This window comes from Yoonia rosea, assembly GCF_900156505.1.
GTDB classification, from domain to species: domain Bacteria; phylum Pseudomonadota; class Alphaproteobacteria; order Rhodobacterales; family Rhodobacteraceae; genus Yoonia; species Yoonia rosea.
The window spans coordinates 109,593-315,476 of record NZ_FTPR01000003.1 but is presented as its reverse complement, the minus strand read 5'-3'; the positions used below and the strand labels follow the sequence as shown (position 1 = coordinate 315,476).

At 57.6% G+C, this 205,884-nt stretch carries 212 protein-coding genes, 1 tRNA gene and 3 pseudogenes; 106 read left to right on the top strand and 110 right to left on the bottom strand.

From position 1 onward, the window contains the following. The 3 genes from B0B09_RS16200 to B0B09_RS16190 form a co-directional block, all read right to left on the bottom strand. On the bottom strand, positions 1-95 hold a 95-nt coding region (locus B0B09_RS16200), incomplete at its 3' end, for a GTP-binding protein (RefSeq protein ID WP_018590913.1). Between the two features lie 173 nt (positions 96-268). After that, positions 269-703 carry a c-type cytochrome gene (locus B0B09_RS16195; protein ID WP_076660951.1) on the bottom strand — a complete coding sequence of 145 codons (435 nt, stop codon included), beginning with the start codon at positions 701-703 and terminating at the stop codon, positions 269-271. Between the two features lie 71 nt (positions 704-774). Continuing rightward, on the bottom strand, positions 775-3,117 hold the full coding sequence (locus tag B0B09_RS16190) for a DNA topoisomerase IV subunit A (RefSeq protein WP_076660950.1): 2,343 nt from the start codon (positions 3,115-3,117) through the stop codon (positions 775-777). Positions 3,118-3,233: 116 nt separating this feature from the next. On the opposite strand from B0B09_RS16190, the gene B0B09_RS16185 reads away from it, so the two are divergent. The 5 genes from B0B09_RS16185 (at position 3,234) to B0B09_RS16165 (ending at position 6,765) form a co-directional block, all read left to right on the top strand. After that, positions 3,234-4,061 (top strand): SDR family NAD(P)-dependent oxidoreductase, encoded by an 828-nt coding sequence (locus B0B09_RS16185; RefSeq protein ID WP_076660949.1) that lies wholly within the window; start codon positions 3,234-3,236, stop codon positions 4,059-4,061. 59 nt (positions 4,062-4,120) lie between these two features. Then, positions 4,121-4,327, top strand: a complete 207-nt coding sequence (locus B0B09_RS16180; protein WP_076660948.1) for a twin transmembrane helix small protein — start codon at positions 4,121-4,123, stop codon at positions 4,325-4,327. A 3-nt stretch (positions 4,328-4,330) separates the two neighbouring features. Then, positions 4,331-4,906, top strand: coding sequence for a cob(I)yrinic acid a,c-diamide adenosyltransferase (locus B0B09_RS16175; RefSeq protein ID WP_076660947.1), 576 nt, complete (start codon positions 4,331-4,333; stop codon positions 4,904-4,906). Positions 4,907-5,080: 174 nt separating this feature from the next. Then, the gene (locus tag B0B09_RS16170; RefSeq protein ID WP_076660946.1) at positions 5,081-5,839 is read left to right on the top strand and encodes an electron transfer flavoprotein subunit beta/FixA family protein; all 759 of its coding nucleotides are present in this window, start codon (positions 5,081-5,083) and stop codon (positions 5,837-5,839) included. Then, positions 5,839-6,765: an electron transfer flavoprotein subunit alpha/FixB family protein gene (locus B0B09_RS16165; RefSeq protein WP_055295939.1), complete on the top strand. Its 927-nt coding sequence runs from the start codon at positions 5,839-5,841 to the stop codon at positions 6,763-6,765. The genes B0B09_RS16170 and B0B09_RS16165 overlap by 1 nt, the downstream gene beginning before the upstream one ends. A 49-nt stretch (positions 6,766-6,814) precedes the next feature. Here the strand turns inward: B0B09_RS16165 and B0B09_RS16160 are convergent, their stop codons facing one another. Further along, positions 6,815-7,660, bottom strand: a complete 846-nt coding sequence (locus B0B09_RS16160; protein WP_076660945.1) for a DUF6473 family protein — start codon at positions 7,658-7,660, stop codon at positions 6,815-6,817. Positions 7,661-7,819: 159 nt separating this feature from the next. On the opposite strand from B0B09_RS16160, the gene B0B09_RS16155 reads away from it, so the two are divergent. Next, a complete protein-coding gene (locus B0B09_RS16155) occupies positions 7,820-8,695 on the top strand; it encodes a 3-hydroxybutyryl-CoA dehydrogenase (RefSeq protein ID WP_076660976.1) in 876 nt (291 codons plus the stop codon). On the opposite strand, the gene B0B09_RS16150 is transcribed toward B0B09_RS16155, so the two are convergent. The 7 genes from B0B09_RS16150 to B0B09_RS16120 are packed head-to-tail and all read right to left on the bottom strand — an operon-like array spanning position 8,692 to position 14,051. Beyond that, entirely contained in the window at positions 8,692-9,570 is an 879-nt protein-coding gene (locus B0B09_RS16150; RefSeq protein WP_076660944.1) for a lysophospholipid acyltransferase family protein, read from the bottom strand. The genes B0B09_RS16155 and B0B09_RS16150 overlap by 4 nt on opposite strands. 30 nt (positions 9,571-9,600) lie before the next feature. Next, positions 9,601-9,870 (bottom strand): HPr family phosphocarrier protein, encoded by a 270-nt coding sequence (locus tag B0B09_RS16145; protein WP_076660943.1) that lies wholly within the window; start codon positions 9,868-9,870, stop codon positions 9,601-9,603. Further along, positions 9,867-10,262: a PTS sugar transporter subunit IIA gene (locus B0B09_RS16140; RefSeq protein WP_076660942.1), complete on the bottom strand. Its 396-nt coding sequence runs from the start codon at positions 10,260-10,262 to the stop codon at positions 9,867-9,869. Before B0B09_RS16140 ends, B0B09_RS16145 begins: the two co-directional genes overlap by 4 nt. Next, complete coding sequence (rapZ, locus tag B0B09_RS16135; protein ID WP_076660941.1) at positions 10,259-11,176, bottom strand: RNase adapter RapZ; 918 nt, start codon at positions 11,174-11,176, stop codon at positions 10,259-10,261. The genes B0B09_RS16140 and rapZ overlap by 4 nt, the downstream gene beginning before the upstream one ends. Further along, positions 11,173-11,598 carry an HPr kinase/phosphorylase gene (locus B0B09_RS16130; protein WP_076660940.1) on the bottom strand — a complete coding sequence of 142 codons (426 nt, stop codon included), beginning with the start codon at positions 11,596-11,598 and terminating at the stop codon, positions 11,173-11,175. The genes rapZ and B0B09_RS16130 overlap by 4 nt, the downstream gene beginning before the upstream one ends. An 11-nt stretch (positions 11,599-11,609) precedes the next feature. After that, positions 11,610-13,346, bottom strand: a complete 1,737-nt coding sequence (locus B0B09_RS16125; protein ID WP_076660939.1) for a sensor histidine kinase — start codon at positions 13,344-13,346, stop codon at positions 11,610-11,612. 3 nt (positions 13,347-13,349) lie between these two features. Next, complete coding sequence (locus B0B09_RS16120; protein WP_055295931.1) at positions 13,350-14,051, bottom strand: response regulator transcription factor; 702 nt, start codon at positions 14,049-14,051, stop codon at positions 13,350-13,352. 312 nt (positions 14,052-14,363) lie between these two features. Between B0B09_RS16120 and B0B09_RS16115 the strand changes: the two genes are divergently transcribed. Continuing rightward, positions 14,364-15,962: a phosphoenolpyruvate carboxykinase gene (locus tag B0B09_RS16115; protein ID WP_076660938.1), complete on the top strand. Its 1,599-nt coding sequence runs from the start codon at positions 14,364-14,366 to the stop codon at positions 15,960-15,962. Between the two features lie 39 nt (positions 15,963-16,001). Here the strand turns inward: B0B09_RS16115 and B0B09_RS16110 are convergent, their stop codons facing one another. Further along, positions 16,002-16,772 (bottom strand): sulfite exporter TauE/SafE family protein, encoded by a 771-nt coding sequence (locus tag B0B09_RS16110; protein ID WP_076660937.1) that lies wholly within the window; start codon positions 16,770-16,772, stop codon positions 16,002-16,004. Positions 16,773-16,919: 147 nt separating this feature from the next. Between B0B09_RS16110 and B0B09_RS16105 the strand changes: the two genes are divergently transcribed. Together B0B09_RS16105 and B0B09_RS16100 are read left to right on the top strand one after the other, a co-directional pair. Next, positions 16,920-18,605 carry an acyl-CoA dehydrogenase family protein gene (locus tag B0B09_RS16105; protein ID WP_076660936.1) on the top strand — a complete coding sequence of 562 codons (1,686 nt, stop codon included), beginning with the start codon at positions 16,920-16,922 and terminating at the stop codon, positions 18,603-18,605. Between the two features lie 57 nt (positions 18,606-18,662). Beyond that, the gene (locus B0B09_RS16100; RefSeq protein WP_076660935.1) at positions 18,663-19,691 is read left to right on the top strand and encodes an SDR family oxidoreductase; all 1,029 of its coding nucleotides are present in this window, start codon (positions 18,663-18,665) and stop codon (positions 19,689-19,691) included. On the opposite strand, the gene recO is transcribed toward B0B09_RS16100, so the two are convergent. From recO to folK, 13 genes are all read right to left on the bottom strand, one after another. Continuing rightward, entirely contained in the window at positions 19,688-20,413 is a 726-nt protein-coding gene (gene recO / locus B0B09_RS16095) for a DNA repair protein RecO (RefSeq protein ID WP_076660934.1), read from the bottom strand. The two genes, B0B09_RS16100 and recO, sit on opposite strands and share 4 nt — an antisense overlap. A 265-nt stretch (positions 20,414-20,678) precedes the next feature. Then, positions 20,679-21,005, bottom strand: coding sequence for a DUF1491 family protein (locus tag B0B09_RS16090; protein ID WP_076660933.1), 327 nt, complete (start codon positions 21,003-21,005; stop codon positions 20,679-20,681). Further along, on the bottom strand, positions 21,002-21,919 hold the full coding sequence (gene era, locus B0B09_RS16085; protein ID WP_076660932.1) for a GTPase Era: 918 nt from the start codon (positions 21,917-21,919) through the stop codon (positions 21,002-21,004). The genes B0B09_RS16090 and era overlap by 4 nt, the downstream gene beginning before the upstream one ends. Further along, a complete protein-coding gene (rnc, locus tag B0B09_RS16080; protein ID WP_076660931.1) occupies positions 21,916-22,596 on the bottom strand; it encodes a ribonuclease III in 681 nt (226 codons plus the stop codon). The genes era and rnc overlap by 4 nt, the downstream gene beginning before the upstream one ends. After that, positions 22,593-23,429 carry a signal peptidase I gene (gene lepB, locus B0B09_RS16075; RefSeq protein ID WP_076660930.1) on the bottom strand — a complete coding sequence of 279 codons (837 nt, stop codon included), beginning with the start codon at positions 23,427-23,429 and terminating at the stop codon, positions 22,593-22,595. Before lepB ends, rnc begins: the two co-directional genes overlap by 4 nt. 53 nt (positions 23,430-23,482) lie before the next feature. After that, entirely contained in the window at positions 23,483-23,884 is a 402-nt protein-coding gene (gene acpS / locus B0B09_RS16070) for a holo-ACP synthase (protein ID WP_076660929.1), read from the bottom strand. Then, positions 23,881-24,195: a Dabb family protein gene (locus tag B0B09_RS16065; RefSeq protein WP_076660928.1), complete on the bottom strand. Its 315-nt coding sequence runs from the start codon at positions 24,193-24,195 to the stop codon at positions 23,881-23,883. Before B0B09_RS16065 ends, acpS begins: the two co-directional genes overlap by 4 nt. Beyond that, positions 24,192-24,659, bottom strand: a complete 468-nt coding sequence (locus B0B09_RS16060; RefSeq protein WP_076660927.1) for a deaminase — start codon at positions 24,657-24,659, stop codon at positions 24,192-24,194. The genes B0B09_RS16065 and B0B09_RS16060 overlap by 4 nt, the downstream gene beginning before the upstream one ends. Positions 24,660-24,670: 11 nt before the next feature. Then, entirely contained in the window at positions 24,671-25,414 is a 744-nt protein-coding gene (locus tag B0B09_RS16055) for a pyridoxine 5'-phosphate synthase (protein ID WP_076660926.1), read from the bottom strand. Between the two features lie 27 nt (positions 25,415-25,441). Continuing rightward, positions 25,442-26,080, bottom strand: coding sequence for a DUF2062 domain-containing protein (locus tag B0B09_RS16050; protein WP_311135462.1), 639 nt, complete (start codon positions 26,078-26,080; stop codon positions 25,442-25,444). Positions 26,081-26,089: 9 nt separating this feature from the next. Further along, on the bottom strand, positions 26,090-28,240 hold the full coding sequence (locus B0B09_RS16045; RefSeq protein WP_055295917.1) for a RelA/SpoT family protein: 2,151 nt from the start codon (positions 28,238-28,240) through the stop codon (positions 26,090-26,092). A 40-nt stretch (positions 28,241-28,280) separates the two neighbouring features. Continuing rightward, a complete protein-coding gene (gene rpoZ / locus B0B09_RS16040) occupies positions 28,281-28,634 on the bottom strand; it encodes a DNA-directed RNA polymerase subunit omega (protein WP_076660925.1) in 354 nt (117 codons plus the stop codon). A 100-nt stretch (positions 28,635-28,734) separates the two neighbouring features. After that, positions 28,735-29,325, bottom strand: coding sequence for a 2-amino-4-hydroxy-6-hydroxymethyldihydropteridine diphosphokinase (folK, locus tag B0B09_RS16035; protein ID WP_076660924.1), 591 nt, complete (start codon positions 29,323-29,325; stop codon positions 28,735-28,737). Between the two features lie 110 nt (positions 29,326-29,435). Here folK and B0B09_RS16030 point away from each other — a divergent pair, with 110 nt between their 5' ends. From B0B09_RS16030 to rnhA, 5 genes are all read left to right on the top strand, one after another. Further along, entirely contained in the window at positions 29,436-30,011 is a 576-nt protein-coding gene (locus B0B09_RS16030; protein ID WP_076660923.1) for a LabA-like NYN domain-containing protein, read from the top strand. 109 nt (positions 30,012-30,120) lie between these two features. After that, positions 30,121-31,071: a 4-hydroxy-3-methylbut-2-enyl diphosphate reductase gene (ispH, locus tag B0B09_RS16025; protein WP_076660975.1), complete on the top strand. Its 951-nt coding sequence runs from the start codon at positions 30,121-30,123 to the stop codon at positions 31,069-31,071. 5 nt (positions 31,072-31,076) lie between these two features. Next, positions 31,077-31,526 (top strand): DUF3429 domain-containing protein, encoded by a 450-nt coding sequence (locus B0B09_RS16020; protein ID WP_055295913.1) that lies wholly within the window; start codon positions 31,077-31,079, stop codon positions 31,524-31,526. Continuing rightward, positions 31,526-32,119: a class I SAM-dependent DNA methyltransferase gene (locus B0B09_RS16015; RefSeq protein ID WP_076660922.1), complete on the top strand. Its 594-nt coding sequence runs from the start codon at positions 31,526-31,528 to the stop codon at positions 32,117-32,119. Before B0B09_RS16020 ends, B0B09_RS16015 begins: the two co-directional genes overlap by 1 nt. Positions 32,120-32,121: 2 nt before the next feature. Then, positions 32,122-32,580 carry a ribonuclease HI gene (gene rnhA, locus B0B09_RS16010; RefSeq protein WP_076660921.1) on the top strand — a complete coding sequence of 153 codons (459 nt, stop codon included), beginning with the start codon at positions 32,122-32,124 and terminating at the stop codon, positions 32,578-32,580. A 255-nt stretch (positions 32,581-32,835) separates the two neighbouring features. On the opposite strand, the gene B0B09_RS16005 is transcribed toward rnhA, so the two are convergent. Both B0B09_RS16005 and B0B09_RS16000 read right to left on the bottom strand, forming a co-directional pair. Further along, entirely contained in the window at positions 32,836-33,807 is a 972-nt protein-coding gene (locus B0B09_RS16005) for an NAD(P)H-quinone oxidoreductase (RefSeq protein WP_076660920.1), read from the bottom strand. Positions 33,808-33,819: 12 nt separating this feature from the next. Next, positions 33,820-34,518 carry a COQ9 family protein gene (locus tag B0B09_RS16000; protein ID WP_076660919.1) on the bottom strand — a complete coding sequence of 233 codons (699 nt, stop codon included), beginning with the start codon at positions 34,516-34,518 and terminating at the stop codon, positions 33,820-33,822. Between the two features lie 107 nt (positions 34,519-34,625). Here B0B09_RS16000 and rpsU point away from each other — a divergent pair, with 107 nt between their 5' ends. Next, a complete protein-coding gene (gene rpsU / locus B0B09_RS15995) occupies positions 34,626-34,832 on the top strand; it encodes a 30S ribosomal protein S21 (RefSeq protein WP_007206547.1) in 207 nt (68 codons plus the stop codon). 58 nt (positions 34,833-34,890) lie between these two features. On the opposite strand, the gene cueR is transcribed toward rpsU, so the two are convergent. The 3 genes from cueR to B0B09_RS15980 form a co-directional block, all read right to left on the bottom strand. After that, positions 34,891-35,280, bottom strand: coding sequence for a Cu(I)-responsive transcriptional regulator (cueR, locus tag B0B09_RS15990; protein WP_076660918.1), 390 nt, complete (start codon positions 35,278-35,280; stop codon positions 34,891-34,893). Continuing rightward, positions 35,277-37,736 (bottom strand): heavy metal translocating P-type ATPase, encoded by a 2,460-nt coding sequence (locus tag B0B09_RS15985; protein WP_076660917.1) that lies wholly within the window; start codon positions 37,734-37,736, stop codon positions 35,277-35,279. The genes cueR and B0B09_RS15985 overlap by 4 nt, the downstream gene beginning before the upstream one ends. Positions 37,737-37,804: 68 nt before the next feature. Continuing rightward, a complete protein-coding gene (locus B0B09_RS15980) occupies positions 37,805-38,524 on the bottom strand; it encodes a DsbA family protein (protein WP_076660916.1) in 720 nt (239 codons plus the stop codon). A gap of 192 nt (positions 38,525-38,716) precedes the next feature. On the opposite strand from B0B09_RS15980, the gene B0B09_RS15975 reads away from it, so the two are divergent. Next, a complete protein-coding gene (locus B0B09_RS15975) occupies positions 38,717-40,375 on the top strand; it encodes an ABC transporter permease (RefSeq protein ID WP_076660915.1) in 1,659 nt (552 codons plus the stop codon). Positions 40,376-40,378: 3 nt separating this feature from the next. Here the strand turns inward: B0B09_RS15975 and B0B09_RS15970 are convergent, their stop codons facing one another. From B0B09_RS15970 to B0B09_RS15950, 5 genes are all read right to left on the bottom strand, one after another. Beyond that, complete coding sequence (locus B0B09_RS15970; RefSeq protein WP_076660914.1) at positions 40,379-40,648, bottom strand: hypothetical protein; 270 nt, start codon at positions 40,646-40,648, stop codon at positions 40,379-40,381. A 127-nt stretch (positions 40,649-40,775) separates the two neighbouring features. Then, complete coding sequence (locus B0B09_RS15965; protein WP_076660913.1) at positions 40,776-41,810, bottom strand: Fe(3+) ABC transporter substrate-binding protein; 1,035 nt, start codon at positions 41,808-41,810, stop codon at positions 40,776-40,778. Between the two features lie 122 nt (positions 41,811-41,932). After that, a complete protein-coding gene (locus B0B09_RS15960) occupies positions 41,933-42,718 on the bottom strand; it encodes a carnitinyl-CoA dehydratase (protein WP_076660912.1) in 786 nt (261 codons plus the stop codon). After that, a complete protein-coding gene (locus B0B09_RS15955) occupies positions 42,711-44,741 on the bottom strand; it encodes an acetate--CoA ligase family protein (RefSeq protein ID WP_076660911.1) in 2,031 nt (676 codons plus the stop codon). Before B0B09_RS15955 ends, B0B09_RS15960 begins: the two co-directional genes overlap by 8 nt. Further along, positions 44,741-45,901 (bottom strand): acyl-CoA dehydrogenase family protein, encoded by a 1,161-nt coding sequence (locus tag B0B09_RS15950; RefSeq protein ID WP_076660910.1) that lies wholly within the window; start codon positions 45,899-45,901, stop codon positions 44,741-44,743. Before B0B09_RS15950 ends, B0B09_RS15955 begins: the two co-directional genes overlap by 1 nt. A 159-nt stretch (positions 45,902-46,060) precedes the next feature. Here B0B09_RS15950 and B0B09_RS15945 point away from each other — a divergent pair, with 159 nt between their 5' ends. After that, positions 46,061-46,339, top strand: a complete 279-nt coding sequence (locus tag B0B09_RS15945) for a hypothetical protein (protein WP_076660909.1) — start codon at positions 46,061-46,063, stop codon at positions 46,337-46,339. Here the strand turns inward: B0B09_RS15945 and bhcR are convergent. Further along, positions 46,336-47,163 carry an HTH-type transcriptional regulator BhcR gene (gene bhcR, locus B0B09_RS15940; RefSeq protein ID WP_076660908.1) on the bottom strand — a complete coding sequence of 276 codons (828 nt, stop codon included), beginning with the start codon at positions 47,161-47,163 and terminating at the stop codon, positions 46,336-46,338. The genes B0B09_RS15945 and bhcR overlap by 4 nt on opposite strands. Before the next feature lie 163 nt (positions 47,164-47,326). Here bhcR and bhcA point away from each other — a divergent pair, with 163 nt between their 5' ends. The 4 genes from bhcA (at position 47,327) to bhcD (ending at position 51,715) form a co-directional block, all read left to right on the top strand. After that, a complete protein-coding gene (bhcA, locus tag B0B09_RS15935) occupies positions 47,327-48,517 on the top strand; it encodes an L-aspartate--glyoxylate aminotransferase BhcA (protein ID WP_076660974.1) in 1,191 nt (396 codons plus the stop codon). Further along, positions 48,517-49,488, top strand: a complete 972-nt coding sequence (bhcB, locus tag B0B09_RS15930) for a beta-hydroxyaspartate dehydratase BhcB (RefSeq protein ID WP_076660907.1) — start codon at positions 48,517-48,519, stop codon at positions 49,486-49,488. The genes bhcA and bhcB overlap by 1 nt, the downstream gene beginning before the upstream one ends. Positions 49,489-49,501: 13 nt before the next feature. Then, positions 49,502-50,665, top strand: coding sequence for a 3-hydroxy-D-aspartate aldolase BhcC (gene bhcC / locus B0B09_RS15925; RefSeq protein ID WP_076660906.1), 1,164 nt, complete (start codon positions 49,502-49,504; stop codon positions 50,663-50,665). 84 nt (positions 50,666-50,749) lie between these two features. Next, positions 50,750-51,715: an iminosuccinate reductase BhcD gene (gene bhcD, locus B0B09_RS15920; RefSeq protein WP_076660905.1), complete on the top strand. Its 966-nt coding sequence runs from the start codon at positions 50,750-50,752 to the stop codon at positions 51,713-51,715. A 19-nt stretch (positions 51,716-51,734) separates the two neighbouring features. Here bhcD and B0B09_RS15915 read toward each other — a convergent pair whose 3' ends face one another. From B0B09_RS15915 to B0B09_RS15905, 3 genes are read right to left on the bottom strand one after another with little or no spacing between them, the layout of a single operon-like run. Continuing rightward, complete coding sequence (locus tag B0B09_RS15915) at positions 51,735-52,667, bottom strand: ATP-binding protein (protein ID WP_076660904.1); 933 nt, start codon at positions 52,665-52,667, stop codon at positions 51,735-51,737. Beyond that, positions 52,652-53,332: a response regulator transcription factor gene (locus tag B0B09_RS15910; RefSeq protein WP_076660903.1), complete on the bottom strand. Its 681-nt coding sequence runs from the start codon at positions 53,330-53,332 to the stop codon at positions 52,652-52,654. Before B0B09_RS15910 ends, B0B09_RS15915 begins: the two co-directional genes overlap by 16 nt. Further along, positions 53,329-54,765, bottom strand: coding sequence for a DUF4153 domain-containing protein (locus B0B09_RS15905; RefSeq protein WP_076660902.1), 1,437 nt, complete (start codon positions 54,763-54,765; stop codon positions 53,329-53,331). Before B0B09_RS15905 ends, B0B09_RS15910 begins: the two co-directional genes overlap by 4 nt. A gap of 139 nt (positions 54,766-54,904) precedes the next feature. Here B0B09_RS15905 and B0B09_RS15900 point away from each other — a divergent pair, with 139 nt between their 5' ends. Beyond that, on the top strand, positions 54,905-55,468 hold the full coding sequence (locus B0B09_RS15900) for an ImmA/IrrE family metallo-endopeptidase (RefSeq protein ID WP_131825040.1): 564 nt from the start codon (positions 54,905-54,907) through the stop codon (positions 55,466-55,468). A gap of 13 nt (positions 55,469-55,481) precedes the next feature. On the opposite strand, the gene rpe is transcribed toward B0B09_RS15900, so the two are convergent. Beyond that, positions 55,482-56,168, bottom strand: a complete 687-nt coding sequence (gene rpe, locus B0B09_RS15895; RefSeq protein ID WP_055295892.1) for a ribulose-phosphate 3-epimerase — start codon at positions 56,166-56,168, stop codon at positions 55,482-55,484. Positions 56,169-56,379: 211 nt separating this feature from the next. On the opposite strand from rpe, the gene B0B09_RS15890 reads away from it, so the two are divergent. The 3 genes from B0B09_RS15890 (at position 56,380) to B0B09_RS15880 (ending at position 60,636) form a co-directional block, all read left to right on the top strand. After that, positions 56,380-57,213 carry a helix-turn-helix transcriptional regulator gene (locus B0B09_RS15890; RefSeq protein ID WP_076660900.1) on the top strand — a complete coding sequence of 278 codons (834 nt, stop codon included), beginning with the start codon at positions 56,380-56,382 and terminating at the stop codon, positions 57,211-57,213. Positions 57,214-57,390: 177 nt separating this feature from the next. Then, the gene (gene deoC / locus B0B09_RS15885) at positions 57,391-58,314 is read left to right on the top strand and encodes a deoxyribose-phosphate aldolase (RefSeq protein ID WP_242654480.1); all 924 of its coding nucleotides are present in this window, start codon (positions 57,391-57,393) and stop codon (positions 58,312-58,314) included. A gap of 3 nt (positions 58,315-58,317) precedes the next feature. Next, a complete protein-coding gene (locus B0B09_RS15880) occupies positions 58,318-60,636 on the top strand; it encodes an aldehyde dehydrogenase family protein (protein ID WP_076660899.1) in 2,319 nt (772 codons plus the stop codon). A 77-nt stretch (positions 60,637-60,713) separates the two neighbouring features. Here the strand turns inward: B0B09_RS15880 and B0B09_RS15875 are convergent, their stop codons facing one another. The 12 genes from B0B09_RS15875 to def (B0B09_RS15820) all read right to left on the bottom strand — a co-directional run bounded on the left by B0B09_RS15875 (position 60,714) and on the right by def (B0B09_RS15820) (position 71,163). Then, on the bottom strand, positions 60,714-61,412 hold the full coding sequence (locus B0B09_RS15875) for a DUF1523 family protein (RefSeq protein ID WP_076660898.1): 699 nt from the start codon (positions 61,410-61,412) through the stop codon (positions 60,714-60,716). A gap of 10 nt (positions 61,413-61,422) precedes the next feature. Next, entirely contained in the window at positions 61,423-61,695 is a 273-nt protein-coding gene (locus B0B09_RS15870; protein ID WP_055295888.1) for a hypothetical protein, read from the bottom strand. After that, complete coding sequence (locus B0B09_RS15865) at positions 61,695-63,047, bottom strand: DUF6638 family protein (protein WP_076660897.1); 1,353 nt, start codon at positions 63,045-63,047, stop codon at positions 61,695-61,697. Before B0B09_RS15865 ends, B0B09_RS15870 begins: the two co-directional genes overlap by 1 nt. Before the next feature lies 1 nt (position 63,048). After that, positions 63,049-63,393: a hypothetical protein gene (locus B0B09_RS15860; RefSeq protein WP_076660896.1), complete on the bottom strand. Its 345-nt coding sequence runs from the start codon at positions 63,391-63,393 to the stop codon at positions 63,049-63,051. A 24-nt stretch (positions 63,394-63,417) separates the two neighbouring features. After that, entirely contained in the window at positions 63,418-65,361 is a 1,944-nt protein-coding gene (locus B0B09_RS15855; RefSeq protein ID WP_076660895.1) for an AAA family ATPase, read from the bottom strand. Positions 65,362-65,424: 63 nt separating this feature from the next. Continuing rightward, positions 65,425-66,516 (bottom strand): hypothetical protein, encoded by a 1,092-nt coding sequence (locus B0B09_RS15850; protein WP_242654475.1) that lies wholly within the window; start codon positions 66,514-66,516, stop codon positions 65,425-65,427. 56 nt (positions 66,517-66,572) lie between these two features. Then, the gene (locus tag B0B09_RS15845) at positions 66,573-67,649 is read right to left on the bottom strand and encodes a coiled-coil domain-containing protein (RefSeq protein ID WP_076660894.1); all 1,077 of its coding nucleotides are present in this window, start codon (positions 67,647-67,649) and stop codon (positions 66,573-66,575) included. 130 nt (positions 67,650-67,779) lie between these two features. Next, positions 67,780-68,574 (bottom strand): L,D-transpeptidase, encoded by a 795-nt coding sequence (locus B0B09_RS15840; protein ID WP_076660893.1) that lies wholly within the window; start codon positions 68,572-68,574, stop codon positions 67,780-67,782. Positions 68,575-68,726: 152 nt separating this feature from the next. Beyond that, a complete protein-coding gene (gene fmt / locus B0B09_RS15835; RefSeq protein ID WP_076660892.1) occupies positions 68,727-69,626 on the bottom strand; it encodes a methionyl-tRNA formyltransferase in 900 nt (299 codons plus the stop codon). A gap of 53 nt (positions 69,627-69,679) precedes the next feature. Continuing rightward, positions 69,680-70,180, bottom strand: coding sequence for a peptide deformylase (gene def, locus B0B09_RS15830; RefSeq protein ID WP_076660891.1), 501 nt, complete (start codon positions 70,178-70,180; stop codon positions 69,680-69,682). Next, entirely contained in the window at positions 70,177-70,632 is a 456-nt protein-coding gene (gene def, locus B0B09_RS15825) for a peptide deformylase (protein ID WP_242654474.1), read from the bottom strand. The genes def (B0B09_RS15830) and def (B0B09_RS15825) overlap by 4 nt, the downstream gene beginning before the upstream one ends. A gap of 9 nt (positions 70,633-70,641) precedes the next feature. Then, entirely contained in the window at positions 70,642-71,163 is a 522-nt protein-coding gene (gene def / locus B0B09_RS15820; RefSeq protein ID WP_076660889.1) for a peptide deformylase, read from the bottom strand. A 108-nt stretch (positions 71,164-71,271) separates the two neighbouring features. On the opposite strand from def (B0B09_RS15820), the gene B0B09_RS15815 reads away from it, so the two are divergent. Continuing rightward, positions 71,272-72,444, top strand: a complete 1,173-nt coding sequence (locus tag B0B09_RS15815) for a MalY/PatB family protein (RefSeq protein ID WP_076660888.1) — start codon at positions 71,272-71,274, stop codon at positions 72,442-72,444. A gap of 2 nt (positions 72,445-72,446) precedes the next feature. On the opposite strand, the gene B0B09_RS15810 is transcribed toward B0B09_RS15815, so the two are convergent. The 8 genes from B0B09_RS15810 to B0B09_RS15775 all read right to left on the bottom strand — a co-directional run bounded on the left by B0B09_RS15810 (position 72,447) and on the right by B0B09_RS15775 (position 79,605). Next, positions 72,447-72,794 carry a hypothetical protein gene (locus tag B0B09_RS15810; RefSeq protein ID WP_055295877.1) on the bottom strand — a complete coding sequence of 116 codons (348 nt, stop codon included), beginning with the start codon at positions 72,792-72,794 and terminating at the stop codon, positions 72,447-72,449. A gap of 89 nt (positions 72,795-72,883) precedes the next feature. Continuing rightward, entirely contained in the window at positions 72,884-73,651 is a 768-nt protein-coding gene (gene cobM, locus B0B09_RS15805; RefSeq protein WP_076660971.1) for a precorrin-4 C(11)-methyltransferase, read from the bottom strand. A gap of 93 nt (positions 73,652-73,744) precedes the next feature. After that, entirely contained in the window at positions 73,745-75,547 is a 1,803-nt protein-coding gene (gene cobJ / locus B0B09_RS15800; protein WP_207552168.1) for a precorrin-3B C(17)-methyltransferase, read from the bottom strand. Beyond that, positions 75,544-76,245: a precorrin-2 C(20)-methyltransferase gene (gene cobI, locus B0B09_RS15795; RefSeq protein ID WP_055295875.1), complete on the bottom strand. Its 702-nt coding sequence runs from the start codon at positions 76,243-76,245 to the stop codon at positions 75,544-75,546. Before cobI ends, cobJ begins: the two co-directional genes overlap by 4 nt. Beyond that, a complete protein-coding gene (gene cbiE, locus B0B09_RS15790) occupies positions 76,242-77,444 on the bottom strand; it encodes a precorrin-6y C5,15-methyltransferase (decarboxylating) subunit CbiE (protein ID WP_076660970.1) in 1,203 nt (400 codons plus the stop codon). Before cbiE ends, cobI begins: the two co-directional genes overlap by 4 nt. 62 nt (positions 77,445-77,506) lie before the next feature. Further along, the gene (locus tag B0B09_RS15785) at positions 77,507-78,142 is read right to left on the bottom strand and encodes a precorrin-8X methylmutase (RefSeq protein ID WP_076660886.1); all 636 of its coding nucleotides are present in this window, start codon (positions 78,140-78,142) and stop codon (positions 77,507-77,509) included. A 27-nt stretch (positions 78,143-78,169) separates the two neighbouring features. After that, a complete protein-coding gene (locus tag B0B09_RS15780; protein WP_076660885.1) occupies positions 78,170-79,399 on the bottom strand; it encodes a sirohydrochlorin chelatase in 1,230 nt (409 codons plus the stop codon). After that, entirely contained in the window at positions 79,396-79,605 is a 210-nt protein-coding gene (locus tag B0B09_RS15775; RefSeq protein WP_076660969.1) for a DUF6732 family protein, read from the bottom strand. The genes B0B09_RS15780 and B0B09_RS15775 overlap by 4 nt, the downstream gene beginning before the upstream one ends. 304 nt (positions 79,606-79,909) lie before the next feature. On the opposite strand from B0B09_RS15775, the gene B0B09_RS15770 reads away from it, so the two are divergent. Then, positions 79,910-80,887 (top strand): glutathione S-transferase family protein, encoded by a 978-nt coding sequence (locus tag B0B09_RS15770; protein ID WP_076660884.1) that lies wholly within the window; start codon positions 79,910-79,912, stop codon positions 80,885-80,887. Here the strand turns inward: B0B09_RS15770 and B0B09_RS15765 are convergent. Next, entirely contained in the window at positions 80,847-81,239 is a 393-nt protein-coding gene (locus B0B09_RS15765) for a response regulator (RefSeq protein WP_076660883.1), read from the bottom strand. The two genes, B0B09_RS15770 and B0B09_RS15765, sit on opposite strands and share 41 nt — an antisense overlap. A 199-nt stretch (positions 81,240-81,438) precedes the next feature. Between B0B09_RS15765 and B0B09_RS15760 the strand changes: the two genes are divergently transcribed. The 4 genes from B0B09_RS15760 to B0B09_RS15745 all read left to right on the top strand — a co-directional run bounded on the left by B0B09_RS15760 (position 81,439) and on the right by B0B09_RS15745 (position 84,899). Further along, entirely contained in the window at positions 81,439-81,810 is a 372-nt protein-coding gene (locus B0B09_RS15760; RefSeq protein ID WP_076660882.1) for a DUF1636 family protein, read from the top strand. Further along, a complete protein-coding gene (locus B0B09_RS15755; protein WP_076660881.1) occupies positions 81,807-82,742 on the top strand; it encodes a threonine-phosphate decarboxylase in 936 nt (311 codons plus the stop codon). The genes B0B09_RS15760 and B0B09_RS15755 overlap by 4 nt, the downstream gene beginning before the upstream one ends. Continuing rightward, positions 82,739-83,641 (top strand): adenosylcobinamide-phosphate synthase CbiB, encoded by a 903-nt coding sequence (gene cbiB, locus B0B09_RS15750; RefSeq protein ID WP_076660880.1) that lies wholly within the window; start codon positions 82,739-82,741, stop codon positions 83,639-83,641. The genes B0B09_RS15755 and cbiB overlap by 4 nt, the downstream gene beginning before the upstream one ends. 91 nt (positions 83,642-83,732) lie before the next feature. Next, positions 83,733-84,899, top strand: a complete 1,167-nt coding sequence (locus B0B09_RS15745; protein WP_076660968.1) for a lytic murein transglycosylase — start codon at positions 83,733-83,735, stop codon at positions 84,897-84,899. A 51-nt stretch (positions 84,900-84,950) separates the two neighbouring features. Here B0B09_RS15745 and smc read toward each other — a convergent pair whose 3' ends face one another. After that, positions 84,951-88,406 carry a chromosome segregation protein SMC gene (smc, locus tag B0B09_RS15740; protein WP_076660967.1) on the bottom strand — a complete coding sequence of 1,152 codons (3,456 nt, stop codon included), beginning with the start codon at positions 88,404-88,406 and terminating at the stop codon, positions 84,951-84,953. A gap of 284 nt (positions 88,407-88,690) precedes the next feature. Between smc and cobW the strand changes: the two genes are divergently transcribed. After that, positions 88,691-89,755 carry a cobalamin biosynthesis protein CobW gene (gene cobW / locus B0B09_RS15735; protein ID WP_076660966.1) on the top strand — a complete coding sequence of 355 codons (1,065 nt, stop codon included), beginning with the start codon at positions 88,691-88,693 and terminating at the stop codon, positions 89,753-89,755. After that, positions 89,752-90,201 (top strand): GNAT family N-acetyltransferase, encoded by a 450-nt coding sequence (locus B0B09_RS15730; RefSeq protein ID WP_076660879.1) that lies wholly within the window; start codon positions 89,752-89,754, stop codon positions 90,199-90,201. The genes cobW and B0B09_RS15730 overlap by 4 nt, the downstream gene beginning before the upstream one ends. A gap of 2 nt (positions 90,202-90,203) precedes the next feature. Here the strand turns inward: B0B09_RS15730 and B0B09_RS18040 are convergent, their stop codons facing one another. Continuing rightward, positions 90,204-90,368, bottom strand: a complete 165-nt coding sequence (locus tag B0B09_RS18040) for a hypothetical protein (protein ID WP_055295866.1) — start codon at positions 90,366-90,368, stop codon at positions 90,204-90,206. Between the two features lie 47 nt (positions 90,369-90,415). Here B0B09_RS18040 and cobN point away from each other — a divergent pair, with 47 nt between their 5' ends. Both cobN and B0B09_RS15720 read left to right on the top strand, forming a co-directional pair. Beyond that, complete coding sequence (gene cobN / locus B0B09_RS15725; protein ID WP_076660878.1) at positions 90,416-94,117, top strand: cobaltochelatase subunit CobN; 3,702 nt, start codon at positions 90,416-90,418, stop codon at positions 94,115-94,117. Between the two features lie 112 nt (positions 94,118-94,229). After that, positions 94,230-94,769, top strand: coding sequence for a hypothetical protein (locus B0B09_RS15720; protein ID WP_076660877.1), 540 nt, complete (start codon positions 94,230-94,232; stop codon positions 94,767-94,769). Here the strand turns inward: B0B09_RS15720 and B0B09_RS15715 are convergent. Then, positions 94,766-95,062 carry a hypothetical protein gene (locus B0B09_RS15715; RefSeq protein ID WP_076660876.1) on the bottom strand — a complete coding sequence of 99 codons (297 nt, stop codon included), beginning with the start codon at positions 95,060-95,062 and terminating at the stop codon, positions 94,766-94,768. The genes B0B09_RS15720 and B0B09_RS15715 overlap by 4 nt on opposite strands. 80 nt (positions 95,063-95,142) lie before the next feature. On the opposite strand from B0B09_RS15715, the gene cobO reads away from it, so the two are divergent. Genes cobO through bluB form a run of 5 tightly spaced genes read left to right on the top strand, consistent with a single transcriptional unit; the run spans position 95,143 to position 97,841 of the window. Next, the gene (gene cobO, locus B0B09_RS15710) at positions 95,143-95,766 is read left to right on the top strand and encodes a cob(I)yrinic acid a,c-diamide adenosyltransferase (protein WP_076660875.1); all 624 of its coding nucleotides are present in this window, start codon (positions 95,143-95,145) and stop codon (positions 95,764-95,766) included. Between the two features lie 29 nt (positions 95,767-95,795). Further along, positions 95,796-96,461 (top strand): YrbL family protein, encoded by a 666-nt coding sequence (locus B0B09_RS15705; RefSeq protein ID WP_076660874.1) that lies wholly within the window; start codon positions 95,796-95,798, stop codon positions 96,459-96,461. Positions 96,462-96,513: 52 nt separating this feature from the next. Beyond that, complete coding sequence (locus B0B09_RS15700; RefSeq protein ID WP_076660873.1) at positions 96,514-96,858, top strand: Lin0512 family protein; 345 nt, start codon at positions 96,514-96,516, stop codon at positions 96,856-96,858. Further along, positions 96,858-97,217 carry a Lin0512 family protein gene (locus B0B09_RS15695; RefSeq protein ID WP_076660872.1) on the top strand — a complete coding sequence of 120 codons (360 nt, stop codon included), beginning with the start codon at positions 96,858-96,860 and terminating at the stop codon, positions 97,215-97,217. Before B0B09_RS15700 ends, B0B09_RS15695 begins: the two co-directional genes overlap by 1 nt. Further along, positions 97,218-97,841 carry a 5,6-dimethylbenzimidazole synthase gene (bluB, locus tag B0B09_RS15690; protein WP_076660871.1) on the top strand — a complete coding sequence of 208 codons (624 nt, stop codon included), beginning with the start codon at positions 97,218-97,220 and terminating at the stop codon, positions 97,839-97,841. It begins immediately after the preceding gene. Here the strand turns inward: bluB and B0B09_RS15685 are convergent. Further along, positions 97,838-99,490, bottom strand: a complete 1,653-nt coding sequence (locus tag B0B09_RS15685; RefSeq protein WP_076660965.1) for a thiamine pyrophosphate-binding protein — start codon at positions 99,488-99,490, stop codon at positions 97,838-97,840. The two genes, bluB and B0B09_RS15685, sit on opposite strands and share 4 nt — an antisense overlap. Positions 99,491-99,608: 118 nt before the next feature. On the opposite strand from B0B09_RS15685, the gene B0B09_RS15680 reads away from it, so the two are divergent. The 3 genes from B0B09_RS15680 (at position 99,609) to B0B09_RS15670 (ending at position 101,403) form a co-directional block, all read left to right on the top strand. Further along, positions 99,609-100,139 carry an NADPH-dependent FMN reductase gene (locus tag B0B09_RS15680; protein WP_076660870.1) on the top strand — a complete coding sequence of 177 codons (531 nt, stop codon included), beginning with the start codon at positions 99,609-99,611 and terminating at the stop codon, positions 100,137-100,139. 101 nt (positions 100,140-100,240) lie between these two features. Beyond that, the gene (locus tag B0B09_RS15675; RefSeq protein ID WP_076660869.1) at positions 100,241-100,633 is read left to right on the top strand and encodes a hypothetical protein; all 393 of its coding nucleotides are present in this window, start codon (positions 100,241-100,243) and stop codon (positions 100,631-100,633) included. Between the two features lie 86 nt (positions 100,634-100,719). Beyond that, complete coding sequence (locus tag B0B09_RS15670; protein WP_131825039.1) at positions 100,720-101,403, top strand: phytanoyl-CoA dioxygenase family protein; 684 nt, start codon at positions 100,720-100,722, stop codon at positions 101,401-101,403. Positions 101,404-101,494: 91 nt separating this feature from the next. On the opposite strand, the pseudogene B0B09_RS15665 reads toward B0B09_RS15670, so the two are convergent. Then, positions 101,495-101,863, bottom strand: a pseudogene (locus B0B09_RS15665) (gamma-glutamyltransferase); the annotation flags it as partial. Positions 101,864-101,890: 27 nt separating this feature from the next. Here B0B09_RS15665 and B0B09_RS15660 point away from each other — a divergent pair. The 4 genes from B0B09_RS15660 (at position 101,891) to B0B09_RS15645 (ending at position 105,896) form a co-directional block, all read left to right on the top strand. Further along, positions 101,891-102,193: a carbon-nitrogen hydrolase family protein gene (locus B0B09_RS15660; RefSeq protein WP_165689346.1), complete on the top strand. Its 303-nt coding sequence runs from the start codon at positions 101,891-101,893 to the stop codon at positions 102,191-102,193. Positions 102,194-102,690: 497 nt separating this feature from the next. Beyond that, the gene (locus B0B09_RS15655; RefSeq protein WP_076660866.1) at positions 102,691-103,638 is read left to right on the top strand and encodes a D-ribose ABC transporter substrate-binding protein; all 948 of its coding nucleotides are present in this window, start codon (positions 102,691-102,693) and stop codon (positions 103,636-103,638) included. A gap of 69 nt (positions 103,639-103,707) precedes the next feature. Then, the gene (locus tag B0B09_RS15650) at positions 103,708-104,355 is read left to right on the top strand and encodes a DUF2291 family protein (protein WP_076660865.1); all 648 of its coding nucleotides are present in this window, start codon (positions 103,708-103,710) and stop codon (positions 104,353-104,355) included. A gap of 2 nt (positions 104,356-104,357) precedes the next feature. Then, on the top strand, positions 104,358-105,896 hold the full coding sequence (locus B0B09_RS15645; RefSeq protein WP_076660864.1) for a sugar ABC transporter ATP-binding protein: 1,539 nt from the start codon (positions 104,358-104,360) through the stop codon (positions 105,894-105,896). A gap of 8 nt (positions 105,897-105,904) precedes the next feature. Here the strand turns inward: B0B09_RS15645 and B0B09_RS18145 are convergent, their stop codons facing one another. After that, positions 105,905-106,108, bottom strand: a complete 204-nt coding sequence (locus B0B09_RS18145) for a hypothetical protein (protein ID WP_242654473.1) — start codon at positions 106,106-106,108, stop codon at positions 105,905-105,907. On the opposite strand from B0B09_RS18145, the gene B0B09_RS15640 reads away from it, so the two are divergent. The 3 genes from B0B09_RS15640 to B0B09_RS15630 are packed head-to-tail and all read left to right on the top strand — an operon-like array spanning position 106,095 to position 109,739. Beyond that, a complete protein-coding gene (locus tag B0B09_RS15640) occupies positions 106,095-106,961 on the top strand; it encodes an ABC transporter permease (protein ID WP_242654472.1) in 867 nt (288 codons plus the stop codon). The genes B0B09_RS18145 and B0B09_RS15640 overlap by 14 nt on opposite strands. Before the next feature lie 10 nt (positions 106,962-106,971). Continuing rightward, positions 106,972-107,988, top strand: coding sequence for a Gfo/Idh/MocA family protein (locus B0B09_RS15635; RefSeq protein ID WP_076660862.1), 1,017 nt, complete (start codon positions 106,972-106,974; stop codon positions 107,986-107,988). Continuing rightward, positions 107,985-109,739, top strand: a complete 1,755-nt coding sequence (locus tag B0B09_RS15630; protein ID WP_076660861.1) for a D-apionate lactonase family protein — start codon at positions 107,985-107,987, stop codon at positions 109,737-109,739. Before B0B09_RS15635 ends, B0B09_RS15630 begins: the two co-directional genes overlap by 4 nt. Here the strand turns inward: B0B09_RS15630 and B0B09_RS15625 are convergent. Both B0B09_RS15625 and B0B09_RS15620 read right to left on the bottom strand, forming a co-directional pair. Further along, positions 109,717-110,403, bottom strand: a complete 687-nt coding sequence (locus tag B0B09_RS15625; protein ID WP_242654479.1) for an FCD domain-containing protein — start codon at positions 110,401-110,403, stop codon at positions 109,717-109,719. The two genes, B0B09_RS15630 and B0B09_RS15625, sit on opposite strands and share 23 nt — an antisense overlap. Before the next feature lie 125 nt (positions 110,404-110,528). Continuing rightward, positions 110,529-111,356 carry a phosphogluconate dehydrogenase C-terminal domain-containing protein gene (locus B0B09_RS15620; protein WP_076660859.1) on the bottom strand — a complete coding sequence of 276 codons (828 nt, stop codon included), beginning with the start codon at positions 111,354-111,356 and terminating at the stop codon, positions 110,529-110,531. A gap of 129 nt (positions 111,357-111,485) precedes the next feature. On the opposite strand from B0B09_RS15620, the gene B0B09_RS15615 reads away from it, so the two are divergent. The 6 genes from B0B09_RS15615 to B0B09_RS15590 all read left to right on the top strand — a co-directional run bounded on the left by B0B09_RS15615 (position 111,486) and on the right by B0B09_RS15590 (position 116,758). Beyond that, positions 111,486-112,826, top strand: a complete 1,341-nt coding sequence (locus tag B0B09_RS15615; RefSeq protein WP_076660858.1) for a four-carbon acid sugar kinase family protein — start codon at positions 111,486-111,488, stop codon at positions 112,824-112,826. Further along, on the top strand, positions 112,823-114,097 hold the full coding sequence (locus tag B0B09_RS15610) for a ribulose-bisphosphate carboxylase large subunit family protein (RefSeq protein WP_076660857.1): 1,275 nt from the start codon (positions 112,823-112,825) through the stop codon (positions 114,095-114,097). The genes B0B09_RS15615 and B0B09_RS15610 overlap by 4 nt, the downstream gene beginning before the upstream one ends. A 454-nt stretch (positions 114,098-114,551) precedes the next feature. Next, the gene (locus tag B0B09_RS15605; protein ID WP_242654477.1) at positions 114,552-115,079 is read left to right on the top strand and encodes a tyrosine-type recombinase/integrase; all 528 of its coding nucleotides are present in this window, start codon (positions 114,552-114,554) and stop codon (positions 115,077-115,079) included. A gap of 188 nt (positions 115,080-115,267) precedes the next feature. Beyond that, positions 115,268-115,849, top strand: coding sequence for a TetR/AcrR family transcriptional regulator (locus tag B0B09_RS15600; RefSeq protein ID WP_076660856.1), 582 nt, complete (start codon positions 115,268-115,270; stop codon positions 115,847-115,849). A 6-nt stretch (positions 115,850-115,855) separates the two neighbouring features. Beyond that, a complete protein-coding gene (locus tag B0B09_RS15595; RefSeq protein ID WP_076660855.1) occupies positions 115,856-116,143 on the top strand; it encodes a YciI family protein in 288 nt (95 codons plus the stop codon). Positions 116,144-116,146: 3 nt separating this feature from the next. After that, on the top strand, positions 116,147-116,758 hold the full coding sequence (locus B0B09_RS15590) for a DNA-3-methyladenine glycosylase I (RefSeq protein ID WP_076660854.1): 612 nt from the start codon (positions 116,147-116,149) through the stop codon (positions 116,756-116,758). A 117-nt stretch (positions 116,759-116,875) separates the two neighbouring features. On the opposite strand, the gene B0B09_RS15585 is transcribed toward B0B09_RS15590, so the two are convergent. Continuing rightward, complete coding sequence (locus tag B0B09_RS15585) at positions 116,876-118,450, bottom strand: gamma-glutamyltransferase family protein (protein WP_076660853.1); 1,575 nt, start codon at positions 118,448-118,450, stop codon at positions 116,876-116,878. A 125-nt stretch (positions 118,451-118,575) separates the two neighbouring features. Between B0B09_RS15585 and B0B09_RS15580 the strand changes: the two genes are divergently transcribed. The 6 genes from B0B09_RS15580 to B0B09_RS15555 all read left to right on the top strand — a co-directional run bounded on the left by B0B09_RS15580 (position 118,576) and on the right by B0B09_RS15555 (position 126,777). Further along, positions 118,576-119,730 carry an acetyl-CoA C-acyltransferase gene (locus B0B09_RS15580; protein ID WP_076660852.1) on the top strand — a complete coding sequence of 385 codons (1,155 nt, stop codon included), beginning with the start codon at positions 118,576-118,578 and terminating at the stop codon, positions 119,728-119,730. Positions 119,731-119,751: 21 nt separating this feature from the next. After that, positions 119,752-120,204 (top strand): free L-methionine (R)-S-oxide reductase MsrC, encoded by a 453-nt coding sequence (gene msrC, locus B0B09_RS15575; RefSeq protein WP_076660851.1) that lies wholly within the window; start codon positions 119,752-119,754, stop codon positions 120,202-120,204. 74 nt (positions 120,205-120,278) lie between these two features. Continuing rightward, positions 120,279-120,869 carry a helix-turn-helix domain-containing protein gene (locus B0B09_RS15570; RefSeq protein WP_242654470.1) on the top strand — a complete coding sequence of 197 codons (591 nt, stop codon included), beginning with the start codon at positions 120,279-120,281 and terminating at the stop codon, positions 120,867-120,869. A gap of 59 nt (positions 120,870-120,928) precedes the next feature. After that, on the top strand, positions 120,929-123,382 hold the full coding sequence (locus B0B09_RS15565) for a GcvT family protein (RefSeq protein WP_076660850.1): 2,454 nt from the start codon (positions 120,929-120,931) through the stop codon (positions 123,380-123,382). Positions 123,383-123,420: 38 nt separating this feature from the next. After that, on the top strand, positions 123,421-124,299 hold the full coding sequence (locus B0B09_RS15560; protein WP_076660849.1) for a homocysteine S-methyltransferase family protein: 879 nt from the start codon (positions 123,421-123,423) through the stop codon (positions 124,297-124,299). 33 nt (positions 124,300-124,332) lie between these two features. After that, complete coding sequence (locus tag B0B09_RS15555; RefSeq protein WP_076660848.1) at positions 124,333-126,777, top strand: GcvT family protein; 2,445 nt, start codon at positions 124,333-124,335, stop codon at positions 126,775-126,777. A 31-nt stretch (positions 126,778-126,808) separates the two neighbouring features. On the opposite strand, the gene B0B09_RS15550 is transcribed toward B0B09_RS15555, so the two are convergent. The 9 genes from B0B09_RS15550 to B0B09_RS15510 all read right to left on the bottom strand — a co-directional run bounded on the left by B0B09_RS15550 (position 126,809) and on the right by B0B09_RS15510 (position 135,737). Continuing rightward, on the bottom strand, positions 126,809-127,732 hold the full coding sequence (locus B0B09_RS15550; protein ID WP_076660847.1) for an MBL fold metallo-hydrolase: 924 nt from the start codon (positions 127,730-127,732) through the stop codon (positions 126,809-126,811). A 102-nt stretch (positions 127,733-127,834) separates the two neighbouring features. Beyond that, positions 127,835-129,175, bottom strand: a complete 1,341-nt coding sequence (locus tag B0B09_RS15545) for a S41 family peptidase (protein ID WP_076660846.1) — start codon at positions 129,173-129,175, stop codon at positions 127,835-127,837. Positions 129,176-129,188: 13 nt separating this feature from the next. After that, positions 129,189-130,250 carry a murein hydrolase activator EnvC family protein gene (locus tag B0B09_RS15540; protein WP_076660845.1) on the bottom strand — a complete coding sequence of 354 codons (1,062 nt, stop codon included), beginning with the start codon at positions 130,248-130,250 and terminating at the stop codon, positions 129,189-129,191. Continuing rightward, positions 130,247-131,761: a 2,3-bisphosphoglycerate-independent phosphoglycerate mutase gene (gene gpmI / locus B0B09_RS15535; protein ID WP_076660844.1), complete on the bottom strand. Its 1,515-nt coding sequence runs from the start codon at positions 131,759-131,761 to the stop codon at positions 130,247-130,249. The genes B0B09_RS15540 and gpmI overlap by 4 nt, the downstream gene beginning before the upstream one ends. A gap of 102 nt (positions 131,762-131,863) precedes the next feature. Next, positions 131,864-132,334 (bottom strand): 23S rRNA (pseudouridine(1915)-N(3))-methyltransferase RlmH, encoded by a 471-nt coding sequence (gene rlmH / locus B0B09_RS15530; RefSeq protein ID WP_076660843.1) that lies wholly within the window; start codon positions 132,332-132,334, stop codon positions 131,864-131,866. Then, the gene (gene rsfS / locus B0B09_RS15525) at positions 132,334-132,690 is read right to left on the bottom strand and encodes a ribosome silencing factor (protein ID WP_055295842.1); all 357 of its coding nucleotides are present in this window, start codon (positions 132,688-132,690) and stop codon (positions 132,334-132,336) included. The genes rlmH and rsfS overlap by 1 nt, the downstream gene beginning before the upstream one ends. A gap of 190 nt (positions 132,691-132,880) precedes the next feature. After that, positions 132,881-133,906 (bottom strand): zinc-binding dehydrogenase, encoded by a 1,026-nt coding sequence (locus B0B09_RS15520; RefSeq protein WP_076660842.1) that lies wholly within the window; start codon positions 133,904-133,906, stop codon positions 132,881-132,883. Positions 133,907-133,915: 9 nt separating this feature from the next. Further along, on the bottom strand, positions 133,916-134,704 hold the full coding sequence (gene xth / locus B0B09_RS15515; RefSeq protein ID WP_076660841.1) for an exodeoxyribonuclease III: 789 nt from the start codon (positions 134,702-134,704) through the stop codon (positions 133,916-133,918). A 43-nt stretch (positions 134,705-134,747) separates the two neighbouring features. Then, the gene (locus B0B09_RS15510) at positions 134,748-135,737 is read right to left on the bottom strand and encodes an asparaginase (protein WP_076660840.1); all 990 of its coding nucleotides are present in this window, start codon (positions 135,735-135,737) and stop codon (positions 134,748-134,750) included. Positions 135,738-135,935: 198 nt separating this feature from the next. On the opposite strand from B0B09_RS15510, the gene B0B09_RS15505 reads away from it, so the two are divergent. From B0B09_RS15505 to B0B09_RS15495, 3 genes are all read left to right on the top strand, one after another. Then, positions 135,936-136,466, top strand: coding sequence for an invasion associated locus B family protein (locus B0B09_RS15505; RefSeq protein ID WP_055295837.1), 531 nt, complete (start codon positions 135,936-135,938; stop codon positions 136,464-136,466). Positions 136,467-136,559: 93 nt separating this feature from the next. Beyond that, entirely contained in the window at positions 136,560-137,735 is a 1,176-nt protein-coding gene (rlmN, locus tag B0B09_RS15500; RefSeq protein WP_076660964.1) for a dual-specificity RNA methyltransferase RlmN, read from the top strand. A gap of 34 nt (positions 137,736-137,769) precedes the next feature. Continuing rightward, entirely contained in the window at positions 137,770-138,186 is a 417-nt protein-coding gene (locus B0B09_RS15495; RefSeq protein WP_076660839.1) for a hypothetical protein, read from the top strand. On the opposite strand, the gene B0B09_RS15490 is transcribed toward B0B09_RS15495, so the two are convergent. Then, a complete protein-coding gene (locus B0B09_RS15490) occupies positions 138,183-139,031 on the bottom strand; it encodes an LOG family protein (RefSeq protein ID WP_055295835.1) in 849 nt (282 codons plus the stop codon). The genes B0B09_RS15495 and B0B09_RS15490 overlap by 4 nt on opposite strands. A gap of 128 nt (positions 139,032-139,159) precedes the next feature. On the opposite strand from B0B09_RS15490, the gene dapD reads away from it, so the two are divergent. Genes dapD through B0B09_RS15475 form a run of 3 tightly spaced genes read left to right on the top strand, consistent with a single transcriptional unit; the run spans position 139,160 to position 140,595 of the window. After that, positions 139,160-139,987 carry a 2,3,4,5-tetrahydropyridine-2,6-dicarboxylate N-succinyltransferase gene (gene dapD, locus B0B09_RS15485; RefSeq protein ID WP_076660838.1) on the top strand — a complete coding sequence of 276 codons (828 nt, stop codon included), beginning with the start codon at positions 139,160-139,162 and terminating at the stop codon, positions 139,985-139,987. Further along, positions 139,988-140,269, top strand: coding sequence for a hypothetical protein (locus B0B09_RS15480; RefSeq protein WP_076660837.1), 282 nt, complete (start codon positions 139,988-139,990; stop codon positions 140,267-140,269). After that, the gene (locus B0B09_RS15475; RefSeq protein WP_055295832.1) at positions 140,266-140,595 is read left to right on the top strand and encodes a DUF8846 family protein; all 330 of its coding nucleotides are present in this window, start codon (positions 140,266-140,268) and stop codon (positions 140,593-140,595) included. Before B0B09_RS15480 ends, B0B09_RS15475 begins: the two co-directional genes overlap by 4 nt. Here B0B09_RS15475 and B0B09_RS15470 read toward each other — a convergent pair. Then, the gene (locus B0B09_RS15470) at positions 140,592-140,993 is read right to left on the bottom strand and encodes a hypothetical protein (protein ID WP_076660836.1); all 402 of its coding nucleotides are present in this window, start codon (positions 140,991-140,993) and stop codon (positions 140,592-140,594) included. The two genes, B0B09_RS15475 and B0B09_RS15470, sit on opposite strands and share 4 nt — an antisense overlap. Positions 140,994-141,118: 125 nt before the next feature. On the opposite strand from B0B09_RS15470, the gene B0B09_RS15465 reads away from it, so the two are divergent. From B0B09_RS15465 to rnr, 3 genes are all read left to right on the top strand, one after another. Further along, positions 141,119-141,829 carry a heme-dependent oxidative N-demethylase family protein gene (locus tag B0B09_RS15465; RefSeq protein WP_076660835.1) on the top strand — a complete coding sequence of 237 codons (711 nt, stop codon included), beginning with the start codon at positions 141,119-141,121 and terminating at the stop codon, positions 141,827-141,829. Positions 141,830-141,986: 157 nt separating this feature from the next. Next, on the top strand, positions 141,987-143,129 hold the full coding sequence (dapE, locus tag B0B09_RS15460) for a succinyl-diaminopimelate desuccinylase (protein ID WP_076660834.1): 1,143 nt from the start codon (positions 141,987-141,989) through the stop codon (positions 143,127-143,129). 102 nt (positions 143,130-143,231) lie between these two features. Continuing rightward, positions 143,232-145,487, top strand: coding sequence for a ribonuclease R (gene rnr, locus B0B09_RS15455; protein WP_076660963.1), 2,256 nt, complete (start codon positions 143,232-143,234; stop codon positions 145,485-145,487). On the opposite strand, the gene B0B09_RS15450 is transcribed toward rnr, so the two are convergent. Beyond that, a complete protein-coding gene (locus B0B09_RS15450; protein ID WP_076660833.1) occupies positions 145,468-145,890 on the bottom strand; it encodes a DUF1801 domain-containing protein in 423 nt (140 codons plus the stop codon). The genes rnr and B0B09_RS15450 overlap by 20 nt on opposite strands. Before the next feature lie 122 nt (positions 145,891-146,012). Here B0B09_RS15450 and B0B09_RS15445 point away from each other — a divergent pair, with 122 nt between their 5' ends. Then, positions 146,013-147,200: a lytic murein transglycosylase gene (locus tag B0B09_RS15445; RefSeq protein ID WP_076660832.1), complete on the top strand. Its 1,188-nt coding sequence runs from the start codon at positions 146,013-146,015 to the stop codon at positions 147,198-147,200. Here B0B09_RS15445 and B0B09_RS15440 read toward each other — a convergent pair. From B0B09_RS15440 to ribA, 5 genes are all read right to left on the bottom strand, one after another. Next, positions 147,180-147,665, bottom strand: coding sequence for a hypothetical protein (locus B0B09_RS15440; protein WP_076660831.1), 486 nt, complete (start codon positions 147,663-147,665; stop codon positions 147,180-147,182). The two genes, B0B09_RS15445 and B0B09_RS15440, sit on opposite strands and share 21 nt — an antisense overlap. A 74-nt stretch (positions 147,666-147,739) precedes the next feature. Further along, complete coding sequence (locus tag B0B09_RS15435) at positions 147,740-148,222, bottom strand: RNA pyrophosphohydrolase (protein ID WP_076660962.1); 483 nt, start codon at positions 148,220-148,222, stop codon at positions 147,740-147,742. Between the two features lie 69 nt (positions 148,223-148,291). Beyond that, positions 148,292-148,786, bottom strand: a complete 495-nt coding sequence (locus tag B0B09_RS15430) for a L,D-transpeptidase family protein (RefSeq protein ID WP_076660830.1) — start codon at positions 148,784-148,786, stop codon at positions 148,292-148,294. Positions 148,787-148,814: 28 nt separating this feature from the next. Further along, on the bottom strand, positions 148,815-149,438 hold the full coding sequence (locus B0B09_RS15425) for a YrbL family protein (protein WP_076660829.1): 624 nt from the start codon (positions 149,436-149,438) through the stop codon (positions 148,815-148,817). A gap of 78 nt (positions 149,439-149,516) precedes the next feature. Then, positions 149,517-150,593, bottom strand: coding sequence for a GTP cyclohydrolase II (gene ribA, locus B0B09_RS15420; protein WP_076660828.1), 1,077 nt, complete (start codon positions 150,591-150,593; stop codon positions 149,517-149,519). 157 nt (positions 150,594-150,750) lie between these two features. Here ribA and B0B09_RS15415 point away from each other — a divergent pair, with 157 nt between their 5' ends. Both B0B09_RS15415 and B0B09_RS15410 read left to right on the top strand, forming a co-directional pair. Beyond that, on the top strand, positions 150,751-151,437 hold the full coding sequence (locus B0B09_RS15415) for a response regulator transcription factor (RefSeq protein ID WP_055295822.1): 687 nt from the start codon (positions 150,751-150,753) through the stop codon (positions 151,435-151,437). A gap of 188 nt (positions 151,438-151,625) precedes the next feature. Continuing rightward, positions 151,626-152,000: a rhodanese-like domain-containing protein gene (locus B0B09_RS15410; RefSeq protein ID WP_076660827.1), complete on the top strand. Its 375-nt coding sequence runs from the start codon at positions 151,626-151,628 to the stop codon at positions 151,998-152,000. On the opposite strand, the gene B0B09_RS15405 is transcribed toward B0B09_RS15410, so the two are convergent. From B0B09_RS15405 to B0B09_RS15390, 4 genes are all read right to left on the bottom strand, one after another. Beyond that, positions 151,997-153,118, bottom strand: coding sequence for a trans-sulfuration enzyme family protein (locus B0B09_RS15405; RefSeq protein WP_076660826.1), 1,122 nt, complete (start codon positions 153,116-153,118; stop codon positions 151,997-151,999). The two genes, B0B09_RS15410 and B0B09_RS15405, sit on opposite strands and share 4 nt — an antisense overlap. Positions 153,119-153,185: 67 nt before the next feature. Further along, entirely contained in the window at positions 153,186-153,464 is a 279-nt protein-coding gene (locus B0B09_RS15400; RefSeq protein ID WP_076660825.1) for a YMGG-like glycine zipper-containing protein, read from the bottom strand. Between the two features lie 123 nt (positions 153,465-153,587). Next, positions 153,588-154,463 carry a phosphoserine phosphatase SerB gene (serB, locus tag B0B09_RS15395; RefSeq protein ID WP_055295819.1) on the bottom strand — a complete coding sequence of 292 codons (876 nt, stop codon included), beginning with the start codon at positions 154,461-154,463 and terminating at the stop codon, positions 153,588-153,590. Between the two features lie 58 nt (positions 154,464-154,521). Next, complete coding sequence (locus tag B0B09_RS15390; protein WP_055295818.1) at positions 154,522-154,761, bottom strand: TFIIB-type zinc ribbon-containing protein; 240 nt, start codon at positions 154,759-154,761, stop codon at positions 154,522-154,524. A 231-nt stretch (positions 154,762-154,992) separates the two neighbouring features. Between B0B09_RS15390 and B0B09_RS15385 the strand changes: the two genes are divergently transcribed. The 4 genes from B0B09_RS15385 (at position 154,993) to mnmH (ending at position 159,776) form a co-directional block, all read left to right on the top strand. Then, entirely contained in the window at positions 154,993-156,135 is a 1,143-nt protein-coding gene (locus B0B09_RS15385) for a phosphoserine transaminase (protein ID WP_076660824.1), read from the top strand. A 99-nt stretch (positions 156,136-156,234) separates the two neighbouring features. Further along, the gene (gene serA / locus B0B09_RS15380) at positions 156,235-157,827 is read left to right on the top strand and encodes a phosphoglycerate dehydrogenase (protein WP_076660823.1); all 1,593 of its coding nucleotides are present in this window, start codon (positions 156,235-156,237) and stop codon (positions 157,825-157,827) included. 11 nt (positions 157,828-157,838) lie between these two features. Then, complete coding sequence (locus tag B0B09_RS15375) at positions 157,839-158,627, top strand: metallophosphoesterase family protein (RefSeq protein WP_076660822.1); 789 nt, start codon at positions 157,839-157,841, stop codon at positions 158,625-158,627. Positions 158,628-158,705: 78 nt separating this feature from the next. Next, positions 158,706-159,776, top strand: coding sequence for a tRNA 2-selenouridine(34) synthase MnmH (gene mnmH / locus B0B09_RS15370; protein ID WP_076660821.1), 1,071 nt, complete (start codon positions 158,706-158,708; stop codon positions 159,774-159,776). On the opposite strand, the gene B0B09_RS15365 is transcribed toward mnmH, so the two are convergent. The 6 genes from B0B09_RS15365 to B0B09_RS15340 all read right to left on the bottom strand — a co-directional run bounded on the left by B0B09_RS15365 (position 159,745) and on the right by B0B09_RS15340 (position 166,906). Further along, a complete protein-coding gene (locus tag B0B09_RS15365) occupies positions 159,745-161,841 on the bottom strand; it encodes a slr1591 family oxidoreductase (protein WP_076660820.1) in 2,097 nt (698 codons plus the stop codon). The two genes, mnmH and B0B09_RS15365, sit on opposite strands and share 32 nt — an antisense overlap. Positions 161,842-161,864: 23 nt before the next feature. Beyond that, the gene (locus B0B09_RS15360; protein ID WP_076660819.1) at positions 161,865-162,422 is read right to left on the bottom strand and encodes a pyridoxamine 5'-phosphate oxidase family protein; all 558 of its coding nucleotides are present in this window, start codon (positions 162,420-162,422) and stop codon (positions 161,865-161,867) included. Then, positions 162,415-163,443 carry a lipocalin-like domain-containing protein gene (locus tag B0B09_RS15355; RefSeq protein ID WP_076660818.1) on the bottom strand — a complete coding sequence of 343 codons (1,029 nt, stop codon included), beginning with the start codon at positions 163,441-163,443 and terminating at the stop codon, positions 162,415-162,417. Before B0B09_RS15355 ends, B0B09_RS15360 begins: the two co-directional genes overlap by 8 nt. Continuing rightward, the gene (locus tag B0B09_RS15350; protein ID WP_076660817.1) at positions 163,433-165,817 is read right to left on the bottom strand and encodes an FtsX-like permease family protein; all 2,385 of its coding nucleotides are present in this window, start codon (positions 165,815-165,817) and stop codon (positions 163,433-163,435) included. The genes B0B09_RS15355 and B0B09_RS15350 overlap by 11 nt, the downstream gene beginning before the upstream one ends. Continuing rightward, positions 165,814-166,470, bottom strand: coding sequence for an ABC transporter ATP-binding protein (locus B0B09_RS15345; protein ID WP_076660816.1), 657 nt, complete (start codon positions 166,468-166,470; stop codon positions 165,814-165,816). Before B0B09_RS15345 ends, B0B09_RS15350 begins: the two co-directional genes overlap by 4 nt. A 64-nt stretch (positions 166,471-166,534) precedes the next feature. Continuing rightward, positions 166,535-166,906, bottom strand: a complete 372-nt coding sequence (locus tag B0B09_RS15340; protein WP_076660815.1) for a VOC family protein — start codon at positions 166,904-166,906, stop codon at positions 166,535-166,537. 150 nt (positions 166,907-167,056) lie between these two features. On the opposite strand from B0B09_RS15340, the gene B0B09_RS15335 reads away from it, so the two are divergent. Beyond that, entirely contained in the window at positions 167,057-168,232 is a 1,176-nt protein-coding gene (locus B0B09_RS15335) for an acetyl-CoA C-acyltransferase family protein (RefSeq protein ID WP_076660814.1), read from the top strand. A 7-nt stretch (positions 168,233-168,239) separates the two neighbouring features. Here B0B09_RS15335 and B0B09_RS15330 read toward each other — a convergent pair whose 3' ends face one another. Next, positions 168,240-169,052 carry an aspartate dehydrogenase gene (locus B0B09_RS15330; RefSeq protein WP_242654469.1) on the bottom strand — a complete coding sequence of 271 codons (813 nt, stop codon included), beginning with the start codon at positions 169,050-169,052 and terminating at the stop codon, positions 168,240-168,242. Then, positions 169,022-169,792, bottom strand: a complete 771-nt coding sequence (yaaA, locus tag B0B09_RS15325; protein WP_076660812.1) for a peroxide stress protein YaaA — start codon at positions 169,790-169,792, stop codon at positions 169,022-169,024. Before yaaA ends, B0B09_RS15330 begins: the two co-directional genes overlap by 31 nt. A gap of 115 nt (positions 169,793-169,907) precedes the next feature. Between yaaA and B0B09_RS15320 the strand changes: the two genes are divergently transcribed. After that, positions 169,908-170,747, top strand: a complete 840-nt coding sequence (locus tag B0B09_RS15320) for a fumarylacetoacetate hydrolase family protein (protein ID WP_076660811.1) — start codon at positions 169,908-169,910, stop codon at positions 170,745-170,747. Here the strand turns inward: B0B09_RS15320 and hspQ are convergent. Then, positions 170,744-171,070 carry a heat shock protein HspQ gene (hspQ, locus tag B0B09_RS15315; protein WP_076660810.1) on the bottom strand — a complete coding sequence of 109 codons (327 nt, stop codon included), beginning with the start codon at positions 171,068-171,070 and terminating at the stop codon, positions 170,744-170,746. The two genes, B0B09_RS15320 and hspQ, sit on opposite strands and share 4 nt — an antisense overlap. Before the next feature lie 80 nt (positions 171,071-171,150). Between hspQ and B0B09_RS15310 the strand changes: the two genes are divergently transcribed. Together B0B09_RS15310 and B0B09_RS15305 are read left to right on the top strand one after the other, a co-directional pair. Continuing rightward, entirely contained in the window at positions 171,151-172,032 is an 882-nt protein-coding gene (locus B0B09_RS15310; protein ID WP_055295796.1) for an AEC family transporter, read from the top strand. Between the two features lie 76 nt (positions 172,033-172,108). After that, positions 172,109-172,699: a transglycosylase SLT domain-containing protein gene (locus B0B09_RS15305; RefSeq protein WP_055295794.1), complete on the top strand. Its 591-nt coding sequence runs from the start codon at positions 172,109-172,111 to the stop codon at positions 172,697-172,699. 56 nt (positions 172,700-172,755) lie between these two features. On the opposite strand, the gene B0B09_RS15300 is transcribed toward B0B09_RS15305, so the two are convergent. From B0B09_RS15300 to ttcA, 3 genes are all read right to left on the bottom strand, one after another. Further along, on the bottom strand, positions 172,756-173,361 hold the full coding sequence (locus B0B09_RS15300; RefSeq protein WP_055295792.1) for a LolA family protein: 606 nt from the start codon (positions 173,359-173,361) through the stop codon (positions 172,756-172,758). Positions 173,362-173,502: 141 nt separating this feature from the next. Beyond that, positions 173,503-175,089, bottom strand: coding sequence for a PstS family phosphate ABC transporter substrate-binding protein (locus B0B09_RS15295; RefSeq protein ID WP_076660809.1), 1,587 nt, complete (start codon positions 175,087-175,089; stop codon positions 173,503-173,505). Positions 175,090-175,368: 279 nt separating this feature from the next. Further along, positions 175,369-176,229 (bottom strand): tRNA 2-thiocytidine(32) synthetase TtcA, encoded by an 861-nt coding sequence (gene ttcA / locus B0B09_RS15290; protein ID WP_076660960.1) that lies wholly within the window; start codon positions 176,227-176,229, stop codon positions 175,369-175,371. A 90-nt stretch (positions 176,230-176,319) separates the two neighbouring features. Between ttcA and B0B09_RS15285 the strand changes: the two genes are divergently transcribed. Beyond that, positions 176,320-176,856 (top strand): DUF3833 family protein, encoded by a 537-nt coding sequence (locus B0B09_RS15285; protein WP_076660961.1) that lies wholly within the window; start codon positions 176,320-176,322, stop codon positions 176,854-176,856. Between the two features lie 100 nt (positions 176,857-176,956). Here the strand turns inward: B0B09_RS15285 and B0B09_RS15280 are convergent, their stop codons facing one another. Beyond that, positions 176,957-177,292, bottom strand: a complete 336-nt coding sequence (locus B0B09_RS15280) for a winged helix-turn-helix transcriptional regulator (RefSeq protein WP_278247295.1) — start codon at positions 177,290-177,292, stop codon at positions 176,957-176,959. A 109-nt stretch (positions 177,293-177,401) separates the two neighbouring features. Here B0B09_RS15280 and B0B09_RS15275 point away from each other — a divergent pair, with 109 nt between their 5' ends. After that, positions 177,402-177,872, top strand: a complete 471-nt coding sequence (locus B0B09_RS15275) for an SRPBCC family protein (protein WP_131825037.1) — start codon at positions 177,402-177,404, stop codon at positions 177,870-177,872. A 91-nt stretch (positions 177,873-177,963) separates the two neighbouring features. On the opposite strand, the gene yidD is transcribed toward B0B09_RS15275, so the two are convergent. The 3 genes from yidD to rpmH are packed head-to-tail and all read right to left on the bottom strand — an operon-like array spanning position 177,964 to position 178,717. Beyond that, positions 177,964-178,185 carry a membrane protein insertion efficiency factor YidD gene (yidD, locus tag B0B09_RS15270; protein WP_076660806.1) on the bottom strand — a complete coding sequence of 74 codons (222 nt, stop codon included), beginning with the start codon at positions 178,183-178,185 and terminating at the stop codon, positions 177,964-177,966. Continuing rightward, positions 178,182-178,559, bottom strand: a complete 378-nt coding sequence (gene rnpA, locus B0B09_RS15265; protein WP_375342227.1) for a ribonuclease P protein component — start codon at positions 178,557-178,559, stop codon at positions 178,182-178,184. Before rnpA ends, yidD begins: the two co-directional genes overlap by 4 nt. 23 nt (positions 178,560-178,582) lie before the next feature. After that, positions 178,583-178,717, bottom strand: a complete 135-nt coding sequence (gene rpmH / locus B0B09_RS15260; RefSeq protein WP_008231458.1) for a 50S ribosomal protein L34 — start codon at positions 178,715-178,717, stop codon at positions 178,583-178,585. 288 nt (positions 178,718-179,005) lie between these two features. Here rpmH and B0B09_RS15255 point away from each other — a divergent pair, with 288 nt between their 5' ends. The 5 genes and pseudogenes from B0B09_RS15255 (at position 179,006) to B0B09_RS15235 (ending at position 183,667) form a co-directional block, all read left to right on the top strand. Beyond that, positions 179,006-179,737, top strand: coding sequence for a TVP38/TMEM64 family protein (locus tag B0B09_RS15255; RefSeq protein ID WP_076660804.1), 732 nt, complete (start codon positions 179,006-179,008; stop codon positions 179,735-179,737). A gap of 3 nt (positions 179,738-179,740) precedes the next feature. After that, the gene (locus tag B0B09_RS15250) at positions 179,741-181,159 is read left to right on the top strand and encodes a dihydrolipoyl dehydrogenase family protein (protein WP_055295783.1); all 1,419 of its coding nucleotides are present in this window, start codon (positions 179,741-179,743) and stop codon (positions 181,157-181,159) included. Positions 181,160-181,178: 19 nt separating this feature from the next. Beyond that, the gene (locus B0B09_RS15245; protein WP_055295782.1) at positions 181,179-182,579 is read left to right on the top strand and encodes a sensor histidine kinase; all 1,401 of its coding nucleotides are present in this window, start codon (positions 181,179-181,181) and stop codon (positions 182,577-182,579) included. Positions 182,580-182,639: 60 nt separating this feature from the next. Then, a tRNA-Arg gene (locus tag B0B09_RS15240) sits at positions 182,640-182,716 on the top strand. A 243-nt stretch (positions 182,717-182,959) separates the two neighbouring features. Further along, a pseudogene (locus B0B09_RS15235) lies at positions 182,960-183,667 on the top strand (IS6 family transposase). 206 nt (positions 183,668-183,873) lie between these two features. On the opposite strand, the gene B0B09_RS15230 reads toward B0B09_RS15235, so the two are convergent. Next, complete coding sequence (locus tag B0B09_RS15230) at positions 183,874-184,746, bottom strand: MurR/RpiR family transcriptional regulator (protein WP_076660803.1); 873 nt, start codon at positions 184,744-184,746, stop codon at positions 183,874-183,876. 115 nt (positions 184,747-184,861) lie between these two features. Here B0B09_RS15230 and B0B09_RS15225 point away from each other — a divergent pair, with 115 nt between their 5' ends. From B0B09_RS15225 to B0B09_RS15170, 12 genes and pseudogenes are all read left to right on the top strand, one after another. Continuing rightward, complete coding sequence (locus B0B09_RS15225) at positions 184,862-185,620, top strand: N-formylglutamate amidohydrolase (protein ID WP_076660802.1); 759 nt, start codon at positions 184,862-184,864, stop codon at positions 185,618-185,620. Then, a complete protein-coding gene (locus B0B09_RS15220) occupies positions 185,608-186,177 on the top strand; it encodes a TRAP transporter small permease subunit (RefSeq protein ID WP_076660801.1) in 570 nt (189 codons plus the stop codon). The genes B0B09_RS15225 and B0B09_RS15220 overlap by 13 nt, the downstream gene beginning before the upstream one ends. Continuing rightward, a complete protein-coding gene (locus tag B0B09_RS15215; protein WP_076660800.1) occupies positions 186,177-187,502 on the top strand; it encodes a TRAP transporter large permease in 1,326 nt (441 codons plus the stop codon). Before B0B09_RS15220 ends, B0B09_RS15215 begins: the two co-directional genes overlap by 1 nt. Positions 187,503-187,549: 47 nt before the next feature. Beyond that, the gene (locus tag B0B09_RS15210) at positions 187,550-188,587 is read left to right on the top strand and encodes a TRAP transporter substrate-binding protein (protein ID WP_076660799.1); all 1,038 of its coding nucleotides are present in this window, start codon (positions 187,550-187,552) and stop codon (positions 188,585-188,587) included. Between the two features lie 72 nt (positions 188,588-188,659). Beyond that, on the top strand, positions 188,660-190,024 hold the full coding sequence (locus B0B09_RS15205) for a glutamine synthetase family protein (RefSeq protein ID WP_076660798.1): 1,365 nt from the start codon (positions 188,660-188,662) through the stop codon (positions 190,022-190,024). A 2-nt stretch (positions 190,025-190,026) separates the two neighbouring features. Then, entirely contained in the window at positions 190,027-191,394 is a 1,368-nt protein-coding gene (locus B0B09_RS15200) for an aldehyde dehydrogenase family protein (protein WP_076660797.1), read from the top strand. Between the two features lie 3 nt (positions 191,395-191,397). After that, positions 191,398-192,543 (top strand): iron-containing alcohol dehydrogenase, encoded by a 1,146-nt coding sequence (locus B0B09_RS15195; RefSeq protein WP_076660796.1) that lies wholly within the window; start codon positions 191,398-191,400, stop codon positions 192,541-192,543. 126 nt (positions 192,544-192,669) lie between these two features. Beyond that, positions 192,670-193,731 (top strand): extracellular solute-binding protein, encoded by a 1,062-nt coding sequence (locus B0B09_RS15190; RefSeq protein ID WP_076660795.1) that lies wholly within the window; start codon positions 192,670-192,672, stop codon positions 193,729-193,731. Between the two features lie 64 nt (positions 193,732-193,795). Next, positions 193,796-194,890 (top strand): ABC transporter ATP-binding protein, encoded by a 1,095-nt coding sequence (locus tag B0B09_RS15185; RefSeq protein ID WP_076660959.1) that lies wholly within the window; start codon positions 193,796-193,798, stop codon positions 194,888-194,890. Positions 194,891-194,893: 3 nt separating this feature from the next. After that, positions 194,894-195,760, top strand: coding sequence for an ABC transporter permease (locus B0B09_RS15180; RefSeq protein WP_076660794.1), 867 nt, complete (start codon positions 194,894-194,896; stop codon positions 195,758-195,760). Beyond that, positions 195,757-196,611, top strand: coding sequence for an ABC transporter permease (locus tag B0B09_RS15175; protein WP_076660793.1), 855 nt, complete (start codon positions 195,757-195,759; stop codon positions 196,609-196,611). Before B0B09_RS15180 ends, B0B09_RS15175 begins: the two co-directional genes overlap by 4 nt. Positions 196,612-196,717: 106 nt before the next feature. Continuing rightward, positions 196,718-197,425: pseudogene (locus B0B09_RS15170) on the top strand (IS6 family transposase). A 141-nt stretch (positions 197,426-197,566) separates the two neighbouring features. On the opposite strand, the gene B0B09_RS15165 reads toward B0B09_RS15170, so the two are convergent. Together B0B09_RS15165 and B0B09_RS15160 are read right to left on the bottom strand one after the other, a co-directional pair. Beyond that, positions 197,567-198,307 carry a nucleotidyltransferase family protein gene (locus tag B0B09_RS15165; protein WP_076660792.1) on the bottom strand — a complete coding sequence of 247 codons (741 nt, stop codon included), beginning with the start codon at positions 198,305-198,307 and terminating at the stop codon, positions 197,567-197,569. 10 nt (positions 198,308-198,317) lie between these two features. Then, on the bottom strand, positions 198,318-200,003 hold the full coding sequence (locus B0B09_RS15160) for a glycosyltransferase (RefSeq protein ID WP_076660791.1): 1,686 nt from the start codon (positions 200,001-200,003) through the stop codon (positions 198,318-198,320). 66 nt (positions 200,004-200,069) lie between these two features. Here B0B09_RS15160 and B0B09_RS15155 point away from each other — a divergent pair, with 66 nt between their 5' ends. The 5 genes from B0B09_RS15155 to B0B09_RS15135 all read left to right on the top strand — a co-directional run bounded on the left by B0B09_RS15155 (position 200,070) and on the right by B0B09_RS15135 (position 205,538). Then, positions 200,070-201,068, top strand: coding sequence for an NAD-dependent epimerase/dehydratase family protein (locus B0B09_RS15155; RefSeq protein ID WP_084190877.1), 999 nt, complete (start codon positions 200,070-200,072; stop codon positions 201,066-201,068). Beyond that, positions 201,065-202,258, top strand: coding sequence for a class I SAM-dependent methyltransferase (locus B0B09_RS15150; RefSeq protein WP_076660789.1), 1,194 nt, complete (start codon positions 201,065-201,067; stop codon positions 202,256-202,258). The genes B0B09_RS15155 and B0B09_RS15150 overlap by 4 nt, the downstream gene beginning before the upstream one ends. A gap of 98 nt (positions 202,259-202,356) precedes the next feature. Continuing rightward, positions 202,357-203,394 (top strand): class I SAM-dependent methyltransferase, encoded by a 1,038-nt coding sequence (locus tag B0B09_RS15145; protein WP_165689344.1) that lies wholly within the window; start codon positions 202,357-202,359, stop codon positions 203,392-203,394. Continuing rightward, a complete protein-coding gene (locus B0B09_RS15140; protein ID WP_076660787.1) occupies positions 203,391-204,332 on the top strand; it encodes a glycosyltransferase family 2 protein in 942 nt (313 codons plus the stop codon). Before B0B09_RS15145 ends, B0B09_RS15140 begins: the two co-directional genes overlap by 4 nt. 81 nt (positions 204,333-204,413) lie before the next feature. Next, positions 204,414-205,538: a glycosyltransferase family 4 protein gene (locus tag B0B09_RS15135; protein WP_076660786.1), complete on the top strand. Its 1,125-nt coding sequence runs from the start codon at positions 204,414-204,416 to the stop codon at positions 205,536-205,538. Positions 205,539-205,884: the final 346 nt, after the last annotated feature.

Here is a 205,884-nt window from a genome sequence, read left to right as displayed (position 1 = left end):
ATCGCAGCGGTCAGGGTGGTCTTGCCGTGGTCAACGTGGCCGATTGTGCCAATGTTTACGTGCGGCTTATTACGTTCAAACTTTGCCTTTGCCATTTTGCAGGGCCCTTAATTCTGAGGGGCCACAAGCGGCCCGGTCCAACATCGCGGGCGATGTATTTGGAAATGGATGGGAAATCAAGTGGCGCATTTGCGATAACGGAAACGAAATGCACATCCTTTAATGTGGTTGATCCGCATTTGCACGATGGCGCTGGGTTCAGACTGGCCTAATTGATCCCGTTCTCAACCTGTAGGGCGCGGATATAGGAAACAATCGTCGCCACGTCAGCGCGCGTTAGCCCCTCAATAGCCGCCATATTCCCGAACGGCCAATGGTGCGCCTGCACGCCAAGTGCGACAGCCCGCTGAAATGCCTCATCACCGTGATGCGACGGTTCATAAATCTTGTGAACCAAGGGCGGGCCCACGCCATCACGCCCCGCCGCATTGACGCCGTGACACACGACACAATTGGCTTCGAACGCAATCTGGCCCATTGCCTGCTGCTCGGTGAAGCGCGCTGGAATTATGACATCAACCAACGGGCCAGCCTCGGCTTCAGGTTTTGTATCAGCGACGTTGGGCGCATCAGCCGCACCTGTCATCACGTAAACCCCAGCGCCTACCAGCGCTGCAAATACACCGATTGCAACTTTGTTCATTCTCAGCACCATTCATCCGCTATTCCATTTGGGAACAGGCTAGGTGCTTCCCGCACTGGAAGGTCAAACGATTAAATGAACCGGTTGTTTTTGGGGAAACCGTGTGGCGGGCGCTTGCCGACACCGGCCCGCGCGCCTTTCCACTCTGTCATGTCCGGCTCGGTTCGCGTTTTACCGCCGCCCATCTGCCAGGACAGCCCGTCTTCCCAAGCGAATGTCGTGATGTCCGACAACCCGCCATCCAACTCAAGCATACCCTGCCGCCCGGCCGCCTTTTTGTATTTCTGGATGCGCACGCCTTTGCCACGGCCCATTTCAGGCAATTCACCCACTTCAAAGACCAAAAGCTTCGCGTTCTCGGACACCACCGCCACATGGTCGCCCGCCACGCGGCGGCAGACCTTCGCGACAGTATCCTTGACGTTCAGCACCTGCTTGCCGGTCCGCGTCTGCGCCAGAACCTCTTCTTCGGGCACGATAAAACCGTTGCCCTCAGCCGAGGCGACCAGCAGCTTTTCGCCCGGTTTGTGGATCAGGAAATCGATGATCTCGACGTCATTGGGCAGATCAATCATCAAACGCAACGGCTCGCCCATACCGCGCCCGCCAGGCAGATTGGCGGCGCCGACTGTATAAAAACGGCCGTTTGCGCCAAAGACCAGCAATTTATCGGTGGTTTCCGCGTGGAAAATAAAGCGCGGGCCATCGCCGTCCTTGAATTTCAACTCGCGGGTCAGATCAATATGGCCGGTCATTGCGCGGACCCAGCCCATTTGCGAACAAACAACCGTAATCGGCTCGCGCTCGATCATTGCCTCAAGCGGCACATCCACAACCTCGGTGGCTTCGGCAAACTGCGTGCGCCGCGCCCCGCCTGCGCTATCGCGGCCAAAGACCTTTCGGGTTTCGCGCAATTGCTCGGCAATGCGACTCCATTGCAGGTCGTCGCTTTCAAGCAAATCCTCGATCCCTGCGCGCTCTTCCATCAATGCGTCACGCTCGGCGATCAGTTCCAACTCTTCCAGACGTCGCAAACTGCGCAGGCGCATGTTCAGGATCGCTTCGGCCTGCACTTCTGTGAGCGAGATTTCAGGATCTGCCCCCGGCACGATCGGCGAGCGATAATCAACTTCGGAGGTGGCGCGGATATGGTCGCGGCCCCAGTCCTCGACCATCAACGCCTTTTTGGGATCGTCGTCATAGCGGATGATATCAATCACGCGATCAAGATTAAGGAAGGCGATGATAAAGCCTTCAAGCACCTCGAGCCGATGGTCGATCTTTTCCAAGCGGTATTTGCTCCGCCGGATCAGGACATCGCGGCGATGGTCAAGGAAGGCGCGCAGCACTTCCTTGAGGGAACACACTTTGGGCGTCAGCCCGTCGATCAACACATTCATATTCAGGCTGAACCGCGTTTCCAGATCCGAATTGCGGAACAGCATGCCCATCATGACCTCGGGGTCGACGGTCTTTGCGCGCGGTTCCAGCACCACGCGGATATCCTCGGCGCTTTCGTCGCGCACATCGGCCAGCAGTGGCACTTTCTTAAGCTGGATCACCTCGGCCAGCTTTTCGATCAGTTTCGATTTCTGCACCTGATAGGGGATTTCAGTGACCACAATCTGCCACTGCCCACGGCCCAGATCCTCGACTTCCCATTTGGCGCGCAAACGGAAAGACCCACGTCCTGTGCGATAGGCCTCGGCAATATTGGCGGGGGGTTCGACAATCACACCACCTGTGGGGAAATCAGGGCCGGGGATGTAATTTAGCAAAGTGTCGTCGCGGGCATCGGGGGTTTTGATCAGATGCAGGCAAGCGTCGATCAGTTCATGCAGGTTATGCGGCGGGATATTCGTTGCCATCCCTACGGCAATGCCACTTGACCCGTTGGCAAGAAGGTTGGGGAATGTGGCTGGCAAGACTGCCGGCTCGGTCAGCCGCCCGTCATAGTTGTCGCGAAAGTCCACACTGTCTTCGGACAAACCTTCCAGCAACGCCTCGGCGGCGGCGGTCATACGCGCTTCGGTGTAACGCGAAGCGGCAGGGTTATCGCCATCGATATTGCCAAAGTTCCCCTGACCATCCACCAGCGGATAGCGCACATTAAAATCCTGCGCCAAACGCGCCATGGCATCATAAATCGCGGCATCACCGTGCGGGTGAAAATCGCCCATCGTATCGCCGCTGATCTTTGCAGATTTCAAAAATCCGCCCGTGGGCGACAGGCGCAACCGTGACATAGCGTAAAGGATGCGCCGGTGTACCGGCTTCAGCCCGTCACGCGCATCAGGCAGCGCACGGTGCATAATTGTCGAGAGCGCATAGGTCAGATACCTGTCACCAATCGCACGGCGCAGACTTTCAGTGACGTCATTGGGCCCAAGGCCGGTCTCTGTTTCATCATTCATAGTGTCTGGTTTAGCGGGCCAAGATTCTGGCGTAAAGCGCCGAAATTTGCGCGCCCTTTCGCCAGTCACAAAGACCGAGGCTTGCCAGAACGTTTCGCACAGGTCAAAGAACCGAAATGACAGAAAAATCCATTCTCATCACCGGATCATCCTCGGGCATCGGCTATGATGCGGCATATGGCCTGCGGGCGGCCGGTTGGCGCGTTTTTGCCAGTTGCCGCAAGCAAGAAGACTGCGACCGGATGCGCAGCGAAGGCTTTGAAAGCCCCCGCATTGATTATACCGACGCCGACAGCATCGTGACCGGCCTTGCCGAAACGCTGGAAGCAACGGGGGGTACGTTGGACGCGCTTTACAACAACGGCGCCTATGCCTGCCCCGGTGCGGTCGAGGATTTGCCCGTCGGCGCGCTACGCGCGATTTTTGAAACCAACGTCTTTGGCTGGCATGAACTCACACGGCTGGTCATCCCTGTCATGCGGGCGCAAGGGCATGGGCGCATTATCAATTGCTCATCCGTTTTGGGCTTTGTGGGGCTGCGCTGGCGCGGGGCCTATGTCGCAACCAAACATGCGCTCGAGGGCCTGACAGATGTCTTGCGCATCGAAATGAGCGACACGCCGATCAAGGTGATCCTGATCGAACCCGGCCCGATCACTGCCAAGATCCGCGAAAATGCGATCCCGCACTTCGAGAAATGGATTGACTGGGAAGGATCGGCGCGGGCCGGCCAATATGCACAGTTGCGATCACGGCTCTATGACGACAACGGACCGGACCGTTTCGAGTTGCCCCCCTCGGCGGTGACCAGAAAAATCCTGCACGCCCTGACATCTGCACGCCCGAAACCGCGCTACTATGTCACGACCCCCACCTATCTGATGGGTTTTTTGCGGCGCGTGTTGCCAACGCGGCTTCTTGATGCGGTCATTTTGCGCGGCTGAGGGTTTTCTTTCCGGCGCGCCCTGCTACATGCGAGAGGAATTAAGGAAGGATCGAACCAATGGCCAATGACCCGCTTTTTTGGGCAATGTCTGTGTCAGTGCTGGTTGTGCTCGTCATTTTGATGTGGGGTATCGGCAGCTTTGGCAAGGGCGGTGAGTATAACCGCAAACACGCAAACAAGATCATGCGCTGGCGCATTGGTGCACAATTCCTTGCGGTCGTGATGATCCTGATTTTTGTCTATTTGCGCGGTGGAGGAAACTAACCGATGGTCGTTCTCAACAAGATCTACACAAAAACCGGAGACTCCGGCGAAACGGCCCTTGGTAACGGCAGCCGCGTTGCCAAACACTCGATGCGGGTGACATCCTACGGCACGGTCGATGAAACGAATGCAACCGTCGGTCTGGCGCGCCTGCATGCCACCGGCGAGATGGATGCCCAGCTTGCCATGATCCAGAATGATCTTTTTGATCTCGGTGCGGACCTTTGCCGCCCTGATATGGAGAAAGACGGCGAAGCAGAATACCCGGTGCTGCGCATGACCGATGCGCAAGTTGCGCGTCTGGAAAGCCAGATTGATACAATGACCAAAGAGGTCGAGCCCCTGCGCAGTTTCATTTTGCCTGGTGGGTCCGCACTCGCGGCACATCTGCATCTTTGCCGTACCGTGTCGCGCCGTGCCGAACGGTTGACCGTCGAATTAGCCACGTACGAGTCGGTCAATCCCGCGGCGGTCAAATACCTGAACCGTTTGTCTGACTGGTTTTTCCAAGCCTCTCGCATAGCCAATAACAACGGCAATGATGATGTGCTTTGGGTCCCTGGCGCGAACCGCGGTTAATCTGCCGATAAAGCACACAGCAAACCCCGCCATCGGGGTTTGACCTTACGTTCACGTCAAGAACGTGGCGTCGGTGACTTCTTCCGCGTCGATTTTGCACTGTTTTCACACGCCAGCGCAGGCTAACAACGGTGCGAGACGTAAACTAATCAGATTCTTGGGAGAGAAACGCAAATGAAGGTCCTCGTACCCGTCAAGCGCGTGATTGACTACAACGTGAAGGTTCGTGTGAAAGCGGACGGCTCCGGTGTTGATCTCGCGAACGTCAAAATGTCGATGAACCCGTTCGATGAAATCGCTGTGGAAGAGGCGATCCGTCTGCGCGAAGCGGGCAAAGTTGAAGAAATCGTCGCCGTCTCGATTGGCGTCAAGCAGAGCCAGGAAACACTGCGCACCGCGCTTGCAATGGGTGCCGACCGTGCCATCCTTGTTGTTGCTGCTGACGATGTGCACACCGACATTGAACCGCTCGCTGTTGCGAAAATCCTTGCCGCGATCGTCAAGGAAGAAGAGCCGGGTCTGGTGCTGTGCGGTAAGCAAGCAATCGACAATGACATGAATGCCACTGGCCAGATGTTGTCGGCCCTGCTGGGCTGGTCACAGGCGACCTTCGCCTCTGAAGTTGATGTTGATGGCGACAGTGCGACCGTGACCCGCGAAGTGGATGGCGGCCTGCAGACGATCAAGGTGAAAATGCCAGCAATTGTGACTGTGGACCTGCGCCTGAACGAGCCGCGCTATGCGTCGCTTCCCAACATCATGAAGGCCAAGAAAAAGCCTTTGGATGAAAAAACACCTGCCGATTACGGCGTTGACGTCGCGCCGCGCCTCAGCATCGTGAGCACCACAGAGCCAGAGGCCCGCAAGGCCGGTATCATTGTGGGGTCGGTTGATGAACTTGTCGAGAAACTCAAAGAAGCGGGGGCTGTATAATGGCTGTACTTCTGATTGGTGAAGTCACTGACGGCGCATTGGCCGTTGATGCGACAGCAAAGGCCGTCTCTGCGGTCAAGTCTTTGGGCGATGTGACCGTGCTTTGCGCGGGTGCTTCCGCGCAAGCGGCTGCTGACGAGGCTGCAAAGATTGAAGGCGTCTCCAAAGTGCTCTGCGCGGAAGATCCGGCCCTTGGTCACCGCCTCGCCGAGCCTACCGCCGCTTTGATTGTGTCACTTGCAGGCGATTACACGCATATCGCCGCCCCCGGCACCACGGACGCGAAAAACGTCATGCCACGGGTGGCTGCACTCTTGGACGCGATGATCATCTCTGAAGTAACTGCCGTGGTTGACGCGGACACATTCGAGCGTCCGATCTATGCGGGCAACGCGATCCAGACAGTCAAATCTTCTGACGCCACCAAAGTCATGACTATTCGTACTGCCGGCTTTGATGCCGCGGCGATGGGTGGTTCTGCCTCGGTCGAAAGCATCGGTGCCGCCGGCGACCCAGGCCTGTCTGAATGGGTCGAAGACAAAGTCGCAGCTTCTGATCGCCCCGAACTCACATCTGCGGGTGTCGTTGTGTCCGGTGGTCGTGGTGTCGGGTCGGAAGAGGACTTTGCGCTGATCGAAAAGCTGGCAGATAAGCTGAACGCTGCTGTCGGCGCGTCCCGCGCTGCGGTGGATAGTGGTTATGCCCCAAATGACTGGCAGGTCGGGCAGACCGGCAAGGTCGTAGCGCCCGAACTCTATGTGGCCGTTGGCATCTCGGGTGCAATCCAGCACCTTGCGGGCATGAAAGACAGCAAGATCATCGTGGCGATCAACAAGGATGAGGAAGCACCAATTTTTCAGGTGGCTGACTTTGGCTTGGTGGCAGACCTCTTTGATGCTGTGCCGGAACTGACTGGCAAGCTCTAAAAGCTAACACATTTGAAAAGAAAGGGCCCCAGCCACGCTGGGGCCTTTTTTATAGGGCGTAGAGCTGGTTTCTGATGGATTGAATCAGGGCTGCGCTCGCCTCAACATGGCAATCTACCCCCAGCATTTCAGAAGCGGCTTTGGCCTGGCTTGTTGGAAAGAACATGCCGCGTGATCCGCGCGACAAGGCACGCTGTGTCGGGTTTACGACGACAACGTCTTTGACCAGCGGTCGCAGCTCATCAATCATCGACGCCGTGATAAACAGGGGATCGACCTGCAACTGACCCGGACGGTCGGCCCAATGCTTATCCGTCATGGCATCCTCGGAAAACCACAGAAGGATGCTCCGTCGCCCGATCTGACCCAGCATATTGCGCATCCGCGCCAGCCATGCCGCGCGCAACTCAATCACGACGGTTTCAAAACGTTCCAGAGATGTGGCGTGCAGCGTATTCAACATATGCCTTGTGAAGGAAAACTCTGAAAAATCGATCTCTTGATAGATCGCCTGCAAGACGGTTGAGGCGCGCAGGAACCGGTCGTTCCGCCGCGGATGGACCGAATAGAACCGGTTTGACAGGTAATTTGCCCCCATCACCTGCACCACGGTCAAATCGGCCTCAGCGCAGATATCCATGATCGTCGGATCATTTACAAAGGCATCAATCCCGCCGTTGACACACCCAAAGTTCACGCAGGTCTGGCGCATGGCCTTTTCAACAAGGGTTGGAAACGGCTTTTCAATGAACTTGCCATAGGTTTCGGTCCCGCCGATAAACGCAAGATACGGCAGATCAAGCCGTTTGCGGGGCCCACGAAACAGCATTCGTGAATTCCCGTACCGGCAGGGCGAATAAGAAAGCTCGCCTGTTTCAATCGTCTCGTGTCGCATGGCTGGCACCCCGTATAGTCATCACCCGAGCGACAGATTCGCCCAATTCATTTGCGAATTTGCTAATGACGGCATTTGATAAGAATTTTACCTAAACGCCTGACTTGAAGGTGCCCCCCCCAGAGGCCTATGGTGCGGTCAACCGTTAAAGGAATGATCATGACAATTGAAAAGGTAGGCATCGTTGGCGCAGGTCAGATGGGCAACGGCATTGCCCATGTCTTTGCCCTTGCGGAATATGAAGTGCTGATGACAGATATCAGCCAGGACGCGTTGAACGCCGCCGTTGCGCTGATCGAGCGTAATCTGGATCGCCAGGTCAGCAAAGAACTGATCACCCAAGCGCAAAAGACCGACGCGATGAAGCGGATTACAACGACGCCGACCCTGACCGATCTGGGCAAGACCGACCTGATCATCGAAGCCGCGACTGAGCGCGAGACGATCAAGACCGCGATTTTCGAAGATCTTGTGCCGCACCTGAAGCCGGACACGATCCTGACGTCCAACACCTCGTCAATCTCGATTACGCGACTGGCATCACGGACAGACCGTCCCGAAAAGTTCATGGGGTTTCATTTTATGAACCCTGTTCCGATCATGCAGCTGGTTGAACTGATCCGCGGCATCGCCACTGACGAACCTACGTTCAAGGCCTGCCACGCAGTGGTAGAGCGATTGGGAAAAACATCCGCGACGGCGGAAGATTTTCCAGCCTTCATCGTCAACCGCATCCTGATGCCGATGATCAACGAGGCAATCTATACGCTTTATGAAGGCGTGGGGTCGGTGCAATCCATTGATACTTCGCTCAAGCTGGGTGCGAACCACCCGATGGGGCCGCTGGAACTGGCTGACTTCATCGGACTGGATACCTGTCTGGCGATTATGAACGTGCTGCATGATGGTTTGGCCGATACCAAGTATCGCCCCTGCCCTTTGCTCACCAAATATGTCGAAGCAGGCTGGCTGGGTCGGAAATCGGAACGCGGATTCTATGACTACCGCAGCGGCACGCCTGTCCCCACGCGCTAGTCTTTCAGGCGCAGTGTTTCTTGGCGCATCCAGTCCATGCAGGCGCGTTGGTCACTCAAGCGTGCCCTGACTTCGTCCGCATCAAACGGATGGCCGACCACAGGCTTTTGCGGTTTGCCGCAAGCCCTGACAATTTCATAGATCAACAGGCTCTGGCGCAGGGTCGGCGATATGCGGTTGGCCATTTGATACCAGCGCGAATTCGCCCCCGGAAAGAAGAGCGGTACAACCCGCGCGCCTGACATCCGGATCATCTTGGCTGTAAAAAGGTTCCATTCCCGCTCAATCATGGGACCAAACAGCGTGTCAGACGATGCGACGACCCCGGAAGGAAAGACGGCAACGACGCCACCGGCATTCAAATGCGCCATGGCTTGCTTGCGCATCTCAACCATCTTGGCCTGTGCGCCCTCTTCATGCGGAAACGGGACAGGGATGAGAAACTTACCGGCACCTTCATCAATATCGGTCAGGAAAGCGCGTGTCAGGATACGGTAGTCGCTGCGCACACGCCCGATTAATTCGGCAAAGATCATGCCATCAACCAGCCCGTGCGGATGGTTTGCGACAACAACGACTGGCCCGGTCTTGGGAATGCGCGCCAACTGCTCGTCCGGCGTTGTCACATCAATCCCCATGACATCCAACGCATTACGCCAGAACGCCTGATCTTCGAACCTGCCGCGCTTTTCGAATGCGCGGACCATCCGGATAATCTTGATTTTCCCCGTAAGCCATTCAATCGTCTTGATCACCGTGCGCCGCACGGGGTGATCAAACGTTTCCGAATAGGTCAGCGCCCGCCGGTTATAGACGTGCGGGACAGGCTTTGAGGCGGAGGTCTGTGCGGGGGCCTTGGGGGTCGTGTCGGTCAATGCACTTGTCCTATCCGATCCTGACATTCATCAGTCGCCCTCACCGAATTTATCGGCAACAAGGTTTTCTATTGCCGCAGCAAGCTCTTTTTCCTGCGGCCCGCGGGTTTCCACGTCAATAAAGGTTCCGATGGAGGCTGCCAACATCAAAAGCCCCATGATGCTGTCGCCGCTGGTGCGTTCACCATCCTTGCTGACTATGGCCTCGGCATCAAAGCTTTCGACAACCTCGACCAGTTTGGCGGACGCGCGCGCGTGCAGACCTTTGATATTCTCGATCTTCAAACGCATCTGGGTCATTGGGGAAGCCCCCCGTTGTGACTATTGATGTATTTGTGCGCCGCAGCAATGGCCGCTTCGACAGCATCCGGCACGCTGGCCTTGCGGGATTTGGCAAGTTTGATGAGCATCGGCAGGTTTGCTCCATAAAGGATACGGCGGTTTTCCGGGCTACAGGCCTTGAGCGAAAGGTTGGTCGGCGAACCACCAAACATATCCGTGACGATGACTACACCGTCACCGGTATCGACATCATCTGCAGCCTGGCAGATTTCGGTCTGTTTCGCCGCGCGGTCATCTTCGGGGCCAATCGCAATACTGACCATGCCGGGCTGCGGTCCAACGACATGCTCGACCGCGGCGTGATACTCCTGCGCCAACCCCCCATGCGCCACGATGACGATACCAATCAAACCACGTCTTCCCTTTTCCTTTGCGCATCGCGCCGCTCTAATTCGCGATGTCGTTTAGACACATGCCACCCGTCTTGTGCAAGGGCCTCTGCAAGCCGTTCTGTCATTGCAACCGAGCGGTGTTTGCCCCCTGTACAGCCAAAGGCGATTGAGAGGTGCGCTTTGCCCTCGTCCTTATGCGCAGGAAGAAGCAAATCCACGAGGCCCTTCACCTGTGCGAAAAATGGCGGAAAGCGCGGATCAGCCGCGACATAGGCCGCCACGGCAGAATCACGGCCGTCGAGGACGCGCAGGTTTTCCTCCCAATGGGGATTTTGCAGAAAACGGCAATCAATCACGATGTCCATGCCGCGCGGCAGACCGCGTTTGTAAGAAAAAGAATGCAATGTGACGCCGAGTTTGGCACCGCCCTCGCCCGTTCTGAACCATCGCTCAACTTCCGCCTTGGCCTCGTGCGGCGACATGCCTGTCGTATCAATCAGCACATCGGCGCGCGCACGGATAGGGATCAAGAGTTCGCGCTCGGCCTGAATGCCGGCAAGTGGCGGACCACCCGGGGCCAAAGGATGCCGCCGCCGCGTCTCGGAATAGCGGCGCACAAGTTCTTCCTCGTTGGCATCCATATAGAGAACCTGCGCCGGAAACTGCCCCTTGCCTGTCAGCCGGTCAATCGTGTCAATCAACGCACTGATGCTGAAATCACGGTTACGCACGTCAATGCCCAAAGCCAGCGGACGCACCGGCGGCGGACCCTCGAGCAGGCGCGGCAAGAGCGACAACGGCAGGTTGTCGATGACCTCATATCCCAAGTCCTCAAGCGCCCTGATAGCCGTTGAGCGCCCAGCTCCGGACGGGCCGGTGACCAAGACCACGCTAGGGGCCTGATCCTGCGGGGCTTCACCCGTCTTGGTCATCGATCACTCCAACCGGATTTGAGAATTTGTAAAATTGCTGCGGCAAAGTGTGGCGCGTCCACACGGTAGATCAAGGGGAGATTATGTCCCAGTACTTCAAAAGATCGCGCCTCGGGCAGGCGCGTCTGCTCAGATTGATCAAGGTTTACGACCAAAACAGCCCTCGCACGGCGCTGCACCTGTGCATTCAGGATACCGATTCCGCGTGCTTCGATCAGCCCTTTGATGGTGTCCGGTGCTTGCGCGACCACATTGTCGTTGTCCAACGTAAGGCGCACACCATCATCCGCAACCAATTTGCAGCCGAGTGCAATAAGTTGCAGCCCCAAGGCAGATTTACCCGAGCCAGACTTTCCCGTGATGATGACGGCGCGATTGTCCCATGCCACAGAGGTCGCGTGCAGAGTATGGGATGCGGCCATGATGGATGCCCCTAGATTGGCAGGCCAACAACAAAACGGGCACCCAGTGGCTCTGACGTAGGGTCGGCATCGGTTGGTCGGATATTCTCGGCCCAAATTGCGCCGCCATGGGCTTCGACGATCTGCTTGGAGATCGCCAGACCAAGGCCGGAGTTGTTGCCGAACTGTCCTTCGGGGCGCTCGGAATAGAAGCGTTGGAAAATCTTGGTCAGCGCATCATCAGGAATACCGGGGCCTGTGTCTTCGACCACGACCAGCACCCGGTTCTGACGGGTGCGCGCCCAGATGCGGATCGCATCGCCTTTGTCACAGAAGGAAATCGCATTTGTGATCAGATTGACAAAGACCTGCGCCATGCGCCCTTCGAGGCCCTGGACCATAAGCGTACCTTCGGGCAGGTCAGTCACGAAATCGACGCCGCGAAGCTGGGCGTCCTTGCCAAGGAATTCACCGATATTCCCCAACATCTTGATCAGGTCAAAGGACTCTTCCTCTTCCTTCACAAGTTCACTGTCGAGGCGTGACGCGTTCGAGATGTCACTGACAAGCCTGTCCAAACGCTTCACATCGTGTTCGATTACTTCCAGCAGACGCTCGCGCTGGTCGTCGCGTTTGGCCACGCGCATCGTCCCCACGGCTGAGCGCAGCGAGGCCAAAGGGTTCTTGATTTCATGCGCCACATCTGCGGCGAATTGTTCGTTCCCTTCGATCCGTTCATACAGCGCCGACACCATGCTGCGCAGGGCGGCGGACAAACGGCCAATTTCATCGGGGCGCCCGCTCAGATCAGGGATACGGACACGGCCAGGGGACATCTTGCGCGCATTCTTTTCCTGACTGGCCTCTGCGGCAGTGGCCAATTGTGCCAGCGGATTGGCGATCGTCGAGGCAAGTACCAGACTGAGACCGACACTCACCAGAATACCCACAAAGAACAGGCGCAGGAATTGCTCGCGCTCACGGCGGACAAGGCTGTCAACCTCACCAGCGGCAGTCGTGACGGCAATGACCCCAACGGCCACATCATTACGCATGATGGGCGTTGTGACGATAAAGGTTGTCGCCCCGTTGATTTCCGTTGCTTCCAATTGAGTGCCGTTCAGGATCGCGTCGCGCACATTCTCTTGAGACAGCCGCACAAGCGCGTCCTGCTCACTGGTGTCTCCCTGCCCGAACGAGCCAAGGCTGATCAGCCCGTCCCAAACCGAAACAAGAAAATCGAGGATGAACGTGCCGCCAGTCTGCGCTTCAAGCTCGGCAATCTGTTCTTGGTTAAGGCTGCCGCTGGCGCGGGCCACCAGAGTGGTATCTGGTGCAAAAACAGAAACCTCGACGCCGCCTCGCAGGTTCAACCCCTCCAAAGTGGCTGTCGGATTGATCCCGTCTGCCGTGACAAGGTTTACCGGCGCAATTCTGGGCAGCTGCCCTTCAAAAACATCGGCAATCAGCTGCGCCTCGTTGACCAATCCGTTGGCACGCTGAAATGCAAGGCTGTCACGCGAGGGGCTGAGATAGAGCACGCCGGAAATCAGCATGATCAAAGCGATCAGGTTAAAGGTGATAATCTTGCGTGCAATTGGCGACCGCCGCAGCGCGAACAAACGCCCGCCCGGAATCTCGTCAACTTCGATCTCTTCGGTGACAAAGTCCGGATCAACCCAATCATCACCGAGCACAAGATCAGGCGTACGCGCCGCTGCGCGCACGGACTTGAGGTCGCGTACGTCAATTTTGGGCGAAGCCGTCATGGCTTACTCTTCGTTGTAGCGGTACCCGATCCCGTAAAGGGTCTCGATCGCAGAGAACTCGTCATCTGTGTTACGCATCTTTTTCCGCAGCCGCTTGATGTGGCTGTCGATCGTCCGATCGTCCACGTAAACTTGGTCGTCATAGGCCACATCCATCAGCTGATCGCGGCTTTTTACAAAGCCGGGCCGCTGGGCCAGCGCCTGCAACAACAAAAATTCCGTCACCGTTAGGGATACGTCTCTCCCTTTCCATTTCACTGCGTGACGGAGCGGATCCATCACCAACTCACCTCGGACCATCACTTTGGTGTCTTCGGTTTCCTCAATCTCTTCGCCCGCAATCGCATCTTGCCTGCGCAAGAGCGCACGGATTCGTTCAACAAGTAAACGCTGCGAAAATGGCTTTTTTACGTAGTCGTCAGCCCCCATGCGCAAACCAAGCACTTCGTCGATCTCATCGTCCTTGGAAGTCAGGAAAATAACGGGCATGGAGGTCTTTTGCCGCAATCTTTGCAACAAATCCATTCCGTCCATCCGTGGCATTTTGATGTCCAAGACAGCCATGTCAGGCATCCGTTTGTTGAAAGCCTCGAGCGCGGAGAGACCGTCATTATAGGTCTCAACCTCGAAACCCTCCGCCTCTAGCGTCATGGCAACGGACGTGAGGATGTTCCTGTCATCGTCTACAAGTGCAATTCTCGACATGGTGGAAATCCTTCTTTCGATATGCTCGGCGCTCTTCGAGGCGCTGCCTGAGACTTTTCAACGTTTTACCTAAGCGAATCAATACTTAACTCATCCTACGCCACGAAAACGCCATATTTGCGGTACTTTTGCCGAAAAACGCAAAATTCCCCAGTATGATTTTGGTCGCACCCCGCCCACCACCAAAAATGGTTGCGCTAACATCAGATTGGTTGCGCTAACGATGCGAAACGAGGGTAGCTGCCCTTGAAAACTTGGTGCTATGGATGAACATCGCTAGCCGCTTTGGCTTTTTCATAAAGGAGCGAACCCATGGACCAAGGTACGGTCAACCCATCGATGAAACTTGAAGATCAAGGCATCACAGGGCTGGGTTATGTTTATTACAACCGCTCTGAAACCGAACTGCACGAAGCGGCCGTTGCCGCCGGTGAGGGTGTGACGGGCAAAGGCGGAACATTCCTTGTCACCACCGGGAAGCACACAGGCCGTTCGCCCAAAGACAAATTCGTCGTCAAAACCGAAGGCGTTGTTGATACGATCTGGTGGGAAAACAATCCGCCCATGGACCCAGCTAAATTTGACGCGCTTTATGCTGATATGCTGGCACATATGAAGGGTGGCACCTACAACGTGCAGGATCTTTTTGGGGGCGCTGACCCCGCACATCGGCTTGATGTGCGTGTGGTAACCGAACTGGCATGGCATGGCCTGTTCATCCGTCACCTGCTGCGTCGCCCGGACGCCGCAGAGCTTGAAAGCTTCGTGCCGGACTTCACTATCATCAACTGCCCGACCTTCAAGGCAGATCCCGAAAAACACGGGTGCCGGTCCGAGACTGTGATCGCACTGAACTTTGAGGCAAAGCTGATCCTGATTGGCGGCACCGAATATGCTGGCGAAAACAAGAAATCGGTTTTCACACTGCTCAACTACCTGCTGCCCGAAAAAGGCATTATGCCGATGCACTGCTCGGCCAACCACGCGCCAGGCAATCCGGTCGACACAGCCGTATTCTTCGGCTTGTCAGGGACAGGTAAAACAACGCTTTCCGCAGATCCAACCCGGGTTCTGATCGGTGACGATGAACATGGCTGGTCCGAGCGCGGCACGTTCAACTTCGAAGGTGGCTGCTACGCCAAGACAATCGGCCTCGACCCCGAAGCAGAGCCGGAAATCTACGCCACCTGCTCTATGCCGCATACTGTGATCGAAAACATGGTTTTCGATCCCGAGACGCTGGAACTCGACTTTGACGACGACAGCCTGACCGCAAACATGCGCTGCGCCTACCCTTTGAATTACATCTCCAACGCGTCTGAAACCGCACTGGGCGGCCACCCCAAGAATATCATCATGTTGACCTGCGATGCTTTCGGTGTGCTGCCTCCCATCGCACGACTGACGCCAGCGCAGGCGATGTATCACTTCCTGTCCGGTTTCACGTCCAAGGTTGCCGGCACAGAGCGCGGCGTCACCGAACCAGAGCCCACATTCAGCACCTGCTTTGGCGCCCCCTTCATGCCGCGCCGCCCAGAGGTCTACGGCAACCTGTTGCGCTCGAAAATCGCAAGCCATGGTGCAACCTGCTGGCTGGTGAACACCGGCTGGACAGGCGGTGCATACGGAACGGGATCGCGGATGCCGATCAAGGCGACACGCGCGCTGTTGTCAGCGGCGCTCGATGGGACATTGATTGAAAGCACCTTCCGCAAGGACGCCTATTTCGGCTTTGAAGTCCCGGTATCTGTGGAAGGTGTCGACGATAAGCTGCTGAACCCGCGTGACACATGGGCAGACAAAGAAGCCTATGACACACAGGCGGCCAAACTGGTCACGATGTTCAGCGACAACTTTGAAAAATACGTCCCTTTCATTGATGACGACGTCAAGGCCGCTGCGATCGGGTAAAACAGCGTAAGGTGGATCTCGATCCACCTTACCCCTTCCCTACCCCATAAGGCCGCGCCGGATCAGATTAACGCCTGCGATGACCAGAACCCAAAGCGTGACACGCCGGAATCGTTCTTGGTCAAATCGGTCACCCAGACGAAACCCGAGCCACATTCCAACCAGCGCAGGCACGACAAGGGCTGCGGAGAACCCCCATGTCTGGGCATTCAAGATGCCCGACTGCAAATGCCCGAGCAAAAGCATCACCGACCCGAGCCCGTAAATTACCCCCTGCACAGACATCTGGCTGGTACGCGGTGTGTTTAATGCAAGCAGATACAGAACTGTGGGCGGGCCCCACGTTCCTGCCAATCCCCCCAGCGTTCCTGCCAATGCGCCTGCAACCCATTCAAAAGGCCGCCGCCATCGCGGTGTGATCTGAGGGCGCCACCCGATCAGTTGAATAATACACAGACCCACAACCGGCACACCCAACACGATAAACATGACATTGCCAGGGATGCTCCGTACGAACTGCGCGGCCACAAGGATCATCACACAAACCACCAGCACATAGCGCCAGTGTTCTTTGAGCGCCGCCTGCGCATTGCCAAACCCCGAACGCGCGACTTGCAAAGCATTGCTGATCACAATCGGAAAAACGATACCTGCAATCACCAGCTCGGGCGGGATCAGAATGCCCATGCCGGAAATCATGATCAGCGGCATCGCGAACCCAACGGCACCTTTGACAAATCCACCCAGCAGCGTAACTGCAAATGCAAAGAGAAAAATCGTAGGGGTGAGAAGAGGCGAAAATTCTGGCATGTCGTCTCTTACGACATTGGGTGCCGCATGCCAGCAGGATTTTCACTGCGACACTTTTGTTCGTTTTGTGATATCTTTGTGAATATTTATTGCGCTGCAACTGCATTATGATTATCTCTGCACCTGCAAATTGAACGGAGTCGCAAAATGCCGCATGATGGTCAGGATATGACGTTGAACCAAAGCCCCCTTCTGGGCGATCTTTTGGCGCTCACCGCTGCCACCATTCCTGCGGTCGAAGACGTGCTTGGACGCGCCAAGGAAGCTGTGCGCGCGATTGTCACCGATGGCGGGCGAATTTCGGGTGCGCTGATCGAAGAGAACCAGACTGCGGCACATGGTCTGGCATGGCTGGCGACATACGCACAGTCTTTGCAGCAAATGCAGAAGTGGGCCGAACGTCTGCAAGCCGAGGGCAAATTTGGCGAAGTTGAACAGTTGCTGCACCAGATCGCCTTTGGTGAATACCTTTGGCAAATCTACGGCGGCATCCCGATGAGCCAAGGCGAAATCCTGCGATTGCAAGATATCGGGCTAAACCAGGATGACATGCGCGCCCTGATGGAACCCGCCGTCATGACGTTGACGCAGTCCGGCAACACGCAGGCTGCGCGCATGCGACTTGTTGCGCTGATGGAAGAGCAATCCGCAAACATCACTGTTGGCGCCTCAGGTCTTGATGACGAGCTTGAGATGATCCGCGAGCAGTTCCGGCGTTTCAGCATCGACCGCATCGAACCCCACGCCCATGACTGGCACCTCAAGGACGAATTGATCCCGCTCGAAATCATCGACGAAATGGCCGAAATGGGCGTCTTTGGCCTTACCATTCCGGAAGAATACGGCGGTTTCGGCCTGTCCAAAGCATCTATGTGTGTGGTGTCAGAAGAATTGTCGCGCGGTTATATCGGGGTCGGTTCACTCGGAACACGGTCCGAGATCGCAGCAGAGCTGATTCTTTGCGGCGGCACCGAAGAGCAAAAGCAAAAATGGCTTCCCGGCCTTGCCTCTGCAGAAATTCTTCCGACAGCCGTTTTCACAGAGCCCAACACAGGCTCCGACCTCGGCAACCTGCGCACCCGCGCCGTCAAGAAGGGCGACGATTGGGAAGTGACCGGCAACAAGACGTGGATCACCCACGCCTCGCGCACACATGTGATGACCTTGCTGGCGCGCACCGACCCCGACACGAGTGATTATCGTGGCCTATCCATGTTCCTTGCGGAAAAAACGCCCGGTACGGACGAACACCCCTTCCCGACCCCCGGCATGACCGGCGGTGAGATCGAGGTGCTGGGCTATCGCGGCATGAAGGAATACGAATTGGCCTTTGACGGCTTTGCAGTGAAGGGTGAAAACCTGCTTGGCGGCGAAACCGGCAAAGGGTTCAAGCAACTGATGCAGACCTTCGAGAGCGCGCGCATCCAGACCGCTGCCCGTGCCGTCGGCGTGGCCCAATCCGCACTGGATGTAGGGATGCAATACGCCCAGGACCGCAAGCAATTCGGCAAATCCCTGATCAATTTCCCCCGTGTCGCGGGCAAACTCGCCATGATGGCGGTGGAGATCATGGTCGCGCGGCAACTGACCTATTTCAGCGCGCATGAGAAAGACAACGACCGCCGCTGCGACCTCGAAGCAGGCATGGCGAAACTCTTGAGTGCGCGCATTGCGTGGGCCTGCGCTGACAATGCGCTGCAAATCCACGGCGGCAACGGTTTCGCGCTGGAATACAAGGTCAGCCGCATTCTTTGCGACGCGCGCATCCTGAATATCTTTGAAGGGGCAGCCGAAATCCAAGCCCAAGTGATCGCACGTCGCTTGCTCGACTAGGTTGATTTCGGCACAGGGACGCCTAACTGATTCAGGTCTGATAAAGGAACCTGTCTCGTGCCAAGAACCGTCCTGCTGACCGGTGCATCCGGTTATATCGCCAAACATATCGCGCTGCAGCTCCTCGAAGCGGGCTATCATGTGCGCGGCACTGTCCGCAGCCTTGAACGTTGCGCGGAAGTGACTGACGCTGTGCGCCCGCACCTGAGCGATCCTGCCACGCTTGATGACCGGCTGTCCTTCGTCGCCTTGGACCTGACAGCGGATGACGGCTGGGAACGCGCAATGGACGGGGTTGACGTGCTGATGCATACCGCCTCACCCTTCCCAATGACCCAACCCAAGAACGAAGACGACCTGATCCGGCCTGCCGTCGATGGTGCTCTGCGTGCACTGCGTGCGGCCCATAACGCCGGTATTTCGCGTGTGATCCTGACTTCCTCCACCGCTGCAATTAGCGGCTCTGCCTTGCCCCCGGGGGATACATCCTTTGATGAAACCAACTGGACTGACCCCACCGATCCGGACACATCTGCCTATACGCGATCAAAAACACTGGCCGAGCAAGCGGCATGGGATTTTGTGCGCGACACTGCGCCCGACCTACATTTGACAACCATCAACCCCGGCTTTGTGATTGGCGCACCACTCGACCATAAATTCGGCACATCCGTTTCAGTGATCGAACGGATATTGCGCGCCAAAGACCCGATGTTGCCGAATTTCGGTTTCGCCACCGTCGACGTCCGTGATGTGGCCGAAATGCATGTGGTCGCAATCGACAAGCCGCAAACATACGGCCAACGGATCATGACGGTCGATCGCTTCATGAAATTCGTGGATTTGGCAAAAGCGATCAAGACAGCCTACCCTGACCGCAAGATCGTCACCCGTGTCGCACCTGATTTCGTCGTGCGGTTTCTGGCGATGTTCGATCCAGCGATCAAATCAATCACCCCGGTTCTGGGGCGTGTGGATAAGCTGGATAACGCACGCGCAATTGCCACCTTGGGGCGCGGGATGCGGCAAGCGCATAAGTCTGCCGTTGAGACAGCGGCCTATCTGATCGACAACAAACCGGCCTAGGCCCGCATGATCGCATCAACTAGCCGCGCGCGCGCGCCCGGCATAGGGTGATCACCCAAGCTTTTGATCAAGCGATGTTCGATGAAATAGCCTGTGGTCCCCAGCGCTCTGGCGATCTCGCTGTTAGACGCATCTCCCTTGCCTGCCAGTACAGGCGGCAAGGGCAGCATGCGGTCGGCCCATTCACCTGCTGCCTCGCGACTGACAGCACGGCCCGATTTCGGAGACACATAGACGAGGTCTTCGTTCACGCCGCGCACGGCACAGGCCGAAAGGTCGAGCCCGAATCCCATTTCCTCCAAAAGCGCCTGTTCCCAACGCAGATAGGCCAGTGGCCAAACCTCGGACTGCCCTAAAAGGTCAAGTAGCCCGATCGTACGGTCATAGAGCGGGCCATGCGCCTCGCGTTCCGGCAGAACCATGCTCAAGAGGCTACACACCGCATTCAGCCCCGCCAGGGCGAGCCTGTCACCCATCGCTGCCGCTGCACGGCTTCGGATGGGCTCAACCGTAAAGCTCCCAAGATGGCTATCCAGCCGCGCCCTCCAGGCCACTGCAACTTGCGCACCCGGTTGCAGGATTGGTGCCAGCTTGCGACTGCTCCCACCCCTCACGACACCTGCATGACGGCCATGTGCCGCGCTGAACACCTCGATGATCACAGCAGTCTCACCAAAGGGGCGCGACGACAGAAGTGCGGCTTCATCTCGCCATTCGATCATAGGGAAAACGTCCGTTTCATTTGCGCATAACAGACCGGGTGTCGCGCAGTTGCAAGCACTGCGTTGCCTGTACGGGCAGAACGCCTCCGGCGGGGGAGTATTTAGGGCAAGATGATAACGACCATCTTGCCCCAGAGACGAACCAAAGCTCATCACCTTGCGTGGCCATCGGCTCTCCAGCCTGTGCCATAAGAGCAGTAAGGGGTGACTTGGTTAATTATGCCTTATCATCTTGCCAAAAATACTCCCGCCGGAGGCATAAAAGTCAGTCTAACCCCGGTTCATCCAGCAGGTGACGTCCCTGGCGGTCTTCAACCTCGATCACCCACAGATCAGGATCAAAGCCACGCTGCTTGACGATCGAGGCATCAACTTCGGCCTCGTCGCCCGCGACCAGAACCATCCATTTGCGTTCGCCGGTCATCAGATCAAAGCTGCGCTGATAACAGCACGCCTTACCATCCAGCGTATTCAGCTTGACCAACACGGCACCTGCGGTGCTGTCCCCGCGCTGAACCACAAAGGCGGGTATCTCAGTCAGGCGCAACCGCGTCAGATACGCCGAAACCCAGATATCCGCAGTCAGCTTCAAGCGTTGCCGTCTTTGAAATCAAGCCCCATCTCGGAATACCGCTCGGCATCTTCCAACCAGTTGGGGCGAACCTTGACCTTCACGAACAAATGCACACGGCGACCAAGGAACTCTTCAAGCTCTATCCGCGCAGCCTGACTGATTGCCTTGACGGTCTCGCCGCCTTTGCCCAGCACAATGCCTTTATGCCCGTCGCGCGCGACATAAATCAGCTGGTCGATACGGGCCGATCCATCCGGGCGTTCTTCCCAGTTTTCGGTTTCAACCGTCAGCTCGTATGGCAGCTCCTGATGCAAACGCAAAGTGAGCTTTTCACGGGTCATCTCGGCGGCGATCATGCGCATTGGCAGATCGGCAATCTGGTCTTCGGGGTAAAGATACGGGCCCTCGGGCACCTGTGTAACCAGCCAGTCGCGCAGCGCGTTACATCCATGGCCCCGCTCGGCCGAGATCATAAAAGTCTCAGCGAAAGGAAACGCCTCATTCATCTCTTTGGTCAGCGCAAGCAACACTTCGGATTTCACTTTGTCGATTTTGTTGATCGCGAGGGCGACTGGCGATTTACCTGACCGCTCAGACAAGGTTTCCAGAATTGCCTTCACACCAGAGGTGACGCCGCGATGCGCCTCGATCATCAAGACCACAACATCGGCATCGGCAGCACCGCCCCAAGCGGCCGCCACCATCGCCCGATCAAGGCGGCGGCGCGGTTTGAACAAGCCGGGTGTATCAATGAAGATCAACTGTGCGTTCTCCGCCATCGCCACACCGCGAATACGCGCACGGGTCGTTTGCACCTTATGGGTCACGATGGACACTTTCGCGCCGACCATGCGGTTCAAAAGCGTCGACTTTCCGGCATTGGGTTCGCCGATCAGGGCGACAAATCCGGCTTTGGTTGGGGCGTCCGTCATTGATCGACTTTCTTTAAAAGAGCGCTTGCCGCCGCTTGTTCAGCATGGCGTTTTGATCCGGCTGTGGCCTGCTCGGACGGGCCAGACGCCAAGCGCACCTCAATGGTAAACACAGGCTGGTGGTCAGGTCCAGTGCGCGCCACTTCGATGTACTGCGGTGGAACCTCGCCGCGGGCCTGCGCCCATTCCTGCAGGGCGGTTTTTGCATCACGCGCATCGTCTGCAACGTTGTTGATCCGCGCGCCCCACAGCTTCAGAATAGCGGCACGTGCGGCATCAAATCCGCCGTCCTGATAAATTGCTGCGATGACGGCTTCCATCGCATCGGCAAGCAGCGCCTCTTTCCGGCGACCGCCCGATTTCATTTCAGAGCGCCCCAGTTTCAGCACCGCCCCCAGATCAATCTGGCGCGCCACATCGGCGCAGGCTTCGCGGCGTACCAACGCATTATAGCGCGGCGCGAGCAGGCCTTCGGGCGCAGAAGGGTCAGCCGCAAGCAGTGCCTCGGCCATCACAAGCCCCAAGACACGGTCGCCCAAGAACTCGAGCCGCTGGTTGTCATCCCGATGCGGGCTGACGATGGAAGAATGGGTCACCGCACGGATCAGTAACTCGGGCGTCTGAAAACTGTACCCTAGCCTTTTCGAAAAGGCAGAAAGTTCGGCTGAGAGCTTCAATCGAGAGCCTTGAAGAAACGGTCAGAACGCCATGTCCAGAATGCGAACATCGAACGTCCCGCGGAAGAGAACATGACGCGATCAGCGCGCCCCACGATATCCTTACGCGCGACAAACCCTACACCGTTTGCCGCCGGAGACACGCGGCTATCGGTTGAATTGTCGCGGTTGTCGCCCATGAAAAAGAATTGCCCCTCTGGCACCGTAAAGACGCCAGTGTTGTCCGTCGGACGCCGTCCAATGTCCAAAATCGCGTGGCTGACGCCATTTGGCAGCGTCTCGATTGCGCGGTTCTTTTCACATACAGCGCCGGAACCGACCGGACCGTTCGCACACTGCGGGCGCAAACCCAGCGGGCCCTGAGGTGCCATAATTTCGGTAAATACACCTGCTGGTTCAACCTGAACCGGAACATCATTGATCTGCAGCACACCGTTGATCATCTGGATACGGTCGCCCGGCAGACCGATCAGGCGCTTGATGAAATCACGGCCGTCGACAGGGTGACGAAAGACCACGATGTCTCCCCGCTCGGGGTCCGCGCCGAATATACGATCTTCACGGTCCTCGATAAACCCGCAGAAATCATCCGCACCAATATCAATGCCCAGCCCCTGAATGCGGATCGAAGGACAGGATGCATAGGAATAGCCATAAGCCATCTTGTTGACGAAAAGGAAGTCACCAATCAGCAGCGTGTCCTTCATTGATCCCGAGGGAATCCAGAACGGCTGAAAAAAGAGGGTGCGAAAAATGCCGGCAATGACCAGTGCCCAAAATACGGTTTTCACTGTATCAATTAGCCAGGCGATAAATCCTGTTTTTTCGGCCATTTTTTGATCCTTGCAATAGGTTTGTGGCTACATGAGCCTGTGGGACTGCCCTGTCAAGCGATGGGGCGCGCCTCGATCACGACAAAGGCCTGAGCCCAAGGGTGATCATCGGTCAGTGTCACGTGAATGATGGCCTCATGGCCTTCCGGGGTCATCTGGTCGAGACGCTCTTTGGCCCAGCCAGTGACATCCATGACCGGCTGGCCCGTCCGCAGATTGGACACCGCCATGTCCTTCCAGGAAATGCCCATGCGCAATCCCGTGCCCAAAGCCTTCGAACACGCTTCTTTCGCCGCCCAGCGCTTAGCGTAGGTGCCAGCGACATCCTTGCGGCGCTCGGCTTTGTGTTGTTCGACCTCAGTGAACACGCGGTCGCGGAAACGGTCGCCAAAGCGATCCAGCGTTCGAGCGATCCTTTCAATGTTGGCCAAATCCGTACCGATCCCGAGGATCATTGCACCTCCTCCATGTCCACGACGCACAGGCCTGAAAGACCCCCGTTGCAAATTGCAATCAGACGTCTGCCAAGTGCCTGATGTTTCTGGTCAGCCAAATAGCGCTGCAAACCGGCTTCATCCGCGAAGCTGCAGGTGAAAACATAGCTGCAATCCGGCGACAGTTTCTCAAAGTCACGGTTCGGGCCATGTGCGAAGCGCTCAAAACCCTCCAGATCAAACCGGAGCGCATCAAGCCCTTGCATGATCGCGGCGCGTTCCTCGTGATCATGGCTGGCGTGTAGATCAAGCATAACAATATGATGGATCATCCGTCAGCCTTCGCCGCATAGATATGCGCAACGCGGTCTTCCTGCACACCGCCCAGATAGTCGAAACCCCCGTCACAAGCCGCATGAAAATCCGAAATCTCAAGCCCCGGAAACCGGAAATAGGTATCGGCAATATTGGCCTTCTGCGCTGCGAAAATCACACGTTCGATACCGGCCCAGCGCATTGTAGCAAGACACATTTCGCAGGGCTGGCAGGATGCAAGAAGCGTTGCCCCCGACAAATCCCGATCACCGGCGGCTTTGGCGGCCTGGGCAATCGCCACAACCTCGGCATGCCGGCTGGGGTCGTCACTGTCGCCCACTTCGTTGCGGGCTGTTGCGATAACTTGGCCGTCCAGAACGACGGCGGCAGTAAAAACGATGTCGCGGCCCGCCGCATGCAGTGCGCAGGCATGATCCGTCACAGCCCGCATCGCGTCCTGTTCCACTTCAGTGATGGTCATCCGCCTGGCTGTCACGCCCGCGCCTCATCCATGATCCGGCGCATCTCGGCGATGGCAGGGCCAAGGCCGCGAAAGATTGCTTCACCGATAATGAAATGCCCGATGTTCAGTTCCATCACCTGCGGCAAGGCAGCGATTGGGCTGACGCAGTCATACGTCAGACCGTGGCCTGCGTGGACCTCAAGCCCCAGATCATGGGCGAAAGCGGCCATATCCGTCAGCTTGCGCAGCTCATCATCGCGCACATCAAAGCGACCTTCGGCGTGGGCATCACAATAAGCACCGGTATGCAGTTCGATCACTTCGGCACCAATCCGGTGTGCCGCTTCGATCTGGCGCTTGTCGGCGGCGATAAAGATCGACACACGGCATCCGGCGTCGCGTATCGGGGCGATATAATGGGCCAGCGCGTTTTCCTCACGGGCGACCTCCAGCCCGCCTTCGGTTGTGCGCTCTTCACGCTTCTCAGGCACAATGCAGACAGCATGGGGTTTATGGCGCAAGGCAATCGCCTGCATTTCTGCTGTGGCGGCCATTTCGAAATTCAGCGGCCCGTTAAGAGCGGCCATCAAGCCTTCGATATCGGAGTCCGTGATGTGGCGACGGTCCTCGCGCAAATGTGCGGTGATCCCGTCTGCCCCAGCCGCTTCCGCCATGATCGCTGCGCGCACAGGATCGGGGGCGGCACCGCCACGCGCGTTGCGAACGGTGGCGACGTGGTCAATATTCACTCCAAGGCGCAAAGTATTTGTCATCGTTTTTCGTCCTTCCGTTGGGTCAGGCTATTGGCCGGATCCCTGTTCAGGTGATGTCTTTTTCTTCAACTGGTCAAGCTTCGCCAGCAGCGCTTTCTTACGGCGGGTCTGATAGGCACCAATCACCGGAACAGCGAGGTAATAGGCGATCGTCGCGGTGATCAGCCCCGGCAAAATCCCACCCACCAGATAGGGAAAGAAAACATCGTCATAAAAGACCTGCAGACCGCGCCAGTTGATCGGGTCAGGCGTAAAGACCGCGATGACGTTGTTCCAAAGATCATAGCTCGCATCGGCAAATTTCTGACCAAGATGGTCATTGCGGCCGGGTGGCAGCCCCAAAAGCCATGAGCCCAGACTGATCGACAAGAACCCAATGGGCGGAAAAGTCAGCGGGTTGCCAAAAAACGTCGCCATCAGGGCCGCAAAGATATTGCCGCGCATTGCCCGTGCGATAATCGCGGCAAAGACAAAGTGCAGACCGAAGAGCGGCGTAAAGCACACAAACACACCGGCCCAGATACCACGGCTGATTTTCTGCGGGGTATCCGGCAAGCGGCGGACACGATGTTTGACGTACTCAAAGGCACGGGTCCAACCACCACGAGGATAGAAGAAATCCAGCACGATCTGCCAGATCGCCCGTCTATCCCTACGTTTGAACACCAATACTCGTCATCCTTCCCTGCGCGGTGTACCCGCTCCCAAGAGTGCTAGTCCTGGGTCCTTGTGTCGCCTGATTGACGACACATTGCTTTCCGCTTCAAGCGCTGTTTGAACGCGGTGCAAATGCTCTGCGTCGCGCAGATCAACATCAATCAATAACCTAAAATAGTCTGGCTTGCGGTCAATGAACTTGAGGTCAGAGATATTGGCGTTCTGTTCGCCAATCAATGTGCAAATACGTCCCAGCACGCCCGAGTCGTTCGCGATCGTTGCATCGAATGTCACGGTGTTGACCGCGCCATGTGTGCCCTCTTGCCAATGCAGGTCGATCCAGCGCTCTGGCTGATCCTCGTAGTCCACCAAAGCCGCGCAATCAATCGCGTGCACGACCACCCCGTGACCACGAAACGTGATGCCCACAATACGCTCGCCCGGCACCGGCTGACAGCAGGCGCCACGCTGCTGGATCTGATCCGGTGCAAGTCCGACAACGGCCCGCCCTTGATCGATCTCTTCGCCCTGCGCATTCTCAAGCTCGGGATAGATCGCGGTGACCACCTTGCGTCCGGTGATTTCGGCACTGCCCAAGCGGGCCAGCAATTCGTCAACGCCATCAATGGCCAGCGCCTTGGCTGCCGTCTTGAGCGCCTTTTCGGTGCTTTTCTTGCCCACATTTTCAAAGGCCACGCGCGCGAGTTCGCGCCCCAGCCGCACAAAGCGTTCGCGGTCTTCTTCACGAAGCGAGCGGCGAATAGCAGTCTTGGCGCGGCCCGTAACCGCGATATCAATCCAAGTGGCCTGCGGCGTTTGCCCTTCGGCCGTGATGACTTCAACCGACTGTCCGTTCTTCAGACGCGTCCAAAGCGGCACGCGCAACCCGTCCACCTTGGCGCCCACGCAGGCCGAGCCGATCCGCGTGTGGATCGCATAGGCAAAGTCAATCGGCGTCGCCCCGCGCGGCAGCTTGATCACATCGCCCTTGGGCGTAAAGCAGAACACCTGGTCCTGATACATCTCGAGCTTGACGGCTTCGAGGAATTCGTCGTGGTCCTGATCTTCGTCCAGACGTTCCGTCAGCGACGAAATCCAGCGCACAGGATCAACGGCAAAGCGGTTTTCAACCCGCTCACCGTTCTTATAGGACCAATGCGCAGCAACGCCTGTTTCGGCAACTTCATGCATCTCGCGGGTACGGATCTGCACCTCGACCTGCTTGCCGTCACGCCCTGACACGGTGGTATGGATCGAACGATAGCCGTTGGATTTCGGCTGACTGATATAGTCCTTGAACCGCCCCGGCACAGCACGCCAGCGCTGATGGATGACGCCCAGAACGCGGTAACAATCCGCCTCGGTCGCCACGATCACGCGGAAACCGTAGATATCGGACAGGCGGCTGAACCCCTGTTCTTTCTCCTGCATCTTGCGCCAGATCGAATAAGGCTTTTTCGCGCGGCCCGCCACGTCGGCCACGATGTTGGCCTTTTCCATTTCGACGCGCATGTCGGCAGTGATCTTCTGAATCACATCGCCGGTTTCGCGTTGCAGCGTGATAAAGCGGCGGATGATCGAATTGCGGCCTTCCGGGTTGAGAACGCGGAAAGACAGATCCTCGAGCTCTTCGCGCATCCATTGCATACCCATGCGGCCCGCGAGCGGCGCAAAGATATCCATCGTCTCACGCGCTTTTTGCGCCTGCTTTTCAGGGCGCATGGATTTGATCGTGCGCATGTTGTGCAACCGGTCGGCCAGTTTGACCAATGTCACCCGCAGATCGCGCGACGTCGCCATAAAGAGCTTACGGAAATTCTCGGCTTGTTTGGTCTGGGTCGAGGTGAGTTGCAGATTGGTCAGCTTGGTGACACCGTCTACAAGCTCTGCAATCTCGCGGCCGAACCGTTTCTCGACATCGGCGAACGAGGCTTTGGTGTCCTCGATCGTATCGTGAAGCAATGCGGTAACGATGGTGGCATCATCCATCTGCTGTTCGGCCAGAATACCGGCGACCGCAACAGGATGCGTGAAATAGGGCTCACCCGAATGCCGGAATTGGCCCTCGTGCATCTCTTCACCGAAGGCAAAGGCATCGCGCAGCAGCGCGTGATTCGAATTTGGGTTGTAAGTGCGGACCAGCGCGATCAGATCATCAGCAGTCGTCATCTGGTCGCGCGCCTATCTATGTCAGGCCGGCGAGGCGACCCTAACGCTGTCCTTGCGCATCCATCAACGCGCGCAGCAATTTCTCTTCCGACATATCGTCATCAGCGGGTTTATCGGTTTCAGCGCCCATCAAAAGAGACATGCTGTCTTCTTCTGGCTCGTCGACTTCAATCTGGGACTGGTTGGCTTCGATCATACGCTCGCGCAGGTCGTCGGCTTGCTGGGTTTCATCCGCAATTTCACGCAAAGAAACGACAGGATTCTTGTCGTTGTCGCGGTTCACCGTAATCGGTGCGCCAGCGGAAATTTCACGCGCACGATGTGCCGCAAGCATCACAAGCTCAAAACGGTTTGGAACTTTATCGACGCAATCTTCTACGGTGACGCGGGCCATGGGACGTACTCCAGTCGGGCAATAAGGACTTTGGAAGCCGCCTACTTAGAACCTTCCACCCAGATTGACAAGGCCCTGCGCGGCCTTTGCACGTTGTTTTCTATGGTGCGTCCGGGGCAGCCAGGGGAGTGACCTCGGCTCGGGCGGCCAAAGGCAGGTCCGCACAGATTTCCGCAACCGAACGCCTCAGCAAAGGATGCCGCCACTCCGGTGCCACATCGCACAACGGAACCAGCACGAAAGCACGGTCCTGCATGCGCGGATGCGGCAGGACAAGCTGCTCAGGCGTTTCGATAAGCTGATCCTGTAACGGTAAATCGCGCCAATAGGCATAGGTGTCATGATCGGGCATGACCATGTCCCCGACCGCAATCAAATCAAGATCAAGCGTGCGTTGCCCCCACCGCTTGGTCCGTTCGCGCCCCGCTGCCGCCTCGATCCGGTGCAGGTGTTCCAGCAAATCCGCGGGCGCAAGTGTCGTAAAGATGGCCATTGCAGCATTCACAAAATCCGGTCCAGCCCCCTCTGGAAAGGCCGGTGTCGCATAGAGAGCACTGGATTGCGTCGGCTTTTCTGAAAGACCGGCCACCATATGAATCGCTTTTCGCACAGTCGCCAAGGCACCACCCCAAGCAGATTCCTCGTTGCTACCAAGGCAAATAAGCGCAATTCGGCATTCTGGGTTGGTCATTTGCGGTTGTTTCACCTGCTCAATATATTAACTATGTGAAATACTTGCGCTAACCTAGCAACACTCACGGAAATACAATAGCGCAAGGTTCGCATTTGGAAGGACAACTTATGTTTTATCGGGACGAGCGTTTAGCGCTCTTCATCGATGGTTCAAACTTGTATGCCGCAGCGAAATCGCTCGGTTTTGACATCGACTACAAACTCTTGCGGCAGGAATTCATGCGCCGCGGGAAAATGCTTCGGGCATTTTACTACACCGCCTTGTTGGAAAACGATGAATATTCACCGATCCGCCCACTCGTGGATTGGCTGAATTACAACGGCTTCACCATGGTGACAAAACCGGCCAAGGAATACACGGATAGTATGGGCCGCAGGAAAGTGAAGGGGAACATGGATATCGAACTCACCGTCGATGCCATGGAACTTGCCCCCCATGTCGATCACGTCGTGTTGTTTTCGGGCGATGGCGATTTTCGTCCGCTGGTCGAGGCGCTGCAACGCAAAGGCGTGCGTGTCTCGGTGGTCTCTACGATCCGGAGCCAGCCGCCGATGATCGCGGATGAACTGCGCCGTCAGGCCGACAACTTTATCGAACTCGACGAATTGCGCGATGTCGTTGGCCGTCCGACACGTGAACCACGCAGCGATGCGCCGGACGGAGACGGCACTGACGAAGACTGATGCGTTCGCATTGAGGCGCGTCCACCCCGCGCCTCAATGCGTCGCAGCATCTGATACTGGACCTGCCCGCGTCAAACCCTTACCTCTGGTGATGAAACCGGAGATCAAGATGACCAAACCACCCCTTACACTCTATCTTGCCGCCCCGCGCGGGTTCTGTGCTGGCGTTGATCGCGCCATCAAGATTGTCGAGATGGCGTTGGAAAAATGGGGCGCGCCCGTCTATGTGCGCCACGAGATTGTGCATAACAAATTCGTGGTTGATGCGCTGCGCGACAAGGGCGCGGTCTTTGTTGAAGAGTTGGACGAATGTCCTGATGACCGCCCCGTGATCTTTTCAGCCCACGGCGTACCCAAAGCAGTCCCTGCCGCCGCCGCCCAGCGCGAGATGGTCTATGTGGACGCGACCTGCCCGCTTGTCAGCAAAGTGCATATCGAGGCCCAGCGCCATGCGGACAACGGCCTGCAAATGATCATGATCGGCCATAAGGGCCATCCTGAAACAGTCGGCACAATGGGCCAACTGCCCGAGGGCGAAGTACTTTTGGTCGAGACCGTTGCAGACGTCGCCACCGTTGAGGTGCGCGATCCTTCACGTCTGGCCTTTGTCACACAAACCACCCTTTCTGTGGATGACACCGCAGATATCGTCGCGGCCCTTCACGCCCGTTTCCCCGGCATCGTCGGACCGCACAAGGAAGATATCTGCTACGCCACCACCAACCGGCAGGAAGCGGTCAAAGCGATGGCGCCAAAATGCGATGCGATGCTGGTCGTCGGCGCGCCGAATTCCTCAAATTCCAAACGATTGGTCGAAGTGGGTACGCGGGCGGGATGCAACTATGCGCAACTGGTGCAGCGGGCCACCGATATTGACTGGCGGGCGCTTGAAGGGATCACGTCAATGGGGATCACGGCGGGGGCATCGGCCCCCGAGGTGCTCATCACCGAAGTCATCGACGCCTTCAAAGACCGCTATGACACCACCGTCGAAATGGTCGTGACTGCCGAAGAGAACGTCGAATTCAAAGTGCCGCGCGTGCTGCGCGAACCCGCTTAGATACCATGAACACGATCCCGCGCTCCGCACTTCTTCTTGGCCTCGCAGGGCTGCTTCCGTTTCTTTGGGGCGCAGCGACAGTGTTGCTGCCTGATCTTGCATTCTGGGGACAGATGACGCTCGGCGGCCGTTTTATCGGCCCCTATGTCCAGCTTTTCTACGGCGCGATTATCCTTTCGTTTATGTCAGGCGTCCTTTGGGGCTTTGCGACGAAAGCCACAGGGCAGATGGCCACCGCCAGCTATATCCTCTCAGTGATCCCCGCGCTTTGGGCGTTCTTTATGACAGGCGGCGGGCCGACAACGGCGGCGGTTAACCTCATTGTCGGTTTTCTGGGCCTGCTTTTGCTGGACTGGCATTTCTGGCGCTTGGGTCTGGCACCTGCATGGTGGATGCATCTCCGCGGATTGCTGACAGCGATCGTGATTATCTCGTTCCTGCCACTCGTTTTCTGATGGCGGACGCACGCACCATTGCGACCTATGATGCCAAGGCAGCAGATTATGCGCAGATGGTCACCAGCGACACACCGGACGCGTCGCTGCAAGCGTTCATCGATCTGATCCCGCAATGGGGGCATGTGCTTGATCTGGGCTGCGGTCCGGGAACTGCATCGGCGCATATGCGCGCGGCAGGGCTTTTGCCGGATCCGGTGGACGCATCCCAAGGCATGATCGAGATTGCCCGGAACACATTCGGGCTTCCGGCGCGGCTGGGTGAATTCGACGAGATCGACGGCGATGAAATCTATGACGGTATCTGGGCTAATTTCAGCCTGCTACACGCAGCACCGGATGATCTGCCGCGCCATTTCAAGACGCTCTTCAAGGCAACCAAAGCGGGCGGCGTTATTCATGTGGGTATGAAAACCGGCACAGGTATCGCGCGCGACAGAATGAACAGACTCTACACGTACGTCACGGTGGATGCGCTTATGGCGCTCCTGACATCAGCAGGCTATCAGGTGAACTATATCAAAGAGGGGACGGAAGCGGGCCTTGCTGGCACCCTTGATCCCTTCGTCATTATGCGCGGACAAAAGACCTGATCATGCCGAAACTCTATGCTTACACAGATGGTGCCTGCTCGGGCAATCCGGGCCCCGGTGGATGGGGTGCGCTGCTGATCGCGCGCGACGGTAATACCGTTGTGAAACAGCGCGAGCTTTCGGGCGGTGAGGCGGAAACGACCAACAACCGGATGGAATTACTGGCTGCGATAACGGCGCTTGAAACGCTTGAACGCGATACGGCGCTGACCATCATCACCGATAGCGTTTACGTCAAAGACGGGATCACCAAATGGATTCACGGCTGGAAGGCGCGCGGATGGAAAACCGCCGCCAAGAAGCCCGTCAAGAACGAAGATCTTTGGCGGCGGCTGGATGAAGCGACCAAGCGCCATGACGTCACATGGGAGTGGGTCAAGGGCCACGCAGGCCACCCCGAAAACGAAAAGGCCGATGAGTTGGCCCGCACCGGCATGGCACCGTTTAAGCCTTCAAAGTAACAACCGAACAGGGACGAATATGCCAAAGATCATTCCATCAATTGTCGTCCTAACCGCGCTAGCAGCTTGCTCCACATCAATTTCTGAAAGATTGGAAAGGTCTCGCCTCGAAATCGTCGATCCAACCCCCGATGGGGATTCTACCGATGCGTATTTCCGTGATATCTTGACAGGCGAGACGTGCAAGCGCAGGCCAATCGAGGGGATTGGCTGCTAAGAGCGCTCAGAGCACGTTGGCTTATTGAAATTCCGTCACTACCCGACTTTCAGGACGATCTTGCCGATATGCGCGCTACTCTCCATGCGTGCATGGGCGGCAGCGGCGTCTTCCAGCTGAAATTCCTGATCCATCACTGGGGCCACCTTGCCCGCCGCAAGCAGCGGCCAGACATGCGCGCGCAATTGATCCGCGATGCGCGCCTTTGCGAGATCAGACTGCGGCCGCAGGGTTGATCCGGTCAACGTCAGGCGGCGCGTCATCAGCTGCACAAGGTTCAGTTCGGCCTTTGGCCCTTGCAGAAATGCAATCTGCACCAGTGTGCCGTCATCAGCCAAAGCCTTCAGGTTGCGCTGAATATAAGGGCCGCCGACCATATCAAGGATCAGGTCAGCACCGCCGAGCGCTTGTACTTTTTCAACAAAATCATCTTCGCGGTAGTTAAAGGCAGCCTCTGCGCCCAAGGCCACGCAAGCCGCGCATTTATCGTCCGATCCCGCCGTGGCGAACACACGCGCACCGAATGCCTTGCCCAGCTGGATAGCCGTCGTACCGATCCCGGAACTGCCACCGTGGACCAAGAAGCGCTGTCCCGCCTGTAAACCACCACGCATGAAAACATTGGACCAGACAGTAAAGAAGGTTTCGGGCAGGCAAGCCGCTTGTTTCAGGGTCAGCCCTTCAGGAACTGGCAGGCAGTGGGCTGCGGGTGTCGCCACATATTCGGCATAGCCACCGCCCGGCAAAAGCGCACAAACCTGATCACCGACCCGCAAGCCGGTCACCCCTGCCCCGCATGAGATAACCTCCCCCGCTGCTTCCAGACCGGGCAAATCACTGGCACCTTTGGGCGGATTATAAAGCCCTGCGCGTTGCAACGCGTCCGGCCGGTTCACACCTGCGTAGGCCACTTTGATCACCACCTGATCATGGGCAGGTTCCGGCACGGGGCGCTCGATGAGTGTCAGAACCTCGGGCCCGCCCGGCTTGGAAATCTCGATAGCCTTCATGAATTCTTGTCCTTACTGCGGATCATGCCAGACACCTGGTAAATCAGGGTCGGTTTGGGTTGCGGGTGCTTTGATGCCGCTCATCATGCGTTCCAGCGTGCTGGCAAAAGGTTTGAACAAGGGGTTGGCCTTGGCCTGTGCCTTGAATTTTTCGAACTGCATCACGTTGTCGATGCGGCGGTCGATGAAATCGTCAGTTGCCTGCATGTTGAGACTGTCATCACCCAGCCAAAAGAGAATCACCGCGCTATAAACCGCAGAAAGCGTCATCCGTTTGGTGTACCAATTGGCATCGCGCGATGTGTCACCCAGCGTCGTCCAGATCGCATCGGCCGTGCCCCAAACCAGTTTCGCCCCGTCCGCCGCCATATGTGGCAGTGCAAAAAGGGTCGTGCCACGGCGCACAGCTTCCTTATCGTCGATCACCTGCAGGCGCAGGCGGATCGCATGGGCCACCTTGTCGCGAAAGCGCATATCGCACAGATCGGCGGTCCTGAGCGCCGCAATCATGGCGGCATCACCCCTTTTGTGATAGGCAATCGCCAGACCAACGGCACCGCGTGGGCAAATTGCTTTGACCACTGCGGGATCAACCCCGGCGTCACGTGTGGCGGCGGCAAACGTTTCGGGTGACCAACCGTCAAAGGCCACGTGGGGCAGTGCCGCATCCAGAAGTTGCTCCAAGATCGGGTCAACGTCGGGCTTTGTCATGATGATCTCCTGCTGTTTGTGCACACTAGACAAACTAGCCCACCTTTGCTATCTGCCCACTTCCTGCAATTTTTGCAAATTTAACTTAGAGAGGTGGTGAAAACCACATGCAGGTTAGTGTTCGTGATAACAACGTCGATCAGGCGTTGCGTGCTCTGAAGAAGAAACTTCAGCGTGAGGGCGTCTTTCGTGAAATGAAGCTCAAGCAGCATTTCGAGAAGCCTTCGATCCGCAAAGCGCGTGAGAAAGCAGAAGCGATCCGCCGTCAGCGTAAGCTGGCGCGCAAGAAGCTCCAGCGCGAAGGTATGCTCTAAGCATCCTTTCGACGTTACGACAAAGAGCCCCCGGCTGAGCAATCAGGCGGGGGTTTTCTTATGCGGGATCACCCAGACGGTTCAGGATCGGACAGTCCGGGCGATCATCGCCGGCACAATCCCGCACCAGCGTTTTCAACGTATCGCGCATGTCCTCAAGATCGGCGATCTTTGTTTCGATCCGCGCAAGGTGTTCCTGCGCGATCTGGCGCACATCGGAACTGGCCCGCGAATTATCTTCCCAAAGCGCAAGAAGATCGCGGCAATCCTCGATCGAAAACCCCAATGCACGGGCGCGCGCAAGAAAGGTCAGCTTGTGGATATCGGTCTGCACAAACGCGCGGTACCCGTTCGCGTCACGTCGCGGTTTGACCAGCCCGATATCTTCATAATAGCGGATTGTTTTGGCAGGCAGCCCTGCCTTTGCTGCGGCGTCCCCGATATTCATGACACAGCCCCCTTTGCCACCGGTGCGACCCGACGCAGGCGCAAGGCATTCGACAGCACAAACACGCTCGAGAGCGCCATCGCGCCTGCCGCCAGCATCGGCGACAAAAGCGGCCCGCCAAAGATATAAAGGCCCCCTGCCGCGACAGGGATCAGCGCAGAGTTATAGGCAAAGGCCCAGAACAGGTTCTCGCGGATATTGCGCATGGTGTGGCGGCTGATCTCGAACGCGTTGGACACACCGTTGATATCGCCGGACATGAGCACCACATCAGCGCTTTCAATTGCAACATCAGTACCCGTGCCAATGGCGATCCCAACGTCCGCTGCGGCCAGCGCGGGCGCGTCATTGATCCCGTCACCTACGAACGCAATCTTGGCACCGTCTTTGGCCAGATCCCGCAGGGCGGCGACCTTGCCATCCGGCAACACCTCGGCGATGACCGTGTCAATCCCGAGCTCTGCGGCAATGGCATTGGCTGTTTTTGTGTTATCGCCGGTGATCAACGCGACCTTCAGCCCCATCTCCTGAAGCTTTTTGATCGCCGCTGGTGTCTCTGGCTTGATCGGATCCGAAATCCCGATCAGCCCCACCAGCGCGCCATCAATGGCTGCATAAAACGGCGTTTGGCCCTGTGCTGCGATCTGCGCGAATTGGTCTGCGAAGGCCTCAATCGCAATGCCTGCGCGTTCCATCATGCGGTCTGCCCCTACCATGACGGTCTGGCCATCAACCATTGCCGTGACACCAAAACCCGCTTCGGCGCGGAAGTCTGATGCGGCGGCGATCCGATATCCTTTCTCCTGCGCCATCCGAACGATGGCTTCGGCGATTGGGTGCTCTGACAACGCCTCGACACTTGCAACGCCCCCCATGACTTCAGCTTCATCAAAGCCCGCATTCAGGAACACCGACGTCACCTCTGGCCGCCCCCGTGTCAGCGTTCCGGTTTTGTCAAAGGCCACGATTTGCGCGGAACGCAGGGCCTGCAACGCATCGCCTTTGCGAAACAACACACCCAGTTCTGCCGCGCGGCCCGTGCCCACCATGATCGAGGTTGGCGTGGCCAATCCCATCGCACATGGACACGCGACGATCAGGACCGAGACACCCGCGACCAAAGCAAAGCTGAGTGCAGGATCAGGGCCAAAGATCAGCCAGCCAATTACTGTCAAAACGGCCAGCACCAACACAACCGGCACGAACCATAGCGTCACGCGGTTCACAAGGTCCTGAATAGGCAGCTTGGCCCCCTGTGCATCTTCCACCATGCGGATGACGTGCGCCAACATCGTATCCGCACCCACCTGTGTCACACGGAAGGTAAACACACCTGTCCCGTTCACCGTACCGCCCGTGACGCGATCATTGCTTCCCTTCTCAACGGGTATCGGCTCACCGGTGATCATGCTTTCATCGACAAAGGAACTGCCCTCGATCACGACACCATCAACCGCAATCCGCTCGCCGGGACGGACGCGCAGAATATCTCCGACGACAATATCGGCGATCGGGACTTCAACCGCTGCGCCGTCTTGCATCTGGAAAGCGGTTTTGGGCTGCAGGCCAACAAGCCTGCGGATCGCCGCACCCGTCTTGCCCTTTGCGCGTGCTTCAAGGAAACGACCGAGCAAAATGAGCGTGATAATGACCGCTGCTGCCTCGAAATAGACCGCACGCGTCCCTGCGGGAAGGACGGCCGGAAAGAACGTCGCGACTGTGGAAAACGCCCATGCCGCACCCGTGCCGATGGCAACCAAAGCGTTCATATCCGGCGCACCTTTGAAAAGCGCGGGCAGGCCTTGGGTGAAAAAGAACCGCCCCGGCCAGATGAGAACGAGCGTGACAAGCACAAACTGCAACACCCAACTGGTTTGCATCCCGATCGTGCGGTTGATGAACTCATGGACGCCCGGGATAAAGTGGCCACCCATTTCCACCACGAAAACTGGCGCGGTAAGAACAGCCGCGATCATCAAGTGACGACGCAACGCCGCCATCTCGGCGGCTTTGTGATCGACCTTGGGCGCGGAAAGGTCATGCACATGCGCGGGGTAGCCTGCATCGGTTGATGCCTTTGCCACCGCCTGCGGTGTCGTGGCACCTGCGAGGAATTTCACCAGCGCCGTCTCGGACGCCAGGTTCACCGATACATCTGTCACCGCTGGGGCGGCAGAAAGCGCCTTTTCCACCCGTGCGGCACATGACCCGCAGGTCATGCCGCTGATGTCCAGCGTCACCTGCTCGGCGATAGCGGGATAGCCTGCAGCCGCAAGTGCCTCCGTAACTCTGGCTGGGGTCGCAGGACTGTCGAACCCGACCACAGCGCTTTCCGAAGCGAGGTTCACCACAACCTCGTTCACGCCCTCAACGGCGCGCAACGCGTTTTCGGCCCGCGCAACGCAGGATCCGCAGGACAATTTCGAAATTTGGAGTGTCAGAGAGCTTTGTGTCATAGCGTGCTACCTTTGGTACACGCTCTACATAGGGCTTCCACTCACTGGAAGGTCAAGGGGCAATCAGGTTATTCTGCGGACCGTGCCTGTGCGATGTATTGCTGTAGTTCCGCCAGCGGGATCGCGCCGGGCACCAAAGCATCGCCAATCACGAACGCCGGTGTGCCCGTAAACCCAAGGTTTTGCGCCAACTGCTCAGAGGCGGCAATGTGGCTATTGACGTCATCGCTTTGCATATCTTCGCGCAGTTGGTCGACATCCAGACCAATGGACCGCGCCAAGGCAAGGATAGACGCCTCTTCAGCGCGCCCGCGCATTTCCATCAAACCCCAGTGCATTTCTTCGTATTTGCCCTGATTGCGCGCGGCCAGCGCCGCCCGTGAGGCAAGAACAGAGCCTTCACCCAAGATGGGCCATTCACGGTAAACCACACGCAGATCGTCATCCGCTGCAAGGAGCGCCTTCACATCACCGGCAGCACGTTTGCAGTAAGGACAGTTGTAATCAAAGAACTCGACAATCACGGTGCCTGCGTCGGGATTGCCGACAAAGGGCGCGTTTGGATCGTTTTCAAGAAACGCACGCTGGCGGAGCAAAGTTTCGGCCTGAGCGGCGGCCTGTGCGGCGTTGCGCTGTTCTTCGATAAGCGCGATCGCCTCCATGATGATTTGCGGGTTTTCGCGGATCGCCTCAAGCGCCAGCGCTTTGATGTCTTCATCAGAAACGGTCTGCGCGACCGCCCCGAAAGGCAGCAGGGTCATCAGGGAGGCGGCCAGCAGTTTGCGCATGTCAGGTCCATTCCATCGGAAAAATCGCGTTATCCAGATCATACAATCATCTTGCACCACAGTTGGCCACCTACATCTATGTGATTTCTGCGACCGAACGACACAGCATGCCACCACCGGTCACACGATTGCGCAGCGATGGCGCGCCCCTATCGCTTGCCCCTCTGCCCTGCTTTCGTTTAGGTGCAGGCTATGGAACAACCGCACGCAAACAAGCCGTCACGCAGGCCCGCCCTGACGCCTTTTTTCAAGGGCATTGCCGTCCTTGTGACACTTGTGTGTGTCGTACCCTATGTCGGTGTTCTGGCGGCAGCACTGACCGGATCTTCCGATACACTCACCAATTTGGCGCAGACGGTGCTTGCGCGCTACACGGTGACCACATTGGTCCTTGTCGCGCTGGTCATGGCCGGGGCTGCATTCATCGGCGCAGGTGCCGCTTGGCTTGTCACCATGACCGATTTCCCCGGGCGACGCTGGATGGAGATCGCGCTGGCGCTGCCGCTGGCCTTTCCCGCCTATGTGCTGGCCTACGGTTATACGCATGTGCTCGACCATCCCGGGATCGTGCAAACCTTGCTGCGCGATCTGACAGGGTGGGGACCACGGGATTATTGGTTTCCCGAAATCCGCTCGCTGGGTGGGGCGGCGATGATGCTGACGCTGGTGCTATATCCTTACGTCTATCTCTTGGCGCGGGCCGCATTTGCGGCACAAGGATCAAGCACATTTCTGGCGGCACGGGTTCTGGGCAGGTCACCCTTCTCGGCGTTCATGCATGTATCGCTGCCCATGGCACGACCGGCGATTGCCTCGGGCGTGATGCTTGTCGCGATGGAGACAATCGCGGATTTTGGCACGGTGGCCTACTTTGGTGTGCAAACCTTCGCTGTGGGCATTTACACGAGTTGGTTTTCTCTGGCGGATCGCGCCGCGGCAGCGCAACTGGCCTTGGGGCTGCTCAGCTTTGCACTGCTCCTTGTGATGCTGGAACGGACGAGCCGCGGTAACGCAAAATACACCAGCGGCAGGCGTAATGCACCTTTGCAGCGGCTGCCACTGAGCAAGGGGCAAAAGCTCGGCGCGTTTCTTTTCTGCCTGACGCCAGTTTTACTTGGCGTTGTCCTGCCTGTCATCGCGCTGAGCGTTATGGCCGTCGGATCGCAGCAGGATCTGCTCAGCCCGCGCTATCTGGGCTTTATCCGCAATTCGCTGACCCTTGCCGGCATTGCTGCGGTTTTGACGGTGCTTGCCGCCCTGATCCTCGGCACCCTGCACCGTGTCAGCACAAGCCGCCTGACCGGCACGTCTCTTTATCTGGCACGGATCGGCTATGCTGTGCCGGGCGGGGTTATCGCCGTTGGGCTCTTGGTGCCGTTTGCGGCCTTTGACAACGCGCTTGATAGCTGGATGCGCGCCACCTTTGACATCTCGACAGGGCTTTTGTTTACAGGCTCGATCTGGCTGTTGATATCGGCCTATCTGATCCGGTTCCTTGCCGCAGCGATTGGCGCCTATGAGGGCGGGATCGCCTCGGTCGCACCCAATATGGACGCAGCCGCGCGGACCTTGGGCCAAGACATTCCCGGTCTGGTCAGACGGGTCCATATGCCCCTTTTGCGCACCAGCCTTTTGACCGCAGGCTTGATTGTCTTCGTGGATGTGATGAAAGAATTACCCGCAACCCTGATCATGCGGCCATTCAACTACGACACACTTGCGGTGCAGGCGTATCGGCTGGCGTCAGATGAACGGCTTGAGGGTGCCGCTGTGCCCAGCCTTGTCATTGCGGCAATCGGGTTGATTCCTGTGATCCTGCTATGTCGCAAGATCGGCACGGGTCGCGCTTGAACCCTATTGTTCTGCACGCCGCTTCCACTGCTGATAGGCCAAGAACACATGTACTGCGGTCAACAGGCCGAATATGCCAGTCGTCGCAGGATTACCTTCCTGCGCGTAGATGACGGTCACAAAACCCAGCAAACTCGCCGAAAACACAAACCACCATGGGCTTTGTGTCTTGGCACGGGCGCGCCGCAAATCACCGTTCCGACGGTTCTGTGCCTCTTTGCGATTGGCCTGTTGAACGTAAACATGGGCGGGATCATTGTTGTCGATTGGCATCTGCGCGGCTCCTTTTGCCCGCAGAAAAGCAAGCCTGCATATTGCAAGTCAAGTGACGGAGCGCATTACACCAAACACAAAAAAGGCGCCTCTTGCGAGGCGCCCTTTAAGCCGTGAGTGATACGATTTATTCCCAACCGACCTGATTAAAGATCTGCTGTGCCGCAGGCAGGTTTTCCGCAACTGCGCTCAGATCAACCGCGTCAGGACGGAAAAGACCCATCGCTGCAACGGAAGGTGACAGCCCAACACCTGGTACCGCAGGATACTCGTCGTTGCCTGCGCTGAAGTACTGCTGCGCACGATCAGAGGCCAGATACTCGAGGAACTTGATCGCGTTGTCGCGGTTCGGCGCGTTCACAGCGACACCTGCACCTGACAGGTTCATATGCGCGCCTTCAGCGTTTTGCGCAGGGAAGACCCAGCCGATATTTGCAATGGCGTCCGCGTCCAGACCATCAACGTCGGTGCGCAGGGCGCGGGCAAAGTAGTAGGTGTTTGAGATAGCAATGTCGCATTCACCTGACACCAGACCACGCAGTTGGTCGGTATCGCCACCCTGCGGATCGCGGGCAAAGTTGTTGACGAAACCTTGTGCCCACTCCGTCGCGGCCTCTTCACCGTGGTTTTCGATCACCGCCGACAGCAGTGTCTGGGAATAGACGTTGGTCGAAGACCGGTGACAGACCATCCCCTCGTACGCGGGATCGGCAAGCGATACGTAGTCCTGCGGCGGGTTCGCGACGCGGTTTTTATCATAGAAGATGATGCGCGCACGTTGGCTGAAGCCGAACCACTGGTTATCTGCATCCTGCAAATATCCGGGAATGCGCGTCTCGAGGACATCGCTCTCAATCGATTGCAAGAGCCCGGCTTGTTTGGCCCGCGCAAGTCGCGATGTATCAACCGTCACAAGAATATCGGCAGGCGAGTTCGCGCCTTCTGCCTGCATCCGCGCGATCAATTCGTCGGCGTTTGCCTCAATCCGGTTCACGGTGATCCCTGTCAGATCGGTGAAATCTGAATAGAGCCGCTCGTCCGTGTCGTAGTGACGTGAAGAATAGAGGTTCACTTCACCTGCGTCGCTTTGGGCGAAGACGGAGGTCGCCGAGATTGTCAGGGCGGCCGTCAGGAAGAGTGAATTTCTCAATGGTGTGCGCATAATCGTCATCCTTGCGGGAGTTTGAGTTGATGCGCGGAAACTGACAAAAATGATCAGGATATGCAATATATCCTGATCATTTTTGTCAGAGAAAATTTAAGATATTGATTTATATGAATATTCTATCGCCCTTTCCAAACCGGATCACGCTTTTCGGCGAATGCGCGCGCGCCTTCCCGCTGATCCTCCGAGGTGTAGAGGGTCTCCACCGCAGCAAACTGGCTCTTGGTGATCCGATTCATTGCATCCTGAAACTTCATATCTTCCGCCTCACGCACCACTTCCTTGAGCGCAGCATAAACAAGCGGCGGACCCGACGCGATAAGCGCGGCCATCTTGCGCGCCTCACTCATCAACTGATCCGCAGGAACCACGCGGTTGATCAGCCCCCAGCGGGCGGCCTCCTCGGCGTCGATCCAGCGCCCTGTCAAAAGCATTTCCATCGCGATGTGATAGGGTATCCGTTTAGGCAACTTGCAGGACGCTGCATCAGCGACAGTGCCGGAGCGGATTTCAGGCAAGGCGAAAGTCGCATGTTCAGCCGCCAAGAGAATATCGCCTGACAACGCCAGTTCCAGCCCGCCACCGCAGCAAATCCCATTGATCGCCATGATGACCGGTTTATTCATACGCGGCAATTCCTGCAGCCCGCCAAAGCCGCCCTTGCCATAGTCGCCATCGACAGCATCACCCTCAGCGGCCGCCTTCAGATCCCAACCGGGGCAAAAGAACTTCTCGCCCGCGCCAGTGACAATCACCACGCGCAGGTCAGGGTCATCGCGGAAATCGGCAAAGACCTCGCCCATGATCCGGCTGGTCGCCAGATCAATCGCGTTCGCTTTGGGGCGGTCCAGCGTCACCTCGAGGATATGCCCGTCGCGGGTGGTCTTGATGGGGCCGTCAGTCATGGCGTTCTCCTGTTGTGATCAACGCGTCCGCCGCGACGGCCCCTTTTGGGCCACACATTAGCGGGTTGATTTCTATCTCTATTGGCGTCTGTGCCATGACATAGGACTGTACCGCCAGCACCGCGTCAATGATCGCTTGGATATCGACAGCAGACGCGCCGCGATAGCCGTTCAGGACAGGTGCGATCCGCAATTCACCAAGCGCCTGTTTAATGCCACCGGCATCAACGGGCAGGATCAGGCTCGTACTGTCCTCCAGAATTTCCGCCCAGGTCCCGCCCGCCGCAAGTGTCAGCACATAGCCATGCGCCGGATCAAGCACGACACCAACAAGAAGCTCGACGATCACATCGGTGATCATCTGTTCGACCAGAAATGTTTCCGTCGGCATTGTCTTGGCGGCACGCAGCAAAGCCGCCTGATCAGCGATTCCGACGACTACGGCACCCGCTTCGGTCTTATGGGCGACACCGGCACCTTTCAGAACGACAGGAAAACCAACCGTCCGCCCCGCATCCGCAAGATCGTTGATATCAGAAATATATGCAGACCGCGGGACCGGTAGGCCATACCCCTGCAAAACCTGCTTGGCTTCTGCTTCACTCAGGGGCTTTGCAGGCCGCACCACAGGCGGGACAAACAGTCCTTCCCCTTTCGGTTTCCCGACACGCGCCGCGACCGCGATCGCCTCAACCGCCTCAGCCATGCCGCAAAGCGGCAGGATGCCCCGCGCCACAAGATCAATGGCAACATCCTCGGGCAGATTTTCGACCAGCGAACTCAGCACCGCAATAGGGCGGCCTGTCTGCGCCTGCGCGCGTTCTACGGCATTCAGCACCAAGCCCCACGCAGGGGCTGTGCAGCGGTCAGGGCGCGGGAAATCAAGGATCACGACGCCCAGCGCCATGTCCGGCGACATCATGGCGGAAAATGTGGCAGCCATCGCGTCTTCGTTGCCCCAGATAAAGGTGTGGTAGTCCAATGGATTGGCCAGCGCCACGATAGGCCCAAGCGTATTTCGCAAATCGGACTGTTGCGACGCCGAAAGCGGCGGAAACGAGATCGACCGCCCCTGCGCCATATCGGCCATCAGACTTGCCTCGCCACCGGAACACGACATCGAGGCGACCGTGGCTTCGCCCAAGGGCCCCACAACATGCAAAAGTTTGAGTGTCTCGAGAAAGGCCGACAGTGATGACACCCGCCCGATCCCCAGACGATCAAAAAGCGCATCAGCACCCGCGTCGCTGCCCGCAAGCGAGGCGGTGTGCGAAATCGCGGCCCTTTGCGCTTGTTCGGATTTGCCAGTTTTCAGCGCGACAATCGGCTTGCCCAAACGCCGTGCTGCCGCCGCCAGTTCCACAAAACCCGTGAGGTCATCTATGCCCTCCAGATAGAGCCCCAGCGCCGTGACTTTAGGGTTCGAAAGCAAGGTTTTACCAATCTCCGACAGGCCGGTTTGCGCTTGGTTTCCGACGGTCGCGACATAGGCAAGCGGCAAGCCACGGGTCTGCATCGTCAGATTGATCGCCACATTCGAGGATTGCGCGATCAGGGCCACCCCACTGTCCACGCGGAGGCCACCATGCTGATCGGGCCAAAGGGTGACCCCATCGAGATAATTCAGGAACCCATAGCAGTTGGGGCCGATCACGGGCATATTTCCTGCCGCCACCAGAAGCGCCTGTTGAAGGTCATGCCCGTCCGCGACCTCATGTGCCGCCTCGCTAAAACCCGAGGCAAAGCAGATGGCGCCACCCGCACCAATTGCTGCCAGTGATTGAACCGCCGCGACCGTCGCGTGCCTGTTGACCCCAATAAAGACGGCATCGGGCGGCGCGGGCAGGTCCGCAATTGCGCGATAAGGCACATGGCCTGCCACGTCATCTTTGGTGGGATGCACCACCCAGATATCGCCCGCAAAACCGATTTTCTGGCATTGGCGGATCACTTCAGCACCCCACGCGCCGCCACCAATCACAGCGATAGAGCGGGGGTTAAAAAGCCGCGTCAGCCGGTCCATCAGGCCCCCAGAGGGCGCAGCAGTTCGCGGCTGATAATGTGGCGCTGGATCTCCGATGTGCCGTCCCAGATCCGCTCGACCCGGGCGTCACGCCAGAACCGTTCAATCGGGAAATCGCTCATCAATCCCATGCCGCCGTAAATTTGCAGGGTCGCGTCGGTAACACGGGCCAGCATTTCGGTGGCATAGACCTTGGCCGAGGCGATTTCGCGGTTTGCCGGCAGCCCTTGATCCAGACGCCACGCGGCAGAGAGCGTTAGCATATCTGCGGCGTCGATTTCGGTGATCATATCGGCGATCTGGAAACTGACGCCCTGGAACTTGCCGATGGGCTGGCCGAATTGTTTGCGCTCTGCGGCGTAATTCAGGGCATAATCAAAACACCGCCGCGCCCGCCCAACCGACATGGTGGCCACGGTAATCCGTGTGGCGTAGAGCCACTCATTCATCACCGCAAAACCGCCATCAACTTCACCCAGAACCTGCGCATCGGGCAGGCGGCAATTATCAAAATCCAGAATACAGTTCTTATATCCACGGTGGCTGACCGATTGGTAACCATCCCGCACCTCAAAACCCGGCGTCCCGCGATCAACCAGAAATGTGGTGATGCGCTTCTTCGGCCCGCGCGGCGTGTCATCGACGCCTGTTGCCACGAATACAATAAAGAAATCCGCGTGATCCGCACCCGAGATGAAATGCTTGGACCCGTTGAGCACCCAATCGCCGCCATCGCGTACCGCAGAACATTTCATCCCCCGCACGTCCGATCCTGCATCAGGTTCCGTCATTGCCAGCGCATCCATCCGTTCGCCGCGCACCGCCGGCCGCAGATACCGCTCAACCTGATCTCCCTGACAGGCCATCAGGATATTCTGCGGGCGCCCGAAGAAGTGGTTCAGCGCCATCGACCCGCGCCCCAATTCCCGCTCGACCAGCGCAAACTCAACGTGGCTCAAGCCTGCGCCACCAACCTCTTGCGGAAAGTTGCAGGCATAAAACCCCAGTTCAATCGTCTTGCGTTTGATCTCATCAGCGATTTCTTTTGGAACTTCCCCACTCCGTTCGACCGCATCTTCATGGGGATAGATTTCGCGTTCCACAAAAGACCGTACGGTATCCACGATCATTTGTTGTTCATCGGTCAGGCCAAAATGCATGGTTGGCTCCGTTTTGGTGCTTCACCGCAAACCGTAAGAAGCCGCCTTGGAAAAGTCATGCAGAATTGCAGGCGCTGACAAGAAAACGCACAGAGCGGCAGTGTTTGCTGTTTTGATCCACGCGGACTAGTCTGGCCGTATTCAGCCAACGGGGACCTTATGCTCACCACCTGCACTGAAACAGTCAGTATCCTTTATGCCATCGCCTTTGGCGCAGGTGATGCCTGCATCGACGTCAGCGCAGGGTCGATCCTGACCGCTTTTGGCGCGTTTATGGTGCTTGTGGTCATTGCCCAGTTTCTTGCACGCAAGCTCTGGGCAAAGCTGACACAGTCACAACCCCATGCTGCACCTGAACCTACGATGCCAGATCATGACCACCCGTTCAGCGACGATCCGAATTATCGCGACAGCGCCATCCGGTCCAGCAAACGCTAGCTTGCCGGCCGGTTGTTTCCGCCAATCGCGCGGGTCAGGCGCGCTGCGGCTTCCATGACATCTTCGGCCAAGGCCGCGATCCTGTCATCGGTGATCCGTGACGTCGGACCCGAGACTGAAATTCCCGCCACCGCCTCGCCAAAGACATTATAGACAGGGGCTGCGATACACCGCATGCCGATGTTGCGTTCTTCGCCGTCAAAAGCATAGCCGCGCGCCTTGGTGGTGTGCAGATCGGCAATCATCGCTTCGGGATCGGTCAGCGTATGCGGTGTAAACTGTTCAAGCTTGCCGGCGGCCAGCACTGCACGTTGGCGTTTGTCGTCCATGCGTGACAGCAAGGCTTTGCCAATGCCCGATGAATGCATCGCTGATGCGGTACCGGGCGGAAAGAAAGCGCGGATTGTTGCGTGCGTCTCAACCTGCCCCAAAAAGAGCACCTGACCATCCCGTTCGATCCCAAGGTTCGCAGTCTCGCCCGTCGCCTCCATCAGATCACGCATGATGGGCCGTGCGCGTTCGACCAGCGACGTGCGGCGTAAGAACATTGATCCGGTCAGGAATGCAGCGGGGCCAATGCTCCAGACCTGGCTTTGCGGATCAAAGTCGGCAAAGCCGCGACCCTGAAATGTGGTCAGAACACGGTAAACGGTTGCGGGGGATTGCCCAAGGGCGCCAGCGATTTCGGACAGGGTGCTGCCCTGCATTTCACCCAGCTGGACCAGAACCTCTAACGCGCGATCAAGCGATTTAATCGTATTCTGCGCCCCCTTGTCGTCCCATGCCTTCGGGCGACCACGGCCACGCTTTACCTCTTCTTCCATGATTTTTCTCGTATCTGAAATTACATTTCACATTATGAAAAATACAAAGCACTGACAACAAACATTTTTCTCATGTAGTCACTTTCTGAAAAATAATTTCAAAAAAATATGCAGACAGGGTCTGTTCTGGCAAAACACGCTCAACCCAATGGAGGATTGGACGATGAGCTTTCAGAACCCCGTATTTATTCCCGGCCCGACGAATATGCCCGAGGCTATTCGCAAGGCCTGCGACATGCCGACGATTGACCACCGGTCACCGCTTTTCGGGCAAATCCTGCACCCGGCGCGTGCGGGCGTACAAAAGATCCTCAAGTCCGACACGGCTGAAGTCTTTATCTTTCCGTCTACCGGTACCGGCGGCTGGGAGACAGCACTCACAAATACCCTGTCTCCCGGCGATACGGTTCTGGCGGCGCGCAACGGGATGTTCAGCCACCGCTGGATTGACATGTGCCAGCGTCATGGGCTGGATATGCAGATCGTTGAGACCCCATGGGGCCAAGGTATTCCTGCGGACCGTTACGCAGAAATCCTGAAAGCGGATACCGCGCATAAGATCAAAGTAGTGCTGGCGACACACAACGAGACCGCAACCGGCGTGAAATCAGACATCGCTGCCGTCCGCAAAGCGCTGGATGCCGCAGGTCACCCAGCGATGCTTTTTGTGGATGGCGTCAGCTCGATCGGGTCTATGGATTTCCGCTTTGATGAATGGGGCGTTGATGTTGCCGTGACGGGTTCGCAGAAAGGCTTTATGCTGCCTGCGGGTCTGGCAATTGTTGGCTTCAGCCAAAAGGCGTTGGCGGCCAGCAAGACAGCCAAGCTACCGCGCACCTTCTTTGACATCGCCGATATGACCAAGGGCTATGCGGCGAATGCTTACCCCTACACCCCTGCGGTTGGCCTGATGAACGGTTTGCTTCTTGCGACTGAAATGTTGCTCAAAGAAGGCCTCGAAAACGTCTTTACGCGTCACAACCGGATTGCATCTGGTGTACGTGCCGCCGTGGATGCCTGGGGGCTGGAGCTTTGCGCTGAAACCCCGGACCTCTATTCCGACACGGTGAGTGCTGTTAAAACACCTGACGGTTTCAACGCGACCGATATCGTCACCCTTGCCGCCGAAAAATATGGCGTCGCATTCGGTGTCGGGCTTGGTGAAGTGGCTGGCAAAGTCTTCCGCATCGGCCACCTTGGCAGCATGACAGATGTCATGGCGCTGTCCGGCATTGCCACGGCCGAGATGTGCATGGTCGACCTTGGTCTTGATATCCAACTCGGCTCTGGTGTGGCGGCGGCACAGGAATACTATCGCGGGTCCACAGGCCTGAAAATGCGGGATGCAGCGTAATGAAAGATCACACAGACATGTATATTCCGACCTATCAGGACATGCTCGATGCGCATGAGCGCATCAAGCCGCATATCAACCGGACCCCTATTCGCACCTCGGACTACCTCAATGAACTGACCGGCGCGCAACTGTTTTTCAAATGCGAGAACTTTCAGGAACCGGGGGCCTTCAAGGTACGCGGTGCGGCAAATGCCGTCTTTGGCCTGACGGATGAGCAGGCGAAGAACGGTGTCGCCACCCACTCTTCGGGTAACCATGCATCCTGCCTCAGCTATGCCGCGATGCGCCGGGGCATTCCCTGCAACGTGGTCATGCCGCGCACGGCCCCGCAGGCCAAGAAAGACACTGTGCGCCGCTATGGCGGGGTGATCACCGAATGTGATCCGTCGACCACATCGCGCGAAGAAACCTTTGCCCGTGTGCAGGCCGAAACAGGGGGCGATTTCGTCCACCCTTACAACGATCCACGCGTTATTGCAGGACAGGGCACGTGTTCCAAGGAATTCATGGAGCAGGTGGACGGACTCGAAATGATGGTCGCACCCATTGGTGGCGGCGGGATGATCTCGGGCACCTGCCTGACATTGTCCACACTCGCGCCTGAGGTGCAGATCATCGCATCAGAACCAGAACAGGCGGATGATGCCTATCGGAGCTTCAAGGCAGGCCATATCATCGCCGATGATGCGCCAAAAACCATCGCCGACGGCCTGCTTGTCCCGCTGAAAGAACGGACATGGCATTTCGTGTCCAACTACGTGACCGATATTTACACCGCGTCAGAGGAAGAGATCATCGACGCGATGAAGATCACGTGGAAACATCTGCGGATCGTGATGGAGGCCAGCTGCGCTGTCCCGCTCGCGACGATCCTGAAGAACAAAGACAAGTTCGCCGGCAAGCGTGTCGGTGTGATCATCACCGGCGGCAACGTCGACCTCGATAAACTGCCTTGGATGCAAGGTTAAAGGGAGAAGACCCATGAACGATATGAGCAACCTGAAGAACCTAGAGGTCGGCTACGACGTCCCCGCCCTGCCCGGCATGGACGAGGCCAATATCCAGACGCCTTGCCTTGTTCTTGATCTGGATGCGTTGGAGCGCAACATCAAAAAGATGGGTGATTTTGCAAAATCGCACGGTATGCGCCACCGCGTGCATGGCAAGATGCATAAATCCGTTGATGTGGCGCTGCTGCAGGAACGCCTCGGCGGGTCTGTCGGCGTATGCTGTCAGAAGGTGTCAGAGGCAGAAGTGTTCGCACGCGGCGGGATCAAGGACGTGCTGGTGTCCAACCAGGTGCGACAACCTGAAAAGATCGACCGCCTTGCACGTATGCCGAAACTAGGTGCGCGCACGATCTGCTGCGTGGATGACATCGACAACGTGGCGGACCTCTCTGCCGCAGCGATGAAGCACGGCACACAGATCGAATGCCTCGTTGAAATCGACGTAGGCGCGGGCCGCTGTGGCGTGCAATACGGCCAGCCTGTTGTTGATCTGGCCAAGGCGATCGACGCGGCACCGGGCCTGAAATACGCAGGCATTCAGGCCTATCAGGGCGCAATGCAGCACCTTGATTCCTACGAGGAGCGTCAGGGCAAAACCCAGATCGCGATTGATCAGGTGCGCGAAACGTTGGAAATGCTGAAGGCCGAAGGCATTGAGAGTGACATCGTCGGCGGCGGCGGCACAGGCTCTTACTACTTCGAGAGCGCCTCTGGTGTGTTCAACGAATTACAATGCGGATCTTACGCTTTCATGGACGCGGACTATGGCCGCATCCTCGACAAGGACGGCAAGCGCATTGACCAGGGCGAATGGGAAAACGCGCTGTTCATCCTGACCTCGGTGATGAGCCACGCGAAAGCCGACAAAGCTATCGTGGATGCGGGCCTGAAGGCGCAGTCGGTGGATAGTGGCTTGCCTACGATCTTTGGCCGCACGGACGTGCAATACGTCAAATGTTCAGACGAACATGGTGTGGTTGCCGATCCTGACGGCGTTTTGAAGGTGAACGACAAGCTCAAGCTGGTGCCGGGCCACTGTGATCCGACCTGCAACGTGCATGACTGGTACGTCGGTGTGCGCAACGGCAAAGTAGAAACGCTGTGGCCTGTGTCCGCACGCGGCAAAGCCTACTAAGCACTCTTCCCTCCCTAACGGTCGCTCATCGCGAAAACAGCTCGGACGAGCTGGATGAGCGGCCGGAAAAGAAAGACCAAGACCATGATTATCGTACCTGAAAAAGAAATCGCGGGGCTGCTGACCCGTGCCGATGCATTTGAGGCTGTCGAAAAAGTCTTTGCCTCGATGTCCAAAGGCAGCGCCTACAACTTTCCCGTGATCCGCGAAGCGATTGGCTATGAAGATGCGCTTTACGGCTTTAAAGGCGGTTTCGATAAAGCAGGCATGGCGCTTGGCCTAAAGGCGGGCGGCTATTGGCCGAACAACCTTGAAAAGCACGGCGAGATCAATCACCAGTCCACCGTCTTTCTGTTTGATCCTGATACCGGCAAGGTAAAGGCGATGGTCGGCGGGAACCTTCTGACTGCGCTCCGCACCGCGGCAGCCTCTTCTGTCTCGATCAAGCATCTGGCCCGCAAGGATGCAAAAGTGATGGGCATGGTCGGTGCGGGGCATCAGGCCACGTTCCAACTGCGCGCGGCACTCGAACAGCGCGATTTTGAGAAAGTCATCGGCTGGAACTACCACCCCGAGATGCTGCCCAATATCGAAAGGGTCGCCAATGAAGCCGGTCTGCCGTTTGAGGCAGTGCCGCTCGAGGGTCTGGCCGAAGCCGATGTGGTGATTTCAATCACTTCGACATTTGCGCCCACAATCATGGCCGATCACATCGCACCCGGCACGCATATCGCCTGCATGGGCACCGACACCAAAGGCAAACAAGAGGTCGAGGCAAGCCTTCTGGCCCGCGCCACCGTCTTTACCGACGAGGTCGCGCAATCCATCAGCATCGGTGAGGCGCAACATGCCATCGCCAGCGGTCTGATCGAACAAAGCGATGTGCATGAACTTGGCGCTGTGATCAACGGCACCCACCCAGGCCGTACGAGCGCAGATGAAATCACGCTGTTCGATGGCACCGGCGTGGGCCTTCAGGATTTGGCCGTTGCATCCTCAATCGTTGACTTGGCGGTTGAAAAAGGCGTTGCAACAATCGTCGATTTCTAAGGCGCGTTTGGCGCCTTTTCTACCGGTCAAAGCTGATCTGAAACACCGCACCCGGCGCATCAAGCAGCCGGATGCTGGCCCCCTGCGCCTCAAGCATCTGTCGCACAATCGGCAGGCCCATGCCCGTGCCGCCTGCGTCCCGCCTTGTGGTAAAGAACGGATCAAAAATACGGTCGCGGTTACCTGGACTGATCCCCGCGCCATCGTCCTGCACTAAAAGATGCGTACCTTGATGGTCAAAGCTGATCGTCTTGGCCCCGTGCGCCAAAGCATTCCCGACCAGATGCGTGGCGACCACATCCATGACGTCCCTTGGCAGGGGCACCAACCCGTCGGTCAACACGACTGCCGGTAAAATGTCTTTGACCACATCGCTCAAAAGACATTCCCCCGGCGCAATCACATCTTGCGCCTGCGCCAGCGCGCGCTGACCATCAAGCAGCGCCTCCATACGCGCGGTATTGTCGCGAATACCACGCAGCAGTTGCGCGCGATCAGCATGGTCCAGATCAGGGTCTTCCAGCAGTTCGGCAGCGCCCTGAATAACCGTCAGCGGGGATTTGAGTTCGTGGGTCACGTGATCCGCATAACTACGCAAAACAGCCTCGCGGCCACGCAACGCCGCGGTCATTTCAAGCACAGCCTCGCCCAGTTGCGAAAACTCCGGCGTGCCGAAATGCGTGGGGGCATCACTGGCACCCTCATTGCGGGCATAGGCCGTCAGGGCGCGCACCGGCTGCAAAACCAACCGCCACAGCAGCACCCCAAGGATCGCCGTCGCAACAAAGGCCATCAAGCCGATCATCCATGAGGTCTCACCCCAGCCAAGAATACCACCCGCAACACGGAAATAGCCGATCCCGATCAGCGGCAGACAGAACACCGCCGCCAACGTCCCCCCCAGCACAAAGGCCAACGGAGGCCGCCATTTGCGGATCACGCGCCGCGGCATGCACCCATCCTGATGCCAACGCCATGCACGGTCTCGATTGCATCAGGGCAACCGGCCTGCCCCAATTTGCTGCGCAGATTACGCAAATGGCTGTCCATCGTCCGATCGCTGACATGCACGTTGGTGCCGTAGATCGCATCGACCAGTTGTGGCCGCGACATCACATGATCAGGACGTGCAATCAAACGTTCCAACAGGTCCATTTCCCGCGCAGTCAGCAGAACCGTATCATCGCCCACATGGCACAAATGCCGCGCGGGATCGACACTCAGGATACCGCGCCGCAAAACGGTTTGCGCGACAACCTCGCCCTGCGTGCGCTTGAGGATCGCGCGTACCCGCGCGACCAGTTCACGGGGCGAAAACGGCTTAGCAACATAATCATCCGCCCCCAGTTCAAGCCCGACAACGCGGTCGATCTCATCTGCATGTGCGGTCAGAAACAGGATCGGCACCTCAGACGTCCTGCGCAACGTGCGGCACACTTCCAGCCCGTCCATCTCAGGCATTCCGATATCAAGTATAATCAGATCGGGGCGCAGGCTCTCGGCCTTTTCAAGCGCTGCCCGACCATCTGGCGCCTCAGCCACGCCAAAGCCCGCTTGGGTCAGGGCAATCCGCACGACATCGCGGATTTGGGTATCATCATCGGCCACAAGGATCATTGCTCTCTCTCCATCACGGCCAAACTACGGTGCAGACGCGCGTTGCGGTAGCCCCATTCGCGCCAATCCTTGCGCTGGGAGAGCTGAACGCGATAGGGATCGCAAATCTCATAACCTACAGCAACTTGGTGGGCGCGGATGGCAGGGGTCGCACCTTCACCTAACCCGCAAAGGTAGTAGTCATTGTCGCGGTCATCAGCCAGGTTGTGGCGCGCGATGTACCCGTCAATATTCACCAGATTGCAAAGGTAAATGGCCAGCAAACCCAAACCAAAAGCCCTTTGCAAGAACCACCCAACCGATTTCCGGCCGACCAGCTGCATCATGATCAAAACCAACCCCAAGGCCACAACGACCATCCAGACGAATGCGGCAAAGCGCAGGCGCGTCAGCCCGTAGACATCCACATAAAGGTCAAGGCGCAGGATGGATGAGATCACCAAGATAACGTTCTGCGCGATCCAAAGATAAAGCAGCCGCCTCACGCCCGAGCCCGTGCCAAGGTATGGCTGTGCCAGCAGCGCAAACACACCGGCGAGCAAGGCTGTTGCGAGTAATGGGTAGGCCCCGCGATGCGCATATTCGGCGTAGGTCATCCCATCTGGCAGCGCCACACCACCCCAAAGGTAGCCAAGGTCGAGCGTCGTCTGCATCAGAAAGATCACGTTGAAGACAACCAGCGCACGGCTGACTGAACGTTCGTTTAGGAAACCTGACCGGAAACCGCGCAGACGGCTGGGTTTAACCTGGGTTAGGGCGGGCATCATCACCGTTAGGCGCAGCAATGGCCAAACCGCGATTGCCATGATGGTCCAGAAAATCACACGTTCTAATCGTGGCAAAAAGTTGGGCTCCAGATGGGCAAATCGCTGCACCCACTGGTCCAGCAGTGGATTAGCCGCAAAGAACAAAATCAGGAAGACGCCGCCAATGGCGACAGGCAAGGCCCAATCGAAGAACAGGCCACGAAAGCTGCCTGTGGATGGGACAGAGACACGCAAGGCGAATGTATCGCGGACCGTTTGCACGATTCCATAGCCCGGAAGCCGCGCAATCGCACGCCAAAGCGGGGCACCGGCCCCCTGCTGCGCGGTAATCATGACGCCGAATGTATAGAGCCCCAGCAAAGCCACCATGAAGGTGCCGAATTGCGCCACTTCGACCAACGGAAGCACCGCGAATAGCAGCACCAGGCTGGCCTTCAAGGCGCGCGCAAAATCCAGCCTGTTTGCCACACTCAACGCAATCGCGCCGCCCATCGCAAAGAACCAAAGCGCCAGGCCCAATCCGGGCCGATACCCCCAAAGCAGCACATCCGTCAGGAACAAGGCCGCAATCAATACGGGGGCCGCCCGCAATCCCTTGGGTGGATCAGCATCATCCAACCACCATGCATCTTTCGCAATCCGATGCGGTACACCGCGCACAACCATATCTGTCCCTTTCTGCTCTTGTTGGGGACATGGCTAAGGGTGCGCCGTGCAAGGGAACGGGGGTAAACGTGCAGGTTTTGTGCAGGGGGACGTCAAGCGCCGAATGTTGTGCATATCGTAACCTTTTGCGGCTAGCACCGTGATCAAGTTTGTTGAAAAGGTTGCTCGCATGCCTGCCAGACATCCGTCTTATCCCTATGTTGAACCAGTTTCAGCCTGCCCGACACCTCTGGAAATTGAAGTGCTTGCTGACGGCTGCGCGCACGAATGGGGCTGTCGACGTGGTATATCGCTGGATGAAATTTGTACGAATGCTGGCGTCGATATCGAATATTCGCACTATCCCAATGAAATCATGTTGGAAATCCCGCTGGAAGCACAGCCCGTTATCTGGTTGCCACGCCCAAGTCGTAAACGTGATGACCGCGTGATTGTCGCAACGGCACTTGGTCACTGGGCATTGCATCTCGAAAAAACGCGGCAAGCGAACCTGGGTTGCGGTATCCAAGCGCTCTATAAGCCAACCTCAAATCAAGCGCGCGAAGAGGCAAGGGCGTTCGGAGCAGCCTTCCTTATGCCCAAAGACACCTTCTTCACTTTCTGGTCTGAGGGCCGGTCTCAGGCCGTTTCCGATCACTTTGATGTACCAACCGAATTTGTGTACTTGCGCGCTGCCAGTCTTGAGCTGCGCGATACCGGCTAGGGTCAGGGCAATCTCACGCCGTCATTGCTGCCGCACGTATCGCACGGATATTCTCACCATAGGGCGCGGGATTACTTACAGACCCACCACGGAACACGGCAGAGCCCGCGACAAGCACGTCGGCACCGGCCGCTGCAACCAAAGGTGCCGTTGTCGGATCAACGCCGCCATCAATCTCGATATGGATCGGGCGGTCACCGATCATGGCACGCAGGTCGCGCACTTTTTCGACCTGAGAATGAATAAACTTCTGCCCGCCAAAACCGGGGTTCACCGTCATCACGCAAACCAGATCAACCATGTCGAGCAGCATCTCGACCGAAGACGCGGGCGTGCCCGGGTTCAGCGCCACGCCGGCCTTTGCCCCTGCGCCACGGATAGCCTGCAAGGTACGGTGAATATGCGGGCCAGCCTCGACATGGGCGGTGATCACATCGGCGCCGGCATTGGCAAATGCTTCGATGTAGGGATCAACCGGCGCAATCATCAAATGCACGTCCATGACACCTTTGATGTGTGGACGGATCGCCGCACAGGTTGCAGGGCCGAAAGTGATGTTGGGCACAAAATGCCCGTCCATGACATCCACATGCACCCAATCGGCACCCTGCGCTTCAATTGCCTCACACTCCGCGCCAAAATTGGCGAAATCAGCCGAGAGAATGGACGGGGCGATCTTGATTGTGCGGTCAAAGCTCATGGGGCACCTTGTTTGGTTGGGTTGGCCACGCCATAGCGTGGCAATGACGGTTTGTCACGCCAATCACGTGCGATTCGCTCTGGCTTTTGCAGGCATGGAAGGGCCACGACACAGCGACTGTGGGAAACTCCCGGAATCCCTTGATTATTTCGCCTAAAACCACGCGTCTTTTCATGCGGCACCGCAGCAATGACTGTGCTAATTTGATTTCATGACCCAAACACTCCTTCATGCTGACGTCCTCGCCACCGGCACGCAAATCCGCCTGACACGGGCGACGTTGGCGCCGACACGCCCCAGAACACTGCATAATCACGACTTTTATGAACTGTTCTGGGTGCAAAACGGCATGGTCCGCCATCATCTCGCCGGTGGCGCCGAAACGCTTGGCGAAGGTGACCTTGTCTTTATTCGACCGGGACAGCCCCACGCACTGCAAGGGCGCGGCGAACATGCGCTTGTGGTGTCGCTCAGCATCCATCCCGATACCATCAAGGCGCTGGTTGCGCGGCACCCCAGCGTCGATGGACATTTGTTCTGGGCCCCCCAAGGCCCTGTGCAAACGCACCGTGATATCCGGCAACTGGCGGCACTCAACCATGCCGCCGTGCAGTTGGAAAATAGCCCTTGCGACACGCTCGCGGCCGAAGCGTTCTTGCTGCCGCTCTGTGCCGATCTGACCGCAAACATCTTTGACACGCAGATCCCCGACTGGCTGGCAACCGCATGCAACGCCGCCAAATCGCCAGAGGTCTTTCGCGACGGATCCGCGGGATTGGTCGCGATTACAGGCAAAGCACACCCGCATGTCAGCCGCATGATGCGCAAATATCTGGGGCAGACACCGTCCGACTACATCAATCGTATCCGCATGGAACATGCCGCCCGCGCCCTGACCACCGACAGCGAAGCGATCAGCGACATCGCTGCGGATTGCGGCATCCCCAACATGTCGCATTTTCACAAACTGTTCCGCGCAGCCTACGGGCTGACCCCTTTGCAGTATCGGCAAAAATACCAAAAACAGGTCGTACAACCGGCCTAGGCCGCCGCGACGTCAGGTCAGACAACATAATATTTGACCAAGCGGTCAAACCTTGCCAAGACAGTGCCAAAGTGCCACCTTCACGAGGCACCGCAGGAGGCCACCTTGCAAACCACCCACTCCCCCACGCTTGCGACATCGCAACTGCCGCAAGTCCATGAACCCCGCAACGACGGCATGCCGCTTGATCTCGATTGGGTCATGGCGGTGCAGGCCAATACTTCGGCTATCGAACGGCGCGCGGCAACGCTGCCAGGGCGGCGCAGCGTCAAAAAGGATTATCAGGCGGCGTGGCTGTGCAAAGCGATCAGCCTGATGGACCTGACCACACTGTCCGGCGATGACAGCGAAGGCCGCGTGCGTCGCCTGTGCGCCAAAGCCCGCCAGCCTGTTGCGCAACCCATCCTTGAGGCCTTGGGCATGGAAGGTCTGACCACAGGTGCGGTTTGCGTCTACCACGATATGGTCGCAACGGCAGTCGATGCGTTGCAAGGCACGAATATTCCAGTCGCGGCGGTCTCGACCGGCTTTCCGGCCGGCCTATCGCCCTTCCATTTGCGCATTGCCGAGATCGGCGAAAGCGTTGCCGCGGGCGCGCAGGAAATCGACATCGTGATCAGCCGCCGCCATGTGCTGACAGGCAACTGGCAAGCGCTTTATGATGAAATGAAGGAAATGCGCGCTGCCTGTGGCGACGCGCATGTCAAAGCGATCTTGGCCACAGGCGAACTTGGCACCCTGCGCAACGTCGCCCGTGCCAGCCTTGTATGCATGATGGCGGGCGCCGATTTCATCAAGACATCGACCGGCAAAGAGCCGGTGAATGCCACTCTCCCTGTTACACTTACCATGATCCGCGCGATCCGCGATTATCAGGATCGTACCGGCATCAAAGTCGGCTATAAACCTGCCGGCGGGATCAGTAAGGCCAAGGATGCCCTTGTCTATCTGAGCATGATCAAGGACGAACTGGGTGACCGCTGGCTGCAACCCGACCTTTTCCGCTTTGGCGCCTCAAGCCTTCTGGGCGACATCGAACGGCAACTCGAACATCACGTCACCGGCGCCTATTCCGCCCAGTGGCGGCACGCGATTGGATAGGCCATGACCATCAAGGAAATCTTCGACACTATGGATTACGGCCCCGCCCCAGAAAGCAGCGCAGAGGCGCTGAAATGGCTGGCCGATCGTGGCGGCATCGCAGGCCATTATATCAACGGCAAATGGGGGCCGTTGCGCGATGATTTCGCATCCTACAATCCGGCAACAGGTGAAAAGCTGGCAGGTGTGACCAAAGGCACCGCCGCGGAAATCGAGACCGCCGTCGCTGCGGCCCGGAAAGCGCAGCCAGCGTGGGCCAAGTCCGGCCACAAACGCGCCCGTGTCCTTTATGCCATCGCGCGGCTTATGCAAAAACATGCCCGCCTGCTGGCGGTCATGGAAACGCTCGACAATGGCAAACCCATCCGCGAAAGCCGCGACATCGACGTGCCGCTGGCCATCCGGCATTTCTATCATCATGCGGGTTTTGCCCAATTGATGAAATCCGAACTTCCCAACCAAGAGGCCTTGGGCGTTTGTGGCCAGATCATTCCGTGGAACTTTCCGTTGCTCATGCTGGCATGGAAAATCGCGCCCGCATTGGCGATGGGCAACACGGTCGTGTTGAAACCCGCCGAATACACCCCCCTCACTGCGATGGTTTTCGCCGACATTTGCACGCAAGCAGGTGTGCCGCCGGGTGTCGTGAACATCGTCACCGGTGACGGCGAAACCGGGGCGGCGCTGGTCGCCGCCGAGGTCGATAAAATCGCTTTCACCGGATCAACCGAAGTCGGCCGCAAAATTCGCGAGGCGACCGCCGGATCAGGCAAGGCGCTCAGCCTCGAACTGGGTGGCAAATCCCCTTACATCGTATTTGAGGATGCCGACATTGACTCAGCTGTTGAGGGCCTCGTCGATGCGATCTGGTTCAATCAGGGCCAAGTGTGCTGCGCAGGTTCGCGGCTTCTGGTGCAAGAGGGCATTGCGGAGCGCTTCTACACAAAACTCAAGGCCCGCATGGACGGGCTGCGCATAGGCGATCCACTGGACAAGTGCATCGACGTGGGCGCAATCGTGGACCCTGGGCAACTCGACCAGATCACAAAAATGGTCAGCGCCAATACAGAAGGTGAAACCTATCAGGTCAAAGCACCCGAAGGCTGCTTTTATCCGCCAACGCTGATCACCGGCCTGTCGCCAGCTTCAACGCTGATGCAGGAAGAAATCTTTGGCCCTGTTTTGGCCGCGACAACCTTCCGCACCCCGTCCGAAGCAGTCGAGATCGCCAATAACACGCGCTACGGTCTGGCCGCGTCAGTCTGGTCTGAAAACATCAACCTTGCCCTTGATATCGCGCCCAAACTGGCCGCAGGGATCGTCTGGGTCAACGGCACTAATATGATGGACGCCGCTGCCGGTTTCGGTGGTGTGCGCGAAAGCGGCTTCGGGCGCGAAGGCGGATGGGAGGGGCTGGCCGGTTATACCAAACCTTCAGGCACGGCCAAAGCACTGAAGCAGATCGCAGCCTTCACAACCGAAGACGGCCACCCCGCCGATCCGCTTGATCGCACGGCCAAGCTTTATATCGGCGGCAAACAGGCGCGGCCCGATGGCGGCTATTCTACCCCCGTTTATAGCCCCCGTGGTAAATTGCTCGGCCATGCATCGCTGGCCAATCGCAAGGATATCCGCAACGCGGTTGAGGCCTGCAACGCCGCCAAAGGCTGGTCCAAGACTTCAGGGCACCTGCGCGCGCAGATCCTCTATTATGTCGCCGAAAACCTCTCGGCCCGTGCAGAGGAGTTCGCCACGCGGATCAACCAGATGACAGGCGGGCGTGGCGGCGCGGAAGAAGTCGAAGGTGCGATCCGCACGCTCTTTACCTATGCCGCGTGGGCCGACAAGTATGACGGCCAGGTGCATGGGGTCCCGATCCGCGGCGTCGCTCTGGCGATGAAAGAACCGGTTGGCAACATCGGGGTCCTCTGCGACGACGCAGCACCGCTTGGCGGGTTAATCAGCGCGATGGCGCCTGCGATCGCGATGGGCAACCGCGTGATCATGGCGGCAAGCGAACCTTACCCACTGGCCGCGACAGACTTCTATCAGGTGCTGGAAACCTCTGATGTCCCTGCAGGCGTGGTCAATATTCTCACCGGAAGCCACGCCGAACTTGCCCCGACACTGGCCAAACATCTGGACATTGACGCGGTCTGGTCATTCTCAAGCAGCGACCTGAGCGCTGTGATCGAGCAGGCCAGCGCAGGCAACCTCAAACGCACATGGGTGAACTACGGCAAGGCGCTAACGCCATCGGCCCGCGACTATCTTGCCGCCAGCACCGAGGTGAAGAACATCTGGATCCCTTACGGGGAATAGAGACTTCGGCCATTATTGGCCCGAAAATATCCTGGGGGAGACGCGGTACGCGGCGGGGGCAAAGCCCCCTACAACGTCTACTTCACAGGGCGATTTTTGTTCTTGTCGCGCCAGCTATCCAGCCATTTGGTGAAACGTCCGCGACGCTGAGCAACCTCGGCCTGCACCTCATCGAACTGGTGTTCCGCTGCATCCAGCAACGGATCAACCGAACGTTCTCGGAACTGTCGCCACATGGCGCGGATGAACAAGAGGGCGGCCATCAATGCGATAAAGAAGAAGATGTTGAACCACGGAATGATCGTGACATTCGGATTGCCGATGGGCCGGATCGCCACGGCATTGGGAAAGGCCGAAAAATACTCGTTGCGCCAGCCATAGTGGGTCATCACGGCCCATTGCGGGTTTTGCGCCGTCGAGCTGAGATCATCTGCCTCGGTTTGCAGGTTCGCCGTGTCGAATTTGAAATAGAACGGCCAGCCCCAGCCGGTATCCTCGTTGCGATACACCATCACCTCGGTGGTCTCGCGCTGAACGAACCCCAGCAGCCATGTGCGCATTTTCACAGTCTGGATAAACTGCACATCACGGTTGATCAGTGTTGCCGACTGGTCATCCGGCCTTGCCCAGAAAATGCGGGTCCAGTCGTTCAGATCCTGTCGTTCCTGATACGTGTTCACGATACGCACAACATCATGCTGCGGCAGCGCGTAATGCAACAAGCCAGCGATCAGCAAAAAGACGATAACCCGGAAAGTGATCTTTATCTTGCGCATAACACGTCCTTCAGTTGGCGTTTATCATATAAACGATCGCCCCGATTGCGAGCGTTGGAACCACATAGACAAGCCCAATCAGCTTGGGCCGGATAGACGCATCATAGGCTTTTAGCCCCGCGGTAACAAAAGCATCGCGGGCCTCACGATCTCCATCAGGATTCTCGGCATCGAATTCATCCTCAAGTCGCTCTTTACGAACCGAGCGTGAGTAGAGCGAGACTGAGAAATAGATCACCGTCAGCCCAATGAAACCGAAAACGACCAGTTTAATGAATCCCATTACCCTCTCCCTCGCGTGATCGCGCCCCACGGACCGACCCGCGCCATCAAATCAGACCGCGAAACATGCGGCAACTCAGGCGCCGGATCGACATGGCCGTACAGTGCTGCGCGCGCGCCCGCCTTATCGACTTGGTATTCATGGTCAAGAAAATCAACGACATAGGCCTGCTTTTCCTCGGGCCAGCGGGCATAGGCGTCATAGAACGCCTCTTTATGGCAAATAAACAACTGACGGATATCCAGCGGCGTGAGCTCGGCCAAGAGCCTGTTCACCAGATCTGCATCGACGTGCGACTTGGCACGCAGCGTGTAGAAATAGGCTGGATGGTCAGAAGTGATCGTCGGCCACGGCCCGTCTTCTTCGGCCCAGCGCAAAAGTGCCGCAAGCCCCTGCCATTCCGGCGGCAGTTGCGCGGCATAGTGCCGGCCCAAACGGCGCAGGTCTTGGCGCGTGGCCCCTGTCAGGTCTTCTTTCATTTGAGCCGCTACAGAGGCCACGATGAAATCCATTTTCTGATGCAGGATCGCGGCCGCATCAATGCCGCGTGCTTTGATGATTGGCTCGACCAGATCGTTAAGCGACAGAAACTTGGCAATGGCAGAGCGATCCCGAAGATCGAAGGTGTAGGGGATCGGCAGATCGCCCACCGCGTCTTTTGGGCCGGCCACGATCGCCGCAGGATGCTCTACATCGCGAAAGATATAAATCCCGCCAAAATGCGCCGTCCAGAAATTCTCTTGCCCGAACGACATCTTGCGCAGCGACACAGGGTTGCGCAACACGTCGCCGGTTTTCTTTGCCATGCCGATCATGTCGGCGATAAGCACGTCATCATACCAGCCATCAGGTGCGGTCTTGAAACGGTCAATCATCGCGCCAAGCTTGGCAGCGGCCGCGACGGTGCCGCTGGTGGTGTCGGCCTCAATTGTGATTTTGCGGATATCAAAAAGCTTGGCAGGCGTATCCGCCATATAGACCGAATTCACCAATTCCCCTGCCACCGCGTCACGTGCCGTCAGCGCAAATAGCTCGGCGCGGTTTTCTTCGATGAACTGCCGCAAGATACCGCGTGAGGTCGAGAGTTTCGCATTCAAGAGCGGTGCTGTCGCCTGTTCAGTCGTCAGCAAAATGAACTGGCGATTGACACCTTTGTGGTTGAGGTAAAGGTCATCGCCAAACTCATCACCAATCTCTGGCGAGTATCCGGAAATATCAATATGAAACACGTTTTGTTCTGTTTCGCGGCCTGTCAGATGCTTCAGCGCACGATTGTAGCGTTCGACTAGTACGGGTGAGTCGACGCGGATCAGGTTGCCGAACATCAGGCCCTTTTCGATCAGAAGCTCCATGCTACCACGTCTCCTTGACCCATTTGCGCGGCAGGCCCGCGACCGACAAAATCATGATCGGCGCCCAAATGATCGCAGCCATCAGGCCCAGCCGGCCAAAGAACCCAACGCTCGCCCAAAGCCCTGCATCTGCAAGCTGTGCCAATGGCACCCCCTGCCAAAGATAGAGCAGCGCAAAGACTGCCGCAGACAGCGCAAAAAGCACCAATGTTGAAAGCAAGGCATTCATCATCAGGGGCACGACACCTTCGGGCAACACGAACGCGAGCAAACGCGGCACTGCGAATGCGGCCCCCGCAATCACCACAACCGGCAGGAAGAGCCCCTCTGACAGAAGTTCAGCCATATTTCCCCACCGCAGTCCCCGGTCTCATGATCCCTTCCCTTCCAGGTACCGCTTCTTGGCAATCTCCTGCCGCCCGAAGTCACGTACCATCGCATCAATCGCAACCTCATCCGATTTATCAGCATAGCGGAATTCACTATCGGCATAGCGGTTGATCTCCTGAATCACCATCTCGACGGTGATCGGCTGGCGCAATTCCGAAATCATGGATTTCTTCGTGTCATAGTCTTTGAACAGGAACAGATCCGGCTCTTCCATCCATTCATCAGGCAATTCGAAATCCATGGCGCGGACCTTTACAGCATCCGTAATGTTTTTGATCGCGCGCCCTGTGAATCGTTCATCCGCCTCTTGTATGCCCTTCAGATAGGTCCCCAATTTGGCAATCGTATCCAGATCGCCAACCTGCGCATGGACCTGTTCAAAGACCCGTTGCAGCCCTTCTTCATGCGGGCGGGCATGGCTTTCAAAACTGGCCGCAACGGCCTTTTTGATCTCTTGCGCGCTGAACACCTCATGCGCGCCAACGGGGATATCGTGGTTCTTGCCCATCAGCAGATAAAGAATATCGATATAGTCTTCGCGCGTTTGCGGCCCATCGACCAGAAACCGCGCACCGGCACGCTGACGCAATGCGTCATCCACGTTTTCGGGATAGTTCGAGAACATCCCGAAGGTGCAGTTGCCCCGCACGACTGTATTGGCACCCGCAAAGCTCTCCATCAAAACGGCCGTAATTTCCAGCTGCCCCGCCGAGGATTGCCGATCGCCGCGTTTTCCCGCCAGTTGGTCGATATCATCAATCGTCCCGAAACCAATCACGCCGGGATCAAGGACATTATTGATAAACGCTTTGGCATTCTGGCCCGATTTCCCCTGATAACTGTCGATATTATCGGTGCTCAGGTTCTGATAGCGAAACGGATAGCCTGCGTTCTGGCAATACTCATGCATCAACCCCGCCATCATCTGGATCAGCGTCGTTTTACCCGTACCGGGCTTCCCGTCACCCATGAAGGTAAAGATGAACCCGCCGAGTTCAGCGAAGGGGTTCAGCCTGCGATCAAAATCATAGGCCATCAGCATCTTGGACAGCTTCATCGCCTGATATTTGGCAATGTGATTACCCACGACCTCATTCGGCTTCTTAAAGGTCATCGTCAGGGTGGACCCCTTGGCTTTGCGCGCGGGGGTAAAGCCCTGCACCACAAAATCATCCGCCTCGACCCGCCATGACGCCGCATTGAAAGACGCCAGGCGCCCCGCAGTGGAGGCCCGCAGCGCGACCTTCTCCATCAGCTGCTCGGCATAGGCCAGCATGGTGGCAATCAGCGTCGCCTCATCCTTGGCAAACTGGCCCAGCTTCTGATCCAGCTCCCAAATCGCCCCATGCAATGCCAATGGCGCGTTATCCGTTAGAATTTCATCTACCGAACCCACATCGACACTTTGCTCGCTCGCTTGCGCGGCCAAGAGAAACGAGGTCGCGTTGGCAAAGGTGTAAAGCGCAATCAGCGATTCCGCTGTCAGGTACTCGGTAAATTCAACAGACCTTTCCTGCGGCATGCGCCCCTCAAGGTTAATGCGCTTCAATTCGGTCAGTGCAGTCTGATCCGAAAAGGCATCCGCAACAGTGAATGCAATCGAAAGCGCACGGCGTAGTGCATGGGCCACCGCCGCCTGCGCGGGCGAGGTCAGCGGGTCATCGTCATCGCTTTCGGCAATCCGGTCCAACAGACGCACCCCGCCCGAAGGCGCAGATGTGCGCGACAGCAATCCCGGTGTTGTTGACCGGAACCGACGCCGGGTTGCGGCAACGTCGGGTGACTTTTCAGGTGCCTCAAGCGACAGGCGCGCCTTGGCCAATCGCGGTGCATGATCGAGATGCATCAGCATTTCCGCAGCGGGGATATAATGCTTGCGGATATCGTCTTCGCGCAGCTCCATTTGATCACTTGATTGGCTCATCTTTTCCTCTTTGTTTTATTCGGCACGTCCTGCGCCGCGTCGTAAGGTGGGTCTTGACCCACCCTATCTGTAACTCAACACCCGTCCCGTATCGCTGACAACGAACTTGCGCACGTCGCGAAACCCTGCAGGGTTGCGCTCTGCCAAAGCCTGATAGGGCCGTTCCGGCATGATCAAAGACCGCTCCATCCGGCTCGCCCCCGTTTCCGCGCCACCACCTTCAAAAGGATCAAGGGCAAAAATCTGCCTCTCGACAGAGCCGAACCACCCCGATTTCACATTCTCGACACGGTCCGACAGCAGTTCTTCTTCGGTCCAGACCAAGGCCCAATCTTCGCCAGCGGGCGCGTTGGCGTCGCGCAAGACGTCGCGCAAAGGGCCCGATTGGCGCGTAAACGCATTGCTGTACATCGGCCCAATGTGGAACCGGCGCAAACGCGTCGGATGCAGGTCATCGAAATCTTCATCAAACCCTTTGGCAATCGTCAGCAGCTTAAGATGCGCCAAGGACTGCGCCATCAGATGCGCCTGTGCTTCAGGCCAGCGATGCTGATCCTTTGGCAAGCCCACGCGCCCTGTATCTTCCAACTCCATCAGGTAGATCGTGGGCAGGTTCACCTGACTGTCGTAAACCGCCCAGTGCACAAGAAACCGCCGCCGGTCACCCTGATTTCCCAGCCAGAGACACTGCGGATCATTGCGCGCCCAAAACTGATCGCCACGCGATAGCTCTTCATAATATAGCCTTTGCGACAAAGCATATTGCAGCTTTGTGGGGATTTGCTGCTCACTCAGAATGACCCGCACCATCTGGTCTTTCAGATCACCAACACTCGGCTGTGTGTTCAGATGACGGTCTGCCTGCTGGGCGTCATTCGCCATCTCCAGCAGCTCTTGATAGACTGGAAAACCACTTTCATGCCGGTCAAAGGTCAGCTTGCCCGAATGCGCAAACCGCCCGGCGAAATGATACTTGTGCGCCAGCGCTGTGAAGGTCCAATTCAGGCCGACCAGATAGCGGGCCATCACCTCGATCTCTTTGCGATCAAAGCGCCCTTCGGCCTCCATGGTCGCCGCAACTTTGGTCAGATGGCTGGTGATCTTGGCGAATTTATCGAAATACCGGCGCGTGACGCGGGTATCTTCCAACTTCATGTGGTCGGCTTGAAGGTCCGGGGCGGTCATATCAGAACGCGTGGGTGTCACCCACCCTACGCCCCATACTGGTTGCTATCGTGCTTCTTCACAATCTCCTGAAACCGGCGCACGAAACGCTCGTCCGCTTTCGCCTTGGCCTCCAGCACCTCGCGGGCAAAGACCATGTGGTCTTCATGCGCTTCCAGCATATCCGCCATCCGCGCATTCGTGGCCGACCCGATGGCAGCCATTGCTGACTGCGCCTCCTGGTCCGTCTTCACGCCGATTTCGTTGATCTTATGGGCCACATCCTGCTGCTGCGCTGTTTTCAACGACTTCGACAAGGCATCATAAAGCACAACACGCTGCTTGGTATCTGTCTGGAGCTTGTTGATCAGCACCATCTGCGTGGCCGCCTGGTTCTGCAGACTGTCGATCCAGGTTTTGCCCTTTTCAATATAACGCTCAAGCGTCTGGCTTTTGGCCAGTTGCACCTGCTCGTTCTGCACCATCTCGTTGTATTTCCCGTTCAGCGCAGCCAACTCTGTCTCAAGCTTGGTGCGCGCCGCAGCATCCTGTTCAACCGATATCTTGTTTTCCAGTTCGATAATCTTGGGATCGACCGCAAGGATTTCGGCCCGCAGCGCTTCGAGTTCGCCAACGGTGACCTCGCGCTCTTCCAGCGTCCCGCCAAGGTTCTTTTCGACGCTGACTTTCTGCTCGTTGAGCACCGCCAACTGGCCTTCCAGAAGCTTCATGATCACGTCGGACTTGCTGATCAAATCCTGCAATTTGTCATCAATCGAGGCCGTGCGCATCCGTTCCTGCCGCATGCTGTCCGCTTTGGCCTTGCTGAAAATGCCAATGAAGCTTTCCATGCCGGTCTTGGACCGCATCTCGTCGAAATCTTTAGAAAAAGCCGTCGTGACGTCATCAAGGCCCATGATCAGCTCAGCGATGTTAGCATTCATCAGCTCGGTATGGGCATGCACGTCTTCAAGACTGGCATTCTCAATATCGACCGAAATATCGGTGCCTTCCGCCATCTTGTTGCGCGCAATCTCGATCCGGCTGGTCAGTTCGGAAATTTTGCTTTGCGCCTCGGCAACCTGTGCCTGAGATTCCTGGATTTGCGTCTCAAAATTGGCCATAAAACGTCCCTCATTTATTCTTTTATAACAGGGACATAAGCATTCCGGCCCCTGCGTTCAATAGAGTGCCGCGCGCAAGCGCGGCACGTTCAGCACGAGTTTGGACTTCAATGACCATAAAGAAAAGGGGTTATGCGTCGTCCAGAACTGGTGGACGATCATTCGCAACAGCCTCTTCCCCCAGCAGTTCTTCCGCAGAAATAATCTTTGGCGGCAGTTCAATACCACGATCGAAATTCTCTGGGTCAACACGCTGCGATTCCTCCGGAGAGCGGATCAGCACCTTCATCGGGGCCTCGATCTGGTCATAAAGATGGATCACATCCTGATTGAACATGCGGATACAACCCGCAGACCCGGAATTTCCGATAGATTCCAGATCGTTCGTGCCATGAATACGGTAGTGGGTATCGCGGCCACCACGGAATAGATAAAGCGCCCGCGCGCCGAGCGGGCTGCGCAGACCACCCGGAATGCCGGCAGCAAAATCACCGTATACCTCCGGTTCGGTGCGCAACATGTTTTGGGTGGGGGTCCAACTCGGCCACTTACGCATGAATTGCATCGTCGCCGAGCCGCGAATTGATCGCCCCGCGCGACCGACACCGACAGGATAGCGCGTCGCTGTACCATCCTCACGGACATGGTAAAGGAACTTTGCATAGGGATCGACATCCAGCGTGTTTGGTCCCGCCTCACCATTATACAAGCCGGTCATGCGGCGGTTCACGCCCTGAAGGTATTCAGACGGAATACCGGGCAAAATATATCCTGAATCCTCGATCGGGCCGTAGCCCTCAACAAATGACACCGGTGCCACCGGTTCGATTTCCATCTCAGGAACGCGCGGCGCACAGGCTGCTGCCGTGCTCGCCATTGCCATCGCCGCAAACGAGCGGCGGGTAATTTTCGTCACTAATGTCATTGTTTTACCCAGAAATTTCCGAATCCCCTGATAGCACTCTCCGGCATGATGACAAAACCGACCTCAGGCGATAAATCGCACATCTTTGTAAAAACGTGAAATTTGACACGCTCGCGGTGCGGTTCTTACACCATTCTTGAGAAAATGGCGCACTAGCTGACACGATCCCCAAGCGCCAAGCCCTTCAATATTTCATCTGCAGGCATCGCTTTCTTGCCCGCTCTCTGGGCCGCGGTCACTTCGATCGCACCGCTCCCGCAGGCAATCCGAAAGCCGCCTAGCACCTGCCCGGGCGCACCCCCACCGTCAGCAAGCCGCGCACCGAGCAATTTGATACGTTCACCTTCCACTTCGCACCACGCGCCCGGAAAGGGGGACAACCCACGGATCAGCCGGTCAATTTGCACCGCGGGCTGCGCCCAGTCCACCCGTGCCTCTGCCTTGTCGATCTTCGCAGCATAGGTCACGCCCGCTTCAGGCTGGGCCTGCGGGGTCAACTGATCCAGTTGCGCGAGCGCCTGAACAATCAGCGCCGCACCCATTTGCGACAGCCTGTCATGCAACGCACCTGTTGTCTCCTCGACACCGATCGCGGTTTCATCGCGCAGCAAAACCGGGCCAGTATCAAGACCGGCCTCCATCTGCATAATGCAAACGCCCGTCTTGACATCACCCGCCATGATCGCACGATGAACGGGCGCAGCCCCCCGCCAGCGCGGCAAAAGCGAGGCGTGGATATTCAGACAACCTGCCTTGGGGGCGTCCAAAATCACCTGCGGCAAGATCAAACCATAGGCCACGACCACAGCAATATCCGCATCCAGTGCAGCAAACTCGGCCTGCTCGGCTGCACCCTTCAATGACACAGGATAGCGCACCTCCAAACCCAGAGCCTCCGCGCGCAACTGAACCGGCGAGGGACGGTCCTTCTTGCCCCGCCCCGCTGGCCGAGGTGGCTGGCAGTAGACAGCCGCAATCTCGTGACCTGCATCAACAAGTGCATCCAGAACCGGCACCGAGAAATCGGGTGTTCCCATAAAAATTACACGCATGCCCACCGTCTTTCCATGTCCAATCAAACTTCCGCGCGGCGCGCATCCCGACATCAGCGTCGCTGCAATTTCGCTGCTTTCTTTAGCAACATATCCCGCTTTACGCGGGTCAGGTGGTCAAAGAACATCCTACCCGCCAAGTGATCAATCTGGTGTTGTACGGAGGTTGCCCAAAGACCGACAAAGTCCTGTTCGTCCCACCCGCCATCCTTAGTCATGAAACGCACCGTCACGGCGCGCGGGCGCGTCACCTTGGCCCAAACACCAGGCAGGTTAGGCGATCCTTCTTCATGCACGCGCGGTTCAATACTGCTGTACAAGATCGATGGGTTGGCCATGCGAATGGCTTTCCCCCGCCCCTCAGAGGCATCGACGACAGCCAAAGCCATATCAATGCCCAACTGGGGCGCCGCCAATCCCACACCCGGCATGTTATCCATGGCAACAATCATTTCATCCCAGATCGCACGCACCTCATCAGTGATGTCCGCCACAGGTGTGGCGGGGGTACGCAGGGCCGGATGCGGCCACATGACAAAAGGGCGATGTGTCATTGCAGCACACCCGTTTCTGTAACCAATAGGCCGTTCAGATGGTCAAGCTCATGACAAATGCAAATCGCCTGCACAGCCTCAAACCGTCCGTGATGCGCCACGCCATCCAGATCTTGCCAACGTAATTCCACCCAAAGCGGACGACTGACATCAAAACTTTTACCGGGGATCGAAAGGCAGGCCTCGGTCCCGACGGCCTTATCTTCGGACTGATTGGCGATTTCCGGATTAATGAAAATCATTGGCGCAGGGTCTGCATCTTTCCAATCTGTATCGACGACAAAGACCCGTGTGCTGACACCCACCTGCGGCGCGGCCAATCCGCGACCGGGAGCGGCATACATTGTCTCGAACATATCGCGGACCAATCCGGCCAGCTCTTCGTCGAACTGTTGCACGGGCGCTGCCGTTTCCAACAAAACAGGATCACCCTCAAATCGCAGCTCAAGCACCGCCACGCGTCAGCCCCGCGCCATTTCGCGTTTCAGTTTCTGCATCTTGCGCGTGATCATTTGCCGTTTCAGCGGGCGCAGATAATCAATGAATAATTTGCCATCCAAATGGTCGATCTCATGCTGCACGCAGGTCGCCCAGAGCCCATCAAAACGCTCACGCCTTGTCTTACCATCAAGGTCCATCCACGAGACCTCGACCTCGGCAGGGCGTTCAACTTCGGCATATTGCTCGGGGATCGAAAGACAGCCTTCTTCATAGACGTTCCGTTCTTCCGACGTCCAAACCACCTCTGGATTGATCAACACCATAGGCTCTGGCGTTGCATCATCTTCTTTGGCGCAATCCATCACCAACATCCGGTCCATGACCGCAATCTGCGGCGCCGCCAGCCCGATGCCAGGTGCATCATACATGGTTTCCAGCATGTCATCGGCGAGACGACGCATGTCGTCGTTCACCGAAGCAACCGGTTGAGCCACCTTTTTGAGGCGCGGATCAGGATGGATCAGAATTTTTCTCAGTGTCATGGCGGTGATCTAATGCGTCGCGCCGCCCATCGCAAGCATGGCAGGACTTTCGGCTTGCACCCCGTTTCGCAACACCGCAATTTGCCCTTGAAACTTCAGGAGCAGCCTATGTCATTCAACACGCCCGTCGACCGTCGTGGAACCAACAGCAGCAAGTGGGACCTGATGGAAAAGCTCTATGGCGTTTCGCCAAAGGACGGGCTGGCCATGTGGACGGCAGATTCGGACTATCCCACCGCCCCCTGCGTGATAGAGGCGGTGAAGGCAGCCGCTGAACATGGCGTCTTTGGCTATGCATTCGCAAATGACGCCTATTTCAGTGCGATTCAATGGTGGATGCAAACCCGCCACGGCTGGTCCATCGACAAAGACTGGATTCTGACGACCCAAGGCCTCGGCAACGCAATCGCGCTCTGCCTCGATGTCTGGACAGAACCAGGTGACGCCGCCGTCATTTTCAGCCCTGTTTATCATGAGTTCGCACATAAGGTGAACAAGGCCGGCAGGGTCGTTACCGAATGCCCGCTTGTCCGTCAGGGCGATACCTATGTGCTTGATCTCGACGATGCCCAAGCGCGGCTGACTGGGCGCGAAAAAATGCTGATCTGGTGTTCACCACAAAACCCCTCAGGGCGCGTTTGGACCGCAGGTGAACTGCGCGCGGTCTCTGCCTTTGCACGCAAAAACGGGCTGCTTCTGGTTAGTGACGAGATCCATCATGATCTTGTCTACGCAGGACAGAGGTTTGTGCCAACGGCGGTTGCCGCACCAGAAGATACAGACAACACAGTCTATCTGACTGCAGCATCGAAAACGTTCAACATTGCAGGTCAGCGGACAGGCAATATGATCATTCCCGATCCAACATTGCGTAGTGCCATGCAAAAGCGCCTTGCGATGCTCGACTACAACCCGTCCGCACTTGGCGTGGCGATGATCACCGCCGCATATTCTGAGGAAGGTGCAGCATGGGCGAATGCGCAGATCGACCATTTGCAAAAAAACCGCGAGATTTTCGACGCAGGTATCAACGCAATTCCGGGGGTCTGGTCGATGCCGCTGCAATCCACCTATCTGGGGTGGGTCAATTTTGAAGACACCGGCATGAGCCATGAAGAAGTTTCAGCGCGTATCAGGGACACGGCAAAAATAGCCGTTTCCCAAGGGCCTACTTTCGGCACCGGCGGTGAAAGCTTCATGCGCTTCAACCTTGCCACGCAAACGGCCAATGTCGAAGAGGCCGTGCGTCGGATGCAGGCCGCTTTCGCAGACCTGCAATAGCTTTAACGCCCGATCAAACCGGCCGGAACAAAATCCGGGCGCACAAAATCGGCGGCAGGGCCCGAGGCAACGGGTGTGGCCCATTTGAACTCGAACACCCGCTCGTTCTCTTCATCGACAGAAGACACGACCAGACAGGTGTAAAGGTGCTTTGGTCCGTCATAGATATCGACATGACCGCGCAACCGCTCGGACCCTTCAAGATCTAACGCAAAGCCACCATCCCAGAACCTACGGATCCGATAGCTGTCATCGCCATCCTGCACGGACAAACGATCCTTGCGCTTCAATGCAGCTTTGCGCGCCTCTTCCAGACCCTGACGAACCGCGTCAGGCAAAAACGTAAACATAACAAGTCCCTCCAGACATGTCAGAAGATGATCCCAGAAAGTTAAAATTCAAATGACAAAATCCGCCGCAGTGCAGAAAGGCCTTAATTTCAGGCCTTCACGCGCGGCCGCAACACATGTGGCTTGGCCGCATCATAGAGCGCAGAGTCCGGAAACCCGTGCGAATCGGACAAGGCGGGCCCCACAAGAATCAGCGCGGTCCGTGTGATCTTGGCTGCGCGCACCTTTTCGCGCACATCTGTCAGCGTGCCGCGAATAATCATCTGATCAGGCCAACCCACACGGTAAATGACCGCCACCGGACAATCCGCACCATAAAATGGCACCAACTGCCTTTCGATTTCGCGCAAGGCGCGAATGCCAAGATGGATCGCGAGCGTCGCACCCGAACGGGCAAAATTCTCAAGCGTTTCTCCTGCGGGCATGCCTGTCGATTTCATCGACATACGCGTCAGGACGATGGACTGGGCCACTTCCGGCACGGTTAACTCGGTACCCAAAGCCGCAGCCGCAGCCGCATAGGCCGGCACGCCGGGGATAATCTGATAATCAATCCCATCTCCCTTTAGCCGACGGATCTGCTCGGCAATCGCGCCGTACAATGACGGGTCCCCCGAATGCACGCGCGCGACATTCTGACCCTTGGCATGCGCTTCCAGGATCACGCCGTGGGTGTCATCCAACGTCATGGGCGCGGTATCCATCACTAAGGCATCAGCAGGCGCACAGGCAACAACCTCAGCAGGCACCAAAGACCCTGCATAAAGACACACAGGGCATTTGCCGATGATCCGTGCCGCCTTCAGTGTCAGCAACTCGGGATCACCCGGACCCGCGCCAATAAAATATACGGTCATTGCAAGACCCTCATCTTTCCATGTCCAATCAAACTTCCGCGCGGCGCGCCACGGGATGGCGGGTGGGGCGCATTTGGCGCCAGCCAAAAAGCGTCATCCCGCCAGATCCCCGTCAATCTTGCGCGCATAGCCGCGCGGCGTATACATCCGTGGCCCTTCGCCAAGAGCCGCCAGCTTTGAATGCGACGAGCCCACCAAAACAACCGTCAACATATCCACCTCATCCACCTGCAACTCATCCAGACGACGATAGCGAATATGTTCCTCTGGCCGCCCCAAGGACGATGCCAACATCACCGGCGTCTCTGGTGGACGATGCTGCAACAAGATATCACGCGCTTCTGCCAACAGCGTGCGCCTGCGCATCGAGACCGGATTATAGAACGCGATCACGAAATCGCCTATCGCTGCAGCATTCAACCGCTTCACAATATCCTCACGCGGCGTCAGCAAATCCGACAATGAAATCGCACAAAAATCATGGCCCAAAGGTGCACCGGCGCGCGCTGCCGCACCTTGCAGCGCACTCACACCGGGCGAACAGACGACCTCGACCCGCCGCGCCGCATCCGACACGCCCATCTGGTCAGGGCCACGATCCAACAGTTCGAACACAAGTGCGGCCATCGCATAAATACCCGCATCGCCAGAGCAGACCAGCGCCACGTTCTTGCCCTGCCCCGCCTGTTCCAGCGCATAGCGGCAGCGGTCCTCTTCCCCACCCAACGGAAAATCTGACCGCGCCTTGCCCACGGCCAAGGCCCCCAACAAATCAATATAGAGCCCGTAGCCCACAAGCTCTTCGGCCTCGGACACCAGTCGCGATACCTCGGGCGTGCGCCATGCTGCCTGACCGGGTCCGATGCCGACGACGGACAAGCGACCCCGCGCACGGCCCGCCAGTTCCACCACAGGCTCCGGCGTCACAACAAGCGCACAGGTCGCATTGGCCGTCTTGCGCTTGGTCACCAAAAATTCGCCCTCCGCGCCGGCTTGCGCCAGTGCGGCGGCTTCGGCCACGCCGTGCGTGCCGACTTCGGCAAATACAACGTCGGACGGGTTCGCCAAACGCGGCGTTTCCGCCTCCAGCGCTTCGGCCTCAAACAACCGCATCGGCACGCCAAGATCACCCGCTAAAGCGATAATCGCAGGCTCATCGCCTTTCAGCGTGATCGTATTGACCGAATGCACCGCCTCGGGCGCAATCCCCGCCTCTTGCAGCACATCCTTGACCAATGCCGCCAGTTCCGCAGGCGGGCAATTGCGGGCACACCCCACGCCCAAAGCCACACGCTGAGGGGCAAACTGCAAATGGTCAGCCCCCAGATCAGTCTGCCGCGGCATCGTGCAAGACAGGCGCAGACCTTCACCTTGTGGCAGACCGGCCAGCCAAGGCGCATCACCGTTCACCTGCGCGCCGCCACCCGCCAGCAAGCCGGCCATCGCCGCTTTGGCATCGATGCGGTTGACCAATCGCCAACCTGCGGGCGGTTCATCCAAGGCAATCCCGAGGGCCACATCCCCCGCCGTTGTCACGGCAGAGACGGCGTTCAGCGCCTGCGCAATTGTCGCCGACAGTTTGTTGGCCCCACGATGCCCGCCCAAAAGCGGCACAACAACCGCGCCATCATCGGACACGGAAATCACCGGCGGTTCAGTGGTCTTATCCGCCAAGAGCGGGGCGACCGCACGGATCAGGATCCCCGAGGCACAGACCCCCACAATCGGCACACCCGCCGCGAACAAATCACGCGCGTGATCCAGCGCATTGGCAAAAAACGCATCCGCTTGATCAACGCGGCCCTCGCGCCCATGGACTTGGGCACCAAGCACGGCGGCGACCTTGTGGGCTGTCGGCTCACCAGAGCGCGAAAGCGCCAATACGACGGATTTCATAGCCACGGATCGGCCCCTTTTGTCAGCAAAATCATTGAAAAATATGGTGCCTTCTCAGGGGCATCCGCCAGCGGCAAGACCACCTCTTCCGGCAGCGTTGCACGCTCGACATAAACCGCACCTTCGGTCAGGCCGAGGGCATCAATCACACCTTTGATCTTGGCCAGATGCCGCCCGACCTTCATGATCACAACGCTTTCCGCACCTTCGATCCGCGCGCGCAATTCGTCCTCTGGCAAAGGGCCAGGCAAAACCGTCAACCGCTCGTTGCGGGCGGCCAGTGGCATCCGCGCACGGGCGGCACAGGCCGTGACAGAGGTCACGCCTGGCACGATCTCAACGCGGTAAGTGCCGGAGAGTCGCGCAAAAAGATACATGAAGGAGCCATAAAAGAAGGGATCGCCCTCACACAAGCAAACAACGTCATGGCCTGCATCGAGAGCCGCCGCAATTTCCGCCGCCCCTTTGTCATAGGCCGCCTGCGCTGGGGCCCGCTCGACCGACATCGGAACATCCATGATAATTTCCTGCGCGTCTGCAGGGATCAAATCCGCTGCTATCGCACGGGCAAAACTCGCAGCGCCTGCAAGCGTGGGATAGGCCACTACACCTGCACCCTCAATCAGCCGTGCAGCGCGCAGTGTCATCAAATCAGGCGCACCCGGCCCGAGCCCCACACCATACAAAACCCCTGTCATCGCTTTACAAGGCTCCACTGGGTGACCGGCATCGACGGACGCCAGCCCGTCAGACGGCCCACAGGCTCTGCGCGGTGAACCTGCAGTTTCACAAGATCGCCGCCGTGTTCTTTGTGCAGCGCAATCAACTCGGCCTCGCTTTCCAGTGTCACTGCGTTGGCCACCAACCGGCCCAAGGGACGCAAGGCCGCCCATGCCGCGTCAAAGGTCTCGCGGCTCAGACCGCCACCGATGAAAATAGCGTCCGGTGCGTCCAGCCCAGTCAGCGCCGCAGGCACCGACCCTTCCACCAAGGCCAGTTTCGGCACGCCCAGCGCCAGCGCATTCGCCGCAGCCATCGCACGACGATCCGCGCGCGGTTCAATCCCGACGGCACGGGCATAGCGTGCCGCGCGCATCCATTCGATTGCCACCGATCCACAGCCTGTGCCGATGTCCCACAAGAGCGCCCCGCGCATCGGCATCAGCTTGGCGACAGTCGCGGCGCGCACCTCTTGCTTGGTCATTGTCCCGTCAGACAGGAACAGATCATCCGCCAGCCCCGGCACACGCGGCAGAAGCGCCGCATCAGGTGCGGCGACGCATTCAACAGCAAGCGTATTGAAAGCAGGCACCGTATGATCCCAGCTTTCGGCCAGCCCATCAAAGCGTGCTTCATCCTTGCCACCCATCGCGGCAAGTACCGTCATGCGGGATTTGCCAAAGCCGCGCTCGGTGAGGAAACGGGCGATCTGGCCGGGGGTTTCGGCCCCTGTCGTCAGCACCAGCAATTGCGCATCAGGCTGGATAAAGGCGATCATCTGCTCGACCGGACGACCATGCACCGTGAGCGTTTCAACATCCGGCAGGGACCAGCCCATGCGCGCCGCCGCCAACTGAAAGGCAGAAAGCTGCGGGTGGTAGACGATCTCGGCCGGATTTATCGCACGTCCGATCCGCGCGCCCACCGAAAACCAGAGCGGATCACCGGTCGCAAGGATCACAACACGCCTGCCGCGCAGGTTTTCAATGGTCGAGATCAGCGCGTCAAAGGGATGCGGCCATGCCAGACGCTCGGCCGTAACCGTTTCCGTCAGTGTATGGTGCCGGTCACCACCAATGATCACCTCGGCGGCCTCGACCACGGCGCGGGTTGCAGGGACAAGCCCCTCCATCCCGTCTTCGCCAATCCCCACGATATGCAGCCAGGGATCAGTCATCGCTTGGCGCCCCCTGTCGGCGGCTTCGCGCGGAGGGCCCACAGGGGCTGACAAGCGCATTGTTATACATCTTCCGGTAGCCCCGCTGCCAAAGCATTCACTGCTGCCGAAGCCATCGCGGAACCACCGCGCCGCCCGCGCAGGGCGACATAGTCACAACCGCGCGGGTTTGCGGCCAGCTCTGCTTTGCTTTCAGCGGCACCGACGAAACCCACAGGAAAACCAAGGATGACCGCAGGTTTCGGCCAGCCCGCATCAAGCAGCTCAAGCAAATGGAAAAGCGCCGTCGGCGCGTTACCGATAGCGACCACTGCACCCGCGATGCGGTCGCGCCACAGCTCCACCGCGGCAGCAGAGCGTGTATTCCCGATATGCTGCGCCAAACCCGGCACCGCGGGATCGTTCAGCGTGACGATCACCTCGTTATTTGCGGGCAGGTAGCGGCGGATGATCCCCGCACCCACCATTTCGCAATCGCAGAGCACCGGCGCACCAGCGGCAAGCGCTGCGCGCCCGGCATCCGCAGCACCTTGCGAAAAAGCCAGCCGATCCGCGACCTCGATCATGCCACAGGCATGGATCAGCCGCGTGATCAGTGGCTGCATCGCAGGCGCGAACCGGTCAAGCCGCGCCTCATCGCGGACCGTTGCAAAGCTTTGCGCGTAGATCGCGGAAGGGTCTTTTTCGTAGGGGCGCAAATTGCTGTCTTTCGCTTGCCGTGAACCTTAGGTTTTGGCTTTGGATTTGCGCGCGCTTTCGGGACCATGCGGATGCTTCGCATGAGGATAAGGCGCATGGTGGTGATCATGATCGTGATCATGGTGGTGGTGGTGACCATGGTCGTGGTCGTGATGATGATGGTGGTGGTGATCATGGTGATGATCCGCAGCCACAAGCCGGCACATGCCGGTGCAGAAGGTGTCACACAGGCTGCAATCGGCCACATTCGAACCGGGTGCGCTGGCGCCTTGGCCTTCGACATGATGGTGGTGACTTTCCTGCACAGCCCCGACCTCGCCCTCAAAGCCCAGAACAGCCGTGCGGTATTTGCACATCACACAGGTGGAGGGCGGCACGGCACCAAAGGCAGGGTGCGCGCGGTCCTCGGCGCTGATCTTGTGGCTCTTGCCCTCTTCGAGCGCCAGCACCTGACTGCGGTAGCCGCAGATGCCGCAGTTCGGTGGCGGCGTCGCACTGACCTGTTCCATAATACGTTCAGCAAAGGTCTCCAGCACTTTCGGGTGATCGCCCAAATAACCCGCTTTGACAAATTGGATGCCGGGGTGTTCCGCGGCAACCTGATCGGTAAAGCCGTAAATCCGGTCGATCAAAATGCCCGAGAACAAGAAATACGGAAACACAATGACGCGCTGATATGGCAGGCGCGCTACATGTTGCAGGCAGGGTTCTACCAGTGGGAAAGTCACGCCGGAATAGCCCACTTCGCACCAGCCAAAGCCGATCCCCTCTTGCAGCATCCGCGCGATCTTGGCCACGTTTCCGTTGGCATCGGGATCGGATGCCCCGCGCCCGATCACCACAAGACAGGTTTCGGTCAGGGGCAGCGCGCCATGGTCCGCGTTGGCTTGATCAACGGCGTCCTGAATACGTCCAGCGGCGGCCGCGATCATCTTGGGATCAACGCCCAATTCACGCCCGTATTGCACCGCAATTCCGTGTTTGGCCGCATAGGTATTCAGAACCGTCGGGATGTCATTCTTGGCGTGCATCGCGGCAAATAGCATGCCGGGCACAGCCAAGATGCGCGCGCACCCGGCCTCGCGCAGCTTGTCCAGACCATCACGGATCACAGGGTTGGCAAATTCCAGATAGCCATACTCGGTCATCCAGTCATCCGGCAGATATGCGGGCAGTTTGTCTGCAAGGGTCGCGAACTCGTCCACGGCGGATTGACTGCGCGATCCGTGGCCGCAGATCATGACGCCGGTTTTCATGCGTTTTCCTCTTCCAGCTCTTCGTCCTCTGGCTCTGCGTCTTCTTTCTTCTTTTTCAACTCGCCCCAAAGGGCCACCAGACCGGCAAGCGCAATCGCCGCACCTGCAACCCAATGACCATGACCCGCAACTTCGGCCCAGTGACCTGGATGCGCAAAGGCCGATGTTCCGGCAAAGAGAAAGAAAAGTATCAGCAGTCCCCGCATGGGCATCCTCCGTTTTTGTCATCACAAGAGGCCCCGACAGGCGGGTCTTGACGATGTGATGTCCAGTCCCCGTTTTGGGTCGACTGCTTCATCTCCAACCTCTCTGGCCGCAGCGCGGCGTCGTCGGGGATGGTATAAACAGAGCGGGACGTATGAGCAAACGCTTAAGCGACGCAATCACGTCTTGCGGCGGCAGACTGAAACGGCGCTCTGTGCACTGGTGCACCAAGCATGCGCCTTCGCAGGCATTTGTTTTATGCTGCGAGCACGTTAGGTCCTGACGCAACAATGGAAGGATGACAAAATGGGCCAGCTTGTAGACGGCGTTTGGCATGACGTCTGGTACGACACCAAGAAATCTGGCGGTGCTTTCGAGCGCAAGGAAGCACAGTTTCGCAACTGGATCACGGCAGACGGATCAGCGGGCCCTTCCGGCGAGGGCGGCTTTGAAGCAAAAAGCGGGCGCTATCATCTTTATGTTTCATACGCCTGCCCCTGGGCGCACCGCACGCTGGTGTTTCGCCAGTTGAAAGACCTGACCGACCATATCAGCATTTCCGCTGTTCACCCTGACATGCTTTCTGATGGCTGGACCTTTGAAACCGATGAGGACGGCGCAACAGGTGATACGCTATATGGTCTGCCTTTTGCGCGCGATATCTATCTGAAGGCGCTGCCCGATATGAACGGCCGCGTCACTGTGCCGATTCTGTGGGACAAAGAACGCGAAACGATTGTTTCAAACGAAAGCTCCGAGATTATCCGGATGCTGAATTCCGCCTTTGACCACATCACGGGCAATACCGATGATTACTGGCCGAAAGAACTGCGCGAGGCCATCGCTCCGGTCAATGACCGGATTTACGACACCCTGAACAACGGCGTTTACAAATCAGGTTTTGCCACCACGCAAGAGGCCTATGACAAGGCTGTCTATCCGCTTTTTGACACGCTCGACTGGCTCGAGGACCGCCTCAGCGAGAACCGCTACCTGATGGGTGACCGCCTGACAGAAGCCGACTGGCGCCTCTGGACCACGCTGGTGCGATTTGATCCGGTCTATCACCTGCATTTCAAATGCAATCGCAAGCGAATCGCGGATTATCCGAACCTGTCAGGATACATGCGCGAGCTATATCAGATGCCGGGCGTCGCCGAGACCGTGAATATGGCGCATATCGTGCGGCACTATCACTATAGTCACGACACCATTAACCCGCACCGTATTCTCCCGATCAATCCTACACTGGATTACGACGCGCCGCATGATCGAGGGCAGTAGTACCATAGTGGTGGACGATCGCCGCGAGGTCCTGCGGCGGCGTTGCGGTCTTTACAAAGGCCCGCGCGTTGGCTGCGTAGTTGAAGATAGAACCATCTGAGAAAAAGGTGGTATCCGTGACAAAGACGATATTTGCGCGCGGTTGCCGAAAACGGACCAGATCGGCGACCGCCAATGCGCCCACCTCCACAGGCATCAGATCAAGGACGATCACGTCAAAGCACTCCACCGCGATCAGGTTCAATGCGCGTTCCGCACTTTGAACAAGGGTAACTTCGACCTCAAGCCGCTCAAGATGCCGCTGCCAAACGCCTCCGAGATTTTCATTTCGTTGGACAATTAGAGCGCGCATAATTACTCCCCGTTCGAGACAGTTTTAGGAATTAAGTTGATGGTTTTTTAACCCTGGTAGGACAGCACTGTGCCCAAAGTGTTAACGAAGTGTTAACGTGAACACGGCACCTATCCTAAAAGGCAGGCTTACGCGCATTCGCTTGAAAGCGAGGCGAAAATCCGCTTGAAGAACCGCAAAAATATTGGGCAGAAAAAGTATGACAACCTGGATCACGATCTGCGACACCTGCAAACAAGAGGGCTGGGACGCGGGCGACATGGCCCAAACCGACGGGGAAGTGCTGGCCGAATTGATCGAGACCGCGGCGAGCGGTATAGAAACGGTCAAAACGCGGCGTGTTTCATGCTTGATGGGCTGCAAGAACGCTTGCAATGTCGCAATTCAGGGTGAAGGCAAGTTGAACTATACCTTAGGCACATTTACTCCATCGCGCGAGGCGGCAGAAGGCATTGTCGCCTACGCCGCAGCCCACGCGGAATCGGAAACGGGGCAAGTGCCCTACCGGACGTGGCCGCAGGCGGTGAAGGGCCATTTCGTCACCCGTCACCCGCCATTGCCAAAAGAATGATAGAGAAGCGCGATCATGGCGGCGGCATTGATGCCGCGATTGTGGCCCACGGCGGCGACCGTGCCGGCTGGCTGGATCTTTCAACGGGGATCAATCCGGTGCCATATCCTATGCCCGCCCTCCCCCATGACGCATGGACAGCACTACCGGACGAGGCTGCCTTTGCGCGGCTCTACGCACTCGCGCGGCGCTTCTGGAACGTCCCTGACGATGCCGCAATCCTCGGTGCGGCTGGCGCCTCAGCCATTATTGCAGCGCTGCCCCGTGTCATTCCGACAGGCGAGGTCTGCATCCCCGGCCCCACGTATAATGAACATGGCGCAGCCTTTGCCGCAGCAGGGTGGCACTTGGGTCAAGACCCAAGCCACGCTTTGGTCGCGGTACACCCCAACAATCCCGACGGACACATATGGCAGGTCAGCGATCTGGATGCCGCCTATACGATCATTGACGAAAGTTTCTGCGATATCATACCCGATCAGTCGCTGATCCATCTGGCAGCACGCCCCGGCACGGTTGTACTCAAGAGCTTCGGCAAGTTCTGGGGGCTTGCAGGGCTACGCCTTGGCTTCGCCATTGGCGATCCCGTCATCATTGCCAAACTGCGCGACCTGCTGGGACCATGGCAGGTATCCGGCCCCGCCCTCGCCATCGGGGCCGAAGCGCTCTCCGATCCGGCATGGGCGGATGAAACCCGCATCCGACTGGCAGATGACACAACACGGATAGACAGGCTGATGACACAAACGGGGGCGGCGTTGGTCGGCGGCACCTCGCTCTTCCGGCTCTACCAAGTGGATGATGCAACAGCCCTTCAAACCAGACTTGCCAGAGGCCACGTCTGGTCGCGAACATTCCCTTATGCCCCTGACTGGTTGCGCCTGGGATTGCCCGCACCAGACCGCTGGGCACAACTGGAAGCCGCACTTTGACCCTTATCCTTGGCATGATCCTCGATGCGCTTTTGGGAGAGCCGCGCTGGCTCTGGTCACGCATACCGCACCCCGCCGTCTTGATGGGGCGCGTGATCGGGTGGTGCGATGCGCGCTTCAACGCAGGCGAACACAAAAAACAGTCAGGTTTCCTCACAATGCTCGCCCTCTGCGCCATGGCCGCGATGCTGGGATGGATCATCGAGAGTGTGCCGGGATCCCTCCTCGATGTGATCATCGTCGCGATATTGCTGGCGCAACGCTCGCTTGTTGATCACGTGCAAGCCGTCGCAGACGCCCTGCGCCTGTCCCTTGGCGACGCCCGCCGTAGCGTTGCGATGATCGTCGGACGCGACACGAAGGATATGGATGCCCCCAGCGTCGCCCGCTCGGCGATTGAAAGTGCCGCGGAAAACCTCTCTGACGGGGTGATCGCGCCCATTTTCTGGTTTGCGGTCGCGGGCCTGCCCGGCCTGCTGATCTATAAAATCACCAATACGGCCGACAGCATGATCGGCTACCGCACCCCCCGACACGAGGATTTCGGCTGGGCTGCTGCCAGGCTTGATGACCTCCTTAACCTGATCCCAGCAAGGCTGACCGCAGTGATGATCTGGGCTGTCACATCGCGGCCCAACTTAGGCGCAATCCTGCGCGAAGCCCCGTTGCACCGCTCGCCCAATGCAGGCTGGCCCGAAGCGGCAATGGCGCATGGTCTTGATATCGCGCTCAGCGGTCCGCGCAGCTATGACGGCATCATGCAACCATACCCCTTTGTGAATGCAGAAGGGGAACGTACGCTGGGACCGGATGATATTGATCGCGCGGTTCAGACCCTCTGGCGGACATGGGCACTGACCCTTGCGTTGGCGTTTATAGCTGCACTCGCACTATCCTGATCAGCAATTTTCTCGCCTGCACAAGGGGCTAGCCTTGCGCTGCACAACCGCACTGCTACGCTGCTGGCATATTCTTGAAACGGAGATTTCAATGCGCAGCGCCATTTTCGCCCTATCCATTCTCGCAAGCACCGCCAGCGCGCAAACCTGCGGCGGGCCGGTGGGTCCTTTTATCGAAGGTGTCAAAGCTGAAGCACGGGCAACAGGCATCCCGGCCCAAACCGTCGATGCGTTCTTCCAGGGCGCGCAAATTGATCAAGCCGTCATCAACGCCGACCGCGCCCAAGGCGTATTCCAACGTGATTTCATCAGCTTCTCACGGGCGCTCATCAGCCAGAACCGGATCGACAACGGGCGCATCTATGGACAGCGGCTGGATCGTACCTTTGACACAATCGAGGCCCGTTTCGGGATCCCGCGCGGCGTGCTCTTGGCGTTCTGGGCTTTTGAGACGGACTACGGACAGGTGCAGGGGTCGTTCAACACCCGCAACGCGCTGCTGACACTAGCGCATGATTGCCGCAGACCAGAGCTTTTCCGCCCCCAACTGATCGCTGCAATTGAGCTTTACCGCCGCGGTGGCATGAACCCCGCATCAACCACAGGGGCATGGGCAGGCGAAATCGGGCAACTCCAGAAATTGCCGCGCGAAATCATCCGCCAAGGCATGGACGGCGACGGAGACGGGATTGTCGATCTCAAAGGGTCATCGGCAGATGCGCTGATGACGGGCGCAAATGTGCTGTCATCCTTGGGCTGGCGGCCAAATGAACCTTGGCTGCAAGAGATTGTTGTCCCCGAAAACCTCGACTGGGCGCAAACCGGCCTGAACCACAAATCCAGTGTCCGCGAGTGGGCCGCGCGCGGCGTGCGGGCCCGCGAAGGCGCACTTGGACCTGCCAACCTTCAGGCCTCGGTGCTGCTTCCCATGGGACGCAACGGCCCTGCCTTTCTCGCCTACACGAATTTCGAGGTCTATTTCGACTGGAACAAAAGCTTCGTCTACGTCACCACCGCCGCTTATTTCGCAACACGGCTTGGCGGTGCGGCCGTTTATGACGCGGGCAACCCGACACCGGCGCTCAGCGGTCAGCAAATGCAGCAACTCCAACAAAAGCTCACCCAGCGCGGCCATGACGTGGGCGGCATTGACGGCATCTTGGGTGCGATGACACGGGCCGCCGTGCAAGCCGAACAAATTCGCCTCGGCCTGCCCGCAGATGCTTGGCCCACAATCGACCTCTTGAACCGGCTATAAAGCCACTTTTGTTATTACTGGCCCCTAAATATCCCCGCCGGAGGCTCCGGCTCAGGCCACCATCGCCGCCGCTTTTTTCAGGTCGACCGATACCAGCTGCGACACACCCTGTTCGCCCATGGTCACCCCGAAAAGCCGGTCCATCCGGCTCATCGTCACCGCATGGTGGGTGATAATCAGGAAACGGGTCTCGGTGCGGCGTGTCATCTCGTCCAAGAGGTCACAGAAGCGCGTTACGTTGGCGTCATCAAGCGGCGCGTCCACCTCGTCCAGCACACAGATCGGCGCAGGGTTGGCAAGGAACACCGCAAAAATCAGCGCAAGCGCTGTCAGCGTCTGCTCACCCCCGGACAGCAGAGAGAGTGTACTCAGCTTCTTGCCCGGCGGCTGACACATGATCTCAAGTCCGGCCTCAAGCGGGTCATCGGATTCGACCAAAACCAGTTTCGCCTCGCCACCGCCAAACAAATGGGTAAACAATAAACCGAAGTTCTCGTTCACCTGCTCGAAGGCTGTCAGCAACCGCTCACGACCTTCACGGTTCAGGCTCGCAATCCCTGAACGCAACGCCGCAATGGCGGCCTCCAGATCAGCCTTTTCGCTGACCAGACCGTCATGCTCGACCTGCACCTCTTTGGCATCTTCTTCGGCGCGCAGGTTCACCGCACCCAAGGCATCCCGCTGCCGTTTCAGCGCATTGACCTGCCCTTCAACAACTTCGGACGCAGGCATCTGCTCCACATCCGTCTCCAGCGTCTCAAGCAGTTGCTGGGGTGTCACCTCCTGCGCTTCCATGATCCGCTCGGCGGCATAGGCCACGGTTTCGCGGGCCGCATCAGACCGCGCCTCGGATCGCGCGCGCGCCTCGCGGGCCTCGGAAGCCAAACGCTCGGCATCACGCTCATGATGGCCCGCATCACGCAAGGCGCTATCGGCCTCGGCCAGCTTGTCTGCCGCAGCCTTGCGCCGTGTCTCCGCCTCATCAATCGCATCGGCCAGCTCGGCACGCTTGGCGGCAATTTCCTCGGGCGCGGCGCTGGCCTCAACCAATGACGCCTCAGATTCCTCTTTCCGCTGCGCCAGTTCTGCCGTGCGTTTGTTCGCGGTTTCCAGACGATGTTTCCAGCCGCTAATTTCCTTTGTGATCTCCTGACTGCGCTTCAGACGCATTTCACCTTCGCGGCGCACCTCGTCATGGGAAGAGCGGCGCGACATCATCGTGATCCGCGCGGCCTCGACCGTCATCTTGATGTCTTCAACCGACGCACGTGCCGCATCCAGATCGCCCAGATCCTGCGCCGCTTTCTCGGCCTCGGCCAACGCGCGCCGCGCCGTCAGCGCCTCTTCCTCATTGCGTTTCACCGCCAACCCGAGGCTTTCCAGCTTGCCCTGAGACAGGTTGCGCTCGGCCTCGGCACGACTGGCCGCACGGTTGGCATCAGCAACAGCTTGGTCCGCATTGCGACGGGCTTGCCGTGCGGCATGGTCCGCTTCGGTCTGTTGCTTCAACAAAGCGGTCAGGCTCTCATGCGCCTGTGCCGCCCCATGGGCCGTCGCAGACACCTCTTCCAGATCCCGCTTCAACTCGGTCAACCGGTTCAGCTGTTGCAACCGCAATGCCGCCGCCGAAGGTGCATCTTCGGCACCCGCGCGGAACCCGTCCCACCGCCACAAATCGCCTTCAACCGACACAAGCCGCTGGCCAGGTTTCAGGTCCGCCTGCAAACGCGGCCCGTCAGCGGCATCCACCAAACCGACCTGCGACATCCGCCGCGCCAAGACCTCGGGAACCGTAACAAAATTTGTGAGCGCCTTCACACCTTCCGGCAGCGTCTGCGCAGAAGCATAACCGGGCAACAAAGCCCAGCCGGATTTCGCATCTGCGGCCACCTCGGGCGCACGCAGATCATCGGCCAAAGCAGCGCCCAGCGCTTTTTCATAACCGCCCTGCACGCGCAGCAGATCCAGCACCTGCCCGCCTTCGGCGGTGTCACGCTCGACCAGTTTCGCCAAGGCGGCAACTTCGGCACGCAGCGCATTTGCCTCGCCCTCGGCCTCGGAGCGTAACGCGCGCGCATCACTTTCGCGCGCCTGCGTTGCGGCCCGCGCACTTTCGGCATCGTTCAACGCAACATCAGCCGCTTCGGCCGCAGCGACGGCGGCTTTCTCTGCTTCACCAGCCGCAGCAAAATCGGCCTCGGCCTTCGCCAATGCCGCCTCTGCCTCTTTCATCGCCGCCTTTGCGCGCGCCGCCTCGTCTTCGTGCTTACGCAAGGTTGTGCGGTTATCATCCAACAGGCGCTGTGCCGACTGGTGCCGTGCCGCAAGCCGCGCCACATCTTCGGTCAGTTGCGACAGATCAGCCTCGCGTTGTTGCAAAACACCCGCTGCTTCACGCGCTGCATCTTGCGCATCTTTCAGGCGGTCCTCGTGCCCTTCGCCGGCCTTTTCAATTTCGCGCGCTTCCCATTCCAGCCGCGCGATCGTTTCGCCCGCATCCTTGTTCAGCCCGCTTTCGCGCTCCATATCGCGGGTCAACTGATCAATGCGGCCGCGCAACGTCTCGATCATGTCCAATGCGCGTTGTTCCTGATCCTTCAGGGTATCACGCTGGACCTGCAAGCGCTGCAAGACCGCCGCGGCAATCGCCTCTTCCTCGCGCAAAGGCGGCAGCGCCTCTTCGGCACGGCCACGGGTCTTGGCGGCTTCGCGCGCAGCTTTTTCGGCTTGTGCCGCGGCAGTCGTCCGTTCACGCAACTGGTCGGCAGCGGCCAATAGCGCCTCATCCGCCTCTTTCCAGCGACGGAACAGCAACATGCCCTCGGCACGGCGCAGTTTGTCACCAATCTCGCGATACCGCGCCGCCTGCTTGGCCTGCCGCGCCAACTGGCCCAACTGAGCCGCCAGCTGGTCGATGACATCATCCACACGGGTCAGGTTTGATTCCGCACCCTTCAGCTTTAACTCTGCCTCATGGCGACGCTGATACAGGCCCGAAATCCCCGCCGCCTCTTCCAGAATACGGCGGCGCGACTTGGGTTTGGCGTTGATCAATTCCGAAATCTGCCCCTGCCGCACCAAGGCCGGCGAATGGGCCCCGGTTGAGGCGTCGGCGAACAGCATCTGCACGTCGCGCGCCCGCACGTCCTTGGCGCCAACCTTATAGGCCGATCCCGCGTCACGGGTGATCCGGCGGATGATCTCAAGGTTGTCATTATCGTTAAACGCAGCCGGTGCCAGACGTTCACCATTATCAATGACCAAGGACACTTCCGCGAAATTGCGCGCAGGCCGCGTGGCGGCCCCTGCAAAGATCACGTCCTCCATCCCGCCACCGCGCATCGCAGTTGGGCGGTTTTCGCCCATGACCCAGCGCAGCGCCTCAAGCAAATTCGACTTGCCACAACCGTTGGGGCCCACAACACCGGTCAAACCATCCGCGATGATCAGATCGGTGGGGTCCACAAAGCTTTTAAAGCCATTCAGTCTGAGTTTGCTAAAGCGCAATGATTCTTGCCCGTATGATTCCGCAACCTGCGAAAGCATCGCCTTGCGAGACTGCACGAGTCAACGCCCCCAACCCCGCATGTGCCATGTTCCGCCGTGTTATCCACAACATATTGAGCCATTTTGCCGTTCGTTTGGAAATCTGGCGGTCTGACGGGCGCGGGAATCAGCGAATCGCGCGCGCCGAAGAGCGAAAATCCCGTCGCACGCAGGTCCCCCTTGCAACTTGGACCATGCGGCGCAAGAAAGGGGCCCGTCGCACGCGTTATGGAATGGACCCCGATATGCCCGCCAAAATCCCCGCTACTGTTGTCACAGGTTTCCTCGGAGCCGGCAAAACGACTCTGATCCGCCACATGCTGCAAAACGCACAGGGCAAGCGGATTGCGCTTATCATCAATGAATTCGGCGATCTTGGCGTCGATGGCGATATCCTCAAGGGCTGCGGTGATGAGGTCTGTTCCGAGGATGATATCGTTGAGTTGTCCAACGGCTGCATCTGCTGCACCGTGGCCGATGATTTCATTCCCACCATGGAAGCGTTGCTTGCGCGGGAAAACAAACCCGATCACATCGTGATCGAAACCTCGGGCCTTGCCCTGCCGCAACCGCTTGTCCGCGCGTTCAACTGGCCCGGCATTTCGACGAAAGTTACCGTGGATGGCGTTGTGACCGTTGTGGATGGCCGTGCCGTCCACGACGGCCAGTTTGCCCATAACGTCGCCGCCGTGGATGCCCAGCGTGCGCTGGACGAAAACCTTGATCACGAAACACCCCTGTCCGAACTCTTTGAAGATCAGGTCGCCTGTGCCGATATGATTGTCGTGAACAAAGTCGACCTGCTGGATCCAGCCGAGGCTGATGCGCTGACCGCCAAACTGAAATCAGAGGCCCGCGAGGGTGTGCAGGTCATCAAAGCCTCCATGGGCGCTTTGCCTGTTGATGTGCTCTTGGGCCAAGGGATTGGCGCAGAGGGTGATCTGGCCGCGCGCCATGAAATCCATCACCATCACCACCATGATGATGACGAAGATGACCACCATGATCACGCGCATGAGCACGGCCACGATGAATTCGAAAGCTTCATCGTCACCCGCGGCGAAATCGCCGATGCAGGTGCCTTTGCGGCCCAAGTTGCCGATGTGATCCGCGCCAACAACATTCTGCGCCTGAAGGGCTTTGTCGCTGTCGCAGGCAAACCCATGCGCCTGACCTTGCAGGCCGTCGGCCCCCGCGTGGATACCTATTTCGACCAGCCCTTTGGCACAGCCCCCCGCGAAACACGGCTGGTCGTCATTGGCGAGACGGGATTGGATCACGCAGCCATCACCACCGCACTGCAAGCATGATCATCGTCGCGCGGACAGACCCCCATCATCCGCAGGCCACAGCTTTGCTAAAACAAAGCCATGCCTTGATGCAAAGCCTGTTTCCGCCCGAGGATAACTTTTACCTCGATATCGATGATCTGGTGGCCCCACACATCCACTTCTACGCCGCACGGATCGGAGAGGATATTCTGGGCACCGGCGCGCTTATGATCAAATCCGACTACGGCGAGGTGAAATCCATGTTTGTGGCCGAGGCCGCACGCGGCAAAGGGATTGCCGCCGCCCTGCTCCGCCAGATCGAGGATACCGCCCGCGACGAAGGCCTGACCATGCTGAAGCTTGAAACAGGCAACGTGTTGCACGCGGCACATCGGCTTTACGCGCGGCATGGCTTTCGCCAATGCGGTGTGTTTGGCGATTACATCGACGCGAAAAGCTCTATCTTTATGGAGAAAGCGCTGTGACCTCAGCCCTTCTTCTTTTCGGCTGCCGCCTTTTTCATGCGCGCCAAAAGTGCTGCCTTATCTTCGCGCGCACCAAAGGGCTTTTTGCCCGATCCATGTGCGTTGTGTTCTTCGTGCTTGGGGGCTTTTTTGCCCATTTTCGGCGCTCCTGCGGCTTTGTAATCCATGATCTCTCTTTCACGTTTGCGCGCGCCTTAGCACGGGGGCAAAACGAATGCACCTGCTAGCAGCGACACCCGGCGCAATCAGTGACGGCAGCGAACCTGTCGATCTGGGGCAAACCCCCGCCGATGTGGTGATCATTTCCGCAGCCGACACCGAACTGGCCGCACTGGCCGAAGCCCGCGCCGAGATGACCGCGCCGCCCACTCTGCGGCTGGCCAATATGATGCACCTGACACACCCGATGTCGGTGGATCTGCATCTGGATGATTGCGCCACAAAATCCCGGCTGGTGATCGCGCGAATTCTGGGCGGTGCAGGCTATTGGAAATACGGGCTGACGCAATATGTCGCCCGCCTTCGCGAGGCAGGCATCCCCTTTGCGGCACTGCCCGGTGACGATAAACCCGATCCCGAATTGCGCGAACTCTCCACCATCAGCGCCGAAGACTATGACACGCTCTGGTCATACCTCGTCGAAGGCGGCCCCGAAAACACCACCAACCTTCTCGCCTATGCCAAAGCAATGCTGGAAGGCGGCGAAAAACCCAATCTGCCACGCCCGCTTCTACGCGCAGGCGTCTATTGGCCAGGCGCTGGGATCGCTGATCTGGCTGCGGCAGAATCCGGCTGGACCGAGGGCGCGCCCATCGTGCCAATCATCTTCTACCGCGCATTGGTGCAGGGTGGCGGTCTTAACCCGATCAACCGCCTGACCCGCAGCCTCGCGCGTGCAGGGCTGAACCCGCTCCCGGTTTTCGTAGCCAGCCTCAAAGATCCGGTTAGCACCGCCACGCTAAACCAGATCTTCGACGCAGCCCCGCCAGATGTGATCCTCAACTGTACCGCCTTTGCCGTGGGCAGCCCGCATGATGGTGACGACAGCCCCGAAAACCCGCTCCTCAGCAATAACGCCCCCATCTTTCAGGTCGTCCTCTCCGGCGCTGCCGAAGCGACTTGGAGCGAAGGTCTCCATGGTCTCACCGCCCGCGACATCGCAATGAATGTCGCCTTGCCCGAGGTTGACGGCCGCATCCTGTCCCGTGCTGTCAGCTTCAAAGGCGAGGCGTTTTTTGATGAGGCCACCGAATGCCCAATCGCCACCTATCAAGCGCGCGGCGACCGGATTGATTTCGTCACGCAACTGGCCAAAAACTGGGCCCGCCTGCGCCGCACCCCCGCTCCGACAAAAAAAACGGCACTGGTCCTCGCAAACTATCCCAACAAAGACGGCCGGCTCGCCAATGGTGTTGGCCTCGACACGCCTGCGGCCACAGTTCACGTGCTGAACTTGATGAAAGACAAGGGACACACTGTCACGCCGCCCACCGACAGTGCAGCACTCATGGCGCAAATCATGGCGGGCCCCACAAACTGGCTGACAGATCGGGCTGACAAAGAGGGTGGCGAATTCCTGCCTTTGGACACCTACCGCACCTATTTTGACGCCCTGCCATGGGACATCAAAGAAGAGATCACTGCACGCTGGGGCAAACCCGAAGATGACCCCTTTATCATCTTGCCCGAAATACTCCCGCCGGAGGCTCCAACTGGCGCCGCAAAAACAGGTTTCGCCCTCAGCATCCACCGTTTCGGCAATGCTGTCGTCGGGCTGCAGCCCGCACGCGGCTATAACATTGACCCTTCCGACACCTACCATTCGCCCGATCTGGTCCCGCCGCACAACTACCTCGCCTTCTATTTCTGGCTGCGCCACCATTGGGGCGCGGATGCCATCGTGCATATGGGCAAACACGGCAATCTTGAATGGCTCCCGGGCAAAGCCGTGGCACTGTCTGAAACCTGCTGGCCCGAGGCGGTTTTTGGCCCGACACCCCACATCTATCCTTTCATCGTCAACGACCCCGGCGAAGGCACCCAAGCCAAACGGCGCACCTCCGCCGTCATCATCGACCATCTGACCCCGCCCCTGACACGCGCCGAAAGCTACGGACCCCTGCGCGATCTCGAAGCGCTCGTCGACGAATATTATGAGGCGGCGGGCGTCGACCCGCGACGGATCGACCACCTCCGCCGCGAAATCCTGTCACTTTCTGATGTGACCGGCCTTGCCAAAGACGCGGGTTTTACCGGTGATCAAGACGGCGATCTGGGCAAGCTCGACGCCTATCTCTGCGACCTCAAAGAAGCGCAAATCCGCGACGGGCTGCATATTTTCGGGCAATCCCCGACGGGCCAGCAGGAACGCGATCTTGCGATTGCCTTGGCACGCTTGCCGCGCGGTGATGGCAAAGGTAAAGACGCGTCACTATTGCGCGCACTTGCTGCCGATCTCGCACTCGGAATCGACCCGCTCGACTGCGATATGGCAGATGCACCGCCGCAAAAACCAGTCACGCTGGCGGATCGCACCACGTGGCGCACAAACGGCGATACAGTCGAAAAACTCGAGAACCTGTCCCAACGCCTCGTCTCCCGCGAAGAGCGCCCACCAGGGCCGATGAGCGCGGCGGTACTGAACGAAATCCACACCCATATCCTGCCGACAGTCCAGGCCTGCGGCGCCGCCGAAGGCACTGCCTTGCTGCGCGCACTCGACGGGCAATTCATCGCTCCGGGTCCTTCCGGTGCGCCAACACGGGGGCGCTTGGATGTGCTCCCCACCGGGCGCAACTTCTACTCTGTCGACAGCCGCGCCGTGCCGACCCCGACCGCTTGGGCCTTGGGATGGAAATCGGCGAACCTGCTGATTGAAAAACACCTGCAAGACCATGGCGACTGGCCCCGCAGCCTGCTGGTCACCGCATGGGGCACCGCGAATATGCGCACAGGTGGCGATGATATCGCTCAAGCGCTGGCGCTGATGGGGGTCAAACCCACATGGGACAGTGCCAACCGTCGCGTCACGGGGTTTGAAGTGCTGCCCCAATCCGTCTTGGGCCGGCCCCGCGTGGATGTGACATTGCGTATCTCCGGCTTCTTTCGCGACGCATTCCCGCAACTGATCGCGCTGGTCGATAGCGCCGCGCGTGCGGTGCAGGCCATGGACGAAACTAATGATCTGAACCCTGCTGCTGCGCGCGCACAAGCGGGCGAAGACCAGACCCGCGTCTTCGGATCAAAACCCGGCGCTTATGGTGCAGGGCTACAGGCGCTCATCGATGAACGCATCTGGGCGGATAAATCAGACTTTGCAGAGGCCTATCTGGAATGGGGCAGCTACGCTTACGGCAAGGGCGCTGAGGGCCGCAAGGACCGAAAAGCCTTCGAGGCGCGGCTGACACAAGTCGAAGCAGTTGTGCAGAACCAAGACAACCGCGAACACGACATTCTCGACAGTGATGATTATTACCAGTTCGAAGGCGGGGCCGCCGCCGCGATCAGCACGCTGCAAGGGCAGGACCGCCCGATCTACCACAACGACCACTCGCGCCCCGAACGGCCCGTGATCCGCACGCTGGAGGATGAAATCGGGCGGGTCGTGCGCAGCCGCGTGGTGAACCCCAAATGGATCGATGGTGTGAAACGGCACGGCTATAAAGGCGCGTTCGAAATCGCGGCAACCGTCGATTACCTTTTCGCCTTTGCCGCCACGACAGGTGCGGTGCGCAACCACCATTTCGATCTGGTCGAAGAGGCCTTCATCAAAGACGAAGCCACCCGCGATTTCATCGCCGATGCCAACGCACCCGCACTCAAGGAAATCGCGCAACGCCTTCAAGAGGCCATCGACCGCAACCTCTGGCAGCCCAAATCCAACTCTGCCCGTGCGCGGATTGCAGGGCTTTTGTAACAACGCAGATGCCACAATGTTAACTTGTTGTGGTCATGAGTTTTCCTTCGATTGAATTGATGACTATTCATTCAACTGCAACAACATCCACAACTCAGACCTAGGAAATTTTATGTTCGCTAAGAAAATGGGCGCAGCAGTCTTTATTGCTTTGACAACAATTGCATGCAGCCAGGCAGAAATCACCCAGCCACCCATCCCCGTGACACCGAAAGTCGCAGCAAACGCATCCGGCCTCGACGTCTATGCAGGCCCCCGCAGTCGCGGCGCACAGGTTCCGCAGTTCCGTGGCCAAGAAATTGTCCAGATTCGTACTTGGGGCGCCGTTGACGGGGGCGCGCGCTCAGAAATGATTGGTGTGAATTGCATTCTCGACTCCGGTGTTTACTCCGCTGCGTTCCAGACACCTGCGAATGTCTTGGTCCCTGACTACGGACCGAATTCCCCAGCTTTGTTTGTACGTTGCGAAAGCGGGAGCATTTCCGGTTCAACAACTGTGAACGTTGTGAACAAGACAGCCCAAGAACGTAACGCCAGCGCCGCTGGAACTGGCCTCCTTGGTGCGATTGTCATCGGCGCGGTCAACGAGGCCCGCCGGAACAACGATACCGACGATTTCGGCTACAACCCGATCACCGTCCAGCTGCGTTAATCCGCGCAAGCAATCGCAACACGCATCATCGCTGCATCCCCGCTCCACGTGCCATCAACGGGGGTGCAGCCGGTCACTTCGGTCACCGCCCGCCCTGCACGCGGGATGATCGACCGAAGCGTTGGCACGAATTCAGTGTTCGTGCGCAATAGCTCGACCTCGTTGTCCTTGCGCCGGACATCAAAAGTACTGCCCTCAACCGTGACGGTTTCCGCTTCAACACCCATGAAGCCGAGCGATGCGGTATCACATCCCGCAAGGCACAGTACAAAAGCAACGCTCAAATTCTTCATTTCATCGGCATCCTTCTCTCAATACAGTTGTGCCCAATCATGATTAATGAAACGTTTACAGTAACGAAAAGGGGCTTTTCATGACTGATGACACCACGCCGCAAGGCGACGAACGCCACGCGATGAAAATGGCCAAGAAAAAGGCCGCGCGCGATAAGATCATGGCCACCAAGACGGATAAAAAAGGTCTTGTCATCGTCCATACCGGCAAAGGCAAAGGCAAATCCTCGGCCGCCTTCGGCATGATCTTCCGCTGCATCGCACACGACATGAAATGCGCAGTGGTCCAGTTCATCAAGGGCGGCATGTCGACCGGCGAACGTGACCTGATCCTTGGCAAATTCAGCGATACCTGCGCCTTCCATACCATGGGCGAAGGCTTCACTTGGGAAACGCAGGACAAATCCCGCGACACCGAAATGGCGCAGGCGGCATGGGCCAAGGCCAAAGAACTGATCCTGGATGAAACCAACCACATGGTCCTGCTGGACGAGATCAATATCGCGATCCGATATGATTACGTCAGCGCCGCCGAGGTTGTCGCCTTCCTGCGCGACCACAAACCGGAAATGACCCATGTTGTCCTGACCGGTCGCAACGCCCACGAAGACCTGATTGAACTGGCTGATCTGGTAACCGAAATGGAACTGGTCAAACATCCGTTCCGCGCGGGGATCAAAGCGCAGATCGGCGTGGAATACTAAGGCGGGCATTCAGTGCCGGAGGCTGTCAGATGCATCATGTAATCAAACTGAGCGATAGCGACTACATCGCAAGTGGCGGTGAGCGTGATGTCTATCAGCATCCTTCCGATCCCACGAAACTTCTCAAAGTGCTGCGTGACATCACAAACCAACCTATGCGGTTTACGTTCCGCGACATCTCGACCTGGCTCTTGCCCGATGCCCGCCTGCGCCTGATCCGCAAAGAGTACGATGAATACCTGCGCATCCGTTTGCGCTACCCTGAACCACAAATACGCCTGCCGATTACCCATCTCTATGGCCTGGCACCGACAAACCGCGGTTTGGCCTGCGTCGCAGAGCGCGTCTCAGGCGCACAAGGCGAGGTGGGTGAGACTATGAAGACGTTGCTACAGCAAGGCCGGTTCGAAGAAGAAGAGCTTCGTCTTTTCAATACGCTTGTGGCCCAGTGCTTTGCACTCGGCATCCGCGCCGGTGATCTTAAACCTCATAACCTTGTCTTCGGCTATCGCGAGGCGGGATATGAATGTGTGTTGGTCGACGGGTTCGGTGACGTGCACGCTCTGCCCGTCCGGTCGATAGGGCGCTGGGCAAACGCATTGGGGCTTCATGACAGCTTCAAGATATTGGCCAAGCGGACCGGTTTGATATGGGATCGCAAAAACCGCAGTTTCCAACGCGCCGCAGGTGAATGATGGCACCGCTGCGACCCGCCCACCTCAACCACGATCATTGCCGGAGTACTTCATGCCCAAACATCGCGTCCTGACTGAATTCGGCATGGGCACCAGCCTGCGCCGCCAAGACTATACCCAAGCTGCGCGCCGTGGACTGCAGGACGCGCTGTGGCACAACTCGATCAACATGGCCGAGCTTTTTGGGTTTCCCAAAGAAGCGATGCTCATCGATGTAGAGATTGGCGTGCAAGAACCCGATCAAGTTGACACCGCAAGCCTGCTGGACATCTTCCCCTACGGCCAGCCCACGATCACCGTCCACCACGGTGGCCTTGATGTCCCCCGTCCAGACGGCAAGCCGACGGTCATTGCCAATGTCGCCATCAATGTCTCATTCGAAATGGAGCGGACCTAATGGAGCAGCGCATCATCATCGAAATGGGCATGGGCAACGACCTGCACGGGATGGACTATCAAAAGGCCGCTGCCCGTGCGATCGAAGATGCCATACGTCATTCCACCCTGCCCATTTTCGACAGCATCAAGCTGTCCCACAACGACATGCGGGTGCAGGTCACCGTTGCTGTGCAAGAGCCTGACAAAATCGACCCAGAGGCCCTGACATCCGGCCTGCCGCGTGGACGTGCACATGTCAGCGTTGTCAAAGGCGGGCTGAACATACCCAACCCCGAAACAGGGGACACCGCCGTTATCGCCACAGCGGCGGTCGAGGCCTTTTTACCGTCTCAAGCGGGCAAATGGGTACAAGCCTAGATGGAGCTGACGCAGGCCCATCGGGACGCCTTGCAGGATATCCTGCTGTGGCGGCGTGATGTCAGGCACTTTCTATCCGATCCGGTCCCGCAAGAGGTGCTGGAGCGCTTGCGCAAGGCGATGGATTTTGCGCCTTCGGTCGGAAATGCGCGGCCTTGGCGGGTACTCCACGTGAAATCACCCGATTTGCGCGCGGACGTGATCCGCAATTTCGAGACCGCGAATGCACAGGCCGCCGCAGCCTACAAGGACGATCAGCGGGCCGCCTATAACCGGCTCAAACTCGCAGGGCTCCGCGAAGCGCCGGTCCATCTTGCCATCTTTACCGAAACAGACCCTGATGCAGGGCACGGTCTGGGGCGCCAGACAATGCCGGAAATGCTCAGCTATTCGACCGTCGCCGCCATCCACACCCTTTGGCTTGCTGCCCGCGCAGAAAACCTTGGCGTCGGCTGGGTTTCAATCCTTGATCCGCAGGCTGTGGCGCATAGCCTGCATGCGCCCGACAACTGGGATCTGACGGCCTATCTTTGCCTCGGGAAAGCCGCCTCGGACGATGACACACCGCTGTTGCATCGCAACGCGTGGCAAACCAACGCAGAAACCATCTGGCAGGATATCTAGACCTTCTGCGCAGCCTTCCTGACAGCGCTCAGCGTAGAACCCGTTGTCAGCGCCTCCTCATCGACCTGACACTCAATGATAGCCACGGTACCTGCGGCTTGGGCGCGCGCAAAGGCTGCGGCAAAATCCTCGGACCGCGTGACCTTCTCACCGTGCCCGCCATAGGCGCGCGCGAGTGCGGCAAAATCAGGGTTGGCAAGTGCAGTTCCTGACACACGCCCCGGATAGGTCTTTTCCTGATGCATGCGGATCGTGCCATAGCGGCCGTTATTCATCACCACGACAATCGGCTTTGCGCCATGCTGAACAGCGGTCGACATCTCGTTGCAGGTCATCTGGAAACAGCCGTCCCCCGCAAGGCAAACGACAGTGCGATCCGGATGTGCCAAAGACGCAGAAATCGCCGCCGGAAACCCGTACCCCATCGACCCAGAGGTCGGGGCAAGCTGTGTGCCGTATTGCTTGTAAACGAAGTAACGATGCAGCCAAGCGGCATAGTTCCCTGCCCCGTTTGTAATGATCGCATCATCGGCTAGATGCTCGGACAACCATTTGATCACCGCCTCTTGCTTCAGCGCGCCGGGGCTTTCCTGCGGGGTCAGCCAGTGGTCATAGTCAGCCCGCGCAGCGCTGCTCCAGCTCGACCAATCGCCCGCATGTTCGGCATTTGCCAACTGGCGCAGCACCGCAGGCGCAGTGGCGTTGATTGCAATGTCAGGGGTGTAAACCCGCCCCAGTTCATCCGCGTCTGCATGAACATGCACGATCCGCTTGGCAGGCTTGGCAGGATCAACCAGCGTGTAGCCTTGCGTTTCAATATCGCCAAACCGCGTTCCAAGCAGGATCAGCGTATCCGCATCGCGCACACGCTGTGCAAGTTTCGGATTGATACCGACGTTCAGATCACCCGCATAGTTGGCGTGATGGTTATCCATATAATCCTGACGCCGGAAGCCTGCTGCGACCGGGATATTCTGGCGCTCGGCGAAGGCCTGCAAATCGGCTTGGGCCTGTGCAGACCAGTGCGGGCCACCAACGACGACCAGCGGGCGTTCGGCCTGTGCCAAAGCATGCAGGATCGTTTGGGCTGTACTATCAGGCAGCGGATTCGCGATCACGGCGGGAATATGTAGATCCGGCACATCGGCGCTGGCGCTGAGCATGTTCTCCGGCAGGGCCAACACCACAGGACCGGGGCGGCCCGACAGAGCTACGCGAAACGCGCGGCCGATATATTCCGGCAGGCGGTCGGTGTCGTTCACCTGTGCGACCCATTTCGCCAGACCACCAAAAAGAGCCTTATAATCAACCTCTTGAAATGTCTCACGATCCGTCTGTCTATTGTCGATCTGGCCTACAAACATCACCATCGGCGTGCTGTCCTGCATCGCGATATGGATGCCAGCAGAGGCATTGGTCGCCCCCGGCCCGCGGGTGACAAAACAAACCCCGGGCTTGCCGGTCATTTTGCCGTAGGCCTCGGCCATCATGGCAGCACCACCTTCCTGACGGCAGACGATGTTGGGAATACCGCTGTCATAAAGGCCGTCGAGGGCCGCGAGAAAGCTTTCGCCCGGCACCGAAAAGACGCGCGCCACCCCGAGTTTAACCAGTTGATCGCTCAGTATTTTTCCGCCGTGCCGGACCATCATTCGCTCCCTATTCTGCACGCTCACAATGTGCCAGTCTTTGCGGCCTTGCAAGCCTTGTGCTGGCAACGGCGGCAGGCTGCCCTATATCTGTTCAAACATGCAAAAAGGAACGATCATGACCAAACTTCTTGGTATCTCCGGCTCACTGCGCAAAGCATCGACCAACACCCTTCTGATCCGCAACGCAGCCGAGATTTTCGGCGCCGATGAATTCACGTTGGCCGACATTGATTTCCCGCTTTACAACGGCGATCTGGAAGAGGCGGAAGGGGTACCTGCGAAAGTACAAACCCTGTCCGACCAGATAGCAGCGGCGGATGCTGTCATCATCTCAACACCCGAATATAACAAGGCAATTTCGGGATCCCTGAAGAACGCGCTTGACTGGGTCAGCCGCACGAAAGGCGCACCTTGGGACGGCAAGCCGGTGGCGATTATGTCTGCGGCGGCGGGCCGTGCAGGGGGCGAACGAGCACAGTTTTCCCTGCGTCTGGCCATGATGGCGTTCCGGCCTGATATCCTGCAGGGACCGGAGGTACTGGTCGCGAATTCCAGCAAGGAATTCGATGAGAACGGCAAGTTGACCGGCGAGGTCTACATCAAGCTGCTGACCGAATTGATGGATGCGCTCAAGGCCCGTATCTAGCGGAAGGATGACGTACATACCCCGCGCGTATACTGATGCATCTGGCAAAAGCCGCAGGCGGGCCTTAAACTCTGTCAAAGAGTGAAAAACTGGAGACTTGGATGGCACGTGGCGCAGGTGGATCTGATGGCGGAACCGGCAGCTTTCTGATCGGGCTGATCATGATGGTCGGCGGCGGCTATCTGCTGCTGAACGGGATCGTGGTGCGACCGAACTTTGGCTTCGGCGCGCGGGTCTTTGGGATCGGCGGCGTGTCGATCACATCTGGCATGGTGCTGATCCCGTTTATGTTCGGCGTCGGGATGATTTTTTATAACGCCAAGAACTGGCTCGGCTGGGGGATTGCCGGCGCATCACTGGTCGCCCTGATTTTTGGTGTGATCGCCAATATGACACTGCAACTGGAGCGCATGAGCGCGTTTGATCTGATCGTGATACTGGTGCTGCTGGTTGGCGGGATCGGGTTGTTTTTGCGGTCGTTAAAGGCGGGGTGAACGGGCTTTTAGCGCAAAGTCGCCATGTTTCTGCGACGTAGCCGAAGGCCGCTTACATACCGGATCATATTAGGAAATATTTGTTCATGACGCGATCACTCGCTAGTGAGTTTGAAAGTAGCGGAAGAGTTTGGCTCAGAAATGCGATTTCGGAAGAGGATCTAACGCTCTTTGACAACGCGATCACAGCATCCACCAAAGCAGGGCAAAGGCTTGATCTCTCAAAGTGGTTGAATGCCGCTCTTTCAGAGGAAAGTTCGGTGCTGCGTGCTGTGCGACGTCTCTCTCCCGATGCTATGCCTGTACGGATTGTGGCTTTCAACAAATCCGAAAGCGCCAACTGGGGCGTCCCGTGGCATCAAGACAGAGTCATTGCAGTTGCCGAGAAAGCAGAGATTGCCGGATACAACAATTGGACCAATAAATCAGGCACTTGGCATTGCGAACCGCCGCAGTCCATCTTGGATGAGATGCTATTTGTTCGCATTCATCTGGACGTTAATGATCAACTCAATGGCGCGATGGAGATCGCTCTCGGAAGCCATTCAAGTGGATTTGTTCCATCTGCCAATGCAGAAAACGTGGCAAACACGTTCCCTCTTGAGACATGCGTGGCCGAACGTGGGGATGTGTTGATACTTAAAATGCTAACGCTGCATTCCTCCAAGCCAGCTAAAGTACAATCTGGACGCAGAGTGTTTCGAATTGATTTTTCTCCGTCCCGACTGCCGCCGCCCTTATCATGGAGCGTTCAATCATCCGAAAGCTGACGTTTACGCTGGCGGATCATACTTCCGCTTTGTCCACAAAGCGGCCACTCAATTAACATCTAAGAACGCTTTCCTGCTAGTGTTCAGCCACTCAATACCCGATCACGCAGCCGTCTTTGCGCGGGTCGCTGCCGCCCTCAAGCACACCATCTTCATGCAGCAGAATCGCCTGTGAGCCCCCGATGGCTGTGTCGGGGCGCACCACGTTGTGGCCTATTGCGGCAAGTTCGGCTTTGACCGCATCGCTGTAACCGTCTTCGACCCGCAATTCCGCGCCTTCCGCAAAACTGCGCGGCGCGTCCATGGCAGCCTGTGGTGAGAGGCCGAAATCAGTGACGTTGGTGACGAAGCGCGCGTGCCCGGTGGATTGGTACTGCCCACCCATGACGCCGAAGGGCATGTGGACCTTGCCGTCTTTCTTCAGCATGGCGGGGATGATCGTGTGCATTGAGCGTTTGCCGAAGATACACCCGACCTTGATGTCATATTGTCCTATGGTGCGGAAATGGTATCTAACGGCGGGTCAACAATTGTGGCCCCCGACGGTACGTTGATGATTGACCCTGTGCTGAACGAGGAAGCGTTGATTATTGCGGAGATCGACGCAGGAATCGTCCGAGGAGAGCGCCAGAATCTGGATCAGGCAGGTCATTACCCGCGTCCCGATGTGTTGCGCCTTAAGGTGATTAGGAAACGCCAAGCGCAGGCTAAATTTCAAGACTACTACTCGAACGAAGTGACCGAAGCTGCCGTTCAGACACATTGCAGCATCGGCGACACCGGGCTCTAAACGGTTATTCGCCGCTGCTTGTTCCCAGGCTTTCTCTAAATCGGCGCACGGCAAGCATCGTGAGGCGGTCGTTTTAGGTCCTTAGATACGATTGAGATCTTTCACTTGAAGTTCGAGAGCCCTCGCGCATCGTTTGCTACCGCAAGCACTGTCTTTGTCTGTATCTGTATCGATGGCCATGGGCTCAAATAGTTTGATCCGTTAAAAAGAATGATGATTGGCTTCTAGCTGATGTTGACGTTCACGAACAAAGCCCTCGAACCGAACGACGCGATCTTCAATTAATTGTAGAGCACTATGCCGACCGATGGACGAGACGAGTCCAGCCAACATCGCGCGACGGATCGTAATGCAAGGAGCGAGCAAGATTACTTCAGGGGCGATTGGTCCACGTTTTGACATACTCATCATACCTGTTGACAATATGACTTGCAGTCGAAATGGTAGCATTCAATCAGTCTTGCGCATAGCTGGCTGAGACAAAGGGAGGACTACCAATGAAAACCAACCGTCGTATTTTTATGTCGGGGCTCGCGGGTGTCGTAACGCTCGCCAGTGCACAGATGGGCTTTGCACAGGGCAAAGGCCTTATCGCGATAATAACGCCAAGCCATGACAACCCGTTCTTCAAGGCCGAGGCCGTTGGCGCGGAAGAACGCGCGATTGAGCTGGGCTACGAAACGATTGTTCTTGTTCACGACGATGACCCAAACAAACAATCTGAGCTGTTTGATACAGCGATCGCACGTGGCGCAGTTGCAATTATTCTGGACAACGCTGGTGCAGACGCGACCGTCGCTGCCGTTCAGCGTGCCAAGGACGCGGGCATTCCTTCGTTCCTGATCGACCGCGAAATCAAAGAAACAGGCATTGCCGTCAGCCAGATCGTTTCTAACAACTACCAAGGTGCTCAGTTGGGCGCCGAAGAGTTCGTCCGGATCATGGAAGAAGAAGGTAACTACGTTGAACTGGTTGGTCGTGAAGCCGATACCAACGCCGGCATCCGGTCTTCTGGCTATCACGACATCATCGACCAATATCCTGATCTGGTCATGGTTGCGCAGCAGTCTGCGAACTGGTCCCAAACGGAAGCCTTTGAAAAGATGGAATCGATCCTGCAGGCAAACCCTGACATCAAGGGCGTTATCTGCGGCAATGACACGATGGCAATGGGTGCTTGGGCTGCTTTGGAAGCCGCAGGACGTGCCGATGTGATTGTTGTGGGCTTTGACGGTTCCAACGATGTTCGCGACAGCATTCTTGCTGGTGGCATCAAGGCGACGGTTCTGCAGCCTGCCTATCGTCAGGCGCAGATCGCGGTTGAGCAGGCGGATATGTACATCGAGACTGGTTCCACTGGGCTCGAAGAAAAGCAGCTGATGGATTGCGTTCTGATCAACGCGGACAATGCAGCTGATCTCGAAACATTCTCCCTTAGCGGGTAAATCGCTACACTTCAAAATACACGAACCCGGCTTCACCGCCGGGTTCATTCCTGATGAACTGGGGGACCCATGCGTCACACTATTCTGTTTTCCGCCATCGCACTGAGCGCATTAACGGCAACTGCGGCCTGCAAAGTCGTAAAGAACGTTGACCCTAATGATGCAAGCGAAGCCGAAGCCGCGTTGACGGATGAAGAACGCATGGCAATCTATGCCCGCGAAATCTGGGACACCGATGTGATGCCGACAGTCACAGCGCATCTGGTCCCGCTCGATGAATTACGAAGCGCACTCGCGCAAGACGTTGACGCCGCTGGCGACGCGCATGGTTTGCGCCCCGAAGGCGAAGCGAACCCGTGGAACTTTGCGATCTCTGGCACTGGCACGATTATCGAAGCCAAAACCGAAAGCCGTGCGGCCAAGCTCCATCTTGATACCGACGGCGACCGCGAAATCGATGTGACCTTGCAGCTTGGTCCAATCGTTCGCGGCACCACGCTGCGCGATGCGATGCCATTCCTGCTTTTCAGTGATTTCCGCGACCAGATCGAATTTGCTAAGCTTGGCAATGGTCTGAACGCGATGGCCCATGAACGACTGACGATCCCAGAGGGTGATCTTGTCGGCCAAACCGTAGCGTTTGAAGGCATGTTCACCTTCAGAGACCTGAACAGCACGCTTGAGGTGGTCCCCACCGCGATGACCGTCGGGGAGTGACGATGAAACACCCTATCGGTCTTTCCATTCGAAACGGCACCAAGGTCTATCCTGGCACGGTTGCGCTAAGCGCTGCGGATTTTGACCTGCACATGGGTGCAGTCAACGTCCTTGTAGGAGAAAACGGCGCGGGCAAATCAACAATGATGAAGGTCATCTCGGGCGTGGAACAGCTGACCAGCGGAGAAATTCTGATCGACGATAAACCAGTCATGTTCAAAACCACAGAAGAAGCGAGCCGCCATGGTATCGGGATCGTTTTTCAAGAACTAAACCTGTTCCCTAATCTGACGGTTGCCGAGAACATCTTCATCGCCCGTGAAAAAACCCGTGGCCGCGTGGACATCGACAAGGCCGCGCAACGGGAACAGACCCGCGCCTTGATGGAACGTCTTGAGCAGGACATCGACCCTGACGATCTGGTCGGCGATTTGCGGGTCGGTCAGCAACAGATCGTTGAAATCGCAAAATCTTTGGCCCACGACGCCCGTATCCTTATCCTTGATGAGCCAACCTCGGCACTGTCCGCTGCTGAGGTGGAAATCCTGTTTCGCGTCATCGCAGATTTGAAGGCCAACGGCGTTGGCATCGTTTATATTTCGCACCGGCTAGAGGAGTTGATCCGCATCGGGGACTACATCACCGTTCTGCGTGACGGCGTCATTACAGGGGCGCGATCCATGAAAGGCGTCGATGTCGATTGGATCGTGCGCAATATGATCGGTGAAAGCGGCAAGGATTTTGCCAAAGAAATTGATCACCCGTTTGGCGATGAAGTGTTTCGCGCCGAACATGTCTCGCTGGGCAGCCCAGCAGGTGGGCTGTTGGTCGATGATGTTTCACTCTCCCTGAAACAGGGCGAGATTCTTGGGGTGTATGGGCTTATGGGGGCGGGACGTTCCGAGTTCCTCGAATGCGTCATTGGCCGTCACCCGCACGCGCGGGGCGAGATGTACGTAAACGGTGTTCCCCTCAAGGAAAAGACTGTCGCAGGCCGTATTGGCCGCGGTCTCGCGCTTATTCCAGAAGATCGCAAAAACGACGGGCTGGTTGAAATTCTTTCAATCCGCGAGAATATGACGCTGTCCAGCCTCAAGAAATTCACCCGTGGTCTTTACATGAGCCTGACCCGCGAACGTCAAACAGTCGCGGAATTTGTTAAACGCATGACTGTCAAAATCGCCTCGGCAGAACACGCGGTCTCGTCACTGTCAGGAGGGAACCAGCAAAAGGTCGTCATCTCAAAGGCGTTGATGACCGACCCCAAGGTCTTGCTGATGGATGAACCCTCGCGCGGGATCGACATTGGCGCCAAGGCCGAAGTCTTTCGCGTCATGCGCAAGCTTGCCGCCGATGGTCTGGGGATCATTTTCGTGACCTCGGACCTCGACGAAGTCATGTCCCTGTCCGACCGCATCTTGGTGATGTCCAACGGACGGGTCACCGGTGAATTCAACCGAAAAGAAGCAACGAACGGCGCATTGGTCGAGGCATCGGCCATTGGCCATGCCACCGCGAGCCGCAACAAGGAGCACGTCTGAATGGCCGATCAATCACTTTCTACCCCATCGTCGCCATCAAGCCCCGATGTCCTGTTGATCTTGCTAAAGGCGCGAACATTCATCGCCCTGATCTTGGTGTTTGCCTTCTTTGCTTTCAACGCGCCAAACTTTTTGTCGACCGCAAATATGGTGATCATGTCCAAACACGTGGCGCTGAATGCATTTTTGGCGATCGGAATGACCTTCGTCATTGTGTCGGGCGGCATTGACCTGTCTGTCGGCTCAATTGTCGGACTGTGTGGCATGGTGGCGGGATATCTGGTGCTAAACGGTATCGACATCGGGCTGGGATGGTCCATTCAGTTCAACACGTTCGAGATTTGTTTGCTGGTCATTGCGGTGGGCGTGTTCATCGGTGCGATTAACGGGTTCCTGATAACCAAGCTAAATGTGGCCCCCTTTATCGCCACACTCGGGACGCTTTACGTTGCACGTGGGGCTGCGATGCTCAGCTCTGATGGGCGGACGTTTCCAAACCTGAACGGCAATCCAGAATACGGGTCAGACACGTTCCGTTGGATCGGTGCCGGTGAAATACTGGGCGTGCCTGTGTCTATTGTCATGCTGATCGCTGTCGGGCTTTTGGCGGCCTACATCGCTACGCGCACACCACTCGGCCGTCATATCTATGCGGTAGGTGGCAATGAACGCGCCGCTGGCCTGTCCGGTATCAAGGTCAACCGCACCAAGTATTTTGTCTATATCTTCTCTGGTTTTTGCGCTGCTTTGGTCGGGCTAATTATCTCGTCGCAATTGGTCGCTGCTCACCCTGCCACAGGCAACACATTTGAACTTAATGCGATTGCTGCGGCGGTCCTTGGGGGCACTTCAATGTCGGGTGGTCGTGGCCGTATTGGTGGCACAATCATCGGTGCATTCGTTATTGGCGTCCTGTCGGACGGGTTGGTCATGATGGGCGTGTCCTCATTCTGGCAGACCGTTATCAAAGGCCTCGTTATCATCGCAGCAGTGGTTATCGACCAAGCCCAACAAAAGGTGCAGGCCCGCGTTGCGCTGCAGGCACAATCGGCAATCGACAGCTAAGGGAGAGGCCATGAAAGGCGCAGTTATCGGGTGCGGGTTTTTCGCACAGAACCAACTAGAGGCTTGGCGCGACATTGACGGTGTTGAAATCGTCGCGTTGTGTGATCAAGACGCAGAACGACTGAACGCCAGCGGCAGTGCTTTTGGTGTTGAACGCCGCTACACCGATGCCGCGAAGATGTTCGATGAGGGTGGCTTTGATTTCGTCGATATTGCGACCACCGTCGGATCGCACCGTACTTTGGTGGAAATTGCCGCGAAAGCGGGCGTTCATATCATCTGCCAAAAACCTTTCGCTGAAAATATGGCCGACGCCCGCGCCATGGTTGATGCTGCACAGACGGTCGGAAAAACCCTCATGGTGCATGAGAACTTTCGCTGGCAGTCCCCCATTCAAGCCGCTTTGAATGTCGTTAAGTCTGGCACCATCGGTAAGCCCTTTTTCGGGCGCGTGAGTTTTCGATCAGGTTATGACGTGTTTTCAGGCCAGCCTTATCTGGCGGAAGGCAAGCGGTTCATTATCGAGGACCTCGGGATTCATATTCTCGACATCTCGCGTGCCTTATTTGGCGATGCCACACAGATCGCAGCGACCACGCGGCGCATAAACCCCAACATAAACGGCGAAGACGTCGCGACGATGATGTTGACCCATGAGAATGGCGCCACGAGTTTTGTTGATTGTTCTTATGCCACACAACGATCGCCCGAGACCTTCCCGCAATCCTTGCTGGAAATTGACGGCACCCTCGGTACCTTGCGCCTTGATGCCGGGTATCGACTAACAGTGCAGACAGAAGGTGAGACGCAAACTGACGTCTCCCCGCCACTTCTGCCGTGGGCGCAAAAGCCGTGGCACAATATTCAAGAAAGTGTGCTGACCATTCAGCAGCACTTCGTTGATTGCATCAACTCAGGACGTCAGCCGGAAACATCCGGCGCTGACAACCTCAAGACACTGGCACTGGTCGAAGCTGCGTATATGGCCGCAGAACAAGGGTGCACCGTGTCACTTGCAGACGTATGAGCGACGCCGTTACCCTGTTCGGGACCGACCAGCCCCCTGTTGAGGGGCAACACTACGCGGTTGGTCCGTGGTCTTTCACGCTTGAGGACGGCGCGTTGCGGCACATCGCGTTGCAGGGCCACGAAGCCATTCGCAACATCGCGTTTCTGGTCAGAGATCGCGATTGGGGCACTTTAGTGCCGGCGCTCGACAATTTGCAGGTTTCCCAAACCGACACGACCTTGGGGATCAGCTATGATGCAGTGTTCAACAGTAACGATTCAAAACTGTCCGTGCGTGTGTCCATTGATGTCAGCCCTGAAAGCCTTGTCATGTCAGCTACGGGGCACGCGCTTGGATCGTTTGAAACGAACCGCGCAGGGTTCACCGTTCTTCACCCGATCGCGGATGTCGCCGGTCAACCCGTCCGCGTGAAACACAGTGACGGATCGAGTGAGGACAGCGCCTTTCCTGATCTGATCCACCCTTGGCGCCCCTTTATGGATATAGCAGCCCTCACCAACCAGGTTGGCAGCGCCGAGCTGTGTTGTGCCTTTCATGGCGACACTTTCGAGATGGAAGATCAACGGCAATGGGGCGATGCGTCATTTAAGACTTATAACCGCCCGTTGGACTTGCCGTGGCCATATATCATCGTGGATGGCACGCGACTGTCGCAATCGGTTGAGCTTACGTGGGCGCCTTACGCGATCAGTCCCGCGTTGCCGGTTAAAACGGGTGAAATTGGCGCCATCTTTCCGGAAATGGCACTGGTCATTAGCGCGCAAGATGCACTGCGATTGGCCGATAAACCCAGTGACGTTACGTTTGTGAATCCTCAGCGGCTGCTCTGCCATTTTGATGCGGAACTTGGCGATACAACCGCGCAATTCGAGGCATTCGCAGCGGCGCAGCACGCTTGCCCCGATCAGGTTTTCGATCTCGAATTGATCTGCCTTTTCAACGCTGACCCTGCCACAGAATTGAATATGCTGGCTGCGCAAATGCGCGACGCTGGCTTTGCGCCAGACAGTATCCTTGTTTGCCCATCAGTCGATCGCCAATCCACTCCTCCTGGATCTGAATGGCCTGACTGCCCGCCGTTGGCCGCCATTCACAACGCTGCATCGCGCGCGTTTCCTGACGTGACGCGTGGCGGCGGCATGGTAAGTCTCTTCCCTGAACTCAACCGCAAACGACCGCCCCTCGAAACGTTGGATTTTGTAAGCCACGGATTGTGCCCAATCGTGCACGCGGCCGACGATATCTCTGTGATGGAAACCCTTGCGGCAATTCCGCATATCACCCGCAGCGCCCGTGCGATATTCGGCGACATGGAATACCGGATCGGGCCGGCAACGATTGCCATGCGCCAAAACCCATACGGTACACGCACTATTCCAAACCCCGACAATGAACGTATTTGCATGGCCCATGATGACCCGCGCCATCGCGGCACGTTTGGCGCTGCCTATGTCATCGGTTTGGCTTGCGCACTCGCGCCAGCAGGACTGTCTGTTTGGACACCCGCTGCCCTTTACGGCCCGCGTGGTGTGATTGCCGATGACGGGCAATGGCCAATTTCAACAGCCCTCAAAGGCTTGGCCGAGTGCGCAGGGCTGAAAGTCCATAGTGCGCAGGTTGCCCACGGGCGCGCCGAAGCACGCATCGGGAATTTGGATTTGAAAGCAAACCTAACAGCGAAAGCGCAGCAAACACTTGCCCCCTACGCGTGGTCAATTACGGCCGCTAACGCGCCGGAGACGACGTAAACCTAGAGTTTGCACGATTGAGGTGATCGTCCATCGCGCGGACCGCGCCCTCATCGTCATTGGCACGTAAGAAGTTAACAATCGCTACGTGTTCGTCCAGTGTCTTTTGTTCCTGTCCCGACCACAACAGCAATGACGAATGGTATTCAAACAACCACGTTAGCATCATTTCAGTGATGGAATGGATCAGCGGGTTCCCTGTGATCAACGCCAGACGGGTGTGAAAAGCGATGTCGGATTTCATAAACGCCTCGGCACTGCCAAGATTGGCACGTTGCTTATCGATAAGCGCGACAAGATCATCAGCATCTGCTGCACGGCACTTCTGCGCAGCAATACGCACCGTCCCCAATTCAAGGAGATGTCGGACCTGCTTGAGGTGGTCAACGTTGGACGGTTCGCTGGAGAGCAACAGTTTTGCGATGTCATCGACTTGACTGAACGCAATACCCGCGGTCAATGCGTTAACGCGGCTTCGCCCGCCGTGCGTGATCGTAATCAGCCCCTTGCTTTGCATCGCTTGCAGGGCTTCTCGCACCGCAGGTCGGCCAACACCAAAGCGTTCCATCAGTACGCGTTCCGATGGGACAACGTCGCCCGCCGCAAGTTCGCCGCTCGCGACAAGTTCTCGCAAGCGCTCGAACACCTGATCCGACAGTTTCATGCGAACAATTTTGCCGTCAGAGTCATCCATAGTGCGCATCCTGATCCGTTAGGTGTGCGGGTGCCGCAGGCACCCACCAATCGAAACTTATCAACTGGTGCTACAAGCGGATCAGAATTGCAAGGCTAGGTGATCCTCTCAATGCTTGCAGCGATCTCATCTGGTTCAAATACACGCTTCCAGTCATCGCGCATCAGAACAGGTTTTCCGAACTTAATTGCCTTGTTGCAAGCGTCCGAAAAGACCCCCTCGATTTCTCCGAAAATGACGGCACCAAGAATGTTCATGTGACCCAGAAGAAAATCACGTGCGGCTTCATTTGGAACGCCGCGTGCGACAACCTCGTCCATCGCTTCCTTCATCACGTCAAGCAGCGATGCGCAGACCGTTTCCGACAAACCGGGTTCAAGGAGGGCCATCTGTTCAACCGTTACACGATGCGATCGCGCGACGGGTGCAAAAATGGTTTTGCCGACTCTCTCTCCGAGGTCGTAATCGCTTTCAGGGCCCTGCATCAGTGCGTTTACAATGCCTTGTTGGGCTGCAATCCCGCCAAAATAGTCTTTTCGGCCTTCCATCGTTTCTTCATTGTTGAAGATAGGTGGGTGACATGGGTGGCTGACAAAATAGGTCACATCATCGCGTTTGGGCAGGTGCCCCGCGAAGGGCGCAGCTGCATCAAGACACACGATCATCGCGCCCGATGGAACCTTGTCTATGATCGAAGCCGCCACCTGTTGGATAGCCGTATCCGGCACCGCAAGAACAACAACATCTACGTCCTTAAGGGCGACATCTGGGTCTTGGCAATCAAACCCCAGTTCCTCTTTCAACCTCGCCTGACCTTGTGGCGAAACCTCGACATGAAACGTTTCAAATTCCGACGTAGCAAGGTTTCTGGACAGCCGAACACCCATTTTCCCACCCGCACCAAACAAAGCTAGTTTTGTCACACGACACCTCCAATTTCATGTCAATCAGTCGTTCAGATATCCAAATTGACAACTGGTATAATAAGTTACTAAGTATGCCATAGTGTCAAGGGCCCGATTTACGGTCGTCGCCTCAAAAAGGAACCGAAGATGAATTCTCTCCCCGACGGATTTCTTGTTGCGTGGTATGGCGATGATTTCACCGGTGCCGCCGCAGTGATGGAGGTTCTTACTTTCTCGGGCATCCCCGCGATGCTGTTCTTGGATGTGCCCACGCAAGCGCAGCTTGCAAAGTACCCTGATCTGCGCGCGGTTGGCGTCGCTTCAACCGCACGAGCGAGTTCTCCTGATGAAATGACCGAGGCCTTAACACCAGCGTTCGAAGCGCTTCTCGCGCTTAAACCTGCTCTCCTTCATTACAAAGTTTGCTCAACATTGGATTCTTCACCCGAAATCGGGTCCATCGGGAAAGCCATCGAAATTGGCGCAGACTTGACGGAGCCACAGATGGTTCCGGTCCTTATCGCGGCGCCGCAGATGCAACGTTTTCAGGTATTCGGGCATTTGTTCGCGGGTCTTGGTGATCAGGTTTACCGTCTGGACCGACATCCCGTCATGGCACGACATCCTGTTACGCCTATGGCTGAATCCGACGTCGCACGTCACATCGCTGCTCAATCAGACAAAATCGACGCGACACTTTGGTCAGGTGCGCTACGTCAGTTGCGACCTGACGCGATCCAAGTGTCCACTCTCGACAGCCAAGATGCCACCAGCGAAACCTTGGCGGGGCGAATGATTTGGGAAGGACGTGATGCGAACAGGTTTGTAGTTGGCTCTCAGGGAGTTGAATACGCGCTGGTGCGTCACTGGGTCGAAACAGGGGAGATAGAACCGACAACACCTTCCAAGGGCGTAGGCCGCGCGAATGGCATGGTTGTTGTGTCTGGATCCGTGTCGCCAATAACCGCGGAACAAATTTCATGGTCCCGCGCAAACGGATTCGAGACAATTCGCTTCGACGCCACACAGGCTGTTGGGGACGCCAACGCACTGTTCGCAGAAATTGACCACATTGTGCAGGACGCCGTTGCGGCGATTGTGGCGGGTCGCGACCCCTTGATATTCACCGCCGAAGGACCCGATGATCCCGCCGTTGCAAGCCTATATGTCGCCGTTAAAAACGCGGGTGCTGACATGGCAAAAGTGAACCGGAAAATCGGTCAGGCCTTGGGCGAAGTTCTCGATCGTATTCTAACCGAAAGCGGCATCCGCCGCGCTGTAATTTCTGGCGGGGATACGTCAGGTTATGCCACTAAACAGCTTGGCATTTTCGCGCTTTCGGCGCTGGCCCCGACAATTCCGGGTGCGTCATTGTGCATGGTCCACGCGGACGGACTGATGGATGGATTGGAGCTTGCGCTAAAGGGTGGTCAGATGGGCAGCCCCGATTATTTCGGATGGATTCGCGACGGAGGAGGACAACGATGACCCGCATTACGGCAACCTATGACATCGAAACCCCTTCGGGGATTGCCCATGCGGCTGCTGTTCTGGCGGGTGAACAATCAACTGGCACCTTTGTTCGACTCGCCAGTGAAACCGATGAACTGCGAGAGCGATCAGGCGCGCGCGTTGAAAGCGTGACACTAACCGGAGCCTCGAAAACACCGTCATTGCCAAGCCGCAAAACAGGCGAAAAATACGAGCGAGGCCTTGTCACCATTAGTTGGCCAATCGGCAATTTTGGAACGTCCCTGCCCACGTTGATGTCCACCCTTGCGGGCAACCTGTTCGAACTGGCCGAGCTGTCGGCCATCAGATTGATTGACGTCGATTTGCCAGAGCAGTTTGCTCGCGATCATCCCGGCCCGCAATTTGGTGCCGAGGGAACCCGCACCTTTATGGGCGATCACAAGGGGCCGTTGATTGGCACAATCATCAAACCCAGCATCGGTTTCACGCCCGAGGAAACCGCTGACCTCGTAAAGATACTCGTGACCGCTGGTATTGATTTCATCAAAGACGATGAGCTTCAGGCCAACGGCCCTGACTGCCCATTCCAAGACCGCCTGAATGCCGTCATGCGTGTCATCAATGATCACGCAGATCGAACCGGAAAAAAGGTTCTATATGCAGTGAACATCTCCGACGAGATAGACCAGATGTGGCGGAACCTCGACGCGATGGACCGTACTGGCGCCACCTGCGCGATGGTCTGCGTAAATTCTGTCGGGCTGACAGGACTGCGCGCCGTACGTGATCGTAGCAAGGCCTTGATCCACGGGCACCGCGCAGGTTGGGGTTTACTATCGCGGTCGCCTGACATTGGCATCGACTTTGGGGTGATGCAAAAGTTGTGGCGTCTTGCCGGGGCCGATCACCTGCATGTAAACGGCCTCGCGAACAAATTTACCGAAAGCGATGACACCGTCGCCCGCGCGGCCAGATCGGTCCAACAACCCATTTCCAATAATGGTGGTCCGGCCCATATCGCCATGCCAGTGTATTCATCGGGGCAAACCGTTTGGCAAGTTGATCCGGCACGAAAGCTGCTAGGCAATGACGACTTTATTTATTGCGCAGGCGGCGGAATAATGAGCCATCCGGGCGGCGTTGCGGACGGAGTCAAGAGCCTAAGAGGCGCCGCTGAGGCCGCGCGCTTGGGCGTCCCGCTAGAAGAATTTGCCGCGCCCAATTCACCGCTCAGAAAAGCGATCGAGACCTTCCAGAAACCGAACTTGACACTTTCCAATCTCTAAGACACCGCCCCAAATGAGTATAGCGCGGACGCCGTCCCTCCCGTGCGGTGAATGGCAACTTCGTTCGCAACCTGTGAATTGCCTGCACCAACTTCGTTGCAAAGAGCATCAATGGCCGGTTTTCTCGGCGCCACGCAGCGCTACGCATTACGCAGGCGCGGCAATTTTTGTATTGCTTGCGCGCGCAGCATGAAAATGCACTGACCGCCACGGGCTCGAAGCGGTCTGATGCATACGCGGCATGATACACCTACATGACAAGTCGAAAGCAGTCATAGCAATCGTGCTATTATCCATCGTCAGCGCGATGCCGACGCTTGGGTTTGGAGGGCGGTATGAAGGGCAGAATATGCCTAGAGTACAGCTTCCAGCAATCACCCCCAAACAAAGAGCTTGGAACGAAGGTCGCATCATCGGGCAAAAGCGCCCGTTGCGACCAAAACAAGCCTAGGCCATCCGAGCGCGTCTCGAACTGGCAAACAATTTGCGAGGTCTGGCGCTCTTTAATGTCGCGATCGATAGCAAGTTGCGTGGATGCGATTTGGTATGTCTCAAAGTGAGCGACCTCATAAATGCTGACCAAGTGCGCGAACGTGTTTCGGTGGTGCAAAGTAAAACAAAGCGGCCAGTTCAGTTTGAACTGACTGAAAATACGCGTGATTCCGTTGCCATCTGGGTCAATAGTCCAGAAATGTTGAGAGGTAGCTTCATGTTTCCACGTCGGTTCCACAACCATCCCCACATTTCAACACGCCAATACGGCCAACTTGTCAGGGATTGGGTCACAGCAATTGGCTTAGAACCAAGTGGCTACGGCACGCACTCAATGCGCCGGACAAAGGCCGCTGAAATCTACCGTAAAACTGGGAACTTACGGGCGGTAAAACTGCTACTTGGCCACACGAAAATCGATAGCACGGTACGATACTTGGGCGTCGAAGTCGAAGATGCCCTAAGCATCGCCGAGAAGATCGACATCTGAACTTTAGGCGAGCGGCTCAAGCCGTTCGCCTTCTGAAAGCAGCCATGCAGCAATCGTCGTCTGATGACCGCTCTGAGCCCAGAGGTACTGATGCTGCACGACGCACGAATGGCAGCTTTTGGAGTCCACGTTTGACAAATTAGGACGAGCGTCCTAATTTGGATTGAAGCAACTTTTCAGAGGCCTCAATGTCACGATCAACTACTCGCGAACGTATCGAAGAAAAGGCCGATACCCTCTTCTACGAGTCAGGTTTCGAGGCGACATCCTTTGCGGAAATTGCAGGAGCGGTTGGCATCTCCCGAGGCAACTTCTACCACCACTTCAAATCCAAGGATGATATTCTCGACGCGGTCATCGACCGTCGCATGGCGGCAACACAGGCAATGCTCGAGTCTTGGGGAACGGATGTGCCATCGAAAGACCGAATCCGGTCATTTATTCGCATCCTCATGACCAATCGGACCAAGATCATGGCGTTCGGATGCCCGGTCGGGACTCTCACGACCGAATTGACCAAGCTGGGTCATGTCGCAGAGACCCGCGCTACCGAGATTTTCGGCCTGTTTCGCGATTGGCTCGCACTTCAGTTCACGGCACTCGGGTACCAAGACGATGCCGAGTCTTTAGCACTGCATGTTCTCGGGCGATCACAAGGCATCGCAGTGTTGGCCTGCGCCCTCAAGGATGAGGCATTCCTCAGGGCGGAAGTTACCGCGCTGGAGGTGTGGCTCGACCAGCTTCCTGACAAATCTTCAATGAAAGGCTAGACTACAGTGTTCATCATTTTTCTTCGATTCTCCGAAAACAAATCCGCCGCCCCTGATTTCATGCCAGCCCACAACGAATGGATCGCTAAGGGTTTCGGAGATGGGATATTTCAATGTGTGGGTTCCCTGACGCCGGAAGGCGGCGGCGCAATTCTGGCCGCGGGAGAAAACCGCGAAGAGATCGAGAGGCGTATCAATGCCGATCCATTCGTTGAGCACAATGTCGTGGTCGCACAGATCGCCGAAGTCGACGTCAAGAAGACGACGCCCGCGCTTGACTTCCTGAAAGCCTGAGCGATGCCGATGCTCTTCACGGGGCCAGATGGAGAACCGCGCTGCAAATGGTCAGGTGCGGCACCGGAGTTCCTAGACTATCACGATAAGGAATGGGGTTTTCCGGTTGCCGACGACACTCGTCTCTTTGAGAAACTCTGCCTTGAAAGTTTCCAGTCCGGCTTGAGCTGGCGCACGATTCTGGCCAAGCGGGAGAATTTCAGGGCGGCCTTCGCTGGGTTTGACTATGCGAATATTGCCGAATTCGGGGTCGCAGATCATGCGCGGTTGATGGAAGATACCGGCATAGTTCGGAACAAGGCCAAGATCGAGGCGACGATTAACAATGCTGAACGCATGGCTGAGTTAGTCAGGGCCGAAGGATCGCTCGCAGCCTTCGTGTGGAGTTTCGAACCGAAGCGGGAAGAGCTGGCCGAGCCGCAAACGGTTTCCACGTCTGCCGCTTCGCAAGCGCTAGCCAAAGAATTGAAAAAACGTGGTTGGAAATTCCTAGGGCCTACAACAATATTCGCCTTCATGCAGGCTATGGGGTTGATCAACGATCATGCAAAAGGCTGTGTTGTTAGAGAACGAGTCGAACGGGCAAGGTCAGAGTTTGCGCGACCAGGCCGCTAAGTCGAGCTGGTGACGAAGCGGTCATTGGCGCAAGCGCAGCGATTTCACACTTCGTCCCGCAGACCCGTCATTCGGAAACGTTCATATCTGAATGAGCGGTTCTTTCCTTGCCATCTCTCAATACCCGATTGCGCAGCCGTCTTTGCGCGGGTCGCTGCCGCCCTCAAGCACACCATCCTCATGCAGCAGAATCGCCTGTGAGCCCCCGATGGCTGTGTCGGGGCGCACCACGTTGTGGCCTATTGCGGCAAGTTCGGCTTTGACCGCATCGCTGTAGCCGTCCTCGACCCGCAGTTCGCTGCCTTCCGCAAAACTGCGCGGCGCATCCATCGCAGCCTGTGGTGACAGCCCGAAATTTGTGACGTTGGTCACGAAGCGCGCGTGGCCGGTGGACTGATACTGCCCGCCCATGACGCCGAAGGGCATGTGGACCTTGCCGTCTTTCTTCAGCATCGCGGGGATGATCGTGTGCATCGGGCGTTTGCCGCCGCCGACCTCGTTGGGGTGACCTTGTTGCAGAGTGAAACCCGCGCCGCGGTTCTGGAACAGCACGCCGAATTTATCCGACGCGATGCCTGATCCAAAGGAGTGGAACACCGAATAGATCAGCGACACACACATGCGGTCTTTGTCGACGACGGTGATATAGATGGTGTCCTTGTGTACCGCCTCGGCCCCCGGCAGCCCTGCGGCCATGGCTTTCTTCGGGTTGATCAGGGCGGCCAGTTTCGCCGCAGTGTCGGGTGACGTCATATAGTCGAGCCGCGTCATGTATTCTGGATCAGACAAGAACCGGTTGCGGGTGTCGTAGGCCAGCTTGGTTGCTTCGGCCTCAATATGGACGCGCTCGGCGCCCCACGGGTCCATGCCTGCAATATCGAAATGCTTCAGGATATTCAGCAACAGGATCGCGGTCGCGCCCTGCCCGTTTGGTGGATGCTCGTAAAGATCGAGCCCGCCATAGCCGCCTGTGATCGGGTCAGTGTAGTCACATGCCGTATTCGCGAAATCATCCAGCGTATGCGTGCCGCCCAGCGCATTGAGCGAGGCGACCATGTCTTCGGCAACCTCTCCCTCGTAGAACCCTGCGCGTCCGTCCATCGCGATGCGCCGCAGAACCTGCGCCTGCTCCGGCGCGCGGAACAGCTGCCCTGCCTTGGGGGCTTCGCCGTTCAGCAGATAGAGGTCGCGGGCATGGCCAGAAAGGTTATCCACCGATTGCGCCCAGTCAGAGGCCACGCGTTCAGCCACCGGAACGCCGGCCTCGGCATAGTGGATAGACGGGGCGAGAACGGCCTTGAGGCCCAGTTTGCCCCAGTCCTTGGACAGACGGCAAAAGGCATCAACCGCGCCCGGGATGCTGACCGCATCGGCGGAATAGGGTGCGATCACGTCACCTTTGGCACGCAGTTTGTCGGCGTCTATTCCCGCAGGCGCACGGCCTGATCCGTTCAGCGCCACAACGCGGTCTTCGCCCGGCGGTGTCATCAGCACAAAACAATCCCCGCCGATGCCTGTCATCTGCGGCTCACACAGGCCCAGCAGCACTGCCCCCGCAATCGCAGCGTCCATGGCATTGCCACCTGATTCCATCATTTGCACAGCGACTTTGGCGGCCAGCGGGTGCGACGTGGCGCACATGCCGTTGGTTGCATAAACCGCTGAACGGCCGGGGTGGTGAAAATTACGCATGGGGAGGTCCTTCCTGATATTGCCGGTGAACCTAGCCCGATCGCTGCGACGCGCAACGCAAATGTTCAGGCTTTTCCTTTCGGCGACACAGGCGTAGCGTCTACTGCGTTGGAGGGAGTAAGATCATGCGTGATGTTTTCATCAAAGGTGCGGCCCGCACACCGATGGGCGGGTTTCAGGGAATTTTTTCCGATGTGGATGCACCCACTTTGGGGGGAGCCGCGATCAAGGCCGCACTTGCGGGCGCCGGCAAACCAGATGTTGATGAGGTCCTGATGGGCTGCGTTCTGCCCGCCGGTCTGGGACAGGCCCCTGCACGGCAGGCGGGGTTTCTGGCGGGGCTGGATGACAGCGTACCGGCCACGACCGTCAACAAGATGTGCGGTTCTGGCATGAAAACGGCGATGATGGCCTTTGACCAGATCGCCCTTGGCGGCGCCGACACGATGGTTGCAGGCGGCATGGAAAGCATGACCAACGCACCCTATCTGATGTCGAAATTGCGCAGCGGGGCGCGGATCGGGCACCAGAGTGTGCAGGACAGCATGTTCCTCGACGGGCTCGAGGATGCCTATGACAAAGGCCGTCTGATGGGCACATTTGCCGAGGATTGCGCCGAAAAGTACCAGTTCAATCGTGACGCACAGGATCACTATGCGATTGCGTCGTTGTCCAACGCGCTGGATGCCGAACGGTCCGGGGCATTCGACAAAGAAATCGCCCCCGTCACCGTGCATAGCCGCAATGGTGAAGATGTTTTCACCCGTGATGAACAACCCGGCAAGGCGAGGCCCGAAAAGATTCCGTCGCTGAAACCTGCGTTCCGCCCTGACGGGACGGTGACAGCGGCCAATGCATCAAGCATTTCCGATGGCGCGGCGGCCTTGGTTCTGTCGGCTGACAACAGTGGCGCGCGTGCGCGGATCGTGGGCCATGCCAGCCATGCACAGGCCCCGGGGTGGTTTACGACGGCGCCCGTGCCTGCCGCGCAAAAGCTCTTGGCCAAGATCGGCTGGGACGTTGATGATGTGGACCTGTGGGAGGTCAACGAGGCCTTTGCCGTGGTTCCGATGGCGTTCATGCAGGAAATGCACATTCCCCGCGACATCGTGAATGTGAATGGCGGGGCCTGCGCCTTGGGGCATCCGATTGGGGCATCCGGTACGCGCATTATCGTGACCTTGCTGAATGCATTGGAAACACGTGGGCTCAAACGGGGCGTTGCAGCCATCTGTATCGGTGGCGGCGAAGGCACGGCGATTGCCATTGAGCGGGTTTAGAAAGACATGAAAGATACTACGATGCGCGTGAACTACGATGACCTGACCAAAACGATTGCCGCGCTGGCCGAAGGTGAGGATGACGTGATTTCCTTGATGGCGACGGTCGCCTGCGAGGTGCATCATAGCGATGATCGTTTTGACTGGACCGGTTTTTATCGGGTGACCGGCCCCGAGATGCTCAAGATCGGGCCGTATCAGGGCGGGCACGGCTGTCTGGTGATCCCGTTTTCGCGGGGTGTTTGCGGGGCTGCCGCGCGCACCGGCGCAGTCCAGCTTGTTCCCGATGTTGAGGCCTTTCCTGGCCACATTGCTTGTGCGAGCAGTACGCGCTCGGAACTGGTGCTGCCGGTCCATGACCGCAACGGTGCGTTGCTGGGTGTTTTTGATATTGATAGCGATCAACCTGATGCCTTCGATCAGACGGATGTCGCGGGCATGACGACTGTCCTCGATCTCGCCTTTGCAAAATAGCCACTGGCAATATCTGCAGCATTCAGCACAAAAACTATTATGCAAACGCTAAGGACCACGGTATATGAATATTTATGTCATTTTTTCATGGTGCGATCATGCGGGATGAAAATGTCACCGTTTCATCGCTTGGAGCGGACATACGGTCCTTGCGCAAGGCACGGCGGATTACGCTGGTTGAACTGGCTGCAACGCTGGGCCGTTCCGTTGGCTGGCTGAGCCAGGTTGAGCGCGATTTATCCTATCCTGACGGCGCCGATCTGGCCCGCATCGCAAAAGCCCTTGATGTTTCGATATCCAGCTTTTTGAAGGTTGCAATTCCCCCAGAGGAAGAAGGCCATATCGTGCGGGCCCATGCCCGCCGCCCGATCGGCAGCCGGACCGAAGGCTTGACCGAGGCGCTTTTGTCACCTGATCTGACGGATGATTTTGAGGTCATCCATTCCGCCTTCGCCCCCCACTCATTCCTGCCCGAACCCGTGAGCCGGCCGACCCAAGAGGTCTGCTATATCATCAAAGGCAAGTTTGAGATTGCGCTTGATGGCCAGCACTTCGCGCTTGAGGCCGGCGATAGCTTCCGTTTGCGCGGACAGAAGTTCCAGTGGTGGAACAAACATGACACCACGTGCGAGATCGTCTGGGTGATCTCTCCTCCGATCTATTGAGGGCCCGCGATGACGCTGCACCATGCCCTAGATACCGCCGACCAGAGAAGGTAAACGATATGACTGACTTCCCGACAACTGCACGTGTTGTGATTATTGGTGGCGGTGTTGTGGGGGTGTCGACCCTTTACCATCTCGCCAAGAAGGGCTGGACCGACTGTGTCTTGCTGGAAAAGAACGAGTTGACCGCTGGCTCTACCTGGCATGCCGCAGGAAATTGTCCGTCTTTCAGCACATCCTGGGCTGTGATGAACATGCAGCGCTATTCGCTGGGCCTTTATAAAGGACTGGCCGAAGAGGTGGATTACCCGATGAACTATCACGTCACCGGGTCCATCCGGCTGGCGCATTCCAAGGAACGCATGCAGGAATTCGCCCGCGCGATGAGCATGGGCAATTATCAGGGGCTGAATTTGCGGCTGATGACGCCGGATGACGCGAAAGAGATGTATCCGTTTCTTGAGACACATGATCTGGAAGGCGCGCTTTATGATCCTGACGACGGTGATATTGACCCCGCGCAACTGACGCAGGCCTTGGCCAAAGGCGCGCGCCAGATGGGCGCCAAGATCGAGCGGTTTTGCAGTGCGACGGGCGTGACCCAGCACCCGAATGGCACGTGGACCGTGCATACCGAAAAGGGCGATATTGACTGCGAAAAAGTGGTGAATGCGGCCGGATATTATGCCCAGCGTGTCGGCGAATGGTTCAAACCCTATGGGGGGCGTACCGTGCCAATGGTGACGATGTCGCACCAGTTTTTCCTGACCGAGGAAATTCCCGAGCTGAAAGCCTGGACCGAAAAAATGGGCCATAAGGTGCCGTTGTTACGCGATGTGGATAGCTCTTACTATCTGCGGCAGGACAAGAACGGGCTGAACCTTGGGCCTTATGAACGCAACTGCAAGGCACATTGGGTGACCCCCGATGATCCGCAGCCCGAGGATTTTAGCTTCCAACTGTACCCCGACGATCTGGAACGGTTGGAGTGGTATATCGAAGATGCCATGGCGCGCGTGCCGATCCTTGGCACCGCGGGCGTGGGCCGCGTGATCAACGGGCCAATCCCTTATGCCCCGGATGGTCTGCCGCTGCTTGGTCCGATGCCAGGCGTGAAGAATGCGTTTGAAGCGTGCGTCTTTACCTTCGGCATTACCCAAGGCGGCGGTGCGGGCAAGGTCGCTGCCGAATGGATCGTCGATGGCCAGACCGAGTGGGATATGTGGGCCTGCGATCCGCGCCGCTATACCGATTACACCGATCAGGATTACTGCCACCAGAAGGCGATGGAAATCTACGGCCACGAATACGGCATGCATTTCCCGCACAAGATGTGGCCAGCGGGGCGCAACAAGAAACTATCACCTGTCCATGACAAGGTGATCGCCTTGGGTGGCCAGATGGGGGCCTATAACGGGTGGGAGCGCGCCAACTGGTTTGCCAAGGATGGTGACGATACTTCGCTTGAGGCGACCGAGACATGGGAGCGCGCAGGCCCTTGGCAGCCACGCGTGAAGGAAGAGTGCGAGGCTGTCCGCGATGGTGTGGGCGTGTTGGACCTGCCGGGTTTTTCGCGGTTCAATCTCTCCGGTAACGGTGCCGCCGAATGGTTGCGCGGACGGATCGCGGGCGGTTTGCCGAAGGTCGGGCGCATGAACCTCGCCTATTTCGCCGATGATCGCGGACGGATCCTGACCGAGATGTCGGTCATGCGGCACGGCGAGGATCAGTTTACGCTGATTACCGCGGCCACCGCGCAATGGCATGACTATGATGTGTTGCGCGGGGCGCTCGATGAAGGCCTCTCGCTGACCGACCACACAACGGAATATTCCACCTTGATCGTGACCGGGCCAAAGGCGCGGGAACTGTTTGAAAGCATCGGGACCGAGGCAGATTTGTCGGCAGGGTGGTTAAGCCATCAGGCGGCAAAAGTTGCTGGTGTTGACTGTGCGCTGGCACGGGTCAGTTTCGCGGGCGAGTTGGGTTGGGAAATTCATGCCGCCAATGCCAATATCCCTGCGCTCTATGACGCGGTGCTTGGTGCGGGGGCCGTGCCCTTTGGCATGTTCGCGCTGAACGCGCTGCGGCTGGAAAAGGGCTATCGCGCGTGGAAAGGTGATCTGAGCACGGATTATTCACTTCTCGAAGGCGGGCTGGAGCGGTTTATCAAATTCGACAAACCGCAGGATTTCACCGGCAAGGCGGCTCTCTTGGCGGAAAAACAGACGGGTGTGAAGAAGCGTTTTGTCACGCTGACACTGGACAACCCCAGCCCTGCGGATGCGCCTTACATGTCCACAATCTGGATCGGCGATGAGGTTGCGGGCGAAACCACGTCAGGCGGCTGGGGCTACCGCGTGGATAAATCCATCGCACTGGGGATGCTGCGCGCCGATGCCGCCGTGCCGGGGGCAAAGGTTCACGTTGATATCTACGGCGAACGTTATATAGCGACGATCCAAGAGGATCAGCCCCTGTGGGACCCGCAGAACATGCGGATCAGGGCGTGATCTTGCCATCGCACCTATAACATTCGGAGACGCATTTCGTGACAGATATCATCCTTCTTGACGGCGGCATGGGACAGGAACTTGTCCATCGTGCCGGTGACCGGCCCACACCGCTTTGGTCCACGCAGGTGATGATTGATCACCCCGGACTGGTGGCCCAGGTGCATGCCGATTACCGCGCCGCAGGTGCGACGGTCCATACCACCAACACCTATGCCGTCCTGCGCGACAGGCTCGAAGGGACCGGCATGGAAGGTCACTTTGCCAACCTGCAAAAGGCCGCACTCGAAGAGGCGAAAGGTGTGGGTGTTCTGGCGGGCTCAATCGGACCCCTGCGCGCGTCCTACCGTCCTGATCTGATGCCCCCGCATGATGTCGCTGTGGCGACCTATGCCGAGGTGGCCAATATGCTGGCACCGCACGTCGACAGTCTCATTTGTGAAACCGTTGCCTCTGTTGCCCACGCCCGTGCGATCCTTGAAGCGACTGTTGCGACCGGCAAACCTGTCTGGCTTGCGCTGACGGTGGATGAAAACGATGGCACAAAGCTGCGCTCGGGTGAGCCTGTGGCAGATGTCTTTGCCGTGGCGGGGGATGCCAGCGCAATTCTGGCGAATTGCTCTTCGCCCGAAGCAATCAGCACCACGATGGGTATTCTGGCCACGTCAGGCAAACCCTTTGGCGGCTATGCCAACGGGTTTACCAAGATCAGCGAAGGGTTCCTGGGTGACAAACCCACGGTCGATGCGCTGACCGCGCGCAAGGACCTTGGGCCTGAGGAATACGCAGGTTTCGTGATGGGCTGGATTGATCAGGGGGCTACAATTGTCGGTGGCTGCTGCGAGGTCGGGCCTGCGCATATCGCGAAGCTGGCGGAAAAAATCAAAGCCGCCGGACATCAAATTACCACACCATAACGGCCGACTTTTTGGTAAATAGGATAAAATGCAATGACAAACCTTCCAAAGCATGCCCGTGTGGTCATCATCGGAGGGGGCGTCATTGGCTGTTCGGTCGCCTATCATCTGGCCCAGTTGGGGTGGAAAGACGTGGTGCTGCTGGAACGCAAACAGCTGACCTCCGGCACCACATGGCATGCGGCCGGATTGATCGCGCAGCTGCGCGCGACGGCGAATATGACCAAGCTCGCGAAATACAGCCAAGAGCTTTATGGCAATCTGGAAAATGAGACAGGTGTCGCGACCGGTTTCAAGCGTGTGGGGTCAATCACCGTGGCGCTGACAGAGGAGCGCCGCGAAGAGCTTTCACGCTCTGCGGGGATGGCACGGGCGTTCGGGGTAGAGATTGAGGAAATCTCGCCCAGTGAGATCAAGGACCGCTACGCGCATCTGAATATCGACGGTGTGACGGGTGGTGTCTATCTGCCCAAAGATGGTCAAGGCGACCCTTCCAACATCGCGCTTTCGCTGGCCAAGGGCGCGCGCATGAAGGGCGCCGTGGTGGCTGAACGTACCAAGGTCACTAGGATCAATAAGGCGGGGCGCCGCGTGCAATCCGTGGATTGGGAAACCGCTGACGCGCATGGCACGATGACCTGCGATATGATTGTCAATTGCGCAGGGATGTGGGGCCATGAAGTGGGCCGTATGGCGGGCGTGAATGTGCCGCTACATGCCTGCGAACATTTCTATATCGTGACCGAGGCAATTGCCGGTCTGACCCAGTTGCCGGTTCTGCGTGTCCCTGATGAATGTGCTTACTATAAGGAAGACGCAGGAAAAATCCTGCTGGGCGCCTTTGAGCCAAATGCGAAACCTTGGGCGATGGATGGTATCCCAGCAGATTTTGAATTCGATCAACTGCCCGAGGATTTCGACCATTTTGAACCGATCCTCGAAGCCGCTGTTGCACGCATGCCCATGCTTGCGGAAGCTGGAATTCATACGTTTTTCAATGGTCCCGAGAGTTTCACCCCCGATGACGCCTATCATCTGGGGCTGGCACCCGAGATGGATAACGTTTGGGTGGCTGCGGGCTTTAATTCGATAGGCATACAGTCTGCCGGTGGCGCGGGCATGGCGCTGGCGCAGTGGATGGATGCGGGCGAAAAGCCCTTCGATCTGGGTGATGTGGATATTGGCCGGATGCAGCCGTTTCAGGGCAACAAGACCTATCTGTTTGAACGTTCCAAGGAAACGCTGGGGCTGCTTTATGCCGACCATTTCCCTTTCCGCCAAAAGGCCACCGCGCGCGGTGTACGCCGGACGCCATTCCACCAACATCTGCTAGAGCAAGGCGCGGTGATGGGTGAGCTTGCAGGTTGGGAGCGGGCCAACTGGTTTGCGGATGAGGGGCAGACGCCGGAATATGCATACTCTTGGAAGCGGCAGAATTTCTTTGGCAATGTTGGCGCCGAACTGAATGCGATCCGCACGAATGTGGGGATGTATGATATGTCCTCTTTCGGGAAAATACGTGTTGAGGGGCGCGATGCGACGGCGTTCCTGAACCATATCGGCGGCGGCCAGCATGACGTGCCGGAGGGCAAGATTATCTATACGCAGTTTCTGAATAGCCGTGCGGGGATTGAGGCCGATGTGACTGTCACCCGCCTGTCCGAGACGGCCTATCTGGTGGTCACACCTGCCGCGACGCGTCTGGCGGATCAGACGTGGATGCAGCGCCATATGGGCGATTTCAACGTGGTCATCACCGATGTGACAGCGGGCGAAGGCGTGCTGGCCATCATGGGCCCGAATAGCCGGAAACTGCTCCAGGCCGTGTCGCCAAATGATTTTGGCAATGACGTGAACCCCTTTGGCACCGCGCAAGAGATCGAGATCGGCATGGGTTTGGCGCGCGCCCATCGCGTCACCTATGTGGGTGAGCTGGGTTGGGAGGTCTATGTCTCGACCGACATGGCGGGGCATGTGTTCGAGGTGCTGCATACGGCGGGACAGAACATGGGGCTCAAGCTTTGCGGGATGCATATGATGGATGCGGCGCGCATGGAAAAAGGATTCCGCCACTTCGGTCACGATATCACGGCTGAGGATCACGTTCTGGAGACGGGGTTAGGCTTTGCTGTGAAAACCGACAAAGCTGACTTCATCGGCCGCGACGCCGTGATGAGCAAACGTGACGCAGGGTTGGAGCGGCGACTCATGCAATTCAAACTCCGCGATCCCGAGCCGCTCTTGTATCATAACGAACCCATTTTGCGGGATGGCAAGGTTGTTAGCCATCTCAGCTCTGGCGGCTATGGCCACCATCTGGGTGCCGCACTTGGCATGGGATATGTGCCCTGCGCAGGCGAGAGCGTGGCGGATGTGCTGTCAAGCGCCTACGAGATTGACGTGATGGGGGTACGGGTGCAGGCGGAGGCGCAGTTGAAGCCGTTTTATGATCCCGCATCCGAAAGGGTGAAAGCCTGACCACCAAAGTGGCCAGACTTTCGCAAGGCGATTAGCCCATCAACTGGCCCGCTTCGGGCACCCAGCGGAACTCGGCACCGTTTGAGCCTGTGTCGACATATCCCACAGCAGGGAACGGCATGTGGTAGCCGATGGCGGGGATGCGGTCGGCGTTGATCATGCCCAAGACGTTGCGGCGTGATGCGGCAGCGGCCTCTTTGTCGGCGTCAAAGCGCACTTCCCAATCGGGGCGTGCCAGCGACCACACTGGGTGGTTGGCGAGGTCAGCAAAGATCACAAGCCCTGCGCCTGCACTGTCTAGACGATAGACCATATGGCCGGGCGTGTGACCGAACGCGGCCATCCCTGTGATACCGCTGACGACATCGCCGCCATCACCAAGGAAAGTCATATTTTCGGCCAGCGGGCGGACATTCGCCTCAAAGCCTTCGTTTTCGGCGCCGGCCCAGTGGTCAAACTCCATTTGGCCCGTCACGTAACGTGCGTTCGCGAAGGTTGGTGCGCCATCGTTCATCAAGCCACCGATGTGATCGCCGTGCATGTGGGTCAGGACAACAACATCGACTTGGTCGGCGGTGTAGCCTGCACCCTCAAGGGCTGCGACGGTGGCGGCGGCGTTCAGGCCGGTATCGAAAAGCACGACTTCGCTGCCTGTGTTCACCAGTGTGGGTGTGAAAAAGAACTGTGATGCCTCGGTCGACAGGAAGTTGTCGCGGCTGACGGCGGCGAATTCTTCTTCCGACACGTTCATGCCGAAGATGCCCTGAGGCGCGTCGCGGGGCGTGGTGCCGCCAAGGATTGTTGTCACCTCGAAATCGCCGATCATAAAGCGGCGGTGTGTGGCGAAACTTGCACCCTTCATCGGGGCTTCGGCGCGGGCAGCTCCGGCGGCAAGGCTTGCGAAAGGCAAGGCCGTGCCGGCGGCAAGCAGGTTGCGGCGTGTCAGCTTAGTCATCGTGTCTCTCCTATTGGTGACGCTTGGTCAGGTGATGCAAAAGGAAATAGGACGCTATTTCCCTTTGTCACTCACGTCAGCGTGATCAGGAGAGCGATTTACTCACTCGCTACCCGACAGTGGGCCCAGTGCGTTCAAACCCTTCAGGATATCAATAGCATAGGCCAGTTGATAATCATCCTCGCGCAGGGCTGCCGCAGCCTCGGCGCGCGCGCGATCTTCTTCGATCTGGCGGATTTCGTCCTCTGTCAGGCTGTCATTCTCCAAAGAACCGCGCAAACCTGCTTCGGTCCGTGGTGTACCTGCTTCTGCCTCTTCTTCATCCACGGGGCGTGGACGGGGCTGTTCCACAATGATGTCCGGAGAAATTCCGAGCGACTGGATGGACCGGCCCGACGGTGTGTAATAACGCGCAGTTGTCAGGCGCATCGCCCCGTCCTGGCTGAGGGGAACAACCGTCTGGACAGACCCTTTGCCAAAGGAATTGGTGCCAACGATGATGGCGCGGCGGTGGTCTTGCAGCGCACCCGCCACAATTTCCGATGCCGAGGCGGACCCACCATTGATCAGGACAACGATCGGTTTGCCTTCGGCCAGATCACCGGGTGTGGCATTGAAGCGGTCACCGTCAGATGCCCGCCGCCCGCGTGTGGAGACGATTTCACCCGCATCAAGGAAGGCGTCAGAGACATAGACCGCTTGACTGAGCAGACCGCCGGGGTTGTTGCGCAGGTCAACGACAAAGCCGTCAATATTGTCGATACCACCAGCCTCGGCCACTTGTTCTTCGATCCCTTCCGCCAGGTTCGGGAAGGTCTGTTCGTTGAACGTTGTGACCCGCAAGACAACCGCGTTGCCCTCGGTGCGGCTGCGTACGGCGGTCAGTTTGATCGTATCGCGGATGATCGAGACGTCAAAAGGCTCGACCTCGCCTTCGCGCACGATGGTGACAATAATCTCGGCACCAACGGGGCCGCGCATCATCTGCACCGCTTCGTCCAAGGTCAGGCCCAATACGCTTTCACCGTCAACGGCAGTGATAAAATCACCTGCTTCGATGCCTGCGGCCTCGGCCGGGGTGCCATCCATCGGGGACACCACTTTCACCCATCCCTCTTCCTGGGTGACTTCGATCCCCAGACCGCCGAATTCGCCCGAGGTGCTGACACGCATGCGCTGCGCCGCTTCGGGGGACAGATAGCTCGAGTGCGGATCAAGCGATGTCAGCATCCCGTTAATAGCGGCCTCGATCAGTTCGCGGTCGTCAACTTCTTCCACGTAGTTCGAACGGATCCGCTCGAAAATATCGCCAAAAAGATCAAGCTGCTCATAAACGCTGGTGCTCTGCTCCGCTTCTTGCGCCACAAGTGGCCCCGCAATCTGCGTCGTCACAACCAGTCCCAAGACAGCACCACCAGTGGCGGCCAACATCAGCTTTTTCATCTTTTTTCCTTACCTACTCGACCGCAAACCACGCGGCGGGGTTCACCGGAGTTTGCCCCTCTCTGACCTCAAGATAAAGGGCAGAGCCGGGCTGCCCAGTCGCAATCCCAAAATTTTCAGTCAATTTCCTGTCATTTGCCGCCAAAAGCCCGATTGGCGCACCCATCGGGACCACCTGCCCCGCCACGCCGAAGACCTCGGCAAATCCTGCCATGACGAACATGATGTCAGCAGCCGGTTCCAGAATCACTACGGTGCCATAGTCCAGAAGCGGGCCCTGAAACAAAATCGTGGACGGTGCAGGGGCAGTGACCAAGGCGCGGGGTTCGGCACCTATGCGTAAACCGCGCCGGCCCGTGCCATCATCGGGCAGTATTGTGCCGGCAACCGGCAAAGGCAGGTTCCCTTGTGGCGTGAGCACCCCGGTGCCATCCGGACGCGCCTCGGCCAACCCTGTGGCGAATTCCCCCAAGGTCCGGGTGCTGGCCACTAAAAGCGCGGTTTGCACCGGATCGTCCTCGAAACGGCTGGGCAGATCGGTGCGTTCTGACACCGCCTGTCCCAGAGCCGCACGGGCCGCCTGTGCGCCCTGCAATCCTTCGGTCAAGGTCTGCGCAGCAGCGTCCTGGGCCTGCCGTGCCTCTTGGGTCTGCGTCAGAAGTGCGTTCAGCCGCGCGACCTCAGCGCGCAACCCCGGTGTCACATCGGCCACGAGCATGCCAGCGCGCACGGTGTTCAGCGGCCCGTCAGGATGTGCACGCAAGACAGGTTGCGGCGTGTTGCTGATGGCAGACAGCACCCCCAGAAGCTGGGCAAATTCAGCGCGGCGCAGTTCGAGCTCTTCGGTCAGGATTGCCTCTTGCAGGGCAATATCGCGTTGCTCCTGCCGCATGGCCGCCAGCCCCGCCTCATAGGCCTGGACGGTTTCCGTCAGCGCCGCAATCCGGTCGCGTGCACTGTCAGCGGCCTGCAATTGCGCTTGGGCTGCCTGCAACTGTGCGGCAGCCTCGACCGCGTTTTGTTGCGCCAAAGCCCCCGAGGCGAAACAAAGCAATGCAGCAATCAGGCGGATCATTTTACGATCAAACTCCGCCCTGTCATTTCGGGGGGCAATTCCAGACCCATCAGATCAAGCACCGTGGGCGCAAGATCGGCCAGCCTGCCGTCACGCAGTGACGCGCCCTCTGACCCACTGACCAAGGCCACTGGCACAGGGTTCAACGTATGCGCGGTATGCGGCCCACCTGTTTCAGGATCAATCATCGTCTCGCAATTGCCGTGGTCGGCGGTGACGATCATGGCACCGCCTGCGGCTTTAAGAGCGGTCAGGACCTGTCCCAGACCCTCATCAACCGCCTCACAAGCCTTGATCGCTGCACCAAGATCGCCGGTGTGTCCCACCATATCGGGATTGGCGTAGTTGGTGACAATCAGGTCATAGCCGTCCTCGATGGCCTTGACGAAATGTTCGGTCACCTCGGCCGCCGACATCTCTGGCTGCATGTCATAAGTCGCAACTTTTGGCGATGCCGCCATATAGCGGTCCTCGCCCTTTTCCGGCACCTCGATCCCGCCGTTCAGAAAGAAAGTCACATGGGGGTATTTCTCGGTCTCTGCCAGCCGGAACTGGCGCAGCCCGTGTTTGGCAACCCATGCACCAAGGGTATTCTGGATATCGCGTTTGGGAAAAACCGTATCGAACCACGCGTCATGACGGTCCGAATAGGTGACCATCCCCAGCAATGCTGCCAAAGGCGGCTGCTCACGCTCAAATCCGTCAAAGTCGGGATCGGCAATCGCCGCCAGAATTTCACGCGCACGGTCAGAACGGAAATTCAGACAGAAGAACCCGTCATCCTTTCCGAACCCTGCGTAGTCGCCAATCACGGTGGCGGGGATGAATTCATCTGTTTTGCCCGCCGCATAAGCCGCCTCGATCGCCGCCAGTGGCGTGGCGGCCGCCCCGCCCTCACCTTTGATCATCGCGTCATAGGCGGTCTCGACCCGCTCCCAGCGATTATCTCGGTCCATCGCGAAATAGCGGCCAATGACCGTGGCAATCTTCGCGTTGTCAGGCAGGTTTTCAGTCAGCGTTGCCATAAACGCTTTGGCCGAAGATGGCGCCACATCACGCCCGTCTGTGATCGCGTGGATGATGACCGGCACACCGGCATCGGTGATCGCCTTAGCGGCAGCAATGATATGATCTAGATGCCCATGAACGCCGCCGTCGGACACGACCCCCATCAGATGCGCGGCACCTCCACTGGCTTTCAGCTTCTCAATGAACGCCACCAGCGCATCCGCCGTGAAAAACGATCCATCCTCGATCGACAGCTCAATCTGGCCCAGATCCATCGCAACCACGCGGCCCGCGCCGATGTTGGTGTGGCCCACTTCGGAATTGCCCATCTGCCCGCCGGGCAGCCCCGCATCACGGCCATGTGTCAGAAGCCGGGCATGGGGCCCTCGCATGATCGCGTCAAAATTTGGGGTATGCGCCTGCTTGGGCGCGTTGCCTTCAACCGCGTCGCGCAGGCCCCAGCCATCAAGAATGCACAGAACAACGGGTTTGGGGGTGGGCATAGCAACGCTCCTATATTGGTTGATTGCTGTCTATCGCAGCATTGCAATCAGGGGAACCACCGCACCGCATCATCTTGCCCGAAATACTCCCGCCGGAGGCTCCTAAGCCCGATGATAAGGACCGCCCGCCAGAATAGAGGCAGCACGGTAAAGCTGTTCGGCCAACATCACGCGCACTAACATATGCGGCCAGACCATTTTGCCAAAACTCAAAGACGCATCGGCGCGGTCACGCAAAGCGGGATCAATCCCGTCCGCGCCACCAATCACGAAACTGACGTCCTGCCGCCCCTGGTCGCGCCATGTGGCGAGAAGGGCTGCAAAGTCCGGCGAGCCCATGAGCTTGCCGCGTTCATCGAGGGTACAGATCAAGGCACCATCGGGCACCGCACGTTCCAGCAGGGCTGCCTCGCCGGCCATGCCGCCGCCCTTTTTGTCTTCGACTTCGATCAGTTGCGCAGGCCCAAAGGCCAGCGCCCGCCCCGTCCGGTCGAACCGGGTGAGGTAGTCATCATAAAGGTCGCGCTCGGGCCCCTTGCGCAAACGGCCCACAGCGCAAATCTGGACCCGCATCAGACGGCGCTGGCCGTCCCCGGCTGCCACATCTTTTCAAGCTGATAGAATTCGCGCACTTCCGGACGGAAGATATGCACGATGATATCGCCTGTGTCGATCAGCACCCAATCGCCGGTGTCTTTGCCTTCGGTCTTGGAGATGATCCCGAATTCCTGCTTCAGACGATCCGCGAGCTTTTCAGCCATCGCCGTCACTTGGCGCGTCGAACGGCCCGATGCGATGACCATATAGTCGCCAATCTCGGACTTGCCGCGCAGACTGATCTGCACGATGTCTTCGCCTTTGTCGTCATCGAGGGATTTGAGAACAGCCGCCAAAAGCGCTTCGCTGGTCACATTTTGTGGGGCCGTCATTGCTGCGACTCCGGGTTTGGCTGATGCATCAGCCGCTGTAGAAAGAGACAGATCATTGTCCTCCTTAAAGCACGTCGTCATGGCCCCGACGCAGGGCATGATCTAGAAATAGCAACGGTTCAGCGGTTTTTCAACATTTCTGAACCGAAAGCGCGCGTGTCGCGGATTTATTGCGCAGATGCAAGCAAGATCAGCCTCGCGGATCAATAAACGCCTTGCCATCAGGCACGGCCAGCACCTGAGGCAGGCGCAGCATGGCCTCCGACAACGGCACGATCCCCGCCACATCCGTTTTCCATGCGCCACTGACAAAGCGCTCCTGGATTTCCACAAAGCCCGCCCGCACGCGGTCCGCACCCACCTGCTTGATCCAGCGGGTCAGCCAGAAACCCTCGATCTTCTTGTTCATAAAGATCAGTTGGCCCAGTTCCGTCAGGCACGGGGCCTCGCCCGACAGTTTGCCATAATTCACCCATGTGCTGTGTTTGGGCATGGCAAAGAACAGATCAGCCGTGAACTGGTCACCAACAGCATCCAGCAAAATCGCGGGCGGCAGCGCGCGGAAGGCCGTTTTGGCCTGATCAAGCGCGTCCGGCTGGGTGGACACAATCACGGAATGTGCGCCAAGGTCGCGTAGTTCAGCCGCCTGTTCAGCGCGACGGACGACTGCGATTGGCGCAACGCCATTATCCCTCGCCAGCGCGATCAGGTATTTCCCAAGCTGAGATCCGGCAGCGTTCAGCACAAAACTCTCCGCGCGGCTTTCCTTGACCAGATCAAACATCGCAATTGCGGTCAGCGGATTGACCAACTGGCATGCGGCATCCACTTCGGCCAGATCGGGGCGGCAAGGCACGAGGCTGGTGACATCAGCCAGCGCATACTGCGCCCACGTGCCGGACCCGCCGGCAAAGAAGCTGACGCGCTTGCCAATCAGAGGCGTGTTGCCAGCCACAACCTCACCCACAGCTTCAAATCCGGCAGGGCTCCCTTTGACACGGGGTTGGCCGTATTCGCCTTTGATAAAATGGATGTCAGAGGGGTTCACCGCCGCCAGATGCACCTTGATGAGCGCTTGGCCTGCGGCGGGCTGCGGCAGGGGCACGTCCTGATATGCCACAAAAGGGGACAGGTCGCTGATATTGGGCCCCGTCCGTGTACCCGCATAGCCATCGTGCAATTGCACAAGCGCTTTCATGGATGTCGGAAGTGTCATTGAATTCCCCTAGAGATCGAACGTTGCGAACACAGGTGCGTGGTCGCTGGGCTTTTCCCAGCCACGTGCGTCACGCAGCACGCGGCTGCTGTGGGCGGCGTTCTTGATGTCCGGCGTGGCCCAGATGTGATCAAGCCTGCGGCCCTTGTCGGCCTCGTCCCAATCCTTGGCGCGGTAGGACCACCAGCTATAGAGCAGACCTTCGGGAATATCGTTGCGTGTCACGTCGGACCATGCCCCTGCATCCATTACAGCGGCAAAGTGTTCCACTTCGATCGGCGTGTGGCTCACGACCTTGAGCAATTTCTTGTGGTCCCACACGTCGTCTTCGCGCGGTGCAATATTCAGATCGCCCACAAGAATGGATTTTACCGGCTTCTGCGCATGATAGGCATCGCGCATGTCAGTCAGATAATCGAGCTTCTGGCCGAATTTTTCGTTCACGGCGCGGTCCGCCACATCACCACCAGCAGGGACATAGTGGTTGTGGATCGTCACACCATTTTCCAGCTTGGCCGCGATGTGCCGCGCATGACCCAGACCGGCGTAATCCTCGGCCCCAGCCTCGACCATCGGGATTTTGGAAAAGATCGCCACACCGTTATAGCCTTTCTGGCCGCGCGCAACCATGTGCGCGTAGCCCAGCGCCTGAAACTGTTCCAGCGGGATCTTGTCCACTGGGCTTTTGCATTCCTGCAGGCAAAGCACATCAGGGGCCTCATCGCGCATCAGGCGGGCAACGATGTCTTCGCGCAGACGCACAGAGTTGATGTTCCAGGTGGCAAGGGTAAAGGGCATAAGGCAGGCTTTCCGTTCAGTGTTTCTGGTGAGCGCGTCGGGCTTACGCGAGCAATGGGGCCGGGCGGATAAAGCCCGTGGTCAACCCTCTGCGGTTAAAAATGGCCGGTGTCCGGCGCGCAACGGCTGCAGGATGGTTCGGGTCAAGTACGCCAAGCCGCACGAGGATCGCCGCAATGGCGCAGTCCCGCCCGCGCTGTGAGCCATCCATGATCTTGACCGCAACGCCTAATCGCTTTTCGGGGATGATCGCAATGAAGACGCCTTCTGCACCGGTCTTGATCGCTACCTTATGGTCCATCGCCCGCATCAGATCGGTGCAGGTGCGCGTTTCGCCCGCAACAAATTCCGGAAACGTCGCCATCGCTTGGGTCAGCCGCGCCGCGGCGGTGCTCAGCACATCGGAACGGTCCTGTGCACTGGCAAAAAAAGCCATCGCGCGGGCAAGGCCATGCACAGAACAGGCATGGTTTGGTGCGGAGCACCCGTCAATTCCGTACATCGGGCTGGTTTCGCCAGTCACCTCTTCAAAGGCTGATTTGACAGCTTTCTGCACCGGATGGTCGATGAGTTCGTAATCAGGGCCAGCCTTGAGGTGTTTTTTCAACGTCAAAAACCCCGCATGTTTGCCGGAACACTCGTTGTGGATTTGACACGGTGCTGTGCCCGAACAGATCAATGCGTTGCGGGCCGCTTCGTCCATTGGCAAAGCCGGACCACAGCGAAAATCATCATCTGTCATATCAAGATCTGCGAGCCATTTGCCCACCAGATCGGTGTGAATCGCGGCGGCGTTGTGCGACGCCGAGGCAATCGCCAATTGCTGTCCAGTCAGATTTGCTGCGGCTCCGCTTGCCACCAATGGCAGTGCCTGAATCATTTTGCATGACGAGCGCGGATAGATAATGGCCGTAGGATCCCCCCAGCTTTCGACAATCTGGCCGGTATCGTCACACACAACTGCGTGACCCTGATGGACGCATTCAAGCAGATCTCCGCGCCAGACTTCGACCAGATCAACAGGATTTGCCATTTTCTTGCCCTTTTGAATTGTATATTTCGTTTTTATCGCGCAGAGCGCACCTGTAACGGGGCTTTCCCCCACAGGCAATTTTTTGCTAGGCGTAGTGGTATCGAGTTGAACAAGGTCTCGCCAGTCGAAAAGGTACCGTCAGATGTGCCACTGGCTGGGCGAGACATCCAGAGGCAAGGACAGCGTGGAGGCTGCAGAATGATTTTGAATATTTCACGCGCGATTGGCGTAACACTGGCTTTGGTGACGGCGGGTGCCGCCGCCGCACAAGAAGAAAGCGATAACCGCGTTTCAGCGAATACCGACTGGAGCGTTTTTGTGGAAAGCGATCCGAATGAATGCTGGGCGGTCTCGGCCCCAAAGGAAACGCTGAACACGCGCGATGGCAATACCGTTGACGTGCGCCGCGGCGACATCCGGTTGATTGTCTTCTACCGCCCCTCCGAGAATGTGAACGGGCAGGTCATGTTTACCGGCGGCTATCCGTTCGCCGACGAATCAACCGCGAGCGTGCAGATCGGCGACACGACATTCCAGATGTTCACCCAAGGCGAAACTGCTTGGCCAGCAACCCCTGCCGATGACGCCCGTTTCGTCGAGGCGATGAAGCGCGGGGCAAATGCGGTGATCACGGCGCGGTCGGGTCGTGGCACACAAACACAAGACACATTTAGCCTTTTGGGCTTTACTGCTGCGGTGGAAGAAGCCGCGAGCCGCTGCGCGGGCTAGGCGTTTCACAATATTTTGCGCAAAGGCGGTTTCCTTGTGGAGGCCGCCTTTTTCTCTTATATGCCCCTCAAACCCCTCAGTGAGAGTAATCCCATGGACGCCAAGGCCCCCATTACGCAGGACGTGCTGACTATTCCGCGCAAGTTGCCAGACGGACCGCGCAACCTGATCGGTTTGTCGCGTGACCAGATGCGGGATGCACTGATTGCGGCCGGCACACCGGAAAAGCAGGCCAAGATGCGGGTCGGCCAGATTTGGCAATGGATCTACCATTGGGGTGTGCGTGATTTTGCGCAGATGACCAATCTGGCGAAAGACTACCGCGCGATGTTGGCCGACACCTTTGCGATTGAATTGCCCGAGGTGGTGACGCGGCAGGTGTCGGATGACGGCACCCGCAAATATCTGGTGCGGATCGCAGGCGGACATGAGGTGGAGGTGGTCTATATCCCCGAAACCGACCGCGGAACACTTTGTATCTCGAGCCAAGTCGGCTGCACGCTGACCTGTTCATTCTGTCACACGGGCACGCAGAAACTCGTGCGCAACCTGACCGCAGCCGAAATTGTCGGGCAAATCATGGTCGCCCGTGATGATCTGGGGGAATGGCCCGAGCAAGGCGCGCCGAAGGATGAAACGCGGCTCCTGTCGAACATCGTCCTGATGGGAATGGGCGAGCCGCTTTATAACTTTGAGAATGTGCGCGACGCGATGAAGATCGCGATGGACCCCGAGGGGATATCCCTGTCGCGGCGACGGATCACGCTCTCGACATCCGGTGTGGTGCCCGAAATTGCACGCACCGCGCAGGAGATCGGATGCCAGCTCGCGATTTCATTCCATGCGACAACCGATGAGGTGCGGGACCGTCTTGTCCCGATCAACAAGCGCTGGCCGATTGCGGATTTGCTGGATGCGTTGCGGGACTATCCCAAGGTATCGAACTCCGAGCGCATCACCTTTGAATATGTGATGCTGGATGGTGTGAATGACAGTGACGAAGATGCGCAACGCCTGATCAAGCTGATCAAGGGTATCCCTGCCAAGATCAACCTGATCCCGTTCAATGAATGGCCCGGCGCGCCCTACAAGCGGTCGTCGAACAACCGGATCCGCAAGTTTGCGGATATCATCTATAAGGCAGGCTATGCCTCACCTATCCGCACTCCGCGGGGCGAGGATATCATGGCCGCTTGTGGCCAGTTGAAGTCTGCGACCGAACGCGCGCGCAAATCCAAGGCGCAGATCGCGCAAGAGACAGGACTTTAACCATCTCTTCACCATGTGACGGCATGGAGACGGCATGGAGACTGTGACCATATATCTGGGCCAGACGATGGTCGCGGCCTTGCGCCAGATCGGGGAAGCCGAGGATCTCTCGGTCGGCCACATCGTGCGCGATGCCATCAAGCGTGATTTGTACCGCAGGACCCGCGCGAAGACGGCTCGCAGAGCGGATGAGCGGCTCGTCGCGCCCTTGCGGGCGCTTCTCGCGGATGATCTGGCTTATGCGACAGGTTGGGATGATTTACAGGCGCGTCTGTCGCGCAAGGGCTATCAGCTGCGTGAAGCGGGCGGCGGATTGGCCCTGCATGATGCCGCAGGTGCGCGGATCTGCAAAGGGTCTGATCTGGGGTATAGCTACGGCCGCCTGATCCGGCGTTTCGATGCCCCGCTTCCGGGACATCGCCACAGGTATCTGCACACAAAAATGCGTTAGCGGCCGGGGATCGCGCCGCGCTTTTCGCCCTTGCCGTCCCAATTCTCCAAAGCGGCCAAGGCATCTTCAGCCGTTTCAACAAAACGGAACAGCTTTAAATCATCCGCTGAAATTGTCCCTGCGTCAGCCAGCGCATCCCAGTTGATGATTTTTCGCCAAAAACTTTCGCCAAAGAGCAGGAACGGGACCTGCTCCATCCGCCCGGTCTGGATCAATGTCAGCGCCTCGAACATTTCATCCAATGTGCCAAAGCCCCCCGGAAACACACAGATCGCAGAGGCGCGCATCAGGAAATGCATCTTGCGGATGGCGAAATAGTGGAAGTTAAAGCACAGCTCGGGCGTCACATAGGCGTTGGGCGCTTGTTCATGCGGCAGCACGATATTCAGCCCGATGGACCGCCCGCCCGCGTCCTGCGCGCCACGGTTCCCTGCTTCCATCACACCCGGGCCGCCGCCTGTGACGATCACATCCTCACTGCCACCTGATTTCAGGGAGCGCTCAGTCATCATCCGCGAAAAGCGCCGCGCCTCATCATAGTATTGCGACAAATCAGCCAAAGTTTGCGTGCGCGCCGTGTCTTTCTTGGCAGGTTCGGGAATGCGCGCGCCACCAAAAAGGACGATGGTGGAATCAATATTCGCCTCATCCATCAATAGCTCGGGCTTGAGCAGTTCCAACTGCAGGCGGACCGGCCGCAACTCTTCTCGGCACATGAAATTGTCGTCGGCAAACGCCAGCGCATAAGAGGGCGCACGGGTTTGCGGGGTGTCGGGAATATGAGTCGCCGCTTCACGGTCTTGATGGCTGTCACGCATCGGGTGGCGTCGGGTCTCTTGGTTCATCAGTTCAGTCCTGCCTTTGTTTCGCACAAGCTTGCCTGACTGCGCCCGGTTTGCAAGGTCGCTTGAAGCGTTGATTGATCCCGCAACCCCCGCTAGAAGCCTGTGAAATCAATTTACGGAGAGTCCCCATGTCCAATGCTGCCCTTGAGACCGCAATCGAAGCCGCGTGGGATGCCCGCGATACGATCACCTCAGCCACCACCGGTGAAACGCGCGAGGCAATCGAGGATACGCTGAATGCGCTGGACAGCGGCAAACTGCGTGTCGCCGAGCGTCAGGATGATGGCAGCTGGCATGTGAACCAATGGGCCAAGAAAGCTGTCCTTCTCGGGTTCCGCATCAAAGACATGGAGCCACAGTCCGGTGGCCCCCAAGGCGGCGGTTGGTGGGATAAGGTCGACAGCAAATTCAAAGGCTGGGGGGCCGACAACTGGAAAACCGCCGGTTTTCGTGCAGTCCCGAACTGTGTCGTGCGCAAATCCGCCTTTATCGCGCCCGGTGTGGTGTTGATGCCATCCTTCGTGAACCTCGGCGCCTATGTCGACGAAGGCACGATGGTGGATACGTGGGCGACTGTCGGTTCTTGTGCGCAGATCGGCAAGAACGTGCACCTGTCGGGCGGCGTTGGCATTGGTGGTGTGTTGGAACCCATGCAGGCTGGCCCCACCATCATCGAGGACAACTGCTTTATCGGCGCGCGTTCCGAGGTGGTGGAAGGCTGCATCGTGCGCGAAGGATCGGTTCTTGGCATGGGTGTGTTCATCGGCCAGTCCACCAAGATTGTGGACCGCGAAACCGGTGAGGTCATGTATGGCGAAGTGCCCCCCTACTCGGTCGTTGTCGCAGGCTCGATGCCGTCCAAGAACAACGTCAGCCTTTACTGCGCTGTGATCGTCAAGCGGGTAGATGAGCGGACACGTTCCAAGACCGGCATCAATGAACTGCTGCGCGACTAGATGATTATCAGCCGGTATCTGGCGCGCAAGCGCGTGGCGGCGGGCATGCGTCCGTCGTTCCGGCAGGCGTGGTTACCCGTGCTTGCCGATACAGCCGCCATTGGTCTGGTGCTGTCGCTGATCTTTCTGCCCGTCGTCTCGGCAACACTGGTGATGGAGCTGTCGCTTGTCTGGCGCATGGTCGTGCTTTTCGTCGTGATCTACATGCCGCTGCAGATCGTGGTCATCTTTTCGACCGTATGGGCAGTCCGGTCGCGCTATGAAGAGAAAGACTACACATGAGCAAGAAAGAAAGCCGCCAGCAGGTCTATACATTGCTCGTCGAGGTGGGGCGCAATGCGGGTGACGGTCTTCCTGATGGCGCCACCGGTGCGGCACTCATGTGCTATGCCAGCGGCGTGGATGAAGCAGAAGCCGTCCGCGAAACAGTGGCGATCCTCAAGCAGGCCGACCTCGCGCCGCTGGATGTGTCCGGCTATGGGACGTTGGACGAACGGTTGGCCGAAGGCCATGATATCTCCGACGATGAAAAGGCGCTGATGGCCCGCGCGTTGGAAGAAAACAGCGTGATTGTTGCCCAAATGACCCCGTTCTTCGACAAGGTCTAGACAGTACACAGCAGCGCAGAGCGCATCAGGATCAGAATAACAACGACCTGCAGCAACATCTGGGCGGCGAAGAAACCCTTGTTTGCAGCCAGAATAGCCAAGAGCCGTTCACGCGCGCCGATCAGAAGCGCAAAAAACGTGCCAAGCATCGCCAGCCCGATGATCATCGCGGCCTGAGAGCCGATAATACCGGTCATACATGCCTGTGTAGAAATGCTGCGTTCCGCAGTGAAGTAGAGGCCTGCACCAGCGACGCCCGCTTGCCCAAGACCAAGCAGAAAAAGTGGCACTGCCATGGGAAGGTTTGAGCGGCGCAAAAAGGCCAATGCCTGCCAAACCACAAGCCCCAACAAAAGAAAGAGCCAAAGCGGGACCGGGGCAACTGCTATGTAAATCATCAAAAAAGGGCCTATTCTGGATTAAAACCTGTCAAGCCGACACCCTGCCTCTGGAACCGCTTTGTGGTTCTGGCCAACGCGGACTAGATACACGGGACGCATGCGCTGATCTACCATAGGCTATCATGAGAACGATTTTGCAACAGACCTTGCCCGATGCCCACGAAGGCGACCCGCGCCTGCCGGGAACCATGCCCTGTGCGGCGAACGACTGGCTGCGCGTCGATGCATCCTATGCTGCGCAAATGGCCTATCGCGCCCAGCTTCTTGCGACACGACCGGAGGCTGTTCTCTACGAGAACGACCGGACCGGCGAAACCGGGCAAGAGGTTCTGTCCGAGGCTTTGGATATCCTGCCTGATCTGGGGTTTCGGATGATGGATGATCAGGTGATTTGCCCCGATGGGCGGCATGTATCACTGGACCGCCATGCCCCCCTGCAGACGCTCGGGCATCTGGTGCAGGAAGATATTTGTATTTTGGAAAAACAGGGTGACGAGCATGTGATGACAAGCGCCGTTCTGTGCTTTGCTGCGAACTGGCGGTTGGCCGAAAAGATCAACCGTCCGCTGACGGGCATTCACGTGCCTGTGCCTGAGTATGACGACAATATCGCGGCCCGCGTCCAGCGGTTGTTCGACGGTGTACAGGTGGGGCGGCCGCTCTGGCGCTTCAACAAATTGCGTTATGTCGATCCGGATCTGCATCAGCCCTACAAACGCGAGACCGACGATGTGATGCCCTTTACGCGGTCAGAGCGGCAATGCATCTTGCGGCTGCCGCGCACGCAGGCGGTTGTCTTCACGATCCATACCTATGTGGTGAGCAACGCCTGATAGGTCTTACGGGCCTTGGTCAAATGTAGCTGAAACTCCTCCATAACCGTTTTTAACAAGGCCGCGGGCAGGTTCCAAGTGATCCGTCACCAACCAATCGCAATTTGCATCCCGCAGCGCTTCCCGCTAGCCATACGACAAAGAGGAGTCCCCCATTATGCCCGTCGATCCCGTTGCCCTGACTGCCGATCTTGTCCGCTGCCCATCGGTCACGCCTGAGGAAGGCGGCGCGCTGGTGTTGCTGGAAAAGGTGCTGACGCAAGGTGGCTTTACCTGCACGCGGGTGGACCGTGGCGGGGTTTGCAATCTTTATGCGCGTTGGGGGCGGCAAGGGGCCAATCGGACCTTCGGTTTTAACGGCCATACAGATGTTGTGCCTTTGGGGGATGAGGCGGCATGGACAATGCCGCCCTTTGGCGCCGAGATCAAAGACGGGTTTCTCTACGGACGCGGTGCGACGGATATGAAATCGGGCGTGGCCGCCTTTGCTGCTGCGGCGCTTGATTTCGTCGCTGACACGCCACCGGACGGGGCGATCGTGCTGGCCATCACCGGCGATGAAGAGGGTGATGCCCTTGATGGCACGACCGCATTGCTGGACTGGATGGCGGCCAACAACGAAAAAATGTCGGTATGTCTGGTGGGCGAACCCACCTGCCCCGATGTGATGGGCGAGGCGATGAAAATCGGGCGGCGCGGGTCGATGACCGCGTTTTTCACTGTGACCGGCGTTCAGGGCCATGCGGCCTATCCGCACCGTGCAAAGAACCCGATGCCTGCCATGGCGCGTCTGATGGATGTGCTTTCCAGCCGCGTGCTGGATGAAGGGACCGCGCATTTTGATCCGTCTTCACTGCAAGTATTGACGATCGACACCGGCAACCCCGCGACCAATGTCATCCCCGCCCAGAGCAAGGCCACGGTCAACATCCGCTTTAATGACATGCACACGAGTGCTGCGCTGACGGCCTGGATGCAGGAAGAGGCAGATCAGGTCGCCGCTGAATTTGGCGTGAAAATAGCCATGCGGGTGAAGGTTTCGGGGGAAAGCTTTCTCACGCCACCCGGTGAACTCTCTGACCTGATTGCGGGTGCGGTCGAGGCTGAAACGGGGCGCAAGCCGGAACTCTCTACCTCGGGCGGCACATCGGATGCACGGTTTGTAAAAGATCACTGCCCCGTTGTGGAGTTCGGTCTGGTGGGCAAGACGATGCATCAGGTGGATGAACGGGTTGAGGTGGCGCAGATTTCGCAGCTCAAGGCGATTTATACCCGTATCCTGACGGACTATTTTGCGTAAATCTTCGGTGTGGCTGGCGCTGACCCAAATCTCTTGTAAGAGATTTGACCAATTCCTGCGAAGGAATTGGCTGTTTTCCTTTTGTCATGCTAGGCGGTGATTATGACACGCATTCCTTCCAAATCCGAAATCCTTGCATGGATCTCCGAGCACCCCACCAAAGCCGCCAAACGCGATATTGCGAAGGCCTTTGGCATCAAGGGTGCGGCCCGCATCGACCTCAAGCGCGTGCTGCGCGAGTTGGAGGATGAAGGCAAACTGACCAAGCGGCGCAGCTCGTACCGTGATGCCGAAGAACTGGCCCCTGTCGCGGTGCTTGAAGTGATCGAGGCGGATGCCGACGGCGATCTTTTCGCACGACCCTTGGAGTGGAAAGGCGAAGGGGCCGAACCGCGCATACTCATGCTCATGCGCTCCAGTGACCCCGCCCTTGGGCCGGGTGACCGTATTCTGGGCCGCCTGACCGTCGACAAGACCGAAGACCACAGCCACACCGCCCGCATGATCCGCCGGATCGGGACAAACCCGCTGCGTATTCTGGGCGTGTTTCGTCAGGCCTCGGAAGGGGGGCGTGTGCTGCCTATTGATAAGGGGGCAGACAAACAGTGGACCGTCGCCGCTGGTGCGACGGGTGGCGCCAAGGACGGCGAGTTGGTCGAGGCCGAACAAGCCGGACCCAAAGGCCGCATGGGCCTGCCCAAAGCGCGGATCGTGGCACGTCTGGGTGATCCGACCGCGCCGCGCGCGGTGTCTTTGATTGCGATCCACCAGCACGGCATTCCGGATCATTTCCCCGATGAGGCCGTGGCCGAGGCCGATGCGGCCACGCCTGCGGGGTTGGACGGGCGCAAGGATCTGCGTGATCTGCCACTCATCACCATCGACCCTTGGGATGCACGCGACCGCGATGACGCCTGCTATGTTCAGCCCGACCCTGACCCGAAAAACGACGGTGGTTTCATCATCTGGGTCGCGATTGCCGATGTTGCCCATTACGTCACACCCAATTCAGAACTGGACCGTGAAGCGCGCAAGCGGGGCAATTCCACCTATTTTCCAGACCGTGTGGTGCCAATGCTGCCCGATCGGCTCTCGGGTGATCTCTGCTCGCTGCATGAAGGGGTAGAGCGGGCCTGTCTGGCTGTGTCGATGCGGATTGATTCGGCGGGCAACAAGATTGACCATGCCTTTCATCGCGGGCTGATGAACTCGAAAGCCTCGCTGAATTATGAAGAGGTGCAGGCCGGCGTTGACGGGCAACCCAATGAGAAGGTTGCCCCGATCCTCGAGCCAATCATCAAACCGCTTTATGCCGCTTTTGCAGCCTTGATGAAGGCACGCGCGCAACGGCAGCCGCTGGAACTGGACCTGCCCGAACGCCAGATCGTGCTGGATGATGCCGGCAAGGTAAGTTCGGTGCAGTTCAAAGAGCGCCTTGATGCGCACCGGCTGATTGAGGAATTCATGGTGCTGGCGAATGTCGCTGCGGCCGAGACGCTGATCGCCAAGAAATCACCGCTGCTCTTTCGTGTGCATGAAGAACCCAGTCCCGAAAAACTGGACGCTCTGCGCGAGGTCGCGACGGCCTCGGGCCTTGTACTGGCCAAGGGACAGGTGTTGAAGACCGCGCATCTGAACAAGCTTTTGGCGGGTGCCGAGGGCACCGAAAATGACGAGCTGATCAATATGGCGACGCTGCGGTCGATGACGCAGGCCTATTATTCGCCGGATAATTTTGGACACTTCGGTCTTGCGCTGCGGTCCTATGCGCATTTCACATCGCCCATTCGCCGCTATTCGGATCTGATTGTGCACCGTGCGCTGATCAAGGCCCACGGATGGGGTGAAGACGGGCTAAGCCCGTGGGACATCGAGCATCTGTCAGAGACCGCCAAGATCATCAGCGATACCGAGCGCCGCTCCATGACGGCGGAACGTGATACGACAGACCGGTATCTGGCGGCGTTTCTGTCGGACCGTATCGGCGCGGAATTGACCGGACGGATCAGCGGAATTGCCAAGTTTGGTGTCTTTGTGAAGCTGGATGAAACCGGTGCCGATGCGATGATACCGATCCGGACGTTGGGACGCGAGTATTTCCATTATGACGCAGACACCCAGACGCTGATGGGCGCAGATACCGGCATGGTCATCGGGCTGGGCCAGCGTGTGACGGTCAAGCTGGCAGAAGCGGCCCCTGTGACCGGCGGGCTGATTGTCGAATTGCTGACGCTCGATGACCGCAGCGTGCCGCGCGGCCCGTCCAAGGGGCGGGGCAAACCGCCACGGCGCAAGATGGGATCGGCCCGCAAGAAAGCGGCCAAGACAGCGCGCAAGGTCAAGCGGACGCGAAAGTAGCCTTGCGCAGATGATAGGTCAGGCCGTGGTGTACCAAAAGCCGCAGGCGCGCGGGTGCAATATCATCGGCGCACCGAAACACCACAGCACGATTGCCTTCGATCTGGTCCAAGCCGCCGAACGTCGCGGCATAGGTGCTGATGATATCCGTGCCGCAATGCGCAAAGATGGCCACGCCACCGCCATTTGCCAACCCGACCCGCAGGGTTGAGCCTGATTTCGTCTCAGGTGTCAGATAGGACGGCTGTCCCCACTTCAGGGTCTCTTCCAGCCGCCCTACTTCTGGCGTGGCGTCAGCGACCTCAAAGATCAGATCACGCAACGACAGGGCCATATCCCGTTCGGACGCAGGAAACGCCGCAAAGACACGTGCCACCTTGTCGTCGGAGAATGGATATTTCATCGCGATGTGGCCTTTTTGATATTTCTTCGCATCATACCGGCAATAAGCCGCGCCGTGAACAAGAGTTGATTTGGGTCCGCCGGTTTTTGCTTTATCACTAAGAAAAAACGAGGAGATCAAGAATGCACCGCAGGCACTTTATCGCAACAGGTTTGTCCGCTTTGGCTTTGCCCCAGATGGCCAGCGCAAACGCCGCAGGTTTTCCGAACTGGATCGCGGGCTTTCGCAGTCGCGCGCGCAATGCAGGGATTTCTGATCGCACCTTTAATGCGGCCTTTGCCAATGTGAGCTATCTGCCCGACAGTATCGAACGCGACCGCAATCAGGCCGAATTCGTGCGCCCATTGGCCGATTACATGGCCTCTGCGGTCTCCGAGACCCGCGTCACCACAGGGCGCGAGATGGTACGCCGCTATGCCGGTGTCCTGGCCCAGATCGAGGCTCGGTTTGATGTGGAGCCTGCGGTCGTCACTGCCGTTTGGGGTATGGAAAGCAACTATGGGTCGCGACGCGGCGATACCCCCTTGATCTCGACCCTTGCAACGCTGGCCTACGACGGGCGGCGCGGGGCATTCTTTGAAAGCCAGCTGATCGCGGCATTGAAGATCTTGCAGAACGGTGATGTGGCACCAGCCAATATGACAGGGTCCTGGGCCGGTGCGATGGGACATACGCAGTTTATTCCCACATCCTACGAGGCTTATGCCGTAGATTTCACCGGCGACGGGCGGCGCGATATCTGGGCGGATGATCCCACCGATGCGCTTGCCTCGACAGCGGCCTATTTCCGGCGCTTCAACTGGCGCAAAGGCCAGCCTTGGGGGGTCGAGGTGCGCCTGCCGCAGGGGTTTGACTATGAACAAACGGGACGGGCCGTGACCCGCAGCCCTGCCGATTGGGCGCAGCGTGGTGTCGTAGGCGTCGATGGGCGAGCGGTGCCGAATTATGGCGATGCGACCCTGACCACACCAACCGGCGCGGGTGGTCCTGCCTTCATGCTGTTCCGCAACTATGATGTGATCAGCCGCTACAACAATGCCGAAGCCTATATCATCGGTGTCGGCCATCTCTCGGATCGGATCCGTGGCGCGGGGCCGTTTCAGGCGGCCTTTCCAGCCGATGAGCGCCGCTTGCGTCGTGCCGAGCGGCGTGAGTTGCAGCAGCGGCTCACGGATGCGGGATTCTCAACAGGCGGTGTTGACGGACAGATCGGCCCGAATAGCCGTGCTGCGATCCGGGCCTATCAACGCGCCGCTGGCCTGCCCGCTGACGGGCATCCATCCTTCGCCCTATTGCAAAGGCTGCGCTGAACACTCACCGCCCTGCATGCATCTGGTAAGCGCATCTAGAACGGCCTGTGACGGCTCTTCAAAGATGCGCCCGCCGCAGGGGCCGGCCTGAATGGTCAGCGGCGGATCGGTTGCTTCGACAAAATAGACAGCATCGACGCCGCTTTGGGCCGTCCCGCACCACGGACCGGCACAGCCTATCTGGAGCATGAGGTCGGCGGCATAGTCGATCGTAAAGCCGTCAGGCGACAGACCGTGCCCAATGAAACGTGCGGGGATCGGCGCTGGCGGGTGCATCTGTTTATCCATAACGGCAGGTGCCAAGTCCGCTGCATTGAATGCCAATTGCCCATAGAGCACGAAATAGGTTTCCGGTGCATCCGCGAGCTGTTGGAATGTCATCATCGGATCGGGGCGCATACAACTGAGCGCATGGGCCTGCCCGCTTACAATGGTAAGGGCTACGGCAAGAAGGTGGGGTTTCATCGGAGTGATCCTCTGTTTGGCTCCAAGCTTTGACGACGTGTATTAACAAATTCTTGAGAAAACCTTTGGCAACATCAGAGTTTCGGGCCGAATTCCGCCAAAACCTGCTCATAGACGGCACGTTTGAAGGGTACGATACTCTCGACCAGTTGATCGGGGGCCATCCATTGCCATGCGGTAAATTCGGGGGTTTCGGTTTGCAGATTGATCTCGTGATCCATCCCGTGAAACCGCATCAGGTACCATTTCTGCTCTTGCCCGCGATAGCGGCCTTTCCAGATGTTCGGCACCAGATCATGCGGCAGGTCATAGCGGATCAGACCCGCACTCTCGGCCTCGATCGTGACAAGCTTGGGCGCGATGCTGGTTTCTTCCTCTAACTCGCGCAGGGCAGCGTCACGACAGTTTTCGCCTTTGTCTACGCCGCCTTGGGGCATTTGCCACGCGTCGGTATCACGGTCTTTGCGTTGAGCGACAAAAACATGCCCGCGTGGATTGGCCAGCATGATGCCGACGCAAGGACGATAGGGCAGGTCTGCAATTTCTTCAGGGGTCATAAACGGGCCTTGGTGTTTCATTCTGCGTGCCTTTTTGGTTTGGCCCAAGAATAGAAGCAATGCCAGCGGTTATGCGATAACAAGCCGTGTTTCGTGACGGATACGGGCGGCGATCCAGCGTAGATGCTCAGGGCGGAACGCCACGCACCCTGCCGTAGGCCGCCCCGGACCGCGCCACGCGTGCAGAAAAATCGCCGAACCACGCCCCTTGACCGCATAGGGCCAGTTCCAGTCTGTCAGGATCACCAGATCGTACATCGGATCAGCACGGCGCAGGCGTTCATGGCTGTGCGGATAAGGTGTGCGGACCATCAGGTTATAGTCCTCATGTTTGGGATCGTCAGACCACAGGTCGGACGGCCCAATCGGCAGCGCCCAATCCGCAGGCCGTGCCATGCGGTCAGGCCGGTAGAGCATGCCCACAAGGCGGTGCGTTCCCCGCGGCGTCGCGCCATCGCCCTCTTTCTTGCGGGCCGTCAGCCCCCCGCGCCCTATGGTACAGGGAAAGCGGCGGTTCAGGAACCGCATATGTGTGGGCGTGAGGACAAGGTCGGTTTGTTTCATGAAACACGTCTGCAGGGATGATCTGCCTTCATTTGGCATATTGCTCTTGCAAATACGCCAGAACCTTTGACTTTTCGTGTTTATGCCAAAGCCGATACGCGATGCGACTATAGGATCGTGTCGGGATATACGTGTAGTCCCCCAAGCCATCAATAATCACAAGACGCAGCGGCCTTTTGTCTGCATCCCGCACCACAAGGATATTCGAGGGATTGAGGTCTCTGAAAATGACCTTGTCATCACCGAAATCCTGGAAAAGCTGATCGACAAGCGGAGCGATGTCATCAAAGCTAATCTCCTGCTGCTTTGCAACGTGCCTTAACGTGATCGACAGGCCGGGTGATCCTTCATCGCTTATTTTCTGAACAAGCTGCCCAAGGCCAAGGGACGTGTCGGAAAAACCGCGAAGCTCGGACATGTAAAGCGGGCAATTTCCGCGTCGGTTCAAACAGGCAATGTAATGTTTGTATTCGACATACCATTCACGATAGCCGCCAAACCACCACGTCTCCAATTCAAAGTATGCGCCTAAACGAAATCTCTTTTTCTTCGGCCTGTAGATCTTGATCAATAGACCATCATCATCAGGATGTTGATAGATGTCACGCCCGCCGCCTTTGGCGATCCGGTCTTCGGGATTGAGTTTAATCATATTGCAAAGCAGTCATAGCACGCCAGTTGGCGGCGTTTCGTTCTTGCGGCACACAAAACGGGTGCGCGATTTCATAGCTCATAATAAGTGCCCTGACTTCGCGGCCTTTGTCGCAAGGTAGGCGTGGTTATGCCGGTTGCCGCCGACTTTCAGTGGGACACGCTCCGTTACTTCGATACCGCAATATTCCATACGCGCGACCTTGGCGGGGTTGTTGGTCAGCAATCGGACCGCGCCAAAACCCATCCGTTTAAGAATTCCAGCACCGATCCGGAAATCACGTTCATCGTCCTCAAAACCCAAGCGGTGGTTGGCCTCGACTGTGTCGAACCCCTGGTCCTGCAAGGAATACGCGCGCATTTTGTTGGCAAGACCGATGCCGCGGCCTTCCTGGTTCAGATAAAGCAGCACCCCTGCCCCTTCCGCCCCCATTTGCGCCAGCGCACCGCGCAGTTGCGGGCCACAGTCGCATTTAAGCGAGCCCAGCAGATCGCCAGTGAAACAGGCCGAATGCAGGCGCGAGAGCACAGGTTTGCTGCGGTCAGGTTTGCCGATTTCGACAGCGTAGTGTTCTTCGGCCCCGTCATCGGGGCGGAAGATGTGCAGGCGTCCGGCCTCTGAAACCTCAAGCGGGAGCCGCGCAGAAATGATCGGATTCAGAGGGCTGAGGCCTGTGTCGAGGGCGGCATCAGCCGGGATCAGCGTCAGATTGTGCTGGCTGGCAAATGCCGCCGCATTTTCCAGCGGCAAGACGACAGCGGCGGGCAGGAGGCGCGCAGCTTTGACAAGTGCAATCGCTGCGCGGTGCAGCTCGGCAGGACCGTCGCGCAAGGTTTGCAGCGGGCCTTTCATGGGCGCGCGCAGATCGTCGGCGGGGTCTGCGACAGCACGGACCCAGTTGATTGTCGCGTCGGGTGGCAGAACGATCCGCGCGATATCACCGTCATAGGCACGCGCCTTGAGGGTGTCGGCCCGCCGCCCTGTTACGGCCAATACCGCAGGCCCGCCCAAGGCACGCAGATCGGCCAGACGTGCCGCATCCAGCGTCTCGGATGCCAGCACCAGCGCGCCGCCGTCCAGCACAATAGGGACGCCCATGCGCAGGTCAGCGCGGGCCCGCGCCAGTCGTTCGGTAATGTCGGGGCCAAATGCCATCTGTGTCCGCCTGTGATTTGTTTCAACAAATAGCCGTTTGCGCCGGAAAGTGAAACATTTGCACGAAAAATCACACGTCCGTGTGAAAGGGTGAAGGGATTGGTTGTCCCGGACGTATCAAGAACACAAATCTAATGGCGTAACCAAGGAGGATGTCATGGGACAGCTCAAAAAGATTCTATTGGTCGATGATGATGATGACCTGCGTGAGGCGCTGGGCGAACAACTGTTGATGACCGAAGATTTTGACGTCTTTGAGGCAGACGATGGCGCCAACGCGATGATCAAGGCCAAAGAGGGCCTGTATGATCTGATGATCCTCGATGTGGGTCTGCCCGATACCGACGGGCGCGAGCTTTGCCGCCTGATGCGCAAGCAGGGCGTGAAATGCCCGATCATCATGCTGACCGCGCAAGACAGTGATGCCGACACCATTCTGGGCCTTGATGCGGGCGCGAATGATTATGTCAGTAAGCCATTCAAATTCCCTGTACTTCTGGCCCGTATCCGAAGCCAGTTGCGCACGCACGAACAGTCCGAAGATGCTGTTTTCCAGCTTGGACCATATACGTTCAAACCCGCCCAAAAGCTGCTTGTGACAGAGGATGACAAGAAGGTTCGCCTGACTGAAAAAGAGACAAATATTCTGAAATACCTGTACCGTGCGACAGACGGTGTTGTCGCCCGAGACGTGCTTTTGCACGAGGTTTGGGGCTATAATGCGGGCGTGACCACGCACACATTAGAGACACATATTTACCGTCTTCGTCAAAAAATTGAACCAGATCCGTCCAATGCGCGCCTTCTTGTGACCGAATCCGGGGGCTACAGATTGGTTGCGTAGTACTCCGACCCGGTGATTTTGGTATTTTCCCTCCCGTTATCACCGGGTCTCAAGTTCCCGCCGGAGATCGGGTTATATCTCCACCTCCCTGTTGGACTTGCCCGGGCTTCGTGCCCGGGCGTTTTTTTTGGCGGTGGCAATTTTCAACACGCGCCTTACCTTTTGTTGTGAACAACAGGAGACGAAACATGAAATCCGCCAAGCATTTTCTAGAAGAAGCCAACGCACATGTCGTGCGCATCACCGCCGAGCAGGCGATTGCAAAACATGCCGAGGGCAAAGCCACCTTCATCGACGTGCGCGATAGCGCTGATATCGCTAAATCGGGTACAATCGCCGGTGCCCACCGTGTACCACGCGGGTTTATCGAATTTGCAGCTGATCCTGAGATGCAGTTCCACAACCCGATTTTTGACAAAGACGCCGAGCTTTGCCTTGTCTGTGGCGCAGGCGGACAGGCTGCATTGGCGGGCAAGACGCTCAAGGACATGGGCTATAAGAATGTCATCAACGTCGGCGGTATCGGCGACTGGAAAGCGGCGGGCGGCCCGACCGAGGACTAGCCCAGCGCCTGATCCCAATCGGCAATCAGATCGCCAATATCCTCGATCCCCACCGACACGCGGATCAGGTTTTCAGGAATACCGGTGTGCGGTTCAATCGTGTGCCGGTGTTCCACCAGACTTTCGACGCCGCCCAGCGATGTGGCACGCAAGAAGAGTTCCAGTTTTCCGACAACGCGCAACGCGTCCTCCCGCCCCCCTTTGACAAGAACCGACAGCAAGCTGCCAAAGCCGCCCGTCATCTGTTGGCAGGCAATATCGTGGCCCGCGTGCGACGGCAGGCCAGGGTAAAACACGCCCTCGACAGCGGAATGGGCCATCAGATGTTCGGCCAGCATCTGCGCATTCTGCGACATACGCTCAACCCGCAAAGGCAGTGTGCGCATTGCGCGGGTCAGCATCCACGCCTCGAACGGCCCAAGGATTGCACCCGCCATTTTGCGATCTGCACGGATCATATCCCAGATCGGCGCGTCTTTTGCGCGGGTCGATAGCACCCCTGCCAGAACGTCGGAATGCCCGTTGATACCCTTGGTCGCGGAATGCATGACAATGTCGGCCCCGAAATCAAGCGCGCGTGTCAGAATGGGTGTGGCTGCGGTGGCATCGACGACCAATGTCGCGTTGCTTGCTGCGGCGATAGCGCGGATATCAACGGTTTTGAGCCACGGGTTTGAGGGGGTCTCGATGAAGACGAGATCTGCAGCTTGCGACTGACAGGTGGTCGCCAGCGCCTCGGCCTCTACCTCGATGAGGGTGATATCGCGCCGTGTACAGAAATCCCTGATCCAAGCGGTCGTGCCCCAATAGATCCCTGATTGGACAATCGCCGTGCCGCCATTGGGCAGCGTGCGGAACACGGCGGCAATTGCGGCCATACCTGACGGGAACAGCAGCGTCTCTTCCGCCCCTTCCAGTCTGCGCAAGACCTCTTCTGCCTGACGTAGATTGTCAGAGTCCGCCCGTGAATAGATGTTGTCGGGACGAACCAGCGCATAATCGGCATCACGCAGATAGGTTGTGGACGGCTGCAGCGCAGGCACGACACCGCCGGATTGCGCGTCAATGGCTCCGGCAGCGTGGGCTGCGATTGTGGCGGGCTTTTTTGTATTATCCATTCCGCTATGTGGCGCAGAGCGACAGGCAAATGCAAGAGGTGCTGATCAGCCGCTTGCGGGCATGGCGCTATGGGCAGGGGGCGACAATGTAAGTACCATCACCCCGCGCATAGGCGCATTCCTGCGTGGCATCATTTTGCGCAACGATTGTCCCCGCAGCAGCACCCGCCAGTGCGGCAATCAAACGCCAGTCGCGGTTGGCATCAAACATATCGGCAGTGATCAAACCCGCAGCAGCACCGCCGGTCATGCCCACTATGGTCCGTTGCTCGGTTGTCAGGTTTTCACAGGCAGGCACCGTCAGAAAGGTCACACCAGCGAGGGTCATCACAAACATCTGTTTCATGGCTTTGCTCCTTTTTGCCTTGCGACCTTGCGCGCCTGTGCGGCGCCCGCAGATCGCGAGACCTTTCTAGCGATGTGTGGTGGACCGGAATTGATATTCCGCAAGTTTTCCGGCGTGTCGCCCCTAGGTGACAAACTCGTCGCGGCTATAGCCTTGCAGGAAAAGAAGCGCGGTCAGGTCACCGTGATTGATGCGCACGTCGCATTCAGCCTGCACGGTGGGTTTTGCGTGAAGCGCCACGCCAGTGCCTGCCAGTTTCAACATGCCGAGGTCGTTGGCCCCGTCGCCGACCGCCAACACATCCGCCGCCGTCAAGCCAAGGCGTGCCGTGATCTCTTGCAAGGCCTCGACCTTGGCCGCTTTGCCCAGAATGGGCCGCCCGACATCGCCTGTCAGCTTGTCGTTCTCGGACAGCAAGGTATTGGCGCGATTCTCGTCAAACCCGAGCGTTGCAGCAACACGCGACGTGAAAGCCGTGAACCCACCCGAGACCAGTGCCGCGTAGGCCCCGTGCGCCTTCATGGTTTGCACCAGCTCATAACCACCAGGCATATGCGTGATACGCTCATCCAGAACCTGCTCGATGATCTCGACAGGCAGGTCCTTAAGCAGGCCAACCCGCTCGATCAGTGCCTCTTCAAAATCAAGCTCGCCATTCATCGCCCGCGCCGTGATATCGGCCACACGCGGTCCGACACCTGCCTCGGCGGCCAGTTCGTCAATACATTCCTGCCGGATCATTGTGCTGTCCATATCGGCCAGAAGCATTTTTTTCCGCCGCCCCTCATGGGGCTGGATCACCAGATCGACGCAGGCGGCTTGCAGGTCGGCCCAGACCTCCCACTGGTTGTCCGGCACAGATGGAATCGCAAACTCAGCGGCCTCGTCAATGGCCAGCCAATGCGCGTCGCCGCCGCCCCATGCGTTGCGCAGGTTGTCGACCAGCGCCGCATCCAGATTACGTTCTGTGGGTGTTGTGATTAATGTGACGACCTGCATGGCGGACCTCATGGCAATATTGCCCAAGGTCTAGCGCCACAGCAGGCAGGGTGCACCCCTAAAAGTCGAATAGTTCGCTGAGGAAGCTTTCGCGCTTTTTCCTGGGGCGGTAATCGTCATGGCCGCCACGCGTATCACGCGGTGCGGGCGGCGGTGCCGCGGCAACAGCGGAGCGTTCAATGATTTTGTCCAGTTCGCCGCGGTCAAGCCAAACGCCACGGCATTCGGGGCAGTAATCAATCTCAACACCGCTGCGGTCAGAGATAACGAGCGTTGCGCCGTCGATGGGGCATTTCATAAGGCGATCCTTTCTACATTGCTGAGAGGTAGTTATGTGCCGCTTCCGGCCATGCAACTGGTGCGGCGGAAGGCCGCGCAGGTTTCCGATGGGCGACTGCAGTGTCGCAAAAATCGTCTCATCCGCCGAATTCGGTTCATTTCTCTCTTGCCGCAGCGCGTCACCCAATCTATCTGCGGCGGTGGGACACCCTTCCCCAACGAAGGGCGCATATCTGTGAGGATACCAGCAATGGTTATGACCAAACCGGCAACGCGGCCGGCTAATCCGCGTTTTTCTTCTGGCCCCTGTGCCAAACCCCCTGTCTGGAAATTGGATGCATTGCGTGACGCGCCATTGGGCCGTTCACACCGTGCGGGCGTCGGCAAAGCCAAGCTTGCCGAAGCGATTGACCTGACACGTGACATTCTGGGCGTGCCTGCGGATTACCTTATCGGCATCGTGCCTGCCTCTGACACCGGCGCCTATGAAATGGCGATGTGGTCGCTCTTGGGCGAACGCCCCGCCGAGATGGTGGCCTGGGAAAGCTTTGGTGCAGGCTGGGTGACCGATGTGGTCAAGCAGCTGAAAATCGACGCGACTGTTCACACCGCCGAATATGGCGAGATCGTCGATATGGCTGCGCTGAATTACGACAATGACGTCTGCTTTACATGGAACGGCACGACCTCTGGTGTGCGTGTCACCTCTGGCGACGTGATCCCCGCGGATCGTGCGGGCTTGACGCTTTGTGATGCGACCTCTGCGGCATTTGCGCAGGATCTGCCATGGGACAAGCTCGATGTGACAACATTCTCTTGGCAGAAGGTGATGGGTGGCGAAGCGGCCCACGGGATGCTGATCCTTTCCCCTCGCGCCGTGGAGCGACTGGAAACCTATACCCCCGCATGGCCCCTGCCCAAGATTTTCCGCATGACCAAAGGCGGCAAACTGATCGAGGGTATTTTCCGTGGCGAGACAATCAACACACCCTCCATGCTGGCGGTTGAGGATTATCTGGTCGCGCTGAAATGGGGCCGCTCGATCGGTGGTCTGGATGCGCTGATGCACCGCGCCAACGCCAACGCGCGTGCGATCTGGAATTTCTGCGCCGAACACGACTGGATCGCCAATCTGGCGATTGATCCGGCCACGCGCTCGAATACGTCCGTGTGCCTGAAGTTCACGGATGACCGGATCAAGGACGGAGCGGCCTTTGCCAAAGCTGTGGCAAAGCGGCTTGAGGCGGAAAACATCGCGCTTGATATCGGTGCCTACCGCGATGCCCCTGCCGGTCTGCGAATCTGGTGCGGTGCGACGGTCGAAACCTCGGACATCGAGGCGATGCTGCCGTGGCTGGAATGGGCCTTCGAGACCGAAATCGCCAATCAATAACTGACGCGCCCCGGATGTGATCCGGGGCCTCCCCCATATCGCAAGAGGTCCCGGATCAGGTCCGGGACTGCGTTTCAAAACATATCAAGGAGCGGCACCATGGCCCCCAAAGTACTTATCTCCGACAAACTCTCTGACGCAGCCGTCCAGATCTTCAAGGATCGCGGCATAGACGTGGATTTCCAGCCTGACCTTGGCAAAGACAAGGACAAGCTGCTGGAGGTCATCGGCCAATATGATGGTCTGGCGATCCGTTCGGCCACCAAGGCGACCGAAAAGATCATCGCCGCCGCGACCAACCTCAAGGTGATTGGTCGTGCCGGGATCGGTGTGGATAACGTCGATATTCCCGCAGCATCTAAGAAGGGGATCATTGTCATGAACACCCCCTTCGGCAACTCGATTACGACTGCTGAACATGCGATTTCGATGATGATGGCCGTTGCGCGCCAGATCCCCGAGGCCAACGCATCAACCCACGCAGGCAAATGGGAGAAATCCCGCTTTATGGGTGTGGAACTGACTGGCAAGACGCTAGGCGTGATCGGCGCAGGTAACATCGGGTCCATCGTCATTGACCGCGCACTGGGCCTGCGCATGAAAGTGATCGCCTATGATCCGTTCCTGTCAGAAGAACGCGCCACCGAAATCGGTGTGGAAAAGGTCGAACTGGACACGCTTCTCGGGCGTTCCGATTTCATCACGATGCACGTACCACTGACCGACCAGACCAAGAACATCCTGTCGAAAGAGAATATCGCCAAGCTGAAAAAAGGTGTGCGAATCGTGAACTGTGCGCGTGGCGGCCTCGTGGATGAAGAGGCGCTGGCCGAAGCGATCAAAGCAGGTCATGTGGCTGGTGCTGCATTTGACGTTTTTGCGGTTGAACCTGCAACAGAAAGCCCGCTGTTCAACCTGCCCAACGTCGTGGTCACGCCGCACCTTGGGGCCGCGACCACCGAAGCGCAGGAAAACGTGGCGTTGCAAGTGGCTGAACAGATGTCGGATTACCTGCTGACGGGTGCCGTGCAGAACGCGCTGAACATGCCGTCGGTGACTGCCGAAGAGGCCAAGATCATGGGCCCTTGGATCAAGCTCACCGAGCATCTGGGCAACTTCATCGGCCAGATGACGGATGAACCGATCAAGGCAATCAACATCCTGTTTGACGGTGAAGCCTCCGAGATGAACCTCAAGGCGCTGACAGCGGCGACCATCGCGGGGATCATGAACAAAGCGAACCCCGACACCAATATGGTCAGCGCCCCTGTGATCGCCAAAGAGCGCGGGATCAAGGTTTCGACCACCAAGCAGGACCAGTCCGGCGCATTCGAAGGCTATGTCAAAGTGACTGTCGTCACTGACAAGCGCGAGCGTTCGGTTGCAGGGACGGTGTTCAGCGACGGCAAGCCGCGCTTTATCCAGATCAAGGGTATCAACGTTGACGCCGAGGTTGGGGAACACATGCTTTACACCACCAACGAAGATGTCCCCGGCATCATCGGTACATTGGGGACGACCTTGGGCGAACAAGGCGTCAACATCGCCAACTTTACATTGGGCCGCCACGAGGCGAAGGGCGAAGCGATCGCTTTGCTTTACGTTGACGAGGCCGTCCCACAGACAGCGCTTGAGGCCCTCAAGGCCACAGGCAAGTTCCGGCAGGTCAAACCGCTCACGTTCAACGTCTGATTGGCCATACTATGAACCCCATCTATGCGGTTGGTGATATTCACGGCCAGAAACAGATGCTTGATCATGCGCTTGCGCTGATTGCAGCGGATGGCGGTGACGATGCACGGATCGTGTTCTTGGGAGATTACACAGATCGCGGCCCGGATAGCCGGGCCGTGATCGAGACCCTGATTGCCGGCCGCGACGCCGGACGCAATTGGGTTTTTCTCAAAGGCAACCATGACCGTTTCTTTACGCGGTTTGTCCGGCAAGGGCTTCAGCATGATCCGCGCGTTGCGTCCGGTATCAGCTGGCTGAACACCCGTCTGGGTGGCACCACGACGCTTGCGTCATATGGTATACAGGCCGAGATGCGGTTCATAATTGATCGCAAAAGCGGGCTTGAGTTTCTCAAGTCCTGCGAGGGCCCGGACGGCAAAACGGATATCGCCGGATTGCAAAAGCTGGCGCAGCGCGCGGTGCCTGCGGCGCATCTGGAGTTTCTGGAAGCCCTGCCGCTGTGGCACGAGACCGATGATCTGCTATTTGTCCACGCAGGTATCCGCCCCGGTTTGCCTATTGCAGCACAAGACCCTGAGGATCTTTTGTGGATCAGATCACCGTTTCTGGAAAGCAGCGAGGATTTTGGCAAGCTGGTCGTGCACGGGCACACCGCGCTTGAGCATCCGCAGCATTTTGGCAATCGCGTCGATCTGGATGGCGGTGCGGGCTATCACAGACCGTTGTTTCCGGCTGTGTTTGAAGGGCGCGACTGCTGGATTTTGACCGGCCACGGCAGGGTTGCGCTGACGCCCTGACCGAACATCCGCATCGGCCCGGCGCCATGCTGCCTATTCGCCCTTTTGCCGCAGCCCTAACTGCCGTAGACCATCGTCATGCCCATTGAGTTTACCAGCCTTGACGCGATCCTGAACCACGGGTTTGACACCGTGATCGACGTGCGTTCACCCGCCGAGTTTGCCGAAGACCATATTCCGGGCGCAATCAACCTGCCTGCCCTGTCAAATGAACAACGGGCGCAAGTTGGTACGATTTACAAGCAGATCAGCGCATTTGACGGCCGCAAGATCGGGGCGGGCATGGTGATTCGCAATGTGGCAGATCACATCGACGGCCCGCTGATGGACAAAGACGGGTCTTGGCAACCACTTGTCTATTGCTGGCGCGGGGGGCAACGGTCGGGGGTGTTCTCGTCCCTTCTGTCCGAGATCGGCTGGCGGTCGCAAACCGTCAAAGGCGGCTATACGACGTTCCGGCGCTTGGTAAAGGCGGGTCTTTATGACGTTCCTTTGGCGCATCGGTTTATCCTGCTGGATGGCTATACCGGCACAGCCAAAACCGAGATTTTGCCGCGCTTGGCCGCACGTGGCGTGCAGGTCATTGATCTGGAGGGGCTCGCAGGGCATCGCGGGTCGCTTTTGGGGGGCATGCCCGGGGGGCAGCCATCACAAAAGGCGTTCGAGACGCGGCTGGCCACGGCACTGAACGCGTTGGACCCTACCCGCCCCGTGGTGATCGAGGCCGAAAGCAGCAAGATCGGGCGGATCGTGCTGCCTGCTTCTGTGTGGGCGGCGATGCTGGCAGGGCCACGGATTGTAATCAAAGCCCCCATGGGCGCGCGTGCGGGTTATCTGGCAAAGGCCTACCGTGAGGTGATTGAAGATCCTGATGTAGTGGCCGCCAAGCTTGCGCCGCTGCGCCGTTTGCGTGGTCATGCGACGGTCGACCGCTGGATTGCGCTGTCGCACGCGGGGGCTTTGGTCGATCTGTCACATGCGTTGATGGTCGATCACTATGATCCGTCATATGCCAAATCACGCCGCATTGATGAACGCGAGGTGCTGGCCGACGTGACGGCGGAAACGCTGGACGACGCAGGACAGGAACGTGCCGCAGATGCGATTGTACGGGCGGTTACTGCGTTCGAAAGACCTGATCTGCGGTGATTTCGCCGATAATACTGGCAGTGTAGCCCGCTTTGTGAAGCTTCCTGAGCGTCGCATCGGCAGACGCGGGCGCAACAGCGGCCAGCAATCCACCTGCGGTCTGTGGGTCGAACAGCAATTCCATGACAGGCCCCTCGATCGGGCCCGCACCAATGCGGTTATCCGTGAACAACGAAGATCGTACACCTGATGCTGAAAGCGCCAAGGCGCCGTGCATCAACGGAATCGCATCAAGATCCAGCGTCACACCTACGCCCGACGCATCACAGATCCCGCGCAAGTGCCCCGCAAGGCCAAAGCCAGTGATATCGGTCATCGCATGGGCTTTGCTCAAGATCACCGAGGCTGCGGCCTGATCCTGTGTCATAAGGTCAAGACAGGCCATCACGTCGGCACCTTTCGCCTTGCCCTGCATCTCAGCGGCCATCACCGTGCCGCTGCCAATGGGTTTGGTCAGGATCAGTTTGTCACCCGCCTGTGCTCCAGCCAGCGTAACCGGTGCTTTCGTCAGACCGGTAATCGTGAACCCGATGGTCAGTTCGTCACCAAGTGACGAATGCCCCCCGATGATCTTGGCGCCGGCTTTGGCGAAAACCTCAGACGCGGTCGACATGATCTCTGTCATTGTCCGTTCCTGCAAGGTGGCCGACATGCGCGGCAGGATCAGGCTGGCGGTGGCGGCCTGCGGTTTCGCCCCCATCGCCCAAATATCGCCCAGCGCATGAACGGCCGCGATGCGGGTCATCACCACCGGATCATGGGTCAGCGCACGCAGGTGATCGGTGCTCATCACCTGTCCGGCCTGCACTTCGGCGGCATCATCACCAAAATGATCTGTCAGTACATTCTGCAGCGCCGCCCGCCCCACTTTGGCCCCGCAACCACCGCACATGGGTTTATCGCCCAGCGCCTCTTTCACACCCAGTGCCGTCTTGCGCGGCAGATCAGGGGCCCCCATCGGTGCCAAGGTTTCAAACTGGTCCATGAATTTGCGGTCGATATGGTCCTTGAGCTTCCACAACAACGGGCCTTCGCGCGCAGTGCCAAACTTTTCGGCCAGCGCCGATTTTGCACCCAGCGAGATGAGTTTGAGGTAGTCGCGTTGTGGCTTGTAGGGGCGCAGGGTCCCGCCGGACAGGACGGCGCGCAGGTTCGCAAACAGGATCGGCGCTTGGCGCACCGCATAGACGCCTGCTTTGGGGCGCGGGTTGGCACGCAGATGCGCGCAGTCCCCGACCGCGAAAATCGCGGGGTCGCTGGACTGCAGGTTCGCATCCACAGCAATGAACCCCTGATGCAGATCGAGGCCCGTTTGCGCGATCCAGTCGTGCGGCTTTGCCCCTGCCGCCCCTGTTGTGAAATCACTGCGGATCGTGCGGCCGTTACGCAGCACAAGACCTTCTGCAAATATCTCGGTCACCTCGGCGTCTTCGGTGATTTCGATATTGTTCGCGGTCAGCGCCGCAATCATTTTCTGGCGCGCCTTATAGCCCAGCGCGGTCAGGACGCGGCTGCGGTCAAGCAAGTGGACCGTCGGGGATTTATCGCGCAGGGCATGTGACATGGCCATGGCCAGTTCGGCACCTGCAACGCCGCCTCCGATGATTGCGATATGCGGTGCCTTGGCAGAGGCGCGGAAGCTGTCCCAGCACGATGCAAATGTGCCCAGCGGTTTGGCGGGGATCGCATGCGCCGTAAATCCGGGCAAATCAGGCATCGCAGAGGTAATACCGATATCGACCGACACCACGTCATACGCGATAGATGGACGGCCTGAAACAGCAACGGTTTGCGCATCCTTGTCGATGCCAGTGGCATAGCCGTCGATGATCCGCGCACCTGCAAAGCGGGCCAGTTTCACCAGATCAATATCGAGCTCTTCGCGGGTGTAATGCCCTGCGACAAACCCCGGCAACATCCCTGAGTAGGGCGCAGTTGGACCCGGATTGATGACCGTCACCCGCACCCCCGGCAAAGGGTTCATGCCCCATTTGCGCAGCACAAGCGCATGGGTGTGACCGCCGCCAATCAGCAAAAGGTCGCGGGTCAGGGGAATACTGTTCATGCCTTGTTGTAGCGGGGTGCGGATCAGGGGGAAAGCCACTGTCCCTGCCAATGACGATCACGTGAGAAACTGGCGCGGCGGTGATCGGTCCCGAGATGGACAGCGTCGATGGTGGTGACATGGCATTCCAACACGGCGAAGGTCTCCGGATCGGGCATTTTGACATAGTCGAGCGCTGTTGCGATCGGTTGACCGGGCGGCGGGGTGACACCGTAGGATTGCTGCGCATGGTCGGGGATTTTGTCCCAAAGTTCACGGGTCTGCGCGCCCGAAAGGATCGTCACTTCGGCCTGCAGCCTGATTTGCAGGTTCTGCTTGGCATCCCAGATATGCAGTCCTGCGCGGGGCAAGGCCCGCAGGCTCTTGATCTTGTCGGAAAAGAGATCCGTATGGACAGTTACGATCCCCGCCGCACGATCAGCAGACCGCAGCACCACTGTGCGCGCCTCCGGCCATCCTTCGGGCGACACAGTTGCAAAGGTCGGGCGGCGCGCGGGATGCTTGGCATCAGCGACACCGCGCCCCAACGTGCCCCAAAGTTTGTCCCAAATGCCGTCTGTGGTTTCAAACCAGTCACTCATAGCCCGTCATCTCCAGGTATCCGATCCCCTCATGGCTGCCCGTGACCGTGACAGGGCCTTCCCAATACGGCACACTTGTTGCCATCCACGCGTTCTCATTGATAGCAGCAACGGTCACATCGACACCTTCGGCAGGCAGTTCCACATGCCATCGCACGGGCACGCCCATGTCATTCGTGGCAAGGGGTGTCGCGACCAAAGCGCCATTAGTGTAGGGCGTTGTTTGTCCATCAGGCGTGATCCAGGTGGCAGAGGTAAAGTTCTGGCCGTCGGTCTGTTGCAGGCGGAACCCCATCATTTTGTTCCCATCGTCAAATGACAGCGAAAACCAGTCCCAGCCTGTCTGGTTTTCCGCCAAAGGCTGTGAAGACCATTCACGGTCCAGCCATGCGTTCCCTGTCACCGCGACATCGCCCTCGGGCAGTTGCAGGGTGCCTTCAATGGCAAAGAACGGTTGCGAATAATAGTAAGACGCCTGCCCTGCGGCAGATTTCACCGAATAGCCGCCTTCTCCGTGAAAAATCAGCGGGCCTTGGGCCGTCAGCGCCATATCATAGGCAAAGTCAGGCGCGCTAGCTGTCATACGCAGGGTGGTCCAGTCGCCTGTCAGCGCCCAGTCGTCGATCCATGCTTCAAAAGGGTCCGCCGTCACCCCCGCCTGACCGATCCCGCCGCGTGCCAGCCGTTCGGCAACGAAGTGCTGATCGGGTGTTGTGACCGCCGCATGGCCCATCCACAGTTGCGGCGCGGTCCAGCCCTCACCTGCCTCGGGCGCGAGGGCAGAGCGGAACAGGGTCCATTGCAGCCCGTAAGGCGTGCCGTCGGCCGCTTCAAGATTGGCGGTCAGATACCACCATTCGATGCGGTACTCGTTGTGTGCGCCGTGATCGGCCGGGAAGCTGAATTGCGGGTCCGGTTGCGGAACAGAAAAGCCGTCGGCTTCGGTGCCCAGCCCGGCAAAACCTTGTGCCAACGCCGACATGGGCAAGCAAAGAGCAATGAAAAGCGCTTTAACGTTCATTGGAAAATACCTTGAGCAGATCCGCAGGGGGTGTTCGCGCCAGCCTGCGGGCGGGCCAGAGCGCGGCAAGCCCTGCCGCCAGCAACGCGAAGGCCCCCATGCGCGCATAATCCAGCGGGAAAAGATACATTGGCAGCTTCCATCCAAAGGCCGCCACATTCACCACCGCGAGCAAGGCCCATGCCAGCGCAAGGCCCAGCGGCAAGGCAACGACAGCCGTGAGCAGAGCAAGCATGACCGCGCGGACAAGTTCAAGCCGCCCGAGTTGTTGACGTGTCATGCCCATGGCCCACGCCGGGGCCAGTTGCGGGACGCGCATGCTGGCAAGGGTCAGCAGGCTCATCAGAATGGCGAAACCGGCGACCGCAAGGGTAAGGATGTTCAGGGCGGTTGTGACGGTAAAGGTGCGTTCGAAGATCGCCAGCGAGATTGCCTTGATGCCCGCTTGGTTGACGGTTTGGGTCGCGGTAATGCCTGTTGCGGCTTCCAGCGCGTCAACAAAATCCGGCACTGCTTCAGCGTCCATACGCAGGCCAAAGCTCTGCGGTCTGATATTGGGGTAGAGGGCGGCGAAAACACCTTCGCCAATCACCGCCTGCCCGATCGGGTTGCCGTAGTCGCCGTAGACACCAGCAATAGCAAAGGCAGTGCCTTGCAGCGTGATTTCATCACCAACCATCAGGTTTGCACGGCGCGAGAGCTGTTCGTTGATCAACACGGTTTGCCCTGAAAAGGTGCTGTCCCACGGATCGCGCGCTTGCTGCAGGAACACCCAATTGTCACGATAGGTGGCATGATCGCGCGCGCCGTAAACCTCGGTCGGTTGGCCGGCCACTTCTGTATCGGCGCTTTGGATCGGCAGGATGATGTCGGTGCGGGGCGTGGCGAAAGCGATCAGGGCGGCGGTTTGCGCGTCGCTTTCGGTGCGCACGTAAAGCTCGGACGCCAATCGCTGGTCGAGGAAATCAGTGAAGGTCAGGCGGAAGCTCGAGACCATCGTCGAAACACCGACATTCGCAGCCATCGCAAGCAACAGCGCCATCAGCGCAAGCGACAGGCCTGGCAATTGCTGGCGTGTATCAGCCCAGAACCACTGCGCGGCGACGGATCTTGCGAGGCTGCTCGCGAAGGCAAGGAGCCGGTCAAGAATGATCGGCAGGGCCAGCGCCGCCCCGATCAAAAGCGCACCCAGCAAGAGAAAGCCGCCGATCATGCCGGTTGCAGTGAACATCAACACGCCAGAGAGCATCAGCAAAATCGCGGCCGCGGTCCCATGCCAGATTGCGCGCCGCCCTGCGGCCATCGCCAATGCGCGGGGCTGGGCCGCTGCAAGCAAGGGCATTTGCGCCAATTGGTAAAGCGCACCACCCGCAGCGAGCGCAGTGCCGCCCAATGCAATCGCCATACCCGAAAGCCACCACGACGGGCGCAGTTGGAGTGTGCCGGAAACATCGGCCCCGTAAAGCCCGCGCAATGTGGCGGCAACATCGGGCAGCAGCAGGGCCGCGATCACATAGCCCAGCGCCACGCCAATGACGCCTGCGACAAGGGCAAAGAGCATAAGTTCCGCGCCCAAAAGCAGGATCAGGCGGCGCAGCGGCAGCCCCAAGGCACGCAGGGTGCGCACCACAGGGCGGCGTTGTTCGAAGGCGAGGCCAATGGCACCGTTGACGATAAAAATGCCCACCGCAAAAGACAGCAGACCAAAGGCCGTGAGGTTGAGGTGAAAACTATCGGTCAGCTGTGCAATATCGCTCCCACCCTGGGCCGGTTGCATGGTCAGGTCGGGGGCAACAACATCAAGCGCGGGGCGACCGATAGGTTGACTGCGCAGGACGATCAGACTGTCAATCTGGTTTGGTTTGCCCAGCAGGCGCTGTGCGATGCCGATATCTGTGACAGCGGTGTTGGGGGCTGCCTCCGGTGTGACGACAATGCTGAGCTCCGCCAGCTGTTCCGCGACTTCGGCATTGGCGAAAAGCTGGCCCTCGCCTGTGAGGAAAGACGTCAGGTCTGTTCCTTCCTGCAACGATACTGGCCCCACCCCGCCCGGCGCTGTCAGTGGCTCGACCCCGATGATCCGCACGCCATCAAGCCGCCCCTGCACCACGGGGCTGACCAGCCAACCTGCACGTCGCAGGGCGACATAGGTCTCCTGGGTCATCGGTTGCCCGTCTCGGCGCACAAGCCTGTCGTATTGCCCCTCACCCAAAGTCGCAGCGGCGGCGTCATAGCTGGCGCGCGCCTCGGCGTTGACAGCTTGCACGCCGGACCAAAGAGCTGTGGCCAGCGCCAGCCCCGCCAGCAACGTAAAAAGCTGCAACGGATTGCGCCACCAATGTGACAGAAGCGCGTGAAGGGTTGTTGTGGTCATGCCACGCGGCCCGCCCGCAGATGCAGGCGCCGCGACATGCGCGCGGCAAGGCCTTCGGAATGGGTGACCATCAAAAGGCCTGCACCTGTCTCGCCGACAAGTTCAAGCATCAGGTCAAGGACGGTGCTGGCAGTGGCCTCATCCAGGTTGCCAGTGGGTTCATCGGCCAGCACGACACGGGGTTTCGGGGCCAATGTGCGGGCAATCGCCACGCGCTGCTGCTGGCCACCCGAAAGCTGTTCGGGGTATTTGGCAAGGTGAGGTGTCAGCCCCATACGTGCGGCCAATGCAGCGTCCCAATCGGGGTCATGACGACCAGCCAGACGTGCCTGAAAGGCGATATTATCGGACACACGCAGGCTGGGGATCAGGTTGAACTGCTGGAACACCACGCCAACGGTGCCCCGCCGCAGGGCTGCACGACCGGCATCATCAAGGGCGGCGATATCACGCCCCTCATGCAAGATTTGGCCGCTGTCAGGCGTATCAAGACCGCCGATCAGGTGCAGCAACGTGCTTTTGCCGCTCCCGGACTCGCCTGTCAGCGCCAGTGTCTCGCCTGATGCCAGCGTCAGGTCGATACCGCGCAGCACGTCAAAAGGACCATCGGCGGTGTGATAGGTTTTATGAATATCTTGAACGGTCAGTAACATGGTTTTCGCGCCTCTGGCCTAGAGGTAACGCACCTGCCGCAGAAGGAAACGCCTATTGCGACGATTAGGCCTGCTGCGGTGCCTGTGCGATCAGTTCGACACGATTGCCCACAGGGTCAAACACGAAAAACCGCGTAACATCCGGCAGTGCCGTGTCCCACTTCACGGCAAGGCCCACGGTTTCCATCCGTCCGGCCAAGGCTGCGATATCGTCAACCACAAAGGCAGGGTGTGCTTTTGTGGCGGGGTGGAAATCAGGATCAACGCCACAATGACACTCCAAAGCGCCTGTCCGCGCCCAAAACCCGCCACGCCCGTGCAAGGCGGCGGGTTTTGCGACCTCTGTCATGCCAAGCAGGTCGCAATAAAATGCACGCATGGCATTTTCGGCGCCAGCAGGCAGCGCCAACTGGATGTGATCAAGTGCGACGATCATTTTACCTCCCTCATGACGCCTGCGCGAGATCTGTACGCTCTCACAGAAGCGGGGCTTTCGGAATGATGCAGAAGATTTGCCGCGACGTTCTGCTGTTTCTTTTTCTCTGCAACGATACGATCATTCCAATTGAAAGCGGAAGGGGCTGATATGACCGAGATCGTAATATTGGGTGGGGCGCGGACGGCAATCGGGGCCTTTGGTGGGTCTCTCGCAGGAACGCCGCCGATTGAACTGGGCACGATTGCAACCAAAGCCGCACTCGAGCGTGCCGGTGTGGACGCAGGCCAAGTGGGACATGTGGCGTTCGGACATGTGATCAATACCGAACCGAAGGACATGTATCTCAGCCGTGTCGCAGCCATGAATGCAGGGATCCCCGAGACAACACCGGCGATGAACGTGAACCGCCTCTGCGGATCGGGCGTGCAGGCTATTGTGTCGGTCATGCAGTCGCTGATGCTGGGGGATGCCGATTTTGGCCTTGCTGGCGGGTCCGAGAACATGAGCCGGTCACCCTTTATCATTTCCGATCAGCGCTGGGGTGCCAAGATGGGCGATATCCGCACACGGGATATGATGTTGGGCGCGCTGAACTGTCCTTTTGGCACAGGTCACATGGGTGTCACGGCCGAGAATGTCGCGGACGAACATCATGTTACCCGCGCAGAGCAGGATGCCTTTGCTTTGCTTAGTCAGGAACGTGCCGCCGCCGCAATTGCGGCAGGATACTTTGACAGCCAGATTGCCCCCGTCCCCGTCAAACAGCGCCGCGAGATCGTGGATTTCGTGACGGACGAACACCCCAAGAGCACGACACTGGAGGCGCTGTCCGGTCTGCGCCCTGTGTTCCAGAAAGACGGATCCGTTACGGCTGGCAATGCTTCAGGCCTGAACGACGGAGCGGCGGCGATTGTACTGGCGACAGCCGAGGCGGCGGAAAAGGCGAGGCTGACGCCGAAATTCCGTATTCTGGGCTATGCGCATGCCGGTGTGCGACCAGAGGTGATGGGCATCGGACCCGTGCCTGCGGTGAAGAACCTCTTGGCGAAAACCACGCTGACGGTCGACGATTTTGATGTGATTGAATCGAACGAGGCCTTCGCATCGCAGGCGCTGGCCGTGTCCAAAGAGCTTGGCTTTGATCCCGCCCGCGTGAACCCCAATGGCGGCGCGATTGCACTGGGCCATCCTGTGGGGGCGACGGGTGCAATTATCACGGTCAAGGCGATGTATGAACTCGAACGCATCGGCGGCAAACGTGCGCTGGTCACGATGTGTATCGGCGGCGGTCAGGGGATTGCACTGGCGATCGAACGGATCTGACGGGCGGTCAGAAACCAATCGGCTTTTGCATTTCAGCGAGGGCGGCGACGATGCTCATCGCCGCCAACGTGGAACTGCGCGGGTTGTCGGGCAGCCCCTTGCCCGCGATCTGGAAATGGAACGTGCCAAAGGCCCCCTGCACCGCAATTTCGTGGATATTCTCGGTCACGGTGGGGTCGGCGATCAATTCCACCTGCGTCTTATCAAATCCGATCCCCGCAAGGGCGACAGCGGCGGCGACATTGGCATTTTTGGGATAGGTCAGTGCAGCCTCGCGGGCGGTGCCGTTGAAATGGGGCGTTGGCGCGGTGATCGCATCCAGATCAATCGCAGCTTCGGCGGGTGATCCGCGCCAGCCGTTTGGCGGCTTGCGACCGGTGTAGCTGACCTGAGAAATCGTGCCGACCGCTGCGCTGCGCAGCGCATCCAGCCCGCCTATGGCGCCACTCACCAGATGCAGCCGCGCGCCGCCTGCGATGCCCGCATCGCGCAAGGATCGTTCAATCTGCAGGTCGGCCAAAGCGCCCAAAGACACGGTCATCACATCTATGCCCAGCGCCAAGGCGACAGGACCGTGTGCGGCAAGCGCCTGATGCCCACCGCAGTCGATCACCAGATCGGGCCGCGATGGCAGATCATTCAGGTCAGAGATAAACGGCGGCGTGGAATCCCCAATCTCTTTGCCGGGGCGCACGATTGCGGCGATCTCGGTGATGTTTAGCGCGGGCAGTTGCGCACGCACGTAACGTGCAATGGCGCCATGCCCGATGATGGCAACGGTGCGCAGCATCAGGTTGGGTAATCGCGCAGGAACACCCATTTATCGCCTTCAGACAGGTCAGGATCATAGGCATAGCCGCCACTGCCAAAGTCTTTCAGACCCTCGGCCTCGGTCACGCGGTTTTCAACCACGAACCGCGCCATCGCACCGCGCGCGCGTTTGGCGAAAAAGCTGACGATGCGTGGTTTGTCGTCTTTGACTTCCATAAAGACCGGCGTGATCACCCGCAGTTTCAGCGCCGCGCGGTCCGCCGCGCCGAAATATTCCTGACTGGCGCAGTTCACCAGCGTATCGGTGCCCAGGATCTCGGCCTGAGCGTTCAGCGCCTTGGCAATGGTATCGCCCCAATAGTCATAAAGCGATTTGCCGCGCCGTGTTTTCAAACGGCTGCCCATCTCAAGCCGGTAGGGTTGGATCGCATCCAGCGGCCGCAACAGGCCATAGAGGCCGGACAGAATGCGCAGGTGGTCTTGCGCCCATGCCAGATCATCCTCGGTCAATGTCTTGGCTTCCAGACCCTGATAGGTATCGCCGTTAAACGCCAGTGCCGCAGGTTTCGTGACGCTCGCATCCGGTTCTGCCGCAAACGCATTGAAACGGTCACGGTTCAGACGGGCCAAATCGTCCGAAATGCTCATCAGGTTTTTGAGCTCTTTCAACGTCAGGTTCTTGGCGGTCTTGGACAGGCGCACTGCATCTTCCTGAAAATCAGGGGCAGTGGCAGGCATATCAACGGGCTCCATGTCGAGCGATTTGGCAGGGGAAACGACAACAAGCATTCGGGCATCCTTTCGATCTTGCACAGGGATGTAACATGACCAGCCACATTGACCACCCCTCTGGTGTCCGCACACGGCTGGGGCTATGTCTTGGCCAAACCAAAGGGAGCGCGCCATGAAACTTTGCCGGATCAGGACAGCAGACGGAATCAAACCAGCAGCAGTGGATGCTGCGGGCGCTTTGCGCGATTTGTCAGGACACATTGATGATGTGACGGCTGCTCAGATTGCACCGGACGCGCTGCGCGCCCTTGCCGCCATTAATCTTGACGCCTGTCCTGTCATTGCCGGCGCCCCTGCCCCGTTTCTAAGCGATGCGCGGCGCGTCTTCTGCATCGGGCTCAACTATTACGACCACGCCGCAGAGATGAATATGGCGATCCCCGACCACCCGATCCTGTTCATGAAGGCCTGCGAGGTCACAGGCGCGCATGATCCAATCATCATTCCCAAAGGGGCGACCAAGACCGACTGGGAGCTGGAACTGGGCGTTGCCATCGGCACCCGCGCACAACATGTAAGCGAGGAAAAGGCGCTGGACCACGTCGCGGGATATTTCGTCGGCAATGACGTATCGGAACGGGCGTTCCAGCTTGAGTTCGGCGGTCAGTGGATGAAAGGCAAATCCGCAGACAGCTTTGCGCCGGTTGGCCCCTACCTCGTGACCAAAGACGAGATTGCAGACGTGCAAAACCTGTCGATGTCGCTGGAAATCAATGGCGAGCAGATGCAGAAAGGGTCAACCAAGACGATGATCTTTTCGGTGACGCAGATTGTGGCGCATGTCAGCCAGTTCGTCACCCTGCAGCCCGGCGACCTTATTCTGACAGGGACACCGCCCGGTGTCGGCGTTGGTCATAAACCACCCCGCTTTATGAAAGCGGGCGATATCCTGACGGCAGAAATTGAAGGGCTCGGCGCACTGCGGCAAGAAGCCGTCGCATTCAAAGGCTAGTTGAGCTGGACCTGTAGCGGGTACTGGCCATCCTCGAACGGACCAAACAGATCATCCAGATCAGGGTGGTCGACCGGCTCGCCCGAATAATCAGCGACAAGGTTCTGTTCCGAGACATAGGCCACATAAAAGCTCTGCTCGTTCTCGGCCAAGAGGTGATAGTAGGGCTGGTCCTTTTTGGGCCGGCTGTCCTCAGGAATAGCGTTGTACCATTCGTCCGTGTTCGAAAACATGGCGTCCACGTCAAAGATCACACCGCGGAAAGGGTGCTTTCTGTGGCGTACAATCTGGCCAAGATGATATTTCGCGCGCGTTTTAAACATGGTCTTCCTATTTGTCTCCTTATAAGTCTGCCGCACGCGAAAAGTCCACGCTTGCAGCCAAGATTTAAAGGAAACAGTTTGTGAACCTCGTCCTGACAGTCCTGAATATCACCGCGCCGGTCTTTCTTTTGGCGGCTATCGGATTCGTCTGGGTCAAACTGGGGTTTGAGTACAGCGTCACCTTCGTCACACGTATGGCGATGACACTGGCGGTGCCGTGCCTGATCTTTGTGGCGTTGATGAACATAGACGCCGCACCACAGGCGATTGCCACCCTGTCACTGGCCTCTTTCGTGGCCTATCTGATTGTCATGGCGGGCTGTTTCATTCTTGTGAAAGCAGCGCGGCTCGACACGCAAACCTATCTGGCACCGCTGATTTTCGGCAATACAGGCAACCTTGGCCTGCCGCTGGCGCTCTTTGCTTTTGGCGAGACAGGGTTGGGCTATGCGGTGGTCGTCTTTGCGGTGATGGCAATCTTGTCGTTCACGATCGGCATCTGGATGGTGGCTGGTGCGGGGTCGTTCAAACGCGTTTTGCAGGAACCCTTGGTGGGTGCGACCTTGCTGGGGGCGCTGTTTTTATGGCGGGGATGGGAAACACCGATTTTTCTGACCAACACGTTGGAACTGATCGGGCAGATGGCGATCCCGATGATGTTGATCACCCTGGGGGTGGCAGTGGCGCGACTGGAAACGAAGGCGATGGGACAGGCTGTCCTGCTTTCAGTGGTCAAGCTGATGATTTGCGGCGGCGCTGGCTGGGTGGCTGCGGTCTGGTTCGGGCTTGATCCTGTTGCCGCTGGCGTGCTGATCGTACAACTGGCGACACCGGTTGCTGTCACATCCTACCTTCTGGCTGAAAAATACGGGGCCAACGCCCAGCCTGTGGCGGGTCTCGTTGTGGCCTCAACGCTGCTTTCGGTGCTCGCTTTGCCGCTTATCCTCGCATTTGTGATCTAAACCGCCCTCACAAGGGGATTCCCACAACGCCCGTTCCGCGCTATGCTGTAAAAAAACGAATATAAGCGAGAGGCAGATGAGCAGTATCTTTCGCGCAATGGCATGTGTGATGCTTCTGGCAAGTTGCAGCAGCGGATCGGGTTATAACTCGGCCCCGCGCAATCTTGATGATGCATGTAGTATCGTGTCCGAGCGCCCCGAATACCTTCGTGCTTTCAACGCGGTGGAGCGTAAATACGGCGTTCCGGTGCCGGCGTTGATGGCGATGATCTATCAGGAAAGCAAATTTATCGGCAACAACCGCACGCCGCACCGCTATGCGCTGGGTGTGATTCCGGTAGGGCGGCAATCCTCGGCCTTTGGCTATAGTCAGGCGTTGGATGGCACATGGGAAGAATACGTGCGCGGCCCGGGCGGGCGCGGCGCGCGGCGCGATGATATCTTTGACGCCACCGACTTTATGGGATGGTACATGACCAAGACCGTCGAAGAGACGGGCGTGCCGATCTATGACACACGCAACCAATATCTGGCCTATCACGATGGCCGGACCGGGTTCTTGCGTGGCACATGGCGCTCCAAAAGCTGGCTGATCCGGATTTCCGGCGAAGTCGAAGCGCGTGCCGTCATGTATGACCAACAGCTGCGGTCCTGTCGCAAGCGGTAGAAACAATAAAGGCGGCTCTGGGCAGAGCCGCCTTTTCTTGTCTTTGTGATGTCACATCAGTTTCCGCGGCGTCGTGTTTCTACGTTGATGTTGAACAGGACATCCCGGATCACGCTACCCATAATCAGATCATTCAGGATAACCGTGGTTTCGGTTCCGAATTCATCGGTGACAATCCACTGACGCAGTTCGACGGGATTGGCGGTAAAGACCAGTTGGATACTGCCATAGTTCGGATTGTCGGGGTCTTGCGCGGTGACAGTGGTCGTGGTTCCGTCCGAGGTGACATTTGTCACCATATCGGCGCGCTCAAGATCCACATTATTCTGCAAAATGATGCTGAGCGGGGTCTGGTTCAACGGATAGCGGTCCGGTCCAGTGTTTGAGCGCGGATCAAAGATCGCGAGCTGCCCGCCACTGGCCATTACCAAGGAATCCGACGGCGCGTTATACTCAAACCGGATACGTCCGGGGCGTTTGATATAGATCTGGCCTGTGCTCAGCGTGCCGTCGGGATTGATCTGGGTAAACCCACCCTGCGCCGTCTGTAGCTGGTTCAGATAGGCCGAGATTTGCGAAAGGCTTAGCTGCTGGGCCGAAACGGCACCGGCATAAAGCGTGAGCGCCAGAACGGCGATGAAGGAGAGGATACGTTTGTTCATGTCGCTTACCTATGTGTCTGGGTGACGAAATGCACCCTTTGGATAGGCGATACAACAGCATGTGATGTGCTGCTAAGCGATAACATGCCACCTGTTTCCTGATAACGGCTTGGCCTTTGCGATGGCAAACCAAGCGTCAGGTTAACGGATCCAAACCTCGACACGCGTATACTCGGACCCTGCGACCTGCCCGTCAATGCAGGTGGCCGGAGAGACATTTCCGAAACCATATGAGGTGACGGTGTAGTTTTTGGCCGCAACTGTATCCGCCGCAACATCTGTCAGCAGGGCCGCAAAAGATGCCGCCGCTTCCGCCGATGCCGCGATGGCCGCAGCGCTCCCATTGGCGCTCTCTCCGAAGCCGACAAGAAGGATCTCGCGGCCTTCGTTGCCCGGCTGTTTCAAAAAGTCGATCAGATCAATCAGTATCGCACGGTTCCACGCACCCTCTGCGCCACTGGCAGGACCACCCGTCATTGTCGGCGACAAACGGTCGGCATCAAACAATGCCTGGAACATCTCTGCCGCCGCAGCGCGTTGCGCGTCGTCAAGTGCGGCACCAAGCAGGCCGCTGATACGTGCGTTCTTTGCGACGCTGTCCAAGGGCACGGCACTGAAGTTGATAAAGCCTTCACTTTCGACCAGACCCTGCGCGACATCGCTGGCGGCGAAGTCGAACACTTCTGTCGGCAAAGCTGTGTTGGGTGTGGCGCTATATGTCGCCATGATGGGCTGGATCAGGGCATAATCGCCCGAGACAATGTTGAACGGTGTTGGCGCGACCGCAATGCCGCAAGAACCAGCTACTTCAACGATAAAGTTCTGGTTGGCATTTGCCGTGGTTACAACACCCACACTCCCGGGGAATTGGCCGATCGAACCGGAAACACCGGCCTCATCCGACATGGTCAGCACGTTTCCTGAAACCTCAAGCCCGGCAGGCTCCATGACAAGACGCTGGAATGCCGACCCCGCCTCGGTATTGGGCGGCAGCTGGAGAGGCAGGATACTCACGTCTGCACCACCGATCTGGGACCAGTTCGTCACCTCACCCGCAAAAATCCGTGCAAGGTCGTTTACGGAAAGCGCTGTGATCCCCGCATTCGGCGCCACAACAACAGAGAAAGATTTGAGGCCAAGCAACTGATGTGACAATGCCGTGCCCGTCGCCCATGCCGAGGGTGTGTTGTAAACACGGCTTGCTGTGCCGTTGAGGGAAACGCTGTCCACGCGAATATCGGCCACTTCATCCGAGGCACTGACCGACAAGGAGGCCCGATCACCTGTCGTCCTGTCCTCCAAGAGCAATTCCCCGACAGAGGTAAGATCGGCGGTTGTAGTCCCCGCGTTGGTCACCGCAAAGGCCCCGGTAATGGTCCGGTGCAACGTGCCATAAGCGGGTGAGGCGAAACCGACAGAAAGTGTATCAACAGCACCGGCGATCACAGGTACTGCATTTCCGACAACGCCCTGAAAGGCGGATTCCGTCAAACCAAAGTCGTTCGATGCAATGACGTCAAGACAGGCGTTGCCATAGCAAATGACCTCAGACGCCGGCACAGCCACGCGGCCAACCGTTGTCTCGACCTGAACCATTACACCGTTAAAACCGACAATCTCACCCTGCACGTTAATGAATTCGTCCAAGGAACGTAACTCAACCGCTTGCGCAAAAAGCGCTGCTGGCGCGACAGTACAGAACAACGTTGTGGCAAATCGTGAAATCATTTTATTCAAAGCTCCAGCAATGCATCAGCGGATAAGTCTCGAGACAAGACAATGCAGAACGGGCGAAACTAGGGAAATGCTGACATTGATTGGTTAATTATGCTACTTCGCGCAACAATCAGAAAGCCGTTCACTTAAAGATTTTCTGAAATTGCAAAGCATTAGCGCAGTCAGCCTTTCCACAGTCTCGCCACATTCCGAATAGTTTGCACTCACAGCATCATAACACAAGGCACGGAATCGCGGTTTGAGGCATCATTGTCGTTTCTAAAGGGGGTCTTAGCCCTCATCCACATCATCAAACCCGCGCATGGGTGAGGAATTACGCTGCAACGCGGCAAAATCGAACAGTTTGGGATCAAGCAAATGTGACGGGCGCGCGTTCATCAAGGCGCGGAACATGACCTGCCTGCGTCCCGGACTGTTCTTTTCCCATCCATCAAGGATCTGTTTGACCTGCTGGCGCTGCAATCCGTCTTGCGATCCGCACAGATCACAGGGAATGATTGGATAGTTCATCGCCTGCGCAAATTTCTCGCAATCAATCTCGGCGACATGGGCCAAAGGGCGGTATAGGAACAAATCACCCTCCTCATTGACCAGTTTTGGCGGCATTGTCGCAAGTCGCCCGCCATGGAAGAGGTTCATAAAGAATGTCTCAAGGATATCATCGCGGTGATGGCCAAGCACGACAGCGGAGCATCCCTCTTCGCGCGCGATGCGGTAGAGATTACCACGGCGCAAACGCGAACACAGCGCGCAGAAGGTTCGCCCCTGCGGCACCTTATCCATCACAATCGAATAGGTATCCTGATATTCAATCCGGTGCGGGACACCCATCTTTTCCAGAAACTCCGGCAGGACCGTCGCCGGAAATCCGGGCTGGCCCTGATCAAGGTTGCAGGCCACGAGTTCAACAGGCAGCAGGCCACGCCACTTCAGCTCGTAGAGCACCGCCAAGAGTGTATAGCTGTCCTTGCCACCGGAAAGGCAAACCAGCCATTTGGCATCGCGCTCGATCATGCCGTATTGCTCAATCGCCTCGCGCGTATAGCGGACAATCCGCTTGCGCAGCTTCTTGAACTCGGTTGTGGTCGGGGCGCCGTAAAACAGCGGGTGGATTTCAGATTCATCTAGCATGTTTTCGATATGCCAGAACGCCGGTGATCTGCCTAGAGGCATCCGAAACCCATTGGCCTGCGTATCAGAAATAAGTCATTGGAGAATATCATGCGCCTTATCCTTGCCGCCGCCTTCGCCCTGCTCGCCGCCTGCACTGGCAAACCGTCCTTTGATGACCCCAGCCTCAGCGACCGCAAATTGAACCTTGAAGAATTCTTTGACGGGGAACTGGTGGCCTACGGGCAGTTTCAGGACATCCTCGGCACGGTACGGCGCAGCTTTGTTGTGAATATCGCGGGTGACTGGGATGGTGAGCGGCTTAGATTGGTTGAGGATTTTGTCTATGAAGACGGGTCGACCGAGCAACGGATATGGACCCTGACCAAGACCGGGCCGGATAGCTGGGTCGGCACGGCCCCGGGCGTGATCGGGCAGGCGACAGGAGAGGAACAAGGCGACCGCTTTAACTGGAAATACGAGATTGACTTGCCAGTGCCGTCAGCCACGGGCGAGACAGAAACCCTGCGTGTGACCTTTGATGACTGGATGTGGCTCTTGGCGGACGACAGGTTGCTGAACCTGGCATATGTCAAACGCTATGGACTGGATATCGGGACGGTAACAATTTCCTTTGAGAAGCTCTAGGTGGCGGACTGCGCCCGCGAAGCAGCAATAGCTGGTTTGCGGGACATTGCTGCCGTTAGGCCCGCGGTGTCGAATGTCCGCTCCAACGATATCGCTGCACTTATGAGACCTTTGGCGAACGCTTTCGTGTTTCCCACCATGAGTGCATTTCCTTGAATGCGGGCATTAGCCCGACGCCGTCTTCAGTGGCGCTGTATTCAACTTTTGGTGGCACCTCGGCATAGATCTCTCTTTTGACAAGACCATCGTGTTCAAGGTCCCGTAGTTGCTTTGTCAGCATTGTCTGTGTGATTTCAGGGATCGCTTTCCGAAGTTCGCCAAATCTCTTTGTTCCATCAAAGATGAGTATCTGCAATATTGTCAGCTTCCATTTTCCACCGATCATCGCAAAGACAAGCGGTGCTGGGCAAAGGTTCGAACTCGAATTGTCGTGCAACTGAATCTCCAATAGTATTAATTTGATACTTAAGTATCAAAAAACTGCCTACTTTTCAAACTGAATGCATTGAGTGAGTCTAGCTCAAATCACCACGATGGAGCTTACCGTGACCGAACTGCCAAAAAACTATGAAGAAATCATCCAAGTGTCTGCATCTCAAGAGGCCTGTTTCCAAGCTGTTGCGACGCAGATGGACAAGTGGTGGACCCGGTCCACCGAAGGGGGCCTCAACGGGGTTGGAGACAAAGTGACTGCGCGGTTCCCGCCGGACTATGGGTTCTGGACTTTCGAGGCCACGTCTTTCGAAAGGCCCAACTGTATCAAGATGATCTGCACAGACGCGCATCATAAAGTCGAAGGACAACCGAAGGAGATCGATCAAGAGTGGCTGGGAACAAAGATCATCTGGGAGTTCAAAACCATTGGAGGCAAAACCGAGATCAAAATGACTCACGAAGGATTAACGCCGATGCTGAACTGCTGGGAGATTTGCCTAGATGGCTGGAACCACTTCTTCAAGAACAGTCTGAAGTCGTTTTTGTGTGGCGAGGAACCAAGCCCGCATGTCTCAATTTAGCGGACATTCGTACAACCCGCAGCATGCGCCATCTTGGGTTCAAAATAGTCATTCGCCGCGACTGCGCAGTTGCCTTGAGAACAAACTGTTCCTAGTCCGGTACGTTATCAATCCCCGACCCGCCCCATGGGTGGCAGCGCAGGATACGCCGGACCGTCAGATAGCTGCCCTTGATTGCCCCGTGCTTTTCCAGCGCTTCCAAGGAATAGGCCGAGCACGTCGGGTGATAGCGGCAGCTCATCCCCACCCATGGTGACAGCACGAGCCTGTAGGCGCGGACAGGCAGTGACACAATATAGGCGGCCGGGCTCATGTGTGGAGCTTTTTCATCGCGCGGCGCATATCGGCGAGGAGGGTATCAAAGCCGAGTGTCGCAGTCAGGTCTTTGCGCCCCACCAGCACATAATCCCAGCCATCACGGCCCATTTCAGGCAGGACGATGCGTGCGACCTCGCGTAAGCGCCGTTTGGCGCGGTTGCGGGCAACGGCGTTGCCGACTTTCTTGGAACAGGTATAGCCGACACGGATGCCCGCCGCCTCCCCCTCGGCGCGTTTGCGCCCCTGAAGATGGATGCCGGGGGTGCCTTGCCTGTGGGCGTGTGACGCGCGCACAAAGTCGGCGCGCTTGGTCAATACGCAAACAGAAACCGCCGGAGTGCCTGACACAGGCGCAACCGGCGGTTTCAAATCGGTCAAAACGGCTGTCGCGCTTACGCGCTCAGCTTCGCGCGGCCTTTGGCACGGCGATTGTTCAGGATCTTGCGACCAGCCTTTGTGGCCATGCGTGCGCGGAATCCGTGGCGGTTCTTGCGAACCCGGTTTGATGGTTGGAACGTGCGCTTCATAGCGTGCTCTCCGGTTTACGGCCAAACCCAAAAGGATTCGAGGCCTGTCTACAATTCAGACCCGTCCTTTAGAGGGGGGGTGGCATCATGTCAACGCAACAGGCGGGATGAAACTGCAACATTTCGCAGATTTATGCGCCGCCAAATGTTTCAATCCTCACAGAGCACACCCCGAAACTGAAACATCCGGGGGGCTTTGCATCAATGGGCTGTGAAGTGGGTACCCTGACCAAGCTGATCAGTCCATTTAATACAGCAGCGAATTGACGCCAAACAGGACACAATGTGATGACCGATATGCCCGATGCCCCCGCCAACCCGCTTCTCAAGAAGCTGCCTTTGATTGTGATTATTATTGTGGCCATTCTTGGCGCCTACTTTCTGCGCGACTACCTGACGTTCGAGGCCTTGGCTGAAAACCGCGAGACGCTGCTGGCGTTCCGGGATGCCAACTATTTCATGACCGTGCTGGTGTTTATTGCCGCTTACGTTGTGATCGTGGCCTTCTCCCTGCCCGGTGCGACCATCGCGACACTCACCGGCGGATTTCTCTTTGCGACCTTCCCGGGTGCCTTGTTCAATATGACCGCAGCCACAATCGGCGCAACGGCGATCTTTCTGGCCGCGCGCTGGGGGTTTGGGGAAAGCCTTGGCAAGAAACTGGAGAACGCGGAAGGGACAGTGAAAAAGATCAAGGACGGAATTGATGAAAACCAGTGGTCGATGCTGTTCCTCATCCGGCTTGTGCCGGCTGTGCCGTTCTTTCTGGCGAACCTGATTCCATCCTTCCTTGAGGTGCCCCTGCATCGCTTTGTGATCTCGACTTTCCTTGGCATTATCCCCGGCTCTGTTGTCTACACCTCGGTCGGTGCCGGTCTGGGCGAGGTTTTTGCCCGTGGTGAGACCCCGAACCTCGGGATTATCTTTGAACCCCAGATTATTTTCCCGATCATCGGTCTTTGTGTGCTGGCCGCACTGCCCATCCTGATCAACGCTTTGCGCGGCAAGAAAGGTCTTTAAGATATGAACCGGATCAAAACAGATATTTGCATCATTGGCGCAGGCTCGGGCGGATTGTCGATCGCCGCAGGCGCAGTGCAGATGGGCGCAAAGGTTGTCCTGCTCGAAGGCCACAAGATGGGCGGCGATTGCCTGAACTATGGCTGCGTGCCGTCCAAGGCACTGATCGCATCGGCCAAACAGGCCTATGCCATGTCGCATGGCGCACCCTACGGTGTGGCCGAGGTGGAGCCAACGGTCGATTATGCCGCCGCCAAGGACCATGTCGCAGACGTCATCGCCACCATCGCGCCTGTGGACAGCGTTGAACGGTTCGAGGGGCTGGGTGTGCAGGTGATTACCGAGTTCGGCAAGTTCATCTCGCGGACCGAAGTGCAGGCAGGTGACACCATCATCGAAGCACGCCGTTTTGTGGTTGCCACGGGCTCTGGCCCCTTTGTCCCGCCGATCCCGGGAATTGAGGATGTCACCTATTACACCAACGAGAATATCTTTGATCTGCGTGAAAAGCCCAAACACCTGCTGATCATTGGTGGCGGTCCCATCGGCATGGAAATGGCGCAGGCACACCGGCGGCTGGGCTGCAATGTAACCGTCATTGAAGGGGCCAAAGCATTCGGCAAGGACGATCCCGAAATGGCCGCGATCGTCCTGGAGAACCTGCGTGCCGAAGGCGTGAATATCGTTGAAGACGCGCAGGCCGAAAAGATCAGCGCCAAGGGTGATACGATCACGGTGCACACTCCCAAGGGGGATTTCACCGGATCACACCTGCTGATGGCGGTGGGGCGCAAGGTGAATACCGAAAAGCTTGATCTGGATGCAGGCGGGATCGCCCATGATCGCGCAGGGCTCAAGGTTGGACCTGATCTGCGCTCTGTCACCAACAAAAAGGTTTATGCCGCAGGCGATGTGGCAGGTGGGCTGCAATTCACACATGTCGCGGGCTATCATGCCGGCGTGCTGATCCGGTCAATGCTGTTTGGTCTGCCGTCCAAGCAGCGGACCGATCACATCCCATGGGCCACCTATACCGATCCAGAACTGGCCCAAGTTGGCCTGACCGAGGCGCAGGCGAAAAAGAAGTTTGGGCCTGCGCTGGAGGTCGTGCGTTTTGATTTCCACCATAACGACCGCCTGATTGCGGAACGCAAGACCAAGGGTCTGATCAAGGTGATGGTTGTGAAAGGCCGCCCTGTCGGGGCTTCGATTGCGGGGCATATGGCGGGCGAGCTGATCGGCATGTGGGCCATGGCGATTGCCAACAAGATGAAGATGTCGGCCATTGCCAATACCGTCCTGCCCTATCCGACGGTCAGTGAGGTTAACAAACGCGCTGCAGGTGCCTATTTTAGCCCGAGACTTTTTGATAACCCCACGGTAAAGCGTGTCGTAGGCTTCGTGCAGCGTTGGCTGCCATAGGCCGCTAAAACGAGGCAATATGACCAACTCTCTTTCAGGTCGCTTTCTGATCCTCACGGTGATCTTCGTGATGCTGGCCGAGGTCTTTATCTTCGTGCCCTCGGTCGCGCGTTTCCGCGAGGATTACCTGCTTGCGCGGCTTGAACGCGCGCAGATTGCATCGCTGGCACTGGAAGCTGATGACATGATCAGCCCCGCACTCGAGAGCGAGTTGCTGCGCAATGCCGAGGTCTATAACGTGGTCCTGCGGCGCGATGAAATCCGGCAACTTGCCCTGTCGTCACCGATCCCCTCGCCCATCACAGCGACCTATGACATGCGCGACCCCAGCGCGATGACCTTGATCGCGGATGCCCTGCGCACGCTTGTCGATCCCGAAGACCGGATCGTGCGCGTCATCGGTCATCCGGTACGCGACGGCGGACTTTTGATCGAAGTCACAATGGACGAAATGCCCCTGCGCAATGCGCTTTTGGAGTACGGGCGCAATATCCTGTTCCTCTCGGCTTTTATCTCGATCATCACGGCGAGCCTTTTGTTTCTTTCGGTCCAGATCCTCTTGGTGCGGCCGATCAAAGGTGTAGTCAGCCAAATGCAAGCCTATGCCAAAGCCCCAGAGGATGCGCGCCAGATCATAACACCCCGTGCCAGCGTGACCGAGCTACGCGACGCAGAAGAGGCGCTGCGGACGATGCAAACGCAGATGACCAGCTCGCTGAAACAGAAAGAGCGCCTGGCCCAGCTTGGTGGTGCTGTGGCGAAGGTAAGCCATGATCTGCGCAATATCCTGACATCAGCGCAACTCTTTACCGACCGCATCGAATCGTCCGATGATCCTTTGGTCAAACGCATGGCACCGAAACTGGTGGGCTCGATCACACGTGCGGTGAACCTGTGCGAAACAACGCTGGCCTTCGGACGGGTTGATGAGCCTGCGCCGCGTCTGTCGCGCGTTAATCTGGCGCAAATCGTTGGCGATGTGATCGACAGCGAAAGGTTGGCGGCCGCAGATTACCCGCTGTCTTTCGCCGAAGATATCCCCGCAACCATGACACTGCGCGCCGATGGCGAGCAGCTCTACCGCGCGATCTTCAACCTTGTGCGCAATGCCCGTCAGGCCATCATGGCCACCGGAGATCCCGGTGAAATCGGGCTGCAAGCGGTCGAGGATGATCTGACATGGTGTCTGACCATTACCGACACAGGGCCAGGCCTGCCCAAGAAAGCGCAAGAACATCTGTTCCAGCCGTTTCAGGGGGGTGTCCGCAAAGGCGGCTCGGGTCTGGGGCTCGTCATTGCGGCCGATCTGGTGCGCGGCCACGGCGGGCGGCTTGAGCTGAAATCAACAAGCGCCCAAGGGACGACCTTTCTCATTCAACTGCCAAAAGAGGACATGGCGCTTGCTCCGGCAGCAGAATGAGAAAGAATGTGAATTGGGCCTTGCATCGCAGGTAATCCCCGTCTAAATCCCCCGATACGCGGATTGGTAGCTCAGTTGGATAGAGTACTTGACTACGAATCAAGGGGTCGGGGGTTCGAATCCTCCCCAGTCCGCCACTTACCCCAGTCTCATTTTCCCATGTCCGTTTTGGCCTGAATTTCCGCGTGTCTTCCGCGGCTTGCAACGTGCTGTCTCGGACTGAGACGGACCGCGCGGACTGATCCTGTGGTGTAAGGCCCGACCGTCTCAGTTGCCTTAATACGCCGGTCCGCTTTTCCCGGATAACAGCCAATAAACAGGGAGGCACTGTCAGACAAAACCCGCTTGAGGCGGGCAGAACACCGCCCTAGCCTCTTTGGATGACAAAACGCTCTCCATTTCGCTACTTTAAAACGTCACCTGAAATCATCCGCCTGGCCGTGATGCTTTACGTCCATTTTCCTCTTTCGCTTCGGAATGTCGAAGATCTCCTTCATGAGCGTGGGATCGAAATCAGTCACGAAACTGTCCGCTTCTGGTGGAATAGATTTGGCGGGGTGTTCGCCGCTGAAATCCGCAAAAAACGCGTGCAGCAGATGCGGTCGTATGCGAACTGGCAATGGCATCTGAACGAGGTTTTTGTAAAGATCGGCGGCGAGCGGCACTACCTGTGGCGCGCGGTTGATCGCGAGGGCGAAGTGCTGGAAAGCTTCGTCACAAAGCGACGGGATCGCAAGGCAGCATTGAAATTCCTCAAGAAATCAATGAAGCGCCACGGACGTCCTCATATCTTGGTGACAGACAAGCTTCGATCTTATAGCGCTGCGATGAAAGATATCGGCAATGCCGACATGCAGGAAACGGGCCGTTGGCTGAACAATCGGGCCGAGAACTAGCACCTGCCATTCCGACGACGAGAACGCGCCATGCAACGGTTCCGCAGTATGCGATGTTTACAGAAATTCGCCGCCATTCATTCCTCCGTCTGCAACCATTTCAACCAGGAGCGTGCGCTCTATAGCAGAGACAATTTCAAGGCTAACCGAGCCGCTGCTCTCGCCGAGTGGCGCCAGCTTTGTTCGACATAGGTTCCGGAATATAGACACATCCTGAGACTGGTTCGAATTGGTCTGACACCACCCTGCCCTTTGACAATTCGGCCAACAGCGAGCTTACTCACACGCTAGAGGAAAGGCTGCGCACCCTTGACCAGCCAAACGCGCGGAGCGACCCTAGCGAAGTCCTAGAAGGGTACTTGTCTACGGAGGGCGCCGTTTGCGCAAGAGCGCAACTCTTATGTGAATTTTCGAAACAGCTTGGTTTCGTCAAACATATCCTCCAGCCGTTCAATACGGCCTTTGGTTTGAGACCAGTTCAATGTTTGCACAGACGAGACCATCGTTTCCAATAACAGCATTGTCGTCGTCGCACTGTCCCAAGCCGAGGGCACGACGATCCGGTTGCTCAGGCAAACTGTCGCCATTTGATGCACCGGAGATCGCCATTGATCTGTTATCAGGATGATCTTGGCGCCGCGTCCGTGGGCAAGTTCCGCCAGTTTCAGTGTGTTGTTTTCATACCGCCGCATATCGAAGATGACGAAAACATCACCTTCTTTTGCATCAAGCAGGTAGTGCGGCCATGTGTTCGCCGTTGATTGCACGTGTGTCACGTCTGATCGGACGACCTGCATGTGCAAGAACAGATACTCTGCCAGCGTGTGCGTAATCCGCCCACCAACAATAAACAGGTGCCGGTTCACATCCGCAATCAGGTCACAGGCATGATCAAAGGCTACTGGGTCGATCTGGCTGAGCGTGAGGCGGATGTTTTCGATGACGGCTTCTGTAAACCGGTTGAGGATATGGCCCGAGGGCGCAGCTTCTGCCCATGTGTCATGCTTGGCGATGGGCGTTTTGACCTTGGCTTTCAGTTCCTCGCGGAGGGCCATCTGGAATTCAGGGTAGCCTTTGTAGCCCAGTTTTTGAACCATGCGCGCAACTGTGGGCACTGACACGTCAGCATCCTTAGCAAGCGCAGTCAGCGGACCAAGGCCTGATGCGGGGTAGTTTTCCAGAACAGACAGTGCCAGCTGCCGTTCGGCCCGCGTCAGGTCATCGAGCATGTCGTGGATTTGATCTGATATTGTTTGAGCAGATTCCGCCATCGGTGCCTCCGTTCTGCTTATAAAATTAACAGCCCATATCAGCGTGTGATAAATATTCCACAATTGTGTTGACACGGTCGCCATATAGCAAGCAGATTATCGGCCAGGGGTGGCTATGGCTTTAAATCAAACGCAAGAAACGGTTGTTGAAGTGTCGCGCAGCGCGGCTCGGTCGCGCATTGTTTTGGTGTGTGAGCATGCCAGTTTCTATATTCCAGAAACGCTGGACGGTTTGGGTGCCAGCTCTGCTGCAAGACATAGCCATGCGGCATGGGACCTCGGCGCGATGGCCGTAGCCGAACTTATGTCGCGCGACCTTGATGCATGTCTTGTCGCGTCAAATGTGTCCCGCCTTGTCTATGATTGTAATCGCCCGCCAGAGGCGCCTGACGCGATACCTGTGCGCAGCGAGGTCTTTGAAATTCCTGGCAACGTCGGCCTGACTGATGAAGAAAAGCAGGCGCGCATTTCGCGTTACTACACGCCCTTTCGTCAGGCGCTTGCGGTAGAGATTGCACGCCGCACAGATCCGGTATTGGTAACGATACATAGTTTTGTGCCGGTCTATAACGGCAAAAGGCGCGACGTCGAAATCGGCATATTGCATGATCGTGATAGCGTGCTGGCCGATGCGATGCTGCGGGCCGCCGATCAAAGCTATGTGGTGCGCCGCAATGCCCCATACGGCCCGCAAGACGGAGTAACACACACATTGAAAGAGCATGCGATCAAGCATGGTTATCTGAATGTGATGATCGAGGTGCGCAACGATCTGATTGCAGATGAAGCCGGACAAACCGCGATTGCCAAGTCCCTGACAGCGTGGGTCAGGCAGGCATTAGAAACCTTGGGCGTTGATGCATGCTTGGCGTGATGTGCGGATATATTCGCGTCGTTGATGCTGTGAACTACCGGCTAGGGCGGGTGGCGATGTACGGGATCTTTGTGCTAATGGCGATCCTGCTTTGGTCGTCAATCAGCAAAACGTTCTTCCTGCCAACCCTTTGGACGCTGGAAATGGCGCAGTTCGTGATGGTGGGATATTATATTCTGGGTGGGCCGTATTCCCTCCAAATGGGTTCGAACGTTCGCATGGATCTACTCTACGGCAGCTGGTCTGTGCGCCGGAAGGCGTGGTTTGACGCAATTACGGTGCTTTTCTTGATCTTTTATCTATGCGTGCTGCTTTATGGCGCTGTCAGTTCGACTGCCTATTCCTTGGGATATTGGAAAGATGCGCCATTTTCGTTTCTAGCCGGCGTCGTCATTGGTGTCGAAGAGGTTGGCACGATGGAACGTTCTTCGTCATCGTGGCGCCCTTATCTCTGGCCGATCAAAGTCGTGATGATCGTCGGGTTTTTCCTGATGCTGCTGCAATGCATTTCAGAGCTTTTCAAAGATGTCCTGCGTCTTAAAGGGGCCGAAATCTGATGCCCTATGAGATGATCGCGACTTTGATGTTTTCGACCATGATGCTGATGCTACTGACTGGCCAGCGCGTCTTCGGGGCGATCGGGTTTGTGGCTGTTGTCGCAGCCCTGCTGCTTTGGGGTGACAGAGGCGGGTATGACCTAGGCTTTGCTGCCGCTATGAAGCTGATGAAATGGTATCCTCTTTTGACGCTGCCAATGTTCATCTTCATGGGTTACGTGCTGAGCGAATCCAAGATTGCCGATGACCTTTACAAGATGTTCCACGTCTGGATGGGCGGTTTGCGCGGCGGGCTTGCTATCGGGACGATTGGCCTAATGGTGCTGATTTCAGCGATGAACGGTCTCAGCGTGGCAGGCATGGCGATTGGCGCCACGATTGCACTGCCAGAATTGCTGAAACGGGGCTATGATAAACGGATGGTTACTGGGGTCATTCAGGCGGGGTCATCGCTTGGAATCCTGGTCCCCCCGTCCGTCGTATTAGTGCTTTATGCGATGATCGCAAGGCAACCGGTAGGGCAGCTCTGGCTGGCAGGCGTTATTCCCGGGCTGATGATGGCCGCGATGTTCATTCTTTATATCGTGCTCCGCTGCTGGAAAAACCCTGCACTGGGCCCCGCGCTGGATGCAGCTGAACGCGACATTCCGATGGTGGAAAAGCTGCGTTTGCTGCGTGCGGGTTTGCTGCCGCTGGTCATTTTTGCAGTGATGATGGTGCCTTTTGTGAACGGCTGGACATCGCTGGTTGAAAGCTCTGCGATTGGCGCAATTTCAGCGTTTCTTGCCGCTGTCTTCAAGGGGCGCATGACGCGGGAAGTGTTTGAGAATTCGGTCCGCAATACGCTGGGCATTACCTGTATGTTCATGTGGATCATTCTTGCGGCCCTTGCATTTGGCGCCGTGTTTGACGGATTAGGCGCCGTGAAAGCTATTGAAAGCCTGTTCACGGAACGTCTTGGCCTAAACCCGTGGGTCATTCTGATTTTGATGCAGCTTTCGTTTATCATTATGGGGACTTTTCTGGATGATACGGCGATGCTGGTAATCGTTGCGCCGCTTTATGTGCCTTTGGTCGGCGCGCTTGGGTTCGATCTGATTTGGTACGGAATCCTTTACACGATCACTTGCCAGATTGCTTATATGACGCCGCCGTTCGGGTATAACCTGTTCCTGATGCGTGCCATGGCCCCACCAGAAATCAGTATTCAGGATATCTACAGATCCATCGGGCCGTTCGTTCTGGTAATGGTCGGGGCGCTGATCCTTGTAATGGTTTTCCCGCAATTGGCACTTTGGCTGCCCAACTACGTTTATGGAAATTAAATCCAAGAACTCCGCCAACGGAGCAAAAATCAAACTAGGAGAGTATCATGACCACAAGACGTAATTTTATTCGGAAAGCGGGCCTTGTTGGCGCCGCAACATTGGCAGCACCTTCAATTGCCCGTGCGCAGGAAGCGATCAAATGGCGCTTTCAAACCTATGCGGGATCGGCACTTGGCGAACATGTGACGAAGCCAGTCATCGACTATATCAACACGGCTGCCAACGGAGAGTTGGAGATTGAACTGTTCTATGCCGACCAGATCGTCCCGACTGGCGAACTGTTTCAGGCGTTGCAGCGCGGCACCATCGACGGGGTGCATTCTGACGATGATTCGATGGCCTCACCCACTCCATTGCAGCAATTTGGCGGGTATTTCCCTTTTGCGACTAAGCACATCCTTGATGTTCCTGTGCTGTTCAACCAATACGGACTGAAGGAAATCTGGGAAGAAGAATACGCCAAAGTCGGCGTCAAATGGTTGTCGGCGGCGGGGCAAGATCCGTGTAACTTCAACACCACCAAAGAGATCACAAGCGTGGCTGATCTTGATGGTTTGCGCCTTTACACCTTCCCGACAGCGGGCCGGTTCCTGACGCAATTCGGCGTTGTTCCGGTGAACATCCCTTACGAGGACGCCGAAGTTGCCGTGCAAACAGGCGAGTTGGACGGCATGGCATGGTCCGGCATTACAGAAGACTACACTGTTGGTTGGGCCGATGTGACCGATTATTTTCTGACCAATAATATCTCGGGTGCATGGATCGGGTCATGGTTCGTGAACGAAGAGCGCTGGGCTGATCTGCCAGAGCACCTTAAAGCCATCGTGATGGCCGCAACTGAGGCTGGACACACCTACCGCAACCAGTGGTATTGGGGTGGCGAAGCAGCCCTGCGCGCCAATGGCGACAAGCTTCAATTGCGCTCGGTTCCTGCGAACGAGTGGGCCGAAGTTGAAAACGCCGCCAAGGTTTTCTGGGAAGAAGTGGCGCAAGAGGGCGAAGTGCACCAGAAGGTCGTCAACATCTTCAAAGAGTACAACGCCGTCATCAATCAGGCCGGTGCCCCTTACAATTTCGAGTAACACACCACAGAAAACAATCGACCATCCCGCAATGTCTGCGGGATGATCCCAACGCACGTAAGGACACAACTCATGGCAGGCAATCTCACGTTTGAGGCACTCGAAGCGGCCGTCAAAGATGGCACGATCGACACCGTTCTGGTCTGCTTTCCTGATATGCAGGGCCGCTTGATGGGGAAACGCTTTCACGGCGTGAATTTTGTCGAGACCTCGTTCAAAGAAACACATTGCTGCAATTACCTGCTGGCCACCGATCTGGAGATGGCCACACCTGACGGCTATGCAGCAACTAGTTGGGAAAAGGGCTATGGCGACTACGTCATGGCGCCTGATCTGACCACAATCCGCGTCTTGCCGTGGCTTGAAGGGACAGCGATGGTCCTGTGCGACATCCTTGATCATCACACGCATGAACCGGTGCCCCACGCCCCGCGTCAGATGCTGAAAACGCAAATCACGCGACTGAAAGAACTTGGCTTTGATGCTATGATGGCCACCGAGTTAGAGTTCTTTTTGTTCGAAGGGTCCTTTGATGATATCCGCAAGAACGGCTATCGTGATTTAACCCCGATCAGCGGCTACAACGAAGACTACAACATCCTGCAAACCACCAAGGAAGAAGGCGTTATGCGCCCGATCCGCAATCATTTGTTTGCCGCTGGCCTGCCGATTGAAAATTCAAAAGGGGAGGCCGAAACTGGCCAGGAAGAGCTGAATATCCGCTATGCAGACGCCCTTGATTGTGCCGATCACCACACGATTGCGAAGAATGCGATCAAGGAAATAGCGTGGCAGCACGGCCATGCCGCGACATTCCTGCCCAAGTGGGACCACAAGAAAGTGGGCAGTTCATCCCATGTGCATCAATCGCTTTGGAAAGATGGTGCGCCTGCGTTCCATGACCCAAGTGCTGAGCTGGGCATGTCTGATCTGATGAAGCACTATATGGCCGGCTTGATCGCCTATGCGCCAGATTATACCTTCTTTTTGGCCCCGTACATCAACAGCTACAAGCGCTTTGCCAAAGGCACATTTGCCCCCACCAAAACGGTCTGGTCAGTAGACAACCGCACCGCTGGTTTCCGTTTGTGTGGTGACGGTACCAAAGGGATCCGTGCTGAATGCAGGATTGGCGGGTCTGACCTAAATCCTTATCTGGCGCAGGCTGCAATGCTGGCTGCGGGCATGAAAGGTATCGAGGACAAGATGGAACTGGCCCCACCAACCCGGGGTGATGTCTATGAAGACGCCAAAGCGCAAGACATCCCACAAACACTGCGCGCTGCAACCGAAACGTTGCGCAACTCGGCCATGCTCCGTGCGGCGATGGGCGACGATGTTATCGATCACTACACCCGTAATGCCGAATGGGAACAAGAAGAATTTGACCGCGTCGTGACCGATTGGGAAATCGTGCGTGGTTTTGAAAGGGCTTAAAAATGATTCGGTGTGTGTCCCCTATTGATGGGTCTATTTATGCAGAACGCCCCGTGCTTTCTGCCGAGGCAGCAGAGGCTGCCGTAGCGCTTGCGAATGCCGCCCAAACCGCATGGGCCGCGCGCCCTCTGCACGAGCGGATTGCGCTGGTGCAGGCAGGTGTTGCGCATATCGGTGCGATGAACGATGAAATTGTGCCTGAACTGGCGCATCAGATGGGGCGCCCTATCCGCTACGGTGGCGAATTTGGGGGCTTCAACGAGCGCGCAAGCTACATGGCCGAAATCGCGCAGGACGCTTTGGCCGATATTGTGATCGAGGATAGCGATGCTTTCCGCCGCGTGATCAAACGCGTCCCACATGGCATTGTGCTGGTCGTGGCCCCTTGGAATTACCCCTATATGACTGCAATCAACACGGTTGCACCGGCCCTGATCGCAGGCAACGCTGTAATGCTAAAACATGCCAGCCAAACACCTTTGGTGGGCGAGCGGCTGGCGCAGGCGTTTCATGCGGCGGGCGTGCCGGAAGACGTGTTCCAGAATGTGTTTCTGGACCACCAGACGACCTCTGACCTGATCGCCGCCAAGTTCTTTGGCTTTGTAAACTTCACAGGCTCTGTCGGGGGTGGTCAAGCCATTGAACGGGCCGCAGCAGGGACATTTACCGGTATCGGGCTGGAACTGGGCGGCAAAGACCCCGGCTATGTCTGCGATGATGCGGATCTGGACGCCGCCGCCGAAACGCTGATTGACGGGGCAATGTTCAACGCTGGCCAGTGTTGCTGCGGGATTGAGCGGATTTATGTCGCCGAACAGCACTTTGATGCCTTTGTCGCAAAAGCCGTGGCGATTGTCAGCGGATATAAGCTGGGTAATCCGCTCGACCCCGAAACAACGCTGGGGCCTATGGCGCACAAGCGTTTCGCCGATGAGGTGCGCGCGCAGACAGCCGAGGCGATCGCGGATGGAGCCAAAGCCCATATCCCAACCTTTGCGGAAGATGACGGTGGCGCCTACCTGACCCCGCAGATTTTGACAAATGTGACCCATGATATGCGTGTGATGCGCGAGGAAAGCTTTGGTCCGATCGTAGGCATCATGTCTGTGAAGGATGACGCAGAGGCGATCAGGCTGATGAATGACAGCGACTTTGGTTTGACGGCATCAGTCTGGACAGGGGATGCGATCCGCGCCGAGGCTATTGCCGACCAAATCGAGACTGGCACAGTTTTCATGAACCGTGCTGACTATCTTGACCCGGGCCTTTGCTGGACGGGATGTAAAAACACCGGACGGGGTGGAGGTCTGTCACTAATAGGCTATCACAATCTGACCCGCCCAAAATCATATCACCTGAAGAAAGCCTGAGTTATGTCACTGATTGCTAACTGGTCCTACCCGACCGCTATCCGTTTTGGTGCTGGCCGCATTTCCGAGATTGCAGGCGCTTGCCACTCTGCTGGCATCAAGAAGCCTTTGCTGGTCACAGATCGCGGGTTGGCGGATATGGACATTACGCACAAGACTCTGGACCTGCTGGAGGCTGCGGGCCTCGGTCGCGCGATCTTTGCCGATGTGGATCCGAACCCCAACGAAAAGAACGCGGCTGCTGGCGTTCAGGTCTATAATGATGGTGGGCACGACGGTGTTGTGGCCTTTGGCGGCGGGTCCGGTCTTGATCTGGGGAAACTGGTCGCATTTCTTGCGGGTCAGTCGCGCCCTTTGTGGGATTTTGAAGATATCGGCGATTGGTGGACACGCGCGGATGCGGATGCCATCGCCCCGATTGTCGCTGTCCCAACCACCGCTGGGACGGGGTCCGAGGTCGGGCGCGCGTCTGTGATCACCAATTCCGAGACGCAGGAAAAGAAGATCATCTTCCACCCCAAGTTTCTGCCAGCGGTCGTGATTTGCGACCCTGAACTGACGGTTGGTATGCCAAAGCACATCACAGCGGGCACCGGCCTTGATGCCTTCGCCCATTGCGTCGAGGCGTTCTGCTCGCCGCATTACCACCCGATGTCGCACGGCATTGCGCTAGAAGGCATGCGTCTGGTGAAGGACTATCTGCCGCGCGCCTATGCCGACGGGACCGATCTGGAGGCGCGGGCGCATATGATGTCGGCTGCGGCAATGGGGGCCACAGCATTTCAAAAAGGGTTGGGGGCGATCCATGCGCTTTCGCACCCGATTGGCGCGATGTATCACACGCACCACGGCACAACGAATGCGGTCTGCATGCCTGCGGTGTTGCAGTTCAACAAGCCTGCAATAAAAGACGTCATGGCACAGGCCGCCAACTATCTGGGGATCGCAGGTGGTTTTGACGGGTTTTGCGCCCATGTTGACGAAATGAACGCATCACTGGGCATCCCGAAAACGCTGACGGCATTGGGTGTCACTGACCCCGATATCGACCGCATCGTCGCGGGCGCGTTGAGCGACCCCAGCACAGGCGGAAATCCGGTTGAGATGACCAAAGAAAACACCCGTGCACTCTTATTAGCCTGCTTGTAAGGTTGTGACAGACCCCGTTCCTTATGCCGCTGATAAATATAGACACAAGGCCCGCGCTCTGACTTAATACTGTTAGAAAAAATATAGCAAAATCATAAAGTTGACTATCCAAAAGGGAGAACGTTCATGAAGCTATCAATGATTTCATCCATCGCCATTGTTGCGGCTTTGACAGCGCAAGTAGCGCAGGCGGAAACGCTGCGGCTTTTGACGTGGGGCGGTTACGCGCCACAAGAGGTGATTGACCTGTTTGAGGCCGAAACGGGGCACACTGTCGAAGTCACGACATCCAACAACGAAGAAATGATCGCAAAGCTACGTGCCACCAATGGTGGCGGCTTTGATCTGGCCCAACCAAGCCAGGACCGGATCGCCAGTGCGCAAGAAGAATTCGGGATCTATAAGCCGATCGATATGTCGCGGGTCGATGCCGATCTGTTCATCCCTTCGATGCTCTCGGCCACGGCTGACAACACCACTTACGAAGGCGATGTTTTCGGCGTGCCGCATGTTTGGGGCACCAGTGGTCTTGTTGTGAACACTGCGGTGGCGAGTAACGTCACGGATTATACGGACCTGTGCGATGCATCTGTTGCTGGTCAGGTTTCATATCGCCTGAAGCGCCCGACGCTGATCGGATTTGCTTACTCCATGGGGCTCGACCCGTTTGCAGCTTATGACGATACCGACGCCTATCAAGATATTTTGGATGAGGTCGAAGCCATGCTGACCGCATGCAAGCCGAATGTAAAAACCTACTGGGACGGTGGCGACGAGATCAAGAACCTGCTGCGTTCAGGCGAAGTTGTCGCCTCAATGGCATGGGATACTGGCGGCTGGCAGTTGAATGCCGATAACGCCGATATCACTTTTGTTGCACCCGAAGCTGGTGCCTTGGGCTGGATTGACACCTTTGTTCTACCTGCACGTGGCCGGGCCGACGATGCCGCCTATGATTGGATCAACTTCGTGATGCGGCCAGAAATTGCAGCGATGATCACCAATACAGCAGGTAACTTTACTGCAGCTGTGGATGGCGATGCAGGTGTGAACGCTGATCTTAAAGCACGCTATCAGGGCAGCTTTGATCAGGCCGCGATTGACAACATCAAATGGTATCCGCCTGTGCCTGCCGGATTGGAAGCACTGGAAGGTGCTACACTCGACCGGATCAACGCGGCAAACTAAGCCGACAAAAAGCCAACATAAAGGGCACCCTTTGGTGCCCTTTTTTACCTTGCGAGGCCCCGAATTGTCCGTTTCCCACCCTGATCTTGTCTGTAGTGATCTGACGAAAGACTTTGACGCGTTTCGCGCGGTCGATCGTGTCAGCTTTGAAGTTCCACAAGGATCATTCTTTTCCATTCTTGGCCCCTCCGGTTGTGGCAAGACGACCTTGTTGCGCATGATTGCGGGGTTCCAGTCACCCACCAGCGGGGATCTGCGGATCAAGGGCAAATCAATGATAGGCGTGCCCCCAAACAAGCGGCCCGTATCGATGGTGTTCCAGCATCTGGCTTTGTTTCCCACAATGAACATCGGTGACAACGTCGGCTTCGGATTGCGTCAGCGCGGTGTCGCCAAGTCAGAGATCAACAGGCGTGTGGAACAGGTGCTTGAACGTGTCGGACTACCCGGTGTGTCCCAACGGCGGATTGACCAGATATCGGGTGGTCAAAAGCAACGTGTCGCCATTGCACGCTGTATGGTTTTGGAGCCGGATGTCTTGTTGCTGGATGAGCCGCTGGGCGCGCTGGACCTGAAGCTGCGCGAGCACATGAAAGTTGAGCTGAAGGTGCTGCAGGCTGCTTTCAACACAACCTTTGTATACATCACCCATGACCAGTCAGAGGCCCTTGTGATGAGCGACAACATCGCTGTCATGAACAACGGCAAATTCGAGCAGATCGGCAGCCCGCACGATGTTTATCACGCGCCGGAAACGGCTTTTGTTGCCGGCTTTGTTGGTGACGCAAATAAAATCAAAGCAAAGGTTTCTGCCGTGAACGGTACTTTTCTGACCCTCATATCCGATGGTGGATCAGAGATGAAAATCGAAGCCCCTGCCAATACGCTGCGTATCGGGGACCGCGCACAAGTGTTCTTGCGGCCCGAAGCCATCGAACTTTGCACCACCCAAGATGGGGTGAACGTGTCCCAAGCAGAGGTCACATCTGTTTTGTTCAACGGCGCCAACAGCAGCATAACAGTCAAAGATGACTCAGGTGACTTGCTGAAAATTGCTTTGCCCCAAACCGGCAGTTTCGCGAATTTGCGGATTGGCGATAGCGTATTGACCCGGTGGCTCCCCCAACAGGCCCGCTGCTATCGCGCAGAGGAGACTTGAACCATGGCTTCTGACACCTCTCGCCTTGGGTTTTATCTGCTGCTTGCCCCGATCCTGCTGTGGCTCTTGGTACTGATTATCCTGCCGCATGTCGGGCTGTTCATTGTCTCAATCAGCGAAAGGGTTGGGCCACGCGAGTACGAAACCGGTTTTGACAATTATGCGGCATTTTTTAACGAGCCACTGTACTGGCGAACGTTTGCACGCACCGCGATCATGTCGATCCTTGCCACTGTCCTGACCCTGATCCTTGGGTTTCCTATTGCCTATTACATTGCAAAACTGACGCGCGGCCGCACAAAAACTACGCTTTTCCTGATGTGCATGATCCCATTCTGGGTGTCCGAGTTGGTGCGCACTTTCGGCTGGATGATCCTGTTGCGCGAAACCGGTGTAATTTCCAACGCCTTGCAATATCTGGGTTTGGTCGATGGGCCGGTCGAGATGTTGTATAACGATGCGGCGATCATGGTGGGGTTGGTCTATACCTCTATTCTGTTCATGGTCGTGCCTTTGGTAACAACGTTGGACAGTCTCGATGATAGCCTGATCGAAGCTGGCCATGATCTGGGGGGGACCAGTACGTCAATCATGCGTGAAATCGTGATCCCCCATGCCATGCCCGGTATCGTATCAGGGTGCATCGTGGTCTTTATGCTGTCACTGGGCAACTATCTGACGCCGATCCTATTGGGCGGGAAAGACAGCTTGTGGTTTACAGGCATGATCTACACACAATTCATCACGCGCTTTAACTGGGAATTGGGGTCGGCATTCGGGTTTTTGCTGCTGTTGCTATCGTCTCTTGTCGTTTTTGCGGGCCTGAAACTGTCGCGCCAGTCGCTGACTGAAACGATGGGACGCACATGATACCCACTGTTCCACAGCCCGCCTTTGCCAAGTGGTGTTATCGCGCCTATGTCACGGTCTTTTTTGTCTATCTCGCCCTGCCGCTGACGGTTGTTTGTGTGTTTGCATTTAACAACAGTGTCTTCCCGTCAATGCCGTGGAAAGGCTTTACGCTGGCATGGTTCTTTGGGACCGAAGCGCCGTTTATTGGCGTGTTTCATGAACGTGCGATTATACGCTCAATTGGGACATCCGCCTTTGTTGCGATGTGGGTATCCGGCCTGGCCGTGGCCGTCGGGACGTGCAACGCGTTTCTGTTTGTCCGGCATGATTTCCGCGGCAAAGCGCTGCTCTACATGTTGATGCTTCTGCCATTGATCATTCCGGGCGTGATCCTCGGCATCTCAATTCTGGTATTTTCCAGCTCGCTTGCCAATGCACTGGAAGACGCCACAGGGCTGTGGTTTGACGGACTGCGCCCCGGTCTGATCCTTGTCATCCTTGGCCAGTTTTCGTTTATCACGACCTTTGCGTCACTGGTGATCTCGGCGCGTCTGCAAAAATTTGACCCAAGCCTCGAAGAGGCGGCATTGAACCTTGGAGCAACCAAATGGGGTGCAATCCGGCAAATTACGCTGCCATTCTTGCTGCCAGCCATCGTTGCCTCGGCCGTTGTATCGATCCTAATGAGCTTTGAGAACTTTAATACGACGCTCATGCTTGTTGGGTCTGACTCCCCGCTCACCATCACGATGTTTGACAAGCTTAAACAAGGATCGACGCCCGTACTGAACGCAGTGTCATTGCTGTTGATCATGATATCTGCGGCACTTGGAATGATGTCGCTGCTTTTCCAAACCAAGAGGCGATAGCGGGGTACTGCCAGATCAGATCCTGTTAGAGGCGGGTAGCGCGCGCCCGCCGGCACTGTCAGACAAAATTCGCTTTAGGCGGGCAGGCCCCCCCTAGCTTCTTTGGATGACAAAACGCTCTCCATTTCGCTACTTTAAAACGTCACCTGAAATCATCCGCCTGGCCGTGATGCTCTACGTTCGATTTCCGCTTTCGCTGCGGAATGTCGAAGATCTCCTTCAGGAGCGTGGTATCGAAATCAATCACGAATCGGTGCGGTTTTGGTGGAACAGATTTGGTCCGATATTCGCGTCTGAGATCCGCAGGAATCGGATCAGCCGGTTGCGATCCCATTCAAACTGGCGGTGGCACCTAGACGAGGTTTTCGTGAAAATCAACGGCGAGACGCATTACCTATGGCGCGCGGTGGATCATGATGGAGAAGTGCTGGAAAGCTATGTGACGAAGCGCCAAGATCGCAAAGCAGCGTTGAAATTCATCAGAAATTCCATGTAGCGCTATGGCCAACCGCAGACTATTGTGACCGATAGACTGCGGTCCTATGGTGCTGCGATAAAGGTCATTGGCAATGCCATTCGGCAGGAAGCAGGCCGTTGGCTAAACAACAGGGCAGAGAATTCTCATCTCCCGTTACGACGACGAGAACGGGCCATGCTCCGTTTCAGGCAGATGCGATGTCTGCAGAAATTCGCATCCGTCCATTCTTCCGTCCACAACCATTTCAGCCAAGAACGCCACCTTTCCTCAAGCGAAAATTTCAAACTCAACCGTCGCGCCGCACTCTCTGAGTGGCGTCAGCTTTGTTCCGCATAAGGTCACGCAAACTGCGGCAAACGGAGACTGGTTCGAATTGGTCTGATACCACCGCCACTTACTCCACTTTCATTGTTCGGTAGAAGTTTACGGCAAACTGAGACTGGTTAGATTTGGGCTGACAGCACCCAGCTGTCCTCCTCAGACAATCGATGGATCTGTTCTGTTCAAGAAGGCCCCGTAAGGACTGTCTTCCACCTGCCGTAACTCCTTTGCAGTGTTGACGGATGCCCACCATCCTGTGTGACGCTGCGCGACGACCGTTTCCTGCGCAACCAGTCGCCTCATCACGTCACGCTCAAGACTATCGCTATCAGCACGGATCGAGGCCAAAAGACGCGCGTCGGCTGAAAAAAATCCCCCGTTTATCCAGCGATCCAATGCAACTGGCTTCTCATTAAAGGCGGTAACCGTATCACCTGTCAAAGCGAGTTCACCCCATGGCTGGAGCGGGTTGACCGCAAGCATAGACATTGTCGCCGCGTGCCGTGCTCTGTGTGTCCGCAATGCGGCTAGATCAAAATCTGTGAACACGTCCGTGTAGCTGACAAGCGCACCATCGCCGAATTCATCTTCAGTGACGTGAGCAAGCCTGCCCCCGGTCCCAGCTTCATCGCCGGAATAGCGCAGCGTGAACGGTATGTCGGAGGTCTCATCGGTGGAAAAGCGTCCGATATCACGCGTCATATTCAGTGCATCACGCATGCGCGTATGGTTGGCACCCGTCAGGACAATAATGCGCTCACATCCTGCGCGGACGAGCGATGCCGCGACATGCAGCAACATCGGCCGCCCAGCCAGCAATACGACAGGTTTTGGCAAAGCACCCGACCCACCGAACCGTTCGCTTTTGCCCCCAGCCAAGATGACTCCGGTTTGCATACTCAATCCTTTACACCGAAATATTGCGCCCCCAACGTGCGAGCATTCGACCCGTCTTTCTGAACCGTTCGTACAGTTTTGGACGCTCCTTCAAGGGCAAGTAGCTGTAAATCAGCATATAGGCCAGCAACGTGAGCTGCGCCCCGAGATTCCCAGTCTTGAATTCCTGATCCTGCACGAACAAGCGTCGCACGTGCCGCAGGTAAAAGACCCGCTTCCAAAACGTTGGTTCCTGTCTTTCAATGTGGCCTAGATAAGAATCGTCGGAAGTTCGGTCCCGATACATGGCGGTACTGTCGATCGTGATGATGTCACCACGTAATGCAAGTTTTGCTGTCACGTAGTGATCCCACCCTTCCGGCGCGGTAGCCGGGATCAAATCGGGCAGCGCGGACACTCGCAACAAACCGTAAATCCGCGACGCGTCAAAGGTGTTGACCAAAGCGTCGCGCCAGCGCCGCCCTGCAGGGCCTATAATGTCGTGCACCCCTTCGCTTCGGCCAATGCGATGGCCATTCTCCAGCATCTCTATCCGGCCACAGCAGACCGACGCGTGACGGTTCACTTGCATTTGTTGGACGGCGCGCGCGATAAACTCGGGTGCCCAGCGATCGTCGCAGGGCGCAAACATGAAATAGTCGCCGGCGGCCGTCGCAAAGGCGCGTTCATAGCTGGTGCGAATATCGCTTCGTTCTGAAAACGACCTTAGCTCTATGCGCGGGTCCTGAACGGCTAGGTCCCTGACGATGCGTGCTGTGTCATCGGTACTGGCGTTGTCACACACCACAATCCGAAGGTTCGTGTATGTCTGTGAAAGCAGGCTTTCAAGCGATTCACGGATGGATTCGGCCCCATTCAGAACCGGCATGCCAATGGTCACCAGCGGTTGCGCAAAGCGCGGGTCATGAGCCGCAGCAACGATTGCCTCTTCCTGTTCCAGATCGAGCCGGCCTGTCAATTTCACAGACTGGCGCGCTGCCTGCAAAGACCCCTGATCGGCTGCAGGCGCTGCGTTGAAGTTGGCAGCGCCGAGGTCGTCGGATGGCGTCAGACCCAACCAGCGATGCAGGTCCTGAACAACAGCTTGCGGCTGCCATGTCATATCTTCGAAGGACACGACGCGCAGGCGGTCGTTGAACACAGTCCGCCATTCGGCGAGCGGCTTTGCATAAGCGGAGTATTTGAGATAGTCCCATGTCGGTGCCCAGCCTGCTGCAAGCCTTTCTTCGGTCGCAGCAAGCGCGTCTGCAAATGCGCGCGTTTCCCACCCGAGTTTCACAAAATGATTGTAGTGCGAGACGGTCCGCGCAATGGGGTCGCGCAAGACAACAATCACACGCGCATCGGGCTCAAGATGCTCATTCAAACGCTGCGCCATCCAAGCGCCTTCGGCAAAGTAGTTCGGTGTCGCCTCTAAACGCCATCGGGTGTTTCCAGCGTCCGCATAAAGCGCTGCGTAGTCTGTAGCATCGGTCATCAAGCCACCCCAAACCTCCGACCGCTGACCAGCGAGATACTCCGAGAGCGGAGTCGTGAAGGCCTCATGTTCAGGGCCACCCAATGGCCATCTGTGCGCCAAATGATAGTGCGGCTCTTTGACATTTGGTGCAAAAATGTCGGGGTGCATGGCAAGGGCGGAGAACAGAAATGTCGTCCCTGATCTGGGCGCCCCTATCAAGAGGACATTGGGCGACATAGTTGCTCCATAGACTTGCCTCATTTATTGGTTACTTCCTCGTTATCATGTAGGTGGAGTTGTGTCATGAGGGTGTTGGTTACGGGTGCGAGGGGTTATGTCGGCTCCAAGGTGGTTGCGCAACTGCAGGGTGCTGGTGCAGCGGTCGCCGAGGTTGACTCGGAATGGTTTGCCCATGCCCGCGTGACGGGAAACTGGTCCCAAAATCTGTACGGCACAGATTTCCGGATGCTTACGGTCGACGATTTGTCCGGTTTCGACACGATCATTCATCTGGCTGGATACTCGAACGACCCGATGGGCTGGTTAAGCCCGCAGGAAACCTACGCGTTGAACGAAACGGAAGCTGCAGCTCTGGCGCTCCACGCGAAGAAGGCTGGCGTGAAGAGGTTCGTCTTAAGCTCAACTTGTTCGGTTTATGGCGAAGCTGACGATAGCGAAAAGAACGAAATGGATGATGCGGCGCCGATCACGCCATACGGAGCAGCCAAACTTGGCGCAGAACGCGCGCTCTTGGCCTTGCACGATGACAGTTTCAATGTCGCGATCCTGCGCGGGGCAACGGCTTTCGGCCCGTCGCCCGTGCCCCGGACCGATCTGCTTTTGAATGAGCTTTGCGCCGAAGCGGCGCTAGGGCGCCCATTGCAGCTTCAAAGTGATGGCCAAAGTTGGCGGCCTTTTATGCCAGTTGACGATTTCGCCCGCGCTCTTGTCGCGGCGGCGGTGCAGACACCGCAAACGGACGACCTACCGATCTGGAACATCGCCCCACCCGATATGCAAATGACCGTGAGAGAAGCCGCAACACGCGCGGCACGGGTTGCGAAAGTGCCGTCACCATTATTTCCATCACAGAGCGCTGCAGACCGGCGCAGTTACCGGGTGTCCGGGACCAAGTTTCTCAATGCCTTCCCAAATTTTGCATACAGTACGGATTTTGATGCTGCTATCGCAGCGACTATTCAATCATATGCGGCTATCGCAACCTTACAGAATGACCTGAGCAACGATCGCTTCGTCAGACTGGCCTCTTTCAAGCGCGCGCAAATGGCCAAAACGGCATGACCGGGGTCGTCCCCATTCGAACGACGTGCCGAGTTTGCGGCAGCAAGACCGAGCCAATCCTCGACCTTGGTGAAAGCCCTCTTGCGAATGCGCTTTTGCATACGCCGGATGTCGAAGTTCCATATTACCCGCTCGGACTGTGCGCCTGTACGTCTTGCAACCTCGTTCAGCAGCGCGCAAGCCTGCCCACAGACCTTCTGTTTGACGACGCATACCCCTACTTTTCGGGCGTTTCGACGACCATCCGTGCGCATGCAAAGAACCTCGCAAGAGCCCTGCGCACCTATCTGCCAACGGGCAGCCGTGTGCTTGAGGTCGGCTCCAACGACGGAACGACGCAGCGCGCGCTGACTGCCGAAGGGCTGGTTTCGGTAGGTGTTGACCCCGCCGCCGGCCCTGTCGCTGCGGCAAAGCATGCAGGCTGCACCGCTTATTGCGGTGCGATGGACGCGGAAATGGCCGAAATGCTGGGGAACCGGCATGGTAGTTTCGATGCAGTGACCATGTCGAACGTGTTTGCGCATGTGCCTGACCCCTGCGCGCTCTTGTCTGCCGTATGCAAGCTGATGAAAGACGATGGGCTTCTGGTGATTGAAGTTCAGTCTTGGCTTGATCTGGTCGATGGCGGTTCATGGGACATGGTGTATCATGAACATCACTGTCACTTTTCACTGTCGTCGCTGGCAACAACACTGAAGCGGGCAAATCTCGGGATCGTAAAGGTTCAGCATATTGATGCGCAAAGCGGCAGTCTGCGCGCCTTTTGCAGACTTGGACGCCCGCATGCCGAACACATTGACGCGCTGATCGCGAGCGAGGCGCAGGCCGTGGCCACCGCGCCTGCCAGACTGTCCGCGCAACTGTCGGCATTCCGGCATTCGCTCGCGACTTTTGCCGATATGCATACAGGCCAGCAAGTGGTCGGCTACGGTGCAGCGGCCAAGACTGTCACGCTACTTGCGGCAGCAGGAGGCCGTCTTGAGCTTGATTGTGTCGCCGACGCTGCCCCGTCAAAGATCGGGAAGTACCTGCCAATCGGCGGAGTACCGATCATCGCACCTGACGAACTTAGAAAACGCGGCGCAAAAACGGTTGTACTGTTTGCCCGCAACCTCAGGGACGAGATTATCCCAACACTCGCAGCGAATGCCGTTTGGTCGCCATTGCCCTCGTTTACGAGGATCGCATGACGTCCGTCTGCGCATGCTGTGGGTCGCGCGACATCGTCGCTGTCGCGAGCACACCGCCACTCCCGGTGAATGCGTGTCGCTTGACACACTCAGCAGAGGTGTCAGCGGCCACTTCGCGCCGTCCCATTGAACTGCTGGGATGCAATGACTGTCGCTTTCTGTGGAATCGCAGTTTTGATCCGACATTGCTGCAATACGACATCAGCTATGAAGGCACACAAATCCACTCACCCCACTTCCGTGCCTATTTGCTGGAAACGGCGCAGCAGTGGCTGCACTGTGTTGGTCCGGACATCGGCACGGTGTTCGAAGTCGGCTGTGGCCAGGGTGAATTTATCGACATTCTTGGCACTCTCACACATGCGACATTGGTAGGCTGTGACCCGGCATTTCGCGGTGCGCCAAATGGCAACATAACGATTTATCCAAGGGTGCTCTCATCTTTAGACAAAAGAAATTATGACGTTGTCATCAACCGCATGACGCTTGAACATGTCGCTGATCCCGCAGCATTTATATGCGAGATGGCGGATTGCCTGGCTCCGGACGGATGTCTGATCACCCAGATACCGAACGCCGGCAGAATGATCGACCACGCGCTTTTCTGCGATCTCATCTACGAGCATGTTAACTATTTCAACGCCTATGCCATGACGCGTCTGATGCGGCGGCTCGGCTTTGAGAGCAACCGATGCGAACTGAGCTACGACGGGCAGCATTTGACTGTGTTCTCGTACAGAGCCGCAGACCGGTTTGAGGACAGCGGGGCGGTGCACAAGCCAGACCTGAGGACATTTCGGGCCAATGCAGCTGATTTTGCGGGCATTTGGCATAAGCGGTTGACGGATTTTGTTCAGGATGGCTATCCCGTATTTGTGTGGGGCGCTGGTTCACGTGCAACGACATTTTTGAATGCCTTGCCCGACCCGGACCTGATCAAAGGCGTTATTGATATCAACCCGCGCCGTCATGGGACTTTCGTACAAGGCACAAGCTGCCTGACAGAAGCACCCGAACGGCTTTGCGGAGTTGGTGCAGCAAAGGTAGTCATCATGAATCCGATCTATCGCGATGAGATCCAAGCCATGATGGCCACACTGGCCGTCGACGCAGAATTGGTAGCAGGGCCGCTATGACGCATTTCAGCCAAGACAGCTTTGCCCGGAAGACCATACCACCGGCTGCTTCGAAGACGCGCTGCAGTCATACAATCGTTATTCCGACAAAGGATCGACCCCGGCTGCTGGCGCGTGCGCTTGCTTCAGCACAACAAGAGCGCGGCCAGACTGGTGAAATAGTTGTGATCGACGATCATAGCGCTGACCCCGTTACCTGCGCCGGCGAGGGCATGCGCGTTATCAGACTCACAGACGGACAGTCAGGCGTCGCCGCCGCACGCAATGCAGGGATAAATGCCGCGCGCGGATGCGTGATCTTCTTTCTCGACGATGATGACTGGTTCGTGCCGGGCTATTGCGAACGGGTCCTGTCAGGAGCGGCGCAAAGCCACGACTATGGTTTTTCCAGCTATCTAGAAGTGCGTGGCGGGCACCCTGAAAGGGCCGGCAAGGTTCGCTTCGCTGAGGGTCCGATCCCGCGTCGCGCACCCTTGCGAAAGCAACTATGCGGTTTCGGTATGGGCTTTTGGATCAGGCGGTCTGTCGCTGACGAGATCGGTCCCGTCGACCACGATCTGACAATCAATGAGGACACTGATTTCGTCTGTAGGCTCATTCTTGCAAACAAATCCGCTTGGTACAGCGCCACCCCTGGCGTCACGATCTTACGCGATGAAAGCGCGCGCGCCGATCTTGGCCACCTTACCAGCAGGACATCGTCACAAGAACGCGCCCGCTGTATGCGCCTCCTTTGCGAACGCTACCCAAACCTTTTGCCTCATCTCGGCAAAAGCTATCTGCGCCATTGCGTCAAGGCTGGTCGCAAGCAAGACGCCATGAGCTTTTTGGGTGGGATCAAGGATTTCCGGCTGCGACTGAATCTCACGATTTTCACCTGCATGAAGCTCGTGGCGCGATGTTTCAGAGTGCAGCAACCAGCGCCACGGGCGCGATAGACTCGGTGCCTCGCAGGAGCTATCAAGCTCTCAGATACGTGGCGACCTAGCGAAAACATCAAAAAGCAGACGAACAGGCACATGAAGATCGTTCAGGTTGTTTTTGAAAATCCGACAGTGAACGGCACAGGTGGCGATCTGCGCAACATCGCAATTTCTACTGCTCTCGAGACCCTCTGTGAAGTCAATGTCATATCGGTACAGGATGCCCAGCCCGAAGGCCGAGTCTATCCTAAACGAAAGAAATCCTTCATAGAGCTTCGCCTCGTGCCTTCGCTGGTCGAGAATATTGTCCAGCGTGTGCTGCGATACTCACCCGACCTTGTCATCATTGAAGGGGTGCTGATCGCGGACGTAATGGAGCGGCTGATAGCAGAAGGGTGCAGGGTTATTCTTGACATGCACAATGTTGAAAGCCTGCTGCAAGAACAGATCGACAGATCAAAATATGGCTTGCTGGCATGGGTCAGGCGCGCGCACCGCTGGCGCGCGGCGCGCGCGGCAGATGCGCGACTTGCTACGTTGGCTTCACGTGTCTGGGTTTGCTCTGCCTCGGACGCAGCGCATGTGAAAGCTTTGATCCGCGGACGGGCGCAGATTGATGTGATCCCAAACCCTGTGCCAGCATGGTGTTTTGATCACCCGCCACGCGCAGGCTTACCTGACGGAGATCCGGTCGCTTTGTTTGTAGGTCATCTGGGGTATCGACCGAACATTGAGGCGTGCAAACGCTTGCTCACACAGATATTCCCTGCGCTGCTTTGTAAGGTGCCAACAGCAAAACTCATCATATGTGGTCGAACACCACATCCGGATCTGCGGACGCTGGCCGCCGACCATCCGCAAGTTCAGTTGCTGGCTGACCCTGAAACGCTTTCTTCTATATATGACAGCGCCACTGCGGTGCTCATTCCGTTGTCTCAAGGAGGCGGCACCCGGTTAAAAGTCCTTGAAGCGATGGCCCGAAGGGTGCCCATCATCGCCAGTGCCAAAGCGGTTGAAGGTCTGAACGTTGTCCCCGGACAACACTATCTGGCAGCAGAGACCAACACGGAATTTGCCGCAGCCTTCCAGACAGTCGTTGAAAACCCCGTCTTCGCCGACAACATTGTGACCGCAGCGCAAGATTGCATTGAAAAAGACTACGGCAAAGCACGCTTTTCCGAACGGATAAAGCACGCCATATCCCTGCCCTCTTCGTACTAAGCCAAGTATATACTTCTGACGCCGCGTCGTGAGTCGCCAGTAGAGGCGTAAGTGTAGGATCTCGCCTGACGCACTCCTTTCAGAGTCCACGTTTACGAGTTCACGCCTTACGGGGTTCGGTCCCCTTTTGACCGTCGGGGTACTGTCAGACAAAACACGCTCAAGGCGGGCAGGACACCGCCCCCACCTCTTTGGACGACAAAACGCTCTCCCTTTCGTTACGGAATGCCGAAGACTTGCTGCAAGAACACGGGATCGAAGTCAGTCATGAAGCGATGCGATTTTGGTGGAACCGATTTGGCCCGATATTTGCGTCTGAGATCAGGTGAAACCGGATCAGCCGGAT

What these genes read in the sequence shown, in the direction of transcription:
- B0B09_RS16195 (WP_076660951.1), bottom strand. Translation starts at nt 703, where the DNA reads ATGAACAAAGTTGCAATCGGTGTATTTGCAGCGCTGGTAGGCGCTGGG.
- B0B09_RS16190 (WP_076660950.1), bottom strand. Translation starts at nt 3,117, where the DNA reads ATGAATGATGAAACAGAGACCGGCCTTGGGCCCAATGACGTCACTGAA.
- B0B09_RS16185 (WP_076660949.1), top strand. Translation starts at nt 3,234, where the DNA reads ATGACAGAAAAATCCATTCTCATCACCGGATCATCCTCGGGCATCGGC.
- B0B09_RS16180 (WP_076660948.1), top strand. Translation starts at nt 4,121, where the DNA reads ATGGCCAATGACCCGCTTTTTTGGGCAATGTCTGTGTCAGTGCTGGTT.
- B0B09_RS16175 (WP_076660947.1), top strand. Translation starts at nt 4,331, where the DNA reads ATGGTCGTTCTCAACAAGATCTACACAAAAACCGGAGACTCCGGCGAA.
- B0B09_RS16170 (WP_076660946.1), top strand. Translation starts at nt 5,081, where the DNA reads ATGAAGGTCCTCGTACCCGTCAAGCGCGTGATTGACTACAACGTGAAG.
- B0B09_RS16165 (WP_055295939.1), top strand. Translation starts at nt 5,839, where the DNA reads ATGGCTGTACTTCTGATTGGTGAAGTCACTGACGGCGCATTGGCCGTT.
- B0B09_RS16160 (WP_076660945.1), bottom strand. Translation starts at nt 7,660, where the DNA reads ATGCGACACGAGACGATTGAAACAGGCGAGCTTTCTTATTCGCCCTGC.
- B0B09_RS16155 (WP_076660976.1), top strand. Translation starts at nt 7,820, where the DNA reads ATGACAATTGAAAAGGTAGGCATCGTTGGCGCAGGTCAGATGGGCAAC.
- B0B09_RS16145 (WP_076660943.1), bottom strand. Translation starts at nt 9,870, where the DNA reads ATGACCCAGATGCGTTTGAAGATCGAGAATATCAAAGGTCTGCACGCG.
- rapZ (WP_076660941.1), bottom strand. Translation starts at nt 11,176, where the DNA reads ATGACCAAGACGGGTGAAGCCCCGCAGGATCAGGCCCCTAGCGTGGTC.
- B0B09_RS16130 (WP_076660940.1), bottom strand. Translation starts at nt 11,598, where the DNA reads ATGGCCGCATCCCATACTCTGCACGCGACCTCTGTGGCATGGGACAAT.
- B0B09_RS16125 (WP_076660939.1), bottom strand. Translation starts at nt 13,346, where the DNA reads ATGACGGCTTCGCCCAAAATTGACGTACGCGACCTCAAGTCCGTGCGC.
- B0B09_RS16120 (WP_055295931.1), bottom strand. Translation starts at nt 14,051, where the DNA reads ATGTCGAGAATTGCACTTGTAGACGATGACAGGAACATCCTCACGTCC.
- B0B09_RS16115 (WP_076660938.1), top strand. Translation starts at nt 14,364, where the DNA reads ATGGACCAAGGTACGGTCAACCCATCGATGAAACTTGAAGATCAAGGC.
- B0B09_RS16110 (WP_076660937.1), bottom strand. Translation starts at nt 16,772, where the DNA reads ATGCCAGAATTTTCGCCTCTTCTCACCCCTACGATTTTTCTCTTTGCA.
- B0B09_RS16105 (WP_076660936.1), top strand. Translation starts at nt 16,920, where the DNA reads ATGCCGCATGATGGTCAGGATATGACGTTGAACCAAAGCCCCCTTCTG.
- recO (WP_076660934.1), bottom strand. Translation starts at nt 20,413, where the DNA reads ATGATCGAATGGCGAGATGAAGCCGCACTTCTGTCGTCGCGCCCCTTT.
- era (WP_076660932.1), bottom strand. Translation starts at nt 21,919, where the DNA reads ATGACGGACGCCCCAACCAAAGCCGGATTTGTCGCCCTGATCGGCGAA.
- lepB (WP_076660930.1), bottom strand. Translation starts at nt 23,429, where the DNA reads ATGGCCGAAAAAACAGGATTTATCGCCTGGCTAATTGATACAGTGAAA.
- acpS (WP_076660929.1), bottom strand. Translation starts at nt 23,884, where the DNA reads ATGATCCTCGGGATCGGTACGGATTTGGCCAACATTGAAAGGATCGCT.
- B0B09_RS16065 (WP_076660928.1), bottom strand. Translation starts at nt 24,195, where the DNA reads ATGATCCATCATATTGTTATGCTTGATCTACACGCCAGCCATGATCAC.
- B0B09_RS16060 (WP_076660927.1), bottom strand. Translation starts at nt 24,659, where the DNA reads ATGACCATCACTGAAGTGGAACAGGACGCGATGCGGGCTGTGACGGAT.
- B0B09_RS16055 (WP_076660926.1), bottom strand. Translation starts at nt 25,414, where the DNA reads ATGACAAATACTTTGCGCCTTGGAGTGAATATTGACCACGTCGCCACC.
- B0B09_RS16045 (WP_055295917.1), bottom strand. Translation starts at nt 28,240, where the DNA reads ATGACGACTGCTGATGATCTGATCGCGCTGGTCCGCACTTACAACCCA.
- rpoZ (WP_076660925.1), bottom strand. Translation starts at nt 28,634, where the DNA reads ATGGCCCGCGTCACCGTAGAAGATTGCGTCGATAAAGTTCCAAACCGT.
- folK (WP_076660924.1), bottom strand. Translation starts at nt 29,325, where the DNA reads ATGACCAACCCAGAATGCCGAATTGCGCTTATTTGCCTTGGTAGCAAC.
- B0B09_RS16030 (WP_076660923.1), top strand. Translation starts at nt 29,436, where the DNA reads ATGTTTTATCGGGACGAGCGTTTAGCGCTCTTCATCGATGGTTCAAAC.
- ispH (WP_076660975.1), top strand. Translation starts at nt 30,121, where the DNA reads ATGACCAAACCACCCCTTACACTCTATCTTGCCGCCCCGCGCGGGTTC.
- B0B09_RS16020 (WP_055295913.1), top strand. Translation starts at nt 31,077, where the DNA reads ATGAACACGATCCCGCGCTCCGCACTTCTTCTTGGCCTCGCAGGGCTG.
- B0B09_RS16015 (WP_076660922.1), top strand. Translation starts at nt 31,526, where the DNA reads ATGGCGGACGCACGCACCATTGCGACCTATGATGCCAAGGCAGCAGAT.
- rnhA (WP_076660921.1), top strand. Translation starts at nt 32,122, where the DNA reads ATGCCGAAACTCTATGCTTACACAGATGGTGCCTGCTCGGGCAATCCG.
- B0B09_RS16005 (WP_076660920.1), bottom strand. Translation starts at nt 33,807, where the DNA reads ATGAAGGCTATCGAGATTTCCAAGCCGGGCGGGCCCGAGGTTCTGACA.
- B0B09_RS16000 (WP_076660919.1), bottom strand. Translation starts at nt 34,518, where the DNA reads ATGACAAAGCCCGACGTTGACCCGATCTTGGAGCAACTTCTGGATGCG.
- rpsU (WP_007206547.1), top strand. Translation starts at nt 34,626, where the DNA reads ATGCAGGTTAGTGTTCGTGATAACAACGTCGATCAGGCGTTGCGTGCT.
- cueR (WP_076660918.1), bottom strand. Translation starts at nt 35,280, where the DNA reads ATGAATATCGGGGACGCCGCAGCAAAGGCAGGGCTGCCTGCCAAAACA.
- B0B09_RS15985 (WP_076660917.1), bottom strand. Translation starts at nt 37,736, where the DNA reads ATGACACAAAGCTCTCTGACACTCCAAATTTCGAAATTGTCCTGCGGA.
- B0B09_RS15980 (WP_076660916.1), bottom strand. Translation starts at nt 38,524, where the DNA reads ATGCGCAAACTGCTGGCCGCCTCCCTGATGACCCTGCTGCCTTTCGGG.
- B0B09_RS15975 (WP_076660915.1), top strand. Translation starts at nt 38,717, where the DNA reads ATGGAACAACCGCACGCAAACAAGCCGTCACGCAGGCCCGCCCTGACG.
- B0B09_RS15970 (WP_076660914.1), bottom strand. Translation starts at nt 40,648, where the DNA reads ATGCCAATCGACAACAATGATCCCGCCCATGTTTACGTTCAACAGGCC.
- B0B09_RS15965 (WP_076660913.1), bottom strand. Translation starts at nt 41,810, where the DNA reads ATGCGCACACCATTGAGAAATTCACTCTTCCTGACGGCCGCCCTGACA.
- B0B09_RS15960 (WP_076660912.1), bottom strand. Translation starts at nt 42,718, where the DNA reads ATGACTGACGGCCCCATCAAGACCACCCGCGACGGGCATATCCTCGAG.
- B0B09_RS15955 (WP_076660911.1), bottom strand. Translation starts at nt 44,741, where the DNA reads ATGGACCGGCTGACGCGGCTTTTTAACCCCCGCTCTATCGCTGTGATT.
- B0B09_RS15950 (WP_076660910.1), bottom strand. Translation starts at nt 45,901, where the DNA reads ATGCATTTTGGCCTGACCGATGAACAACAAATGATCGTGGATACCGTA.
- B0B09_RS15945 (WP_076660909.1), top strand. Translation starts at nt 46,061, where the DNA reads ATGCTCACCACCTGCACTGAAACAGTCAGTATCCTTTATGCCATCGCC.
- bhcR (WP_076660908.1), bottom strand. Translation starts at nt 47,163, where the DNA reads ATGGAAGAAGAGGTAAAGCGTGGCCGTGGTCGCCCGAAGGCATGGGAC.
- bhcA (WP_076660974.1), top strand. Translation starts at nt 47,327, where the DNA reads ATGAGCTTTCAGAACCCCGTATTTATTCCCGGCCCGACGAATATGCCC.
- bhcB (WP_076660907.1), top strand. Translation starts at nt 48,517, where the DNA reads ATGAAAGATCACACAGACATGTATATTCCGACCTATCAGGACATGCTC.
- bhcC (WP_076660906.1), top strand. Translation starts at nt 49,502, where the DNA reads ATGAACGATATGAGCAACCTGAAGAACCTAGAGGTCGGCTACGACGTC.
- bhcD (WP_076660905.1), top strand. Translation starts at nt 50,750, where the DNA reads ATGATTATCGTACCTGAAAAAGAAATCGCGGGGCTGCTGACCCGTGCC.
- B0B09_RS15915 (WP_076660904.1), bottom strand. Translation starts at nt 52,667, where the DNA reads ATGCCGCGGCGCGTGATCCGCAAATGGCGGCCTCCGTTGGCCTTTGTG.
- B0B09_RS15910 (WP_076660903.1), bottom strand. Translation starts at nt 53,332, where the DNA reads ATGATCCTTGTGGCCGATGATGATACCCAAATCCGCGATGTCGTGCGG.
- B0B09_RS15905 (WP_076660902.1), bottom strand. Translation starts at nt 54,765, where the DNA reads ATGGTTGTGCGCGGTGTACCGCATCGGATTGCGAAAGATGCATGGTGG.
- rpe (WP_055295892.1), bottom strand. Translation starts at nt 56,168, where the DNA reads ATGAGCTTTGACCGCACAATCAAGATCGCCCCGTCCATTCTCTCGGCT.
- B0B09_RS15890 (WP_076660900.1), top strand. Translation starts at nt 56,380, where the DNA reads ATGACCCAAACACTCCTTCATGCTGACGTCCTCGCCACCGGCACGCAA.
- deoC (WP_242654480.1), top strand. Translation starts at nt 57,391, where the DNA reads ATGCCGCTTGATCTCGATTGGGTCATGGCGGTGCAGGCCAATACTTCG.
- B0B09_RS15880 (WP_076660899.1), top strand. Translation starts at nt 58,318, where the DNA reads ATGACCATCAAGGAAATCTTCGACACTATGGATTACGGCCCCGCCCCA.
- B0B09_RS15875 (WP_076660898.1), bottom strand. Translation starts at nt 61,412, where the DNA reads ATGCGCAAGATAAAGATCACTTTCCGGGTTATCGTCTTTTTGCTGATC.
- B0B09_RS15870 (WP_055295888.1), bottom strand. Translation starts at nt 61,695, where the DNA reads ATGGGATTCATTAAACTGGTCGTTTTCGGTTTCATTGGGCTGACGGTG.
- B0B09_RS15865 (WP_076660897.1), bottom strand. Translation starts at nt 63,047, where the DNA reads ATGGAGCTTCTGATCGAAAAGGGCCTGATGTTCGGCAACCTGATCCGC.
- B0B09_RS15860 (WP_076660896.1), bottom strand. Translation starts at nt 63,393, where the DNA reads ATGGCTGAACTTCTGTCAGAGGGGCTCTTCCTGCCGGTTGTGGTGATT.
- B0B09_RS15855 (WP_076660895.1), bottom strand. Translation starts at nt 65,361, where the DNA reads ATGAGCCAATCAAGTGATCAAATGGAGCTGCGCGAAGACGATATCCGC.
- B0B09_RS15850 (WP_242654475.1), bottom strand. Translation starts at nt 66,516, where the DNA reads ATGAAGTTGGAAGATACCCGCGTCACGCGCCGGTATTTCGATAAATTC.
- B0B09_RS15845 (WP_076660894.1), bottom strand. Translation starts at nt 67,649, where the DNA reads ATGGCCAATTTTGAGACGCAAATCCAGGAATCTCAGGCACAGGTTGCC.
- B0B09_RS15840 (WP_076660893.1), bottom strand. Translation starts at nt 68,574, where the DNA reads ATGACATTAGTGACGAAAATTACCCGCCGCTCGTTTGCGGCGATGGCA.
- fmt (WP_076660892.1), bottom strand. Translation starts at nt 69,626, where the DNA reads ATGCGTGTAATTTTTATGGGAACACCCGATTTCTCGGTGCCGGTTCTG.
- def (WP_076660891.1), bottom strand. Translation starts at nt 70,180, where the DNA reads ATGACACATCGCCCTTTTGTCATGTGGCCGCATCCGGCCCTGCGTACC.
- def (WP_076660889.1), bottom strand. Translation starts at nt 71,163, where the DNA reads ATGACACTGAGAAAAATTCTGATCCATCCTGATCCGCGCCTCAAAAAG.
- B0B09_RS15815 (WP_076660888.1), top strand. Translation starts at nt 71,272, where the DNA reads ATGTCATTCAACACGCCCGTCGACCGTCGTGGAACCAACAGCAGCAAG.
- B0B09_RS15810 (WP_055295877.1), bottom strand. Translation starts at nt 72,794, where the DNA reads ATGTTTACGTTTTTGCCTGACGCGGTTCGTCAGGGTCTGGAAGAGGCG.
- cobM (WP_076660971.1), bottom strand. Translation starts at nt 73,651, where the DNA reads ATGACCGTATATTTTATTGGCGCGGGTCCGGGTGATCCCGAGTTGCTG.
- cobJ (WP_207552168.1), bottom strand. Translation starts at nt 75,547, where the DNA reads ATGAAATCCGTCGTATTGGCGCTTTCGCGCTCTGGTGAGCCGACAGCC.
- cobI (WP_055295875.1), bottom strand. Translation starts at nt 76,245, where the DNA reads ATGACAGGGGTTTTGTATGGTGTGGGGCTCGGGCCGGGTGCGCCTGAT.
- cbiE (WP_076660970.1), bottom strand. Translation starts at nt 77,444, where the DNA reads ATGACTGATCCCTGGCTGCATATCGTGGGGATTGGCGAAGACGGGATG.
- B0B09_RS15780 (WP_076660885.1), bottom strand. Translation starts at nt 79,399, where the DNA reads ATGAAAACCGGCGTCATGATCTGCGGCCACGGATCGCGCAGTCAATCC.
- B0B09_RS15775 (WP_076660969.1), bottom strand. Translation starts at nt 79,605, where the DNA reads ATGCGGGGACTGCTGATACTTTTCTTTCTCTTTGCCGGAACATCGGCC.
- B0B09_RS15770 (WP_076660884.1), top strand. Translation starts at nt 79,910, where the DNA reads ATGGGCCAGCTTGTAGACGGCGTTTGGCATGACGTCTGGTACGACACC.
- B0B09_RS15765 (WP_076660883.1), bottom strand. Translation starts at nt 81,239, where the DNA reads ATGCGCGCTCTAATTGTCCAACGAAATGAAAATCTCGGAGGCGTTTGG.
- B0B09_RS15760 (WP_076660882.1), top strand. Translation starts at nt 81,439, where the DNA reads ATGACAACCTGGATCACGATCTGCGACACCTGCAAACAAGAGGGCTGG.
- B0B09_RS15755 (WP_076660881.1), top strand. Translation starts at nt 81,807, where the DNA reads ATGATAGAGAAGCGCGATCATGGCGGCGGCATTGATGCCGCGATTGTG.
- B0B09_RS15745 (WP_076660968.1), top strand. Translation starts at nt 83,733, where the DNA reads ATGCGCAGCGCCATTTTCGCCCTATCCATTCTCGCAAGCACCGCCAGC.
- cobW (WP_076660966.1), top strand. Translation starts at nt 88,691, where the DNA reads ATGCCCGCCAAAATCCCCGCTACTGTTGTCACAGGTTTCCTCGGAGCC.
- B0B09_RS15730 (WP_076660879.1), top strand. Translation starts at nt 89,752, where the DNA reads ATGATCATCGTCGCGCGGACAGACCCCCATCATCCGCAGGCCACAGCT.
- B0B09_RS18040 (WP_055295866.1), bottom strand. Translation starts at nt 90,368, where the DNA reads ATGGATTACAAAGCCGCAGGAGCGCCGAAAATGGGCAAAAAAGCCCCC.
- cobN (WP_076660878.1), top strand. Translation starts at nt 90,416, where the DNA reads ATGCACCTGCTAGCAGCGACACCCGGCGCAATCAGTGACGGCAGCGAA.
- B0B09_RS15720 (WP_076660877.1), top strand. Translation starts at nt 94,230, where the DNA reads ATGTTCGCTAAGAAAATGGGCGCAGCAGTCTTTATTGCTTTGACAACA.
- B0B09_RS15715 (WP_076660876.1), bottom strand. Translation starts at nt 95,062, where the DNA reads ATGAAGAATTTGAGCGTTGCTTTTGTACTGTGCCTTGCGGGATGTGAT.
- cobO (WP_076660875.1), top strand. Translation starts at nt 95,143, where the DNA reads ATGACTGATGACACCACGCCGCAAGGCGACGAACGCCACGCGATGAAA.
- B0B09_RS15705 (WP_076660874.1), top strand. Translation starts at nt 95,796, where the DNA reads ATGCATCATGTAATCAAACTGAGCGATAGCGACTACATCGCAAGTGGC.
- B0B09_RS15700 (WP_076660873.1), top strand. Translation starts at nt 96,514, where the DNA reads ATGCCCAAACATCGCGTCCTGACTGAATTCGGCATGGGCACCAGCCTG.
- B0B09_RS15695 (WP_076660872.1), top strand. Translation starts at nt 96,858, where the DNA reads ATGGAGCAGCGCATCATCATCGAAATGGGCATGGGCAACGACCTGCAC.
- bluB (WP_076660871.1), top strand. Translation starts at nt 97,218, where the DNA reads ATGGAGCTGACGCAGGCCCATCGGGACGCCTTGCAGGATATCCTGCTG.
- B0B09_RS15685 (WP_076660965.1), bottom strand. Translation starts at nt 99,490, where the DNA reads ATGGTCCGGCACGGCGGAAAAATACTGAGCGATCAACTGGTTAAACTC.
- B0B09_RS15680 (WP_076660870.1), top strand. Translation starts at nt 99,609, where the DNA reads ATGACCAAACTTCTTGGTATCTCCGGCTCACTGCGCAAAGCATCGACC.
- B0B09_RS15675 (WP_076660869.1), top strand. Translation starts at nt 100,241, where the DNA reads ATGGCACGTGGCGCAGGTGGATCTGATGGCGGAACCGGCAGCTTTCTG.
- B0B09_RS15670 (WP_131825039.1), top strand. Translation starts at nt 100,720, where the DNA reads ATGACGCGATCACTCGCTAGTGAGTTTGAAAGTAGCGGAAGAGTTTGG.
- B0B09_RS15655 (WP_076660866.1), top strand. Translation starts at nt 102,691, where the DNA reads ATGAAAACCAACCGTCGTATTTTTATGTCGGGGCTCGCGGGTGTCGTA.
- B0B09_RS15650 (WP_076660865.1), top strand. Translation starts at nt 103,708, where the DNA reads ATGCGTCACACTATTCTGTTTTCCGCCATCGCACTGAGCGCATTAACG.
- B0B09_RS15645 (WP_076660864.1), top strand. Translation starts at nt 104,358, where the DNA reads ATGAAACACCCTATCGGTCTTTCCATTCGAAACGGCACCAAGGTCTAT.
- B0B09_RS15640 (WP_242654472.1), top strand. Translation starts at nt 106,095, where the DNA reads ATGACCTTCGTCATTGTGTCGGGCGGCATTGACCTGTCTGTCGGCTCA.
- B0B09_RS18145 (WP_242654473.1), bottom strand. Translation starts at nt 106,108, where the DNA reads ATGACGAAGGTCATTCCGATCGCCAAAAATGCATTCAGCGCCACGTGT.
- B0B09_RS15635 (WP_076660862.1), top strand. Translation starts at nt 106,972, where the DNA reads ATGAAAGGCGCAGTTATCGGGTGCGGGTTTTTCGCACAGAACCAACTA.
- B0B09_RS15630 (WP_076660861.1), top strand. Translation starts at nt 107,985, where the DNA reads ATGAGCGACGCCGTTACCCTGTTCGGGACCGACCAGCCCCCTGTTGAG.
- B0B09_RS15625 (WP_242654479.1), bottom strand. Translation starts at nt 110,403, where the DNA reads ATGAAACTGTCGGATCAGGTGTTCGAGCGCTTGCGAGAACTTGTCGCG.
- B0B09_RS15615 (WP_076660858.1), top strand. Translation starts at nt 111,486, where the DNA reads ATGAATTCTCTCCCCGACGGATTTCTTGTTGCGTGGTATGGCGATGAT.
- B0B09_RS15610 (WP_076660857.1), top strand. Translation starts at nt 112,823, where the DNA reads ATGACCCGCATTACGGCAACCTATGACATCGAAACCCCTTCGGGGATT.
- B0B09_RS15600 (WP_076660856.1), top strand. Translation starts at nt 115,268, where the DNA reads ATGTCACGATCAACTACTCGCGAACGTATCGAAGAAAAGGCCGATACC.
- B0B09_RS15590 (WP_076660854.1), top strand. Translation starts at nt 116,147, where the DNA reads ATGCCGATGCTCTTCACGGGGCCAGATGGAGAACCGCGCTGCAAATGG.
- B0B09_RS15585 (WP_076660853.1), bottom strand. Translation starts at nt 118,450, where the DNA reads ATGCGTAATTTTCACCACCCCGGCCGTTCAGCGGTTTATGCAACCAAC.
- B0B09_RS15580 (WP_076660852.1), top strand. Translation starts at nt 118,576, where the DNA reads ATGCGTGATGTTTTCATCAAAGGTGCGGCCCGCACACCGATGGGCGGG.
- msrC (WP_076660851.1), top strand. Translation starts at nt 119,752, where the DNA reads ATGCGCGTGAACTACGATGACCTGACCAAAACGATTGCCGCGCTGGCC.
- B0B09_RS15570 (WP_242654470.1), top strand. Translation starts at nt 120,279, where the DNA reads ATGTCATTTTTTCATGGTGCGATCATGCGGGATGAAAATGTCACCGTT.
- B0B09_RS15565 (WP_076660850.1), top strand. Translation starts at nt 120,929, where the DNA reads ATGACTGACTTCCCGACAACTGCACGTGTTGTGATTATTGGTGGCGGT.
- B0B09_RS15555 (WP_076660848.1), top strand. Translation starts at nt 124,333, where the DNA reads ATGACAAACCTTCCAAAGCATGCCCGTGTGGTCATCATCGGAGGGGGC.
- B0B09_RS15550 (WP_076660847.1), bottom strand. Translation starts at nt 127,732, where the DNA reads ATGACTAAGCTGACACGCCGCAACCTGCTTGCCGCCGGCACGGCCTTG.
- B0B09_RS15545 (WP_076660846.1), bottom strand. Translation starts at nt 129,175, where the DNA reads ATGAAAAAGCTGATGTTGGCCGCCACTGGTGGTGCTGTCTTGGGACTG.
- B0B09_RS15540 (WP_076660845.1), bottom strand. Translation starts at nt 130,250, where the DNA reads ATGATCCGCCTGATTGCTGCATTGCTTTGTTTCGCCTCGGGGGCTTTG.
- gpmI (WP_076660844.1), bottom strand. Translation starts at nt 131,761, where the DNA reads ATGCCCACCCCCAAACCCGTTGTTCTGTGCATTCTTGATGGCTGGGGC.
- rlmH (WP_076660843.1), bottom strand. Translation starts at nt 132,334, where the DNA reads ATGCGGGTCCAGATTTGCGCTGTGGGCCGTTTGCGCAAGGGGCCCGAG.
- rsfS (WP_055295842.1), bottom strand. Translation starts at nt 132,690, where the DNA reads ATGACGGCCCCACAAAATGTGACCAGCGAAGCGCTTTTGGCGGCTGTT.
- B0B09_RS15520 (WP_076660842.1), bottom strand. Translation starts at nt 133,906, where the DNA reads ATGACACTTCCGACATCCATGAAAGCGCTTGTGCAATTGCACGATGGC.
- xth (WP_076660841.1), bottom strand. Translation starts at nt 134,704, where the DNA reads ATGCCCTTTACCCTTGCCACCTGGAACATCAACTCTGTGCGTCTGCGC.
- B0B09_RS15510 (WP_076660840.1), bottom strand. Translation starts at nt 135,737, where the DNA reads ATGGCAAATCCTGTTGATCTGGTCGAAGTCTGGCGCGGAGATCTGCTT.
- B0B09_RS15505 (WP_055295837.1), top strand. Translation starts at nt 135,936, where the DNA reads ATGATTTTGAATATTTCACGCGCGATTGGCGTAACACTGGCTTTGGTG.
- rlmN (WP_076660964.1), top strand. Translation starts at nt 136,560, where the DNA reads ATGGACGCCAAGGCCCCCATTACGCAGGACGTGCTGACTATTCCGCGC.
- B0B09_RS15495 (WP_076660839.1), top strand. Translation starts at nt 137,770, where the DNA reads ATGGAGACTGTGACCATATATCTGGGCCAGACGATGGTCGCGGCCTTG.
- B0B09_RS15490 (WP_055295835.1), bottom strand. Translation starts at nt 139,031, where the DNA reads ATGAACCAAGAGACCCGACGCCACCCGATGCGTGACAGCCATCAAGAC.
- dapD (WP_076660838.1), top strand. Translation starts at nt 139,160, where the DNA reads ATGTCCAATGCTGCCCTTGAGACCGCAATCGAAGCCGCGTGGGATGCC.
- B0B09_RS15480 (WP_076660837.1), top strand. Translation starts at nt 139,988, where the DNA reads ATGATTATCAGCCGGTATCTGGCGCGCAAGCGCGTGGCGGCGGGCATG.
- B0B09_RS15475 (WP_055295832.1), top strand. Translation starts at nt 140,266, where the DNA reads ATGAGCAAGAAAGAAAGCCGCCAGCAGGTCTATACATTGCTCGTCGAG.
- B0B09_RS15470 (WP_076660836.1), bottom strand. Translation starts at nt 140,993, where the DNA reads ATGATTTACATAGCAGTTGCCCCGGTCCCGCTTTGGCTCTTTCTTTTG.
- B0B09_RS15465 (WP_076660835.1), top strand. Translation starts at nt 141,119, where the DNA reads ATGAGAACGATTTTGCAACAGACCTTGCCCGATGCCCACGAAGGCGAC.
- dapE (WP_076660834.1), top strand. Translation starts at nt 141,987, where the DNA reads ATGCCCGTCGATCCCGTTGCCCTGACTGCCGATCTTGTCCGCTGCCCA.
- rnr (WP_076660963.1), top strand. Translation starts at nt 143,232, where the DNA reads ATGACACGCATTCCTTCCAAATCCGAAATCCTTGCATGGATCTCCGAG.
- B0B09_RS15450 (WP_076660833.1), bottom strand. Translation starts at nt 145,890, where the DNA reads ATGAAATATCCATTCTCCGACGACAAGGTGGCACGTGTCTTTGCGGCG.
- B0B09_RS15445 (WP_076660832.1), top strand. Translation starts at nt 146,013, where the DNA reads ATGCACCGCAGGCACTTTATCGCAACAGGTTTGTCCGCTTTGGCTTTG.
- B0B09_RS15440 (WP_076660831.1), bottom strand. Translation starts at nt 147,665, where the DNA reads ATGAAACCCCACCTTCTTGCCGTAGCCCTTACCATTGTAAGCGGGCAG.
- B0B09_RS15435 (WP_076660962.1), bottom strand. Translation starts at nt 148,222, where the DNA reads ATGACCCCTGAAGAAATTGCAGACCTGCCCTATCGTCCTTGCGTCGGC.
- B0B09_RS15430 (WP_076660830.1), bottom strand. Translation starts at nt 148,786, where the DNA reads ATGAAACAAACCGACCTTGTCCTCACGCCCACACATATGCGGTTCCTG.
- B0B09_RS15425 (WP_076660829.1), bottom strand. Translation starts at nt 149,438, where the DNA reads ATGATTAAACTCAATCCCGAAGACCGGATCGCCAAAGGCGGCGGGCGT.
- ribA (WP_076660828.1), bottom strand. Translation starts at nt 150,593, where the DNA reads ATGGCATTTGGCCCCGACATTACCGAACGACTGGCGCGGGCCCGCGCT.
- B0B09_RS15415 (WP_055295822.1), top strand. Translation starts at nt 150,751, where the DNA reads ATGGGACAGCTCAAAAAGATTCTATTGGTCGATGATGATGATGACCTG.
- B0B09_RS15410 (WP_076660827.1), top strand. Translation starts at nt 151,626, where the DNA reads ATGAAATCCGCCAAGCATTTTCTAGAAGAAGCCAACGCACATGTCGTG.
- B0B09_RS15405 (WP_076660826.1), bottom strand. Translation starts at nt 153,118, where the DNA reads ATGGATAATACAAAAAAGCCCGCCACAATCGCAGCCCACGCTGCCGGA.
- B0B09_RS15400 (WP_076660825.1), bottom strand. Translation starts at nt 153,464, where the DNA reads ATGAAACAGATGTTTGTGATGACCCTCGCTGGTGTGACCTTTCTGACG.
- serB (WP_055295819.1), bottom strand. Translation starts at nt 154,463, where the DNA reads ATGCAGGTCGTCACATTAATCACAACACCCACAGAACGTAATCTGGAT.
- B0B09_RS15390 (WP_055295818.1), bottom strand. Translation starts at nt 154,761, where the DNA reads ATGAAATGCCCCATCGACGGCGCAACGCTCGTTATCTCTGACCGCAGC.
- B0B09_RS15385 (WP_076660824.1), top strand. Translation starts at nt 154,993, where the DNA reads ATGGTTATGACCAAACCGGCAACGCGGCCGGCTAATCCGCGTTTTTCT.
- serA (WP_076660823.1), top strand. Translation starts at nt 156,235, where the DNA reads ATGGCCCCCAAAGTACTTATCTCCGACAAACTCTCTGACGCAGCCGTC.
- B0B09_RS15375 (WP_076660822.1), top strand. Translation starts at nt 157,839, where the DNA reads ATGAACCCCATCTATGCGGTTGGTGATATTCACGGCCAGAAACAGATG.
- mnmH (WP_076660821.1), top strand. Translation starts at nt 158,706, where the DNA reads ATGCCCATTGAGTTTACCAGCCTTGACGCGATCCTGAACCACGGGTTT.
- B0B09_RS15365 (WP_076660820.1), bottom strand. Translation starts at nt 161,841, where the DNA reads ATGAACAGTATTCCCCTGACCCGCGACCTTTTGCTGATTGGCGGCGGT.
- B0B09_RS15360 (WP_076660819.1), bottom strand. Translation starts at nt 162,422, where the DNA reads ATGAGTGACTGGTTTGAAACCACAGACGGCATTTGGGACAAACTTTGG.
- B0B09_RS15355 (WP_076660818.1), bottom strand. Translation starts at nt 163,443, where the DNA reads ATGAACGTTAAAGCGCTTTTCATTGCTCTTTGCTTGCCCATGTCGGCG.
- B0B09_RS15350 (WP_076660817.1), bottom strand. Translation starts at nt 165,817, where the DNA reads ATGACCACAACAACCCTTCACGCGCTTCTGTCACATTGGTGGCGCAAT.
- B0B09_RS15345 (WP_076660816.1), bottom strand. Translation starts at nt 166,470, where the DNA reads ATGTTACTGACCGTTCAAGATATTCATAAAACCTATCACACCGCCGAT.
- B0B09_RS15340 (WP_076660815.1), bottom strand. Translation starts at nt 166,906, where the DNA reads ATGATCGTCGCACTTGATCACATCCAGTTGGCGCTGCCTGCTGGCGCC.
- B0B09_RS15335 (WP_076660814.1), top strand. Translation starts at nt 167,057, where the DNA reads ATGACCGAGATCGTAATATTGGGTGGGGCGCGGACGGCAATCGGGGCC.
- B0B09_RS15330 (WP_242654469.1), bottom strand. Translation starts at nt 169,052, where the DNA reads ATGGGTGTTCCTGCGCGATTACCCAACCTGATGCTGCGCACCGTTGCC.
- yaaA (WP_076660812.1), bottom strand. Translation starts at nt 169,792, where the DNA reads ATGCTTGTTGTCGTTTCCCCTGCCAAATCGCTCGACATGGAGCCCGTT.
- B0B09_RS15320 (WP_076660811.1), top strand. Translation starts at nt 169,908, where the DNA reads ATGAAACTTTGCCGGATCAGGACAGCAGACGGAATCAAACCAGCAGCA.
- hspQ (WP_076660810.1), bottom strand. Translation starts at nt 171,070, where the DNA reads ATGTTTAAAACGCGCGCGAAATATCATCTTGGCCAGATTGTACGCCAC.
- B0B09_RS15305 (WP_055295794.1), top strand. Translation starts at nt 172,109, where the DNA reads ATGAGCAGTATCTTTCGCGCAATGGCATGTGTGATGCTTCTGGCAAGT.
- B0B09_RS15300 (WP_055295792.1), bottom strand. Translation starts at nt 173,361, where the DNA reads ATGAACAAACGTATCCTCTCCTTCATCGCCGTTCTGGCGCTCACGCTT.
- B0B09_RS15295 (WP_076660809.1), bottom strand. Translation starts at nt 175,089, where the DNA reads ATGATTTCACGATTTGCCACAACGTTGTTCTGTACTGTCGCGCCAGCA.
- ttcA (WP_076660960.1), bottom strand. Translation starts at nt 176,229, where the DNA reads ATGCTAGATGAATCTGAAATCCACCCGCTGTTTTACGGCGCCCCGACC.
- B0B09_RS15285 (WP_076660961.1), top strand. Translation starts at nt 176,320, where the DNA reads ATGCGCCTTATCCTTGCCGCCGCCTTCGCCCTGCTCGCCGCCTGCACT.
- yidD (WP_076660806.1), bottom strand. Translation starts at nt 178,185, where the DNA reads ATGAGCCCGGCCGCCTATATTGTGTCACTGCCTGTCCGCGCCTACAGG.
- rpmH (WP_008231458.1), bottom strand. Translation starts at nt 178,717, where the DNA reads ATGAAGCGCACGTTCCAACCATCAAACCGGGTTCGCAAGAACCGCCAC.
- B0B09_RS15255 (WP_076660804.1), top strand. Translation starts at nt 179,006, where the DNA reads ATGACCGATATGCCCGATGCCCCCGCCAACCCGCTTCTCAAGAAGCTG.
- B0B09_RS15250 (WP_055295783.1), top strand. Translation starts at nt 179,741, where the DNA reads ATGAACCGGATCAAAACAGATATTTGCATCATTGGCGCAGGCTCGGGC.
- B0B09_RS15245 (WP_055295782.1), top strand. Translation starts at nt 181,179, where the DNA reads ATGACCAACTCTCTTTCAGGTCGCTTTCTGATCCTCACGGTGATCTTC.
- B0B09_RS15230 (WP_076660803.1), bottom strand. Translation starts at nt 184,746, where the DNA reads ATGGCGGAATCTGCTCAAACAATATCAGATCAAATCCACGACATGCTC.
- B0B09_RS15225 (WP_076660802.1), top strand. Translation starts at nt 184,862, where the DNA reads ATGGCTTTAAATCAAACGCAAGAAACGGTTGTTGAAGTGTCGCGCAGC.
- B0B09_RS15220 (WP_076660801.1), top strand. Translation starts at nt 185,608, where the DNA reads ATGCTTGGCGTGATGTGCGGATATATTCGCGTCGTTGATGCTGTGAAC.
- B0B09_RS15215 (WP_076660800.1), top strand. Translation starts at nt 186,177, where the DNA reads ATGCCCTATGAGATGATCGCGACTTTGATGTTTTCGACCATGATGCTG.
- B0B09_RS15210 (WP_076660799.1), top strand. Translation starts at nt 187,550, where the DNA reads ATGACCACAAGACGTAATTTTATTCGGAAAGCGGGCCTTGTTGGCGCC.
- B0B09_RS15205 (WP_076660798.1), top strand. Translation starts at nt 188,660, where the DNA reads ATGGCAGGCAATCTCACGTTTGAGGCACTCGAAGCGGCCGTCAAAGAT.
- B0B09_RS15200 (WP_076660797.1), top strand. Translation starts at nt 190,027, where the DNA reads ATGATTCGGTGTGTGTCCCCTATTGATGGGTCTATTTATGCAGAACGC.
- B0B09_RS15195 (WP_076660796.1), top strand. Translation starts at nt 191,398, where the DNA reads ATGTCACTGATTGCTAACTGGTCCTACCCGACCGCTATCCGTTTTGGT.
- B0B09_RS15190 (WP_076660795.1), top strand. Translation starts at nt 192,670, where the DNA reads ATGAAGCTATCAATGATTTCATCCATCGCCATTGTTGCGGCTTTGACA.
- B0B09_RS15180 (WP_076660794.1), top strand. Translation starts at nt 194,894, where the DNA reads ATGGCTTCTGACACCTCTCGCCTTGGGTTTTATCTGCTGCTTGCCCCG.
- B0B09_RS15175 (WP_076660793.1), top strand. Translation starts at nt 195,757, where the DNA reads ATGATACCCACTGTTCCACAGCCCGCCTTTGCCAAGTGGTGTTATCGC.
- B0B09_RS15165 (WP_076660792.1), bottom strand. Translation starts at nt 198,307, where the DNA reads ATGCAAACCGGAGTCATCTTGGCTGGGGGCAAAAGCGAACGGTTCGGT.
- B0B09_RS15160 (WP_076660791.1), bottom strand. Translation starts at nt 200,003, where the DNA reads ATGTCGCCCAATGTCCTCTTGATAGGGGCGCCCAGATCAGGGACGACA.
- B0B09_RS15155 (WP_084190877.1), top strand. Translation starts at nt 200,070, where the DNA reads ATGAGGGTGTTGGTTACGGGTGCGAGGGGTTATGTCGGCTCCAAGGTG.
- B0B09_RS15150 (WP_076660789.1), top strand. Translation starts at nt 201,065, where the DNA reads ATGACCGGGGTCGTCCCCATTCGAACGACGTGCCGAGTTTGCGGCAGC.
- B0B09_RS15140 (WP_076660787.1), top strand. Translation starts at nt 203,391, where the DNA reads ATGACGCATTTCAGCCAAGACAGCTTTGCCCGGAAGACCATACCACCG.
- B0B09_RS15135 (WP_076660786.1), top strand. Translation starts at nt 204,414, where the DNA reads ATGAAGATCGTTCAGGTTGTTTTTGAAAATCCGACAGTGAACGGCACA.